179 protein-coding genes, 5 tRNA genes and 1 pseudogene (1 of these 185 only partly in view) are annotated in these 230,686 nt (G+C 75.0%); 95 read left to right on the top strand and 90 right to left on the bottom strand.

Going from position 1 to position 230,686, the window contains the following annotated elements; genetic code table 11:
- The 3 genes in view from ACA361_RS09390 to ACA361_RS09380 are tightly spaced (at most 60 nt apart) and all read left to right on the top strand, a layout consistent with a single transcriptional unit that may run on beyond the window.
- Nucleotides 1–111, top strand: partial view of a beta-L-arabinofuranosidase domain-containing protein gene (locus ACA361_RS09390; protein WP_375011435.1) — the 3' end only. It extends 2,412 nt beyond the left edge of the window; 111 of the gene's 2,523 nt are visible here — the last part of the coding sequence; the start codon falls outside the window, past its left edge; the stop codon is at nucleotides 109–111.
- A gap of 56 nt (nucleotides 112–167) precedes the next feature.
- Entirely contained in the window at nucleotides 168–3,305 is a 3,138-nt protein-coding gene (locus ACA361_RS09385; protein ID WP_375011995.1) for a family 78 glycoside hydrolase catalytic domain, read from the top strand.
- A gap of 60 nt (nucleotides 3,306–3,365) precedes the next feature.
- Nucleotides 3,366–4,037: a dienelactone hydrolase family protein gene (locus ACA361_RS09380; protein WP_375011434.1), complete on the top strand. Its 672-nt coding sequence runs from the start codon at nucleotides 3,366–3,368 to the stop codon at nucleotides 4,035–4,037.
- A 21-nt stretch (nucleotides 4,038–4,058) separates the two neighbouring features.
- On the opposite strand, the gene ACA361_RS09375 is transcribed toward ACA361_RS09380, so the two are convergent.
- Nucleotides 4,059–4,751, bottom strand: a complete 693-nt coding sequence (locus tag ACA361_RS09375; RefSeq protein WP_375011433.1) for a TetR/AcrR family transcriptional regulator — start codon at nucleotides 4,749–4,751, stop codon at nucleotides 4,059–4,061.
- Between the two features lie 122 nt (nucleotides 4,752–4,873).
- Between ACA361_RS09375 and ACA361_RS09370 the strand changes: the two genes are divergently transcribed.
- The 3 genes from ACA361_RS09370 to ACA361_RS09360 all read left to right on the top strand — a co-directional run bounded on the left by ACA361_RS09370 (nucleotide 4,874) and on the right by ACA361_RS09360 (nucleotide 7,812).
- A complete protein-coding gene (locus ACA361_RS09370; protein WP_375011432.1) occupies nucleotides 4,874–5,320 on the top strand; it encodes a nitroreductase/quinone reductase family protein in 447 nt (148 codons plus the stop codon).
- Nucleotides 5,321–5,496: 176 nt separating this feature from the next.
- Nucleotides 5,497–6,282: an aldo/keto reductase gene (locus ACA361_RS09365; RefSeq protein WP_375011994.1), complete on the top strand. Its 786-nt coding sequence runs from the start codon at nucleotides 5,497–5,499 to the stop codon at nucleotides 6,280–6,282.
- A 66-nt stretch (nucleotides 6,283–6,348) separates the two neighbouring features.
- Nucleotides 6,349–7,812: a hypothetical protein gene (locus ACA361_RS09360; protein ID WP_375011431.1), complete on the top strand. Its 1,464-nt coding sequence runs from the start codon at nucleotides 6,349–6,351 to the stop codon at nucleotides 7,810–7,812.
- On the opposite strand, the gene ACA361_RS09355 is transcribed toward ACA361_RS09360, so the two are convergent.
- Together ACA361_RS09355 and ACA361_RS09350 are read right to left on the bottom strand one after the other, a co-directional pair.
- Nucleotides 7,779–8,234 carry a hypothetical protein gene (locus ACA361_RS09355; protein WP_375011430.1) on the bottom strand — a complete coding sequence of 152 codons (456 nt, stop codon included), beginning with the start codon at nucleotides 8,232–8,234 and terminating at the stop codon, nucleotides 7,779–7,781. The two genes, ACA361_RS09360 and ACA361_RS09355, sit on opposite strands and share 34 nt — an antisense overlap.
- Before the next feature lie 23 nt (nucleotides 8,235–8,257).
- Nucleotides 8,258–9,787, bottom strand: coding sequence for an alkaline phosphatase D family protein (locus ACA361_RS09350; protein ID WP_375011993.1), 1,530 nt, complete (start codon nucleotides 9,785–9,787; stop codon nucleotides 8,258–8,260).
- Between the two features lie 239 nt (nucleotides 9,788–10,026).
- Here ACA361_RS09350 and ACA361_RS09345 point away from each other — a divergent pair, with 239 nt between their 5' ends.
- Nucleotides 10,027–11,172 (top strand): glycerophosphodiester phosphodiesterase, encoded by a 1,146-nt coding sequence (locus ACA361_RS09345; RefSeq protein ID WP_375011429.1) that lies wholly within the window; start codon nucleotides 10,027–10,029, stop codon nucleotides 11,170–11,172.
- Here the strand turns inward: ACA361_RS09345 and ACA361_RS09340 are convergent.
- Entirely contained in the window at nucleotides 11,169–12,248 is a 1,080-nt protein-coding gene (locus ACA361_RS09340; protein WP_375011428.1) for a DUF2293 domain-containing protein, read from the bottom strand. The two genes, ACA361_RS09345 and ACA361_RS09340, sit on opposite strands and share 4 nt — an antisense overlap.
- Before the next feature lie 116 nt (nucleotides 12,249–12,364).
- Between ACA361_RS09340 and ACA361_RS09335 the strand changes: the two genes are divergently transcribed.
- From ACA361_RS09335 to ACA361_RS09320, 4 genes are read left to right on the top strand one after another with little or no spacing between them, the layout of a single operon-like run.
- On the top strand, nucleotides 12,365–13,381 hold the full coding sequence (locus ACA361_RS09335; RefSeq protein ID WP_375011427.1) for a LacI family DNA-binding transcriptional regulator: 1,017 nt from the start codon (nucleotides 12,365–12,367) through the stop codon (nucleotides 13,379–13,381).
- Nucleotides 13,378–14,913, top strand: a complete 1,536-nt coding sequence (locus tag ACA361_RS09330; RefSeq protein ID WP_375011426.1) for a sugar ABC transporter ATP-binding protein — start codon at nucleotides 13,378–13,380, stop codon at nucleotides 14,911–14,913. Before ACA361_RS09335 ends, ACA361_RS09330 begins: the two co-directional genes overlap by 4 nt.
- Nucleotides 14,913–16,862, top strand: a complete 1,950-nt coding sequence (locus tag ACA361_RS09325; protein ID WP_375011425.1) for a substrate-binding domain-containing protein — start codon at nucleotides 14,913–14,915, stop codon at nucleotides 16,860–16,862. The genes ACA361_RS09330 and ACA361_RS09325 overlap by 1 nt, the downstream gene beginning before the upstream one ends.
- Nucleotides 16,863–16,878: 16 nt before the next feature.
- A complete protein-coding gene (locus ACA361_RS09320) occupies nucleotides 16,879–17,778 on the top strand; it encodes a ribokinase (protein WP_375011424.1) in 900 nt (299 codons plus the stop codon).
- 107 nt (nucleotides 17,779–17,885) lie between these two features.
- Here ACA361_RS09320 and ACA361_RS09315 read toward each other — a convergent pair whose 3' ends face one another.
- A complete protein-coding gene (locus ACA361_RS09315) occupies nucleotides 17,886–18,323 on the bottom strand; it encodes a PH domain-containing protein (RefSeq protein ID WP_375011423.1) in 438 nt (145 codons plus the stop codon).
- 22 nt (nucleotides 18,324–18,345) lie between these two features.
- Nucleotides 18,346–19,260 carry an RDD family protein gene (locus ACA361_RS09310; protein ID WP_375011422.1) on the bottom strand — a complete coding sequence of 305 codons (915 nt, stop codon included), beginning with the start codon at nucleotides 19,258–19,260 and terminating at the stop codon, nucleotides 18,346–18,348.
- 197 nt (nucleotides 19,261–19,457) lie between these two features.
- On the opposite strand from ACA361_RS09310, the gene ACA361_RS09305 reads away from it, so the two are divergent.
- Complete coding sequence (locus tag ACA361_RS09305) at nucleotides 19,458–20,384, top strand: Ppx/GppA phosphatase family protein (RefSeq protein WP_375011421.1); 927 nt, start codon at nucleotides 19,458–19,460, stop codon at nucleotides 20,382–20,384.
- A gap of 2 nt (nucleotides 20,385–20,386) precedes the next feature.
- Here the strand turns inward: ACA361_RS09305 and ACA361_RS09300 are convergent, their stop codons facing one another.
- Entirely contained in the window at nucleotides 20,387–21,649 is a 1,263-nt protein-coding gene (locus ACA361_RS09300; protein WP_375011420.1) for a polysaccharide deacetylase family protein, read from the bottom strand.
- 234 nt (nucleotides 21,650–21,883) lie between these two features.
- Between ACA361_RS09300 and ACA361_RS09295 the strand changes: the two genes are divergently transcribed.
- Entirely contained in the window at nucleotides 21,884–24,349 is a 2,466-nt protein-coding gene (locus ACA361_RS09295; RefSeq protein ID WP_375011419.1) for a protein kinase, read from the top strand.
- 7 nt (nucleotides 24,350–24,356) lie between these two features.
- Here the strand turns inward: ACA361_RS09295 and ACA361_RS09290 are convergent, their stop codons facing one another.
- From ACA361_RS09290 to ACA361_RS09280, 3 genes are all read right to left on the bottom strand, one after another.
- Nucleotides 24,357–27,662 (bottom strand): error-prone DNA polymerase, encoded by a 3,306-nt coding sequence (locus tag ACA361_RS09290; RefSeq protein ID WP_375011418.1) that lies wholly within the window; start codon nucleotides 27,660–27,662, stop codon nucleotides 24,357–24,359.
- Entirely contained in the window at nucleotides 27,655–29,163 is a 1,509-nt protein-coding gene (locus tag ACA361_RS09285) for a DNA polymerase Y family protein (RefSeq protein WP_375011416.1), read from the bottom strand. The genes ACA361_RS09290 and ACA361_RS09285 overlap by 8 nt, the downstream gene beginning before the upstream one ends.
- A gap of 120 nt (nucleotides 29,164–29,283) precedes the next feature.
- On the bottom strand, nucleotides 29,284–29,979 hold the full coding sequence (locus tag ACA361_RS09280; protein WP_375011415.1) for a hypothetical protein: 696 nt from the start codon (nucleotides 29,977–29,979) through the stop codon (nucleotides 29,284–29,286).
- Nucleotides 29,980–30,167: 188 nt separating this feature from the next.
- On the opposite strand from ACA361_RS09280, the gene mtnA reads away from it, so the two are divergent.
- From mtnA to ACA361_RS09265, 3 genes are all read left to right on the top strand, one after another.
- A complete protein-coding gene (mtnA, locus tag ACA361_RS09275; protein ID WP_375011414.1) occupies nucleotides 30,168–31,175 on the top strand; it encodes an S-methyl-5-thioribose-1-phosphate isomerase in 1,008 nt (335 codons plus the stop codon).
- Between the two features lie 16 nt (nucleotides 31,176–31,191).
- Complete coding sequence (locus ACA361_RS09270) at nucleotides 31,192–32,175, top strand: NAD-dependent epimerase/dehydratase family protein (RefSeq protein WP_375011413.1); 984 nt, start codon at nucleotides 31,192–31,194, stop codon at nucleotides 32,173–32,175.
- Between the two features lie 119 nt (nucleotides 32,176–32,294).
- Complete coding sequence (locus ACA361_RS09265; protein WP_375011412.1) at nucleotides 32,295–32,792, top strand: pyridoxamine 5'-phosphate oxidase family protein; 498 nt, start codon at nucleotides 32,295–32,297, stop codon at nucleotides 32,790–32,792.
- Nucleotides 32,793–32,989: 197 nt separating this feature from the next.
- Here ACA361_RS09265 and ACA361_RS09260 read toward each other — a convergent pair whose 3' ends face one another.
- On the bottom strand, nucleotides 32,990–34,084 hold the full coding sequence (locus tag ACA361_RS09260; protein WP_375011411.1) for a glycosyltransferase family 2 protein: 1,095 nt from the start codon (nucleotides 34,082–34,084) through the stop codon (nucleotides 32,990–32,992).
- A gap of 240 nt (nucleotides 34,085–34,324) precedes the next feature.
- Here ACA361_RS09260 and ACA361_RS09255 point away from each other — a divergent pair, with 240 nt between their 5' ends.
- The gene (locus tag ACA361_RS09255; RefSeq protein WP_375011410.1) at nucleotides 34,325–36,538 is read left to right on the top strand and encodes an ATP-dependent RecD-like DNA helicase; all 2,214 of its coding nucleotides are present in this window, start codon (nucleotides 34,325–34,327) and stop codon (nucleotides 36,536–36,538) included.
- Here the strand turns inward: ACA361_RS09255 and ACA361_RS09250 are convergent.
- Nucleotides 36,506–38,035, bottom strand: a complete 1,530-nt coding sequence (locus tag ACA361_RS09250) for an ABC transporter substrate-binding protein (RefSeq protein WP_375011409.1) — start codon at nucleotides 38,033–38,035, stop codon at nucleotides 36,506–36,508. The genes ACA361_RS09255 and ACA361_RS09250 overlap by 33 nt on opposite strands.
- A gap of 260 nt (nucleotides 38,036–38,295) precedes the next feature.
- Here ACA361_RS09250 and ACA361_RS09245 point away from each other — a divergent pair, with 260 nt between their 5' ends.
- Nucleotides 38,296–39,762, top strand: coding sequence for an LVIVD repeat-containing protein (locus tag ACA361_RS09245; protein WP_375011408.1), 1,467 nt, complete (start codon nucleotides 38,296–38,298; stop codon nucleotides 39,760–39,762).
- 10 nt (nucleotides 39,763–39,772) lie between these two features.
- On the top strand, nucleotides 39,773–40,864 hold the full coding sequence (locus ACA361_RS09240) for a M14 family zinc carboxypeptidase (protein ID WP_375011407.1): 1,092 nt from the start codon (nucleotides 39,773–39,775) through the stop codon (nucleotides 40,862–40,864).
- Nucleotides 40,865–40,915: 51 nt separating this feature from the next.
- Here the strand turns inward: ACA361_RS09240 and ACA361_RS09235 are convergent, their stop codons facing one another.
- Nucleotides 40,916–41,470 carry a CGNR zinc finger domain-containing protein gene (locus ACA361_RS09235; RefSeq protein WP_375011406.1) on the bottom strand — a complete coding sequence of 185 codons (555 nt, stop codon included), beginning with the start codon at nucleotides 41,468–41,470 and terminating at the stop codon, nucleotides 40,916–40,918.
- 200 nt (nucleotides 41,471–41,670) lie between these two features.
- Between ACA361_RS09235 and ACA361_RS09230 the strand changes: the two genes are divergently transcribed.
- On the top strand, nucleotides 41,671–43,188 hold the full coding sequence (locus tag ACA361_RS09230; protein ID WP_375011405.1) for an Nramp family divalent metal transporter: 1,518 nt from the start codon (nucleotides 41,671–41,673) through the stop codon (nucleotides 43,186–43,188).
- A gap of 47 nt (nucleotides 43,189–43,235) precedes the next feature.
- On the opposite strand, the gene ACA361_RS09225 is transcribed toward ACA361_RS09230, so the two are convergent.
- Nucleotides 43,236–44,642, bottom strand: a complete 1,407-nt coding sequence (locus tag ACA361_RS09225) for a glutamine synthetase (RefSeq protein ID WP_375011992.1) — start codon at nucleotides 44,640–44,642, stop codon at nucleotides 43,236–43,238.
- Between the two features lie 101 nt (nucleotides 44,643–44,743).
- Between ACA361_RS09225 and ACA361_RS09220 the strand changes: the two genes are divergently transcribed.
- Nucleotides 44,744–45,892, top strand: a complete 1,149-nt coding sequence (locus ACA361_RS09220) for an amidohydrolase family protein (RefSeq protein ID WP_375011404.1) — start codon at nucleotides 44,744–44,746, stop codon at nucleotides 45,890–45,892.
- Nucleotides 45,893–45,909: 17 nt separating this feature from the next.
- Here the strand turns inward: ACA361_RS09220 and ACA361_RS09215 are convergent, their stop codons facing one another.
- Nucleotides 45,910–46,317: an acyl-CoA thioesterase gene (locus ACA361_RS09215; RefSeq protein WP_375011403.1), complete on the bottom strand. Its 408-nt coding sequence runs from the start codon at nucleotides 46,315–46,317 to the stop codon at nucleotides 45,910–45,912.
- 55 nt (nucleotides 46,318–46,372) lie between these two features.
- Between ACA361_RS09215 and ACA361_RS09210 the strand changes: the two genes are divergently transcribed.
- The 7 genes from ACA361_RS09210 to ACA361_RS09180 are packed head-to-tail and all read left to right on the top strand — an operon-like array spanning nucleotide 46,373 to nucleotide 60,112.
- The gene (locus ACA361_RS09210; RefSeq protein WP_375011402.1) at nucleotides 46,373–46,711 is read left to right on the top strand and encodes a hypothetical protein; all 339 of its coding nucleotides are present in this window, start codon (nucleotides 46,373–46,375) and stop codon (nucleotides 46,709–46,711) included.
- A gap of 57 nt (nucleotides 46,712–46,768) precedes the next feature.
- The gene (locus tag ACA361_RS09205) at nucleotides 46,769–50,053 is read left to right on the top strand and encodes a DUF4132 domain-containing protein (protein WP_375011401.1); all 3,285 of its coding nucleotides are present in this window, start codon (nucleotides 46,769–46,771) and stop codon (nucleotides 50,051–50,053) included.
- Nucleotides 50,050–53,415, top strand: a complete 3,366-nt coding sequence (locus ACA361_RS09200) for a DUF4132 domain-containing protein (protein ID WP_375011400.1) — start codon at nucleotides 50,050–50,052, stop codon at nucleotides 53,413–53,415. The genes ACA361_RS09205 and ACA361_RS09200 overlap by 4 nt, the downstream gene beginning before the upstream one ends.
- Before the next feature lie 34 nt (nucleotides 53,416–53,449).
- Nucleotides 53,450–54,565, top strand: coding sequence for an AAA family ATPase (locus ACA361_RS09195; protein WP_375011399.1), 1,116 nt, complete (start codon nucleotides 53,450–53,452; stop codon nucleotides 54,563–54,565).
- Nucleotides 54,565–56,919 carry a DUF5682 family protein gene (locus ACA361_RS09190; protein ID WP_375011398.1) on the top strand — a complete coding sequence of 785 codons (2,355 nt, stop codon included), beginning with the start codon at nucleotides 54,565–54,567 and terminating at the stop codon, nucleotides 56,917–56,919. Before ACA361_RS09195 ends, ACA361_RS09190 begins: the two co-directional genes overlap by 1 nt.
- Complete coding sequence (locus tag ACA361_RS09185) at nucleotides 56,916–58,097, top strand: VWA domain-containing protein (RefSeq protein WP_375011397.1); 1,182 nt, start codon at nucleotides 56,916–56,918, stop codon at nucleotides 58,095–58,097. The genes ACA361_RS09190 and ACA361_RS09185 overlap by 4 nt, the downstream gene beginning before the upstream one ends.
- A complete protein-coding gene (locus tag ACA361_RS09180; protein ID WP_375011396.1) occupies nucleotides 58,094–60,112 on the top strand; it encodes a hypothetical protein in 2,019 nt (672 codons plus the stop codon). The genes ACA361_RS09185 and ACA361_RS09180 overlap by 4 nt, the downstream gene beginning before the upstream one ends.
- 27 nt (nucleotides 60,113–60,139) lie before the next feature.
- Here the strand turns inward: ACA361_RS09180 and ACA361_RS09175 are convergent, their stop codons facing one another.
- The 9 genes from ACA361_RS09175 to ACA361_RS09135 form a co-directional block, all read right to left on the bottom strand.
- Nucleotides 60,140–61,096: an MBL fold metallo-hydrolase gene (locus ACA361_RS09175; RefSeq protein WP_375011395.1), complete on the bottom strand. Its 957-nt coding sequence runs from the start codon at nucleotides 61,094–61,096 to the stop codon at nucleotides 60,140–60,142.
- A 20-nt stretch (nucleotides 61,097–61,116) separates the two neighbouring features.
- Nucleotides 61,117–62,310 (bottom strand): VWA-like domain-containing protein, encoded by a 1,194-nt coding sequence (locus tag ACA361_RS09170; protein ID WP_375011394.1) that lies wholly within the window; start codon nucleotides 62,308–62,310, stop codon nucleotides 61,117–61,119.
- Between the two features lie 2 nt (nucleotides 62,311–62,312).
- A complete protein-coding gene (locus ACA361_RS09165) occupies nucleotides 62,313–63,503 on the bottom strand; it encodes an AAA family ATPase (protein ID WP_375011393.1) in 1,191 nt (396 codons plus the stop codon).
- Nucleotides 63,504–63,534: 31 nt separating this feature from the next.
- Nucleotides 63,535–65,223: an ankyrin repeat domain-containing protein gene (locus tag ACA361_RS09160; RefSeq protein ID WP_375011392.1), complete on the bottom strand. Its 1,689-nt coding sequence runs from the start codon at nucleotides 65,221–65,223 to the stop codon at nucleotides 63,535–63,537.
- A 65-nt stretch (nucleotides 65,224–65,288) separates the two neighbouring features.
- Complete coding sequence (locus ACA361_RS09155) at nucleotides 65,289–66,944, bottom strand: ankyrin repeat domain-containing protein (RefSeq protein ID WP_375011391.1); 1,656 nt, start codon at nucleotides 66,942–66,944, stop codon at nucleotides 65,289–65,291.
- On the bottom strand, nucleotides 66,941–68,074 hold the full coding sequence (locus tag ACA361_RS09150) for a gala protein (RefSeq protein WP_375011390.1): 1,134 nt from the start codon (nucleotides 68,072–68,074) through the stop codon (nucleotides 66,941–66,943). Before ACA361_RS09150 ends, ACA361_RS09155 begins: the two co-directional genes overlap by 4 nt.
- Nucleotides 68,074–69,441: an SDR family NAD(P)-dependent oxidoreductase gene (locus ACA361_RS09145; protein ID WP_375011389.1), complete on the bottom strand. Its 1,368-nt coding sequence runs from the start codon at nucleotides 69,439–69,441 to the stop codon at nucleotides 68,074–68,076. The genes ACA361_RS09150 and ACA361_RS09145 overlap by 1 nt, the downstream gene beginning before the upstream one ends.
- Nucleotides 69,442–69,484: 43 nt before the next feature.
- Nucleotides 69,485–69,556, bottom strand: a tRNA-Ala gene (locus ACA361_RS09140).
- A gap of 98 nt (nucleotides 69,557–69,654) precedes the next feature.
- Nucleotides 69,655–69,727: transfer RNA gene (locus ACA361_RS09135), tRNA-Cys, on the bottom strand.
- Between the two features lie 328 nt (nucleotides 69,728–70,055).
- Between ACA361_RS09135 and ACA361_RS09130 the strand changes: the two genes are divergently transcribed.
- Nucleotides 70,056–70,649, top strand: a complete 594-nt coding sequence (locus ACA361_RS09130; protein ID WP_375011388.1) for an antibiotic biosynthesis monooxygenase — start codon at nucleotides 70,056–70,058, stop codon at nucleotides 70,647–70,649.
- A gap of 48 nt (nucleotides 70,650–70,697) precedes the next feature.
- On the opposite strand, the pseudogene ACA361_RS09125 reads toward ACA361_RS09130, so the two are convergent.
- A pseudogene (locus ACA361_RS09125) lies at nucleotides 70,698–71,303 on the bottom strand (ATP-grasp domain-containing protein); the annotation flags it as partial.
- A 160-nt stretch (nucleotides 71,304–71,463) separates the two neighbouring features.
- Between ACA361_RS09125 and ACA361_RS09120 the strand changes: the two are divergent.
- The gene (locus ACA361_RS09120; RefSeq protein ID WP_375011387.1) at nucleotides 71,464–72,294 is read left to right on the top strand and encodes a PaaX family transcriptional regulator C-terminal domain-containing protein; all 831 of its coding nucleotides are present in this window, start codon (nucleotides 71,464–71,466) and stop codon (nucleotides 72,292–72,294) included.
- Between the two features lie 9 nt (nucleotides 72,295–72,303).
- Here the strand turns inward: ACA361_RS09120 and ACA361_RS09115 are convergent, their stop codons facing one another.
- From ACA361_RS09115 to ACA361_RS09090, 6 genes are all read right to left on the bottom strand, one after another.
- Nucleotides 72,304–73,161, bottom strand: coding sequence for an amidohydrolase family protein (locus tag ACA361_RS09115; protein WP_375011386.1), 858 nt, complete (start codon nucleotides 73,159–73,161; stop codon nucleotides 72,304–72,306).
- On the bottom strand, nucleotides 73,158–74,741 hold the full coding sequence (locus tag ACA361_RS09110; protein WP_375011385.1) for a benzoate-CoA ligase family protein: 1,584 nt from the start codon (nucleotides 74,739–74,741) through the stop codon (nucleotides 73,158–73,160). The genes ACA361_RS09115 and ACA361_RS09110 overlap by 4 nt, the downstream gene beginning before the upstream one ends.
- Nucleotides 74,742–74,755: 14 nt before the next feature.
- Complete coding sequence (gene boxB, locus ACA361_RS09105) at nucleotides 74,756–76,177, bottom strand: benzoyl-CoA 2,3-epoxidase subunit BoxB (RefSeq protein ID WP_375011384.1); 1,422 nt, start codon at nucleotides 76,175–76,177, stop codon at nucleotides 74,756–74,758.
- A 4-nt stretch (nucleotides 76,178–76,181) separates the two neighbouring features.
- On the bottom strand, nucleotides 76,182–77,801 hold the full coding sequence (boxC, locus tag ACA361_RS09100; RefSeq protein WP_375011383.1) for a 2,3-epoxybenzoyl-CoA dihydrolase: 1,620 nt from the start codon (nucleotides 77,799–77,801) through the stop codon (nucleotides 76,182–76,184).
- A 55-nt stretch (nucleotides 77,802–77,856) separates the two neighbouring features.
- The gene (locus ACA361_RS09095) at nucleotides 77,857–78,519 is read right to left on the bottom strand and encodes a TetR/AcrR family transcriptional regulator (protein WP_375011382.1); all 663 of its coding nucleotides are present in this window, start codon (nucleotides 78,517–78,519) and stop codon (nucleotides 77,857–77,859) included.
- 81 nt (nucleotides 78,520–78,600) lie between these two features.
- Nucleotides 78,601–79,473 carry an alpha/beta hydrolase family protein gene (locus tag ACA361_RS09090; RefSeq protein WP_375011381.1) on the bottom strand — a complete coding sequence of 291 codons (873 nt, stop codon included), beginning with the start codon at nucleotides 79,471–79,473 and terminating at the stop codon, nucleotides 78,601–78,603.
- Nucleotides 79,474–79,791: 318 nt separating this feature from the next.
- Between ACA361_RS09090 and ACA361_RS09085 the strand changes: the two genes are divergently transcribed.
- Nucleotides 79,792–81,633 carry a methyltransferase domain-containing protein gene (locus ACA361_RS09085; protein ID WP_375011380.1) on the top strand — a complete coding sequence of 614 codons (1,842 nt, stop codon included), beginning with the start codon at nucleotides 79,792–79,794 and terminating at the stop codon, nucleotides 81,631–81,633.
- Between the two features lie 110 nt (nucleotides 81,634–81,743).
- Here ACA361_RS09085 and ACA361_RS09080 read toward each other — a convergent pair whose 3' ends face one another.
- Nucleotides 81,744–82,754 carry a DUF3068 domain-containing protein gene (locus tag ACA361_RS09080; RefSeq protein ID WP_375011379.1) on the bottom strand — a complete coding sequence of 337 codons (1,011 nt, stop codon included), beginning with the start codon at nucleotides 82,752–82,754 and terminating at the stop codon, nucleotides 81,744–81,746.
- Nucleotides 82,755–83,040: 286 nt separating this feature from the next.
- Here ACA361_RS09080 and ACA361_RS09075 point away from each other — a divergent pair, with 286 nt between their 5' ends.
- Both ACA361_RS09075 and ACA361_RS09070 read left to right on the top strand, forming a co-directional pair.
- Nucleotides 83,041–84,312, top strand: coding sequence for a helix-turn-helix domain-containing protein (locus tag ACA361_RS09075; RefSeq protein ID WP_375011378.1), 1,272 nt, complete (start codon nucleotides 83,041–83,043; stop codon nucleotides 84,310–84,312).
- Nucleotides 84,309–85,352, top strand: a complete 1,044-nt coding sequence (locus ACA361_RS09070; RefSeq protein ID WP_375011377.1) for an alpha/beta hydrolase — start codon at nucleotides 84,309–84,311, stop codon at nucleotides 85,350–85,352. The genes ACA361_RS09075 and ACA361_RS09070 overlap by 4 nt, the downstream gene beginning before the upstream one ends.
- 12 nt (nucleotides 85,353–85,364) lie before the next feature.
- Here the strand turns inward: ACA361_RS09070 and ACA361_RS09065 are convergent, their stop codons facing one another.
- Genes ACA361_RS09065 through ACA361_RS09020 form a run of 10 tightly spaced genes read right to left on the bottom strand, consistent with a single transcriptional unit; the run spans nucleotide 85,365 to nucleotide 96,644 of the window.
- Nucleotides 85,365–86,321 carry an NAD-dependent epimerase/dehydratase family protein gene (locus ACA361_RS09065; protein WP_375011376.1) on the bottom strand — a complete coding sequence of 319 codons (957 nt, stop codon included), beginning with the start codon at nucleotides 86,319–86,321 and terminating at the stop codon, nucleotides 85,365–85,367.
- Nucleotides 86,218–87,285 carry a glycosyltransferase family 9 protein gene (locus ACA361_RS09060; RefSeq protein WP_375011375.1) on the bottom strand — a complete coding sequence of 356 codons (1,068 nt, stop codon included), beginning with the start codon at nucleotides 87,283–87,285 and terminating at the stop codon, nucleotides 86,218–86,220. The genes ACA361_RS09065 and ACA361_RS09060 overlap by 104 nt, the downstream gene beginning before the upstream one ends.
- Nucleotides 87,276–87,974, bottom strand: coding sequence for an SDR family NAD(P)-dependent oxidoreductase (locus tag ACA361_RS09055; protein WP_375011374.1), 699 nt, complete (start codon nucleotides 87,972–87,974; stop codon nucleotides 87,276–87,278). Before ACA361_RS09055 ends, ACA361_RS09060 begins: the two co-directional genes overlap by 10 nt.
- Nucleotides 87,975–87,976: 2 nt before the next feature.
- A complete protein-coding gene (locus ACA361_RS09050) occupies nucleotides 87,977–89,383 on the bottom strand; it encodes a PfkB family carbohydrate kinase (RefSeq protein WP_375011373.1) in 1,407 nt (468 codons plus the stop codon).
- Nucleotides 89,384–89,389: 6 nt separating this feature from the next.
- Entirely contained in the window at nucleotides 89,390–89,998 is a 609-nt protein-coding gene (locus tag ACA361_RS09045; RefSeq protein WP_375011372.1) for an SIS domain-containing protein, read from the bottom strand.
- On the bottom strand, nucleotides 89,995–91,257 hold the full coding sequence (locus tag ACA361_RS09040; RefSeq protein WP_375011371.1) for a glycosyltransferase: 1,263 nt from the start codon (nucleotides 91,255–91,257) through the stop codon (nucleotides 89,995–89,997). Before ACA361_RS09040 ends, ACA361_RS09045 begins: the two co-directional genes overlap by 4 nt.
- Nucleotides 91,254–92,249: a glycosyltransferase gene (locus ACA361_RS09035; RefSeq protein WP_375011370.1), complete on the bottom strand. Its 996-nt coding sequence runs from the start codon at nucleotides 92,247–92,249 to the stop codon at nucleotides 91,254–91,256. The genes ACA361_RS09040 and ACA361_RS09035 overlap by 4 nt, the downstream gene beginning before the upstream one ends.
- On the bottom strand, nucleotides 92,246–93,244 hold the full coding sequence (locus ACA361_RS09030) for a glycosyltransferase family 9 protein (protein WP_375011369.1): 999 nt from the start codon (nucleotides 93,242–93,244) through the stop codon (nucleotides 92,246–92,248). The genes ACA361_RS09035 and ACA361_RS09030 overlap by 4 nt, the downstream gene beginning before the upstream one ends.
- Entirely contained in the window at nucleotides 93,241–94,980 is a 1,740-nt protein-coding gene (locus ACA361_RS09025) for an HAD-IIIA family hydrolase (RefSeq protein WP_375011368.1), read from the bottom strand. Before ACA361_RS09025 ends, ACA361_RS09030 begins: the two co-directional genes overlap by 4 nt.
- Nucleotides 94,980–96,644 (bottom strand): carbamoyltransferase, encoded by a 1,665-nt coding sequence (locus ACA361_RS09020; RefSeq protein WP_375011367.1) that lies wholly within the window; start codon nucleotides 96,642–96,644, stop codon nucleotides 94,980–94,982. Before ACA361_RS09020 ends, ACA361_RS09025 begins: the two co-directional genes overlap by 1 nt.
- Nucleotides 96,645–97,015: 371 nt before the next feature.
- On the opposite strand from ACA361_RS09020, the gene ACA361_RS09015 reads away from it, so the two are divergent.
- Both ACA361_RS09015 and ACA361_RS09010 read left to right on the top strand, forming a co-directional pair.
- Nucleotides 97,016–97,903: a glycosyltransferase family 2 protein gene (locus ACA361_RS09015; RefSeq protein WP_375011366.1), complete on the top strand. Its 888-nt coding sequence runs from the start codon at nucleotides 97,016–97,018 to the stop codon at nucleotides 97,901–97,903.
- Between the two features lie 24 nt (nucleotides 97,904–97,927).
- Nucleotides 97,928–98,755 (top strand): glycosyltransferase family 2 protein, encoded by an 828-nt coding sequence (locus ACA361_RS09010; RefSeq protein WP_375011365.1) that lies wholly within the window; start codon nucleotides 97,928–97,930, stop codon nucleotides 98,753–98,755.
- Between the two features lie 39 nt (nucleotides 98,756–98,794).
- On the opposite strand, the gene ACA361_RS09005 is transcribed toward ACA361_RS09010, so the two are convergent.
- Both ACA361_RS09005 and ACA361_RS09000 read right to left on the bottom strand, forming a co-directional pair.
- Complete coding sequence (locus ACA361_RS09005; protein ID WP_375011364.1) at nucleotides 98,795–99,298, bottom strand: NUDIX hydrolase; 504 nt, start codon at nucleotides 99,296–99,298, stop codon at nucleotides 98,795–98,797.
- Nucleotides 99,295–99,735 carry an SRPBCC family protein gene (locus ACA361_RS09000; protein WP_375011363.1) on the bottom strand — a complete coding sequence of 147 codons (441 nt, stop codon included), beginning with the start codon at nucleotides 99,733–99,735 and terminating at the stop codon, nucleotides 99,295–99,297. Before ACA361_RS09000 ends, ACA361_RS09005 begins: the two co-directional genes overlap by 4 nt.
- Nucleotides 99,736–100,037: 302 nt before the next feature.
- Between ACA361_RS09000 and ACA361_RS08995 the strand changes: the two genes are divergently transcribed.
- The 3 genes from ACA361_RS08995 (at nucleotide 100,038) to ACA361_RS08985 (ending at nucleotide 102,135) form a co-directional block, all read left to right on the top strand.
- Nucleotides 100,038–100,448: a hypothetical protein gene (locus ACA361_RS08995; protein ID WP_375011362.1), complete on the top strand. Its 411-nt coding sequence runs from the start codon at nucleotides 100,038–100,040 to the stop codon at nucleotides 100,446–100,448.
- A gap of 120 nt (nucleotides 100,449–100,568) precedes the next feature.
- Complete coding sequence (locus tag ACA361_RS08990; RefSeq protein WP_375011360.1) at nucleotides 100,569–101,243, top strand: DUF6766 family protein; 675 nt, start codon at nucleotides 100,569–100,571, stop codon at nucleotides 101,241–101,243.
- Nucleotides 101,244–101,331: 88 nt separating this feature from the next.
- A complete protein-coding gene (locus tag ACA361_RS08985) occupies nucleotides 101,332–102,135 on the top strand; it encodes an SAM-dependent methyltransferase (RefSeq protein ID WP_375011359.1) in 804 nt (267 codons plus the stop codon).
- Here the strand turns inward: ACA361_RS08985 and ACA361_RS08980 are convergent.
- Nucleotides 102,105–102,272: a hypothetical protein gene (locus tag ACA361_RS08980; protein ID WP_375011358.1), complete on the bottom strand. Its 168-nt coding sequence runs from the start codon at nucleotides 102,270–102,272 to the stop codon at nucleotides 102,105–102,107. The genes ACA361_RS08985 and ACA361_RS08980 overlap by 31 nt on opposite strands.
- A 254-nt stretch (nucleotides 102,273–102,526) precedes the next feature.
- Here ACA361_RS08980 and ACA361_RS08975 point away from each other — a divergent pair, with 254 nt between their 5' ends.
- Nucleotides 102,527–103,942, top strand: coding sequence for a cytochrome P450 (locus ACA361_RS08975; RefSeq protein WP_375011357.1), 1,416 nt, complete (start codon nucleotides 102,527–102,529; stop codon nucleotides 103,940–103,942).
- A gap of 10 nt (nucleotides 103,943–103,952) precedes the next feature.
- Here the strand turns inward: ACA361_RS08975 and ACA361_RS08970 are convergent, their stop codons facing one another.
- A complete protein-coding gene (locus ACA361_RS08970) occupies nucleotides 103,953–104,864 on the bottom strand; it encodes an alpha/beta hydrolase (protein ID WP_375011356.1) in 912 nt (303 codons plus the stop codon).
- Between the two features lie 230 nt (nucleotides 104,865–105,094).
- Between ACA361_RS08970 and ACA361_RS08965 the strand changes: the two genes are divergently transcribed.
- Nucleotides 105,095–105,919, top strand: coding sequence for a nitroreductase/quinone reductase family protein (locus tag ACA361_RS08965; protein ID WP_375011355.1), 825 nt, complete (start codon nucleotides 105,095–105,097; stop codon nucleotides 105,917–105,919).
- On the opposite strand, the gene ACA361_RS08960 is transcribed toward ACA361_RS08965, so the two are convergent.
- Nucleotides 105,852–106,460, bottom strand: coding sequence for a hypothetical protein (locus ACA361_RS08960; RefSeq protein WP_375011354.1), 609 nt, complete (start codon nucleotides 106,458–106,460; stop codon nucleotides 105,852–105,854). The genes ACA361_RS08965 and ACA361_RS08960 overlap by 68 nt on opposite strands.
- 222 nt (nucleotides 106,461–106,682) lie before the next feature.
- On the opposite strand from ACA361_RS08960, the gene ACA361_RS08955 reads away from it, so the two are divergent.
- The gene (locus ACA361_RS08955) at nucleotides 106,683–107,693 is read left to right on the top strand and encodes a DUF6745 domain-containing protein (RefSeq protein ID WP_375011353.1); all 1,011 of its coding nucleotides are present in this window, start codon (nucleotides 106,683–106,685) and stop codon (nucleotides 107,691–107,693) included.
- Nucleotides 107,694–107,704: 11 nt separating this feature from the next.
- Nucleotides 107,705–108,163 carry a hypothetical protein gene (locus ACA361_RS08950; RefSeq protein ID WP_375011352.1) on the top strand — a complete coding sequence of 153 codons (459 nt, stop codon included), beginning with the start codon at nucleotides 107,705–107,707 and terminating at the stop codon, nucleotides 108,161–108,163.
- Nucleotides 108,164–108,182: 19 nt separating this feature from the next.
- Here ACA361_RS08950 and ACA361_RS08945 read toward each other — a convergent pair whose 3' ends face one another.
- Together ACA361_RS08945 and ACA361_RS08940 are read right to left on the bottom strand one after the other, a co-directional pair.
- Nucleotides 108,183–109,487 carry a cytochrome P450 gene (locus ACA361_RS08945; RefSeq protein WP_375011351.1) on the bottom strand — a complete coding sequence of 435 codons (1,305 nt, stop codon included), beginning with the start codon at nucleotides 109,485–109,487 and terminating at the stop codon, nucleotides 108,183–108,185.
- Between the two features lie 120 nt (nucleotides 109,488–109,607).
- Nucleotides 109,608–109,937, bottom strand: coding sequence for a DUF2795 domain-containing protein (locus ACA361_RS08940; RefSeq protein ID WP_375011350.1), 330 nt, complete (start codon nucleotides 109,935–109,937; stop codon nucleotides 109,608–109,610).
- Nucleotides 109,938–110,062: 125 nt separating this feature from the next.
- Between ACA361_RS08940 and ACA361_RS08935 the strand changes: the two genes are divergently transcribed.
- Nucleotides 110,063–113,386 carry a DUF4132 domain-containing protein gene (locus ACA361_RS08935; protein WP_375011349.1) on the top strand — a complete coding sequence of 1,108 codons (3,324 nt, stop codon included), beginning with the start codon at nucleotides 110,063–110,065 and terminating at the stop codon, nucleotides 113,384–113,386.
- 52 nt (nucleotides 113,387–113,438) lie between these two features.
- Nucleotides 113,439–114,533 carry an AI-2E family transporter gene (locus ACA361_RS08930; RefSeq protein ID WP_375011348.1) on the top strand — a complete coding sequence of 365 codons (1,095 nt, stop codon included), beginning with the start codon at nucleotides 113,439–113,441 and terminating at the stop codon, nucleotides 114,531–114,533.
- On the opposite strand, the gene ACA361_RS08925 is transcribed toward ACA361_RS08930, so the two are convergent.
- Entirely contained in the window at nucleotides 114,523–115,974 is a 1,452-nt protein-coding gene (locus tag ACA361_RS08925) for a basic amino acid/polyamine antiporter (RefSeq protein ID WP_375011347.1), read from the bottom strand. The genes ACA361_RS08930 and ACA361_RS08925 overlap by 11 nt on opposite strands.
- A 118-nt stretch (nucleotides 115,975–116,092) precedes the next feature.
- Between ACA361_RS08925 and ACA361_RS08920 the strand changes: the two genes are divergently transcribed.
- Entirely contained in the window at nucleotides 116,093–117,346 is a 1,254-nt protein-coding gene (locus ACA361_RS08920) for an arginine deiminase (RefSeq protein WP_375011346.1), read from the top strand.
- A 1-nt stretch (nucleotide 117,347) separates the two neighbouring features.
- Here ACA361_RS08920 and ACA361_RS08915 read toward each other — a convergent pair whose 3' ends face one another.
- The 3 genes from ACA361_RS08915 to ACA361_RS08905 form a co-directional block, all read right to left on the bottom strand.
- Complete coding sequence (locus ACA361_RS08915; RefSeq protein ID WP_375011345.1) at nucleotides 117,348–117,944, bottom strand: dihydrofolate reductase family protein; 597 nt, start codon at nucleotides 117,942–117,944, stop codon at nucleotides 117,348–117,350.
- A 98-nt stretch (nucleotides 117,945–118,042) separates the two neighbouring features.
- A complete protein-coding gene (locus tag ACA361_RS08910; RefSeq protein WP_375011344.1) occupies nucleotides 118,043–118,642 on the bottom strand; it encodes a histidine phosphatase family protein in 600 nt (199 codons plus the stop codon).
- A gap of 7 nt (nucleotides 118,643–118,649) precedes the next feature.
- Nucleotides 118,650–120,131 carry an FGGY-family carbohydrate kinase gene (locus ACA361_RS08905; RefSeq protein ID WP_375011343.1) on the bottom strand — a complete coding sequence of 494 codons (1,482 nt, stop codon included), beginning with the start codon at nucleotides 120,129–120,131 and terminating at the stop codon, nucleotides 118,650–118,652.
- Between the two features lie 265 nt (nucleotides 120,132–120,396).
- Between ACA361_RS08905 and ACA361_RS08900 the strand changes: the two genes are divergently transcribed.
- The 8 genes from ACA361_RS08900 to ACA361_RS08865 all read left to right on the top strand — a co-directional run bounded on the left by ACA361_RS08900 (nucleotide 120,397) and on the right by ACA361_RS08865 (nucleotide 133,445).
- Nucleotides 120,397–121,185: a DeoR/GlpR family DNA-binding transcription regulator gene (locus ACA361_RS08900; protein WP_375011342.1), complete on the top strand. Its 789-nt coding sequence runs from the start codon at nucleotides 120,397–120,399 to the stop codon at nucleotides 121,183–121,185.
- A complete protein-coding gene (locus ACA361_RS08895; protein ID WP_375011341.1) occupies nucleotides 121,182–122,189 on the top strand; it encodes a 2-hydroxyacid dehydrogenase in 1,008 nt (335 codons plus the stop codon). The genes ACA361_RS08900 and ACA361_RS08895 overlap by 4 nt, the downstream gene beginning before the upstream one ends.
- A 43-nt stretch (nucleotides 122,190–122,232) precedes the next feature.
- Nucleotides 122,233–123,648, top strand: coding sequence for an FGGY family carbohydrate kinase (locus ACA361_RS08890; RefSeq protein WP_375011340.1), 1,416 nt, complete (start codon nucleotides 122,233–122,235; stop codon nucleotides 123,646–123,648).
- Between the two features lie 270 nt (nucleotides 123,649–123,918).
- A complete protein-coding gene (locus ACA361_RS08885; RefSeq protein ID WP_375011339.1) occupies nucleotides 123,919–126,645 on the top strand; it encodes a family 78 glycoside hydrolase catalytic domain in 2,727 nt (908 codons plus the stop codon).
- A 58-nt stretch (nucleotides 126,646–126,703) separates the two neighbouring features.
- Nucleotides 126,704–127,987 carry an ABC transporter substrate-binding protein gene (locus ACA361_RS08880; RefSeq protein ID WP_375011338.1) on the top strand — a complete coding sequence of 428 codons (1,284 nt, stop codon included), beginning with the start codon at nucleotides 126,704–126,706 and terminating at the stop codon, nucleotides 127,985–127,987.
- 3 nt (nucleotides 127,988–127,990) lie between these two features.
- Nucleotides 127,991–128,959: a carbohydrate ABC transporter permease gene (locus ACA361_RS08875; RefSeq protein WP_375011337.1), complete on the top strand. Its 969-nt coding sequence runs from the start codon at nucleotides 127,991–127,993 to the stop codon at nucleotides 128,957–128,959.
- Nucleotides 128,956–129,783: a carbohydrate ABC transporter permease gene (locus ACA361_RS08870; protein WP_375011336.1), complete on the top strand. Its 828-nt coding sequence runs from the start codon at nucleotides 128,956–128,958 to the stop codon at nucleotides 129,781–129,783. Before ACA361_RS08875 ends, ACA361_RS08870 begins: the two co-directional genes overlap by 4 nt.
- A complete protein-coding gene (locus ACA361_RS08865) occupies nucleotides 129,780–133,445 on the top strand; it encodes a glycosyl hydrolase (RefSeq protein WP_375011335.1) in 3,666 nt (1,221 codons plus the stop codon). The genes ACA361_RS08870 and ACA361_RS08865 overlap by 4 nt, the downstream gene beginning before the upstream one ends.
- 116 nt (nucleotides 133,446–133,561) lie before the next feature.
- Here the strand turns inward: ACA361_RS08865 and ACA361_RS08860 are convergent, their stop codons facing one another.
- Complete coding sequence (locus tag ACA361_RS08860; RefSeq protein ID WP_375011334.1) at nucleotides 133,562–134,197, bottom strand: response regulator; 636 nt, start codon at nucleotides 134,195–134,197, stop codon at nucleotides 133,562–133,564.
- Complete coding sequence (locus tag ACA361_RS08855) at nucleotides 134,194–135,342, bottom strand: sensor histidine kinase (RefSeq protein ID WP_375011333.1); 1,149 nt, start codon at nucleotides 135,340–135,342, stop codon at nucleotides 134,194–134,196. Before ACA361_RS08855 ends, ACA361_RS08860 begins: the two co-directional genes overlap by 4 nt.
- A 132-nt stretch (nucleotides 135,343–135,474) precedes the next feature.
- Here ACA361_RS08855 and ACA361_RS08850 point away from each other — a divergent pair, with 132 nt between their 5' ends.
- Nucleotides 135,475–135,816, top strand: a complete 342-nt coding sequence (locus ACA361_RS08850) for a hypothetical protein (protein WP_375011332.1) — start codon at nucleotides 135,475–135,477, stop codon at nucleotides 135,814–135,816.
- Nucleotides 135,817–135,826: 10 nt separating this feature from the next.
- On the opposite strand, the gene ACA361_RS08845 is transcribed toward ACA361_RS08850, so the two are convergent.
- Entirely contained in the window at nucleotides 135,827–137,971 is a 2,145-nt protein-coding gene (locus ACA361_RS08845; RefSeq protein ID WP_375011331.1) for a PQQ-binding-like beta-propeller repeat protein, read from the bottom strand.
- 15 nt (nucleotides 137,972–137,986) lie between these two features.
- Nucleotides 137,987–140,044, bottom strand: coding sequence for a PQQ-binding-like beta-propeller repeat protein (locus ACA361_RS08840; protein ID WP_375011330.1), 2,058 nt, complete (start codon nucleotides 140,042–140,044; stop codon nucleotides 137,987–137,989).
- A 133-nt stretch (nucleotides 140,045–140,177) separates the two neighbouring features.
- On the opposite strand from ACA361_RS08840, the gene ACA361_RS08835 reads away from it, so the two are divergent.
- Nucleotides 140,178–140,525, top strand: coding sequence for an SDR family NAD(P)-dependent oxidoreductase (locus tag ACA361_RS08835; protein WP_375011329.1), 348 nt, complete (start codon nucleotides 140,178–140,180; stop codon nucleotides 140,523–140,525).
- On the opposite strand, the gene ACA361_RS08830 is transcribed toward ACA361_RS08835, so the two are convergent.
- Both ACA361_RS08830 and ACA361_RS08825 read right to left on the bottom strand, forming a co-directional pair.
- Nucleotides 140,522–140,845 (bottom strand): hypothetical protein, encoded by a 324-nt coding sequence (locus ACA361_RS08830; protein ID WP_375011328.1) that lies wholly within the window; start codon nucleotides 140,843–140,845, stop codon nucleotides 140,522–140,524. The two genes, ACA361_RS08835 and ACA361_RS08830, sit on opposite strands and share 4 nt — an antisense overlap.
- A gap of 787 nt (nucleotides 140,846–141,632) precedes the next feature.
- Nucleotides 141,633–142,091 (bottom strand): STAS domain-containing protein, encoded by a 459-nt coding sequence (locus ACA361_RS08825; RefSeq protein WP_375011327.1) that lies wholly within the window; start codon nucleotides 142,089–142,091, stop codon nucleotides 141,633–141,635.
- A 211-nt stretch (nucleotides 142,092–142,302) separates the two neighbouring features.
- Between ACA361_RS08825 and ACA361_RS08820 the strand changes: the two genes are divergently transcribed.
- Nucleotides 142,303–142,617 (top strand): helix-turn-helix transcriptional regulator, encoded by a 315-nt coding sequence (locus ACA361_RS08820; RefSeq protein ID WP_375011326.1) that lies wholly within the window; start codon nucleotides 142,303–142,305, stop codon nucleotides 142,615–142,617.
- A gap of 60 nt (nucleotides 142,618–142,677) precedes the next feature.
- Here ACA361_RS08820 and ACA361_RS08815 read toward each other — a convergent pair whose 3' ends face one another.
- The 6 genes from ACA361_RS08815 to ACA361_RS08790 form a co-directional block, all read right to left on the bottom strand.
- The gene (locus ACA361_RS08815; protein WP_375011325.1) at nucleotides 142,678–143,292 is read right to left on the bottom strand and encodes a hypothetical protein; all 615 of its coding nucleotides are present in this window, start codon (nucleotides 143,290–143,292) and stop codon (nucleotides 142,678–142,680) included.
- A 90-nt stretch (nucleotides 143,293–143,382) separates the two neighbouring features.
- Nucleotides 143,383–143,511 carry a response regulator transcription factor gene (locus tag ACA361_RS08810; protein ID WP_375011324.1) on the bottom strand — a complete coding sequence of 43 codons (129 nt, stop codon included), beginning with the start codon at nucleotides 143,509–143,511 and terminating at the stop codon, nucleotides 143,383–143,385.
- Between the two features lie 50 nt (nucleotides 143,512–143,561).
- Nucleotides 143,562–144,668: an o-succinylbenzoate synthase gene (gene menC, locus ACA361_RS08805; protein ID WP_375011323.1), complete on the bottom strand. Its 1,107-nt coding sequence runs from the start codon at nucleotides 144,666–144,668 to the stop codon at nucleotides 143,562–143,564.
- A gap of 162 nt (nucleotides 144,669–144,830) precedes the next feature.
- Entirely contained in the window at nucleotides 144,831–145,331 is a 501-nt protein-coding gene (locus ACA361_RS08800) for a hypothetical protein (RefSeq protein WP_375011322.1), read from the bottom strand.
- Nucleotides 145,332–145,351: 20 nt separating this feature from the next.
- Nucleotides 145,352–146,011 carry an ankyrin repeat domain-containing protein gene (locus tag ACA361_RS08795; RefSeq protein ID WP_375011321.1) on the bottom strand — a complete coding sequence of 220 codons (660 nt, stop codon included), beginning with the start codon at nucleotides 146,009–146,011 and terminating at the stop codon, nucleotides 145,352–145,354.
- 46 nt (nucleotides 146,012–146,057) lie between these two features.
- Nucleotides 146,058–146,639: a heme-binding protein gene (locus ACA361_RS08790; protein ID WP_375011320.1), complete on the bottom strand. Its 582-nt coding sequence runs from the start codon at nucleotides 146,637–146,639 to the stop codon at nucleotides 146,058–146,060.
- Between the two features lie 288 nt (nucleotides 146,640–146,927).
- Here ACA361_RS08790 and ACA361_RS08785 point away from each other — a divergent pair, with 288 nt between their 5' ends.
- Together ACA361_RS08785 and ACA361_RS08780 are read left to right on the top strand one after the other, a co-directional pair.
- Complete coding sequence (locus ACA361_RS08785) at nucleotides 146,928–148,211, top strand: sensor histidine kinase (protein ID WP_375011319.1); 1,284 nt, start codon at nucleotides 146,928–146,930, stop codon at nucleotides 148,209–148,211.
- Complete coding sequence (locus tag ACA361_RS08780; RefSeq protein ID WP_375011318.1) at nucleotides 148,208–148,873, top strand: response regulator; 666 nt, start codon at nucleotides 148,208–148,210, stop codon at nucleotides 148,871–148,873. The genes ACA361_RS08785 and ACA361_RS08780 overlap by 4 nt, the downstream gene beginning before the upstream one ends.
- A 97-nt stretch (nucleotides 148,874–148,970) precedes the next feature.
- On the opposite strand, the gene ACA361_RS08775 is transcribed toward ACA361_RS08780, so the two are convergent.
- The gene (locus tag ACA361_RS08775) at nucleotides 148,971–149,750 is read right to left on the bottom strand and encodes a class I SAM-dependent methyltransferase (protein WP_375011317.1); all 780 of its coding nucleotides are present in this window, start codon (nucleotides 149,748–149,750) and stop codon (nucleotides 148,971–148,973) included.
- Nucleotides 149,751–149,823: 73 nt separating this feature from the next.
- On the opposite strand from ACA361_RS08775, the gene ACA361_RS08770 reads away from it, so the two are divergent.
- Nucleotides 149,824–150,330 carry a winged helix-turn-helix transcriptional regulator gene (locus ACA361_RS08770; RefSeq protein ID WP_375011316.1) on the top strand — a complete coding sequence of 169 codons (507 nt, stop codon included), beginning with the start codon at nucleotides 149,824–149,826 and terminating at the stop codon, nucleotides 150,328–150,330.
- Between the two features lie 29 nt (nucleotides 150,331–150,359).
- On the opposite strand, the gene ACA361_RS08765 is transcribed toward ACA361_RS08770, so the two are convergent.
- The 4 genes from ACA361_RS08765 to ACA361_RS08750 form a co-directional block, all read right to left on the bottom strand.
- Nucleotides 150,360–152,900 (bottom strand): NACHT domain-containing protein, encoded by a 2,541-nt coding sequence (locus ACA361_RS08765; protein WP_375011315.1) that lies wholly within the window; start codon nucleotides 152,898–152,900, stop codon nucleotides 150,360–150,362.
- Nucleotides 152,897–153,508: a hypothetical protein gene (locus ACA361_RS08760; protein WP_375011314.1), complete on the bottom strand. Its 612-nt coding sequence runs from the start codon at nucleotides 153,506–153,508 to the stop codon at nucleotides 152,897–152,899. Before ACA361_RS08760 ends, ACA361_RS08765 begins: the two co-directional genes overlap by 4 nt.
- Before the next feature lie 70 nt (nucleotides 153,509–153,578).
- Entirely contained in the window at nucleotides 153,579–157,238 is a 3,660-nt protein-coding gene (locus ACA361_RS08755; RefSeq protein WP_375011313.1) for a hypothetical protein, read from the bottom strand.
- Nucleotides 157,190–158,122 (bottom strand): BTAD domain-containing putative transcriptional regulator, encoded by a 933-nt coding sequence (locus ACA361_RS08750; protein ID WP_375011312.1) that lies wholly within the window; start codon nucleotides 158,120–158,122, stop codon nucleotides 157,190–157,192. The genes ACA361_RS08755 and ACA361_RS08750 overlap by 49 nt, the downstream gene beginning before the upstream one ends.
- A gap of 176 nt (nucleotides 158,123–158,298) precedes the next feature.
- Between ACA361_RS08750 and ACA361_RS08745 the strand changes: the two genes are divergently transcribed.
- Complete coding sequence (locus ACA361_RS08745) at nucleotides 158,299–158,676, top strand: nuclear transport factor 2 family protein (protein WP_375011311.1); 378 nt, start codon at nucleotides 158,299–158,301, stop codon at nucleotides 158,674–158,676.
- A gap of 160 nt (nucleotides 158,677–158,836) precedes the next feature.
- Here ACA361_RS08745 and ACA361_RS08740 read toward each other — a convergent pair.
- From ACA361_RS08740 to ACA361_RS08720, 5 genes are all read right to left on the bottom strand, one after another.
- Nucleotides 158,837–158,911 (bottom strand) — tRNA-Val (locus tag ACA361_RS08740).
- 11 nt (nucleotides 158,912–158,922) lie between these two features.
- A tRNA-Cys gene (locus tag ACA361_RS08735) sits at nucleotides 158,923–158,993 on the bottom strand.
- Between the two features lie 42 nt (nucleotides 158,994–159,035).
- Nucleotides 159,036–159,107, bottom strand: a tRNA-Gly gene (locus tag ACA361_RS08730).
- Nucleotides 159,108–159,146: 39 nt separating this feature from the next.
- Nucleotides 159,147–160,103 carry a CHAP domain-containing protein gene (locus ACA361_RS08725; RefSeq protein WP_375011310.1) on the bottom strand — a complete coding sequence of 319 codons (957 nt, stop codon included), beginning with the start codon at nucleotides 160,101–160,103 and terminating at the stop codon, nucleotides 159,147–159,149.
- Nucleotides 160,104–160,205: 102 nt separating this feature from the next.
- Nucleotides 160,206–160,982: a universal stress protein gene (locus ACA361_RS08720; protein WP_375011309.1), complete on the bottom strand. Its 777-nt coding sequence runs from the start codon at nucleotides 160,980–160,982 to the stop codon at nucleotides 160,206–160,208.
- A gap of 101 nt (nucleotides 160,983–161,083) precedes the next feature.
- Between ACA361_RS08720 and ACA361_RS08715 the strand changes: the two genes are divergently transcribed.
- Complete coding sequence (locus tag ACA361_RS08715) at nucleotides 161,084–161,674, top strand: YceI family protein (protein ID WP_375011308.1); 591 nt, start codon at nucleotides 161,084–161,086, stop codon at nucleotides 161,672–161,674.
- On the opposite strand, the gene ACA361_RS08710 is transcribed toward ACA361_RS08715, so the two are convergent.
- Complete coding sequence (locus ACA361_RS08710; RefSeq protein ID WP_375011306.1) at nucleotides 161,671–162,591, bottom strand: LysR family transcriptional regulator; 921 nt, start codon at nucleotides 162,589–162,591, stop codon at nucleotides 161,671–161,673. The two genes, ACA361_RS08715 and ACA361_RS08710, sit on opposite strands and share 4 nt — an antisense overlap.
- Nucleotides 162,592–162,684: 93 nt before the next feature.
- Here ACA361_RS08710 and ACA361_RS08705 point away from each other — a divergent pair, with 93 nt between their 5' ends.
- Nucleotides 162,685–163,755: a TDT family transporter gene (locus tag ACA361_RS08705; RefSeq protein WP_375011304.1), complete on the top strand. Its 1,071-nt coding sequence runs from the start codon at nucleotides 162,685–162,687 to the stop codon at nucleotides 163,753–163,755.
- A gap of 12 nt (nucleotides 163,756–163,767) precedes the next feature.
- Here the strand turns inward: ACA361_RS08705 and ACA361_RS08700 are convergent, their stop codons facing one another.
- Both ACA361_RS08700 and ACA361_RS08695 read right to left on the bottom strand, forming a co-directional pair.
- Nucleotides 163,768–164,307, bottom strand: a complete 540-nt coding sequence (locus ACA361_RS08700) for a DinB family protein (RefSeq protein WP_375011303.1) — start codon at nucleotides 164,305–164,307, stop codon at nucleotides 163,768–163,770.
- A gap of 37 nt (nucleotides 164,308–164,344) precedes the next feature.
- Nucleotides 164,345–165,109, bottom strand: coding sequence for a maleylpyruvate isomerase family mycothiol-dependent enzyme (locus ACA361_RS08695; protein ID WP_375011302.1), 765 nt, complete (start codon nucleotides 165,107–165,109; stop codon nucleotides 164,345–164,347).
- A gap of 74 nt (nucleotides 165,110–165,183) precedes the next feature.
- Here ACA361_RS08695 and ACA361_RS08690 point away from each other — a divergent pair, with 74 nt between their 5' ends.
- The 5 genes from ACA361_RS08690 (at nucleotide 165,184) to ACA361_RS08670 (ending at nucleotide 169,335) form a co-directional block, all read left to right on the top strand.
- Nucleotides 165,184–166,086 (top strand): MerR family transcriptional regulator, encoded by a 903-nt coding sequence (locus ACA361_RS08690; protein WP_375011301.1) that lies wholly within the window; start codon nucleotides 165,184–165,186, stop codon nucleotides 166,084–166,086.
- A gap of 93 nt (nucleotides 166,087–166,179) precedes the next feature.
- On the top strand, nucleotides 166,180–167,259 hold the full coding sequence (locus tag ACA361_RS08685; protein ID WP_375011300.1) for an LLM class flavin-dependent oxidoreductase: 1,080 nt from the start codon (nucleotides 166,180–166,182) through the stop codon (nucleotides 167,257–167,259).
- On the top strand, nucleotides 167,256–167,846 hold the full coding sequence (locus ACA361_RS08680) for a CE1759 family FMN reductase (protein ID WP_375011299.1): 591 nt from the start codon (nucleotides 167,256–167,258) through the stop codon (nucleotides 167,844–167,846). Before ACA361_RS08685 ends, ACA361_RS08680 begins: the two co-directional genes overlap by 4 nt.
- A gap of 73 nt (nucleotides 167,847–167,919) precedes the next feature.
- Nucleotides 167,920–168,519 (top strand): helix-turn-helix domain-containing protein, encoded by a 600-nt coding sequence (locus tag ACA361_RS08675; RefSeq protein ID WP_375011298.1) that lies wholly within the window; start codon nucleotides 167,920–167,922, stop codon nucleotides 168,517–168,519.
- 222 nt (nucleotides 168,520–168,741) lie between these two features.
- On the top strand, nucleotides 168,742–169,335 hold the full coding sequence (locus ACA361_RS08670; RefSeq protein WP_375011297.1) for a hypothetical protein: 594 nt from the start codon (nucleotides 168,742–168,744) through the stop codon (nucleotides 169,333–169,335).
- Here the strand turns inward: ACA361_RS08670 and ACA361_RS08665 are convergent.
- From ACA361_RS08665 to ACA361_RS08655, 3 genes are read right to left on the bottom strand one after another with little or no spacing between them, the layout of a single operon-like run.
- A complete protein-coding gene (locus tag ACA361_RS08665; RefSeq protein WP_375011296.1) occupies nucleotides 169,307–169,741 on the bottom strand; it encodes a MarR family winged helix-turn-helix transcriptional regulator in 435 nt (144 codons plus the stop codon). The genes ACA361_RS08670 and ACA361_RS08665 overlap by 29 nt on opposite strands.
- A 42-nt stretch (nucleotides 169,742–169,783) precedes the next feature.
- Complete coding sequence (locus ACA361_RS08660; RefSeq protein ID WP_375011295.1) at nucleotides 169,784–170,359, bottom strand: TIGR03086 family metal-binding protein; 576 nt, start codon at nucleotides 170,357–170,359, stop codon at nucleotides 169,784–169,786.
- Between the two features lie 20 nt (nucleotides 170,360–170,379).
- Nucleotides 170,380–171,768 (bottom strand): acyltransferase family protein, encoded by a 1,389-nt coding sequence (locus ACA361_RS08655; RefSeq protein WP_375011294.1) that lies wholly within the window; start codon nucleotides 171,766–171,768, stop codon nucleotides 170,380–170,382.
- Between the two features lie 128 nt (nucleotides 171,769–171,896).
- Here ACA361_RS08655 and ACA361_RS08650 point away from each other — a divergent pair, with 128 nt between their 5' ends.
- The 4 genes from ACA361_RS08650 (at nucleotide 171,897) to ACA361_RS08635 (ending at nucleotide 177,266) form a co-directional block, all read left to right on the top strand.
- On the top strand, nucleotides 171,897–172,532 hold the full coding sequence (locus ACA361_RS08650) for a TetR/AcrR family transcriptional regulator (RefSeq protein WP_375011293.1): 636 nt from the start codon (nucleotides 171,897–171,899) through the stop codon (nucleotides 172,530–172,532).
- Between the two features lie 242 nt (nucleotides 172,533–172,774).
- The gene (locus ACA361_RS08645) at nucleotides 172,775–173,956 is read left to right on the top strand and encodes a zinc-dependent alcohol dehydrogenase (protein WP_375011292.1); all 1,182 of its coding nucleotides are present in this window, start codon (nucleotides 172,775–172,777) and stop codon (nucleotides 173,954–173,956) included.
- Nucleotides 173,957–174,020: 64 nt separating this feature from the next.
- Entirely contained in the window at nucleotides 174,021–175,034 is a 1,014-nt protein-coding gene (locus tag ACA361_RS08640) for a Ppx/GppA phosphatase family protein (RefSeq protein WP_375011291.1), read from the top strand.
- Between the two features lie 102 nt (nucleotides 175,035–175,136).
- Complete coding sequence (locus ACA361_RS08635) at nucleotides 175,137–177,266, top strand: glycoside hydrolase family 3 C-terminal domain-containing protein (RefSeq protein ID WP_375011290.1); 2,130 nt, start codon at nucleotides 175,137–175,139, stop codon at nucleotides 177,264–177,266.
- A 6-nt stretch (nucleotides 177,267–177,272) separates the two neighbouring features.
- Here ACA361_RS08635 and ACA361_RS08630 read toward each other — a convergent pair whose 3' ends face one another.
- Nucleotides 177,273–178,331 (bottom strand): FUSC family protein, encoded by a 1,059-nt coding sequence (locus ACA361_RS08630; RefSeq protein WP_375011289.1) that lies wholly within the window; start codon nucleotides 178,329–178,331, stop codon nucleotides 177,273–177,275.
- A gap of 163 nt (nucleotides 178,332–178,494) precedes the next feature.
- Here ACA361_RS08630 and ACA361_RS08625 point away from each other — a divergent pair, with 163 nt between their 5' ends.
- From ACA361_RS08625 to ACA361_RS08560, 14 genes are all read left to right on the top strand, one after another.
- Nucleotides 178,495–181,014 (top strand): dynamin family protein, encoded by a 2,520-nt coding sequence (locus ACA361_RS08625; RefSeq protein ID WP_375011288.1) that lies wholly within the window; start codon nucleotides 178,495–178,497, stop codon nucleotides 181,012–181,014.
- On the top strand, nucleotides 181,014–184,490 hold the full coding sequence (locus ACA361_RS08620) for a hypothetical protein (RefSeq protein WP_375011287.1): 3,477 nt from the start codon (nucleotides 181,014–181,016) through the stop codon (nucleotides 184,488–184,490). The genes ACA361_RS08625 and ACA361_RS08620 overlap by 1 nt, the downstream gene beginning before the upstream one ends.
- A complete protein-coding gene (locus tag ACA361_RS08615; protein ID WP_375011286.1) occupies nucleotides 184,487–185,794 on the top strand; it encodes a hypothetical protein in 1,308 nt (435 codons plus the stop codon). Before ACA361_RS08620 ends, ACA361_RS08615 begins: the two co-directional genes overlap by 4 nt.
- 120 nt (nucleotides 185,795–185,914) lie before the next feature.
- On the top strand, nucleotides 185,915–186,712 hold the full coding sequence (locus tag ACA361_RS08610) for an FAD binding domain-containing protein (RefSeq protein WP_375011285.1): 798 nt from the start codon (nucleotides 185,915–185,917) through the stop codon (nucleotides 186,710–186,712).
- The gene (locus tag ACA361_RS08605; RefSeq protein ID WP_375011284.1) at nucleotides 186,709–187,194 is read left to right on the top strand and encodes a (2Fe-2S)-binding protein; all 486 of its coding nucleotides are present in this window, start codon (nucleotides 186,709–186,711) and stop codon (nucleotides 187,192–187,194) included. The genes ACA361_RS08610 and ACA361_RS08605 overlap by 4 nt, the downstream gene beginning before the upstream one ends.
- Complete coding sequence (locus ACA361_RS08600) at nucleotides 187,191–189,494, top strand: xanthine dehydrogenase family protein molybdopterin-binding subunit (protein ID WP_375011283.1); 2,304 nt, start codon at nucleotides 187,191–187,193, stop codon at nucleotides 189,492–189,494. The genes ACA361_RS08605 and ACA361_RS08600 overlap by 4 nt, the downstream gene beginning before the upstream one ends.
- A complete protein-coding gene (locus tag ACA361_RS08595) occupies nucleotides 189,481–190,599 on the top strand; it encodes a sensor histidine kinase (RefSeq protein ID WP_375011282.1) in 1,119 nt (372 codons plus the stop codon). The genes ACA361_RS08600 and ACA361_RS08595 overlap by 14 nt, the downstream gene beginning before the upstream one ends.
- A gap of 5 nt (nucleotides 190,600–190,604) precedes the next feature.
- Entirely contained in the window at nucleotides 190,605–191,276 is a 672-nt protein-coding gene (locus tag ACA361_RS08590) for a response regulator (RefSeq protein ID WP_375011281.1), read from the top strand.
- Nucleotides 191,277–191,381: 105 nt separating this feature from the next.
- Nucleotides 191,382–193,415, top strand: a complete 2,034-nt coding sequence (locus ACA361_RS08585; protein WP_375011280.1) for an MMPL family transporter — start codon at nucleotides 191,382–191,384, stop codon at nucleotides 193,413–193,415.
- 91 nt (nucleotides 193,416–193,506) lie between these two features.
- Complete coding sequence (locus ACA361_RS08580) at nucleotides 193,507–193,854, top strand: hypothetical protein (protein ID WP_375011279.1); 348 nt, start codon at nucleotides 193,507–193,509, stop codon at nucleotides 193,852–193,854.
- Between the two features lie 212 nt (nucleotides 193,855–194,066).
- Nucleotides 194,067–195,119 carry a FecCD family ABC transporter permease gene (locus tag ACA361_RS08575; protein WP_375011278.1) on the top strand — a complete coding sequence of 351 codons (1,053 nt, stop codon included), beginning with the start codon at nucleotides 194,067–194,069 and terminating at the stop codon, nucleotides 195,117–195,119.
- The gene (locus tag ACA361_RS08570; protein ID WP_375011277.1) at nucleotides 195,116–196,141 is read left to right on the top strand and encodes a FecCD family ABC transporter permease; all 1,026 of its coding nucleotides are present in this window, start codon (nucleotides 195,116–195,118) and stop codon (nucleotides 196,139–196,141) included. Before ACA361_RS08575 ends, ACA361_RS08570 begins: the two co-directional genes overlap by 4 nt.
- A complete protein-coding gene (locus tag ACA361_RS08565; RefSeq protein ID WP_375011276.1) occupies nucleotides 196,138–196,971 on the top strand; it encodes an ABC transporter ATP-binding protein in 834 nt (277 codons plus the stop codon). Before ACA361_RS08570 ends, ACA361_RS08565 begins: the two co-directional genes overlap by 4 nt.
- A 54-nt stretch (nucleotides 196,972–197,025) precedes the next feature.
- A complete protein-coding gene (locus tag ACA361_RS08560) occupies nucleotides 197,026–200,421 on the top strand; it encodes an amino acid adenylation domain-containing protein (protein ID WP_375011275.1) in 3,396 nt (1,131 codons plus the stop codon).
- Nucleotides 200,422–200,451: 30 nt separating this feature from the next.
- Here the strand turns inward: ACA361_RS08560 and entS are convergent, their stop codons facing one another.
- Nucleotides 200,452–201,792 carry an enterobactin transporter EntS gene (gene entS, locus ACA361_RS08555; RefSeq protein ID WP_375011274.1) on the bottom strand — a complete coding sequence of 447 codons (1,341 nt, stop codon included), beginning with the start codon at nucleotides 201,790–201,792 and terminating at the stop codon, nucleotides 200,452–200,454.
- 89 nt (nucleotides 201,793–201,881) lie between these two features.
- Here entS and panD point away from each other — a divergent pair, with 89 nt between their 5' ends.
- Entirely contained in the window at nucleotides 201,882–202,289 is a 408-nt protein-coding gene (gene panD / locus ACA361_RS08550) for an aspartate 1-decarboxylase (protein ID WP_375011273.1), read from the top strand.
- 10 nt (nucleotides 202,290–202,299) lie between these two features.
- On the top strand, nucleotides 202,300–203,877 hold the full coding sequence (locus ACA361_RS08545) for a (2,3-dihydroxybenzoyl)adenylate synthase (RefSeq protein WP_375011272.1): 1,578 nt from the start codon (nucleotides 202,300–202,302) through the stop codon (nucleotides 203,875–203,877).
- 69 nt (nucleotides 203,878–203,946) lie between these two features.
- Here ACA361_RS08545 and ACA361_RS08540 read toward each other — a convergent pair whose 3' ends face one another.
- A complete protein-coding gene (locus ACA361_RS08540; RefSeq protein ID WP_375011271.1) occupies nucleotides 203,947–205,275 on the bottom strand; it encodes a salicylate synthase in 1,329 nt (442 codons plus the stop codon).
- A 158-nt stretch (nucleotides 205,276–205,433) separates the two neighbouring features.
- On the opposite strand from ACA361_RS08540, the gene ACA361_RS08535 reads away from it, so the two are divergent.
- The 5 genes from ACA361_RS08535 (at nucleotide 205,434) to ACA361_RS08515 (ending at nucleotide 220,960) form a co-directional block, all read left to right on the top strand.
- The gene (locus ACA361_RS08535) at nucleotides 205,434–217,478 is read left to right on the top strand and encodes an amino acid adenylation domain-containing protein (protein WP_375011270.1); all 12,045 of its coding nucleotides are present in this window, start codon (nucleotides 205,434–205,436) and stop codon (nucleotides 217,476–217,478) included.
- A gap of 184 nt (nucleotides 217,479–217,662) precedes the next feature.
- The gene (locus ACA361_RS08530) at nucleotides 217,663–218,664 is read left to right on the top strand and encodes an iron-siderophore ABC transporter substrate-binding protein (RefSeq protein WP_375011269.1); all 1,002 of its coding nucleotides are present in this window, start codon (nucleotides 217,663–217,665) and stop codon (nucleotides 218,662–218,664) included.
- Between the two features lie 78 nt (nucleotides 218,665–218,742).
- The gene (locus ACA361_RS08525) at nucleotides 218,743–220,008 is read left to right on the top strand and encodes a lysine N(6)-hydroxylase/L-ornithine N(5)-oxygenase family protein (RefSeq protein ID WP_375011268.1); all 1,266 of its coding nucleotides are present in this window, start codon (nucleotides 218,743–218,745) and stop codon (nucleotides 220,006–220,008) included.
- 2 nt (nucleotides 220,009–220,010) lie between these two features.
- Nucleotides 220,011–220,211 carry an MbtH family protein gene (locus ACA361_RS08520; RefSeq protein ID WP_375011267.1) on the top strand — a complete coding sequence of 67 codons (201 nt, stop codon included), beginning with the start codon at nucleotides 220,011–220,013 and terminating at the stop codon, nucleotides 220,209–220,211.
- Between the two features lie 98 nt (nucleotides 220,212–220,309).
- Complete coding sequence (locus ACA361_RS08515) at nucleotides 220,310–220,960, top strand: NADPH-dependent F420 reductase (RefSeq protein WP_375011266.1); 651 nt, start codon at nucleotides 220,310–220,312, stop codon at nucleotides 220,958–220,960.
- On the opposite strand, the gene ACA361_RS08510 is transcribed toward ACA361_RS08515, so the two are convergent.
- From ACA361_RS08510 to ACA361_RS08495, 4 genes are read right to left on the bottom strand one after another with little or no spacing between them, the layout of a single operon-like run.
- A complete protein-coding gene (locus ACA361_RS08510; RefSeq protein WP_375011265.1) occupies nucleotides 220,957–221,586 on the bottom strand; it encodes an ATP/GTP-binding protein in 630 nt (209 codons plus the stop codon). The genes ACA361_RS08515 and ACA361_RS08510 overlap by 4 nt on opposite strands.
- The gene (locus tag ACA361_RS08505) at nucleotides 221,567–221,941 is read right to left on the bottom strand and encodes a DUF742 domain-containing protein (protein ID WP_375011264.1); all 375 of its coding nucleotides are present in this window, start codon (nucleotides 221,939–221,941) and stop codon (nucleotides 221,567–221,569) included. Before ACA361_RS08505 ends, ACA361_RS08510 begins: the two co-directional genes overlap by 20 nt.
- Before the next feature lie 8 nt (nucleotides 221,942–221,949).
- Nucleotides 221,950–222,396, bottom strand: coding sequence for a roadblock/LC7 domain-containing protein (locus tag ACA361_RS08500; protein ID WP_375011263.1), 447 nt, complete (start codon nucleotides 222,394–222,396; stop codon nucleotides 221,950–221,952).
- Nucleotides 222,393–224,816: a nitrate- and nitrite sensing domain-containing protein gene (locus ACA361_RS08495; RefSeq protein ID WP_375011262.1), complete on the bottom strand. Its 2,424-nt coding sequence runs from the start codon at nucleotides 224,814–224,816 to the stop codon at nucleotides 222,393–222,395. Before ACA361_RS08495 ends, ACA361_RS08500 begins: the two co-directional genes overlap by 4 nt.
- Nucleotides 224,817–225,079: 263 nt before the next feature.
- Between ACA361_RS08495 and ACA361_RS08490 the strand changes: the two genes are divergently transcribed.
- Nucleotides 225,080–226,621, top strand: a complete 1,542-nt coding sequence (locus tag ACA361_RS08490) for a hypothetical protein (protein WP_375011261.1) — start codon at nucleotides 225,080–225,082, stop codon at nucleotides 226,619–226,621.
- Between the two features lie 31 nt (nucleotides 226,622–226,652).
- Nucleotides 226,653–227,120: a CBS domain-containing protein gene (locus ACA361_RS08485; protein ID WP_375011260.1), complete on the top strand. Its 468-nt coding sequence runs from the start codon at nucleotides 226,653–226,655 to the stop codon at nucleotides 227,118–227,120.
- Here ACA361_RS08485 and ACA361_RS08480 read toward each other — a convergent pair.
- Nucleotides 227,117–229,177: a HelD family protein gene (locus ACA361_RS08480; RefSeq protein ID WP_375011259.1), complete on the bottom strand. Its 2,061-nt coding sequence runs from the start codon at nucleotides 229,175–229,177 to the stop codon at nucleotides 227,117–227,119. The genes ACA361_RS08485 and ACA361_RS08480 overlap by 4 nt on opposite strands.
- A 237-nt stretch (nucleotides 229,178–229,414) precedes the next feature.
- Between ACA361_RS08480 and ACA361_RS08475 the strand changes: the two genes are divergently transcribed.
- Nucleotides 229,415–229,708, top strand: coding sequence for a sulfurtransferase TusA family protein (locus ACA361_RS08475; RefSeq protein ID WP_375011258.1), 294 nt, complete (start codon nucleotides 229,415–229,417; stop codon nucleotides 229,706–229,708).
- Between the two features lie 19 nt (nucleotides 229,709–229,727).
- Here ACA361_RS08475 and ACA361_RS08470 read toward each other — a convergent pair whose 3' ends face one another.
- The gene (locus tag ACA361_RS08470; protein ID WP_375011257.1) at nucleotides 229,728–230,651 is read right to left on the bottom strand and encodes an NADP-dependent oxidoreductase; all 924 of its coding nucleotides are present in this window, start codon (nucleotides 230,649–230,651) and stop codon (nucleotides 229,728–229,730) included.
- Between the last annotated feature and the right edge of the window lie 35 nt (nucleotides 230,652–230,686).

The raw sequence follows: 230,686 nt of genomic DNA, 5'->3' as shown, positions 1-230,686 counted from the left end.
CTCGGCCGCTCCCAGGACACCCGGCACCCGTTCCTGCACGGCCGGCTCGCCGACTTCCGGATCTACAACCACGCGCTCGGTGCCGCCGAGATCGCCGACCTGGCCCGCTGACCTCCGCCCCGTTCTCCTCTTCCCCCGGATTCCCCCTGACAGGAGTTCTCTTGCGCATGCCCTTGCGCGGCCTCGCAGCGGCCGCACTCACCGCGGCGCTGCCACTGGCCGCACTCTCCGTACCCGCGCACGCCGACCCCGGCCGCGGCGCCGCGACCGGCCTCCGCGCCGCCGACCTCCGGCAGGCGCTCGGCATCGACGACACCACCCCCGCGCTGACCTGGCGGCTCGGCACGACCGGGCGGAACGCGGCGCAGACCGCGTACCAGATCCAGGCCGCGACCAGCGAGAGCCGCCTGCGGAGCGGCCGCGCCGACCTGTGGGACACGCGGCGGGTCGCGTCCGCCGCCCAGCGCGTCGACTACGCCGGCGAGAAGGTCGGCAGCCGCACCCGCGTGTACTGGCGGGTCAAGGTGTGGACCGGCGGCCGCGACTCCGGCTGGTCCGCGCCGGCCTGGTTCGAGACCGGCCTGACCGCGAAGAACGACTGGTCGGGCGGCTGGATCGGGCACCGGGACTGGCAGGTCAAGGACAAGAAGCCCGAGCCCATCGTGGTGAAGCTGCCCAGGACCACCGCCCGGTACGTCCGGATCGACGTGACCGAGCTGGGCCTGCCCAAGGTCGAGAACCTGCCCGACGAGACCTGGCGGCTCCAGCTCGCCGAGCTGGAGGTCCGCGACTCCGCCGACCCCGGCACCAACCTCGCCGCCGGGACCACGGTCACGCCGTCCGACACCGGCGGCAACGTCAACCGGGTGTGGGCGCCGCGCTACCTCACCGACGGCACCCAGACCACCAACCAGGGCTTCGCAGGCTGGTCCAGCTCCGCGTACGGCAAGGCCGACGTCGCCGGCAAGCCGATCGTGCTGACCGTCGACCTCAAGGCGGCCAAGGACTTCGACCAGGTGCTGCTCTACCCGCGCACCGACCAGGGGATCAAGGGCGGCAAGGTGCCGTACGCGCCGTCCGACTTCACCGTGAGCACGGCCGACGCCGCCGACGGGCCGTACACCGAGCGGGCGCGGATCCAGGACCAGGAGCCGCCGAAGTCGCCCGTCCCCGAGGCGCTGCCGATGTTCGCCAAGGACTTCGCGCTGCCGCGCGGGGTGCGCTCGGCCCGGCTGTACGTCTCCGGCCTCGGCGTGTACGAGGCGCGCCTGAACGGGCGGCGGATCGGGGACGCCGAGCTGGAGCCGGCGAACACCGGCTACGCCAAGCGCGTCACGTACGCGACGTACGACGTCACGCGGATGCTGAAGCCGGGCGGCAACACCATCGGCGTGGAGCTGGGCAACGGCGCCGCCAACGTGATCTCCACCCCGGACCGCTACCGCAAGTTCGCGGGAACGATCAGCGACCCCAAGCTGATCGCGCAGCTGGAGGTGACGCTCGCGAACGGCAGGGTCCAGCGGGTCGCGACCGACGGGAGCTGGCGGACCGTGCTCGGGCCGGTCACGTTCTCCAACTGGTACGGCGGCGAGGACCACGACGCCCGCCGCGAGCGGCCCGGCTGGGACCGGCCCGGCGCGTCCCGCGAGGGCTGGGACGCGGCCGTCCCGGTCGCGGCGCCCGGCCCGGACACCGCGCTCAGCGGCCGGTCCGCCGAGCCGGTCCGGGTGATCGAGGAGCTGCCCGGCAAGAAGATCGGCTCCGGCGACGGGTACCAGGTCTTCGACATCGGCCGCAACATCGCCGGCCGCCCCGAGATCACCATCGACGCCCCGGCGGGCACCACCGTGCGGATGGTCATGGCCGAGAGCCTGCGCGACGGCCGCCCGTACCAGTCGATCAGCAACGTCGGCGCCCCGATCTGGGACGAGTACACGACCCGGAGCGACCGCGCCGAGACGTGGCATCCGCGCTTCACCTACCACGGGTTCCGCTACCTGGAGGTGCGCGGGCTGCCCGAGGGCGCGTCGGTCAGGGTGAACGGCCAGGTCCTGCACACCGACAACCGGTCGGCGGGGTCGTTCACCTCGTCCAACGGGCTCATCAACGGGATCCACGGCCTGATCCGCCGCGCGATCGAGGGCAACATGATGAGCGTCTTCACCGACTGCCCCAGCCGCGAGAAGCTCGGCTGGCTGGAGCAGATCCACCTGGTCGGCGAGCCGCTGCACGCCAACTACGACGTGCACGCGCACCTGCGCAAGGTCGTCCAGGACATGGCGGACGCGCAGACCGAGACCGGCCTGGTCCCGTCGACCGTCCCCGACTACACGGTCCTGTCCGGCTCGTACCGGGACGACTCCAACTGGGGCGGCGCGTTCGTCGTCGTGCCGTGGCAGCTCTACCGCGCGTACGGCGACACCGAGACGATGCGCACGCACTACGCGGCGATGAAGCGGTACGCGGCGCACCTGGAGACCCGGGTCAGCGGCGGGCTGACCGACTACAGCCTCGGCGACTGGATCACCCCGGACAAGACGTTCCCGAAGACGGTCTCGGCCACCTACGGGTGGTGGCGGGTCAACGAGACGCTCGCCAAGATCGCCGGCACGCTGGGGCAGGCCGCGGACGCCGCGAAGTACAAGGCCGCCGCCGACCTCAGCTCCAAGGCCCTGTCCGACAAGTACTACAACGCCGAGACCGGCACGTTCGCCAACGGCGGCCACGGCGCCGAGGCCATCGCGCTCGACATGGGCGCGGTCCCGGCCGACCAGAGGAAGCGGCTGCTCGACCACCTGGTCGGCAGCATCGAGCAGGCCGGCTGGCACCTGCTGCTCGGCGAGATCTCGCTGCCCTCGGCGTTCCGCGTGCTGTCGGAGAACGGCCGCGACGACGTCGTCTACAAGATCGCCACGCGGACGGACAGCCCGAGCTACGGCTACCAGGTCGTGCACGGCAACACGGCGCTGGGCGAGTTCTGGGACGGCACCAGCGGCCAGTCGCAGAACCACTTCATGCTCGGCACCATCGACAACTGGTTCACCTCCCGGCTCGCCGGGATCGACCAGGCGCCGGACTCGACCGGCTTCCGCAAGCTGCTGATCAGGCCGTCCGTCGTCGGCGACCTCACCTCCGCCTCCGGCACCCGCATGACGCCGTACGGCGAGGTCCGCACCTCCTGGAAGAGGACGGGGGACAAGGTCGAGCTGACCGTGACCGTGCCCGCGGGCAGCACCGCCGAGGTGCACGTGCCGGGCGGCGCGACCCGTACCGTCGGCTCGGGCACCTGGACGTTCACCTCCTGACCGGCACGCCCGGGCGGGGCGTTCTTGCACGCCCCGCCCGGGCTCGCCAAGATCGAACCCATGGAATCCCGGCAGAACACGACCTTCGACGGCGGGCACGGCTACCTGGCCACCCCGCCGTCCGGCAGCGGTCCCGGCCTCATCGTCATCCAGGAGTGGTGGGGCCTGACCGACCACATCGCGGACGTGACCGACCGCTTCGCGCGGGCGGGGTTCGTGGCGCTGGCGCCCGACCTGTTCGGCGGCCGCGTCGCCCACGACCCGGCGGAGGCGGCGAAGATGGCCGGCGAGCTGCCCGCCGCCCGCGGCGTGGAACTGCTGTCCGGCGCGGTCGACCACCTGCTCGCGCGCGACGACGTCACCGGCGACCGCGCCGGCGCGGTCGGCTTCTGCATGGGCGGCGGCTTCGTGCTGCTCCTCGCCGCCAGGGAGGGGGAGAGGATCGGCGCGGCCGTCCCCTTCTACGGCGTCGTCCCCGGCCCGCTGCCCGACTTCCGCGGCCTCAAGGCCAAGGTCCTGGGCCACTTCGGCGACCGGGACGCGTCCGTCCCGGCGGAGGCCCGCGCCGAGCTGGCGGCCGCCATCGAGCGCGGCGCCGGCATCACCCCCGAGTTCCACGTCTACCCGGCCGACCACGCGTTCTTCAACGACCAGCGCCCCGTCTACGACGCCGACTCCGCCGCGCTCGCCTGGGACCGCACCCTGGAGTTCCTCCGCACCGAACTCGCCTAGCCGATCAGGCGGGCGGGATTCTCAGGCGGGCGGGAGGCCGAGGAAGTCGGCCATGCGGTCGACGGTGTGGGCGAAGAACGGGCCGGCCGGGTCCATGGTGCCGTTCAGGTGGCCGAACAGCTCGAAGCCGACCATGCCGAAGAGCTGCGTCCAGGCGATGGCGCCGCGTACCAGCAGCGGGCCCGGCATCTCCGGCGGGATGACCGCGGCGGTCCGCCTCGCCTGCTCGGCCAGCTCGGGGGACAGCGCGTCGTCCGGCTCGGTGAGCGCGCCCTCCCGCCACGCGTCGCGGACCAGGGACAGCAGGGCCACCGGTACGCGCGACGCCGGGCCGATCGTCGCCTCGGGGGCCTGGTAGCCGGGTACCGGTGAGCCGTAGACGAGCGCGTACTCGTGCGGGTGCTCGTTCGCCCACTCCCGTACGGCGGTGCAGCACGCCCGCCACCGCTCCCGGAAGCCGCCGCCGGTGCCGGCGGCCGCCTCGATCCGCGCGCCGAGCGCGTCGTACGCGTCGATGATCAGCGCGGTGAGCAGCTCGTCCCGGCTGGGGAAGTAGCGGTAGAGCGCCGAGGAGACCATGCCGAGCTCGCGGGCCACCGCGCGCAGCGACAGCCCCTGGGCCCCCGAGGCGCGCAGCTGCCGCCGGGCCTCCTCCTTGATCTCCCGGGTCAGCTCGGCCCGGGCCCGCTCGCGGGCGGTACGGCTCGCGTTCATGGCGAGCAGTCTCGCAGATCGCAGATCGCCGAACAAATACGAGAGCACTGCTCTTGCTTTTGTGCGCCGCAGCGTGCACACTGTTCTCAAGCGAGAGCAGTGCTCACTAAATGGAGGCGGAGATGACCGCGATCGAGCAGCGTTACGTCGAGGGCAAGGGCTTCGAGGTCCACTTCAACCGCGCCGTGGGGTTCCTGACCAAGCACGGGATCAGCCTGCTGGGCACCCGCGTGCTGGCCGTCCGCGGCCGCACCAGCGGCGAATGGCGGACCAACCCCGTCAACCTGCTCACCCACGAGGGGGAGCGCTACCTGGTGGCGGCCCGCGGCCACACCCACTGGGTGCGCAACATCCGCGTCGCGGGCGGCGGCGAGCTGCGGCTGGGCCGCAAGGTGGAGGCGTTCACCGTCACCGAGCTGCCCGACGAGGAGAAGCTCCCGGCGCTGCGCGCCTACTTCAAGCGCTGGGGGTGGGAGGTCGGCCGCTTCTTCGAGGACCTGCCGAAGAAGCCGACCGACGCCGACCTCGTCCGGGTCGCCCCCACCGTTCCGGTCTTCCGGATCAACTGACCGGCCAGGACGGCCCGCTCTCCGGCACGGGCTCGGCAGCGGGCCCGGCCGGCCGGGGCATGCCGGGCGAAACCGGATCGGCCGGGTGCCTATCCTGGAAGAAGATCGACAAGTGTTCTGACCAGGGGGGAAGCACCGTGACTGTTCCCGATGTCACGCTCAACAACGGCACCGCCATGCCGCAGCTCGGCTTCGGCGTGTGGCAGGTGGCCGACGACGAGGCCGAGCGCGCGGTGGCGACGGCGCTGGAGACCGGTTACCGCAGCATCGACACCGCGAGGATCTACGAGAACGAGACCGGCACCGGCCGGGCGCTGCGCGGCTCCGGGATCCCGCGCGAGGAGCTGTTCGTCACCACCAAGCTGTGGAACGACGACCAGGGATACGACGCCGCGCTGCGCGCCTTCGACGCCAGCCTGGAGCGGCTCGGCCTCGACTACGTGGACCTCTACCTGATCCACTGGCCCGCGCTCAAGCAGGACCTCTACCTCGACACCTGGCGGGCGTTCGAGAAGCTGCACGCCGACGGGCGCGCCAGGGCCGTCGGCGTCTCCAACTTCACCGCCGGGGCGCTGACCAGGCTGATCGAGGAGACCGACGTCGTCCCGGCGGTCAACCAGATCGAGCTGCACCCCTACCTCCAGCAGGAGGAGCTGCGGGCGCTGCACGAGGAGCACGGCGTGCGCACCGAGGCGTGGAGCCCGCTCGGCCAGGGGCAGGGCCTGCTGAACGACCCCGCGCTGGCCCCGATCGCCGAGGCGCACGGCCGTACCCCGGCGCAGGTCGTGCTGCGCTGGCACCTCCAGCTCGGCAACGTCGTCATCCCCAAGTCGGTGACGCCGGCACGGATCGCGCAGAACTTCGACGTGTTCGGGTTCGAGCTGTCGGACGCCGAGATGGCGGCGATCGGCGCGATGGACAGCGGCACCCGGCTCGGCCCGGACCCCGCGACGTTCGGCTAGGGAGTCTTCACCCGGCGGACATCCGCCGGGTGACCCGGCGTTCCGCGCGGCGGGGACGGTCCGGGTGTGATCCTCGCCCCCCGCCTCCGCAAGGTCGCCGTCCTGCTGCCGCTGTGCGTTCCGGCCGCGTCCGCGCCGCCGCTGATCGCCGCGGTCCCGGCCCCGGCCCCGGCCCCGGCCGCGGCCCTGGCCGGCCTGCGCGCGCCGGCCGGCGGGCCGTGCCGGGGCAGGGGCGCCGACTTCGACGGTGACGGCACCGCCGACGCGGCCGCCGGCGCCCCGTACGCCGCGGTCGGCGGCCGGGCCCGCGCCGGCCGCGTCGCCGTGCGCTACGGCGACCGCACCGGGCCGTCGCTCGTCCAGGCCGCCGATCCGCCCGAGGCCGGCGACGGCTTCGGCGCCGCCCTGGCGATCGGGGACTTCGACCGGGACCGCTGCGCGGACCTGGCGGTCGGCGTCCCGGACGAGGTGGCCGGCGCGCGCCGTCCCGGAGCCGAGGGGCACGGCGCCGTGCAGGTCTTCCACGGCTCCCCGGCCGGGCTGCGGCCGGGGCGGCCGCTGACCGTGCGCGACCTGCGGCGCCCGTACGGGACGGACCGGTTCGGCGCCGCGCTCGCCGCCGCCGACCTCGACGGCGACCGGGACGACGAGCTGGTCGTGGGCGCGCCCGGGCTGGCGGGCGGCGGGGGAGTCGCGGTCTTCGGGCTGGACGGGACCGGCCTGCGCCCCGGTCCGCTGGTCACGCAGGGGACCGGCTGGGTCGGGCAGGAGGCGGCGCAGACCGACGGGTTCGGCACCGTGCTCGCCGCCGCGGACCTCGACGGGGACGGCCGCGCGGAGATCGCCGTGGGCGCCCCGGGGGACGGGATCAGGAGCGAGGGCGCGGTCACGGTGCTCGACCCGCCGGCCCGGTCCGCGCGCCGCGTCGCGCAGGACGGACCGGGCATCGGCGGCACCCCGGAACGGCTCGACCACTTCGGCGCCGCGCTCGCCGCCGGCGACTTCGACCGCGACGGCCGCGCCGAGCTGGCGATCGGGATCCCCGGCGAGGACGACGACCCGGGCGCCGCCACCGGGGACGCGCAGGGCGCCGTGCAGGTGGTCGACGGCCGCACGCTGCGTCAGCGGGGACCGACGCTCCACGGGCGCGGCGCCAAGGGGCCGTACGACCGCTTCGGCGCGGCGCTGGCGGCCGGCGACCTCACCGGCGACGGGATCGACGACCTGGCCGCCGGCGCGCCCGGGCACGGCCACGTGCGGATCCTCCGGGGAAGCCGCGGCGGCGGACCGGACCGGCGGAGGAGCGTCACGATCACCTCGCCGTACGGTCCGGAGGCCCAGTTCGGCTGGTCGCTGGCCGTGCGCCGCGGCGCGCTGCTGATCGGGGCGCCCGGCGCGGCCGGGTTCGGCGGCGCCGTCACCGCGGTCGATGGGGCGGCGCCGCGCGGCACGGCCGTACCGCTGGAGGCGGGCGGGCTCCTCGGCTTCGCGCTCGGTCAGGCGGGGTGGAGGGCGAACCGCGCCCGGTAGTCGCCGCGGTCGACCTCGCCGCCGGACGGGTTGGGCGGGGCGAGCCCGGCCAGGCGCAGCGTGTGGCCGTCGAGCCGGACGGCCCGGTGGTCGCCGTCCGGGCCGGGCGGAACGGAGCGGGCCGGCCGGGGATTGGTGTGCAGCTCGTGCTCGGCCGGCGCGGAGTGCCCGGCACGGACGGCGACGACGATCGTCGCGTCGCCCTGCCAGCCGCAGTCGGCGTCCGGCGGGCAGCGGCTGTCGTCGCGCACGTCCCGCAGCGTGACCGCCAGGCCGGTGCCCTGGAGCCGGGCCGTGTCGCCGATGGCCAGGGTGAAGACCTGGCGGGGCCGCACCGTCCCGCCCCTGGGCTCGTGCGGGGCGCAGGCCGGCGCGAGCGCGAGCAGCGCCCCCAGGGCGAACAGGACGGGCCGCGCTCTCATGGGCCTTGGACGGCGCCCGGCGGTCAGGCGTTCCCGAACGAGCGGGCGCCGTCGGGCACGGTGAACGCGGCGGACACCGCGGCCGGGGCGCCGCGCCGCGTCACGTACGGGACGGTGTGGAACTCCGCCCGCAGCTCGCCCGGCCCCGCCGCGCACAGCACGTAGCCGCGCCGCTGGTCGATGTGGGCGATGTGCGGGTTCTCGGCGCGGACCGCCGCGCCGGCCACCGGGTCGTGGTACCCGTCGCCGTCGCTGGCCACCGACGTCGCGACCAGCTCGACACCGACCCGGGCCGAGTCGGGATCGTCGAAGTCGGCCCGCAGCTCGTTGGCGTGCGCGACGTGGACGTCGCCGGTCAGCACGACCGGGTTGCGCGCGCCGGAGGCCAGCAGGGAACCGGTCAGGCGGCGGCGCTCGGCGGCGTACCCGTCCCAGCCGTCCATCGCCAGCTCCGTGCCGGGGCCGAGGCGGTGGTCGCGCTGGGCGAGGAAGATCTGCTGCGCCAGGACGTTCCAGCGGGCCCGCGACGCGCGCAGCCCGGCGTCGAGCCAGGCCAGCTGGTCCGCGCCGAGGAGCGCCCGGCGCTCGCGCAGGCGGGCGTCGCAGCCGGTGCGCAGCCCGTCCTCGCAGGGCTGGTCGGATCGGAACTGCCGGGTGTCGAGCAGGTGGAACGTCGCCAGGTCGCCCCAGTGCAGCCGCCGCGTCAGCCGCAGCCGCCCGCCGGGCCGCAGCGTCGAGCGGCGCAGCGGCATGTTCTCGTAGTAGGCGCGGAACGCCGCTCGCTTGCGCGCCGCGAAGCCGGGCGTCTTCTTGCCGGGGGTCCGGCCGGCCCAGTTGTTCTCCAGCTCGTGGTCGTCCCAGATCACCGCCCAGGGGGCCGCCGCGTGCGCCGCCTGGAGATCGGGGTCGGTCTTGTACTGCGCGTGCCTGCGGCGGAAGGCGGCGAGCGACAGGCACATGCCGCCCGAGTGCCGCCGCACGATCGGGAGCGGCTGATCGCCCTCGGCGGAGTCCTCGTAGATGTAGTCGCCCAGGTGGACGATGAGTCCCGGGTGCCGCTCGGCCGCGCGCCGGTAGGCGGTGAAGTACCCGTGCTCGTAGTACGCGCAGGAGACGGCGGCGAAGGTGAGCGCCGGCAGCGTACCTGGCGCGGGCGCCGTCCGGGTGCGTCCGGTGCCGGACAGGTGCCCGTCGGCGCGGAAGCGGTAGAAGTACTCCCGGCCCGGCCGCAGGCCGTCGACCTCGACGTGGACGCTCCCCGCGTTCGCGTGGCGCGCCGTGGCCCGCCCGGTACGGACGACGCGCCGGAAGCGCTCGTCCTCCGCGACCTGCCACTCCACTCCGATGTCCCGGCCGGGGGGCAGGCCGCCGAGCCCGTCCTCGGCGAGCGGGCGGGGCGCCAGCCGCGTCCACAGGACGACGCCGTCCGGGACGGGATCCCCGGAGGCGACGCCCAGCTCGAACGGGTCGGCGGTACGGCGGGAGACGGCGGGAGCGAGCGGAGTCAGGCCGGCGACGGAGAGGCCCGTGCCGAGGAACGACCTGCGTGACATGTCCACGCGTCCAGTGCAGGCGACCGGATCGAGGACCGCGGAAGGAGCGGGGGACCGCGAGCGCAACGCGGAGTGAAGAGATCGTTCCGCGTCGTGCCCGTTCACGGACCCGACGGCCAGGGTTGGCCGGGCCGTCACCGCGCGCATCCTGGCTCGGACGGGGCCGGCCCGATACGGTCCGGGCGCGGTGATCGATGGGGCGACGGGCGTCCCGCGGTGGCCGCGGGAGAGGAGCCGACATGGCCGCCGGTACGACGACGAGAAGGCGGACGGCCGCGCTGCTGGGCGCCGCCGCCGTGCTGCTGCCCCTGCTCACGGTCACGACCCCCGCCGCGGCCGCGCCCGCCACGCCCGGCCGGGCCGCGCCGGAGAAGGCCGCGCCGATCGTGCTCGGGCACCGGGGCGCCTCGGGGTACCGCCCCGAGCACACGCTGGAGTCGTACGAGCTGGCGGTGCGGATGGGCGCCGACTACATCGAGCCCGACCTCGTGCCCACCAGGGACGGCGCGCTCGTCGCCCGCCACGAGAACGAGATCGGCGGCACCACCGACGTCGCGGACCGGCCGGAGTTCGCGAACCGGCGGACCACCAAGAGGATCGACGGCCGGAACGTCACCGGCTGGTTCACCGAGGACTTCACGCTCGCCGAGCTGAAGACGCTGCGCGCGATCGAGCGGCTGCCCGACATCCGGCAGCGCAACACCGTCTACGACGGGCTCTACCAGGTCCCGACCCTCCAGGAGGTCATCGACCTGGCCAAGCGGCTCGGGAAGCGGCACCGGCGGACGGTCGGGATCTTCCCCGAGACCAAGCACCCGACGTACTTCCGCTCCATCGGCCTGCCGCTGGAGAACACCGTCATCGCCACCCTGAAGCGGAACGGGCTGGACCACCGCGACGGCCGGGCGATCGTGCAGTCGTTCGAGCCGACGAGCCTGCGGATGCTGGACAAGGGCCTGAAGGTGCCGGTCCTCCAGGCCATCTCCACCTCCGGCGCCCCGTACGACACCGTCGCCGGCGGTCAGGGCCCGACGTACGCCGACATGGTCACCCCGGCCGGGCTGAAGGAGATCGGCACCTACGCCGACTGGATCGGCCCGGAGAAGAGCCGGGTGATCCCGCTGAACGCGGACGGCACGCTCGGCACCCCGACCCCGCTGGTCCGGGACGCGCACGCCGCCGGGCTCAAGGTCAGCCCGTACACGTTCCGGAACGAGAACCGGTTCCTGCCCGCCGACCTGCGCAACGGCACCGCGCCGGGCGACTACGGCAAGGCGCTGAAGGAGTACGAGATCTTCTACCGGACGGGCATCGACGGCCTGTTCAGCGACAACCCCGACACCGCGATCATCGCTCGCACCGCGTTCCTGAAGTCGCGCGGCTAAGGCGCGCCGGGCCGGGGCCCGGGTCCGCGCCGCCAGCCGTCCAGGACGGCGTCCACGGTGGCGCGGATCCGGTCCCGGGCCTCCCGGCGCGGGACGCCCGCCATGAGCATCGCGTCGTAGCCGGTGTCCAGATGCCGGACGGACGCGATCACGGCGAGCCGCACGGCGTCCGTGTCGAGCTCGCGGCCCGCCGCCGTCCGGCCGACCCGGCCGCTGCCGCGCTGCCCGGCGTGCAGCGCGATGGCCTCGGCCCGCTCGGCCGGGCAGCCCGGGTAGAGCCGGACGATCTCGGCGGCCAGCCGTCCCTGGAACTCCACGTCCCGGTCCGCGCGGCGCTCCCGGTCGCGCTCGCGCCGCCGGGCCCGCGCGTCGTCGTCCGCGAGGCACTGCTCCTCGGCCCGCGCGAGGGCCCGCTCCTCGACGAGGATCCCCTGGCGCCGGTAGCGCTTGCGGCGCCGGTCGAGGCGGACGACGACGGCCGCGAGCCCGCTCTCCTTCTTGGCCCGCCGGCTGAGCGCGGCGTTCCCGGCGGGGAGGAACACCAGGTGGCAGGCGAGGCAGATCGGCTCGTCGTCCTCCATGACCAGGTACGCGCCGGTGCCGCGGCAGGACGCGCAGGTCCAGTCCTTGTCCGGGACCATCGCGACCAGGTCGGGCGCCCTGCTCTGCCGGGCGGCCAGCGCCTCGCGGCGGGCGGGGGACAGGCCGGGGGAGATCCAGTGCGTGCGGTAGGCGCGCTCGGCCTCGGCGGCGCCGGCGCCGTCCCGCGCGGTGAAGCGCAGCGCCCGCCGGTCGCGGGTGGCGGCGATGTAGGCGGTCTCGGCGGGCTCCAGGCCCTCGGCCTCGGCCCACTCGCGCAGCGCCCGCAGCGCGGCGGCGATCTTGTCGGGCCGTACGGTCAGGGCCGCTTCGAGGGGGTCGATCCGGCCCTGGCGCCACTCGTCCACGCGGGGCGGGGCCAGCCAGCCGATCCGCTGGAAGACCTCGACCGGCGAGACGGCGTGCGACCGCTTCAGCAGGAGGGCGGCCGCCTCGGTGACCCGGCGCCCCAGCCGGGTGTCGTGCACTTCGCTCACGGCGGACAAACGTAGCCGGATCCGGGGACTTGCGCGGGTGCGAGCGGGCGTGTAATCGTTTACATTGATGTAATCGTTTACACCAGCTCGGCCGGCACGGACATGCGGAGGTGACCATGGCCAGCGTGAAGGACGTGGCCCGCCACGCCGGCGTGTCCGTCGCGACGGTGTCCCGCGTGCTGAACGACAGCGACCGCGTGGCCCCCGAGACCCGCGCCCGGGTGCTGGCCGCGGTGGAGGCCCTGGGCTACCGCCGCAACGCCGTCGCGCGCTCGCTGCGCACCGACGCCACCCGCACGATCGGGCTGGTGATCGGCGACATCCTCAACCCGTTCTTCACCGAGCTGGCCCGCGCCATCGAGGACGAGGCCCGCGCGCTCGGCTACTCGGTCGTGATCGGCAACGCCGACGAGCGGCCCGACCGGCAGGACCACTACGTCCGGACGCTGCTGGAGCAGCGGGTCGACGGCCTGCTGCTGTGCCCGACCGCGGAGATCACGCCGCTGGTGCGGGGGATGGTCGCCGACGGGCAGCCGCTGGTGTTCCTGGACCGCACCCTGCCCGGCCTGGACGTGCCCACCGTACGGGCGGACGGCTCGGCGGCGATCGGCGCGCTGGTCCGGCACCTGCGCGGCCTCGGCCACCGCCGGATCGCGTTCATCTCCGGGCCCGCGCTGCTGTCGACCGGGCGCGAGCGCACCGCCGCGTTCGTCGCCGCGATGCGCGACTGCGGCCTCGCGGTCCCGGCGGAGTACCTGGAGGCCGGCGACTTCCAGGCGGCCAGCGGCCGGGCGGGCGCCGCACGGCTGCTGGACCTGCCCGAACCCCCTGAGGTGATCTTCGCGGGGGACAACCTGATGGCGCTGGGCGCGCTGGACGAGATCCGCGCCCGCGGGCTGGCGATCCCGTCCCGGGTTGCGCTGGCCTCGTACGACGACCTGCCGTGGTTCACCCATGTGGACCCGCCGGTGACCGCCATCGGGCAGCCGGTCCAGGAGCTGGGCCGGCGGGCGGTGCGGGTGCTGGCCGACCGGATCGAGGACCGGCCGGTGGAGTCGGTGGTGCTGGCCGCCCGGCTGGTGGTCCGCCGGTCCTGCGGCGAGCACGGTGAAGAAGGAGGGAGCCCGGCATGACGGACGAGATCCTGCGGGTACGCGGGCTGCGCAAGGCGTTCCCCGGCGTGGTCGCGCTGGACGGGGTCGACTTCGACCTGCGCCCGGGCGAGGTGCACGTGCTCCTCGGCGAGAACGGGGCGGGCAAGAGCACCCTGATCAAGGCGCTGTCGGGCGCGCACCGCCCCGACTCCGGCCGGATCGAGGTGGACGGGAGCCCGGCCGACATCCGGTCGGCGGCCGACGCCGAGCGGCTCGGCATCGCGACCATCTACCAGGAGTTCAACCTGGTCCCGGAGCTGACGGTCGCCGAGAACCTCTTCCTCGGCCGGCCGCCGCGCCGGTTCGGCCTGGTGGACCGGCGGGCGATGGAGCGGGCGGCCGCGGAGCTGCTGGCCCGGGTCGGCGTCGACGCGAGCCCGCGGGCGCGGATGGCCGACCTCGGCATCGCCCGGATGCAGATGGTCGAGATCGCCAAGGCGCTCGGCCGGGACGCCCGCGTACTGATCATGGACGAGCCGACCGCGGTGCTGACCGCCGGCGAGGTCGACACGCTCTTCGAGATCGTCGGCACGCTGCGCGAGCGCGGCGTCGCGATCGTGTTCATCACCCACCATCTGGAGGAGATCCCCCGGCTCGGGGACCGGGTGACGGTGCTGCGCGACGGCCGCTCGGTCGCCGAGGTCCCCGCCGACACCCCCGAGGACGAGTTGGTGCGGCTGATGGTCGGCCGCCCGATCGACGAGCGGTACCCGCGCGAGCGCGCCGACGCCGGCGCGCCGCTGCTCAAGGTGAGCGGCCTGACCAGGGACGGCGTCTTCGAGGACGTCTCGTTCGAGGTCCGGGCCGGCGAGGTCGTCGGGCTGGCGGGCCTGGTCGGCGCGGGCCGTACCGAGGTGGCCCGCGCGATCTTCGGCGCCGATCCGTACGACCGGGGCACGGTCACCGTGGACGGGGCGGCGCTGCGCGGCGGCGACGTCCACGCGGCGATGGAGGCGGGCGTCGGGCTCGTCCCCGAGGACCGCAAGGGCCAGGGCCTGGTGCTCGGCGCCGACGTCCAGGAGAACCTGGGCCTGGTCACGCTGGGCCCGACCAGCCGCGGCGGGATCGTGGACCGTTCCGGGCAGCGCGACCGGGCCGCCGGCATCGCCGCGAAGCTGAACGTGCGGATGGCCGGGCTGCGGCAGGAGGCCGGGACGCTGTCCGGCGGCAACCAGCAGAAGGTCGTGATCGGCAAGTGGCTGCTGGCCGACGCCCGCGTCCTGATCCTGGACGAGCCCACCCGCGGTATCGACGTCGGCGCGAAGGTCGAGATCTACCGGCTGATCAACTCCCTCACCGCCTCCGGGCACGCGGTCCTGATGATCTCCAGTGACCTGCCCGAGGTGCTGGGGATGAGCGACCGCGTGCTGGTGATGGCGCGCGGCCGGCTGACCGGCGAGCTGCCGGCCGACGAGGCCACCCAGGACGCGGTGATGGCGCTGGCCCTCGCGGCGAACGGCACCGAGCACGAGCACCCTGAGCGCTCTGAGTACGAGGACGGAGATGCCTGATGTCCACTGACACGTTGCGCAAGGCGCCGCAGGAGCCGCCGCGCGGCGGCGCGCCGCGGGCGGCGGGCCGGCTGCTGGGCGAGAACGGGGCGCTGGCCGGCCTGGCCGTCCTCGTCGTCGTGCTGGCCCTGCTGTCGGGCGACTTCCTGACCGTCACCAACCTGCTGAACGTCGGCGTCCAGGCGGCCGTGGTCGCGATCCTGGCGTTCGGCGTCACCTTCGTGATCGTCACCGCGGGCATCGACCTGTCGGTCGGCGCGGTGGCGGCGCTGTCGGCGGTCGTGCTCGTCTGGACGGCCACCACGCACGGGCTGCCATGGCCGATCGCGGTGGTGCTGGCGATCGTGGTCGGCGTCGCGGCCGGGCTGGTGAACGGCGCGCTCATCACGTACGGGAAGCTGCCGCCGTTCATCGCCACCCTGGCCATGCTGGGCATCGCCCGCGGGCTGGCCCTGGTGATCTCCGAGGGCAGCCCGATCGCGCTGCCCGAGGCCGTCACGCACGTGGGCGACACGATCGGCTCGTACCTGCCGGTCCCGGTGATCGTCATGGCGGCGATGGGGCTGCTCACCGCGTTCGTCCTGGCCCGCACCTACAGCGGCCGGGCGATGTACGCGATCGGCGGCAACGAGGAGGCCGCCCGCCTGTCGGGCATCCGCGTGCCGCGGCAGAAGCTCGTCACCTACGCGCTGTCGGGCGCGTTCGCCGCCGTGGCCGGGATCGTGCTGGCCGGCCGGCTCGCCTCCGCGCAGCCGCAGGCCGCCAGCGGCTACGAGCTGGACGCCATCGCGGCCGTCGTCATCGGCGGCGCCAGCCTGTCGGGCGGCAAGGGCCGCGCGTTCGGCACCCTCGTCGGCGCGCTGATCCTGGCCGTGCTGCGCAACGGGCTGAACCTGCTGTCGGTGTCGGCGTTCTGGCAGCAGGTCGTGATCGGCGTGGTCATCGCGCTGGCCGTGCTGCTGGACACGGTGCGGCGCCGCGGTACGAAGATCCGCCCGGCGGCGTTCTGGACGGGCGGCGCGGTCGTCGCCGCGGCCGTGGTCGCGCTGGCCGTCGGCGTCGCCTCCACCGGCGGCGGCTCCGGGACCGGCACGGTCGCGGGCGGCGGGGTCAAGGTCGGGCTGTCGGTGTCGACGCTGAACAACCCCTTCTTCGTCCAGTTCCGGCAGGGCGCCGAGGAGGAGGCGAGGAAGCAGGGCATCACGCTGACCGTGTCCGACGCGCAGAACGACGCGTCCCAGCAGGTCAACCAGGTCCAGAACTTCACCAGCCAGGGCATGAAGGCGATCATCGTCAACCCGGTGGACTCCGACGCCGCCGCGCCCGCCGTCCAGGCCGCCAACCGGGCCGAGATCCCGGTGATCGCGGCGGACCGCACGGTGAACGGCGCGAAGGTGGCGCAGCTGGTCGCCTCCGACAACGTCGCCGGCGGCCGGCTGGCGGCCGAGCGGATGGCGCGGGAGCTGGGCGGCAAGGGCAGGATCGTCGTCATCCAGGGGCAGCCGGGCGCCTCGGCGTCCCGGGAGCGCGGCCAGGGCTTCGAGGAAGGCATCAGGAAGTTCCCCGGCGTCCAGGTCGTGGCCAAGCAGCCCGCCGACTTCGACCGCACCAAGGGCCTGGACGTCATGACCAACCTCATGCAGTCCAACCCCGGCCTGAACGGCGTCTTCGCCGAGAACGACGAGATGGCGCTCGGCGCCGTCAAGGCCCTCGGCGGCAAGGCCGGCAAGCAGGTCAAGGTGGTCGGGTTCGACGGCACCCCGGACGGGATCAAGGCGGTCCAGGCGGGCACGATGAACGCCACGGTGGCGCAGCAGCCGGCGCTGCTGGGCAGGATGGCGGTCCAGAGCGCCGTGAAGGCGGCGAACGGCGACGGGCTCGGCGCGACCTCGATGGTGCCGGTCAAGATGGCCACCCGCGAGAACGCGGCCGAGTTCGCGACGTCCTAGAGAACGGGAGACACGCGTGGAACGTCGGCATGAAGTGGTCGTGGTCGGATCGGTCAACGCCGACCTGGTGATCGGGGTCGACCGGCGGCCGGCCCCCGGCGAGACCGTGCTGGGGACCGACCTGGCCACCTATCCGGGCGGCAAGGGGGCCAACCAGGCCGTCGCGGCCGCCCGGCTCGGCGGCCGGACCGCCATCCTCGGCCGGATCGGCGACGACGGGCACGGCGCCCTGCTCCGGGACGCGCTGGCGGCGGCGGGCGTGGACCTGTCCCACCTGAGCGTCACGCCGGGGCCGAGCGGGGTCGCGCTGATCACCGTGGACACCGGGGGCGACAACAGCATCATCGTCTCGCCCGGCGCCAACGCGCGGCTCGTCCCCGAGGACGCCGAACGGGCCCGCGACCTGCTGGAGGGCGCCGCGGTGGTGTCGTTCCAACTGGAGATCCCGCTGGAGACCGTCGCGGCCGCCGCCCGCATCGGGGCGGCGGCGGGCGCCCGGATCGTGCTCAACCTGTCCCCGCCCGCGGAACTGCCCGCCGGGGTCCTGGAGCTGTGCGACCCGCTGGTGGTGAACGAGCACGAGGCGGCGTTCCTGCTCGGCCACCGCGACGGGCCCGCCGCGATGGCCACGGCGCTGCTCGGCCGCGGCCCGCGCTCGGTGCTCGTCACGCTCGGCGCGGACGGCGCCCTGATCGCCGACGCCGGCGGCGTCACGGCCGTGCCGTCGCCGAAGGTCGAGGCGGTCGACACCACGGGCGCGGGCGACGCGTTCACCGCCGCCCTCTGCCTGCGGCTGGCGCGCGGCGACGGCCTCGCGGACGCGGCCCGGTACGCGGTCCGGGTCGGCGCCGCCGCCGTCCGCGAGTCCGGCGCGCAGAGCTCCTACCCGGCCGCGGACGACCCGCTGCCCGCCTGACGAGGCCCCCGCCTCAGACGTTGACTCGTGGCGTGTCTCTCTCCGGGAGGCGTCGCGAAAGGCGGACACGCCACGAGTCGACACGGCAGGGCGGCATGGTCACCGCATCAGCGGGCCGCGGCGCGCAGCCGCTCCAGCTCGGCGGCGACGTCCTGGACGTCGCCGCCGAGGTCGTACGCGCTGAACAGGTGCAGGTCGCCGGCGGTCTCGATCTCCAGCAGCCGGGTGTGCAGGAGCAGCCGGCGCCGCTCGTCCACCCGCACGGCGGCCACCTCGTCCCACGGGATCCGGACGTGCCCGGCGTACCCGCTGACGACCGTCACGCCCCCGGGGTCCGCCGCGACCCGTACGGGGGCGAGCACGTCCCGCAGCGCGAGCGCCGCCATCCCGGCCGCCGCGACCAGCGCCAGCAGCAGGAACGGGCGGTCGTCGCGGGACACGAGGCCCAGCACGGCGAACGCCGCCGCCCCGGCCGCCTTGAGCACGACGTGCGCGGGCGGCACCCGCCACCGCCGCTCCGCGCCTCCCGCTTCCTCCCCGCTCACGCCGCCCACGTTAGCGGGAGCGTCACTGCTCTTCAGGCCGCGGGATCGGCTGCCCGTACGGAGCGGGGCGCTGGACGGGCGCGGCGTTCGGCGGGAACGGCGTGAACGCCCGCGGTGGCGCGACGGCGGGAGGCGCGTCCGGCCGCCGCCGCGCCCTGTCCAGGGCCTTGCGGCCCCTGCCCGTGACGTCCCGCACGCGCTCGTGCTCGGAGATCCGCTGCGCGCCCCGCAGCGCGATCCGCCCGCCCTGGGCGGCCTGCCCGGCGGCGGCGCGGTACAGGCCGGCGCGGGCCACGCGGGTGCCCGACATCCGGTCGTGCAGCGTGCGCCGCCCCGGGAACAGCACCGGCAGCACGTTCAGCCAGAACACCGCCACGGCGAGCGCCCAGCAGGTGACGGCGAGGACGAAGTCGCCGCGGACGAGCAGGCAGCAGGCCAGCGCGTACAGGCCGACGTCGGCGACGCTCGCCGCCGCCGCCCGGCCGAGCGCCTGGCCCTTGCCGAGCCGGTCCCGCGCGGCGGGCTCGACGCGCAGGTCGAGCAGCAGCATGCCGACCGTCCGGCCCTTCCAGGCGAGCGCGGCGAAGTGGTAGGCGAACACGGCCGCCACGAGGAGCGCGAACGCCTGCGTCACGTACCCCGACGCGGTGCCCCACAGCGAGAGCCCGAAGTCCGCCGAGGCGGTCCTGACGTCGCCGCGCGAGGCGAGCAGGTCCCAGGCGCCCTTCTGGGCCAGCGACGGGACCGACGACACCAGCGAGCCGATCCGCGTCCAGGTCCAGGCGCCCAGCGCCACCGCGGCCGCGATCACCAGGGCGAAGTCGAGCGCCCAGGCGGCCGCGCGCCGCCACGTCCCGGCGGGCGCGTCCGGGGCCGGGACGGGCCAGGGCGCCGCGGGCGCCGGCGGGGGGAACGGAGGCGGCGGGAAGGCGTTCATCGGTCTCCCGGGGAGCGATGGAAGGCGGCACCGGACATCCCATCAGATCGCCGTCGTCCTCGGGGCGGTCTCGGTCCGGGACGGCCAGGATCTCTGGCCGATCCGTTAGGCGCGCATTCCCCGAACAGGACGGACTTCGCCCTATAAGTCATGATGCGCTCACGAACCCGTAACCTCCTTTCGGTAGCGTCGTTACCATGCGACTCGGCGTGCTGGACGTGGGCTCGAACACCGTGCACCTGCTCGTGGTGGACGCGCACCGCGGCGCGCGGCCCCTCCCGGCGTTCTCACACAAGGCGGAACTGCGGCTGGCCGCCCACCTCGAGGACGGCGACCGGCTGTCCGAGGAGGGCGAGCGCCGCCTGCGCGACTTCGTCCAGCAGGCGCTCCAGGTCGCCGAGGACAAGGGCGTGGAGGACCTCGTCGCCTTCGCCACCTCGGCCGTCCGGGACGCCGCCAACGGCGAGCAGGTCCTCGACCGGCTCCGCGACGACTGCGAGGTCGGCATCGAGGTCCTGTCGGGCGAGGAGGAGGCCCGGCTGACGTTCCTGGCGGTGCGGCGCTGGTTCGGCTGGTCGTCCGGCCGGCTGCTGGTCATCGACATCGGCGGCGGCTCGCTGGAGATCGCGGCCGGCATCGACGAGGACCCGGACGCCGCGATCTCGCTGCCGCTGGGCGCCGTCCGGCTCACCCGCGACTGGTTCACCGCCGATCCGGTACCCGCCGACGAGGCCCGCAAGCTGCGCCGCCACGTCCGCGCCGAGATCGCCCGCCATGTCGGCGAGGTCGCCCGGTACGGGACGCCCGACCACGCGGTGGCCACCTCCAAGACGTTCAAGCAGCTCGCCCGGATCGCCGGGGCCGCGCCCTCGTCCGAGGGCCCGTTCGTCAAGCGCTCGCTCCGCCATGACGACGTCACCGAATGGGCGGCGAAACTGGCCCTGATGGAGCCGTTGGAACGTGCCGGGCTGCCCGGCGTCTCCGAGAGCCGCGTCCCGCAGCTGCCCGCCGGCGCCATCGTCGCCGACGCCGCCATGGACCTGTTCGGGGTGACGCAGCTGGAGGTCTGCCCCTGGGCGCTGCGCGAGGGCGTCATCCTGCGCCGGCTCGACGCGATCAGCTGAGGTCAGCGCGGGACCGTCCCGGCGGCCCGCAGCTCCGGGACCGTCACGAACGTGTAGCCGTCCGCCGCCAGCCGGGCGAGGATCTCCGGGACCGCGTCCACCGACTCCCGGTCCGTGTCGCGCAGCCGGACGACGCCGCCCGGCCTGGCCGCCGCCACGGCCTCGGCGGCGATGTCCCCGCCGCTTCCGGGAGCGGCGTTCCAGCCGACGTGCACCAGCCCCAGGGACCTGGCAACCCCGGTCACCGTGCCGTTCACGGCGCCGTACGGGGCCCGCAGCAGCGTGGCGCCCCGCCCGGTCGCGGCCTTGACGACCTGCTGCGTCCGCTGGATGTCCGAGCTGACCCGCAGCGCCGGCAGCCGGGTGAGATCGCGGTGCGCCTGCGTGTGGTTGCCGATCTCGTGCCCCGCCGCCCGCTGCCGCCGCAGCGTCGCGGGCAGCGCGGCCGCGTTCCCGCCCACCACGAAGAACGTCGCGCGCGCCCCGTACCCGGCGAGCATGTCCAGCAGCCGCCCCGTCTCGGGCCCCGGCCCGTCGTCGAACGTCAGCGCCACGCACCTGGCCGTCCTGCAGTCGACCGGCGCCACCGCTGTCCGCGGCACCGGATCCCAGCGCGGCGCGGGCCGCACCTCCAGCGCGGCGTCCCGCGCCCGCCGCCCGAACGGCGTCAGCAGCGGCTCGTACGCCCGGTACCCGATCGCGACCGCGTCGGCGCCGAACTCGGCCACCAGATCGCCGTGGCCGTTGAACGCCAGCGACGGGAAGGTCCGGGGGACGGCCGCGCCCGCCCGCGCCTTCCGCCGCACCAGCGCGGCCAGGCGCTCCTCGTCCACCAGGTCGCCCGACCCGCGCACCTCGCCGGCGGCCCGGTCGTACCAGAACGTGCGGCGCTCGGTGCCCCCGCGCTCGGCGGCCAGCCGGACGCCGATCACGCCGTCCGAGAAGGCGGCCGCCGACCACTCCACGTTCAGCTCCGGGACGCCGCGCCGCCCGCCGGAGAGCCGGAACCACCCGTCGACGGCCCGCGCCAGCGCGTCGTTCAGCGGCTCCGCCCCGGCGAACGAGGGGTACGCGGCGAACGCCCGCCGCCGCTCGTCCACCCGCGTGACCGGCATGATCCCCGGGATCCGGCCGGGGTCGGCGGCCCGCACCTCCGTGACGTCCGTGACCGGCGCCGGCTCGCGATGCTCCCGCGCCGAGCAGCCCGCGGCGGCGAGCAGCAGCACCGCCGCGACGCCTCCCCGGAGGCGGAGCCACCCGAGCACGAGCACCCTCCGCAGATCGCTGCCGCCGATCAGCGTAGGTACCGGACACCGCACTCCGATCAGGGCTTTGCCGCATTTCTGGCGTCGCTTGGCCGAACATTGACCTTTTCCGGCCTACGGCGCGCTGCGGACCCGGCGGGCGTTCTCTGCCACTCTGGACTGGGGTGGGCCCAGGCGCCGTCCGCCACGACGGGCGCCGGCGGGGAGGGGGCCCGGCGGCGAGAGGTGACGCCCATGGAGAGCCGGCCTGGCGCGGTGTCCCTGCGCGAGCTGCAGTCCCACGACCCGGCCCGGGTCGGCCCGTACACCCTGGACGCCAAGATCGGCGAGGGGGGCATGGGCGCCGTCTACCTCGGCCGCGGCGCCGACGGCCGCCGCGTCGCCGTCAAGGTCGTCCGGCCGGAGCTCGCCGGCGACCGCGCCTTCGTCGCCCGCTTCAACGACGAGTGCCGCAACGCCGAACGCGTCGCCTCGTTCTGCACCGCCCAGGTCCTGGACCACGGCCAGGACCTCGGCATGGCCTACATGGTCACCGAGTACATCGAGGGCCCGTCGCTCCTCCAGCACATCAACGACCAGGGCACCCTCTCCCCGGGCCTCCTGCACGGCGTCGCCGTCGGCGTGGCGGCCGCGCTGGTCGCCATCCACTCGGCGGGCCTCGTCCACCGCGACCTCAAGCCCAGCAACGTGCTGCTCTCGATCTCCGGCCCCCGCGTCATCGACTTCGGCATCGCCCGCGCCCTCGACATGGCCACCTCCCACACCGCCACCGGCCAGGTCGTCGGCACCCCCGGCTACATCGCCCCCGAGCAGATCCTCACGCAGAAGATCACCCCCGCCGTGGACGTCTTCGCCTGGGGCTGCCTGATCGCCTACGCCGCCAACGGCCGCAACCCGTTCGGGCAGGGCTCCATCCAGGTCATGGTCGGCCGCGCCCTGCACGCCGACCCCGAACTCGGCGCCCTCACCGACCCCCTGGCCGCCCTCGTCCGCGCCGCCCTCGGCAAGGAGCCCGAGACGCGCCCCACCGCCCAGGAACTGCTCCTCAGCCTGGTCGGCGGCGGCGCCGGCGAATCCGAGGTCACCACCACCCTCGGCGAATCCTGGACGACCCCGCCCGCCCCGCGCCGTCCCACCCCCGACCGCGCCCCCACCCCGCCCCCTCCGGACCGGACCTCGACGCCTCCGCCCGCGGCCGCATCCCCCGCGGGGCCGCCGTCCCCACCGTCGGCAGGCGCCGCGCCCCCTCGAAACCCGGCACCGTCCCCTCCGGCCCCCGCCCCGTCACCTCCGGTCGCGGCGTTCCCCCCTCCAGGACCGGAGCCCTCGCCCGCGGCGAGCGCCGCACCGTCTTCGAGCCCGGCGCCGTCCCCTCCGGCCCCGGCGTCCCCGCCTCCAGGGCCGGCGCCATCGCCCCCGGCGGGGGCCGCGCAGTCTCCGAGTCCGGCGCCGTCCGTCCCGGCCCCGGCGTCCTCGCCCGGGGGGTCGGCGCGGTCTTCGAGCCCGGCGGCATCGCCTCTGGGCCCGGCCGCATCGCCTTCAGGAGCGGCGTTCTCGCCTCCGGCCGGTGCCGCGCCGTCTTCGAGCCCGGCGTCATCGCGTTCGGGGGGACGGGGGGCAGAGGTTCGGCAGGAGGCCGGGGCGGGTTCGCGGGCCGCGGCGGAACCGGGGACGGAGCCGGCCGGGGAGACCGTCACCGATCCGGCGGCGTACCGGCCCGGGCCCGTGCAGGCGCCTCCGGCGCGGCCGGGGAGGCCGGGGCGGCGGCGGAACGTGCTCGTCGCGGGGGCCGTGGCGGGCGTCGGGGTCGTGCTGGCCGGTGCGGGGCTGCTGGCGGCGATGCTGGGGGACGAGCCCGCCAAGCGCGCGCCCGCGGCGCAGCCCGAGGGGCCGCCCGTCGAGCCGATGCTGGTACGGATCGACACCAAGGCGGGATGGCCCGAGGAGTGCCACGGCGACATCGGCACGTACACGCCGGGCCAGGACGCGGCCGTCCCGCTGGTCACCGGGAACGCGTGCGACATGCTGCCGGAGCGTTCGCCCGACGGGAGGACGGTCGCGTTCACCCGCAGGAGCGGGGACCGTAACGAGGCGTGGCTCGTCAACGCGGACGGCAGTGACCCCAGGAGGGTGACCGACCGGCTCGCCGGGGGACGGGTCGCCTGGTCGCCGGACGGAAGGCGGCTCGCCTTCATGGGCAAGGAGGGCGGCGTACGGCAGATCTACACGATCACGATCGGGGAGACCGCGCCCAGGCGGCTGACGTCGGACGGGGCGGACAAGGACGATCCGATGTGGTCGTCCACCGGGCGGCTGGCGTTCTGGAGCAAGCGGGACGGGACGCAGGCGATCTTCACGCTCGACCCGCGGAATCCCGGCGCCTGGCAGAAGGTGACCACCGACGGCGTGGCCGCCGCCGACCCCGAGTGGTCACCGGACGGCACGAAGATCGCCTACACGCGGGGCGCCTACCCGGAGGCGGACGTGTGGGTGGTGAACGCCGACGGTTCCGGCGCGCGCCGGGTGACGGCGGGCGCGGAGCACGAGATGGACGCCGCGTGGTCCCGGGACGGCAAGTGGATCTGCTACGCGCGCGGCCCGTACGAGAAGCCCGAGATCCGCACGGTCAAGGCGGACGGCACCGGCGACCGCCCGTTCGGCCCCAAGACCGGAACGGTGGGCCACCCCAGCTGGTCCTGACGCCGCGTCAGTGGAAGTTGCGGGCCTTCACGCGGCCGGGGACGGGAAGGCGCCGCAGGCGGGTGGCGCGGACGTTGGTGACGCCGTCGGCGCGTTCGAGCCGCCCGTTCACGAGGAGGGCCTGGGAGTCGAGGGCGAGAGCGCGGTGGCGCCGGAACACCTGCGGCGGGCAGACCACGTTCAGGATGCCGGTCTCGTCCTCCAGCGTCATGAAGACCATGCCGCCGGCGGTCGGCGGCCGCTGCCGGTGCGTGACGAGCCCCGCGACGACGACGTTGGTCTCGGCGGGCACGGCGGGGAGGCCCCTGGACGGGGTCGCGCCGAGTTCGTCCAGGGCCTCGCGCACGTGGGCCATGGGATGGGTGTGCGAGACGCCCGTCGACCAGAGGTCGGCCAGGGTCTCCTCCACGGCGGTCATGGGCGGGAGCGCGGGGGCGGCGGCTCCCGGGGTGACGTTCCTGAGCTGCCCCGGGCCGGTGCCCGCCAGGGCGCCCGCCGCCCAGAGGGCCTCGCGCCGGGAGAGCGGCGCGCCCCCGTCGTGGACGGGCAGCGACCCGAACGCCCCGGCCGTCGCGAGGGCCTCCAGGGCGGGCGTCGGGAGGCGCACGCGGCGGGCGAGGTCCTCCATGCTCGTGTACGGGCGCCCCGCCGCGATGGCCGCGGCCGTGTCCTCGCCCAGGTTGCGGATCCCGTTCAGGCCGAGGCGGATCGCCGGCTGGGGCCGGGACGGCGCGTGCGGGTGCGCGCTGGTGACGGGAAGGGGTTCCTCCAGGGTGGGGTGGACTCCGCTGGCGTTGACGTCCGCGCCCCGCACCTCGACGCCGTGGCGGCGCGCGTCCTCCAGGAGGGTCTGCGGGCTGTAGAAGCCCATGGGCTGGTTCCGGACGAGCGCCGCCGTGAAGGCCGCCGGGTAGTGCCGTTTGACGTACGAGCTGGCGTAGACGAGGTGCGCGAAGCTCTGCGCGTGGGATTCGGGGAAGCCGAAGCCGGTGAAGCCGAGGATCTTCTCGTAGACGTCCTCGGCTATGCGGGACGGGATGCCGCGTTCGGCCATGCCGTCGAGGAGCCGCTGCCTGAGGCGCTCGACGCGTTCCGGCGCGCGCTTGGCGCCCATCGCCTGCCGCAGCTCGTCGGACTCGGCGGGCGTGAACCCCGCGCAGTCCACGGCGAGCTGCATCATCTGCTCCTGGAAGAGCGGCACGCCGAGGGTACGGGCGAGGGCGCTCTCCATGAGGGGGTGCGGGCAGGCGGCGGCCTCCTTCCCCTTGCGGCGGCGCAGGTAGGGATGCACCGAGCCGCCCTGGATGGGGCCGGGACGGATGAGCGCGACCTCCACGACCAGGTCGTAGAACTCCCTCGGCCGCAGGCGGGGCAGCGTGGCCATCTGCGCCCGCGACTCGACCTGGAACACCCCGACCGTGTCGGCGTCGCCGAGCATCTCGTACACCTCGGGGTCGTCCGGCGGGATCGACTGGAGGTCGTACCGCACGCCGTGGTGCTCGGCCACCAGGTCGAAGCAGTCGTGCAGGGCCGCGAGCATGCCCAGCCCCAGCAGGTCGAACTTCACCAGCCCGGCCGCCGCGCAGTCGTCCTTGTCCCATTGCAGGACGCTCCGTCCCGGCATGGTGGCCCACTCGATCGGGCAGATCTCGCCGACCGGCCGGTCCGCGATCACCATGCCGCCGGAGTGGATGCCGAGGTGGCGCGGCAGCGCCAGCATCCGCTCCGCCAGGGCGGTCACCGTCGCGGGGATCTCGTTCTCCGCCCCGACGGGGTCGCGCGTGTCGATGCCGCGCGACCAGGCGTCCTGCTGGCCGGGCGAGAAGCCCAGCGCGCGGGCCGCGTCCCGGACGGCCATCCGCGGCCGGTAGCTGATCACGTTGGCGACCTGCGCGGTGCACTCGCGCCCGTACTTGCGGTAGACGTACTGGATCGCCTCCTCGCGGCGGCGGTGCTCGATGTCGAGGTCGATGTCGGGCGGGCCGTCCCGGCCCGGCGACAGGAACCGCTCGAACAGCAGCCCGTGGTGGACGGCGTCGACGCCCGTGATGCCCAGCGCGTAGCAGACCGCGGAGTTCGCCGCCGAGCCGCGCCCCTGGCACAGGATGTTCGCGCCGCGGCAGAACTCCACGATGTCGTGGACGATCAGGAAGTAGCCGGGGAAGCCGAGCTGCTCGATCACGTCCAGCTCGCGGGCGATCTGCGCGTACGCGCCGGGGACCCGCTCGCTCTCGGGCGGCCCGTACCGTTCCCGCGCGCCGTCCGCGACCAGGCTCCGCAGCCAGCTGGCCTCCGTGTGCCCGTCCGGCACGGGCCACTGCGGCAGCCGCGGCGCCATCACCTGGAAGTCGAACGCGCACGCCCCGGCCAGCTCCACCGTCGCCTCCCGCACGCCCGGGAACCGCGCCAGCCGCGCCGCCATCTCCGCGCCGCTCCGCACGTGCGCCGTGCCGCCCGCCGGAAGCCAGCCCGCCATGTCGTCCAGGCTGCGCCGCGCCCGCACCGCCGCGAGCGCCTGCGCCAGCCGCGCGTCCGCGCCCGGCGCCGCGAAATGCACGTTGTTGGACGCCACCACGCCCGCCCCGGTCCGGCCGGCCAGCTCGAACAGCAGGTCGTTGCGCGGGTCGTCGCCCGGCTGGTCGTGGTCGATCAGCTCGGCGAACACGTTCTCCCGGCCGAACATCTCCATCAGCCGCCGCAGCTCGCGCTCGGCCGCCTCCGGCCCGCCGCCGGCCGCGTCGAGCGCCGCCCGGACGTGCCCCTTGCGGCATCCCGTGAGCACCGCCCACTCGCCGCCGTGGGCGCCGGCCAGCGCCTCCAGGTCGTACACCGGACGGCCCTTCTCCCCGCCCGCCAGCTGCGCCGCCGTGATCGCCGAGCAGAGCCGCGCGTACCCCTCCGGGCTCCTGGCCAGCACCAGCAGGTGCCGCCCCGCCGGATCCGGCTCGCCCGCGCGCGGCCCCCGCAGGCCGATGCTCAGCTCCGCGCCGAACACCGTCCGGATCCCGGCCTCGCCCGCCGCCCGCGCGAACTGCACCGCCCCGTACATGCCGTCGTGGTCGGTGACGGCCATCGTCCCGACCCCGAGCCGCGCCGCCTCCGCCACCAGCGCCGCGGGGTTGCTCGCGCCGTCCAGGAAGCTGAACGACGAATGGCAGTGCAGCTCCGCCCACGCCACGTCCCCCGGCACGACCCGGGACCGCGGAGGCTCGCACGGCGCCGCCGCCCCGGCCTCGGCGCCGCCGCCCCGCCCCCACGACAGGCGCTTCTCGAACTCGCTCCACGGTACGGCCGGGTTGTGCCAGCTAGTCATACGCCGCCTCCACGTGCCAGCGGCCGGACTCCACCGCCAGCAGGTACGCCCGCCCCTCGCCCGTCACCACCTGGAACCGGGCGCGGCGGCGCGCGTGCGCGGCGTCCCACCACCGCTCCACGGCCGGCCACGGCCCCGTCCAGGACGCGACCGGCGCCGCCCGGCCCCCGCCCACCGCGACGTACGCGGGCGGCGCCGACACCGCGCAGCGGGCCGACACCGTGACCGGCGCCCCCGACGCGTCCGTGACCTCGGCCGGCCACGCCCGCTCCGGCACCCGGGACGGCGCCGGCGCGGGAACGCGTCCCGGCCAGGGGCCGCCGGCGCGCTCGCCGGGCGGCAGATCGCCGACCGGCACCCTGACGACCCACTCGCCGGGACCGCGGCCGCCCACCAGCACCGGCCGGGTGATCCCGCCGTGGCCGAGCAGCGCCTGGATCCGGTCGGCGGCCCGCGCGACCCGCTCGGTGACCGCCGTACGCCCCCACAGCGACTCCTGCCGGCCCTCGTCCGGCACGAGCTGATCGGGCGACAGCTCCAGCCACGTCACCCCGCCCCACACCGACCCGTCGACCCGGCCCGCCGACAGCTGCCAGCGCACCCGCTCGGCCACCGCCGTCTCCGACAGCGCCCCGTCGTGCCGCCACAGCCGCCGCAGCACGTGGCCGTCCGCGAACCCCACGTCCACCGCCAGCCGCACGCAGGTCAGCCCGCCCGCGCCCAGCCCCTCGTGCAGCCGGCCCGCCAGCCGCTTGGCCGCGAACACCACCTGCTCGGCCCGCGCCGCCGGCGGATCGAACTCGTCCCGTACGGACAGGTCGGCCGCCGCGGGCGCCGGCGCGACCGGCCGCGGCTCCTCGCCCCGCGCCAGCCGGTGCGCCAGCGCCCCGTCCGGCCCGAACCGTCCCGCCACATGCCCCGCCGGCAGCGCCGCGAAGTCGCCCAGCGTCCGCACGCCCAGCCGCCGCAGCAGATCGGCCAGCTCGGGCCGGTCCAGGACCGACAGCGGGTACGGCGCCAGGAACGCCGCCGCGCCCCCCTCCGCCACGACCGTGCCTCCCTGGTCGCGCGCCGCCAGCTCCGCCGCGAACAGCCCGTCCGCGATCCCCGCGCCGCAGTCGAACCCCGCCTCCACCACCGCGTCCTGCACCAGCAGCCGCAGCGACTCCTCGCCCCCGTAGAAACGTGCCGCACCCCGTGCCGGAACGGCGCACAGCCCCGGCCGCACCACCTCCACCTTGGGCGTCAGCTCCGCCACCGCCTCGGCGACCGACTCGAACAGCCGCCCCTCGGCGTCCCGGTCGCGCTCCCGCACCACCAGCTCCGGGCACCGCCGCTGGGCGTCCCTGATCCGCTGCCCCCGCCGCACGCCGGCCGCCCGCGCCGCCGCGCTGCACGCCGCCACCCGCTGCTCCGCCACGACCGCACCGGGCGTCCCCGCGTCCACCCCGACCGCCGTGACCGGCCAGTCAGGACACCACACGACCAACACCCGACCCACGCTGTATCCCCCGTTCACCTCCGGGGCGCCTTTCGGCGCCGCCTTCCCTCGTCGCTCCTTCGTCGCTCCTCAGTCCAGGCGGCGCCGCGCCCCTCCGGCTCACTGAGGGGGCGGCGGGGTTCATGCGACGACGTCCAGTCTCGGGCGGCCGGAGCGGGGCGGGCGCTCGGCCGGGGTGACGGTGCCGTCGGGGCCGGGGAGCCAGAGCCAGCCGCCCCGCTCCCCGCCGGGGGCGTCCGCCACGACCCGGGCGCGGCGGCCCCGCAGCACCCCGTGCCCGTCGCCCAGGCCGCGCCACTCGGACTCGGCCACCCGCAGCCGGAGCCGCGTCCCCGGCCACTCGCGGGCGTACGCGCCCGTCAGGGCCAGCACGCAGCCGTGCTTGCGGGCCAGCGCCGACAGCCGCCGCACGGCCGGGGCGGCGGGCCGTTCCGCGACGTTCAGCAGGACGAGGTCGACCGCCTCGGCCAGCGCCGCCACCACGTCCGGCCAACGCTCGCCCGGCTCGTCGACCAGCAGCAGGCGCTCGGGAGCGGCGCCCATCCCCGCCGCGGCGGCCAGGCCGAGATCGGGAAGTCCCACGATGGCGCACCACCCTCCTTCGCCTCCCGCCTCGTTCGTTTCGCCTGCCTTGACCGCTTCGCGTGAGGCCCCGGCGACCAGCGCCAGACCCAGTGACGCCGAGCCGGGACCGGCCACGCCAACCACCGACCCGGGCCGCAGCCCGCCCGGCAGCAGCGGGCGCAGCGCGGGCAGCACGGGAAGGCCGGCGCGCGGCGCGTCCAGCGGCGCCCCCGCCAACGCCGCGTCCGCCACGCCGCCTCCTTCCCGAGCCGCACCCAATTTCGAACACAGATTCGATCCGTGTCAAGTCGTCGCAGGTCACAAGGCTGCGGAAAGCCTTACGGCGTCGGGGAAAACTGATTTTCACCGACCCGCGGGCGAGGCGCGGCCGCCGGCGCTCGGTAGCGTGGGGACGCGAAACGGGAGATTCGGGAGCGGGCGTGGCGAACGACATCAGGGCCGTGGCATGGACCGGCGACGGCCTGCGGCTCATCGACCAGACCGTCCTGCCCGGCCGCGTCGAGCATCTCGACGTCCGCGACACCGCGACGCTGGTCGACGCGATCCAGCGGCTCGCCGTACGGGGCGCGCCCGCCCTGGGCGTCGCGGGCGCGTTCGGGGTCGCCGTCGCCATGCTCGAAGCCGAGCGGAAGCGCTGGCCGGACGCGGAACGGGACGCCGCGATCGCCCGCGTCCGCTCCGCCCGCCCGACCGCGGTCAACCTCGCCGCCGGCGTCGACCGGGTGCTGCCCCTGATGCCCGAGGGCGTCGCCGCCGTGCTCGCCGAGGCCCAGGCCCTGCTGGACGAGGACGTGCGCGGCAACCGGGCGATCGGGCGGCTCGGCGCCGACTGGATCCTCGCCCGTACCGGCGAACGGCCACTCCGCGTCCTCACCCACTGCAACGCCGGGGCGCTCGCCACGGCCGGATGGGGGACCGCGCTCGGCGTGGTCCGCGAGCTCCACGACCGCGGCCGGGTCGAGCTCGTCTACGCCGACGAGACACGCCCCCTGCTCCAGGGCACCCGCCTCACCGCCTGGGAACTGCGCCAGGCGGGCATCCCGTACCGCGTCCAGACCGACGGCGCCGCGCCGAGCACCATCCTGCGCGGGCTGGTCGACGTGGCCGTCATCGGCGCCGACCGGATCGCGGCGAACGGCGACACCGCCAACAAGATCGGCTCGCTCGGGGTGGCGCTGGCCTGCGCCGACGCGGGCATCCCGTTCGTCGTCGCGGCCCCCTGGAGCACCGTCGACCCGGCAACGCCGACCGGCGCGGGCATCCCGATCGAGGAGCGCGCCGCCGGCGAGGTCCTGAACGGCGCCGCCCCCGAGGGCGCGAGCGCGTTCAACCCGGCGTTCGACGTCACCCCGGCCCGCCTGGTCACGGCGCTGGTCACCGAGACCGGTGTGCTGGAGGTCTCGGCGGGTAGGACACCGCTCGCCTGACAGACAGGAGCCTCCGATGGGACTCACCGTCGCCGTGACCGGCCCCACCGGCGAGATAGGCACCTCGGTGGTCCGCGCCCTGGAACGCGACGGCCGCGTCGACCGCGTCCTCGGCATGGCCCGCCGCCCGTTCGACCCGGCCGCGCGCGGGTGGACCACGACCGCGTACCGGCAGGGCGACATCCTCGACCGCGCCGCCGTCGACGCCCTCGTCGCCGGCGCGGACGTCGTCGTCCACCTGGCGTACGTCATCGTGGGCTCCCACAAGGAGAGCGAACGGATCAACCTGTCCGGCACCCGCAACGTCTTCGAGGCCACCGCGTCGGCCGCCCGCCCCGGACGCCTCGTCTACACCTCCTCCGTGGCCGCGTACGGCTACCACAAGGACAATCCCAGCCCCATCACCGAGGACGTCCCGGCCCGCGGCTCCCGCGAGCACTACTACTCGGCGCAGAAGGCCGCCTGCGAACGCCTCCTGGCGGAGACCACCGCCGGCCTGGAGACCTACGTGCTGCGCCCCTGCGTCGTCGTGGGTCCCGAGGCCACCGTCCTCCTGCGGAGCATGCCGTGGGAGCAGGCGGCCCGGCGCATCCCGGAACCGCTCCGCCGCCTGCTCGGCGCCGTTCCCGGGATGCACCCCGTCCTGCCCGACCCCGGCACTCCCTTCCAGCTGGTCCACCAGGACGACGTGGCGGCCGCCGTGGCCGCCGCCGTCGCCGCCGACGGCCCGCCCGGCGCGTACAACCTGGCCGGCGACGGCGAGATCACCGTCACGGACTTCGCCCGCGCGATCGGCGCCTACGCCGTCCCCGTCCCCGGCGAGCTGGTCGGCCTCACGGCCGAACTCGTCGACGCCCTCCCCGCCATGCCCGCCCAGGCGGAGTGGATCCACGCCGTCCGCCACCCGATGACGGTCGACACCACCAAGGCCCGCCGCGACCTCCACTGGACCCCCGCCCACACGACCCGCGAGGCCCTCCAGACCATGACGCGGCGCTAGGGCACCGTCCCGGATTCGCCGGAAATCGGTGCGCCGGGGATGTCGAGAACGCGTCGAGGGCTCCGTCCCAGGGGCAGACACGGCCCGCGACGGGCCGTCCGACCGACGGAGGAACGACCATGGACGCGCACCGGCTCACCGAGATCCTGAACCGGCCGCTCAGCCGGGAGCTGCTGGACCGCGACCTCACCCGCCTGGCCTACGTCGCCGAGGACGGCACGCCGCGCGCCATCCCGATCGGGTTCACCTGGAACGGCACGGAGATCGTCATGTGCACCTCCACGAACGCGCCGAAGCTCCGGTCCCTGCGCGCGAACCCGATGGTCGCCCTGACCATCGACACCGAGGTGCACCCGCCGAAGATCCTGCTCGTCCGCGGCCGGGCCGAGCTGGACCGCGTCGAGGGCATCCCGGACGAGTACCTGCAGATGAACGGCAGCTACCAGATGACCCCCGAGCAGCGGGTCGAGTGGGAGGCCGAGGTCCGCTCGCTCTACGACGGCATGGTCCGCATCGTCGTGACCCCGACCTGGGCGAAGCTGATCGACTTCGAGACGACGCTGCCGAGCGCGGTCGAGGAGCTGGTCCGGCGGCGGGAGGAACGCTCGCGCTCCTGATGGGCTCCGGCCTCCGCCGGAACCGGCGGCCCGCTCAGGGGCCGCCGCCGAAGGCGAGCCCGTCGCCGCCCGGGTCGCGGTAGATCACCTTGGTCGTGCCGTTCCCGTAGGTCTCGCGCTCCGCCGGTTCGAGGCCGCGCCGCAGTGCTCCCACACCGTTCGCGGCACCTCCTGGAGGCGCTGAGGCGGGCTCGCCGTCATCGGGGAACGGCTTCGCCTCCGGCCTCGGTGGGTGCTCTGGTGTCGGGACGGCCCTTCTCGTAGGTGGTCAGGGGCGTGGCCAGGCCCAGCGGGGCCAGGAGGAGTTCGGTGATCAGGGCTCTCCAGGCGTAGTAGGTGTTGACGGCTCTGGTCGCGTACACGCAGGGGAGGTTGACCAGGACCTGCCGGTACGGGATGCGGCGGCGGCGGGCGGCGTAGAGGAGCGGGGGCGTCAGGAGGAGCAGCTCGGTGGCGGCCCACCAGGCGAGGGCCTCGGGAAGGGGGACGTGCCAGGCGTGCACCAGCAGGACCGGGGCGGCCCACCAGAGCGGGGCCAGCAGGATCTCCAGGACGGCCAGGCAGACCCAGAGGGCGAGGAGGGGTTTGCGGACGAGCAGGCGCGGCAGGTGGAGGCGGACGTTCTGGAAGAAGCCGGCCATCCAGCGGCGGACCTGCTTCCGGAGGTAGGGCAGGGTCTCGGGGTCGGCGGCCCAGGCGACGGCGGCGCCGACGTAGCGGGCCTGGTGGCCGGCGATCTGGGCGGTCCAGGTGAGGTCCATGTCCTCGACGATGGTGCGTTCCGGGAAGCCGCCGTACGCGAGGAGGACGTCGCGGCGGAACGCCGAGCAGCAGCCGGAGCAGACCATCGGGCTGCGGGCGCCGGCCTGGATGGGGCGGTGGAAGTGGAAGCCGAAGAGGTACTCGATGGAGCGGCCCCGCTCCCAGACGGTGCGGGTGCGGCGGGTCTGGACGTTGCCCGCGGCGATGGCGACGGCGGGGTCGTCGAACGCGGGCGCGAGGCGTTCGATGTAGTCGGGGGCGAGGACGGTGTCGGCGTCGACGGCGAGGACGAGGTCGCCGCGGCAGCGGGGGAGGGCGTGGTTCTGGGCGCGGGCCTTGCTGCCCAGGTTGCGGGGCGGGCGCAGGACGGTGGCGCCGTACGAGCGGGCGACGTCGCCGGTGCGGTCGGCGGAGCCGTCGTCGACGACGATGATCTCGTCGGCGGGGACGGTCTGGGCCAGCAGGGAGCGGAGGGTGGCGGGGAGGCCCTCCTCCTCGTTGTGGGCCGGGACGATGACCGAGATCTTCATCGCCGGCCCCGGGACGCGCGGACGGCCAGGGTGAGGAGCCAGACGGCGCCGTAGACGAGCGTGCTGATGCCGGGTACCGGTCCGGGCATTTCGTTCCCCTTTCTCGAATGCGTTGCCAGGCCATCGTCGGATTCGCGGGGTGCGGGCGCCCAGGGGCTCCGGGAATTGTGGATAACCTCGCCGCCCACGGGCTCGGCGCTTTTCGGGAAGTGTCGGCGGCGATGCGTACAATCTGGCGGCATGGCGGAGCTGGAGGCGGTTCTCGAACGGGTCACGTACGCGAACGAGGACACCGGCTACACCGTCGCCCGGGTGGCGACGGACCGGAGCGGCGCCGAGCTGCTGACGGTGGTGGGGGCGCTGCTGGGGGCGCAGGTCGGGGAGAGCCTGCGGCTGACGGGGCGCTGGCGGTCGCATCCCAAGTACGGGCGCCAGTTCGAGGTCGAGTCGTACACGACGGTGCTGCCCGCGACGCTGCAGGGCATCAGGCGCTACCTCGGGTCCGGGATGATCAAGGGGATCGGGCCGGTGATGGCCGACCGGATGGTGTCCCACTTCGGGACGGACATCCTGCGGATCATCGAGGAGGAGCCCGGCCGGCTGGTCGAGGTGCAGGGGCTCGGGCCCAAGCGCACCAAGCGGATCGGGGAGGCGTGGGAGGAGCAGAAGGCCATCAAGGAGGTCATGGTCTTCCTCCAGGGCGTCGGCGTGTCGACGTCCCTGGCCGTGCGCATCTACAAGCAGTACGGGGACGGCTCGGTCGGCACGGTGCGGCGGGAGCCCTACCGGCTGGCCGCCGACGTGTGGGGGATCGGGTTCAAGACCGCCGACACGATCGCGCAGGCGGTCGGCATCCCGCACGACAGCCCGGAGCGCATCAAGGCCGGCCTGCAGTACACGCTCTCCGAGGCCGCCGATGACGGGCACTGCTTCCTGCCCGAGCCCAACCTGGTCACGGCGGCGGAGAAGATCCTCGGCGTCGGCCGGGAGCTGATCGGCCCCGCGCTGGACGAGCTGGTCCGGGAGGAGGGCGTCGTACGGGAGCAGGTGCCCGGCAGTGACGGGACGACGGTTCCGGCCGTGTACCTGGTGCCGTTCCACAGGGCGGAGCGTTCCCTCGCGAACGGGCTCCGGGAGCTGCTGGAAGCCGGCCACGACCGGCTGAAGGCGTTCGCCGACGTCGACTGGGACCGGGCGCTGGCGTGGCTGCGGACGAAGACGGGCGCGGACCTGGCGCCCGAGCAGGAGGAGGCGGTGCGGCTGGCGCTGACCTCGAAGGTCGCGGTGCTGACGGGCGGCCCGGGCTGCGGCAAGAGCTTCACCGTACGGTCGGTCGTGGAGCTGGCGGCGGCGAAGAAGGCCAGGATCGTGCTGGTGGCGCCGACGGGCCGGGCGGCCAAGCGGCTGGCGGAGCTGACCGGGCACGAGGCGGCGACCGTGCACCGGCTGCTCCAGTTGCAGCCGGGCGGGGACGCCAAGTTCGATCTCGACAACCCGCTGGACGCCGATCTGGTGGTGGTCGACGAGAGCTCGATGGTCGATCTGATCCTGGCGAACAAGCTGGTCAAGGCGGTTCCGCGGGGCGCCCACCTGCTGCTGGTGGGCGATGTCGACCAGCTGCCCTCGGTGGGCGCCGGGGAGGTGCTGGCCGATCTGCTGGCGGCCGAGGCGGTGCCCCGGGTACGGCTGACGAGGATCTTCCGGCAGGCGCAGGAATCGGGGATCGTGGTCAATGCGCACCGGGTGAATTCCGGCGAGCATCCTCATACCAAGGGTTATCCGGATTTCTTTATGTTCCCGTGCGACGAGCCCGAGCCGACCGCGGAATTGACGGTGGACGTCGTCGCCAACCGGATCCCGCGCAGATTCGGTGTCGATCCGCGCCGCGACGTCCAGGTGCTGGCGCCCATGCACCGGGGGCCGGCGGGGGCGGGCGCCCTCAACGGGCTGCTGCAGGAGGCGCTGACGCCGCACGCCGAGAACCGGCCCGAGCGGCGGTACGGCGGCCGCGTGTTCCGGGTGGGCGACAAGGTCACCCAGCTCCGCAACAACTACGACAAGGGCGAGGCCGGCGTGTTCAACGGGACGGTCGGCGTCGTCACGGCCGTCTCCCTGGAGGAGCACTCGCTGACGGTGCGGACCGACGAGGACGAGAGCATCGACTACGCCTTCGACGAGCTGGACGAACTGGCGCACGCGTACGCCATCACCATCCACCGCTCGCAGGGGAGCGAGTATCCGGCCGTGGTCATACCGCTCACCACCAGCGCGTGGATGATGCTGCGGCGCAACCTGCTCTACACGGGCATCACGCGGGCGAAGAAGCTCGTCGTCCTGGTCGGGTCGCGCCGGGCGCTGGCGGCCGCCGTGCGCACCGCGGGGGCGGGGCGCAGGCATACGGCGCTGACGCACCGCCTGGACTCATCCCTTGAGGGACAGGCGGTCCAGGCGTAGGCCGGTGAACGGGTCCGCCGTGACGCCGCGCACGCGTTCGGACCACACGAAGTGGTCGTGGGCCGACCACAGGGGCATCGGCGCCATGTCGCGCAGCAGCGCCGACTCGGCGAGCCGGGCGGGGACCACGCCGTTCTCGGGCGCCGGCGCGCGCTCGGCCTGGGCGATCAGGCCGGAGGCGTAGCCGTCCGCCTGCCCGGCGCCCGTCTCCAGGAGCGGACGCAGGGCTGCCACCGGCGCGGGGTAGGGGGCGGTCGAGTGGACGACGAAGGGGCCGTCCAACTTGCGCTCGTCCAGCGCCGCGCGCAGTTCGGCGGGCTCCACGTCGCGCGGCTGCACGTCGATGGTGAGCCCCTTGCGCAGCTGCTCCGCGAGGGCCTCCACCCAGGGGGAGTCGGCGGGGGAGTGCCAGAGGGTGAGCGTGCCCTTGAACCCTCCGGCATCGGTCCATGCGGCCGCGGCGGCCTTCGCGTCGTGCACGCACAGGCGGCATTGGCCCTCGCGGCTCCCGAACCGGATCCCCGGCGGGATCAGGGAATCGGCGGGCGTCGCCTGATGGCCGAGCGCGCCCTCGGTCACGGCGCCCCGGTCGATGGCCATCGACAGGGCCTGGCGGATGGCGGGGGTGAAGCGCTCCTCCCAGGAGGGGAACGCCAGGTACGTCATCGTCCGGCCGGGCAGCGTGAGGTGCCTGCCGCGGAACTCGGTGTCCATCGTCTCGTGCCGGCCGGCGGGGACGGCCGTCGCGACGTCCAGGTCCTCCAGCTCGACGGCGGCGTACTGCTTCGCCGCGTCCGGCATCGCCTTCACCGCGACGGTACGGGCGCCGGGCCGTTCGAGAACGGTCTCCCCGGGCCCGTGCGAAGCGATCCTGAACGGGCCGTTGCCCACGGGACGCCGCCCGTACGACGCCCAGTCCCGCGACCGGAGAACGCCGTCGGGCATCGGCAGGAACGCCGGATCGCCCAGCAGGGAGGGGAAGCCGTTGAGGGGCTCGTCCAGCGTCACCTCGAAGGTGCGGTCGTCCTTGACGACCAGGCCGTCGATCCCCTTGCCCGCCTTGCCGCGCGGTTCCGCGCCCTTCACCCGGGCGACGTCGGTGAGCATCGGCGCGCCGTGCCAGCCCTCGCGGACGACCGCCGTCCACGCCTCGGTGAACGAGCGCGCGGTGACGGGCGAGCCGTCATGGAACCGCCCGCCCTGCCGCAGCCGCACGGTCCACACCCGCCGGTCCTCGGAGGTGACGGACTCCGCGGCGGCCATGACGGGGGAGCCGGTACGCGGGTCGCGGGTCACCAGCCCGGTCCAGACGGCACCGGCGATCATCCGGCCGGTGGCGTCCCGGACGTCGCCGGGGACGAGCGTGGCGGCCGGCGCGGCACCGACCGTGAGCCGCGGGTCGCCCGGGTCCCGCATGGCCTTCATGGCCGCCACCGGCGCCACCAGCATCACCACGGCCCCGGTGACCAGGGCGGCGGTGCGCGTGACGCTGTTCAAGGGCGGCTCCCGGCTGGTGTTCCTCCGACGCCGGTGAGGGTACGGCACCAGCGGCCGGATCCGGAAGGGCGCCGGCGGGCCGGGGCCGGGCACGGGCCCGCCACCTGCTGCGGCGGTGCCCGCCCACAGTCGGAGGCCGGTTGTTTTGTGAGTCATCGCCGATTGATCACGAACGTCGCACCGTTCACACTTGGCTCGGCGACATCCGCTCGACCCCGTTCGACGTGCCCGACCGTTTCCGCTCTCCGTGGAGGTACGCGATGCTCCCGCGCACGACGCTCCCCAGCAGCCGGGCCGGGCGGCTGCTGTTCGGCCCGGCCGCGATCGCGTCGGCCGCGGTGGTCGCGGCGGCCGGAGCGGCGTGGGCCTGCCCTCCCGAGCCGGGAAACCAGAGCGTCCGGGTGAACGGCGCCGTCCAGGCCCAGAGCGAGGGCCGGGACGCCGGAGCCCATGCGGGCCACGCGCCGCGCTCGGCCGGCGGGGCGGCCGAGGACGATCCCGGCGCGATGAAGGGCGTCCGCCACGTCGGCAACGTGCCGGCCCCCAAGGAGTCCACCTCGCTGGTCTTCATGGACTACGGCAAGGGGCCGCACAAGCGCACCATCATGTACGTGACGGGGCGGTTCGGCATGAAGGGGTACGACGTCACCGCCGACCCCCGCAACCCGAAGCTGGTGGGCACGTTCGACCTCCCCGGCTACTGGCAGGGCGAGGACACCGAGGCCGACCACAAGCGGAAGATCATCTATCTGTCCCGCGACCCCCGGGCGTTCGGCGGCAACACCGACACCGGCGAGTCGGGCGTGTACGTCATCGACGTCTCCAAGCCGGAGAGCCTCCGGCAGATCGCCTACCAGGTGATCCCGGCCGGGCACACGACGTCCTGCGTCAACGACTGCCGCTACCTGTGGACGGGCGGCCCGGCCAAGGCGGAGTGGATGCCCGCCGACTGGGGCGGCCGCCCCGTCTGGGTGACCGACGTGCGGGACCCGCGCAGGCCGAAGGTGTTCAAGAAGCCCATCGACACCGGCCGCAACGACGGCAAGACCGACTACACGCACGACATCCAGGTCGACTCCAGCGGGATCGCCTGGGCGTCGGGGCGCGGCGGCGTGCGCGGCTACCACACCAGCGGCCGCCACTACGACCCGGTGCGGAAGCGCCACCGCGTCGCCACCGCGTGGGACCCCGTGCCCTACGCGGGCGGCGGCATCGACGAGGCCAGCACGAACTCCTCGTTCATGCACAACAGCTTCCGCGCGGTGGGCCGCACCCGGGACCAGGGGCCGGACCCGCGCGAGTGGGGCGACGGGCAGACGCTCATCGTCACCGAGGAGACCTTCAACGACGGATGCGCCAACGACGGCCTGCTCGTCATCGCGTCCCTCAAGGGCTCCTACGGCGGCCAGGGCTGGCGCTCGACGCCGGAGAGGCCGTTCCGCCTGCGCACTCTGGGGACGTGGAGCGTCGCGGGCCAGGAGGGCACCAGGGCGAACGCGGAGGAGTGCTCGGCGCACTACTTCGACATCGAGGACGGCGTGCTGGCGCAGGCGTTCTACAACCAGGGCACCCGGTTCATCGACGTGCGCGACCCCACGAACCCGCGCCAGATCGCCTACTTCCGGCCCGCCGACGCCTACACGTGGGCGTCCTACTACCACCGCGGCCGCGTCTACGTGGCCGACCACAACCGGGGGATCGACATCCTCGAGCCCACCTTCCGTTAGGCGGACGATCGTGCCTGCAGCCAGCTTCCGCGCGGCCCGCTCCCTCGCGGCCGGGTTCTCCGTGCTCGCCCTGTCGGCGGGCGTGCTGAGCGTTCCGGCGAACGCGTCCCCGCCGGGCGCCGCCCTCCCCGCTGTACAGCGGGAGGGGCAGGAGGGCGTCCGCCTGCACACCAACGCGGAGCTCGCGCGCGCTCTCAAGCGGATCGAGCGCGCGTCCCATGGGCGCGTGGACGTGCGCAGCATCGGGACGAGCAACCAGGGGCGCCCGATCTGGTTCGCCACCGTCGGCACCGGCCCGACGCGGCTGATGTACGTGACTCAGCAGCACGGCGACGAGCCGCTCGGCACCGAATCGGCCCTGGACGCGCTGCGCACCCTGGGCCTGAAGAACGACCGGGCCTCCCGCCACCTGCGTGCGAAGGTGACCCTGGGCATCGTCGTCCGGGCCAACCCGGACGGCCACCATCACCGGTGGCGCTACAACTACGACCCGGACGCGCGGCCCGAGTACGGGGAGCCCGGCAAGGGCTACGACATCAACCGCTACCACGACCCGGCCGTACGGCCCGAGGACAACCCGGTGCCCGAGGCGGCGGCGATCCAGCGCCGGTACGCGTCGTTCCGGCCGGCGGTCATGGTCGACTACCACATGCAGGGCCGGTACGCCTTCCCGCCGCCGGACGGCCGGGAGATCACCACCTCGATCCTGTGGCCGACCAACCCGGCCGTGCCCGCGGACGCGCTCAAGCGCTCCAAGCAGGTCGGCGTGCGCGTGTACGACGCGTTCACCAGGGTCGGCGCGGTCGTGTCGCAGTATCCGGGCGGCTCCTACGAGGGGATCGCGCGCAACGCCTACGGGCTGCGCGGCGCCGCCTCGCTGCTCGTGGAGCTGAGCGCCCTTCCTCCGGAACGGGAGCGCTTCCAGGTCCGGACGGCCTACGTCTCCATGGTGGATCTCGCGCATGCCGCGGCGGCGGGGGCGCTCGGCCGCATCGACCCGGCCCGCGCCGACCGGATCCCGCCGCGCGGCCCGGCGCTCCCTGATGACGGCGGCGCGTCGTCCAAGGCGGCCCAGGACCACGACCACGAGGACGCGGCCTAGAGCAAGGCTTGGAGTGGCCTAAGAGCTGCCTAGAGGCGGCCTAAGGGTGGCCTACGAGCGGCCTTCAGGGGCGTCCCGCCGGCGCGCGCGGAAGGCGGCGACGTTCGTGCGGTTGGCGCACGCCTCCGAGCAGAAGCGCCGCCGGCCGGCGCGCGACGTGTCGGCGTAGACGCGGTCGCAGCCCTCCGCGGCGCACACGCCCGTACGGCTCAGCCCGTACTTGCAGACCAGCTCCGACAGGTTCATCAGCGTCGTCGCGCGGAAGCGGTGCGTCAGGTCCGCCGAGGGCGGCGCGTAGTGGATGTGCAGGCCGGCCGGGTCGTCGTGGTCGGCCAGGTGCGGATGCATCGGGACCTGGAGGAGCAGCTCGTTCAGGAGGCTCACCGCGTCCTCCAGTTCGGTCGCCTCGAAGAACGGCCGCAGCGTGCGGCCCCACTCGCGGAACGCCTCGGCGTGCCGCGGCTCGAACTGGCTCCAGAAGAACCCGCACTCGCGCAGCAGCGTGCGCAGCGCGTCCTCCGAGTCGTCCCCGCCCTCGCCGGTGACCCCGTTCACCAGCGCGACCGCGGCGGCCACGCCGTGACTCCCGTATCCGGTGATCTGCATTGCCCCGGGCTCCCGCGCGATGTCATGAGGTAACCGCCATGTTAGTAATGGGCCTTACAGCCGGCCAACTCCGGCGCCGCCGAGCACCGGGACGGCGGCAGGCCGGAATCGCCGGTCCTGAGGTCTTGCCGCGACCGTCTCCCTGACGGATCATGCAGGCAGCCGAGGAAGTCGGGGGTCCGCACAACGGGAGGCGTCCCATGGCCGATCCCACCTCCGACCTACCGCCAGCGTCCGCCGAGCTGCACAAGATCGGGGTGAGCAGGCCCGATCTGCCGGTCACCGACCTCCCGACCCCGGAGGAGGTCTTCGGCGTACGCCGGATCGGTCCGCGCGAACTGTTCATGTACGCGCTCGGCCCGAGCCTCATCGCGCTCGGCATCTCCATCGGGAGCGGCGAGTGGCTGCTCGGCCCCCAGGCGGTCGGCCAGTTCGGCTTCGAGGGCGTCGGCTGGGTCATCGTCGTGTCCGCCGTGCTCCAGACGCTCTACAACATCGAGTGCTCGCGGTACGTGATGGCCACCGGCGAGGTGCCCGTCGTCGGCTGGGGCCGGGTGCCGCCCGGCTGGTTCCTGTGGGTGCCGCTGTCGGTCTTCCTCGTCATCTTCGCGTTCATCGCGGGCGGCTGGGCCGCCTCCGCGGGGCAGGGGATGTACGCGCTGTTCCACGGGGAGATCCCGGCCAAGGACGCCGAGGAGCCCAGGATCTGGGCGATCGTGCTGCTGCTCGTGGTCTTCGCCATCACCGCCGGCGCCCGCCGCATCTCCCGGGCGCTGGAACTCGCCAACTGGGTCATGATCGGCGCGATCCTGATCGGCCTGGTCCTGCTGTGCCTGTTCGTGGTGCCGTTCGGCCTCTGGTGGGAGGGCATCAAGGGCTTCGTCACGCCCGCCGCGCCGCCGGAGGGGATCACCGCCACGCAGATCGGCGGCCTGGCCGGGTTCACCGCGCTCGCGTCCGGCCTCAATTGGTACGTGATGGGCCACTACCGGGACAAGGGCTACGGGATGGGGCACCGGGCCGGCTTCATCTCGGGCATGCGCGGCGAGCGGGTGAAGGTGCTCGCCAGCGGCGTCACCTTCCGCGACGACCCGAAGAACCGGGCGCTCTGGAAGCGCTGGTACCGGCTGCTGCTGACCGACATGTGGGGCATCTTCTTCGCCGGCGCGATGATCGGGATGCTGCTGCCGACGATCCTGATGGCCCGCGCGGTCGAGCTGACCGGCACCAAGCCCACCCAGGCGAACGTGCCGACGTTCGTGGCGAGCGCCCTCGACGAGGAGTACGGCCGCTGGCTGTTCTACGCGGCGCTGGTGCTGGGCGTGCTCATCCTGTTCACCACGCAGCTGGGCATCTTCGAGGCGATGGTGCGGGTCACCACCGACGCCGCGCACGCCACCAGCCCCCGGCTGCGGGCGCTCCTGGAGGGCGACCCGCGGCGCTTCTACTACCCGTTCATGCTGGTCCTGCTGGTGATCATCGCGGTCGTCCTGCATCTGGCGCTGCCCGTCAGCCTGGTCCAGTGGTCGGCCAACATGTCCAACCTGGGGGCGCTGATCTTCCCGTTCATGCTCATGTACCTGAACGCGAAGCTGCCGCGCCCCGCCCGGCCGCGGGCCTGGCACTACGTCATCCTGGTGCTGAACTTCCTGTTCTTCGGGTTCTTCTTCGTCAACTTCGTCGCGGACTTCGTCGGCGACCCGCTCGTCACGTTCTGACCCGCCGCGTTCCGGGGCGGCGGCCGGCGGCCGCCGCCCGCGGGGCGTCAGTGGCGCCAGCGGGTGGCGGCGGCGATCTCCTCCGGGGTCGAGCCCTCGAACAGCGCGGCCTCGCCCCGCCGCACGACCGCCACCGTGTCCACGAAGGCGTCGCCGAAGCTCGCGCGCATCAGCGGGTCCTTCTCGAACGCGGCGACCGCCTCCTCCAGGGAGGACGGCAGCGGCCGGATCCCCCGCGCGGCGCGCTCGTCCGCGTCCAGCAGGGCCGGATCGACGTCGTTCAGGGGTTCGGGCAGCACGCCGCCGGACTCCAGGCCCGCCCGCCCCGCCGCGAGCAGCGCGGCCAGCGCGAGGTAGGGGTTGGCGGCGCCGTCGAAGCACTTCACCTCCAGGTTGGACGACACGGCGCGGAACCCCGCGGGCCCCTGCACGAAGCGCAGCGCCGCCTCCCTGTTCTCCAGCCCCCAGCAGGCGAACGCGCCCGCCCAGTGGGACGGGACGAGGCGCAGATAGCTCGCCACGGCGGGCGCTCCGAGGGCGAGCAGCGCCGGCAGGTGCTCCAGGATCCCGGCGGCGAACGACTCGCCCCGGCGCGTCATCCCGAACGGGCCGTCCCCGCCCGCCATCAGGTTGACCCGCTTGCCGGGCGCCTCCTCGCGCCACAGGCTGAGGTGGACGTGGCCGCCGTTCCCGACCGCGTCGGCCGTCACCTTGGGGGAGAAGGACGCCGCCAGCCCGTGCCGGAACGAGACCGCCCGGATCACCGTCCGGACCAGCACCAGGGTGTCCGCCGCGCTCAGCGGGTCGTCGCAGGCCACCGACAGCTCCAGCTGGCCCGCCGCGTACTCGGGGTGGATCTGCACCACGGCGACGCCGCTCGCCTCCAGGGCGAGCAGCACGTCGCGCAGGTAGTCGGACAGCTCGCCGATGCGCGTCATCCCGTAGGCGGGGCCGTTGCAGGCGGGGGAGAAGTCCTCGCCGTCCCCCTTGGAGACGGCCCACTCGACCTCGAACGCCGCCAGCACCCGCAGCCCCTCGGCCGCCAGCAGGCCGGCCTCCCTGCCGAGGAGCCACCTGGCGTCGATCGGGTGCGGCGCGCCCTCCTGGGTGAACCGCTCGGCCGGCGCCCACGCCCAGCCGGGCATCGCCGCCAGCGGAACGAGCCGGTCCAGGACGGGATGGAGCCGCAGGTCCCCGGAGGGCCCGCCCGCGTACTCGCCGGACACGATCGAGTCGTCGAGGAGGAACGCGTCGAAGACCGGCGACATGCCGACGCCCCATTCGGCGGCGTCGATGAGCCGGTTGAACGGCACGGCCTTCGTCCTGGTGATGCCGCTGGTGTCGACCCACGTCAGCGCGACCGCCGTGAGGTCGTCGGCGGGGGGATCGGCGACGACGGCGAGGGCGTCCTCCCGGCGCCGCGCCCGTTCGGTCTCATCAAGAGCCTGAACCATCTGCTTCACGGTGAACGCTCCCAACCCGGGGGTTACGCCGGCGGTGGCGACGGTAACGGCATCGTAGGAAGGCGGCCGTGTCGGTGCACGTAGGAGCGCGAATGCTTGACGAAATCGAGTCACTGCGGCTGGTCGACCACCACTGCCACGGGGTCCTCCTGCGGGACCTCGACCATGAGGGCCTCGCCGGACGGCTCACGGAGGGGTCCGCTCCCGGACCCCTGGGCGGGAGCCTGTTCGACACGCGGACGGGGTTCGCGATGCGGCGCTGGTGCGCGCCCGTACTGGACCTGGAGGCCCACGCCTCACCGGACGCCTACGTCGCGCGCCGCGCCGAGCTGGGCGTCACCGAGGTCGGCCGCCGCTTCCTCGGCGGCGCCGGCCTGGACGACCTCTGCGTCGACACCGGGTTCACCCCCGAACCGCTCCTGGAGCCGGCCGAGCTGGGGAGGCTGGCCGGGGCCAGGGGGCACGAGATCGTGCGGCTGGAGGACGTCGCGGAGAAGGCCGTCGCCGAGGGCGTGGGCGCCGGCGCGTTCGCCCGCGAGGTGCGCGCCCGCCTGGACGCGCGCGCCGGGGACGCGGTGGGGTTCAAGTCCGTCGCCGCCTACCGGGCCGGCCTGGAGCTGTCCGGCGAGCGACCCTCGGCGGCCGAGGTCCGGGCCGCGGCGGAGCGCCTGCACCGCGAGGCCGACCGCGCCATGGCGGGCGGCCGGTCCCTGCCCCGCCTCGCGGACGAGACGCTGCACCGCTTCCTGGTGTGGGCCGCCGCCGAGTACGGCCTGCCCATCCAGTTCCACGCCGGGTACGGCGACTCCGACGTCGACCTGCACAAGGCGGACCCCTCCCTGCTGTCGCCGCTCCTGCGGGAACTCGAACCGGCGGGCGTGCCCGTCATGCTGCTGCACAACTACCCGTACCAGCGGCAGGCGGGCTACCTGGCGCAGGTCTTCCAGAACGTGTTCGTGGACGCCAGCCTGGCCACGCACAACCTGGGCCACCGCGCGCCGGTGATCCTGGCCGAGCTGATGGAGCTGGCGCCGTTCGGGAAGGTGCTGTACGCGTCGGACGCGTTCGCCCTCCCCGAGCTCTACTACCTGGGCGCCCTGCTTTTCAGGAGGGGGCTGGCGCACGTATTGGGCGAGGGCGTTGACGACGGTGCGTGGACCCAGGCGGACGCCTCGCGCATCGCGGGTCTCATCACCGCCGGCAACGCCCGGCGCGTCTACAGGCTCGGCGCGCGCCTCTAACCCCTGACCCGCGGCCTCTAGGACAGGGCGGCGCGGACCGCGTCCGGCACCGGAACGGGCACCGGCGGCTCGTGCGCCCCCGGCTTGACGCTGATGAACACGAACTCGGCCGTCCCGACCGGGCCGCCCTCCACGGCCAGGTGGACGCGCACGTCGAACGAGCTGCGCCCCCAGCGGGTCACCTCGGGCCGCATCTCGACCACCTCGCGCATCCGCGCGGGCGCGTCCCACTCCAGCGAGGCCTTCTTGACCATGTAGTCGAACTCGTCCTGGAAATCCTGCCCCAGCCTCTCCTGGAGCCACATGTCCATCGTGTCGTCGAGATAGACGAAGTAGTTGGAGTTGAACACGACGCCCTGCATGTCGCAGTCGCTGTAACGGACCCGGATCCGGTGCGTGAACGCTTCACTCTGCTCGTCAGCCACGGAGCAGACTTTAATGAAATCCACCGAATCCCGGGCGGAACGGGTGGGAGGCGCTGTGAACGATCCGTACATCCATGTCGAGGCCAGGGTGGTCCGGCGCGATGCCGACGTGCGCGGGCTGATGGCGTCGACGTTCGGGCTGGCCGCGGACCTGCCGGCCCGGGTGGACACCGGGTGCGGGGTGCGGGTGCCGTACGCGATGACCTCGGCGCGGCCGGACCGGGTCACCTGCCTCGCCTGCCGGGAGCACGCGGCGGCGGAGCACGGGCGCTTCGCGGAGCAGGTCGAGCGGCTCGGGCTGATGCCCGGATCCGTCATCGGCGCGGGCGAGGCGAGGGCCGCCGCGCGGCGGCACCGGGAGCTCGCGGAGCGGTTCGCCGCCACCGGCGGCTGACCGGGCGTTCGCCAACTTGCGGCGGTTTGTCGCTGGGGTCCTCTAACGTGTGGGCCCATGGAAGATCGGCTTCTCCCCGACGAGAACTCCCTGGTGATCCCGGCCGCGTGGCTCCCGGTGCTGCATCCGCGGCGCGGCGGCACGGCGGTCCCGGGGACCGCCGTCTCCGCGACGGCCCCCAAGCGGGTGGCGGCGAAGGTGCGCAAGGCGGCGGACTGGTTCGAGAAGGTCCTCGGGGCGGACGAGAGCGAGCCGGAGCCGGTCCGGGCGGTGCGGGCCTACCTCGGCGGCGAGGCCGATCCGCTGGGCGCGGCCGCCGTGGGCGCGCTGATGGCGGCGCGCGAGCGGTGGGACGACCCGCGCTCCGCCGTCTCGCACGTGGACGCGTGGGCCGCCGGGCACGGGATCGCGTTCGCCGCGGCCGCGTTCGTCATCCTGAGCGATCTCGGGACCGACAGGTACGGCGGCCACCGCGACCAGAACTACGTGCGGCGCCACCGGCAGGGGGACTACACGCCCTGGCGGCAGGTGGAGCGGCAGGCGGGGCGCAGGATGCGGACGCTGCTCGCCGCCGCCGGCGAGGACGAGCACCGGGACGCCGAGGCGCGGCTGGAGGCGCTCCGGGACACGCCGCGGCGGCGGCTGGCGGCCGCGTACCTGATGCCTCACCGGGCGGACTGGGTGGAGGAGTGCTGCGCGGCGCCGCCGGCGCCGCAGGACTGGTGGATGCCGCTGTGCTCGGCGGGGGCGCGGCATCTCGATCTGCTGGCCGGCCAGGTGCCGGCGAGCTGGGCGGGCGACGCGGCGGACGTGGTCGCCACCCTCGTCGACGGCGCCGGGGCCGCCGCCGCGGAACTGATCATCGAGGCGGCGGGGGACGCCTACTGGCGGGGGCCGCTGCTGGAGGCGCTGGCGGTCCTGCCCTCGGACGCCGCGTTCGAGGCGCTGCGGCGGCTCGACGCGGACGGCGACCGGGCGGCGCGGGGCGCGCTGCGGGACGCGATGGAGCGCTTCCCGGTACGGGCGATCCGGGTGCTGGCGCGGCGGGAGGACGCGGAGCTGCTCACCGCGCACCTGCGCCGCCACCGCGAGCGGGCCGGCGAGCTGGACGAGGCGTCCCGCGCGGCCGCCGAGGCGCTGATCGCGGCGGACCCGCAGGTGCCGGACGCGCCGGCGGCCGAGCTGCCCGCGTTCCTGATGGACCCGCCCTGGCTGCGGGAGGGCGCCGTCGCCGAGCCGGTCGTCGTCAAGGGGCTGGCGCCGCCGGCGGGCACGGCCGTGCGGTGGGCGCCCGGCGAGCGCGAGAGCTGGGCCGGGGACGCGCCGCCCGTTCCCGCGCGCGCCGGCTGGGACGACGAGCTGGCCGCCTTCCAGCCGCGGAGCAGGCACGCCGACGCCGCGCCCCGCCTCGCGCTGGTGGCGCCCGAGGACCTGGTGCGGCCGCTGCTGGCGGATTGGGACCCCGTCCGCCCCTGGACGGCCGGGGACTGGATGCCGCCGATCGTGGCCCGGTTCGGGGCCGACGCGCTGCCGGCCGTGCTCCGCGTCTTCAAGCGGTACCCCGCCGAGCACGCCTGGCTGCTGCTGCCGTTCCTCGACGTCCGCGTGGCCCGCCAGATGGCCGAATGGCTCAGGCGCCGCAAGACCGGCCGCGACCTGCCGCAGGACTGGTTCGAGCGGCACGGCGCGGACGCGGTCCCGATGCTCGTCCCCGCGGCGCTCGGCAAGCCGGGCCCGGCGCGGCTGGACGCGGAGTCGGCGCTGCGGCTGGTGGCGTCCCGGCACGGCGGCGAACCGGTCGTGCGGGCGGCGCGGGACGCGCACGGTGACGCGGCCGCGGGGGCCGTCGCGGCGCTGCTGGCGGCCGATCCGCTGGCGGTCTTCCCCGCCGAGCTGGAGATGCCCGGCAGCTGGGCGGCCGCGCACTTCTTCCCGCGGATCCTGCTGCGGGGCCGGGAGCGGGCGCTGCCCCTCACCGCCACCGACCACCTGATCACGCTGCTGGCCGTGTCCCGGCCCGGCGAGGTGCATCCCGGCGTGGACGCCGTCCGCGGGCTGTGCGATCCGGAGTCGCTGGCCGCGTTCTCGTGGGAGCTGTTCGAGGCGTGGCGCGAAGCGGGGGCGCCGGCCGCGCACGCCTGGGCGCTGTCGCAGCTCGGCTGGTTCGGCGACGACACGACCGTGCGGCGGCTGACCCCGGTGATCCGGGCGTGGCCGGGCGAGAACATGCACCACCGCGCCGTCACGGGACTGGACGTGCTCGCCGAGATCGGCACCGACGCCGCGCTGCTGGCCCTGCACGGGATCGCCTTCAAGGCGAAGTTCGCCGCCTTGAAGGCCCGGGCGCAGGAGAAGATCGAGGAGGTCGCGGAGGCCCTGGAGCTGACCGCCGAGCAGCTCGCCGACCGGCTCGTTCCCGACTTCGGGCTGGGCGCGGACGGCAGCATGGTGCTGGATTACGGGCCGCGGCGGTTCGTGGTCGGGTTCGACGAGCAACTCAAGCCGTACGTGACGGACGAGGACGGCAAGCGGCGCAAGGCGCTGCCCAAGCCGGGCGCCAAGGACGACCCGGGACTGGCGCCCGCCGCGTACCAGCGGTTCGCCGACCTGAAGAAGGGCGTGCGGACCATCGCCGCCGACCAGATCCGGCGCCTGGAGACGGCGATGGTGGCGGGGCGGACGTGGACGGCCGGCGAGTTCCGCGACTTCTTCTTCGGGCACCCGCTGATGTGGCACATCGCCCGCCGCCTGGTCTGGTCCGCCGAGCACGGGGGGACGCGCACGACCTTCCGCGTCGCCGAGGACCGCACGTTCGCCGACGCGGACGACGCCGTCCTCACCCTCCCCGACGGCGCCGGGATCGGCGTCCCCCACCCCGTTCTCCTCACCGAGAAGGAGCGGGCCGTGTGGGGCGAGGTGTTCGCCGACTACGAGATCCTGCAGCCGTTCCCCCAGCTGGGGCGGGACGTGCACGCCCTCACCGGGGAGGAGCGCGCTTCCGGGCGGCTGGAGCGGTTCGAGGGGGTCACGGTGCCGGCGCACGCGGTCGTGGGCCTGGTGCGGCGCGGCTGGGAGCGCGGCTCGCCGTACGACAACGGCGTCGAGCGGTGGATCTCCAAGCCGCTGCCCGGCGGGCTGCACGCCGTCGTCAACCTCCGGCACGGCATCAACGTCGGCGCCATCGAGTCCAGCGGCGACCAGACCCTGGAGTACGTCTGGATCAACGACGTGCCGAACGACTACTGGCCGAGCAAGGGCACGTCCCACACGTTCGGCACGCTGGACGCCGTGGCCGCGTCAGAGCTCCTGGCAGACCTCGCCCAGCTTGGGAGCACGGCATGAACGAGACCACGCTGACCCTTCCCGAGGCATGGCACCGCCATGTGCACCCCCGGCGCGGCGGCAGCCCCGTGCCGCCGGTGAAGATCGCCAAGTCGGCGGTGGAGAAGGCCCGCGCGTACGTCGCGGCGGCCGAGGGCGAGCTGGCCGCGCTCCTCGCCGGCGAGTACGGGGACCGGGACCTCGCCGAGGCCGCCCGGCGCCACCTGGACGGCGCGGCGGATCCGGCCGGCGCGGCGGCGGTCGCGCTGGTGTCCGGGTTCCCCACGATGGCGGAAACGGGGCTGCCGCCCGTGCTGCGCGTCTTCCTGGACGCCTGGGTCCTCGAACACGGCCTGGCGTTCGCGGCGGCCGCGCTGGTGCGGGCCGACTCGACGCGGGCGTTCCGGAAGGACGGCGGGGACGAGGGCACCTCCCGCGTCGCCGAGTACACGACGGGAGCGGCGTTCACCGGGTTCGCCCAGGAGTGCGGCCGCCGGATGCGCGGCCTGCTGGCCGCCGCCGAGCAGGCCGAGTACGACGCGGCCGTGGAGGCCCTCGCCGGGCTGCGCGACACGCCGGCGCGGCGGCTGGCGGTGTCGTACCTGGTGCCGACCCGGCACGACTGGACGCTGGAGTGCTGCCGGGAGCGGGCGTCGCTGCCGGTGCACGACAGGCAGCGGGGCACGCTGCTGGCCTGCATGGGGGACGCCGGGCACCTGGCGGCGTTCGGCCTCACCGCCTACAGGTGGAACGAGGCCACCGCCGAGACGGTCGCGACGATGATCGACGCGCTCGGCGCCGGCCTCATGCTGCCGCTCCTCACCGAGACGTTCGACAACGTCCACGTCGACGCGGCCGACCGGCGGCGGCTCCTGGACGCCATGGTGCTGCTGCCGACCGACGAGGCGTTCCGGGCGCTGCTGGACAGGCTCGCCGAGAAGTACGTGCGGCCCGCGCTGCTCGACGCGATGAACCGGTACCCGCGGCGGGCGCTGCGGCTGCTGGCCGCCGCCGCGGCGGCCGGGGACGGGGCGGCCCGGGAGCTGCTCGCCGGGCACCTGGCGACCCATCCCGAGACCGTCGCCGAGGAGCTGCCCGGGCTCCCGGCCGAGAGCCGCGAGCTGGTCGGGTCGGTCTCCGCGGCGAACGTCCGGATGCCGGACGCGCCGGCGGACGCGCTGCCCCGCCTGCTGGTGGAGCCGCCCTGGACGCGCCGCCGCGCGGCCGCCAAGCCGGTCGTCGTGACCGGGCTGACGGCCGCCGCCGAGCCGGCCCTGCGCTGGGCCGAGGGCGAGCGCGAGGCGTGGTCGGTGCCGGCCCTCCCGCGGTGGGGCGGGTACACCGTGCGGCAGGTGGGCTGGGAAGGGGCCGCCGAGCTGCTCAGGGAGGGGCGGCTGCACTACCGCGACGCCGCCCATCTGATGGCGGGCGGGCCGGCGGAGCTGGTACGGCCGCTGCTCGCGGGCCGGGCGGCGGTGGGCTGGGTCGACTCCGACGATCTGCCGTGGGTGCGGTACGTGATCGGCCGCTACGGCCTGGACGCCCTGCCGCTGGCGCTGGCGGCCGCCACCACCAACCCGGCGAGCTGCGCCCGGCTGCTGCTGCCGTACCTCGACGGGCGGGTCGCGACGCTGATGGCCGAGCTCCTCGACCGGAAGTCGGCCCGGCCGGCGGCGGTGGCGTGGTTCGGCAGGCACGGCGCCGGCGCCGCGCCGCTGCTCGTCCCCGCCGCGCTCGGCAAGGCCGGGAAGGACCGCCGGCGGGCCGAGGCGGCCCTGCTGCTGATCGAGTCCACCGCGGGCGCGGAAGCGATCGTCGCGGCGGCGCGGGACGCGCACGGCGACGCCGCGGCGGACGCGGTCGCGGCGCTGCTGGCCGCCGACCCGCTGGAGCGGCTCCCGGCGAAGACGCCGGACCCGCCGGCCTGGGCCGCGCCCCAGCTCCTCCCGCAGCTCCTCCTGCGCGGGCGCGAGCTGGCGCTGCCGGCGGCGGCCACCGCGCACGCGGTCACGATGCTGGCGATGTCCAGGCCCGGCGAGATGTACGCGGGCGTCGGCGTGCTCCGCGAGGTGTGCGACCCGGAGTCGCTGGCCGAGTTCTCCTGGGGCGTGTTCCGCCGGTGGGAGCAGCAGGACGCGCCGTCCAAGGACGGGTGGGCCCTGCACCAGCTGGCGTGGCTGGGCGACGACACGACCGTGCGGCGGCTGACCCCGGTGATCCGGGCGTGGCCGGGCGAGGGCGGCCACAAGAAGGCCGTCGGCGGGCTGGACGTGCTCGCCGAGATCGGCTCCGAGGTCGCGCTGCTGCACCTGTACGGGATCTCGCAGAAGGTGAAGTTCAAGGCGCTGAAGGCGCGGGCGCAGGAGAAGATCGCGGAGGTCGCCGCGGGGCTCGGCCTGTCCGCCGAGCGGCTCGCCGACCGGCTCGTCCCGGACTTCGGGCTGGGCGCGGACGGCAGCATGGTGCTGGATTACGGGCCGCGGCGGTTCGTGGTCGGGTTCGACGAGCAACTCAAGCCGTACGTGACGGACGAGGACGGCAAGCGGCGCAAGGCGCTGCCCAAGCCGGGCGCCAAGGACGACCCGGAGCTCGCGCCCGCCGCGTACCAGCGGTTCGCCGACCTGAAGAAGGACGTCCGCGCGGTCGCCGCCGACCAGGTGCGGCGCCTGGAGACGGCGATGGTGGGGCGGCGGCGGTGGACACCCGGGGAGTTCCGCTCGCTCTTCGTCGACCACCCGCTGATCTGGCACGTCGCCCGGCGCCTGGTCTGGATCGCCGAAGAGGGCGGGGACGGCGGCACGGTCACCGCGTTCCGGGTGGCCGAGGACCGCACGTTCGCCGGGGCCGATGACGACGAGGTCGCGCTGCCGGAGGACCGGGGGGACACGCGGATCGGCATCGCGCACCCGCTCGATCTGGCCGGCCTGGGCGAGGGCGCGGCGGCCTGGTCGGAGGTGCTCGCCGACTACGAGATCCTGCAGCCGTTCCCGCAGCTCGGCCGCGAGGTGCACACCCTCACCGCCGAGGAGCGCGCGGCCGGGCGGCTGGAGCGGTTCGAGCAGATCACCGTTCCGGTGCACAGCGTGCTGGGGCTGGTACGCCGCGGCTGGGAGCGCGGCACGCCGCTGGACGCCGGCGCCGAGCGGTGGATCTCCAAGCCCGTCCCCGGCGGGCTGCACGTCGTGATCGACCTGGAGTACGGCGTCAACGTCGGCGACGTCGACTCCAGCGGCGACCAGACCCTCCAGTACGTGTGGATCGGCGACGTCCCCACCGACTTCTCGCCGCGCGAGGGGACGCCCCGGACCTTCGGCGAGCTGGACGCCGTGGCCGCCTCGGAGGTCCTGGCCGACCTCACCTGGCTCGCCGCCGCCGCGCTCTGATCTTCGATTGGCCAGATTCCAGGAGAATGGGACGATGACCGCAGAGACCACCGAGAAGCCCGCCGGCGAGCAGCGACTCCAGCGGCCGCCCGCCGAGGTGCGGTTCGCCGACGAGCTGGCCCGGCTGCGCGAGGACGACACCGCGCCGCGCCCGCCCGGCTGGGCGCTCAGCCTGGAGGCGGCGCGCCGCTTCATCATGGGCGACCCCGAACGCGGCGTGCGGCGCAAGTTCGTCGGCGACCCCTCGCTGATCGACCGGGCGCTGGTCGCGCTGGCCACCAGCCGCGGCCTGATGATGGTCGGCGAGCCCGGCACCGCCAAGTCGCTGCTGTCGGAACTGATCGCGGCGGCCGTCAGCGGCGACTCGACGCTGACGATCCAGGGCGGCGCGGCCACCACCGAGGACCAGATCAAGTACTCCTGGAACTACGCGCTGCTGGTCTCCGAGGGCCCGTCCAACCGCTCGCTGGTGCCCGCGCCGCTGCTGCGCGGGATGGCCGAGGGCAAGGTGGTGCGGTTCGAGGAGATCACCCGCTGCCCGCTGGAGGTCCAGGACTCGCTGCTGTCGCCGCTGTCGGACCGGGTGCTCGGCATCCCCGAGCTGAGCGGCCCGGACGCGATGGTGTTCGCCCGCGAAGGGTTCAACATCATCGCCACCGCCAACACCCGCGACCGCGGCGTCAACGAGATGAGCGCCGCGCTCAAGCGCCGGTTCAACTTCGAGACGGTGTTCCCGATCGCCGACTTCGCCACCGAGCTCGACCTGGTGGAGAGCGAGGCGACCCGGCTGCTGGAGCAGTCCGGGGTGGGCGTGGCGCCGCGCCGGGACGTCCTGGAGGTGCTGGTCACCACGTTCCGCGAGCTGCGCACCGGCGTGACCGAGAACGGGCAGTCGATGGACCGGCTGTCGACCGTCATGAGCACCGCCGAGGCGGTGTCGGTCGCGCACGCGGTCGGCATCCGCGGCTGGTTCCTGCGCGGCGGGGAGGGCACCGCGGCCGACATCGTCGAGTGCCTGGCGGGCGCCGGCGCCAAGGACAACCCCGACGACCTCGCCCGGCTCCGCCGCTACCTGGAGCAGCAGGCGCCGCGCCGCAAGGGCGCGCAGTGGAAGGCGCTGCACGACGCCCGCCACGTCCTGCCCGGCTGATGGGCGCCGCCACCGGCCGCCGCACGGCGGAGATCACCTACATCGGGGTACGGCACCACAGCCCCGCCTGCGCGCGGCTCGTCCGGGGCACGATCCGCCGGCTGCGCCCCGCGTTCGTGCTGATCGAGGGGCCGGCCGACTTCAGCGACCGGCTGGACGAGCTGCTCCTCGGCCACGACCTGCCGGTGGCGATCTACAGCCACTACCGGGACCGGGAGCGCGTGCACGGCTCATGGTCGCCGTTCTGCGCGTACTCGCCCGAGTGGGTCGCGGTGACCGAGGGCCGCGCGGCGGGCGCCGAGGTCCGGTTCATCGACCTGCCGGCCTGGCATCCGGCGTTCGCGGGCCTGCGCAACCGGTACGCCGACGCCGACCAGCGGTACGCCGCGGTCGTCGAGCGGCTGTGCGAGACGTTCGCCGTCGACAACTCCGACACCCTCTGGGACCACATGTTCGAGGGGCCGGCCGACGACGGCACGCTGGAGGAGCGGCTCGCCGCGTACTTCGACCTGGTCCGCGGCGAGTCCGAGGCCGGCGCGGACGACACCGAGCGCGAGGCGTACATGGCCCGCTGGGTCCGCGCGGCCGCCGCCGAGGCGGGGGACCGGCCGGTCGTGGTCGTCACCGGCGGCTACCATCGCGCCGCGATCCGCCGCCTCGTCGAGACCGGACCCGAGGAGGAGCGGCGGCCCGAGGTGCCGGCGCCGCCGGAGGGCGCGATCGGCGGCAGCTACCTGGTGCCGTACTCGTTCCAGCGCCTGGACGCGTTCACCGGCTACCAGTCCGGGATGCCGTCGCCCGAGTACTACCAGCGGCTCTGGGAGGGCGGCGCGGAGGCCGCCGCCGCGGGCCTGACCGAGCTGGTGGTGAAGCGGCTGCGCGAGCGCCGCCAGCCGGTGTCGACGGCCGACCTGATCGCCGCCCGCACCCTGACCGACGGGCTGGCCCGGCTGCGCGGGCACGCCGCGCCCGTCCGCACCGACCTGCTGGACGGGCTGGTCGCCGCGCTCGTCTCCGACGACCTGGAGCAGCGGCTGCCGTGGACCTCGCGCGGCCCGCTCGACCCCGGCGCGCACCCCGCGGTGATCGAGATGGTCGAGGCGCTCAGCGGCGACCGGGTCGGGCGGCTGCGCCCCGGCACCCCGGCGCCGCCGCTGGTGCACGAGGTCGAGCTGGAGCTGGAACGCCTGAAGCTGGACGGCGCCGGCACCGTCACCCTGAAGCTCGCCGACGACCGCGGGCTCACCCGCAGCCGCGTCCTGCACCGCCTGCGGGTGCTGCGGATCCCCGGCTTCGACCGCGACCACGGCCCGTCCACCGGCGCCGAGCCCGTCCTGGACGAGGGGTGGACGCTCACCCCGGGCGACCGGCGGCTGCCCGCGCTGATCGAGGCCGGCGCGTACGGCGCCACGCTGGAGGACGCCGCCGCGGCCGTCCTGGAGGAGCGCGTCGCCGACGCAGGGAACGACGTCGGCGTGCTCGCCGTGGTGCTGTTCGACGCGGCGCTGTGCGGCTGCGCGGACCTGTCGGACCGGATCGCCGGGACGATCGCCGCCGCCATCGCGGGCGCCTCGGAGCTGGACGGGCTCGGCGACGTCCTCGCCACCACGCTCGGCCTGTGGCGGCACGACCGGCTGCTCGGCACGGCCGGCAGCCCGCTGTTCGGCCGGGTGGTCGAGGGCTGCGTGACGCGGGTGCTGTGGCTGGTGGAGGGCGTCCGGGGCGGCCCGGGACCGGCCGACCTGCCGCGGCTGCGCGCGCTGGCCGCGACCCGGGACGCGCTGCTGCACGCGGCCGGCCCGCTCGGCCTGGACCGGGACGCCGCGCTCGCGGTCGCCGCCCGGGTCAGCGCCAGCACCGCGGCGCCGCCGGACCTGCGCGGCGCCGCGTTCGGCCTCGGCTGGTCGCTGGGCGCCGCCGCCGACGCCGAGCGCGCGGTGCTCGGCGCGGCGCTGCCCGGCACCCTCGGCGACTGGCTGACCGGGCTGTTCGCGCTGGCCCGCGACGAGGTGTTCGCCGAGGAGCCGCGGGAGGGCGGGCGCGGCGTGCTGGGCGTGCTCGACGACCTGGTCGTCGGGCTGGGCGGAGACGACTTCCTCGTCGCGCTGCCCGCGCTGCGCCAGGCGTTCGAGTTCTTCCCGCCGCGCGAGCGCGAGGCCATCGCCGAGCGGCTGCTGGAGCGCCGCGGCGTCAAGGGCTCGGCCCGCTCGCTGCTGCGCTCGGTGCAGGACCCGGTCACGATCGCCGAGGCGCGCGCCCTGGAGGAGAAGGTGGGCCGGCTGCTCGCGGCCGAGGGGCTCGCCCCCGCGGACGAGCCGGTGCGCGGGGAAGAGCGAGAGGAAGAGACGGTATGACGCAGCCCGATCCGGGTCTGGAACGCTGGCGGCTGGTCCTCGGGGCTCCCGCCGAGAGCGCCTGCGGCGGGCTGGGCGGTGCCGCGGCCGGGCAGGACCAGGCGCTCGACTGGCTGTACGGGCGCGACTCCGACCTGGAGCGCCGCGGCGTCCGCAAGGGCGGCAACCGCCCCGGCGGCGGGCGCGGGGACGGCGACCCGGACCGGTCCAGGGAGCGGAGCGGGGGCAACGGCCCCTCGATGCTGACCACCGTCGACTGGCTCGACGCCGTGCACCGGCTGTTCCCCAAGGAGACCATCGAGCGGCTGGAGCGCGACGCCGTCGAGCGGTACGAGATCCACGACGTCGTCACCGACCCGAAGGTGCTGGAGCGCGTCGAGCCGAACCCGACGCTGCTGCGCGCCGTCCTGCGCACCAAGCACCTGATGAACCCCGAGGTGCTGGCGCTGGCCCGGCGGATCGTCGAGAAGGTCGTCGAGGAGCTGATCCGCAAGATGGCGACCGAGGTGCGCAAGTCGTTCCACGGCACCCGCTCGCGCCGGCCCAGCCGGTTCAAGCAGGCCCGCAACTTCGACTTCCACACCACGATCCGCTCCAACCTCGGGCACTACCGGCCGGAGGAGCGCAAGCTCTACATCGAGCAGCCGCACTTCCTGTCCCGCACCCGGCGGCAGCTCGACCAGTGGCAGATGATCCTCATCGTCGACCAGTCGGGCTCCATGCTCGGCTCGGTGATCCACTCGGCGGTCACCGCCGCGTGCCTGTGGGGGCTGCCCGGGCTGAAGACGCACCTGATCGCGTTCGACACCAGCGTCGTCGACCTCACCTCCGACGTCACCGACCCGGTCGAGCTGCTGATGAAGGTGCAGCTCGGCGGCGGCACCGACATCGCGCAGGCCGTCGAGTACGGCGCCGGGCTGATCGAGAACCCGCGCCGCTCGATCGTCGCCGTGGTCACCGACTTCTACGAGGGCGGCGACCCGTACCGGCTGGTCCGCACCGTCAAGCGGATGGCCGAGCAGGGCACCCACGTGCTCGGGCTCGCGGCGCTGGACGAGGAAGCCAACCCCTCCTACGACCGCGACCTGGCGCAGCGGCTCGCCGACGTCGGCGCTCATATCGGTGCCATGACGCCGGGCGAGCTGGCCGCGTTCGTCGCCGAACGGATCGGCCGATGACCCGTACCGACCTGCTGGCCCTCACCCCCGACTCGCTGGCGTCGCTGGCCAACCGCGGCCTGGTCAAGCGGGCGGCCAAGGACCTGGACGCCGGGAACGTCCCCGAGGTCGCGGTCATGGACGACGGCACCGTGACCGGCGCGTTCGCCGACGGCGTGGCGACGACGCTTCCGGGCGGCGGCGGGCTGGAGGGGGCCACCTGCACCTGCGCGGCCACCGGCGTGTGCCGCCACCAGATCGGCCTCGTGCTCGCCTACCAGCGGCGGGCGGCCGGGTCCGGCGAGGACGCCGCGGGGGAGGGGCCGGCCGAGACGGAGGCCGCCCCGGAGGCGCCCCCGTACAAGGACTGGTCCCCGGGCGCCTACGACGACGAGGCGCTGGCCCGCGTCCTGGGGGAGCGCGCGCTCACGGCCGCGCGCCGCACGTTCAGGTCGGGGTACGCGGCGCGCGTCCACCGGCCCTCGCCCGCCGACCCGGTCGCGTCCGTCGAGCTGCCGACCTGCACCGTGCGGTTCCTGGTGCCGGACGAGTTCGGGTACGTGCACACCGACGCGGTCGCCGCCATGCGCGGCGAGGTCATCGCGCTGGCCGTGTGGGCGTTCCGCGCGGCCGACGAGCAGGGCCTCACCGGCGAGAACGTCCGCGTCGACGTCGGCGGCAGGGCCAAGGGCGGCGGCGGCTCCGGCCTGGAGGGGGCTCTCGACCTGGCGAACCAGATCCTGCTGGACGGCGCGATGCACGCGGGCCCGGTCCTGAGCACCGCGCTGCACCGGGCGTCCCGCGAGCTGACCGCCGGGAACCTGCACTGGCCCGCCGCCACGCTCGACGACATCGCCGGGCAGCTGGCCGCCTACCGCGACCGCGCCGCCGGCCACGAGCCGCGGCGGCTGGCCGCGCTGCTGGCCGAGCTGCACGCCCGGCACCGGTCGGCGCTGCACGCGTCCGCCGGGAACGGGAGCGGCAGCCCGCGCTCGCAGGTGCTCGGCACCAACGAGACCGCCGAGACGCCGCTGCGCCGCGTCCGGCTCACCGCCCTCGGCTGCCGCGTCGGCGGCGACGATGGCGAGCGCACCGCGGACGTCTTCCTCGCGCACGCCGCCAGCGGCATCGTGCTGGTGCTGAAGCGGCGCTGGGAGGCGACCGAGGAGCAGCGCCTCACCGGCCACGACCTCGCGCCGCGCCGGATCGCGGGCGCGGCGCTGCGCTCGCTGGCCGCGGCGAACGTCGTCTCCGAGAACGCGACCCGCAGCCCCAGCCGCGTCGTGCGGCTCGGCACCGGCCGGGTGTCCAAGACGACGGTCACGCCGGTCGGCGGCGCCTGGGGCGACCTGCCCGCCACGCTGCTGGCCCGCGACCTGCGCACGCTGGAACGGGAGCTGGACGCGCTGCCGCCGCGCCTCATCCGGCCGCGGGTGGAGGCGGAGTCGGTCCGGGTCGTCGAGATCGCCAAGGTCGGCGGCATCGGCTACAGCCCGGGGGACCAGCGGCTCACCGCCACGTTCACCGACGCCGATGGCGTCTCCGGCCGGATCTCCTCGGCGTACTCGCCGTACCGGCCCGGAGCCCTCGACGAGCTGGCCGGGGCGCTCGCGGGCGACCGCGGCGCGCCCCTCTACGTCAGCGGGCCGGTACGGCGCTCGCGGGGCGCGCTGGTCGTGGACCCGATCGGGGTGCTGACCACCGAGGGGCTCGTGGTCCCTGACCTGGCCCCGGGCGACGGCGGCGGCGCGCTCGACGCGCCGGCCGGCCGGGCCGGGGACGCGCTGAGCGAGGCGCTGTCGGCGGCGCTGGAGGTGTGCGCGGACGCCGCGCACCGCGGCTTCCGGCATCTCCCGAACGGCACCCGCGCCCGCGTCGGCCGGACCGCCGACCGGCTGGCGGGGATCGGCATGGCCGCGGCGGCGGGCCTGCTGCGCGCCTTCGCGGGGGCGCTGGAGGGCGACGACCCGCACCGGATGACCGTGACGTGGGCGGACGCGCAGATCCACCTCATCACGGCGGCCGACCTGAGATGACCGCCGGGCCGCCCGAGAGGCCGCGGGTCAGGCGCGGCAGGTCAGCGGGCGGCCGCCGTTGTAGGTGATCATGTCGGACAGCGCGGTGAGCGTGTCCATCTCGGCGCCCGGCGGCGCGCCGTCCAGCTCGGAGTACGCGCGGTGCAGGTTGCCGACGAGGCGCTCGGGATCGGTCAGCTCCGCGTACGGGCCGAGATCGGTCTCGCGCGCCGCGTCCAGCGGGGACAGCCCCGCCTCCCTGCCCTCCTTCGCCGTCGCCTGCACGAACCGCAGGTAGCCGAGCACGCGGTCGATCAGCTCGGGCCCGGCCACCGGGCCGTGGCCCGGGACGATCGTCCCGGCGCCCAGCGGCGCGACGACCTCCTCCAGCACCGTGATGGCCCCCGCCACGGACCCCTGGAGCAGGAACGGCGTGCCGCCGTTGAACAGCAGGTCGCCGCAGAACAGCACGCTCTTCTCCGGGATCCACACGATCGAGTCGTTGGTGGTGTGCGCCGGGGTGCCGACGTGCCGCACCTCGCACCGCAGGTCGTCGGCCCACACGGTGACGCCCTCGGTGTAGGTCAGGAACGGCGGCTCCAGCGTGAACTCGCCCCAGTCGACGTCGGTCCAGACCGGCGCGGCCACCGGCGCGCCCCAGGCGAGGACGCTCTCCCGGGTCCGCTCGTGCGCCACGATCGTGGCGCCGCCGAACAGGTGGTTCCCGAACGTGTGGTCGCCGTGGTGGTGGGTGTTGATCAGCGTCCGCACGGGCCGGTCCGTCACCGACCGGACGGCCTCCAGGTACGCCCGGGTGCGCCGTTCGGTGGAGCAGGAGTCGACGCTGATCACGCCGCGGGACCCGGCCAGGAAGCCGGTGTTGTTGATCCACCAGGTGCCGTCCGGCTGCAGGTAGGCGAAGACGCCGTCGGCGACCTCCTCCAGCCGGGGCCGTCCGGGCGTGGTGATCTCGTGTCCCGTGCTTTCGTGCCCCGTGCTGCTCATGGCGGCGCCTTCCCTCCGGCTCAGGAACGTGGTGCCGAGTATCCCGCGGAATCGCCGAGCCGTACGGTCTCCACCCAGCCGGGCGGATCGGGCGCGCCGGCGCCGACGAGCGCGGCGATCAGGCGGGCGCTGGACGGCTCCTCCGGCCACGGCGTGAAACCGTCGGTGAGGACGATGATGACGTTGGGCTTGTCGCGCGACTCGAGCGCGGCCCTGATGCCCACGCGCATGTCCGTGCCGCCGCCGCCGGCCAGCGTCACCTGGTCGGCCGACGTCACCCGCGACACCGCCGCCACGTCGGCGTCGCACGCCAGCACGGCGACCCGGTTGCCGCGCACGCCCACCTCCCGCAGCACGCCGGTGACCTCGGCCATCGCGGCGGCCAGGTCGTCCGGGCTCATCGACCCCGAGGTGTCGACGATGATCGCGACGCGCGGCAGCGGCCGCTGCAGCGTCGGCAGCACCACGCCGCGCATCGCCGCCGTCCGCCGCGACGGCCGCCGGTAGGTGTAGTCGACCGCGCCGCCCGCCCACGCGACCGCCTCGCGCACCGCGCCGGCCAGCACCCGGCGCCAGTCGACGGTCGGTTCCAGGATCTCCTCGGCCCACCGCTGCCAGCCTCCCGGGACGGTGCCGCGGGACCGCGTCCGCGCCCGGATCGCCTCGGCGGTGGCGCGCCGGATCGCCTGCGCCTCCACCGGGCTCACCTTGGGCCGCCCCGGCGCGTCCGACTCCCACGGCGCCGCCCCGCCGTGCGCTCCCGACCCGCAGTTCAGGTGCGGCTGCGGCGGGATGTGCGGCAGGTACGCCTCGAACAGCAGCCCCTTGTCCAGCCCGAACACGCCGGGCTCCATCCGCCCGGCCGGCAGCGGCAGCCCGTCGGCGAGCAGATCGTCGTTGATCTCGCAGTCCTGCGCGATGTTGATCCGCGCGTGGTCGCGCTGGTCGGCGGCCGGCAGCCGCCCGGCCCGCCCGTGGTGGTCGCGGAGCAGGTGCGCCACCTCGTGGATCCACACCCCCGCCAGCTCCGGTACGGGCGTCGCCTCCACGAACGCGGGCGAGACGTAGCAGCGCCAGTGCCGGTCCACGCCCATCGTCGGCACCCCCTCGGAGGGCACCACGGTCAGCGAGTACAGCGCCGACGCCAGGTAGGGCCGCTCGGACGCGGCCCGGTAGCGCGCCGCCAGCAGCTTGTCCCGGTCGAGCCGTACCACCGTCAGCTCCCGCCGGGCATGGCCCCGGACAGCCGCAGGATGTCGATGAACCCGTCGATCCCGGCCGGTACGGGCCAGTCGGTGTCGCGCAGCGCCGCCAGGTCGACCGCGGCCCGCGCCGCCACGTCCGGGACGCCCGCGTCCACGGCCTTGGCCAGCACCGCCCAGCCCGCCTCCCAGCGCTTGCGGCTCAGGTTCCCCTGGACGGCCGACACGATCGCGGTCAGGAACGCCAGCTGCCGGTCACCGCGCTCGGGCAGGGTGAACGCGTCCGGGTCGGCCAGCACCCGGTCCGGGTCGGGCAGGTCCAGCTCCTCCAGGTACGCCAGCAGCTCGATGCCCGGGCCGTCCCCGATCGCCCCGACCACCGCCGCCGCCAGCCCCTCCCGGCCCGCGTCCGTGGCGTACCCGGTGGCCAGCAGCCGCAGCGCCATCTCCCAGGTCCGCGGCGACGGCCACGCCCCGCCCCGGCCCTCGGCGTCGGCGGGCAGGTGGTGCGCCAGGCCGGGCCGCGCGGTCAGGAACCCGGAGACCGCGCCGCGCGCCCGTGCGACGGCGCCCGGCACCCGGCCCGGATCGACCAGCGGGATCCGCACCGACGGCCAGGTGCCCGCCATGCCGCGCGCGACCGTGCGCGGCTCGTGCGTCCAGTGCAGGTGGACGAACCGGTTGGCCAGCGGCGGGCTCAGATGCCAGCCGTCGGCCGCGCTCGACGGCGGGTTGGCCGCCGCGACGATCCGTACCGGCTCCGGCAGCGTCAGGCTGCCCACCCGGCGCTCCAGCACCACCCGCAGCAGGGCCGCCTGCACCGCCGGCGGCGCGGACGACAGCTCGTCGAAGAACACCATGCCGCGCCCGGCGGCCGCGAGCCGCACCGCCCAGTCCGGGGGCGCCATCGGCACCCCCGTCGTCGCCGGATCGTCCCCGATGATCGGCAGCCCGGCGAAGTCGGACGGCTCGTGCACGCTGGCGATCACCGTCTCCAGCGGCAGGTCCAGCCCGGCCGCCAGCTGCTCCATGCCCGCGGACTTGCCGATGCCCGGCTCGCCCCACAGCAGCACCGGCAGGTTGGCGGTCACCGCGAGCGCCAGCGCGTCGTGCTGCGCGCTCTCCGCCGGCTCGCTCCGCCACGCGCGCACCCGCGCGTTCAGCTCGTCGGCCGCCGCCAGCGGACCAGAGGAGTACCCGTCCAACGCTCGTTCCTTCCCCCTCGTCTCGGGTCGTTCAGTACATCCGGCCGTAGTTGTCGAAGCGGATCGACTCCTGCAGGTCCGGGAACTCGCGCGTGACCCGCTCGGCCAGGAACATCAGCTCGGGGCGGCCGCTCCTGCGGACCATGTTGCGGCGCCTGATCAGGTTCCGCAGCCCCAGGTCCCGGTGGTCCAGCACGTCGATCCTGGCACCGGCGGCCAGCAGCGCGCGAACGAGTTCCTCGGAGCCGTGCTCGCCGACCGCCATGTGCAGCGGAGTGCGCTCGTGGTGGTCGCGCGCCTCCAGGTCGAGCCCGGCCATGAGGAGCCGCGGGAGCAGCTCCCGGTGGTCGACCTTGTGGAGGTGGTGCAGCAGCGTGCGCTTGCGCCCGTCGCGGACGTGCGCGTCGGCGCCCTCGTCCAGGAGCCGCAACACGCCCGGCGTGTCACCGTGCTGGACGCGCAGGAACAACTCCTCCCGCTGCTCGCGCAGCCCCCGGGGGATCCGGCCCGCGCCCAGGTTCCACGCCCGCTCGGCGGCGAAGCATCCCGCCACCGGGCCGCTGAGCGCGGCCAGCGCGCGTTCCCGGTCGCGCTCGCCGCGGCCGTGCGGCGTCAGCAGCCCTTCGCGGTCCGGGCGCACCTCGTGCCACTCGCCCCGGCAGCGGACGCGCACGGCCGCCGGCGGGGCGGGCTCAGGCGGCCCTACCGGGCCGGACGCGGGCGGGCGTTCGGGGAACAGCGCCGACCGCACGAGCGGATGCAGCTCCTCCGGCGTGATCATGCCCGCCCGCAGCAGGTCGAGGTCGGGCAGCCGGAGGCAGCCGTGCGGGAGCGCGGGAGCGCGCCGCCCGCCGCCGGCCGCGTGGAGCACGAGCCCGGCCCCGTACGGTCTCCGCCGGTCGCCCCGGCGCAGGACCAGGCCGGGCGTTCGGGGGCCCGGCGCGACCAGCTCCCATTCGGTCTCCTCGCGGCGAAGGCCGTAGACCGGCCACCGCTCCGGGAGCCCGCCGAGGACACGGGTGGGCGCGAGCGGGACCCGCGCCAGCGCCGCCAGGGACGGGGACGCGTCCACGCTCGCGTCGACGTCGATGCCGGCGCTGTCGAGCGCCGCCTCGACGTGTCCCGCGTCCATGAGCCCGGTCACCCACTCGGCGTGCGCCACGGGATCGTCCGGGCCGGGGGCGCGGCGGGGCAGCTCCCGCTCGCCGAGGAGGGTGCCGTCGCGGTGGAGGAAAGGGGCGCGCTCGCCGCCCCCGCTGTACGTCAGCAGCTCGTGGGAGCGGCGGGAATCCCACAGGTACCGCGGCCGCAGCCAGTAGTCGGTCCGGAGGGGGCGGTTGGCGGCGGCCCGGCGCGGTCTCCCGAAGCCCAGCCGCAGCCGCTGCGGGCCGTCCAGCAGCGTGGGCGTCTCGACGTACAGCAGGTGGCACTCGCACCCGCAGTAGACGTCCGTGACGTCCATGGCCCCCGGCTCGTAGTAGTCCGCGAGCAGGACCACCCGGTGGGTGGCGATGGTCGTGCGGCCGTGGCCCGCCCTGGGGAGGTGCCAGCGCAGCAGGTCGGGGACCAGATGGCGCAGGTCCTCGGCGACCGCGCCGGCCGTGGCGGTGCCGTGGTCGCGGGCGATCCCGCCGAGGGTGAACGCGACGTCGACGTCCGCGGCGGCGCACGCGGCGCGCCAGTCGCCGTCCAGGCGGTGCGCGGTGGCCCGCTCGATCATCCAGCGCGGTACGGCGTGGCGGCGGATGCGCCGCCACGCGGCCAGGTACGCGTCGCCGGTGCCGATCAGTAGTCCTCGTCGTAGGACCAGTAGCCGCCGCCGACGTCGGGATGCTCGGCTTCGAGGCGGTCCTTCAGCCAGGCCAGGTCGGTGCGCTTCCAGCGGCGGATCAGGTCGATCAGGCCGAACTCCATGTCGTCCACCACGTCGAGCCGCGCGCCCGCGTCCACCAGCGCGCGGACCAGCTCCGGGGAGCCGTGGTCGCCGACGGCCATGTGCAGCGGCGTGCGGCCGCCCTGGTCGCGGGCCTCCAGGTCGAGGCCGGCCTTCAGCAGGCGGGGGAGCAGCTCCTCGTGGTCGACGAGGTGGAGATGGTGCAGCAGGGTGCGCTTGCGGCCGTCGAGCGAGCGGACGGCGGCGCCGGCGTTCAGCAGCCGCAGGACGGCGGGGGTGTCGCCGTGCTGGAGGTGCAGGAACAGCTCCTGCCGCTGCTCGCGCAGCCGGCGCGGCAGGCGGCCGGTGGACGTGCGCCAGGCCGTGTGGACGGCGAAGCAGCCGGTCACCTTGCCGCCGAGCGCCTCGAGCGCCTGCTCGCGCTCGCGCTCCTCGTCGGTGTGCGGGATGCGCAGGTCGCCGTCGCGCACGACGACCTCGTGCCATTCGCCGCCCTTGCAGCGCACCCGGACGGGCTCGGGCGCCGCGGGCTCGGCGGGCGGGCCGGCGGGGCGGCCGGGGTCCGGGTACGCGGGGAAGAGCGCGGACCGGACGAGCGGGTGCAGGTCGTCCGGGCCGAGCGCCCCGGTGCGGAGGAGGTCGAGGTCGGGGGGACGGCGCCAGACGCTCTGGGGGAGCGGGACGGCGCCCTTCGCCTTGTTCGTCTCCACGACCCGCGCGCGCGGGCGGTCGCCGAACTCGAACAGGGTGACGCACCGCCACGTGCTGGAGACCTGGAACCGGTCGCCGCCGATCCGCCGGGCCTCCTCCACGATCCGCGTCAGCGCGAGCGGCAGCCCCGACAGGATGGCGCGCGGCTCGGCGTTGTAGAAGCTCGGCACGTCGGGCGGCGTCAGGTCCAGCTCGAGGCCCGCCGCCTCGAACGCCGCCTCCGGCTCGCCCCGGTCGAGCAGCAGGGTGGCGCGCTCGAAGCGGCCGGGCTCGTCGTCGGTCCGGCCGAGTTCCGCCTCGGCGAGCGGCGTGCCGTCGGGGCGGAAGAACGGGGCGCGGTCCGTGCCGCCGCAGCGTGCGAGCAGCTCGGCGGTGTGCCGGACGTCCCACAGGTGCCGGAGGCGCGTCCAGTCGACCTCCTGCGTGAGGCTCTCCTCGCCGTCGCGTACGGGCTGGAACCGCAGCGTCAGGTGCTGCGGCCCGTCGGCCATCGTGGGGGTGAGGACGTGCAGCGGCACGCCGCCGTGCTCGGCCAGCACCAGCGCGTTGTGCACGGCGGCCGTGCTGCGGCCGTGGCCGTACCGGGGCAGGTGCCAGCGCACCAGGTCGGGGACCAGGTGGCGCAGGTCGTCCTCGACGGCCGCCGCGACCTCGGCGCCGTGCTCGCGGGCGATGGACGGCAGGTCGAGGGCGACGCGGACCCGGGCCGCCGCGCAGGCGCCCGCCCAGTCGCCGGCCAGCCGGCGCTCGGCCGCCTGCTCGATCATCCAGCGCGGCACCGCGTACCGGCGGACCCGCCGCCAGTCCGCCAGCTCCCCCCGGGCGTTCCCGCTCACCGGTAGACGCTGCCGATGGCCTGCAGGTCGGGGTGGGTGCGGCCGGCCGGGCGCAGCCGCGGGGCGAAGGCCCGCTTGACCTTGCGCGGGACGCCCGGGCCGAGGCCCACGTACTCCAGCCGGGTGTCCGCGGGGACGTGCGACAGCAGCGTCTTGGCGCCGCGGCCGGTGATGCCGGTACGGCGCAGTTCGAGGCGGCGCAGCGGGCTGCCCGGCAGCGCGGCGGCGAGCGCGGCGGCGCCCTCGTCGCCGGTGGCGTTGGGCGGGGCGCCCAGCGCGCGCTCGGACGGCGGGCGGCCCAGGTCGAGCGACTCGATGCCGCCGAGGGCGCCGGCCAGCGCGCGGGCCCCGGCCGGGCCGATGCCGTTGCCGCCGAGCCCGAGCCGGACGGGCCGGGCCGGGTCCGTGGCCGCGGCCAGCACGGCGGCGCCCTCGTCGCCCAGGTGGTTGGCCGACATGAACAGCTCGCGGACGCCGCCGTCGCGGATCAGCGCCGCCAGCAGGTCCGCCTCGCCGGCGCTCAGGCCGTTGCCGCCGAGGAACAGCCGCTCCAGCGGCACCGGCCGGTCGAGCAGGGCGTCCAGCAGGGCGCGCAGGCCCTCGCTCGTGACACCGGTGTTGACCAGGTCGAGCGTGCGGACGGAGGAGTTGCGGCGCAGCATGCCGGCCATGGCCCGCGCGCCCGCGTCGCCGACCGGGTTGCGCTTGAGCCACACCGCGCGGACGGTGCCGTCGCCGGCGAGGCGGTCGGCGAGCGCCGCGGCGCCGTCCGGGCCGATGCGGTTGCAGCCCAGGTAGACGGTCTCCAGGCCGTGGCCGGGCTCCAGCGCGGCCGCGACCGAGCGGGCACCCTCGTCGCCGATGGCGTTGGTGCCGAGCAGCACGTGCACGGCGTGCGGGGACGCGGCGGCGGCGGGCAGCAGCCGGGCCGCGCCGGGCGCGCCGAGGCCCTGCTTGCACAGGTCGACCCGGCCGTCGGCGCGGAGCGTCCCGAGCGGGAACGTCTCGTCCGCCTCGACCCCGGCGGGCGCGGCCAGCCGGGCCAGCAGCGGGTCGAGCCCGGTCGGGTCGGCGGCCGGCACGTCGGGGTGCTCGATCGCCGGGCAGCGTACGGGCGTCGGTTCTGCCATCACCACTCCACCGGTCGGTAGTCCTTCAGGAACAGCCCGGACAGCCGCTCGCCGTCCGCGACGCCGCGCACCACCGGGTCGTACACCCGGGCGGCGCCGTCGATGACGTCCAGCGGCGGCCGGAAGCCCGCCTCGCGCTGCGCCAGCTTGGCCGGATGCGCCCGCTCGTCGGTGATCCACCCGGTGTCCACGCTGGTCATGTGGATGCCGGCGGCCGCGTAGTCGGCGGCCGACGTGCGGGTCATCATGTTGAGCGACGCCTTGGCCATGTTGGTGTGCGGGTGCCGCACGGTCTTGCCCCGGCGGGAGAAGCTGCCCTCCATCGCCGAGACCTGCACGACGTAGCGGTCCGGCCAGGGGGACGCCTCCAGCAGCCCGCGCAGCCGGGAGGTCAGCAGGAACGGCGCGAACGCGTTCACCATCTGGACCTCCAGCCACTCGCCGGGGTCCACCTCGTGCAGCCGCAGGCTCCAGCTGTTGCGGTCGCGCAGGTCGAGCGGCTGGCCGGTCTCGTCGGTGCGGCCCGCGGGGAACACCGCCTCGACGGCCGCCGGCTCCGCGCCGGCGAGCGCGGGCAGCAGGTCGCCGGCCCGGTGCTCGGTCACCTCGATCCGGGCGGCCCGGCCCGTCAGCGCCGCCTTCTCGGCCGCGCGCACCTCGCGGTGGTACGCGGCGGGCCGCCGGATCGTCTGCGCCGCGTTGTTGATCAGGATGTCGAGATGGTCGAACCGCTCGTGGGCGGTGCGCAGCAGCCCGGCCACGCCCGGCAGGTCGAGCAGGTCGACGCCGTGCACATGGAGCCGGCCGAGCCAGTCCGCCGCGTCGGGGACCTCGGCGAACCGGCGGGCGGCGTCGCGCGGGAACCGGGTGGTGACCATGACCTCGGCGCCGTCGCGCAGCAGCTTCAGCGCCACCTGGAAGCCGATCTTCACCCGGCCGCCGGTGACGATCGCCCGCCGCCCGGCCAGGTCGCAGCGCGCGTGCCGGCGGGCGAGGTTCTCCGCCGCGCACGGCGGGCACAGCATGTGGTACTCGGAGTGGATCTCGCGGTAGAGGTCCTTGCAGATGTAGCAGCGCCGCTCGTTGAGCAGCCGCCCCGGCGCGGGCTCCGGCGCGGGAAGCGCGGGCGCGGACTCCGGCGCGGGCGCGGGGTCCTGGTCGCGGAACCGGGCCGTCTCCGCCGTGAGCTCGCGGTCGTGGCGCCGCCGCTCGGCGCGCCGCTCGAGCTTGCGGGCCTTCTTGGTCGCCTGGTGGACGAGCGTCGCGGCCTCGCTGACCTCGCGCCAGCGCGCGTCGTCGGGGGCGGCGGTACGCGCCCACGCGAGCACCCGCAGGCATGCCTCGATGTCGGCGTCGACCGGCGTCATCGGGGCTCCCACACTTCCTGCGACCTGTCCAGAGGGTCCGTCGTGAGGCCGGCCGGATTCGAACCGGCGTCCTCCGGCTTGCACTGCCGGCGCGCCGCCACTGCGCTACGACCTCATCGAACGGCACGATAGCGGGCACGTCCGACAGCCCGCCATCGCATTTCGATCATCACCCGCCGCTCCCGCGAGGGGAGCCGGCGAGCATGATCGTGACAGGGCCGGCCGGATTCGAACCGGCGTCCTCCAGCTTGCAGCTAAGGCGCGACGACCTCTGCGCTACGGCCCTGCCGCGCAGGAGCATACCGATCATCACCGTCATTCCGCCCATCGAACGCCGAGACGGGCCGGAGCGTGATCGCGTTCACCCGAATGGGCGCGGCGGGGGGCGGGTATCAAGGCACCTCGGCAACCGCCATGACGACGGGAGGATCCATGAGGATGGACAGGCGAACGGACGCGGCCGTGGGAACGGTGCCTCCGCCGCCGGCTCCGCATCCCGCCCCCCGCCCCGAGCCGCGGCCCTCGCCGCCGCAGCCGGGCCCGATCGTGCCGCCCGCGCCCGGCCCGGGCCCCGGTCCCCGCCCGGGGCCGCAGCCGGAACCCGAGCCGGTCTGATGAACGCCACCGGCGGTGACGAAGGCACCGTCACGGTGGTGTTCACCTGGGACGTGCGCCCCGGCCGGGAACGCGAGTTCGAGCGGTGGGCCAGCGGGATCAACCAGGCCGGGACCCGCTGGCCCGGCCACCTCGGCGCGACCTGGCTGCGCTCCGAGGGCGCGCGCTACCGCTACTACACGGTCCTCAACTTCACCGACCGGGAGCGGCTGGACGCCTGGCTGGACTCGGACGAGCGGGCCGGCTGGCTCGACCGCCTCGACGGGATCGCCAAGGGGCACCGGCACCACACGACCGGGCTGGAGACCTGGTTCAGCCTGCCCGGCGAGTCCGTCCCGGCGCCGCCGCGCTGGAAGATGGTGATCGTCACCTTCTGCGCCGTGTACCCGATGAGCCTGCTGATCCAGCTGGTCGTGGTGCCGCCGACGCGGCCGTGGCCGGTGGCGCTGAAGGCGGTGACGTTCCCGCTGCTACTCGTCCCGGTGCTCACCTACGTGCTGATGCCGCTCCTCAGCCGGGCCCTGCGCCGGTGGCTGTACCCGCAGGGCCGCGACCTCCCGCCCGCCAGCCCGCAGGAACGGGACGTCCCGTGACGCGAGGAGCGCCGCCGGGCCGGCGGCGCGCAGGACCACGTCCAGGACGCGGTCCGGGTCGGCGGCGTAGCAGTTGCTGAACCACGCCTCGTTGGCCTCCACCACCGCCGGCCGGCCGGCGACCATGCCGACGTCCACGACGGCGGCGCTCGGCAGCGCCGCGGCGGCGTGCCGGAGGAGGTCGGCCGCGAAGCCCTCGATCCGGGCGCGTTCCGGGAGGCCGGCGAGCGGGGCCGGGTCCAGGATCCCGTGCGAGCGGTAGCGGCTCGCCGCGCGGACCGTCCCGTCGAGGACGTGCAGCCGGTACTCCTCGGCGAACGTCACCGGCTCGGCCACCAGGACGGGTGTCGCCACCGGGACGTCGCGGGGGAGCGCGCCGCCCGAGGCGTGGACGCGGGCCGGGAACGCCTTGCCCGCCGCCGGCTTCACGAACGCGGGGCGGTCCAGGCCGTACGCGTCCTCCAGCGTGGTGAGGCGGACGTCGCGGCGCGTGAACTCGGCGGGCAGGCCGGCCAGCCAGCCCGGGGACGGGTCCAGCAGCGCGATCCCGAGCGCCGCCGCGACCTCGTCCGCGAACGCCTCGCCCCCGTACAGGTGCGCCCGGCCGCGCCACTCCGCCGGGACCGGCCGGCGGGTCGGCTCGCGCACCTCCATCCCGCGGCGGCGCGCCGCCTCGGCCAGCAGGACGGCGGTCGTGGTCGGGGCGGGCGGGATGACGAGCACGGCGGATCATCTACAATCGGTTGACGGAACGTCAGGAGGCTGTCAAGACTGCGGGGACGTGAGGGGTGAGCCCGTGGTGAGCGAGCCGGTGGTGAGTGAGCCCGTGGTGTCGCGGCGGCGCGAGGTCAGCCACACCAGCGCCCGCTCGTTGTTGATGACCGTACTCGGCGAGTACGTGCTGCCGCGCGGCGCCCCCGTGTGGACCTCGGTCCTGGTGGACGCGCTGGCGCTGCTGGGGATCGAGGAGAAGTCGGCGCGCCAGTCGCTGGCCCGTACCGCCGCGGAGGGCTGGCTGGTCTCCGAGCGGGTCGGCCGCCGGGTGCGCTGGGAGCTGACCGGGCCGGGCCGCCGGCTGCTCACCGAGGGCGCGCGGCGGATCTACGAGTTCGGCGCCGGCGGCGCGTCCTGGGACGGCACCTGGCTGGTGGTGCTGGTCTCGGTTCCCGAGGCGCGGCGCGACCTGCGGCACCGGCTGCGGACCCGGCTCAGCTGGGCCGGGTTCGGCTCGCCCGAGTCCGGCGTGTGGATCACCCCGCATCCCGACCGCGAGGACGAGGCGCTCGGCGTGCTGAAGGAGCTGGGGCTGGCCGAGGGCGCGATGTCGTTCACCGCGTCGTACGGCGCCGTGGGCAGCCAGGACGCGATGGTCGCCCGCGCCTGGGACCTCACCGGCCTGGAGGAGCACTACGAGGCGTTCATCGGGGAGTTCGGCGCGCTGGCGCCGGACGGCGGCGACGCGGCGCTGGCCGCCCAGACACGGCTGGTGCACGAGTGGCGCCGCTTCCCGTTCCTGGACCCGCGGCTGCCGCGCGGCCTGCTCCCCGACGACTGGAGCGGGGCGCAGGCCGCGGAGCTGTTCCACGACCGGCACGCCGGATGGCGCCCGGCCGCGCAGGCCCGCTGGGACGAGCTCGCCTCCTGACGCGGGCCGTCAGACGGCCAGCCCGGGGAAGATCTTCGCGGCGTTCCCGGACAGCACGGCCCGCAGCGTGTCGCCGGGCAGGCCGAGCCCGCGCAGGGCGGCCACGTTGCGCGCCGTGCCCGGCACGCCCGGCCAGTCCGTACCGAAGATCATCCGGTTGGCGAGCCGGGGCAGGCCGAAGCGGGCGTAGTACTCCGGCAGCCGGCGCGGCGGCAGCCCGGCCAGGTCCAGCCACACGTTCGGCTTGGACAGCGCGAGGAACGCGGCGGTGTCGTACCACCAGCCCCGGCCGCCGTGCGCGAACACGAAGTGCACGTCCGGGAAGTCCTCGATCACGTCCAGCATCAGCTGCGGGTCGCCGTAGCGCGTCCGCGAGCCGGGGAAGCTGGACGTGCCCGAGTGCAGGATCACCGGGACGCCGCGCTCGCCGCACAGCGCGTACACCGCGTACAGCTCCCGGTCGGCGGGCGAGAAGCCGCCGTGCACGGGATGCAGCTTGACCGCGACCGCGCCGAAGGCGAGCTGCCGCTCGGCCTCGGCGGCGACCGGATGGTGCAGGTGCGGGTTGACGTTGGCGACGAGCCGGAACCGCACCGGGTTGTGCTCGACGATCGGCAGCACGTCCTCGATCGGCTGGATCCCGGTGGCGCGCGGGCTGTACTCGCAGAACAGCAGCGCGCGGTCGACGCCCTCCGCCTCCATCAGCGCGTCCAGCCGCTCCGGCACCGGATCGCCGCGCTCGTCGTAGGCGTCCCGCCACGGATGCGGCCCGGAGAACTCCTCCGCCCACTCCATCCAGGACGGTTTCAGCGTGGACAGCCGCGGCGCGTGCACATGGGCGTCCACCACGGGGTCGCCGTCGATCAACCCGCCTCCTCCGGGACCTCGCCGCGGGCCAGGTCCCGCAGCACGTTGCGGCGGATCTTGCCGGTGGCGGTCTTGGGCAGCTCGGCCAGCTCCACCACGCCGCGCGGGCGCTTGAACGACGCCAGCCCCTCCCGGCACCAGGCGATCAGCCCGTCCGGATCCACCTTCCCGCCCGCCATCGGGACCACGCACGCCACCGGCCTGTCCAGCCCGTCGGCGTCCGGCACGCCCACCACCGCGACCTCCGCCACGTCCGGATGCGCCAGCAGCCGCTCCTCGACCTCGGTGGGGGACACCCAGATCCCGCCCGCCTTGAGCAGGTCGCCGGTGCGGCCGAGGCAGGTGTACGTGCCGTCCTCGTTGCGGACGTAGGTGTCCCCGGTCCGCGTCCAGTCGCCGAGGAACACCCGCCGGGTCGTCTCGGCGCGGCACCAGTAGCCGACCGCGGCCGACTCGCCGCGCACGTACAGCTCGCCGGGCTCGCCCGCGGCCTCGATCACCGCGCCCGCGGTGTCGCGCAGCTCCACGTCGTAGCCCGGCACGGGGACGCCCGACGACCCCGGGCGCACCCGCCCGGCGCGGTTGGAGATGAAGATGTGCAGCATCTCGGTGGAGCCGATGCCGTCCAGGACCTCCACGCCGAAGCGGTCGCGCATCCCGTGGAACATCCGCGGCGGCAGCGCCTCGCCCGCCGACACGCCCTGCCGCACGGTCGCGAACGCCCCGTCCGGCACGTCCGACGCCAGCAGCGGCCCCCAGAAGCTCGGCGTCCCGAACAGCAGCGTCGCCCGGTCCTCGGCGGCCCGCCGCGCGAACAGGTCCGGGGCCGGCCGGGACGGCTCCAGCAGCGCGGCCGCGCCCACCGACAGCGGGAAGAACATCGAGTTGCCGATGCCGTAGGCGAAGAACAGCTTGGCCACCGACAGGCACCGGTCGCCCGGCCCGATGCCGAGGGTCCGCTGCCCGTACAGCTCCGCGACCAGCCGGATGTCGATGTGCCGGTGCATCGCCGCCTTGGGCCTGCCGGTCGTCCCGGACGTGTAGAGCCACAGCGCCGGGGACTCCGGCCAGGACGGGTAGGGCTCCGCCGCGCCTCCGCCGTGCTCCGCGCCCGCGTCCAGGAACGCCCGCCACGTCCGGGCCTCGACGTGCTCGGGGAGGGCCGTGAGGTCGTCCCCGGTGAGGACGGCGTGCCGCACCTCCGGCGCCGCCGCCAGGGCGCCGCGCACGGCCGGGCCGAACTCGCGGGAGCCCAGCAGCACCCGCGCCCGCGAGTCGGCCACGAGCGTGCCGAGCTCGGGGCCGGTGAGCATGGTGGAGCATGGGACGGCGACGGCGCCGATCCGCATGGTGGCGAGCAGCGCCGCGAACAGCTCGACGCCGTCCGCCATGCACATCACGACCCGCTCCTCGGGCCGCACGCCCAGCGCCCGCAGCCCGGCGGCCGCCCGGCGCACCTCGCCGGCGAGGTCCTCGTAGGTGAGCGACCGGCCCGGGGCGACCACGGCCGTGCGGCCGCCGCCCCCGGCACGCAGGTGCCGGTCGACCAGGTAGTCCGCGGCGTTGAACACCTCAGCCATGGCGGCCCGCCCTCTCAGCCCAGGAGCACGTACTCGTAGTCGAACGGCTGTCCGTTGATCCCGGTCGCCGGCGGCGCCAGCCAGCCGGCGATCTTGCCGCGCTCGTACACCGGCCGCATCAGCGACCGGACGAAGGCCAGGTCCTCGGCGGTCGGCAGCCAGTGCCGCCGGCCCGCCTCCCAGGCGGCCTCGTCGATGATCTCGCCGCCGGGGGTGACGCGCAGCCCGGCCGCGACGCCGACCTTCCGGTTGAAGCCGGGGTGCGGCAGGTAGAAGCGGTCGCCGATCCCGTACTCCTTCAGGATGCGGTTCCACCGCTTCACGCCGCTGCCGCAGTCGGCGATGTACTCCTGCCGCAGGTCCAGGTTGAGCGTCAGCAGGGCAGGGAGTTCCTCGCGCGTCCAGGTGCCGTCGTCGCCGGGCCGCTCCAGCCACGCGCCGTCGTCGGCGAGCCGGTGGTCGTCCCTGCGCCGCGCCTCCTGCCAGCGCCCCTTGAGCCCGGCGGTGTAGTAGTTGGCGGCGTTCGTCGAGGTCTCGCTGCCGAACAGGTCGAGCGAGACGGTGTAGTGGAAGTTGAGGTACTTCTGGATCACGTCCAGCGGGATGCCGCCGCGGGCCGCGATGTCCGTCGTGTCGTGCTCGCGGATCAGCTCCGCGCTGCGCCGCACCACCCGGTCCACGCCGGTGGTGCCCACCATCATGTGGTGCGCCTCCTCCTTCAGCATGAACTCGCAGGTCCGGCTCAGCGGGTCGAACGCGCTCTCCTTCAGCGTGCCGAGCTGGTACTTGCCGTCCCGGTCGGTGAAGTAGGTGAACATGAAGAACGCCAGCCAGTCGGCGGTCTCCTCGTTGAACGCGCCCAGGATGCGCGGCGCGTCCGGGCTGCCGGAGTTGCGGTGCAGCAGCGCCTCGGCCTCCTCCCGGCCCTCCCGCCCGAAGTAGGCGTGCAGGAGGTAGACCATCGCCCACAGGTGGCGGCCCTCCTCCACGTTCACCTGGAAGAGGTTGCGCAGGTCGTACAGGCTCGGCGCGGTCCGCCCGAGCAGCCGCTGCTGCTCGACCGACGCGGGCTCGGTGTCGCCCTGGACGACGATGAGCCGCTGGAGGTCCGCCCGGTACTCGCCCGGCACCTGCTGCCAGGCCGGTTCGCCGCGGTGCTCCCCGAACCCGATCCGCCGGTCGGGGTCGCGCTCGGACAGGAAGATGCCCCACCGGTAGTCGTGCGGCCGCACATGGCCGAAGTGCGCCCAGCCCTCGCGGCCCACCGACACCGCCGTGCGCAGGTAGACGCCCTGGGCCTCCAGGGCCGGGCCCATCTCGCCCCACCAGTCGAGGAACTTGGGCTGCCAGCCCTCCAGCGCCCGCTGGAGCCGCCGGTCGCCGGCCAGGTCGACATTGTTGGGGATCTTGGAGGCGTAGTCGATCGGGGTGGTCACGTCGTCACACTCGCTTCCGGTCGTAGGCCGGCCGGCGTCCCGTCCCGTAGCGGCGCAGGGCGCCCTCGTCCCCGGCGGCGTTCGGCCGGGTGAAGACCCAGTTCTGCCAGGCGGAGAGCCGGCCGAAGATCTTGGTCTCGGGGGTCTCCGGGCCGACGAACCGGTGGTTGGCCTCCATGGCGGTCAGCGCGTCCGGGCTGAGCGCGGCCCGCGCCTCCAGCACCAGCCGCACCTCGTCCTCCCAGTCGAGGTCGTCGGGCGCGCCGGTCACCAGTTCCAGATCGCGGGCGCGGGCCGCGTCCAGGGGCTCCCCGGTCTCCTTGCGGAGCAGCTCCAGGTGCCCGCCGCGCCGGTAGAAGCGCGACTCCAGCCGGGACAGGCCGTTGCCCATGGGGAACGTCCCGAAGTTGGCCTCCGACAGGCGGATCGACGCCCGCTCGGCGCTATCGGGGTCCTCGACCGGCGGGCCGTCCAGCATGTACTGGAGGTCGCAGGCCAGGGCGAGTTCGAGCAGGACGCCGGCGAAGCAGCTCCCGGGCTCGATGAGCGCGACCAGGCTGCGGCTGGTGACGTCGAGCCGCTTCAGCGTCCGCTTGTAGTAGTGCAGGATCTCGCCGCCGAGCCAGTCGCCGCGCCCAAGGACGGCCCTCTCCTGCGCGAGGACCTCTTCGGCGTCGCCCTCGGTACGGATCACCCAGGTGCCGAGTTCGGGCTCGTTGGCGCGCAGGCGGAGGACGAGGTCGTCCAGCTCCCGGGTGAGGGCGAGCAGCCAGCCGGTGCCGCCCGGCTCCGGCCCGCGCACGGTGATCTCCACCAGGCCGGCGGCGCGGTCGCACCGCGCGCGGACGTGCCCGTAGGCGAGGCCGTCCCCGGTCGCCTCGCGCCGGAGCGGCTCCAGCCGGACGGCCTCGGCGGCGGGACCGCGCGGGCCGCGCTCCGCCGCCTCCCGGGCGCGCCGCTCGACGATCTCGCGGAAGTCGCGCCGCGGGACGACCTCGTCGACCAGCCCCCACTCGACGGCCGTCCGGCCGCGCACGCCGGCGCTCCGGGTCGCGAACACGTCCGCCAGGTCCTTGCGGACGCCGCGCTTGTCCACGAGGCGCGTCAGGCCGCCCGTCCCGGGGAGGACGCCGAGCAGCGGCACCTCGGGCAGCGCGACCGAGGAGGAGTTGTCGTCGATCAGCAGGATCCGGTCGCAGGCCAGCGCCAGCTCGTAGCCGCCGCCGGCGCACGAGCCGTTCACCGCCGCGATGAACGTCAGGCCGGAGTGCGCGCTCGCGTCCTCCATGCCGTTGCGGGTCTCGTTGGTGAACTTGCAGAAGTTCACCTTCCACCCGTGGGACGACGCCGCGAGCATCCTGATGTTGGCGCCGGCGCAGAAGACGCCGTCCTTGGCGCTGGTCAGCACGACCGCGCGCACCTCGGGGTGCTCGAACCGCAGCCGCTGGACGGCGTCGTACAGCTCGATGTCGACGCCCAGGTCGTAGGAGTTCAGCTTCAGCTCGTAGCCCGGGACGAGCCCGCCGTCCTCGTCGACGTCCATCTCCAGCCAGGCGACGGGCCCGTCGACCCGCAGCCGCCAGTGCCGGTACGCGTCCGGGCTCCGGTCGAACGAGATGTCCATGCGGCTAATCTTCTACACGCGTTCTCCAGCCCGTCAACCTTCTGTAGAACATCGATCAGCCGCGGTGGCCCGCGGTGTCCAGCGCGAGTCGCTCGTACACGTCGGCGAGCTGCTCGCCCGACAGCGGTCCGGACTCGCGGAACCAGGTCGCGACGGCCGTGCAGGCGGTCACGATCATCCGGGCCGCCTCCACCGGGTGCGGCGTGCCGAACGCGCCGCGCCGCACGCCGTCGGCCAGCACCCGGTCGAACATCCGCTGCTGGGTGTCGCGCTTGGCCACGATGAGGGCCCGCGCGGCGGGGGAGAGGCTGCGCAGCTCGGTGTTGCCCAGCAGGCTCTCCCGGCGCGACTGGGTGTGGGCCAGCACGTGGACGCGGACGATGGCGCGCAGCCGGCCGGCGGGGTCGTCGCCGGCGTGGAAGAGGGCGTCCTCGGTGTCGCGCACCAGCCGGTCCATCCCGCGGTCCAGGATCGTCAGCAGCAGATCGTGCTTGGAGCCGAAATGGTGGTAGAGCAGCCCCGGGCTGACCCCGGCCGCGTCGGCGACGTCGCGGACCGAGGTGCCGTGGTAGCCGTGCCGGGACATGACCTCGACGGCCGCGCGGATGATCGCGGCGGCGGCCGGATCGTCGGTCGCGGCCACCGCGTTGCTGGGCGGGAGCCCCTTGGGCCCCCCGGCCGTGCGCTCGCCGTCCCGCCCCCGTGCCGCGTCCGCCACCCCGTCCTCCTTCGCCTCGCCCCCGGCATCGTAGCCCGCTGAACAGGCGTTCAACGCGGGGGCGCGGCGAGGGCGGCCGGGTCAGTACGGGCAGGTCGAGCGGTACTCCTGGATGGTGCCGGTGTTCCCCGCGGGCGGCGGGCAGAGGAACCGGTCGTAGCGGGTGTCCTCGTCCACCCACCGCTTCATCCACGAGATCGAGTACTTGGCGATCGTCGTGTTGTCGGCGGTGAAGGTGAAGTGGTCGGCGTCGTTCAGCTCCAGGTACGCCTTCTCCACCGGGATCTGCCCGTAGAACGGCTCGGCGTGCGCGCCGGTGCCCGCGATGGCGTCGTTGTCGGCACCGATGACCATCGTCGGCACCCGGACGTTCCCGAAGTTCACCCCCAGGTCCCACGGCGCGAGCGGGACGGCGGCCTTCAGCGCCGGCGTCTTCTGGGCCGCGCGGAGGGTGCCCCCGCCGCCCATCGACCAGCCCATGACCGCCAGCCGGTTCGGGTCGATCCGGCTCCGCACGGTCGCGTCCTGCTTCAGGTGGTCCAGCGCCGCCAGCAGCTGCGCGCCGCGGGCCTCGGGCAGGTCGAAACCGGTGGTCGTCTCGATGGTCATGACCACGAAGCCCTGGGACGCCAGCCGCGGGCCGTACCAGGAGACGGCCAGCTCCGGGGAGACGAAGCCGGGCGAGACGGCGATGGCGCCGAACGTGCCCTGGCTCGTGTCGGTCGGGTAGTAGATCGTGCCCGACCGGATCCCCGGGTGGCTGAACGCGCCGACCTTCTTGGACGCGGTGGCGAACGGGCCGCGCGGCGCGGTCACGCTCGCCTCGGTGGGAGCGGGGCCCCGCTCGTAGGGGTTGGCCGCCGCGTGCGCGGCGGCCGCCGGGGCGGCCAGGGCGCCGGCGGCGAGCGCGGCGGACACGGAGATCCGCTGGAGCGCGGAATGCACGGGTGACACGGGCGGTACGTCCTTTCCTCGGCCTGGTGCCGCCCGGGTGCCGGCGGGGATGCGGCCTGTCCCCGGCCGTCCGGTCGGGCGGCGTGAGCGGCTCAAGTCTCGGGACGGCCCGGACCGCGCGCTCCGCGGTGACCGGTGACGTTTCCGCGGGACGTTTGTCAGCGGGCGACGCAACCGGCGCACCCGCCGCGCGGGCTACTCAGCCGGGTGAGCGAATGCGGCCCGCCGTTTGGCGAGCGCCGCGTTTCGGGGCGGGAAGCGCTCGGCGAGCATCGCCTCCCGTCCCGTCTTCCCGTCCCAACCCGCGAAGGGACCGACATGCGCGTGCGACCGTTGCTGACGCTCGCGGCGGCCGGCCTGGTGGCCGACGCCCTGTGGCGAAGAGAACGGGCGGCCCGGCTGACGCCGCTGCCGCCCTCCGACGAACCCGTACCGGACGACCACTGCTTCGTGACCGCGGCCGGCGTCGCGCTGGACGAGCCCACCCGCCGGGCCGCCTCCGCGTACGCGCGCGAGCGCGGGCTGGAGGTGCTCGACCTCGTCCCGGCGGGGCTGGACGCCGCCCGGGCGCTGGAACTGGTCCGCCGCGTGGACCCCGAGACCTACCGGGGCTCCCGGCTCGCCCCGGGTGGGGGCGGGGGACACGCGGTGCTGGTGACGGCGGGCGTCGCCCGGCGGGCCGGCGTCACCCGGTTCGCCGGGCTGCGGGCCGCCGAGATGGAGGAGCTGGCCGTACGGCTCAAGCGGTACGCGCCGGTGCACACCGACCTCGCGGTGGCGCCGGGGATCGCCCCGGTCGCGTGCCCGGCGGCCGACCGGCGCCGGATCCTGCGCGGGCGCTGGCCCAGCGACCTGCCGGTGTACCTGACCGGCAACCTCATCGGGCTGGCCGTGCTGGCGGCCGCGCTGGTCCGGAGTGTGCTCGGCGCCCGGCGGGTCCGCGACGCGCTGCCCGCCGCCGCCGTGCTCACCGCCGCGGCCGCGCAGCCGTACCTGGCCACCGCCGGGACGGCGCTGCGCCCGCACGACCGGCGGCGGTTCGGGCTCGCCCGGCCGGTGGGAGCGCTCTACCGCTGGATCCGCGTCGCCCTGGAACGGGAGGCGCCCGACCCGGACCTGCCGCGCCGGCGGGAACGGTACGCGGCCGAGATCGCGCGCGGCGTCGAGCGCTTCTACGAGCCCCGCCGCGACGACTGCCCCTGGTGCGGCAGCGTCGCGCTGCGGCGCCGCGTCACCAGCGGCGACCACCAGCACCACCGGCCCGGCGTCTTCCGGCTGGACGCCTGCGACGCCTGCGGGCACGTGTTCCAGAACCCGCGGCTCAACGCCGACGGCCTGGACTTCCACTACCGCGACTTCTACGACGGGCCCGGCGGGCCGGAGGTGGAGCGCGGCTTCCGGCTGGCCGCGCCGCACTACCGCGACCGCGCCCGGATGCTGCGCGGGCACGCCGAGCCGAAGGCGTGGCTGGACGTCGGCGGCGGCCACGGCCACTTCTGCAACGCCGCCCGGGACGTGTGGCCGCAGACGCGGTTCGACGCCCTCGACATGAGCGTCAGCGTGAAGGAGGCCGAGGACCGCGGCTGGATCGACGGCGGCCATCTGGGCTTCTTCCCCGACCTCGCCGACAAGCTGGCCGGCGCGTACGACGTGGTGAGCATGCACCACTACCTGGAGCACACCATGGACCCGCGGGCGGAGCTGGACGCCGCCGCGCGGGTGCTGCCGCCGGGCGGCCACCTGCTGATCGAGGTGCCCGATCCGGAGTGGATCATCGGCCGGCTGGCGGGCCGCTGGTGGCACGCCTGGTTCCAGCCGCAGCACCTGCACTTCGTCACGGTCCGCAACCTGGTCGGGGCGCTGTCCGAGCGCGGGTTCACGGCCGTCGCGGTCGAGCGCGGCCCGGCGCACCAGCCGGTCGACCTGCTCATGATCGTGATGATGCTGGCGCACCGGATCGTGCCGGATCCGGCCAAGCCGTGGCGGAGCGCGCGGTACCGGCGGCTGCGCGGCGCGGCCCGGACGGCCGTGTACGTGGCGGCCGGCCCGCTCATGTTCGCGGCGGCGGCGCTGGACCAGTTCCTGCACCCGCTGATCAAGCGGACCGGCCGTTCCAACACCTACCGGGTGCTGGCGCGGCGGCTCCCCGACGAGGACTGATCCGCCCGCCCCGAACCGTTCGGGCCGCTCGAAGCGGGAAGGGCCCGGCCGTCCGGCCGGGCCCTTCCCCTGTCCGCCCGCGTCGGGCCGCCTGTGTCAGGCCGCCCGCGTCAGAACGGCTCGCGGGCGAGCGACCGCGCGCGCCGCTGGCGCACCAGCAGCACCGCGGCGAGGACGAACAGCAGGACGCTGACGCCCAGGGCCACGGCGGGGCCGACGGTCCGCAGGTACATGGCCGAGGTGCCGGCCTTGTCGGCGCGGTCGGCGAGCGTCCTCTTGGTGGCGTCGTCCATCCGCAGGTCCATGTCGGCCACGACCAGCTGGCCCTGGCCGTTCTGGCCCTTCATCGTCGAGACCACCTGCTGGCGCCGGTCCACGGTGATGCCGCTGCGCGGGTCGATCCAGGAGGTGACGGTGGCGCGGTACCAGCGGTCGGCGGCGACGTTCTGCGCCTTGCCGGGGATGCCGAGCAGCGTGCTGGGCACCGGCTCGGGGTTCTGGCCCACGTTGGTGTCGCTGATCTCCTGGACGAAGCGGTAGACCTCGCGCCCGTCCCGGGTCTCGGTGCCCTGGAACTGCATCGGCCACGCGCGCTGGGTGGACGCGTCGTAGACGTTGTAGGCCTTCTTCTCGATGCCGACGGGGAAGAACAGCCCGTACGCGGTCTGGGAGGCGGCGGCCTTGGCGTGGGTGTTGCAGCAGTCGACCAGCCGCGCGCTGCTGCGGTCGAACGCCAGCCGGTACTCCTTGAGCTCCACGTTCGTCTGGTTCTGCAGGTCCTGGAGGGCCAGGAAGTTGTCCCAGACGACCACGCCGTCCTTGGCGGCCTTCACGTCGCCGCGCGAGGTGGAGGTCAGGGTGAGCGTGACGCCCGTGCGGGGCTTCACGGTGCCGCGGTCGAAGTAGGTGGCGTTGGTGGCGGTCAGGGTCGCCTTGGTGTGGATGTTGGCCGGCGCGACCAGCAGGCGGTCGGCCACGAAGCCGCGCAGCAGTACGGCCAGGGCCAGCGCGAAGAACGCCAGGAAGACGACGACCAGCGTGGAGACCCCTGGCCCCCGGCGTTGGGGAGGGGGCGACGCCGTCCGGGAGGAGGGCCGCTGCCGAGTGTTTCCTTGGCTCATCTGTAACTCCTGCCGTCCGCACATGCCTGCCGCACCGTGTACGGAGCGCACACGGCGCGTGGCGGGGGGGTGAAGCGTGAGAGTTAGCTTGACCACACTTCATCGGGAACGCAATAGGCACTTTTGCCCGATAGCTCAAGTAATCGGGTGCTCACACTTAATCAACTGATAAGTCTCGCTTGCCCGATCTTGGGGTAAGTGAGTTCCGGCCGCCGTCACAACCGGTGATATTGGGGGCCCCGAGCCCCGGCCACACGCTCGGGTCCCCCCGCTACCGGAGGTTCCGGTGACCCACAGAACGTTCCCCGTGGCGACGCCCCCGCCACCGCAGGCTCCCTGCCAGGCCGAACAGCTCCGCGCGCACGTCGCGGCCGCCGCCGAGGAGGTGGTGCTGGAGGTCCGCCGGCTGGTGCCCGAGTACGCCGCCCCGCCGGGCGGCCGCTTCGACCGCGCGATGCGCTGGGCCGTCGCCCAGACCACCGAGCACTTCGTGGAGGTGCTGGCCGGCGCCGCGCCCGACGGCGCCGCCCTGAGCGGCCTCTACGCCGGGATCGGCGCGTACGAGGCGCGCCGCGGCCGCAGCCTGGACGGCCTGCAGACCGCGATCCGGGTCGGCGGCCAGGTCGCCTGCCGGCTGTTCATCGACGAGACCCGGCGGCTGGACTGGTCGCTGGAGACGCTCGGCCGGCTCACCGACACGCTGTTCGTGTTCCTGGAACGGGTCGCCGGCGCGGCCTCCCGCGGCTACGCCGAGGCCACCCAGCGGCTGGCCACCGAGCGCGAGCTGCTGCGCTGGCGGCTGCGCGACCTGCTGATCGCCGACCCGCCGGCCAGCGCCGGGGCGATCGCCGAGCTGGCCCGGCCGGCCGGCTGGAACCTGCCGCGCACGATCGCCGCCGTCGCCGTCCGCCCGCCGGCCGGGCGGCCGGTGCCGGTGCTGCCGCCCCCGATCCTGGCCGACTGGGACCGCGACGACCCGTACCTGCTGGTCCCCGACCCCGACGGCCCCGGCCAGGAGGGGCTGCTGACGACCCTGCTCGGCGGCTGCCGGGCCGCGATCGGGCCGACCGTGCCGCCCGGCGGCGGGGCGCTGTCGCTGCGGTGGGCCCGGCGGACGCTCGCGCTCACCGGCCGGGACGCCCCCGCGCGCCGGGACGTCACGCGCTGCCTGGACAACGTGCCCGCCGTGGTCGCCTCGATGAGCCGCGAGTTGCTGACCCTCGCGGTCGGCGAGCGGCTGCGCCCCCTGAACGCGCTGCCGCCGCACCGGCGGATGCTCTTCGCCCGCACGCTGCTGGAGTACATGAAGTGCCATGACAACGCCGTCGACACGGCGGAGCGGCTGATGGTGCACGACCAGACCGTCCGTTACCGGATCCGCCGGCTCCGGCGGCTGATCGGGGACGGCATGAACGATCCCGCGCACCGCACCGAGCTGCTCCTCCTCCTGCACGCCGCCGTCGAGTTCGGCCTCATCGACGAGTGCGCCGCCGAGCCGCCGGCGCCCGTCCCGCACGCCCGTCCCGAGCCCCATCCCGTGGAACGAGGTAACGCATGACCCGCCGCAACCGCCCCGCCCCCCGACCGCGCCGGCCCCGCTCCCGGGCCGGCCTGCTGCTGGCCGCGGCCGCGCTGGCCGGAACGGAGATCGCGCTGCCGGGCGCGGCGCACGCCGGCGCGGCCCGCACCGCGCCGTTCGAGGCCGCCGACACCGGCGCCCGGATCACCGCCGAGACCCGGCTCGGGCCCCGCGAGGTCGACATCACGATCGAGTCGCCGTCCCTGGGGAGGTCCGTCAAGACCAGGATCCTGCTGCCCAGGAGCTGGAGCCCGGACGCGGCGGCGACCTGGCCGGTGCTGTACGCCTACCACGGCGGCCAGGACGACTACACCTCCTGGCCCCGCAACACCGACATCGAGGCATGGGCCGCCGCGTACGAGGCGATCGTCGTGATGCCCGAGGCTGCGGACGGCGCGTACGCGAACTGGTACAACTACGGCCGCGGCGGCACCCCCAGGTGGCAGACCTTCCACACCGAGGAGGTCGTCCAGCTGATCGAGCGCAACTACCGCGCGAACGGGACGCGGGCCGCCATCGGCGACTCGGCCGGCGGGCAGGGCGCGATCACCTACGCCGCCCGCTTCCCGGGGATGTTCACGCACGTGGCGTCGCTCAGCGGGGTGCTGTGGCTGCGGGCGCCGGGGATGCCGGCGCTGACGCTGGCGACCAACGCGCTCAACGGGCAGGACCCGTTCGCGATCTACGGCTTCGTGCTCGCCAACGCCGACAACTGGCGCGCCCACGACCCGTACGAGCTGGCCCCCCGGCTGCGCGGCACGAAGATCTTCTTCTCGTCCGGGACCACCGGGGAGCCGGGTCCGGGCGACCCCCCGGGGACGCCGTGGGACGTCGGCCTGTTCAGCGAGAAGCAGGTCGGCCAGACGAACGTGGCGTTCCGCGACCGGCTCGACGAGCTCGGCATCCCCTACACCGCCGACATCTACGGCGCCGGCCGGCACAACTGGCCGTCCTGGATCCGGGTCGCCACCCGGATCTGGCCGGACCTGATGGCCTCGATCGGCGCCCGGAGGGCCTGAGCCCCGGGCCGGTCACGCGGAACGGGTCAGCGCCAGCTCCCGGGCGAACCACTCGATCGTGCCGCGCAGCCCCTGGTCGACGGTGACCTCCGGCTCCCAGCCGAGCTCCTGGCGGGCCAGCGTCGTGTCCGGGCGCCGCACGGCCGGGTCGTCCACCGGCCGGTCGACGAACCTGATCGGCGACCGCGACCCGGTCAGGTCGATGATCCGCCGGGCCAGCTCCAGCATCGAGGTCTCGTACGGGCTCCCGATGTTCATCGGCCCGGAGTGCCCGGACAGGCCCAGCTCGACGATGCCCCGGACGGTGTCGTCGACATGGCAGATCGAGCGGGTCTGCGAGCCGTCCCCGGTGACGGTGAGCGGCTCGTTCCGCAGCGCCTGCCGCAGGAACGTCGGGATCGCGCGGCCGTCGTCGGGCCGCATCCGCGGGCCGTAGGTGTTGAAGATCCGCACGATCGCGGTGTCGAGGCCGCGCGCGTGCCGGAACGCCGACGTCAGCGCCTCGCCGAACCGCTTCGCCTCGTCGTACACGCTGCGCGGCCCGACCGGGTTCACGTTGCCCCAGTACGACTCGCGCTGCGGGTGCTCCAGCGGGTCCCCGTACACCTCCGACGTCGAGGCCAGCAGGAACCGGGCGTCCTTGCGCCGGGCCAGCTCCAGCGCGTTGCGGGTCCCCATGCTGCCGACCTCCAGCGTCTGGATCGGCCAGCGCAGGTAGTCGGCCGGCGAGGCGGCCGAGGCCAGGTGGAACACGTACCCGACCGGGCCCTCGACCCGCACCGGGCGGGTCAGGTCGCGCTGCAGGAAGGTGAAGTCCCGCCTGGGCAGCAGGTGCGCGATGGTGCGCGCCGAGCCGGTCAGCAGGTTATCGAGGCAGACCACCGAGATGTCGCGGGCCAGCAGGGCCTCGCACAGGTGCGAGCCGAGGAAGCCCGCGCCCCCGGTCACGACCGCGCGCGGATTTCTCATCGTGAATACCTCCTTCAAGGCGCTCCAGCGACCGGACCGCCGCCTCGGCGACGCGGTCGGCGGAGATCTCCAGCAGCCCCGGATCGGGCACGCCGCCGCGGGGGTCGCCGCGGCGGCCGCTCCACAGGACCTGGTGCCGGGCGCGGCCCGGCGGCGGCCCCCACAGCTCCGGCGGCGTCGGGCCGAACAGCAGCACCGACGGGGTGCGGAACGCGGTGGCCAGATGGCCGGTGCCGGTGTCGCCGCAGATCACCAGCTTCGCCCGCGCGACCAGGGCGGCCAGCTCCAGCGCCCCGGTCCGGCCGGACAGGTCGCCGCCCGGCCCGATCCCGCCCAGCAGCGCGACGCTCCGCACGGTCGCGGCCTCGGCGGGCCCGCCGGTCACCACGACCCGCTCGCCGCGCGCCCGCAGCGCCGCGGCGACGGCGCCGTACCGCTCGGCGGGCCAGCACCGCGCCGGGTACCCGGCACCCGGATGGATCACGACGGCGCCGGGCGCCGGCGACGCCAGCGGCGGCGGGGCCAGGTCCAGGTCGGCGGGGTCGGCGTCGAAGCCGTGCGCCGACACCAGCCGGCACCACCGCTCGACCTCGTGCTCCTGCGCCCTCCAGGCCGGCCCGTCGCTGCCGGGGACGTCCCGGTTCGCGAACGCGATCATCCGCTCCGGGCGCAGCGACTCCAGCAGCAGATGGCTCTCGGGGCCGCTGCCGTGCAGGTTCACGGCCAGCTCGACCGGCCCGTCCAGCGGCGGCAGCGGCGCCAGCCCGGACGCCGGGAACACGTCGTCCACGGCCCCGCTGAGCAGGGCCAGCGGCGCCACCCGCCGGGGCGCGGCCAGCGTGATGCGCCAGCCGGGCAGCCCGCGGCGCAGCGCCCGCAGCGCGGGCACCGCGGTCAGCAGGTCGCCCAGGCCCAGCGCCCGCAGCACCAGCGCCCGCGGCGGGCGGTCCCGCGTCACGGCCACGAGGGCTCCTCGGCCGGGCAGACCACCAGCTCGCGCACCTCGCAGCCGGCCGGCTGCGACAGCGCGAACGCCACCGCGGCGGCGACGTCCGCCGGCTTGTTGAGCTTGGCGTCCGGGCCGGGCCTGTACTGCTCGTCGCGGCCGTCGAAGAACGCGGTGTCCATGCCGCCCGGCACCAGCATCGTGACGCCGATGTGCCCGGCCAGCTCGGCGGCCAGCGCCCGGCTGAAGCCGACGACGCCGAACTTGGACGCGCAGTACGCGGTCGCGTCGCTCACCGCCTTCAACCCCAGCGTGGACGCGCACGTGACGATGCGGCCGTTCGGCGCGTGCTCCAGGTACGGGATCGCCGCGCGGACGACGGCGGCGGTGCCCAGCAGGTTCACCTGGACGACCCGCTCCCAGTCCTCGGCGGGCACGTCGTTCAGCTTCCCGCAGGCGTCGATGCCGGCCGCGGTGACGACGGCGTCCAGCCCGCCGGCCTCGCGCGCCAGCCCGTGCACGGCCCGCTCGGCGCACCGCCGGTCCGCCAGGTCCGCCTGCCTGAACATGACGTCGCCGTCGGGCGCGCCGTCCTCGGTCTTGGGCGGGTGCCGGTCGACGATCAGCGGCGTCCCGCCGTCGGCGGCGACGCGGCGGGCGACCGCCGCGCCCAGGCCGGAGGAGCCGCCGGTGATGAGTACCTTCATGATCAGGTTCCTTTCCTGGTGGACAGCATGCGGGTGGTCGAGCGGCCTTCCAGGAACGGCAGCAGCACGATCTCGCCCCCGCCGGCGCGCACCGTGTCCGCCTCGGGCAGCGTGACGCCGGTGTAGTCGGCGCCCTTCACCCAGATGTCGGGGCGGAGCCGTTCCAGAAGGGGTTCGGGGGTGTCCTCGTCGAACACGATGGTCGCGTCGACGTCGCTGAGCGCCCGCAGCACCCGGACCCGGTCGCAGGCCGGCGCCACCGGCCGGCCGGGGCCCTTGCGGCGCCGCACGGAGGCGTCGGAGTTGACGCAGACGATGAGGCAGTCGCCGAGCCGGCGGGCCTGCTGGAGCAGGTTGACGTGCCCGGCGTGCAGCAGGTCGAAGCAGCCGCCGGTGGCGACCACCGTGCCGCCGGCGCGCCGGGTGCGCTCCACGACGTCCCAGGCGTCGGTACGGTCGCGCGGCGGCCGGACGGCGGGCGATCCGGTGTCGGCCAGCCCCGCGGCGACCGCGGCGGCGGCCCCGGAGCCGACGAACTCCGACGCGCGGCGCACGCCCTCGCCGACCGCCTCGGCCAGCCCGCCGCCGTCGGCGAGCACCTCGGTGGCGCGGGCGGCGAAGCTGTCGCCGGCGCCGCACGCGTCGATCGTCCCGTGGGTGGTGGCGGCCTCGGCGGGGGCCAGGAACGGCGCGCCCGTACCGCCGCACAGCAGGGCGCCCTCGGCGCCGAGCGTGACCGCGACGGCCTCCAGCCCCCACGCCCCGGCCAGATGCCGGGCCCGGCGGGTGGCGGGGGCCAGCCCGGAACCGGGGATCTCCGCGCCCTCCGCGGCGGCCAGCCGGGCCACCTCGTCCTCGTTGGGGGTCATCAGCCGCGTGCCGCGCACCGGCGTGCGGCCGCGCGGATGCGGGTCCCACACGACGGGCACCTCGGCCGCGAGCCGCTCCAGCAGGGTGCGGATCGCCGCGTGCCCGGTCACGCCCCGGCCGTAGTCGGAGACCAGCACGGCGCCGGCCCCGGCTAAGGCCTCCGCGACCCGGGGGCCGACCGGGCCGTCCTGCGCCCGGCCCTCGCCGACGTCCAGCCGCGCCACCGACTGGCCCTCGGCCTGGATGCGCAGTTTGCAGGGGGTGCCGCCGTGCAGGTGGAACGCGGCCACCTCCAGGTGGGGTTCCAGCAGGGCGCGCAGCCGGTGCCCGGGCTCGTCGTCGGCGAGCGCCGTGACCAGCACGACCTCCCGGCCCTCCGCGGCGGCCAGCAGCGCCGCCAGCCCGGCGCCGCCCGGCCGGGGCCGCTCGTCGGCCTGGTCGATGACCGGCACCGGCGCGTCCGGGCACAGCCGCGACGCCGCCCCCACGATGTCGATGTCGAGCAGGACGTCCCCCACGACCACCAGCGGCCCGTTCACTCTCGATCACGCTCCTTTCAGCGTGTCGTCCACCACCCCGCACAGCAGATGGATCGCGGCGAGGTGGATCTCCTGCACGGTCGACGTGCAGCCCGCGTCGACGGTGAGCGCGTCGTCGCAGGCGTCGGCCAGCGGGTTGGGGCCCGGCCCGGTGATCGCCCAGGCGGTCACGCCGAGCCGCCGGGCCAGCCGCGCCGCGGCGATCACGTTGGCGCTGCGGCCGCTGGTGGACAGGCACACCAGCACGTCGCCGGGACGGCCGTGCGCCTGCACCTGGCGGGCGAACGCGTTCACCGGCCCGTAGTCGTTGCCGATCGCGGTGACGGCGGACGTGTCGCCGTGCAGCGGGATCGCCGCCAGCGGGCGCCGCTCGTCCTCGTAGCGGCCGACCAGCTCGGCGGTCAGATGCTGCGCCTCGGCCGCGCTCCCGCCGTTCCCGCAGGCCAGCAGGCGGCCGCCGCCGTCGAGCACGCGCGCGAGCCGGCGGCCCCACACGGTGATCTTCGGCGTCCGCTCCCGGAACCGCAGCGCGGCCTCGGCCAGCTCCTCCAGCCGATGGTCCCGCGCGGTACCCCCGGCGGCCTGCCGCTGCAGCGGTGTGTTCGTGGTGGTCATACCGTCACCTCGCTGCGGGCGGCGGCGCGCTCGTAGACGGTGAGCGTCTCGCGCGCGATCCGCGTCCAGGAGTAGCGGGAGCGGGCCCGGTCCGAGCCGGCGAAGCCCATCGCCGCGCGGCCGGTGGGATCGGCCAGCAGGTCCCGGATCCGGCGCGCCGTCTCGACCGGCCGCCGCGGCGTCACCAGGACGCCGGTGACCGCGTCCACGATGCTGTCGAGGTGCCCGCCGACGGCGGTGGCGACCACCGGGACGCCGCAGGCCATGGCCTCCAGCGGCACCATCCCGAACGGCTCGTACCACGGCAGCGTCACCACCAGGTCGGCCGAGCGCAGCAGCACCGGGACGTCCGCGCGGCCGACCCGGCCCAGGAACTCGACCCGGCCCGCGACCCCGGCCCCGCGGGCGATCTCCCGCAGCCGGATCACCTCCGGGTCGGCGTCCAGCTCGGCTCGCGGCGGGCCACCGGCGACCAGCAGCTCGGCCCCCGGGATCTGCGCCAGCGCCTCGATCGCGGTGTCCACGCCCTTGCGCTCGACCAGCCGGGACAGCACCACCAGCCGGGCGGGCTCGGCGGCGGGCCCGCCGAAGCCGGACGGCGCCGCCGCGTCGGCGGGCGCGGCAGGGCGGCCGGGGCTGAACCGGTCGAGGTCAACCCCGCACGGCACCACTCCGATCCGCTCCCGGGGCACGCCCATCCGCAGCAGCTCCCGCGTCTCGTCGGCGCAGGTGGCGATGACGCCGTCGGCGGTGCGGCCGATCGCCGACTCCAGCCGGATCCGCGCCTCCGGGCTGGTGTCCTTGCCGCCCTGGTGGCGCCGCTTGACCGTGCCGAGCGCGTGGTACGTCTGCACGACCGGCACCGCCCCCGCCCCCGAGCGCTGCAGCGCCTCGGCCGCCTGCAGCGACGCGAGCCCGCTCATCCAGAAGTGCGCGTGGACGACGTCGGGCGGCGCGGCCGCCCAGCGGCTCTCCAGGTAGCGCCCGAAGTCGGGCATCAGCGGCAGCAGGTCGTCCTTGGGCACCGCCTCGGCCGGCCCGGCGGGGACGTGCTCGACGGTCACGCCGGGCGCCAGTCTCAGCCGGTCCGGAAGATCGGGCGCGTCCCGCCTGGTGTAGACGGTGACGTGATGGCCCTGGCGGCCCAGCTCCGTCGCGAGGTCGGCCACGAAGACGTTCTGCCCGCCTCCGTCGGCCCCGCCGAGACCTTCCCGGGTGGCGAGCGGGCTCGCGTGCTCGGAGACCATGGCTATCTTCATCGGGTCACCTCCGTGAGGATGTGCCGCCAGTCCCGCAGGAAGCGGGGCAGCCCGTACCGGTCCACGGCGTGGGCGCGCGCCTCCTTCCCCATCTGGCGTGCGCGCGGTCCGTCCGCGGCGAGGGAGCGCGCCGCCTCCGCCAGGGTCGCGACCCTGGTGGACAGCACGCCGGCCTCGGGCGGGACGGCTTCGACGGCCTCGGTGGTGGCCAGCGCTACCACCGGGAGGCCGAGCATCATCGCCTCGATCAGCGCGAGGCCGAGCGAGGTCCAGCGGTACGGGTGCACGTAGACCCGGCACCGGGCCAGTTCCTCGTGCATCCGTGCCTGGGGGAGGTCCTCGTAGGTCCAGAGGCGTTCCGGCGCGATGCCCAGCCGGCGCGGGACGTCCGAGACGTTCATCCCGAACAGGTCCAGCGGGACGGCCTCGGCGAGCGCCGGGAGCAGGTCGGTGCCGGCGACCCGGCCGCGGCGCAGCGGGTCGTTGACGACGACGCCGGCGCGCGGCCGGTCGCCGGCGAACCGGTGGCCGGGGTCCACGACGCCGTGCTCGATCACCGTGGTGGGGGCGCGGCCGCAGTTCCAGAACAGCTGGTTGAAGTGCGTGACGTGGACGACCGGGATGTCCGAGCGGTTGTAGAGGAAGTGCCGGCTGTCGGGCACGACCTCCTCGGGCAGGCTCGCGTCGGCGGGCGTGCGGCGCGGGGTGTCGTGCTCGACGTAGACGGCCGGGACGTCGCGGCCGGGCCGGCGGCCCAGCCAGCGCTCGCACAGCGCGATCTCGTGCGGGCGCTGGAGGACGACGGCGTCCACGTGCTCGTCCCGCAGCCGGTCGTACGGCACCTCGATCGCGCGGTCGGGCCAGTGGAAGGTGTCCGGGCGGCCCCTGCCGTCCGGGCCGCGGTCCGGGGTGACCGGGACCAGGGTGGTCTGCGGCCCGTGGACGAACGACGTCGCCCACGAGCCGTGCACGTGCCAGAGCAGGACCCTCATCGGCCGATCAGCTCCTCGACGGCCGCGACGACCCGCGCCGCGGGGACCGCGGCGAGGCAGGGGTGGCCGGGAACCGGGCACTCGCGCGCCCGGGTGTCCTTGCAGGGGGCGTCCTGGTCGCCGAGCAGGACCGTGCGGACGCCGTACGGCGCCCACCGCGCGGCCGGGACGGTCGGCGCGAACAGCGACACGACCGGCGTGCCGACGGCGGCGGCCAGGTGGGCGGGGCCGGTGTTGCCGGCGACGACGGCGCGGGCCTCGGCGAGCACGCCGGCCAGCTCGGCCAGCGAGGTGCGGCCGCCGAGGTCGAGTCCGGCGTCGCCCGCGACGTACGCGGTCAGCTCCTTCTCGTCGCGGTGCCCGGTGACGACGACGCGGTGCCCGGCGGCGGCCAGCAGCCGTACCGCCTCGGCGCAGCGCTCGGGCGGCCAGGCCCGCGCCGGCACGGACGTCCCGGGGTGCACGACGACGTGCCCGGGGCCGCCGGTGAACGGCCATGCCTCGGGCAGCCCGCCGCGGACCCGCAGCCGCGTGTCGGCGGGGGCGGGGAAGCCGGCGTCGGCGGCCAGCGCCAGCATCCGCTCGGTCTCCGGGATGTCACTGTCGGGCCGGTGCCGCAGGTCGAGCAGCGACCCGGGGTAGTCCTCGCTGATGCCGCCGATCCACGGCACGCCGGCCAGCCGGAACTGGAGCGCCAGCGGCAGCGGCGACTGGTGGAACGAGGTGAAGATCAGCGCCCGGTCGAAGCGGCCGGCGCGGACGGTCCGCACCAGGTGGTCGAGCGCGGCGGCGTCCACCGGCCCGGGCTCGGGGTCTATCCAGGGCGCGCACCACTCCACGACGCGGTCGACGCCGGGCAGCAGGTCGGCGGCGGACCGGCCGCGCGGCCCGCACAGCAGGACGACCTCGTCCGCCCGCTCGGCCACGGCGCGGATCGCGGGCCCGGCGAGCAGGACGTCGCCGAGGTTGTCGAGGCGTGCCACCAGTGCTCTCATCGGCTGGGCTCCTCACCGAGGACGAGGTCGACGGCGCTGCCGAGGTCCGGCGCGACCTCGCGGGCCCGGGCGATCTCCTCCAGCCGGGTCCGGGAGGTGGGGACGAGGATGCCGCGGGCCCCCGCGGCCGCGGCGGCCTCCACGTCCCGGCCGATGTCGCCGATGACCACGCAGTCGGACGGGCGGGCGCCGAGCCGTTCGGCGGCGCGCTCGACCAGCCCGGGGCGCGGCTTGCGGCAGGAGCAGCCGGCGGCGCCGTCGTGCGGGCAGATCTCCCACACGTCGATGCGGCCGAGCAGCTCCTCGACGCGGGCGTTGACGCGGAGCACGTCGCGCGCGGTGATGTAGCCCTTGCCGATGCCGGACTGGTTGGACACGACGCCGATGCCGACGCCGTGGCGGCGCAGCCGTTCGAGGGCGTCCAGGGCGCCCGGCATCGGCTCGACGTGGGCGGGGTCGCCGTTGTACGGGACGTCGTGGATGAGCGTGTCGTCCCGGTCGAACAGCACGACCCGGCGCCGCGGCCACGGCGCGGCCCGGCGGTGCCGGATCAGGCCGCGCACGCGGTGCCGTACGGCGGCGGGAGGGATCGCGACGCTGGTGACCAGCATCCGGGCGATCTCGCCGGGCGCGCGCGGGCCGGGCCGGATGCGGGCGGCGGCGAACTCGGCGGTCAGGCCGGCCCACACCAGCCCGGCGGCGGTGGCGGTCCCCGCGAGGCCCGGAGAGCACGCCCAGGCCCGGCGCCCGAAGGACGCGGCGGCCCCGGCGAGGCCGGCAGCGTGGGTCCTGCCCCGGCGGCCGAGGGATGTGACGGCCCCGGTAAGGCCGGGAGCGTGGGTCGAGGCCCGGCGGCCGAGGGACGTGGCGGTGTCGGCATGCCCTGTTAGCGGGCCGGGGCGTGCGGCGCGGGCGGTGCGGGAGGCGAGCAGGGCGAGGGCGGCGAGCGCGGTCGTGCCGGCGGCGGTGGTGAGCAGGTGGAGGCGGAAGCGGCCGCGGCCCTCGCCCGCGCGGGCCCGCCAGTCCCGGCCGTGCACGCGCTTCATGAGGACGTCGTCGGCGTTGCCCGCCTGGGCCCGCACCGAGGCCCAGAACCCGGCGGGCCGCACCGGGTGGGTGACCCGGCGGGCGCCGCGGACGAGCCGGTGGCCGGCGTCCATGGCGCGCAGCGCGAGGTCGGCGTCCTCCCGGTACGCGCGGCCGTAGCGCTCGTCGAAGCCGCCGCACTCGGCGAGCACGGCGCGCCGGTAGGCCATGTCGGCGGTGATCCAGGACGCCCGCTCCAGCCCGGCGGTGTTGCGCTCCCAGTCGGTGGGGCGCCGCCCGGCGGGCAGCGGCACGGTCAGCCGGCCCTGGCTGCCGCCGGCGCCGGCCGGGACCGCGGCCAGGTCGGCGGCCAGCTCGGCCGCCCAGCCGGGCGCGATGACGACGTCGTCGTCCAGGAACACCACCCACTCGGTGGCGGCGGCCCGCCAGCCCGCGTTGCGCGCGGCGGCGGGCCCGCGCCCGCCGGACCGCAGCACCTCCACCCGCTCGTCGACCTCGGGCGGCAGCGGCAGCGGGGCGCCGGGCTCCGGCCGGTCGTCCACCACGATGATCGCGTGCGGGCCCGCCGTGCCGGCGGCGGCGACCGAGTTCAGCAGCGTCCGCAGGAGCGTGCGCAGGCTCGGCCGGCCGATCGTCGGCACGACGACGCTGTAGGAGAGGGCCGCGGAGGGCGAGAACGGCGCTGCCATCAGGCGGGGACCCCCTTCTCGTACAGGGCGGACCGCCGCACCACGAACGGGCCGATCGCCAGCAGGTCGACCGGCGCGGACCCGAAGCACTCCAGCGCGTCGCGCGGGTCGTCGACCATCGGCCGGCCCGCCGTGTTGAGGCTGGTGTTCACCACGACCGGCAGCCCGGTGCGCGCGTGGAACGCCTCCAGCAGGTCCGCCACCAGCGGCTCGTCCTCGCGGGCCACGGTCTGGACGCGGGCGGTGCCGTCCACGTGCACCACGGCCGGGATGCGGTCCCGCCATTCGGGCTTCACCCGGTGGACGAACAGCATGTACGGGCTCGGGATCGGCCCCTCGAAGATCTCGGCGGCGTGGTGGAGCGCGACCATCGGCGCGATCGGCCGGAACTGCTCGCGGCCCTTGACCGCGTTGAGCCGGTCGACGTTGCCCGCGCCGCCCGGGTGGGCGAGCAGGGAGCGGTGCCCCAGCGCGCGCGGGCCGTACTCGCTGCGCCCCTGGAACCAGGCCACGATCTCGTCGCGGGCCAGCGCCTCGGCGACCGTCCCGGCCAGGTCGGCGGGCCGCTCGTACGGGACGTGCGCCTCCTCCAGCCGGGCGGCCAGCTCCGCGTCGCTCCACTCCCGGCCGAGCGCGGCACCGGGCATCGGCGCGATCCGCTCGCCGGCCTCCCAGGCCAGGTGCAGCGCGGCGCCCAGCGCGGTGCCCGCGTCGCCGGCGGCGGGCTGCACCCAGATGTCGGTGTACGGGCTCTCGGCCGCCAGCCGGGAGTTGGCGACGCAGTTGAGCGCCACCCCGCCGGCCAGCGTCAGCCGCTCGGCGCCGCCGCGGCCGTGCGTCCAGGCCGCCAGCTCCAGCAGGACCTCCTCCAGCCGCGCCTGCACGCTGGCGGCCAGGTCGGCGTGGTCGTCGGTCCAGCGGTCCTCGCCGGACCGCGCCTTGGCCAGCGCGCCCCAGTCGATCCGGCCGGTGGAGAACCCGCCGTCGCCGGTGGTGCGGACGTGCTCGCGCAGCTCGTCCAGGAAGCGCGGCTCGCCGTACGAGGCGAGCGCCATGACCTTGTACTCGTCGCTGGAGCGCAGGAAGCCCAGGTGCTCGGTCAGCTCCTCGTACATGAGGCCGAGCGAGTGCGGCAGCCGCTGCGACGCGAACGTCGTGAACCCGCCGCGGCCCGCCCCGCCCTCGTAGGTGCCGGCCAGGTGCGAGTGCGCCTCGCCGCGCCCGTCCAGGACCAGGACGTCGCCCCGGCCGGGATCGGGCGCGGCCAGCGCGGCGGACGCGGCGTGCGCCAGGTGGTGCGGGACGTACCGGACGATGCCGGGGTCCAGCCCGGGCAGCGCGGTCGCCAGGAAGTGCGGGGCGCGGGTGGCGTAGCGGGTGCGCAGCTCCTCCCAGCCCGCGTCGTGGCCCTCGGTGCCGGGCTCGGCGAGCATCGGGTCGTAGGAGTACGCGACGGCGTCCAGGTCGCCGGGCTCCAGCCCGGCCTCCGCCAGGCACCAGCGGGCGGCGTGCTCGGGCAGCTCCCAGGCCGAGAACGGGACCGGGCGCTTGCCGTGCTTGCGCCGGCTGAACCGCTCCTCCTCGGCGGCCGCCACGACCGTCCCGTCCACCACCAGCGCGGCGGCGGGATCATGGAAGATGGCATTGATTCCGAGAATGCGCATTTCGGTGACTCCGATCCGACGGGTTCACCCGGCGTCGCCCGCTTTCCGGTGAGAACACGCGCGTTCGTCGTGGCTCGCGAAGGCGTGGTGACCGGTGCGGGTGAGGCGCACCCGGGCAGCACGGGCGGTGCCCATGCCGAACGGCACCGCGCGTGCGGGCGAGTTGAAATGTAGGCGTGAAATCGCTGGCGTCGCGAAATCACCTATAGGTCATTCACCTCTGGATCTCACCGAGGAGAAGCGGGACAAACGGAAGAGACGGAAGAAGCGCTGTGATGAAAGTCACACCGGCATCAGGCGTCACCGCGATCCGGCCCGGACGCCGGTGACCAGGCGACATGTCCCCGCCCATCCCGGGTAGGTGCGCGACCATGCACTGCACGGTCGTCGTCATCACCCGCGACCGGCGCGCCTCCCTGCTGCGGACGCTGTCCCGGCTGGCCGCGCTGCCGGAGCGGCCACCGGTCATCGTCGTCGACAACGCCTCCGGCGACGGCTCGGCTGACGCCGTGGCCGCCGAGTACCCGCAGGTCACGCTGGTACGCGCCGGCCGCAACCTGGGCGCGGTGGGCCGCAACCTGGCCGTGGACCATGTGCGGACCCCCTACGTGGCGTTCTGCGACGACGACACCTGGTGGGCGCCGGGCTCGCTCGCCCGCGCCGCCGCCCTGCTGGACGCCCATCCCCGCCTCGCCGTCGTCACCGGCCGCATCCTCGTCGAGCCCGGCGGCCGCGAGGACCCGATCGTCCCCGAGCTGCGGGAGTCGCCCGTGCCCGGGCCGGAATGGCTGCCCGGGCCCGCGCTCGGCTCGTTCCTGGCGGGGGCCTCGGCGCTGCGCGCGGACGCGTTCCGGGAGGCGGGCGGATTCTCGTCCCGGCTCTGGCTCGGCGGCGAGGAGGAGCTGCTCAGCGCGGACCTGATGACGCTCGGCTACCACCTCTGCTACGCCGCGGACGTCGTCGTCCACCACCAGCCGTCGGGGGTCCGCGACCCGCACCTGCGGCGCCGTGACGGCATCCGCAACACGCTGTGGACCACCTGGCTTCGGCGGCCGGTGCCCGCCGCCGCGCGCCGTACCGGGGGCCTGCTGAACGGCGTGCCCCGCGACCGGCACACCGCCGCCGCGCTGGCCCGCGCCGCCGCCGGGATCCCCTGGGTGGTCCGCGAGCGCCACCGGGTGCCCGCGCACGTCGAGACGCGGCTGCGCACCCTGGACGCCCCCCAGCGGCGCTCCCGTGCCCGCCGCTACGTCAGCTGACCCGCCGGCAGACCGGAGACCGCCATGACCGACGTCACGATCGTGGTCGCGACCCGCGACCGGGCCGCCGAACTGCGCCGCAGCCTGGAGAAGCACGCCGCCCCGGTGATCGTGGTCGACAACGCCTCCTCGGACGGCACCGCCGAGGTCGCCGCGGCGGCCGGGGCGCGGGTGCTCCGGCTGCCCCGCAACGAGGGCGCCGCCGCCCGCAACGCCGGCGTCCGGCTCGCCCGGACCCGGTACGTCGCGTTCGCCGACGACGACTCCTGGTGGGCGCCCGGATCGCTGGAGCACGCGGCCGCCGTCATGGACGCCCACCCCCGGACGGCGCTGGTCGCCGCCCGCGTGCTGGTCGGCGAGCGGGAGCGCCTGGAGCCGGTGTCGGAGCTGATGGCGAGGTCGCCGCTGGGCCACCCCGACGACCTGCCGGGACGCGCCATCCTCGGCTTCCTGGCCTGCTCGGCCGTCGTCCGCAGGGACGCCTTCCTCGCCGTCGGCGGGTTCTCCGAGACGCTGCACTTCGGCGGCGAGGAGGAGCTGCTCGCGCTGGACCTGGCCGCGGCCGGCTGGGGCCTGGCCTACCTGCCGGAGATCGTCGTCCACCACCACCCGTCGCCGCGCCGCCCCGACCCCGGCGCGCGGCGGCGCCGCGAGGCCCGCAACCGGCTGCTGACCGCCTGGCTGCGCCGTCCGCTGCCGGTCTTCGTCCGGGCCGCGCTGACCGCCCTCACCAGCCGGGACGGGCGCGGCGGGCTCGCCGACGCCGCCCGCGCCTGGCCGCGGGTCGCGGACGCGCGCCGCCCCGTGCCGCCCGAGGTCGAGCGCGCCCGCAGCGCACTGGAGACGTACTGAAAGCCCCGGACGCCCCGGACGCCCCGGACGTCCTGAAGCTCAGTGGTGCCAGGGCAGCCGGACGGGCTCGCCGGGAACGTTCCCCTTGAGGAGATCCGCCAGCAGCGGCGCCAGCTCCAGCGGGAAGACGGGATCGTCCGTCGCGGCCAGCTCGTCCAGCGTCCACCAGCGGTGCCCGAGCATGTTCTCGCGCTCGAACGCCTCCTGGCCGCCGGTGTCGACCTCGTGCGCCCGCGTCCGGTACAGGAAGAAGTCGTCGCGGAACTCGCCGCGCGCCCACCCCAGGTCGGCGTACCCGCCGGTGGTCGCGACCGGCGCGCCGAGGTCGCCCGGCGCGACCGCCAGCCCGGTCTCCTCGCGCAGCTCGCGCGCCGCGGCCTCGGCCAGCCCCTCGCGGGCGCCGACCCCGCCGCCGGGCGTGATCCAGCAGTGCCCGGGTGCCTCCCGGTGCCGGAAACGGAACAGCAGCAGCCGGTCCGCGCCGTCCAGCAGCAGGATCCGCGCCGAGCGGCGGCGGTAGCCGTCCCGCCGCGGCCGCCTCACCTGCCGAGCTCGGCTTCGAGCTTCTCCAGCTGCGCCGCGTGGATCCGCCGGAGCCCGCGCGGCGCGAACGTCCGCTCGAAGAACCCGCCGACGCCGCCCGCGCCGTTCCACGTCGTGGTGACCCGCACCCGCGCGCCCTGCCCGGCGGGGGAGACCGTCCACGTCGTGACCATCGAGGAGTTGGCGTCCCGCTCCACCAGCGTGTTCGCGTCCGGGGCGGTCACCGTCACCAGGCAGTCCCGGACCCGCTTGCTGGTCGCGGCCAGCTTCCAGTGGACCGTGGTCCCCGCGCCCTGCCCGCCCTCGCGCACCTCGTACTCGCTGAAGTGCTCGGTCAGCACCCGCGACCGGGTGCCGCTGTAGTCCCCGAGCGCCGCGACCACCCGCTCGGGACTCGCGCCGACGGTCTTCTCCGCACTCGCCGTGACCTGACCCATGCCCCCATCCTTCCGCACCCCCCGCGGTGATCAGGTGCTGTCGGAACCGCCGGCGGCCGTGAAAGGAGAACCGGCGAATTCCCGCCCGGGGCCGATCTTGGCGCGGGATCGCCATATCTTTCGAACGGGACGGAACGTCGCCGGGAAGTGCTTGGGATGTGCTTTGCATTTCCGTTCGGCGAATGCGCCCGCATGACGGAGGAAAATGCTGCGGCTGGCAGGTGGAAGGGGGCTGGACCGGCGCCGGAGCGGTACGGGCGAAGGCGATGTTCCGCGTGGCGCCGTAGGGGTAGAGCGGCTGCATGCTTCGATGGGGGGTACGTTTTCCGGCCGCCCGGCTGCTGGCCGGGGCCGTTCTGGCGGGTGCCGCGTGCAGCGGATGCGCGGCGGCCGAGGACGGCGGCGTGCGGTCGGCGGTCGCCGCGCTGTACGGGGCGGTGCGCGACGGCGACGGGCGGGCCGCGTGCGAGCGGCTGGTGCCGCGGGCCGCGAGCTCGCTGGAGTCGGGCGGGTCGAGCTGCGCGCAGGAGATCCTCGGGCTCGGGCTGCGCGGCGGGCCGGTCGACCATGTGGAGATCTGGTCGGACCGGGCCCGGGCGAGCGCCGGCTCCGACACCGTGTTCCTCACCCGGTGGGGGGAGGGCTGGCGCGTCAGCGCCGCCGGCTGCCGGTCCCAGGGCGACCGGCCGTACGACTGCGACGTGTCGGCGTAGAGGCGAGGAAGGGGAGGGCGGATGAAGGTGGTCTTCACGGCGATCCTGGTGATCCTCTTCGGCGGGCTGGCCTACTTCGCCGCCGTCGGGTTGCTGCACCGCTGACGGGAAGGGGGCGGGATGCGGCGCTTCCTGCGGGACAACGGGCTGACGCTGTTCTTCCTCGGGGCGCTGGTGCTGGCCCTCATCGGCCAGGCGTTCACGGGCCTGGCCGACCACAACGACCGGCAGGTCGCCCAGGGCGCTCCGGAGGCCGGCCTCGGCGACTACCTGACCGGCTCGGCGTTCGCCGTGGACGTGACCGAGAACTGGCAGTCCGAGTACTTGCAGTTCTTCCTCTACATCTTCATCACCGTGTGGCTGATCCAGCGCGGCTCGACCGAGTCCAAGACCGCGGAGCAGGCGGGCACCGAGACCGACCGGGAGCAGCGCGCCGGCGAGCACGCCGAGCCGTCGTCGCCGGCCTGGGCGCGCGCCGGCGGGCTCCGCGGCGCGCTGTTCTCGCGCTCGCTCGGCCTGGTGATGGGCCTGGTGTTCGCGCTGTCGTGGCTGGTGCAGTCGGTGACGGGGCGGGTCGCCTACAACGCGCAGCAGCTCGCGCAGTACGAGGACACCGTGTCCTGGGGCGGCTACCTGCTCTCGCCCGACTTCTGGAACCGGACGCTGCAGAACTGGCAGTCGGAGTTCCTGGCGGTGGCGTCCATGGCGGCGCTGTCCATCTACCTGCGGCAACGGGGGTCGCCGGAGTCCAAGCCGGTGGGGGCGCCGCACGAGGCCACCGGGCTCGAAGGCTGACCCGCGCCACCGGACCCGGAGGTACGGAACGCGCGAAGGCATTAGGGTCATGGCACGATCCCTCGTCCGAGCCGAGTCCGGAGGTGCCATGGCCGCGGCGGAATGGGCGCCCTCGGGCGTGGACCTCACCACCCCCAACACGGCGCGCATCTACGACTACCTGCTCGGCGGCAAGGACAACTACGAGGCCGACCGCAGGGTCGCCGAGCAGCTGCTGAAGATCATCCCCGAGTCGCGGATGGCCGCCCGGCAGAACCACCTGTTCATCGGCCGCGCGGTCCGCCACCTCGTCCGCGAGGGCGTCCGGCAGTTCATCGACATCGGCACGAAGCTGCCGACGCGCGGCGGCGTGCACGAGGTGGCGACCGGGCTGGCCCCGGACGCGCGGGTGGTGTTCGCCGACGGCGACCCGGTCGTGCTCGCCCACGCGCGGGCGCTGCTGACCGGGACCGCCGGCCGGACGCTGGTGGCCCGCGCCGACCCGCGCCGGCCGGACGCCGTCACCGCGGACCCCGAGGTCCGGCGGCTGATCGACTTCGACCGGCCGGTGGCGGTGATCCTGGACCGGGTGCTGCACTTCATCGAGGACACCGGCGAGGCCGCCGCCGCGGTCGAGCGGCTGCACGGCGCGCTGCCGGGCGGCCACCTGGTCTTCACCCACATCACCCAGGAGCCACGGCCCGAGGCGGGCGGCGAGGTCGGCGAGGTGTTCCGGCCGACCGACGGGCCGTTCTGGGGGCGGGGCCGGGCCGAGATCGAGCGCATCGTCGCGCCGTTCGAGCTGGTGGAGCCGGGCCTGACCTACACCTCGCAGTGGCGGCCGGACCCGGACGGCGAGCGGATCGCCTTCCCCGAGCGCACCTACACGCTCGCGGGCGTCGGGCGCGCCTGAGCGGCCGCGGCGCCGTACGGGACCGGGTCGGTGGTCACCGTCCGGGGCGCCCGTACGGTGACCGCCGCGAGGATCCCGGCGGCCACCGTGAGCATGATGACGGTGGCGAGCAGCAGCACGCTCTTCTGGTACGTCACCTGCCACAGGCTGGGATCCGGCGGGGCGGGCTGTCAACGGCCGCACCGGGGAACGGGCGATCACACGCATGCCGGGTCCGGCGGCGAAACCGCCCGCGGGACCGTCATTACGGCGTATCCGGTATCTCTTTTATGCCTCCACGAAACTCGCTAGAGTGACGGCCTCATCACAGAGAACGACCGTGGGCCGGTCAGGCGGGTGACGCATGCCCGCGGCCGCCGCGCGCGGTCGCACGGTCGAGCGAGGGGGAGCCTTGGACGTCTACCGGACCAGCCCCGGGACCGGCCCGGCGTTCGCCGGCGGGTCGCTGGAGACGAGGACCCTGGAACCGCTGATCACCCGGGACTACGACTCCCGCCCGGCGCTGGTGTACGAGCGGCTCCGCTCCAAGTACGGCCCCGTCGCGCCCGTCGACGTCCTCGGCGTCCCGTTCTGGCTGGCCCTCGGCTACGCCGAGGTGCTGGAGGTGCTGCGCAACCAGCGCGGCATCTGGAGCAAGCGGCTCGCGGACTGGCCGGCGTGGACGGAGGGCCGGGTGCCCGCGGACTGGCCGCTGCGCCCCGCGCTCGCGGTCGACCACATCGTGTTCCAGGAAGGCGGGCGGCTGCGCGACCTGCGCGCCGCGTACCACGAGGCGCTCAGGCCGTACCAGGACGCCGCGCACGCGCAGGCCCGCCGGCTGCGCGAGGTCATCACCCGGTACGCCGACGAGCTGATCGACGTCATGGCCGAGGGCGGGCCGGCCGGCTGGGCCGACCTGTCCGCGCAGTACGCCCGGCCGCTGCCGCTGATGGTGGTGGGTGAGCTGCTCGGCGTGCAGGGCGACGCCGGCGACGAGGTCCTCATGGACATGTGGCGGGTGCTGGACGCCGGTCCCGACTCCGCCGCCGCGCTCGACCGGCTGCTGGCCGCGCTGGGGGAGCTGGGCGCCGCCCGGATGGCCCACCCGCGGGAGGACATGCCCTCGTACCTGCTCGCCGCGCACCCGGGGCTGACCGTCGACGAGATGTCCCGCGAGCTGATGATGATCGTGGGCGTCACCGGCGACTACACCGGCGTGCTGATCGGCAACACCATCGCCGAGGTGCTCACCGCCAACCCCGAGGTCCGGGCCAGCCTGTCGGCCGGGATGATCCGGGAGACGGTGAACCGGGTCGCGATGGTGAACCCGCCGATGGCCAACCTCACCTTCCGCTGCCCGTCGATCGACGTGCGGCTGGGCGACGTCACGATCGCGGCCGGCGAGCCGGTGATGCTGTCGGTCGCCGCCGCGCACGCCGACCCCGCCTTCGCCGGCGGGCGGAGCACGGACGCGATGTTCAGCTCCCGCGCGCACCTGGCCTGGGGCGCGGGCCCGCACGACTGCCTGGGCCGGGAGCTGGCCACCACGATCGTCACCATCGCCATCGAGCGGCTCTTCGAGCGGTTCGGCGCCCTGGCGCCGACCCTGCCGGCCGACCAGCTCCCGTGGCGCTCGTCCCCGCTGATGCGCGGCCTGCGGTCGCTGCCCGTGCGGTTCGAGCTGGCCGAGCGGGGCCGCCCGGCCGGAACCTCCGGGCCGTCTGGAACGCCCGGTGCCGCGGCGGCGGCCTCGCCCGCCCCGGAGCGGCAGGAGGCCCCGCGCTCCGCGCTCTGGCGGTTCGTGCGCAGCCTGCGCCGGCAGCGGTAGCGCCCGGCGCTCAGCGCCCCCGGGTCGCGCCGATCGACCGCATGAGCATCGGGAACGCCCGGTGCAGCTCCCGCTCCCAGTACGGCCAGGTGTGCGTGCCCGGCCCGTACAGGTTGGCGGTCACGGTGAGGCCCAGCTCCCCGGCCCGCTCGACGAACGCCCGGTTCGCGAGGGCGAGCGTGGCCTCAAGGGCGTCGTCGGCCGCGCCCGGCGGATCGAGCGGCCCCGGCGTCCCGTCGCCGGAGGCGATGTAGAGGGGCAGGCCGCGCAGGCGCGGAGCCAGCTCGTACGGGCTGTGCGCGTGCCAGATCGCGGCCTGCTCCACCGGGTCGCCCCACAGGGCGAGCGGCTCGCCGCCGAACGCCGCCACCATCTCCATCAGCACGTCGGCCCCCGGCACGGTGTGGAGCACGCCGCTGAACGAGGCCGCCGAACGGAACAGGTCCCGGTGCCGCGCCGCGTACCCCAGCGTGCCGAGGCCGCCCATGGACAGGCCCGCCACCGCGCGCCGGCCGCCCGCGCCGAACTCCCGTTCCACCAGCGGCAGCAGCTCCCGCAGGTGGAACGTCTCCCACGCGGGCGGGCCGCCGGCGCCGTGGTTCCACCAGTCGGAGTACATGCCGTGCGTGCCCGCCTCGGGCATGACGACCATGACGCCGGTGCCGGCGGTCAGCTCCGCGACGTCGGTGTTCGCCGTCCACGCCGTCCAGCCGGGGATCATGTCGCAGCAGCCGTGCAGCAGCAGGAGGACGGGCGTGTCCGCCCCGGGGACCGGGACGGCCGGCAGCAGGATCCGCGCGTGGCCGTCGCGGCCGAGCGCGGGCGAGGCGATCGTCAGGTCGACGGTGCGCGCGTCCACCTCGTCCACCCGGGTGATGCGCGCGGCATCCCCGGTCACCGTTCCCGGACGCGTCTTCCTCACCTCGGCTCCCGAATCCCCCCGCAGCCTACCGCCCGCGGCCGCGCGCCGCGGATCCGCGGTTGCCGCCGGGGTCGCCCCCGGTTATGGTCGTGATCGTGACTGCCGGGTCGGCCATGGGCCAAGAGCGAGAGAGGTTCCCGGCCGGCGCGTGAGCGTCCGGCGGGCCAGAAGCCCGCCCGCTCCTTCTTCCTGAGACGTTCCCGATCCCACGAAGAAGAGAGCAGCGCATTTTGCCGATCGATTTCAACCAGCACGTCATCGACGAGTTCCGGGCGAACGCGGGCCGCGTCGGCGGGCCCTTCGAGGGCGGCCGGCTCCTCCTGCTGACCACCACCGGAGCGCGGACCGGCGCCCGGCACACCACCCCGCTGGGCTACCTCCCCGACGGCGGCGCACGCGTCATCGTCATCGCCTCCGCCGCGGGCGCGCCCAGGCATCCGGCCTGGTACCACAACCTGGTCGCGAACCCCCGCGTCACCGTCGAGGACGGCACCTTCACCTACGAGGCGGACGCGGTCGTCCTGGAAGGCGCCGAACGCGACGAGATCTTCGCCCGGGCGGCCGAGGCCGATCCCGGCTGGGCCGAGTACCAGGCCAAGACCACCCGGATCCTGCCGGTGGTGGCGCTCAAGGCCGTCGACGGCGGGCCTCCGCAGGGGCGGCCCGGCGACGCGCTCAAGGCCGTGCACGACGCTTTCCGCAGGGAACTGGAGCTGGTCCGCAAGGAGGTCGCGGACTCCGGGCCCGGCCTGGGCGCCCAGCTGCGGATCAACTGCCTGACGCTGTGCCAGGGGCTGGAGCACCACCACGCCATGGAGGACGGCGGGGTGTTCCCGCACTTCGAGCGGACCGTCCCCGAGCTCGCCCCCGCCCTGGCGCGGCTCCGCGAGGAGCACCGCACGGTCAAGCGCCTCCTGGACGAGCTGCGGGCGCTGCTCGCCGCGCCGGACCCCGGCCGCGCCGTCCTGCTCGCCGAGGTGGAACGGCTCACCACCGAGCTGGAGGCCCACCTGGACTACGAGGAGGAGCAGCTCGTCCCGCTACTGAACGGCTGACCGCCGCGGCCAGGGTGAGCGGCGCCGCGATCAGCAGCGCCAGCGCCGGGACCGCGATGCCGGAGTCGTTCACCGCGAAGCCGGCCGCGGCGGTGACCAGCACGGCCAGCAGCGCGGCGCGCAGGGCGGGCGCGTCCCGGTAGAGGCCGCCGAGCACGCCGTCGCGGCGCAGCGGCACGGCCATCAGCAGGACCAGGGCGAGCGCGGCGGGCAGCGTGAGCCACGCGGTGCCCAGCGAGTTCAGCATCGAGTCCGCCTTGCGTTCCAGCACCGGCCACGCGCCGCCGCCGAGCGCCCGGTGCCAGAAGTCGCCGAGATGGGAGCGGGCGGCGGCCGGCCGCAGCGAGTCGGCGTACGACAGCCCGGCGACGGCCGCCGCGCCCGCCGCCCCGGCCGCGAGCAGCGGCCGGGGCGAGATCCGGCGGCCCGCCGCCCACAGCGCCAGCAGCACCACGCCCGGCGTCAGCGCGAGCACGGCCGCCGCCAGCCCGGCCGCCGGGCGCGCCGCCACGACGACCATGACCCGGCGCAGAGATCGCATGAACCGCACTGTGCGGTCCGCCCGGTAACGCTCCGGTCGCGGTCGCGCATCACCGCACCGGTACGTTCGGTCCCCTGCCGGAGATCAATCCGGTGGACACCGGCCGGGACGGTCTGCCACCATGCCCGGCATGGACCTTGAAAGGGGCGGCGCCGCCCTGATCCGGTGAGCGCGCGCACGCAGCGGGAAGCTGCCGACATCCGTCAAGAATGGCAGGGCCGCGTGCTCTCGACGCGCCCCGCCGACCGTCCGGCCGCAGAGGCCGCCATCTCCGGGCTGTACGGACTGCTCGGACTCGATCCGCCCCGGTTCCACTGGGTGCCGTCACCGCTCTCGGCCGTCGAGACCGTTCCGCCCGGTACGCGCCTCAGGCCCGGCGAGTCCGCGCAGCGCATGGCGGAGTGGCCCCTGCCGCGCCGCTTCAGCGACATCGCGCAACGGCTGTCCTCGGAACTGGACGTGGTGCTCCTCGGGCAGTTCCGGCTGAACACGCCGGTCACCGTCACGATGGATCCGCTGCGGGCGACCGTGGACGCCACCCTGGGCACGGCCCTCCGCGCGGCGCACGGCTCGACGCTGCCGCGGCACTGGCCGTCCACGCTCTCCGCCGCCTGGATCGCGCGCTACGACGCCTGCCGCAGGATGGCCGGCGACGTCTTCACGCCCGGCCAGGCCCGGCGGCTGGACCTGTGGGCCGGCGCGGCGCGCGCCTGCCGCTGGTGGTGGCCGCGCGAGGACGTGTGCGTCGTCTCCGAGAACCCCGTCGCCCTGCACACCGAGGAATGGGACGGCCGCGCGCTCCGGCTGCACGCCGCGGACGGCCCGGCGATGCGGTTCGCCGACGGCTTCGACGTGCACGCCTGGCACGGCGCCCGGATCCCGGCCTGGGTGATCGACGATCCGGCCCCCTGGCGGATCGAACGCGAGGGCAACGTCGAGGTCCGCCGCTGCGCGATCGAGCGCATCGGCTGGGGCGCCTACATCGACCGGGCCGGGCTCCGGCTCCTCGGCACCGCCCCCGACCCCGGCAACCCGGGCTCCGAGCTGCGCCTGTACGACCTGCGCCGGGACACCCGGGTGCTCCTCGCGGTGAACGGCTCCGTCGAGCGCGACGGGACGCGCCGCCGGTACGGGCTGACCGTACCGGGCCATCTGAGCGACCCGGTCGCCGCCGCCGGCTGGACCTACGGGCTGTCCGCCGAGCAGTACTCCCGCCTCGTCCGCCGAACCTGAAGGTGATCACCATGACCGACATGACCCTCGAGACGCTCGTGTGGCAGACCCGCATGGACGTCCTCGACCACCTCGACCTCTCGCTGAGCATCCCCGTAGTCGACGGCCTCCAGGCCCAGGGCGACCTCATCGTCATCCCGCTCGCCATGATCGAACCGATGATCACGATCTACCCCGGGGCCGGCCCGCTCGGCGCCGGCGGCTGGGCGGAGGTGCCGCCCGACGGCATCGAGCTGCTGCGCGGCGAATCGGGCGCCAACCCGCACACGCTGGTCGCCGACCGGGGCACCTGCCGCTGGACGCGGAACATCCGGGACGCCGACGGCCTGGCCATCGGCGTCTTCGAGAACACCGCCGTCGCCTACCTCCTGCATCCCGAGCACGGCGCCAGCGGCGTCACCCCCGGCCGCTACGTCGTCCGCCGCCAGCGCGAGCGCGACGGCCGCCGCGCCCGCCTCGTCGCCGACTGACACCACCGGCCGGCCCGCCTCAGGCGGTGCCCTCCCGCGTCCGGGAGGGCACCGCCGCGCGGGACATCGTGCGCATCCGCAGCCCTTCCGGGCTGATCGTCCCCGCCGCCCGCGCCCGCGGCGTCCCGCCCCGGACCGGCAGCAGCCGCCAGCGGGCGGCGATGGAGGCCAGCGCGAGCGTCGTCGCGGTCACGGCGAACGCGTCGCCCGCGCACCTGCGGGACCCGGCGCCGAACGCCAGGTAGGCGTCGCCCGGCCGCTCCCGGTCCGCCGTCCACCGGTCGGGGTCGAAGCGGCCGGGGTCGGGGTACAGGTCCTCCCGGCGATGGACCAGGTAGGGGCTGCACACCAGGTCGGTGCCGGCGCGCAGGAGGTGGCCGCCCAGCTCGGTGTCCGCGCTCACCGTCCGGGTCAGCAGCCACAGCGGCGGGTACATGCGCAGCGTCTCGGTGACGATCCGCCCGGTCACCTCCAGGTGCGGCAGGTGCTCGAACGCGGCGCCGCCGCCGTCCAGCACGGCGTCGGCCTCCAGATGCAGCCGCCGCTGGACGTCGGGCCGCCCGGCCAGCAGGTGCAGCGCCCAGGCCAGCGTGCCGGCGGTGGTGCCCCAGCCCGCGCCGAAGAACGCGAGCGCCTGGTCGGCGATCTCGCCGTCCGTGCGGGGCGCCTCGTTCTCGCCGCCGTCATGGACGCCCGCGAGCACCGACAGCAGGTCGCCGCGGTCGGCGCCCTCGGCCCGGTAGGCGTCGGTGAACCCCTTCACGGCCTGCCGCAGCCGGCGGTGCGCGGCGGCGCGGCGGACGCCGCCAGGGGTGGGCGGCCGGACCGGCGGCACGGGCGGGAACGTGCGGCGGTACGCGCCGTCCAGGACCATGCGGGCGTCCCGGACGCAGCGCCGGGCCGCCGCCCGCGAGGCGCCCCCGGACACGACGGCGCCGAACGCGGCACCGGCCGCGATGTCCCGCGCCTCGGCCGCCACGTCGACGATCCGCCCGTCCTTCCAGCGGCCGGTGACGCGCTCGACGTGCTCGGTCATCACGGCCGCGTAGCCGGGCATCCGGGACGCGTCGAAGGCCGGCCCGGCGGCGCCCGGCCCGGCGTGCGGGCGGCCGCCCGGAACGAAGCGGCCGTCGTCCAGCAGCACCTCGCGGACCAGGTCGGGGCGGCAGACCACGACCACGCGGGACGTGCCCGGCCGGACCTGGACGAGGTCGCCGTGGGCGGCGAGCCCGGCGACGAAGCGCAGTGGATCGCGCAGCATGCGCGGCGCGTGGCCGACGAGGGGGAGCGCCCCGGGCGCGGTGGGGATACCGCTCGTGGTCATGCCGGTTCCGTTCTCTGGCTGTCACTCGACTCTCACGGAGCGTAGTTGACCGAACGCGTTCCGTGGACGGACATGTCGCTGACAGTGACGGAACCCACAAGTGACCCCGGGCGGCGCCCCTCAGAACCCCTCGCGGCGGTCGCGGCGCAGCTCCTCCTCGATCGGCGGCCGCTCGGTCTCGCGCATGTGCTCGGCCAGCCCCGGCTTGTTGTGATGGGTCCGCTGGTAGTCCCGCTCGGCGGGGCTCCGCCCGGGATCGGGATCGACGTCCACCGACCGCAGCACCTGCTGCAGGTTGTCGTAGTCGCCGAGCGGCAGCCCGGCGAGCGCCCGTTCGGCGTCGGTGCCGGCACCGTCCCGGTGGGCGTGCTCGACGATCTCCTGCTTGGACGCGGGGAAGTCGAGATCCCCCAGCAGCTCCTCGATCTGGCCGGTGTCGCGGATCCTCATCGGTGCTCGACCCCCTCGGTCTCGGCGTTCCCCACGGACCACCCGTACCCGGCCCCGTCCGGCGGGCCGTAAAGGGAACGCCCGCGTCCCGCAAATGTCGGAGGGGCTTCCTACCGTGGGGCGCCATGGACGAAGACGCGTTCGATCCTCCGAAGCGGTGGAGGCGGCGCTCGCTGCACGCGCGGCGCGGCGGCCTGGAAGTGCCGGTCACCGTTCCCGCCGCCGTCCCCGAGGCCCTGCGCGCCGCGCGCGAGCACGCCGCTCCCTGGCTCGACGGCGTCCTCGGCCACCCGGACAGCGACCCGGCGCCGGCCGCCCGCGCCCGCCGTCACCTGGCCGGGGAGGACGAGCCACTCGGCGCCGCGGCCGTCGCGACGTGCCTGATCTGGTTCAGGTTCGACGGCTGGACCCACGACCACGGCGGCCGCCACGACGACGTGTTCGACGGGCTGATCGTCGAACACGGCCTGCCCACGGCCGTCTGCGCCGCCCTGGAGATGCCCCGGCTCCATCTCCGGTGGCCTCCGGCCCGGAAGCCCGAGATGGGCGGCCCGCCCTCGATCGGCCTCGTCCCGGCCTCGGCCGTTCACCACGCCTGGTGGTACGGCCACCACGTGCTGCGCCGCCTGCGCGACCTCCTCGCCGCGGCCGATGACCGGGACTACCGCGAGACCGAGGAGCGCCTCGCCGCCCTGCGCCGGACGCCGGAGGAACGCGCCCGTGTCTCCTACCTGCTGCCGACCCGCACGGACTGGGTCGACGAATGCTGCGCCGCGCCTCCCGCCGACCAGTGGTACATCTGGCAGATCCTGTGCTCGCTGACCGGCCTCTCGCAGCTCGACCGCCTCGGCGCCGTCGCCGACCTGGCCTGGAACGGGCACCACCCCGGCGTGCTCGCCACGATGGCCGAGGGCATCGGGCCGGCGGTCGCGCCGGTGGTGGCGGAGTTCGCCGACGGCGACCGCGTGCGCGCGGCGGCGCGCCGCGACGCCCTGAAACTGCTCGGCATGCTGCCCACGGACGAGGCGTTCGGGCTGCTGGTGGAGAGGCTCGGCCAGAAGGACGTGGAGCCGGTGGTGAGCGCGGCGGCCGAGCGCTTCCCCGTGCGGGCGCTGCGCGTGCTCGGCGCGGCGGCGGCAGGCCGGGGCAAGGCGGCCGCGGCCGCCGCCGGACTGCTGCGCTCCCATGCCGCCACCCGGCCCGACCTGGTGGCGGCCGAGCTGCCCGGCCTGCCCGCGGCGAGCCGGGCGGCCGTCGAGGAGGCGCTGCGCTCGCCCGCCCGCCTCCCGGACGCCCCCGCGAGCGCCGTCCCGCGGGTCCTGGCGGAGCCGCCGTGGACCCGCGCGCGCCGCAAGGCGCGGCCACCGGTGATCGCGGACCTGGTGCCCGCCCTGGCCCCCTCGGTGGTGTGGCTCGCCGGGGAGCGCGAGCGGTGGAGCGCATCCGCCGAGCCTTTCCGGCATGTCGCAGAGGAGGGCTCCGACTGGGCGAAGGCCGCCGCCGACCATCGGGCGGGACGCCGCCACATCCACCCGGCGGCGATGGTCTTCGGGCCCGAGGAGGTGATGCGTCCGATCGCGGCCGACTGGCGCCCGCCGGCCCGCTGGGGCGCGGAGACGTGGCTGCCGCGACTCGCCGCCCGCTTCGAGCTGGACGTGCTGCCGCTGCTGCTCCGTTCCGCGCACGCCCGGCCGATGCGCCACGATCCGCTGCTGCCGTTCCGGGACGCACGGGTGGCGCTGGTCATGGCCGCCCGGCTCGCCCGGTTCAGGGCGGTCAGGCCCGTGGCGGTCGAGTGGTTCGCTCGGCACCGGCTCGCCGCCGCCGTCCTGCTCGTTCCGGCGGCGCTGGGCGAGCCCGGCCGGACGCGCGGGGACGCCGAGTCCGCCCTCCTCCACCTGGCCGGGACGCTCGGCGCGGACGAGGTCGCCGGAGCGGCGCGGGTGTACGGTCCCGAGGCCGCGGCGGCCGTCGAGACGCTGCTGGAGACCGATCCGCTGGAACTGGTCCCGGCGCGCGTGCCCAAGCCCCCGGCCTGGGCCGATCCCGCGCTGCTGCCGCAGATCGCGCTGCGCGGCGGCGGCCGGGCCCTGCCCGCCGCCGCCACCGGCCACCTGGTCACGATGCTCGCCATGTCCGGCCCGGGGGAGTGGTACGCCGGGATCGGCGCCGCCGAGGAGGCGTGCGACCGCGCCTCGCTGGCCGCGTTCTCCTGGGAGCTGTTCGAGCGATGGCAGGCGGCCGGGGCGCCGCCCCGCGACGGCTGGGCGCTGGCGCAGCTCGGCCGGCTCGGCGACGACGAGGCCGCCCGCCGGCTCGTCCCGCTGATCCGCGCCTGGCCGTTGCGGAGCGGGCACAAGAAGGCGGCCGCCGGAGTGGACGCGCTCGCCGGGATCGGCACCGACCTGGCGCTGACGCATCTGGACGGCATCGCGCGCAAGGTGCGGTTCGCGAAGGTGCGCGCCCGCGCGCAGGAGAGGATCCGCGAGGTCGCCGGCCTGCGCGGCCTGTCGCCCGAGCAGCTCGCCGACCGGCTGGTGCCCGATCTCGGGCTGGACGCCGCCGGGTCGCTGGCCCTGGACTACGGGCCGCGCCGCTTCACCGTCGGGTTCGACGAGCGGCTCAGGCCGTACGTCCTGGACGGGGACGGCAGGCGCCGCAAGAGCCTCCCCAGGCCGGGCGCCAAGGACGACGCCGCGCTCGCCGACGCCGCGTACAAGAGGTTCGCGGCGCTCAAGAAGGACGCCCGCGCGGTCGCCGCCGACCAGATCGTGCGGCTGGAGCAGGCCATGGTCGGGCGCCGCACCTGGCCGGCCGCCGACTTCCGGCGGCTGTTCGCGGACCATCCCCTCGTCCGGCACATCGCCCGGCGCCTGGTGTGGCAGTACGCGCCGGGCGGCTTCGGCGAGACGGACGGCGCGGGCGGCTCGGCGACCGCGTTCCGGATCGCCGAGGACGGCACGTTCGCCGACGTGAACGACGACGCCCTCGCCCTCCCGGACTCCGCCGCCGTCCGCATCCCCCACCCGCTCCACCTCGGGGACGAGCCGGCCGCCTGGGCGGAGCTGTTCGCCGACTACGAGATCCTCCAGCCGTTCCCCCAGATCGCCCGGGGCGTGTACGAGCCGGCCGCCGAGGAGCGCGCCGGCCATCTGGCGCGCTTCGAGGGCGTCAGCGTTCCGGCCGGCCGGATCCTGGCGATGAAGCGGCGTGGCTGGGAGCCGGAGGCGCCGCAGGACGCCGGCGTGCAGATGTCGATCTCCCGCGCCCTGCCCGGCGGCGGCAGCGTCGGCATCGCGCTGAGCCCGGGCCTGGTCGTCGGGAATCCGGGCTTCTCCGACGAGCACACGCTGGAGAGCGTCCGGTTCACCGGCGCCGGCGACCTGCATCCCGTCGACGCGTCCGAGATGCTGGCCGACCTGGCCGAGGTGACCGGGCAGGAGGGCTGACCGCATCGCGGGCTCCTGGTTAACGCAGGCCACCCGGGGTAACGCGGCGGTGATGGACTCCCGTGACAGGAAGGTGCCGCCACCCGGGCTGCAGCGGGCGGCGCTGATCGCCGCGTGCCTGCTGGTGCTGACGGCGGCGGGCGGGCTGGTGCTGTGGCTGCTGGTCCACCTGGCGCCGCTCACGCTCGCGCTGGTGGCGACGCTGCTGATGGCCGCGCTGGTCGAGCCGATCCCGCGGCGGCTGCGGGCGGTGCGGTTCCCGGCGTGGCTGGCCGCGCTGCTCGGGGTCCTCGCGCTGCTGGCCATCATCGCGGTGCCGATCGCGCTGATCGGCAACCAGACCGTCCGCCAGTGGCCGCACCTGCGCAAGGGGCTGGAGGAGGGCCTGGACAAGGTCCGCGACCTGCTCCTGAACGGCCCGTTCCCGATCAACTCCAGGCAGCTCGACTCGATCACCGACACGCTGCAGAACGCGCTGGTCAAGGCCGCGCCCGATCCCGCCGCCGGGGCGGGGGCCGCCACCCAGACCGTGGCGTCCATCGTGATCGCCCTGGTGCTGCTCTTCTTCGTGCTCAAGGACGGCCCCGGCATGTGGCGCTGGGCGCTGAGCATGATCCCGCGGCGGTCCCGCGAGCGCGTCGACGGCGCCGCCCGCGCCGGGTGGGAGGCCCTCGTCGCCTACATCCGCGGGACCGTGCTGGTCGCGGCGGTGGACGCCGTCGGCATCGGGATCGCCCTCCTGGTGATCGGCGTGCCGCTGGCGCTGCCCCTCGCCCTCCTGACGTTCATCGCCGCGTTCGTCCCGATCGTCGGCGCGACCGTGGCGGGCGCGGCGGCCGTGCTGATCGCGTTCGTGAGCAACGGGGTGACCGACGCCCTGCTGGTGCTGGCCGCGGTGATCATCGTCCAGCAGGCGGAGGGCAACCTGCTGCAACCGCTGATCATGGGCCGGGCGCTGAACCTGCACCCCGCGGTGATCCTGGTGGCGGTGACGGCCGGGACGCTGCTGGCCGGGATCGCGGGCGCCATCGTCGCCGTCCCCATCACGGCCGTCGGCTACCGCGTCGCGATGGTGCTGCGCGGCGACCGTGCGGGCCCCGGACCCGAGCCGGAACGGGAGCCCGGACCCGAGCCCGTCAGATCGTGATGGCGCCGGTGGCCAGGCAGGCCACCGCCGCGACCCCCGCCACCGCGACCAGCGCGAACAGCGCCGCCTCGGGAACGGTGAAGGCGCGCCGGCCGCGCTCGCGGCGGGTCAGCACGAACAGCACCGTTCCGGGCGCGTAGATGATGCAGGAGATCAGCAGGAACTCCAGCCCGGCGGCGACGATGAGGAACGCGGTGTAGAGGACGGCCACCGCGGCGATCACCGTCTCCTTCCGCCGCCCCCCGGGAGCGCGGTCGTAGGTCTCCCCGCTCGCGGTGAGCTTGAGGGCGTACCCGGCGGCCAGCAGGTACGGCACCAGCGACAGCGCGCTGCACAGCTTCAGCGCGAACGTGAACGCGTCCTCGGAGAACAGCGTGACCAGCAGGACGGCGGTGACGAGGGAGCTGGTCATGACCAGCGCCGCGATCGGGGCGTCCCGCCCGTTCGTGCGGCGCAGGAAGGCGGGCATGTCAGCGTCCCTGGCGGCGACGAACAGCACCTCGGCCGCCATGAGCGTCCACGACAGGTACGCGCCCAGCACCGAGACGATCAGCCCCGCGCCGATGAACCGGGCGCCCCACGGGCCGACGGCCGATTCGAGCACGCCGGCCATCGAGGGCTGCTGGAGTTCACCCAGCTCGGCCTTGCCGAGAGCCCCGTACGACAGCAGCGTGACCGACGCGAACAGCGCCAGCACCCCGAGGAACCCGAGCACGGTCGCCCGCCCCACGTCGCGGCGGCGGCGCGCGTACCGGGAGTAGACGCTGGCGCCCTCCACGCCCAGGAACACGAACACGGTGACCAGCATCGTCGCCCGCACCTCGTCGAACAGCCCGCCGAACGACCGATCGCCGCCCCACAGGTTGTCACCGAACACCGGCGACCGCAGCGTGACGGCGAGGATCACGACGAACAGCGCGATCGGGACGAGCTTCGCCACCGTCACGATCTGGTTGACGAACGCCGCCTCGCCGACGCCCCGCGCGATCAGCAGGTGGAACGCCCAGACCCCGGCGGCCGACAGCACGACCGCGAGCAGCGTGTCGCCCTCGCCGAGGGCCGGGAAGAGCAGCCCGAACGTGGACTTGATCAGCACCCAGTAGCTGACGTTCCCGACGCACGCGCTGGCCCAGTACCCGAACGCCGAGAAGAAGCCGGGGAACTCGCCGAACCCGGCCTTGGCGTAGGCGTACACGCCCGCGTCCAGATCGGGCTTGCGGACGGCCAGCAACTGGAAGACCAGCGCCAGCGTCAGCATGCCGGTCCCGGCGATGATCCAGGCGATGGCGGCGCCGTACACGCCGGTCGCCTGCCCGAAGTTCGCGGGCAGCGAGAACACGCCCGCGCCGACCATGGAGCCGACGACCATCGCGGTCAGGGCGGGCAGCCGCAGCTTCGAGGCCGCCTTGGGCGCGCCCGTCTTCTCGGTGGTGGTGGTCATCGGGCCGGGCATACCCGCGCGCGCCGCCGCGCAGATTCATGATCGGGTACGGAAACGGTCCGCCGATCTTTGTGCCGGCCCGGCAATGCGCCGCGGGCGCGCCGGGCAGATCCCCACCATGACGGACCTCGGCGTGCACTCGGAGGTCGGCCGCCTCCGCACGGTGATCGTGCACCGGCCGGACCTGAGCCTGAAGCGCCTGACCCCCTTCAACAACGACGAGCTGCTCTTCGACGACATCCTCTGGGTGGACCACGCGCAGCGGGAGCACGACACGTTCGTGCAGGTCATGCGCGAGCGCGGGATCGAGGTCCTGCACCACCACGAGCTGCTGGCCGAGGCGCTCGACACCGGCCCCGACGTCAAGCGCCGCGCGATCGAGCGGGTCGTCACGCACCTGACCGTGGGGCCGGCGCTGGTCGACGGCGTCCGGGACGCCCTGTCGGCCTGGGACGGCGATCGGCTGGCCACGCACCTCGTCGGCGGCCTGACCAAGGAGGAGTTCGGCATCGTCGGCCTGGAGGAGCGGTCGCTGGTCGCGGCCTGCACCGACCCGCGCCGGTACGTCCTGCCGCCGCTGCCGAACTCCCTCTACCAGCGCGACCCGGCGGCCTGGCTGTACGAGGGCGTCTGCCTCAACCCGATGTTCTGGCACGTGCGCCGGCTCGAGACGATGAACCAGCGCACGATCTACGACCACCACCCGAGGTTCGCCGGCCGCGGCTTCCCCCGCTGGTACCCCTACGCCGGGGAGGACGGGCGGTTCGACGAGGAGGACTACGGGAGCGCCGCGATGGAGGGCGGCGACATGATGCCGATCGGCGGCCGGGCCGTCGCCGTCGGCATCAGCGAGCGCACCAACCCGCGGACGATCGAGCATCTGGCGCTGTCGCTGTTCGCCGCCGGGGCCGCCGAGCGCGTGATCGCGGTGGACGTCCCCAAGCAGCGCACCTACATGCACCTGGACACCGTCTTCACGTTCGTGGACGTCGCCAAGGCCACGGCGTACACCCCGTTCCTGGACGGCGCGGTCAGCCACTCGCTGCGGCCCGGCGACAAGGAGGGCACGCTCACCGTCCACCGCGACCGCGACTTCGTCACCGCGCTGGAGGAGGCGCTCGGCCTCTCCCGGCTGGAGATCATCCCGACCGGGGGCGACGACTACCAGCAGGCGCGGGAGCAGTGGGACTCGGGCAGCAACTTCTTCGCCCTCGAACCCGGCGTGGTGATCGGGTACCACAAGAACCAGTACACCAACCGCAAGCTCCGCGACCACGGCGTCGAGGTGATCGAGATCGAGGGCTTCGAGCTCGGCAAGGGGCGCGGCGGGGCGCACTGCATGACCTGCCCCGTCCGCCGCGACCCCGCCTGAGCTAGCGGACCACCCGGTAGGTCAGGTGGGACACCAGCCCGGTCCCGGACGTGCCGACCAGTTCGAGGTCCACGTCGGCGACGCCCGCGAACAGGCGCTCGCCGGCGCCGAGCACGACCGGGGCCACGTGGACGCGCAGCTCGTCCACCAGCCCGGCCGCCAGGTACTGGTTGACCGTCGCGGCGCCGCCGGCGATGGCGACGTGCGCGTCCCCGGCCGCCTCGCGCGCCCGCTTCAGCGCCTCCTCGATCCCGCCGGTGACGAAGTGGAACACCGTGCCGCCCGCCATCTCGAGCGGCTCGCGCGGGTGGTGGGTCAGCACGAACACCGGCGCGTGGTAGGGCGGCTCGTCGCCCCACCAGCCCTTCCAGTCCAGGTCCCAGGCGCCGCGGCCGGGGCCGAACATGTTGCGGCCCATCACGTACGCCCCGGCGGTGTTCGCGACCTCCATCGCCGCGGCGCCGGTCTCGGGCTCCTCGACGAGCCACCGGGTCAGCCGCCCGTTCTCGCCGGTGCCGAACGGGGCGTCCAGGCTCTGGTCCGGCCCCGCCGTGAACCCGTCGATCGACATCGCGATGTCGCAGGTGACCTTGCTCATCGTGCTACCTCCAGCTCGCGGGCCCCTTTCCGGGCCGTTCGCGGGAAGGTCGGAGCCGCCGCGACGTTCTCGACATCCTCCGGAGAAAAAGATCTCGGTCAGGGGAGCGGGGCGTTGAACGACATCAGGGCCGTGGCCGTGGCGTCCAGCCGGATCTCGGTGAGGGTGCAGTTGCCCACCTGCGGGAACAGGGACCGGTAGCGCGCGGGCGCGATCCCGATCAGCTCGCAGAGCGTCAGCCGCAGCAGGGTGTTGTGCGCGACCACGAGCACGCGTCCCGCCTCGTGGCGGGCGGCGATGCGGCGCAGCGCCGCCGCCCCGCGGACCGCGGCCTTGGCCGGGTTCTCCGCGCCCGGGAACGCGCCCGCGACCGGATCGGCGCGGAACGCGGCGACCTCGGCGGGCGGCAGCTCGGCGAGCGTGCGGCCCTCGGCCGAGCCGAAGTCCAGCTCGGTCAGGTCGCCGTCGACGGTGACCGGCAGGCCGAGGGCCGCGGCGGCCGGCGCCGCGGTCGCGCGGGCCCGTCTCAGCGGCGACGCCCAGACCGCGTCGAGCGCGGCGCCGCCGGCCCAGGCGCCGAGCCGTTCGGCCTGCTCGCGGCCCGCGGCGGTGAGCGCGATGTCGCTGACCCCCGCGTACCGGTTCTCGGCGTGCCACACGGTCTGCCCGTGCCGCGCAAGGAAGAGTGTCGTGCTCATCGCCCCGTCATCCGTGCTCGCGTGCGTAGGCGGCCACCTCGGAGGGCAGCCAGCCGCGCCGTTCCAGTTCGTCCAGCAGGCGGTGGAACGGCTCGGTGAACCGTTCCATCCTGCCCGGGTTCGGCTCCACGACCGCGCGGACGCGGACCATGGACTCCGCGACGTCCGCCGGCGCGGCGTCCCCGCGCGTCCCGTACGCGGCGAGCACCGCCATGCCGAGGGCGGCGTCGGCGTGCTCGGGGACGCGGACCTCGCGGCCGAGGACGTCGGCGCGGAGCCGGCACCAGTACGCGCTGCGGGCGGCCCCGCCGGTGAACGTGATCGGGCCCTCGACGGTGGCGCCGAGCCGCCGCACGTACGCGAGGGCCAGCCGTTCGACGTACGCGACGCCCTGGAGGAGCGCCGCGTGCCGGTCGCCCTCGCCGGACGGGGTCCCCAGCAGGAAGCCTTCGGCCTCGGGTGCGAGGAACGGGAACCGCTCGCCGCGGGAGACCAGCGGGTAGGCCAGCGCGCCGGACGGCTCGTGCCGCGCGGCCAGCTCGTCCAGGCGCGGGAGGTCGGCGGGGTCCGCGGTGAGGACGCCCGCGCCGACGCTGGACGCGCCGCCGGGCAGCCATGCCCCGTCCGGGGCGCGGTGGCTGTACATGACCCCGGCGGGGTCGCGGATCGGTTCGGCGGTCACGCCCTTGAGGACGAGCGTCGTGCCGAGCACCGAGTTCCAGCGGCCGACGCGGAGGGCGCCGGAGCCGAGCTGGGAGGCGCAGCCGTCGGTCATCCCGGCGACGACGGGGGTGCCCGCGGGAAGCCCGGTCTCCGCCGCGGCGGCGGCGGAGACCTCGCCGACGACGGTGCCGGGGCGGACGACCTCGGGGAACAGGGACGCGGGCAGGCCGAGCCGCTCGTGCACCTCGCGCGGCCACGCCTCGGCCTGGAGGTCGTACCCGGTCTTGAGGGCGTGGCTGGAGTCGGTGGCGGCGGGCCCGCCGGTGAGCCGCGCGACGACGAGGTCGGCCTGGTGCGCGATGCGGGCGCGGGAGAGGAGGGCGGGGTGCTCGCGGGCGAGCCACAGCACCTTGGCGAGGGCCCAGGACGGCTGGATGCGGAGGCCGAGCCGGTCCCAGAGGGCCTCTCCGGCCTCCTGCGCGGCGCGGGCCTGGGCGGGCGCGCGGCCGTCGTCGTACATGAGGCCCTCGGTCAGCGGCTCGCCGTCCGGGCCGGTGAGCAGGACGGTGCCGGAGGTGCTGCAGACGGCCACGCCGCGCACGGCGGCGGGCGGCGGGACCTCGGCGAGCGCGGCGCGGGCGGCGGCCGCGACGGCGGTCCACCAGCCGGCGGGGGACTGCTCGTGGCGCGCGCCCTCGCGCCGCCCGGTGAGCGGTGCGGCGCCGCGGCCGGCGACCCGGCCCGCAGCGGTGACGGCGAGCGCGCGGACGCCCTGCGTGCCGACGTCGATGCCGACCCAGACGGCGTCCGGTGGCCCCACTCCCACGATATTTACCCCTTTGTTTTCGCGCTGACTGATGTGAACTTACAACATCATGACGTTATCTTGCCTCTGTCCGAGGGTGGTGGATCCGCCGGCAAACCGGGCTGTACTGGGGGTTGACGAGATGGCGAGCGATGTTACAAGCTCTGTGACGTGGCCGACCGAGACTGTTAGCGGACGGCCCGCCGTATCACCTCGCCACCTCTTGCCCCACCCGGTTCCCGTCGATCACCGGTCGTGCGGTGCGCCTCCACGGGAGGATCGAAGCATGACCCACGACAGCAGCGGCCGCCGTGGCCCCGAGCGCCGCCGGCAGGACATCGCCGACCTCGTCCTCACCGCGGGCTCGGTCACCGCGGCCGACCTCGCCGAGCGCTTCGGCGTGAGCCTGATGACGATCCACCGCGACCTCGACGAGCTCGAGCGCCAGGGCATCGTGCGCAAGCACCGCGGCGGCGTGACCGCCCAGCCGTCCGGGGTGTTCGAGAGCAACGTCGCCTACCGGATGAAGTCGATGCGCGCCGCCAAGGACGCCATCGCCGAGCGGGCCGTCGAGCTGGTCGAGCCGGGCATGGCGGTGATGCTGGACGACTCCACCACGACGCTCGCGCTCGCCCGCCGGCTCTCGGGCATCACGCCGCTGACCGTCATCACCAACTTCCGCGAGGCGATCAACCTGCTGGCCAGCGAGCGGGACATCCGGCTGATGGCGCTCGGCGGCGACTACGACCCGCTCCACGACTCGTTCCTCGGGGTGGCCTGCGTGGACGCCATCACGGCGCTGCACGTGGACCTGTGCTTCGTGTCCACCTCCGCGGTCTCCGGCGGGTTCGCCTACCACCAGGAGCAGCACATCGTCTCGGTGAAGCGCGCCATGCTCGGCGCCGCCGCCCGCAACGTGCTGCTCATCGACCATTCCAAGCTCAACCGCGTGGCGCTGCACAGGGTGGCGCCGCTCTCGGTGTTCGACCGCGTCATCGTGGACGACGGCGCCGGCGCCGAGGCACTGCGCGACCTCGACGAACAGAAGGTGACCTACGAGATGGCGACGACATGAGGGTGCTGGCCGCGGGCGACCGCTTCGTCCTCCCGGAGCTGCTGGACGGCGCGCTGCGCGCCGAGCTCGGCGGCGCCGCCGACGTCCGGCCGCTCGAACTGCCCTGGCCGGTGACCCCGTTCGGGCCGGTGGGCGAGGTGGACGAGGCGTCCGGCACCGAGGAGGCGATGATCGAGGCGCTGGAGGGCGCCCGCGCCTGCGTGACGCAGATGGCGCCCATCACCGCCAAGGTCCTGGACAACGCGCCGGACCTGGAGCTGGTCGCCGTCGCGCGCGGCGGCCCGATCAACGTGAACGTCGAGGCCGCCACGGCCCGCGGCGTCCGCGTCTGCTACGCGCCGGGCCGCAACGCGACCGCCACCGCCGAGTACACGGTCGGCCTGCTGCTGGCCGCGCTGCGGCGCATCCCCGAGACGCACGCGGCGCTCGCCGGGCGCGGCGAGTGGGGCGGGCGCTACTACACCTACGACGCCACCGGCCTCGAGCTGGAGGGCACCGCGGTCGGCCTGGTCGGCGGCGGCGCCGTGGGCAGCCGCGTCGCGCGGATCCTCGCCGGCTTCGGCGCCGACGTCCAGGTGTACGACCCGTACCTGCCGGACGGTGATGGTCCCGCCAGCTTGGACGACCTGCTTCGCCGCTCCCGCATCGTCTCCCTGCACGCTCGGCTCACCCCCGAGACCCGCGGCCTGATCGGCGCCCGCGAGATCGGCCTGATGCCGCCCGGCTCGGTGCTGATCAACTGCGCCCGCGGCGGGCTGCTGGACCAGGACGCCCTCTGCGACGCGCTGGAGTCGGGCCACCTGCTGGCGGCCGGGCTCGACACGTTCGCCGAGGAGCCGCCGCCCCCCGGCGCGCGCGTGCTCTCCGCGCCGAACCTGGTCATGACCCCCCACCTGGGCGGCGCCAGCCGCGCCGTCGCCGAGAAGGCGGCGCGGATCGTCGCGGCCGAGGTCGGCCGCCTGCACCGGGGCGAGCCGCTCGCCCACTGCCTCAACCCCTCCTGAACGCCCCGACGGGGCGCCCCCGACGCAAGTGAGGAGGCCCACGATGTTCATCGGGATCGACGTGGGCACGTCCGTGGTCAAGGCCGCGGCGTTCGGCGAGACCGGCCGGGTACTGGCGGTCGAGGCGCGTCCCGCGCGCACGAGCGCGCGGGACGGCCGGGCCGAGCAGGACCCGGACGAGGTCGCGGGCGCCGTCGCCGAGGTGCTCGGCGCGCTCACCGCCCGCCACCCGGACCCGGTCGCGGCCGGGCTGACCGGCCAGGGCGACGGCGTGTGGCTGGTCGACCGGGACGCCCGGCCGGTCCGCCCCGCGATCACCTGGATGGACGCGCGGGCGGGGGACATCGTCGCCGAATGGGCGGCGAGCGGCGTGGCGGAGACGGTGTTCCGGCGGACCGGCAACGCCCTGTTCCCGGGCTGCCCGGCGCCCGTGCTCGCCTGGCTGGACCGGCACGAGCCCGCGGCGCTGGACGCCGCCGCGACCGCCGCGTACTGCAAGGACGTGGTCTTCCAGCGGCTGACCGGCGTCCGCGCCACCGACGTGAGCGACGCGTCGGTGCCCTTCCTGAACCCGCGGACGCGCGCGTACGACGCCGAGGCGCTGGCCGCCTGCGGGCTGTCGCACCGGGCCGGGCTGCTCGCGCCCGTCGCCGAGCCGCGGCCCGAGGGCGCGGTGCTCGCCGGCCGCCCACTGCCGGCGGGGCTGCCGATGACCGCGGGACCGTTCGACGTGCCCGCCTGCGCGCTCGGCGCCGGGGTGACCGAGCCGGGCGACGGGCTGCTGATCATCGGGACCACGCTGGCCTGCCTGGCGGTGATCGACGAGCCGATGCTGGCCGGCGAGCCGGCCGGGTTCCACTTCGCCACCGGGCGGCCCGGCCGCTGGCTGCGCGGCATGCCCGCGATGGTCGGCACCGCCGCGCTGGACTGGGTGCTGGACGCCGTCGGCGCCGGGCACGGCGACCTGGAGGACCTGCTCGCCGCCTCCCCGCCGGGGGCGCGGGGCGTGCGGGTGCTGCCGTTCTTCGCGCCCTCGGGGGAGCGCGCCCCGTTCGTCGAGCCGGCGGCCCGCGCGGAGATCACCGGCGTGAGCCTGGAGACGACCACCGCCGATCTGGTCCGGGCGACCTGCGAGGGCATCGCCTTCGCGGCGCGGCACTGCCTGGCCGCCGCGGGCCTGTCCGGGGAGCTCGCCGTGGCGGGCGGCGGCACGCGCAGCGACTCCTGGCTCGGGCTGTTCGCGGACGTGCTCGGCCGCCCGCTGCGGGTCGCCGCGGCGGAGGCGGGGGCGCGGGGCGCCGTGCTGGCCGCGGGGCACGGGCTCGACGCGGCGGAGTGGACGCGGCCCGCCGGCGTCCGCGATCCCGACCCGGGCCGCGCCGCCTTCTACGAGGAGGAGTACGCGGCGTACCGGAACCGGGTCGCGGCCGCCCGGGAACGCTGGCAGGACAGTTCGTAAAGTCGAATAGCGTTCCTATCTCAAACAGCGTCACCGCGGCCGCGCGGCCATTCGCATTCCGCCGTTCGGCACCGGAAAGGGGCTCCTCGTAGCCGCTCTGACCTAGGGCGAAGGGGTCGCTTCGGCGCGCGCGGAATTCGGGTCGGCGGCCGCCGAAATAGCCTCTCCCGAGCCTTGACACCCTGATCGGGCAGCTCCTACTCTTAATTTCTCGTAAAATCGCGTTAAGTTCTCAGCAGAACTGTTGATATTCATGATCGGAGTGCTCCGGTGACCGGTACCGGTTCCCCCAGCGCGACGCTGGCGCCCTACGGGCTCCGCTGCGACCACCGCGCCGAGCCGCTGGGCCTGGACGCGGCCGCGCCGCTGCTGTCCTGGCGGCTGGCGTCCGGCCGGCGCGGCGACGCGCCCGCCGCGTACCGGGTGCGCGTGCGCGTCGCGGGCGGCGCCGCGGACGGCACCGAGGTCTGGGACTCCGGGCAGGTCGCCGATCCCGCCGCGGTCGGGGCGCTCTACGCGGGCGAGCCGCTGCGGCCCCGCACCCGCTACCGCTGGACCGTCACCGTCACCGCCGAGGACGGCGCGGCGGGCGAGGCGGAGTCGTGGTTCGAGACCGGGATGGGCGCGCCCACCGGCTGGACGGCGTCGTGGATCACCCACGACCGGACCGCGCTGGACGTGGTGGACGCCCCCGAGGAGGGCGTGCTCGCCATCCCCGACCACGGGCTCGAACCGGCGATCCGGCTGCGGCGCGCGTTCGAGACGGCCGCCGCGCCCGTCCGCGCCCGGCTGTACGTCACCGCCAAGGGCCTGTACGAGGTCCGCGTCAACGGCGTCCGCGCCGGCGACGCCGAGCTGGCCCCCGGCTGGACCGACTACCGCGACCGGATCGAGTACCAGACCTACGACGTGACCGCGCTGCTGCGCGCGGGCGGCAACGTGCTCGCCGCGACGATCGCCGACGGCTGGTGGAGCGGCTTCACCGGCTTCGACGCCCGCCGCTCCGGCGCCCACTACGGAACGTTCCCGGAACTCCTGGCCGAGCTGCACCTCACCCACGCCGACGGCGCCACCGAGGTCATCGCCACCGGCGCCGACTGGCTGACCGCGCGCGGGCCCGTCCGGTACGCCGACCTCCTCATGGGGGAGTGCCACGACCTCCGCCGCGAGACCCCCGGCTGGGACCGCCCGGACCCGCCCGCCGCGACGGCCGAGGCGCTCGCCGGCTGGCTCCCCGCCCAGGTCACCGGCGACGGCCACGACCTGCTCATCGCGTCGGTCGCGCAACCCGTCCGCGCCGTCCGGGAGCTGCCCGCGGTGTCCGTCACCCGCGACCCGGACGGCCGCCACCTCGTCGACTTCGGGCAGAACTTCGCCGGCCGCGTCCGGCTCACCGCGCGCGGCCTGGCCCGCGGCGACCGGGTCGTGATCCGGCACGCCGAGACCCTCGACGACGACGGCCGGATCTACACCGCCAACCTGCGCACCGCCGCCGCCACCGACGTGCTCGTCGCGGGCGACGCCGCCGAGGCGGTCTTCGAGCCGGGCTTCACCTACCACGGCTTCCGGTACGCCGAGGTGTCCGGGCTGGAGTCCCTGGACGCGGCCGACGTCACCGGCGTGGTCCTGCACAGCGACACCCCCTGGGCGGGCGCGTTCGCCTGCTCGGACCCGGCCGTCGAGCGGCTGCACCGCAACATCGAGTGGGGCCAGCGCTCCAACTTCGTCAGCGTCCCCACCGACTGCCCGCAGCGCGACGAGCGGCTCGGCTGGCTCGCCGACGCCCAGGTGTTCCTGCCGACCGCCTGCCTGAACGCCGACGTCGCGGCCTTCTTCGACGGCTGGCTGCGCGAGGTGCGCGGCGCCCAGTCCGCCGACGGCTGCTTCACCAACGTCGCGCCCCGGCTGGCCGGGGTCGCCGACGAGGGCGCGCCCGGCTGGGGCGACGCCGGGGTCCTGGTGCCCTGGCACCTCTACACCGTCTACGGCGACGAGCGCGTTCTGGAACGCAACCTCGACGCCATGTGCGCCTGGGTCGACTTCGTCCACCGGCACAACCCCGACCTGGTGTGGAGCCGCCGCGTCGGCCCGCACTACGCCGACTGGCTCGCGCTCGCCCCGACCCCGCGCGACGTCGTCGCCACCGCGTACTTCGCCCGCAGCGCCGAGCTGACCGCCCGCGCCGCCGAGGTCCTCGGCCGCGGCGAGACGGCGCGCCGGTACGGATCGCTCGCCGAGCACGTCCGCAAGGCGTTCGGCGAACGGTTCGTGACCGCGGACGGCCGGGTCGAGGGCGACACCCAGACCGCCTACCTGCTGGCCCTGGCGTTCGACCTGCTGCCCGCCGCGCTCGTGCCGCGCGCCGCCGCGCGGCTGGCCGAGCTGGTCGAGGCCGCCGGCCCCGGGGTGACCACCGGGTTCCTCGGCGTCGGGCTGATCGCGCCGGTGCTCGACGCGCACGGCCGCGCCGACCTCGCGCACGCGCTGCTGCGCCGTACCGAGGCGCCGTCCTGGCTGTCCCCGCTGCGGCACGGCGCCACCACCGTCTGGGAGCGCTGGGACGGCTACACCGACGAGCGCGGGTTCCAGGCCGCCGCGATGAACTCGTTCAACCACTACGCGCTCGGCTCGGTCGGCGAATGGCTCTACCAGGGCGTCGCCGGCCTCGGCCAGGCCCCGGACTCGGCCGGCTACCGCGAGCTGCTGATCCGCCCCCGCCCCGGCGGCCTGACGGCGGCGAGCGCGTCGTACGAGTCGGTGCGCGGCACCGTCCGCACCGCGTGGACCCGCGAGGACGGCGCGTTCCGGCTCCAGGTGACGGTGCCGCCCGGGGCGTCCGCCACCGTGGTCGTCCCCACGCCGGACCCCGGCGGCGTGCGGGAGGGCGGCGTCCCCGCGGCCGAGGCGCCCGGGGTGCGCATCATCGCCGCGGAGCCCGGCGCGCTCCGCTGCCACGTGACGTCGGGGGAGTACCGCTTCACCGCGGAGGCCCATTGACCGCCGTCCCCGAGCGGGACGGTCCCGGCGGTTCCCCGCCGGTCATCGAGGAGGACACATGACATCGTCGTTCGAGAGGGCGCCCCTGAGCCGCCGCAACTTCCTGCGCGCGACCGGCGGGGCGGCCGCGGCGGTAGCGCTGCCCGGGGTCCTGGCGGCCTGCGGCGGCGGCTCGTCGGGCGGGTCCGGCACCCTGCGCCTGGTCGGCGTCGCCGACCAGCAGAAGGCGCTCGACGCGCTCACCAAGGCGTACACCAAGGTCAAGTTCAACACCTCGTTCGCGCCCACCGACCAGGTGCAGACCTCGGTGCGCACCCAGCTCGGCGCGGGGAACGCCCCCGACGTGCACGTGGTGTTCCCGGGCAACGGCAGCGCGATGAGCATGGTGCAGATCGCCCAGGCCGGGCTGCTCACCGACCTGAGCGACCAGGCGTGGACCAAGAAGATCCCGGCGAACTTCAAGCCCGCGTACCAGCTGGACGGCAAGACCTTCATCTACTCGCCCGGCTCCAGCGTCATCGGCGCCATCTACAACAAGAAGGTCTTTCAGGAGGCCGGGGTCGAGCCGCCCAAGACCTGGAGCGAGTTCCTCCAGGTCTGCGACAAGATCAAGAAGAAGGGCAAGGTCCCGATCGCGCTGGGCGCGCAGACCCCCTGGATCACGCAGCTGATCACCTACGCGCTGGTGCCGTCGACCGTGTACGCCAAGAACCCGAGGTTCGACGAGCAGATGAAGGCCGGGTCCGCGTCGTTCGCGCAGTCCGGCTGGGTGCAGGCGCTGGAGATGTACCTGGAGCTGCAGAAGCGCGGCTTCTTCAACGACAACCCCAACGGCACCACCTTCGAGCAGGCCACCTCCATGGTCGCCACCGGCAAGGCCGGGATGGCGATCCAGGTCTCGGCGGTGCTGCCCGACTTCCGCAAGGCCGCCACCAGCCCCGACGACCTGTCGATGTTCCCGGTGCCCGGCGCGGACAAGGAGGCGGACGTCTGGATCCCCGCCGGCGTCGTCGTCGGCGTGGGCGTCAGCGCCCGCAGCAAGAACAAGGACGCCGCCAAGGAGTTCCTCGGCTTCCTCGGCGAGCAGCGCAACATCAACGCCTGGTCCGAGGCCGTCGCGTGCGTCCCGTTCGTCCGCGACGGCAGCTCCAAGATCGACCCGGTGCTGGACCCGTTCCTGCCGTTCATGGACGGCGGCAAGGCCGTCCCGTTCATGGACCAGGCGTGGCCCAACGCCGAGGTCCAGCCCGCGCACTTCGCCATGGTCCAGGAGCTGCTCGGCGGCAGGACCACGATCCCGCAGGGGCTGGCGAAGCTGGACGAGACCTACCGGAAGAAGTAACCAGTGGCACCCACGACAAGCGCCCCGGCCACGCCGGCGGCCGGCCGCCCGGCCGGGAAGGGCACCGTCCCGGAAGGGCGGCGCCCCCGGCGGCGCCGGGGCGGATTCCTGACGCCGCCGTGGTGGTTCGCGGCGCCCGCCCTCGCCGTGTACGTGCTGGTGGTGCTCTACCCGAGCGTCAGCGGCATGGTCTTCGCCTTCACCGACTGGAACGGTCTCGGCGACCGCTCGTTCACCGGGTTCGCGAACTTCGGCCGGCTGTGGGGCGACGAGGCCGCCCGGGGCTCGCTGGTCAACACGCTGCTGCTGACCGTCGCGATCGTCTTCGTGCAGAACGGCATCGGGCTGCTGCTCGCGCTCGGCGTCCACACGCGGATCAAGTCGCGGGCCGTGCTGCGGGTGGTGTTCTTCGCCCCCGCCGTCGTCAGCCCGGTCATGGTCGCGTTCCTGTGGAAGTACGTCTACAACCCGGCGCCGGACGCCGGGCTCAACGGCATCCTCGGTGCCGTCGGGCTCGGCGGCCTGCGCCAGGACTGGCTCGGGAACCCGTCGCTGGCGATCTGGTCGGTGGCGGGGATGGTGGTCTGGCAGTTCGCCGGCTACTCGATGGTCATCTTCCTGGCCGGCCTGGAGGGCGTCCCGCAGGACCTGCACGAGGCCGCGATGATCGACGGCGCCGGGCGGTTCCAGCGGTTCCGGCACGTGACCTGGCCGCTGCTGGCGCCCGCGGTGACGATCAACCTGATGCTGTCCACCATCGGCGGGCTCAAGCTGTTCGACCAGGTGTACGCGGCGACCAACGGCGGTCCCGGGCACGCCAGCGAGACGCTGTCCACCGTCCTCTACAAGCAGGCGTTCGTCTTCGGCAACTACGGCTACAGCACGGCGATCGCGCTGGTGCTGGCGCTGTTCGTGGCCGCGGTGTCGCTCGTCCAGATCTACTACCTGCGCGGCCGGGAGGTGAGCGCGTGAGCCTCCGCTACGGCTTCCGCACGTTCCTGCTCGAACTCGTGATGATCGCCGTCGCCCTGGCGTTCCTGTTCCCGGTGTACGCCCTGGTGACGCTGTCGCTGAAGGGCAAGCAGGAGATCGCGTCGGCGCCGCTGTCGCCGCCGACGTCCCCGACGTTCGGGAACTTCTCCGACGCCTGGGAACGGGCCTCGCTCGGCTCGGCGCTGCTCAACAGCACGGTGATCACCGCGGCGAGCCTGCTGGTGCTGATCGCGGTGGGATCGTTCGCCGCGTACTTCCTGGCCCGCTGCGCCACCCGGCTCGGGTTCGGGCTGTACGTGCTGTTCCTGCTCGGCATCGTGCTGCCGTTCCAGCTCGGCATGATCCCGCTGTTCAAGATGGTGGACGCGGCCGGGCTGCTCGGCACCTACCAGGGGATGATCGTCTTCTACACCGGCATCCAGCTGCCGTTCACGATCTTCCTCTACACCGGGTTCATCCGGGCGCTGCCCGCCGACTACGCCAACGCCGCGATGATCGACGGCGCGGGCCACCTCCAGGCGTTCACCCGGGTGGTGTTCCCGCTGCTGCGGCCGATCACCGGCACGGTGCTGATCCTGAACGCGGTGTTCATCTGGAACGACTTCTTCACCCCGCTGCTCTACCTCGGCGGCTCGGCGCGGGAGACCGTGCCGGTGCGGATCTTCGCGTTCGTCGGCCAGTACGTGTCGGACTACGGCCTGGTCTTCGCCGGCCTGGTGCTGGCCGCGCTGCCGATCCTGGTGGTGTTCCTGCTGCTCCAGCGGTACGTCATCAAGGGCTTCGCGAGCGGGCTCAAGGGATGATCCCGGCCCGGCTGCGCGCGGTCCTGGAGTCGCCCCCGCGCGCGTACTCCCCGGCGCCCATCTGGTGGTGGAGCGGCGAGCGGCTGGAGCGGCCGCGGCTGCGCCGCCAGCTCGAACGGTTCGCCGAGGGCGGCGTCTTCAACCTGGTCATCCTGAACCTGGCGCCGTCCGGGCCGATGTTCGGCTCGGACGCCGACGACCCGCCGTTCTTCTCCGAGGCGTGGTGGGAGCTGCTCGACGGGGTCTGCGAGGACGCCGCCGGGCTGGGCGTGTCCCTCTGGTTCTACGACCAGCTCGGCTTCTCCGGCGCCGACCTCCAGGCCCGCCTGGTCCGGGACGTGCCGGGCTTCGCCGGGCAGTGGCTGGAACGCGGCGGCGGCACCGCCGCGCGCGGCTTCGACTACCTGTCGGCCGAGGCGTGCGCGGTGCTGCTCGACCGGGTCCACGGCGAGTTCGAGCGGCGCCTCGGACACCGCCTCGGCAACGTGATCGTGGGATCGTTCCAGGACGAGCTGCCGTCGCTGCCGACCTGGACGGACGCGTTCGCCGGGGAGTTCGAGCGGCGGCGCGGCTACGACCTCGTACCGCACCTCAAGGCGCTCTGGGAAGGCGGCGACGGCGGCGGCGCGATCCGGCGCGACTACCACCTGACCCGCGCCGAGCTGGCCGAGGAGGCGTTCTTCCGCCCGCTCGCCGAGTGGCACGAGCGGCACGGGCTGCTGCACGGCTGCGACCAGCAGGACCCGGCGCGCGCCGGCCTGCCCGCCGACGGCGTCCGGCTGTACGCCGACTACGCGCGCACGCACCGCTGGTTCGGCGCGCCCGGCTCCGACCACCACGGCGACGCGCGCGTCCACTCGTCCCTGGCGCACCTGTACGGGCGGGACCGCGTCTGGATCGAGGCGTTCCACTCCAGCGGCTGGGGCGGGACGCTGGAGGAGACGTTCGACTGGCTGCTGCCCTGGCTGCGCGCCGGGGCGACCCTCTACAACCCGCACGCCGTCTACGCCACGACCAAGGCGGGCTGGTGGGAGTGGGCGCCGCCGGCCACCGACTGGCGGCAGCCGTACTGGGCGCACCACAAGGTCTTCGCCGACGCCGTCGCGCGGCTGTGCGCGGCGCTGTCCCTGGGCCGGCACGTGTGCGACACCGCCGTGCTCTTCCCGACCGCCACCGCCCAGGCCGGGACCCGGCTGGACGGCGTGGACGCCGCCGCGGCGCTCGCCCAGGACACCTACCGCGCCCTGGTCGGCGACATGGCGTGGTTCCGGATGGTGCCCGGCGCGCTCGACCGGCTGCGGATCGACGCCGACGTGCTCGACGACGACTCGGCGCAGCGCGCGGTGGTCGCCAAGGGGCGGCTGAACGTCGCGGACGAGTCGTACGCCACCGTCCTGCTGCCCGCCTGCACCGTGCTGGAGGGCGAGACGGCCCGGCGGCTCGCCGAGCTGATCGAGGACGGCGGGCGCGTCATCGCGATCGGCCCGCCGCCCCGCGAGGGCGTCGGCGACCCCGCGGCCGGCGCGGCGGTCGAACGGCTGGCCGGGCTGGTCGAGACCGTTCCGGACGTCGCCGGCCTCGCCGCGCTGCTGGAAAAGGAGCGCCGGGTCGAGGCGCCCGTCCCCGCCCTGGTCCGCGAGGTGGACGGCGCCACCGTCGTCTTCCTGACCGCGGCGGAGTCCATGGCCAGCCGGGTCTCGGTCGGGCGGCCCGACGAGCGCGGCATCGACCTCGGCTGGCTCGACGTCACCTACGACTTCGACCCGGACCGTTACCTGCGGGACGTGCCCGTGCGCGTCGAGGGCGTGCGCGGACCGGCCTACCTGGTGAGCCCGTTCGGCGGGCCGCCGCGGCCGCTCGCGTGCACGCCGTCCGGGACGGCCGCCGAGGTGGTCGTCCCGTTCGACGACGGTCCCGCCGCGCTGCTCGTCTTCCCCGGCGGCGCGGCCGGGGAAGACGAGCCCCCCGCCGCCGCGCCCGGGCCGGAGACCGTCATCGACCTCGGCACGACCTGGGACATGGAACTCGTCCCGACGCTCGACAACTCCGGCGGCGACTTCGCCCTCCCGGCCGGGGAGGCCGTCCCGCTGGAACGCTGGGACCTGCTGCACCGCGTCGAGGGCGACGGCGGCGCGGACGGCTGGGCGCCCGCCCACGCCACCTTCGGACCGCACGGCCTCTGGCGCCGCGGGACCGCGGACGGCGGACCCTGGCGGACGGCCGTGTACTCCGGCTCGCGCGGCATCCGCAAGGACCCCGTGCACCGCGAGGTCCTCGGGCCCAAAGGGCACGTGCCGGAGGAGTTCCTCGACTTCGGCGACGTGCCCGCCGGGGAGCAGGTGACGTTCCGGGCGCGCCTGACCGTACCGGCCGAGGGCCGCCTGGCGGTCGGCGCCGCCGCGGCGAAGACGCTGCTGGTGGACGGCGCCGCCGTCCCGCTCGACGATCTCGGCTACCTCGCCGTCGGCACCGCCGCGCTACCGGCCGGGGACCACGACCTCGAACTGCGGCTCGTCCCCGACGAGGACGTGCGGCTGCGCGCCCACGTCGCCGTGGTGACCGACCCGGCCGCCTACCGCCGCCCCGAGTGGATGACCGTCGCGGGCGGCGGCCCGCCCGGCGAGCAGGTGGTGTTCACGACCGCGCCGGGACCCGGCACGACCCTCCAGGTCGTGTCGGCGGCGCCGTGCCGCGTCCTGCTCGACGGGACGGAGATCGGCCGGCAGGGCGGCTTCGACCCGTACGCCGAGCACGGGTCCCCGCGCGCCGGCCGCTACGAGCTGCCCGTGGGCGGGACGGAGCTGGCGCTGGTCCTCACCGGCACGGGCGAGCCCCCGGCGGTGCTGGTGGACGGCGCCGCGATCTCCGGGCCCGGCTGGACCGCGGCGCGCGGCGGCGCCCCGGCGGCCGTGCGGACGCGGCGCCGCCAGCACGGCGACCCGGCCGCGCTGCACCTGCGCCGCCGCCCCCACCCGCTGCCCGGCGCGGCCTGGCTGGAGGGCGGCCCCGCCGGCGGCGCCGTGCTGCCGGCCCGCCTCGCCGTACCCGGAACGGCGGACCGCGTGGAGCGGCTGCGCTTCACCGTCCCGCCCGGCGCGGCGCGGATGTCGTTCGAGGTCACCGGCGAGCTGCTGGAGGTCCTGCTGGACGACCGGAGCCTGGAGTTCACCGCCGGCCGGGCGGCCGATGTGCCCCTCCCCGGGAACGGCCGGCCGGGGGCGCGCATCGCCGAGCTCCGGATCCGGACGCGGCCGGGAGACCAGGGCGGCGCCGCGCTGGCGGGCCCGGTGCGGTTCGCGGCGGGCCCCGGCACGATCGCGCTCGGCGACTGGGAGGAGTCCGGCCTGGCCGGATACAGCGGTGGCGTGCGCTACCGCCGCCGCGTCGACCTCCCCACCGGCACCACCGCGGGCACGCTCGACCTCGGGCGCGTCCGCGGCACCGCCGAGGTGACGGTGAACGGCCGCCCGGCCGGGGTCCGCGTCTGCGCGCCGTACACCTTCGACCTCGGCTCCTCGGCGCGGCCCGGCGCCAACGAGATCGAGATCGTCGTGTACGGCACCCTCGCCCCCTATCTCGACGACGTGAGCCCGACCCACTTCGTCTTCGCCGGCCAGCGGGTCTCGGGCCTGTTCGGCCCGGTGAGCCTCCGCGCCCGCTAGTCCGGCCAGCCGTCCAGGAGGGGGTCGGCCGCGGCGGCGGCGCGCATCGCGGTCACCGCGCCGCGTCCTCCCGCTTGCTCAGATGGGTCATACGCCGGGACCATGGCGCGGGCCGGTCAGCCGGGCGCCAGCCCCGCGCGCACGGCGAACACCGCCAGCCGGATCCGGTTCGGGCAGCCGGTCTTGGCCAGCAGCGCGGCGACGTGCGTCTTCACCGTCGTCACGCCCAGATGCAGCCGGTCGGCGATCTCCTGGTTGGACAGCCCGGCGGCGACCAGCGCCAGGACCTCCCGCTCGCGCGGGGTGAGATCGCCCGGGCAAGTCTCGGTGCGGACGCTCACCGCCCGTTCCACCAGCCGGCCCAGCACGTCCTGGCTGAACGGCGTACCGCCCGCGGCGGCCCGGCGGACCGCGTCCAGCAGCTCGCCCGGCGGCGCGCTCTTGACCAGGAACCCGCACGCTCCGGCGGCCAGCGCCGGGTACAGGTGGTCGTCGTCGCCGAACGTGGTCAGCGCCAGCACCCGGGGGCGCGGGCCCGCCGCCACGATCCGCTCGGTGGCCGCGGTGCCGTCCAGGCCGGGCATCCGCAGGTCCATCAGCACCACGTCGGGGACGAGCCGCCCGGCCAGCTCCACCGCCTCGCGGCCGTCGGCGGCCTCTCCGGCGACCTCCATGTCACCGGCCGACTCGCAGAGCATGCGCAGCCCCATCCGGACCAGCTGCTGGTCGTCGGCGATCAGCACCCGGATCACGGCCGCACGGCTCCGGACACGGAAGCGGGCGCGGGCAGCTCGGCCGACAGCCGCCACCCGGGCCCGGCCGGGCCCGCCTCGAAGACGCCGCCGAGCAGGTCCACCCGTTCGCGCATCCCGGCCAGCCCGTGCCCCGGCGGCGCCGGCGCGCCGTGCCCGTCGTCCCGGATCTCCAGCCGGACGGCCGCCGCGTCGACCCGCGCGCTCAGCCGTACCGTGGCGCGCGGCCCGGCGTGCTTGGCGGCGTTGGCCATCCCCTCCTGCGCCAGCCGCAGCAGCGTGCCGCCCCGGACGGGATCCAGCCCGGCCACCGCGGGGTCGATGGACGCCTCCACCGCCAGCCCCGCGGACCGGCCGCGCTCGGCTACCCGGTCCAGCGCGGCGGGCAGGGCGGCCGGCTCGACCGGCGGCGGGTCGCCGTGCACGGTGGCCGGATCGCGCAGCACCGCCACCAGGTGGCCCAGATCGTCCAGCGCCGCGGTGCCGGCGGCGTGCAGGTCGTCCAGGACCTCCCGCACGCCCGGTCCGGGATCGGTCAGCACGTGCCTGGCCACGCCGACCCGCAGCACCATCGAGGAGACGTGGTGGGCGACGAGATCGTGCAGCTCGCGGGCCATCGCGGCACGCTCGGCGGCGCGCGCAGCGCGCGTCTCGGCGGCGGCCCGTTCCCGCGCCGCCCGCGCCGCCGCCCGCGCCGACCGCAGGTAGGCCCCCGCCAGCAGCAGCACCGTGAGGAACACCGCCACCCGGAACAGCGCGGCCGGCACCTCCGCGGCCGGGCCGCCGGCCCACCCGCAGGCCACCGCCAGCGCGAACGCGGCCGCGCCCGCGAACAGCTCCCAGGCGGGCCGCCGCACCGCCAGCTCCAGCAGCGCGATCGCCAGCATCCCCTTGACCGGCACGACCATCGCCGAGCCCGCGGCCTCGGCGATGCCCAGCAGCACCGAGAGCGCGGCCACGGCGGGCATCGGCAGCCGTGCCGCCGCCGCGTACGCCGCGTACGCGCCGGCCACCAGGGCCCAGTCGGCGGTGCCGCCGGGACGGTGCATGAGCGCCAGATCACCGGCGGCCAGGGCCGCGACCAGTGCCAGGCGCAGCGGGACGAACCAGCGCGAGACGAGATTCTCCACCCGGTCGGCGAACACGTACCGATCCTAGGTCGGCCGCCGCGCCCGCGGCCTCCGCCGCAGGCAGGACGCGGCCCTCCTCCGAGTGGCCGCCGGTTCGGGCCCACCGGCCGATGTACGCGCGCCGCGCGCCGCGCTGGAATCGGGGCCATGAACCTCATCGGCATCGGCCGCGCGTTCGCGGTCCTCATCAGCGCCGCCACGTTCGCCTTCCTCTTCCTCCATGACTCCTGGCGGGGCGACAACCTCTTCCTGGTACCGGACCTGATCCTGTGCGTCCTGCTGCCGGTGTCGGCCGCGCTGCCGGCCCGGTACGCGGCGCCCGCGCTGGCCTTCACGTTCGCCATGTGCACCGGCGTCTTCACGGCCTCGGTCTCCTCCTACGCCGTCCGCGGGGAACTGGGCGCCGCCAGCCTCCTGGGCGTCGCCGGCTGCGCCGCCGCGGCCGCGCTCCTGCAACGCCACCTGATCGTCCAGGGCCGTCCCCGGTGACCCGTGCGCGTCAGGGGCGGGTGGGGGTGGCGAGGACTTCGCCGCTGCCGTTGGAGTGGAAGAGCGTGCCGTCCGCGGCGCACAGGTTGTCGGCGAAGATCAGGCGGGATCGGTGGTCGGCGCGTACCCGCCGCACCAGCCGGCCGGTCGCCGGGTCGAACGAGAGGAGACCCCGGTCGCCGACGTGCAGCAGGCCGTCCGCGAGTACGGGCGCGCCGTTGCTGTCGGGGTGCAGCCGCTGCTGCCACAGGCCGCGGCCGGTGGAGCTGTCCACGGCGACGAGCAGGCCGGTGCGCGAGTTCGCGAAGAGCCGGCCCGGGGTGACGACCATGGGGGGCGGGCCGGCGAAGCCCTTGTCCATGCCGAGCGGGTACGTCCAGCGGAGCCGCCCGGAGCGGCGGTCGAGCGCGTGCACCACGCCCGCCCACCCGACCATGTAGATCGTGCTGTCGTCGGCCAGGGTCAGCGCCCCGTCGTCGGTGATGGGAGTGGAGAGCTCCGCCTGCCAGCGCGGCCTGCCGTCCGGGGCGCCGAAGGCGAGCACCGTGTGCGAAGCCGCCTGGAGCGCGCCGCTGACCGCGAGGACCAGGTCCCCGGCCTTCTGGAGGGGAACCTCCGAGCGCTGCGGGAGTTCGGCGGACCACCGGCGGCGGCCGGTCGCCGCGTCGACGCCCACCAGCAGGTCCTCGGCGCCCAGATGGCAGACGGTCCGTCCGGAGGCGACGGGCCCGTGCGTCGGGAGGGTGCCGTGGCGCCACCGTGCCCGGCCGGTGCGGGCGTCGAAGGCAGCCAGCGTGTTCTCCTCGCCGGCCGGGACGCACACCACACCGCCCGCCGCCGCCGGAGGCGGGCCGGAGGAGTTCAGGCCGAGCCGGTGCGACCATGCCTCCCGGCCGGTGGCGGTGTCGTACGCGGCGATCCGGCCGTCCCTGAGCCGCAGGAACAGCCGGTCCCCCGACCATGCCACGCCCTTCACGTCCTCGGTGAGGACGTTCTGGACGCTCCACCGGACCCGGCCGGCGCGCGGGTCCACGGCGGCGAGCGTGCTCCCGCCGACGGCGAGCAGCACACCGTTGACGATCACGAGTCCGGGCCCTCCCGGCACCCGTTCACCTGGTAACCGCACCATCCAGCGCACCGCGCCCGGCGTGGCGGCGGGCCGGTTGCGCATGTCGTCGATCGCCAGGAACGCGGCCACCCCGGCGACCGCCCCGCCGCCGATCAGCACCCGGCGCGGGATCCGCCGCCGGCGGGGGACCGGCAGCGGCGGAGGCACCGGTTCCGTGCTCCGGCCGCCGATCGCGGCGACCACCTGGTACGGCAGCCACCCCGTGCCGTGCAGGTCCATGGTCGCGGATTCGGCCAGCCGCGCGGTCACCTCTTCGGGGGCGGGCCGTCCGGCGGGGTCCTTGGCGAGGCAGGCGGCGGCGATGTCGCGCAGCACGGCGTCGGTCATCGCCTCCAGCCGCGGCGGCTCGTGCACGGTGCGGTGCAGGACCAGATGGACGGGACCGTCGCCGAACGGCCCCGTCCCGGTGACGGCGAAGACCAGCACCGCCCCGAGGGAGAACATGTCGGAGGCGGGCACCGCGGTACCGTGCGCGACGTGCTCGGGCGCCATGTACCCCGGCGAGCCGATCACCTCGCCGCTCTGCGTGATCGCCGCGGAGTCGGCCGCCCGCGCGATGCCGAAGTCGATCACCCGCGGGCCGTCCCGGCCGAGCAGCACGTTGGCCGGCTTGAGATCACGGTGGACGACGCCCGCCCGGTGGATGGACCGGACCGCCTCCGCCAGTCCCACCGCGAGCGCCCGGACGGCGGCCGGCGGCAGCGGGCCGTACGACCCGACCGCCTCGTCCAGGGACAGGCCGGGGAGGTAGGAGGTCGCCAGCCAGGGGCGCTCCGCCTCGGGGTCGGCGCGCAGCACCGGGGCGGTGAAGACGCCGCCGACCGTCTGCGCGATCTCCGCCTCCCGCCGGAACCGGGCGCGGAACCCGGGATCGTCGGCGAACTCGCGGTGGATCAGCTTGATGGCCACCGCCCGACCGCCGGGGGACGTGCCCAGGAAGACCTCGCCCATGCCGCCCTGCCCCAGCCTGGCGAGCACCCTGAACTGGGCGAGCCGTCTCGGGTCGCCGGGGCGCAAGGGCTCCATCGTTCTCTCCAGGGGTCAGGGGCCGGTGACGGCGACCAGGCCGCCGGCCGAGCAGACGACGGCCCCGGCGGCCGCGGCCAGCCCGTCGATCTCGGCGTCGAGGCGGGCGCGCCACAGCAGGCGCCCGCGATCCAGGTCGACGGCGTGCACGGCGCCGCCGCCGGGCGCGTAGAGCGTGCCGCCGGCGCGGGCCGGCGGGGACGTCGCCGTCTCGGCGCCGCCGGCCTCGACGGGCACGGCGAAGCGCTGCCTTCCGGTGCCCCGGTCGAACGCGCGCACGAAGCCGGCCGTGTCCTGCACGACGACGGCATCGCCGTACAGCACGGGCGGCCGGACGACCTTCCCCGCCTGCGCGCTCCAGACGGCCTTGCCCTGCCGTACGGCATGGAGCCGGTTCCCCAGGCCGGTGACGTAGACCGTGCCCGCGTCCGGCAAGGCCGCCGCCCGGCCCTCGGCGCGATGGGTCCACATGGTCGCGCCCGACGCCGCCTCCAGGACCCGGAACTCCTCGCCGGCCAGGACGCAGAGAGCCCCGCCGCCGGCGGCCAGCACCGGCGGGCTCCCGGCCCAGCCGAGCGAGCGCCGCCACCGCTCGGCCCCGGTACGGAGATCGAACGCCATCAGCGCGCCCGCCGCCACGATCACCAGCCCGTCCGCCGCGATCGGCGGCCGCACCGGAGCGGTCAGCGGCGCCGTCCACCGTCGCCGCCCGTTCTCGGTGTCGAAGGCGGTGAGCGCCCAGCGCGCCCCGCGGGCGGCGCCGCGCAGGCCGCCCGTCTCGAGCGCGACGACCGTGTCCCCGGCGAGCGCCGCCCGTTCGGAGGAGCGCCTGATGTCCCGCTTCCAGCGCTGCTTCCCCGTCCGGGCGTCGACGGCCAGGAGCCACCCGCCGGCGCCCATCAGGTCGCCGGCCGAGGTCACCGCGTACGCCGTCCGCGCGTCGGTGACGGGAGCCGCCTCCGCGCGCTGGTCCCGGAGCCGCCACCGCACCCGTCCCTCCGCCGGGCCGCCGCCCGCGGGGCCGCCGCCCGCGGCCGCGGGCGTCTCGGGCGCCCGCGGCGACGTCCCGGTCCGGGACCGCCGCCACGCGGTCAGCTCGCCCAGCCCGGCGCCCGCCGCCCCCACCCCCGCGAGCCCGCCGGCGATCAGCAGCCGCCTCCGGCGGACCCGCCGCGGCAGCATCAGGGTGGCCGGCGGCGGCCGCGCCTGCCGGTCCCGTACCGCCTCGGCCAGCGGCGCGGGCAGCCACCCGACGCCCACCGGCGCCGTGCCGGTCCAGCTCAGCCGGTCCAGCAGCATCGCCGACGTGGGACGCAGCGCGGGGTCGCGGGCGAGGCAGTCGGCGACGAGGCCGCGCAGGAACGCGTCGGGGATCCCGTCCAGGTCCGGGTCCTCGTGCAGCACCCGGTGGACCATGACCGGGAGCGGGCCGTCGCCGAACACCCGGCGCCCGGCGGCGGTGAACCCCAGCACCGCGCCCAGCGCGAAGACGTCGCCCGCCGGGCCCACCTCCCGCCCGGCGGCCTGCTCGGGCGACATGTAGCCGGGCGTGCCCAGGACCCCGCCGGGACGGGTCAGCGCGTGGTCGTCGGCCGCCCTGGCGATCCCGAAGTCGATGATCCGCGGGCCCTCGCCGCTGAGCAGCACGTTGGACGGCTTCAGGTCGCGGTGCACCACACCGGCCCGGTGGATGGAGTCCAGCCCCTCCGCCAGCCCGGCCGCCAGCGCCAGCGCCGCCTCCACCGGGAACGGCCCGTGCGTCCGGACCGCCTCCTGCAGCGACAGGCCCGGCAGGTACGCGGTGGCCAGCCACGGCGTGGGCGCCTCGGGATCGGCCTCCAGCACGGGCGCCGTGAACGCGCCGCTGACCAGCCGGGCGTTCGCGACCTCCCGCCGGAACCGCGCCCGGAACCGCGGGTCCCGCGCCAGATGCTCGTGGATCACCTTGACGGCGATCGGCGTCCCGGCCGGCGTGCGGCCGAGATAGACCCGTCCCATGCCCCCGGCACCGAGCCGGGCGACCAGCACGTGCGGCCCGATGCGCACCGGATCGTCCGGTGTCAGCCGTTCCATGGCATCAATGACGCACACCGGGCGCCCGGGATCCACCCTTCCGCCGGAAAAACTTCGACCCGCCCGCGTCCGGGCGGCCTCATCGGTGGAACGGCTCCGGCGGCGCGGCGATCGGCCTGCCATGATCTGCGGCATGAGCACCGTGGAGGATGGGGCGATGATCGCGCTGGTGACCGGCGGCAACCGCGGGATCGGCCGGGAGGTCTGCCGGCGGCTGGCGGACCTCGGCCACACCGTCCTCCTCACCGCCCGGTCGCCGGACGCCGCCCGCGCCGCGGCCGAGGACGTCGGCGGGGGCGCCGTCCCCATGCAGTTCGACGTCACCTCCGGGGAGGACGTCACCCGGGCGGCCGTCCGGTCGCCGAGGGCGCGGCCGGGATCGTCTGGGCCGCCACCCTGCCCGACGGCGGCCCGACCGGCGGATTCTTCCGCGACGGCCGCCCCCTGCCCTGGTGAGCCGGCGCGGCCGGCCGGGCGCTAAACCGTGCCGCGGCGCGGCGGGTGCCGCTGGTGCGTCGCGCCGGGCCCGAGGGTGACGGTGCCGTCGGCGTCCCGGTGGAACCGCGTGGCCTCGCCGAACGGGTCGTACTCGGCGTGGCCGCTGCCCGACAGCACGACCCCTTGCACGGTGCCGACACTGCCGGCAGGGGCGCCCTGCAGGGCACGGACGACCTCGCTGATGGCGGTGGCGGGGTGCCGCGCGACGCCGCCGTGCCCCCGGGCCGGGACGTCCCAGGAGTAGAGCTGGCGCGCCCCCAGCCGCAGCCAGTCCGGACGGGCGGGGCGTACGGCGTCGAGCATGGCCGGCTCCGGGCCCGGGTCGGGCCCGGGTGGCCCGAGGGGACGGGCGGGCGGCGAGACGCTCATCGGCGGAGCCCTTCGAGTCGTGGACGTGTTCCCTCCACGGGCTCGTCCCCCGGTGAAGGATGGCGGACCGGCACCGGCCCAGGCCCGGGGCGGTCCGGGAGCCGGGTCTCGACCGTCGTGGTCGGCGCGCCCCCTCTGCACCCCCGACCGCGGCGGTCACCGCTGGTGGCGTGGGACTGGCCGGTCCACCAGCGAAAACCCTAGTACGAAACCGAACTGGCGATTATTATTTCAGGTAATTGATGTTGCCAGTTTACGTCTCGACGGCCAGAGCGGCCCCCAGGTATCCGGCATCTCTCAATAAAACGGGCGGACGTCAATGATCGACAGGAACGACCGTGGTTCCCGGCTGCAGGTGGACACCTCCAAGCTGGGCCGCCACGTGCTTCTCACCCTGCACGGCCGCGGAGACGTGACCAGCCGCCGTGCGTTGTGCAGCCATCTGGTCGTGGCGCTCGATCAGGCCGCCCGCACGGGCGGCGAGGTGGCGGTCATCGTGCATCTGGCCGAGCTGGAGTGCCTGGACGCCGGCGGCCTGTCGGCCATGGTGACCGCCGCGCACGCCGCCCAGGACCTGGGGGTGCGGTTCGCGGTGGCCGCCGGCGGCCCGACGGCCGCCGTCCCGCTGCGGCGCAGCGGCCTGGAACGGGCCGGCTGGGTCCACGCCGACCTCGCCTGCGCCCTGCGCGCCCTGACCGCCGCCGAATCCAGCGACGACCCGCTACCCGGCGTCTGCACCTGCCCGCGGAGCGGCGGCGGACGGCAGCCGGATGTCGGTGACGCGCTCGACCCGGCCGCGTGCCGAACGTGCCGGGCCGGAGTCGAGGGCGATCCGGGCGGGGCTGCCGGCCGGGGCGACGAGATGTAGCGTGCCGCGGGCGGCGTGCACGGCGAAGCGGGCCTTGGCCAGCAGGGCGGTCCCGGCGGAGTCGATCCGCGTCACCTCGGTCAGGTCCAGCGCGAGGTGCAGCGGCCGCGGGGTGAGCACGACGGTCGACAGGATCTGCGCTTCGGCGGTGACCACGGTCGAGGCGTGCAGGGCGCCGGCCAGGTGCAGGATCTGCAGCGGCCCCTGCCGCGATGTGCGGATCTCCAGCTCGCGGCGGGGTGTGTCGCCGGCGGGATCGGCCGGCATGGCGGCCGCGAGCGGTTCCGCGTCCGACGACAGAGACTGCGGCATGGACGGCTTGATCAGCACGAGGCATCCCCACTCTCATCGTTACGAGCACAGACGGGTCCGGATCCGGACGCGGCAAGTGTAATACGCGAAACGATATTCGCCAAAGGAGAGTCGTATGATGGGGGAGTGAACTCCTGCCGCCCTGCCCGCGCCGAGCCGTACCCCGGTAGGCGGACGGCGGCACAAAAACGCGGAACCACGAGGTGAACGAGTGGAGACCTCGCCCGAGCACAAGAAGACCTGGACCTTCCTGACCAACCACGCCCGCGTCCTGATCCTCATCGCCCGCAGCCCCGACATCCGGATGCGGGACGTGGCCCAGGAGATCGGGATCACCGAGCGCGCCGCCCAGCTGATCATCAACGATCTCGAAGAGGGCGGCTACCTCACCCGCACCCGCGTGGGCCGCCGCAACACCTACACGGTCGACCCCGACATGCCCTTCCGCCACCCGATCGAGGCCGACCACGACGTGCGCGACCTGCTGGCGCTGTTCGCCGACGACATCGCGCACGCCACCGGCTGACCGCCGCCCCGGGCCGCCCGGTTCCGCCGGATCCGGGCGGAGGCCCGCCGGCCGCGCGGCTCAGCGATCGCCCGTCCTTCCCGGTGATCCGGGCCGCCGGAGCCGCTCCGGCATGCCTCCGATCGCGATCGAGACCAGCAGCACCAGGCCGGCGGCCGCGGCCACCTGGCTCTCGCCCGCCGCGGGCAGGTCCGACCTGGGGCCGCCGACCGGCGCGAAACGTCCCCGCGGATCGACCACGACCAGGATGCCGTCGCCGCGCTCGTACCCCTCGCAGTTCGTCGCGAGCTCGCCGGGCAGCGCGGTGCCGTCAGGAAGGCGCAGCGTGCAGTGGTGGCTCGTGGAACCGCGGTTCTCCTTCGTCCAGGTCCGCTCCACGACCGCCCGGGTGTCGACACCGACCATCGTCATCGCGGCGTCCCGCACGGCCACGACGCCGACGATGTTGAGCACGAACACCGCCACGACGCCGAGCACGAGCGGCACCGGCCGGGCCCGCCGCCGCTTCCCGTACAGCCACCCCAGCGCCATCAGCGACGCGAGCACCCCGCACACGACGAGCACGGCCCCGCCGCCCGTGCCCAGCCACAGGTAGCCGGCCGAGGCGAGCGCGAACCCGGCCAGGGCCACGCCGAGCACCAGGCCACCCCGCCGCACGGCGGAACCGACGGACACACGACCTCCATCCAGGGGCGGAACCGGGACGCCACAGCCTAATCGGACTGCTCGGAGCCCGCGCACGGCCGTCCGCGCGGCTCGGCGGGTCTACGTGCCGCTGCCCGGAGTCACCAGGCCGCTCTCGTAGGCCGTGATGACCGCCTGGGCGCGGTCGCGCACGCCGAGTTTGGTGAACAGGTGGCTGATGTGGGTCCGGACGGTGTGCTCGCTGACCACGAGGTACCGCGCCCCCGCTCCGGCGAGCCCTCGAACGCGCCATGCCGGGATCAGTTTTGAAGAGGGATCCATTCTGTCGACCTGGTGAATTCCGCCAGGCGGTCCGGCAGCGGCGCCGTACCGATGCCCGGGCCGGTCGGGACGGGCAGATGCCCGCCGGACAGCTCGAACGGTCCGGTGACGTCAGCGGTGAAATAGCGGTTGGAGGGCGCGGTGTCCGCGGGCAGCGAAAAGCCCGGGAGGGCGGCCAGCGCGAGGTTGGCGGCCATGCCGATGCCGCTTTCCAGCATCCCGCCGCACCACACCGCCACGCCGTGAGCGACGCACAGGTCGTGGATCCGGCGCGCCTCCAGGTATCCACCGACCCGGCCGGGCTTGAGGTTGATGACCGAGGCCGCTCCCAGCGAGATCGCGGCGGCGGCGTCGGCGGCCGACTCGATCGACTCGTCCAGGCACAGCGGGGTCGAGAGCGTCCGGGCCAGCCCGGCGTGCTGCACCAGGTCGTCGTGGGCCAGCGGCTGCTCGATCAGCAGCAGGCCGAACTCGTCCAGCCGCGCCAGCGCCCGCGCGTCGGCGCGGGTGTACGAGGCGTTGGCGTCCACCTGGAGCGCCAGGTCGTCGCCGAAGGCGCGGCGGACGGCACGCACCGGTTCGACGTCCCAGCCAGGTCTGATCTTCAGTTTGACCCGCAGATAGCCTTCGGCCAGGTGAGCCGCGACCTCGTCCAGCAGGGCCTCAACGGTGTCGGGGATGCCGACCGACACCCCGCACGCCACCCGGTCATGGGCCGCCCCCAGAAAGGACCCCAGCGACCGCCCGCAGGCACGGAGCTCGGCGTCGAGCAGGGCGGTCTCCAATGCCGCCTTGGCCATCCGATGGCCCTTGAACGGCCGCAACACCCGTTCGACCGCGTGCGCGTCGGTGACCGCCGTCAGCGCCGGAACGAAGAAACGCCGCATCACGTCAGCGGCGCCATCGACGTATTCGGAGCTGTAGATCGGGTCCGGCAGGGCCACGCACTCGCCCCAGCCCTCCGCCTCCGGCGTCACGAGCCGGACCAGCAGCACCTCACGCGAGGTGAAGGTCCCGATGGACGCGCGGAACGGCGCCTTCAAAGGCATCGCGATCCGCCGCAGTTCGACTCCCGAGACTCTCATGGCAGCGATGGCTCCTCGGCTTCTCCGGCCGTTCCCCGACCGTACCCAGTGGAAGCCACCGCCTCCAGGGCCCAGGCCGCCGCGGCTCCCGAAGCGGACGCCGGGCGAACGGACCCTCGAGGAGAAGCGGACGGACCGGGCCCGGGGAGCGGCGAGACGCCGTCAGGGGCCGGGCGAGAGCGGCTGGTTGGCGTTCATCGCCGCGCGCAGGCGCTGGAGGCGGCGTTCCTCGCGCGCGCTGATCCGGCGTTCGGCCGGTGTCAGGCGCAGCGCCGCCATGCCGAGGAGGACGGCGCCGGCGATGAAGTGCCAGGTCCCCGCGCCGAGGAGCCCGAGGATGATCGCGATCACGCCCACCAGTGGAAGCAGCACGCGCATGAACGCCTGCGCCTGGCTGTTGTCGTCGGCGCGCTTCGCGCGGGTGAGCCGCGCCAGCAGCGTCTCCTGGTAGCGGATGGCGGGTTCGGCCAGGCGCGGGGTGCCGACCGGCCCGCCCGTTCTGGACGAGCGGCGGATCTCCCGGCGGTCGGCGCGCGAGAGGCGGGACCGCGAGTCGCCCCACGCCCGGCGTTCGAGGGTCCACTGGGCGATGAGCCGGACCACGGCGCCGAGGAGGACCACGGCCGCAAGGGCGATGAGGATGGGCAGGAAGCTGGACGGCATCGGTACTCCGGGGAGTGAGCCTACGTGTCCGCTGTGGTTTGCCCGAGTTTGCCGCCTCTAAAGATCTCGGCCTCCTCCAGGACGGCGGCGATCTCCTGGAAACCGCGGCGTTCGGCGTGCGCGCGCGCCGTCACGCCGTCGCCGTCCGGGAGGAGCGGATCCGCCCCCGCAGCGAGGAGGATCTCGACGACCTTCAGGTGGGCGCGGCCGCCGTACCCGAGGATCACGGCCTCCAGCAGCGCCGTCCAGCCGAGGTCGTTGACGTGGTTCACGTCGATGGAGGTCTCGGCCAGGACGGCGCGCACGTACCCGACGTGGCCGCGCTCGCTCGCCGGGATCACCGACACCCCGCCGAACCGGTTCGTCAGCGTCAGGTCGGGCTCGCCCGGCAGGAGCACGCGCATCATCTCCACGCTGCCGGTCACGCCGGTGACCAGCCACGGGCTGTCCCGCCGGGCGTCCTGGGCGTTCACGTCGGCGCCGAGGCCGACGAGCACCCGGCCCGCTTCCACCCGGTCGTAGAGGGCGGCCAGCAGCAGCGCACTGCGCCCGTCCTCGTCGCGGGCCTCCACGCCGGCGCCCGCTTCGATCGCGCCGACGACGGCCGCGGCGTCACCGGACCGGGCGGCGTCCAGCAGGACACGGTCGGCCTGGGACGGCGACCTCTTCACCTTCACCATGACGTGACTCCTCTCGTGGAAGGGACCGGGCGGGCCCGGCGCCGGGTCAGCGGCCGTTGCTGATGGCGGCGAGGCCGGCCTGCGCGAACTTCTCGTCCAGGGTTCCGGACGGCGCCCCCGCGACACCGATGCCCGCGACCGGCGCGTCGTTGTGGGCGACGGGGACGCCGCCGCCCAGGAACAGCGTGTTCGGGATGTCGGCCAGCGTCGGGGCGTCCTTCAGCCGCTCGACCAGCCTGGAGGTGGGGGAGTTCCACGCGGTGGCCGTCCACGCCTTCTTGATCGCGGACTCGTAGGACTGCGGGCCGGCGCCGTCACCGCGCATGGTGAGGATCGTGTTGCCGTTGCGGTCGACCACCGCGACGGTCACCCGCTGGCCCTCCTTCTGCGCGGCCCTCATCGCGGCCTGCGCGGCGCGGGTGGCGGTGTCGGCCGTCAGGTGGGCGGTGGTCGTCGTGGTCCTGGCCTGGAGATCCGCCGGAGCGGCGGCGGGCGCGGCGGCCGGTGCGGCCTGGGGCTGCGCGGCGGCGGCCGCCGTGCCGAGCGCGCCGAGGCCGGCCGCCGCCAGGACCGTGGCCGAGGCGGCGATCTTGGCGCGGGTGGAGAACTTCCTGGTCGTGCGCTCCATGGGGACGGCTCCTTCTCGTGTCGGTTGATCCTGCCGTGCCACCAGCCTCCATCCGCGAACCCCGTCCGGCCGTCGGCGCTACGGCTGCTCCCGGCGCACCGGACGGCCGACGCCAGGGTCATCCGAACGGTTGACCCCGCCCGCGTCCGGGCAGGCGATAATGGAGGTGTTTGCCCAGCTCACAGGGGTGTACCGGGCGGGCGGAGGGTGCCCGCCGCCGGGTCCGCGCACGGCCCCGGCCGCCGCGCCGTCGCCGTCCCGGCGTCCCCGGACCGGAGAGGAACGACCATGCCGCCGAGCCGCCCGCCCGTCCGCGGCGCCTCCGCGGGCCCGGGGGACGGCGCCCCGTGGCTGACGTTCGTGATCCACCTGGCGTTCTTCCTGCTGCTGGGTTCCGCGGTGGCGCGCTACGTGCAGCGGCACGGCGGCAATCCGGAGGCGCCCGCCGTCCTCGCCCTGGCGGGTGCCCTCGCCGTGCTGTACGTCCTCGGCCGGCGGACGGCCGCGGGCGGGCCCGCGGGGATCGGCGGGGACGGCGCGGTGCGCTTCTCCTCCGGCCCCGGCCGCCCGCCGCTCCCCACCCTGTTCTGGCTGTGCGCGCTGGTGGCGGACTGGACCGTGCTGGTCGCCCTCGCCCCCAGTTTCTCCTGGTGCGCCGTGCCGCTGTTCTACACCGCGCTGCGCACCCTGCCGCCGCCCGCCGCCTACGTCCTGGTGACCGGCTTCACCGGGTTCGTGATCTTCGCGCAGCTCCGGCTGGCCGACCGCTTCGACATCGACCTGGTCGTCGGGCCGGCCGCCGTCGCCGCGCTGGCCACCGCCGTCTTCACCTACATGGACCGGCAGTCCGCCCGCCAGTCCGCGCTGATCACCGATCTGATCCGCACCCGCCGCGAGCTGGCCGCCACCGAACGCCGCGAAGGCACCCTCGCCGAACGGCAGCGGCTGTCCATGGAGATCCATGACACCCTCGCCCAGGGCCTGTCCAGCCAGCGGATGCTGCTCCAGGCCGCCGAACGGCAGTGGGACGCCGATCCGGAGCGGGCCCGCGAGCACGTGCGCACCGCCGCCTCGATCGCCGAACGCGGTCTCGCCGACGCCCGCCGCTTCGTCCACGACCTCGCGCCCGCCGACCTGGCCGAGGGCGGCGGCCTGGAACCCGCGCTGCGCGGGCTCGCCGACCGCGAGACGACCGCCGGACGCACCGTCGAGTGCCTCGTCGACGGCACTCCCGGGCCGGACCCGCTGCCGGCCGGCGTGCAGTCCGCGCTGCTGCGCATCGCCCAGGGCGCCCTGGCCAACGTCCGGGAGCACTCCGGCGCCACCCGTGCCGCCATGACCCTGACCTACCTCGGTGACGAGGTGCGCCTGGACATCGCCGACAACGGCCGCGGCTTCGACACCGGAACCCTGCCCGAGCACGCCGCCGGCGTCCGCGGCCACGGCATCCCCGCGATCCGCGCCCGGGTCCGGCAGCTCGGCGGGACGCTCACCATCGAGTCCGCGCCCGGTGACGGCACCGTCGTGTCCGCCGCCGTTCCGCTTCCCTCACAGGAGGTTCCCGCCCCATGACCGGACCCGAACCCGCCGGTGCCGGGGACCCGGCCGCGCCCGTGCGGCTGCTGCTCTGCGACGACCACGCCGTGGTCCGCGCGGGACTGCTCGCCCTGCTCGGCAGCACGCCCGGCATCGACGTGGTCGGCGAGGCCGGCAGCGGCGAGGAGGCGGTCGCGCTCACCGCCAAGACCGCCCCCGACGTCGTCCTCATGGACCTGCAACTCGGCGGCGGCATGGACGGCGTCGAGGCCACCCGCCGGATCACCGCCGCCTTCGGGGACGCCGTCCACGTCCTCGTCCTCACCACCTACGACACCGACGCCGACATCACCCGCGCCATCGCGGCGGGCGCCACCGGCTACCTGCTCAAGGCCGAACGCCCCGACGAGCTGTTCGCCGCCATCCGCAGCGCCGCCGCGGGACGCACCGCGCTCTCCGGCCCCGTCGCCCACCGCGTCATGGCCCAGATGCGCAACCCGCGCCCCGCCCTCACCGACCGGGAACGCGACATCCTCGCCCAGCTGGCCCGCGGCCTGTCCAACCGCGACATCGCCAAGGCACTCTTCCTCAGCGAGGCCACGGTCAAGACCCACCTCGGCCGCATCTACCACAAGCTCGGCGTCGACACCCGCTCCGGCGCCGTCGCCGCCGCCAAGGAACAACGCCTCCTCCCCTGACGACGGTGCCCGTGCGCCGGCGGCGGAAGCGCGGCCGGGCCAGCCGCCCCTTCGCCAGGTCCTCCGGGTCTCCGGGGAGCGTTCGGACGCGAGGCGCTCACGCCGGCCGGGCGTACCCGAGATAGGTGACGATCGGCTTGCCCTCCGGCTCCAGCACGAACCCCGCCAGCGCCGGGACCGCCTCGTCGCCGATCTCTCCTTTCCGGAGTGCGGCGGTGGCCCGGACCAGGTCGAGGACGTTCGCGGGCTTGAAGGAGCAGACGTCCTCGTTCCGCAGCCCGTGAGCGGCCAGCGCCGCCGCGACCTCCGCCGGCGTCCGCAGCCGCGCGGCGGTGTAGCGGCCGCGCGGCATGATCCGGGTCCGCGGCAGCGCCTGGAAGGCCCCCAGGTAGATCAGGCGGGAGACCGGGGTCCGGTTGACGGTGTCGTAGAACAGGACGCCGCCGGGCCGCAGCAGCCCGGCCGCGTGCATGACGGCACCTTCGAGATCGTCGGTGATCTCGAAGGTGTCGGTGTAGAAGAGGACGTCGAAGGACGCGCCGGCGAGCCCCGGGTCCTCCGCCGGCGCGGTCACGTACTCGACGGTTCCGGCACCGGGCACGGCCCCGGTCGCGGCCTCCGCCTCCCGCGCCAGCGCGGTCGCCGCCGGGGACGGGTCCAGCGCGACGACGCCCATGCCGAGCCCGGCCAGCCCGCGGGCGAGCAGCCCGCGGCCGCTGCCGACGACCAGGGCGTCGCGCCCGGCCGGTTCGATGCCGAGCCGGCGCAGCACCGACCTCGCGTACTCCAGCCGGACGTCCTGGAAGGTCAGTGCCCGGACATGGCGCCCGTCGACGACACCGGCCGCCCGCGAGTCCAGCTCGATGATCGGTCCCATGGCCCCCTCCTTTGAGTTCCCTTAAGAAACCTACATCAGTTCCCCGGGGAAACCCATCGGGTAGGGTCGGCGGGTGACCAGAACCCCGCTCACCGACGTCGCGTGCTCGATCGCGCGCGCCACCGACCTGTTCGCGGACGCGTGGACGGCGCTCATCATGCGGGACGTCCTGGTCGGCGTCACCCGCTTCGACGACCTCGCACGCGACCTGGGCATCTCGCGCAAGGTCCTCGCCGCCCGGCTCGCCCGCCTGGTGGACGAGGGCGTGCTGGTCCGCGAGCGCTACCAGGATCACCCGCCTCGCGAGCACTACCTGGCGACCGAGAAGGGCAAGGAGCTGTATCCCGTCCTGCTCGCCCTGATGCGCTGGGGGGACCGCTGGTACCAGGAGTCCGGCCCGCCCGTGCGCATCCGGCACCTGGAGTGCGGACACGACACCCGGGGCCTCATGACGTGCGCCCACTGCGGCCGCGAACTCACCGCCGACAACACCACCCAGCTCCCCGGCCCGGGCGGCAGGATCGGCCCCGGAACCCACGTCCTCGGCCCCCTCATCGCCGCCCGCGAGCCCCGGCCCTGACAGCACGCGCACTCACCGCACCCGCCGCGTCACGAAGGCGGACTGGAACGGGGAACGGCGGCCGCCTCCTCGGCGGAAGTGAGGAAGTCCTGGAGCTCGCGGTGGCGGAACTGGTACGTGGCACCGCTGACGCGCAGCAGATGGGCCTCGCACGCCCAGTCGAGGAACGTCCAGAGCCGGAGGGGGAGCAGGCCGCGGGCCGCGGCGACCAGCAGGCCGATCATGGTGCGGCACCAGGCGATCGCGCCGAAGGACAGGCCGAAGGCGACCCCGCCGGTGACCGCGCTCGCCAGCGCCACCGGAAGGTCCTGGTCGATGATGAAGACCAGGAACGCGGCGACGCCACCGGTGAGGCCGAACGCCACGCCGATCGTCGGGTTGCGGTGGAGGGCCTCGCGGGGGTGGGCCAGCTCCGCGTCCTTGCTCCAGCCGCCGGTGGCGATCCTGAAGACCATCCCGAGCGCGACCGCCAGCGCGAAGGCGCCGGAGAGCCCCACGGCCAGCGGGACGGGGCCGGCGTGGGACAGCCGCAGCGGCGGCAGCCCGGTGAGGGCTCCGCACAGCCCGAAGCCGAGCAGGATCAGGGGGTCGGCGCGGGCCACCTCGGCCACGCTCGGGCGTTCGGCCCGCGGGCGCCCGGCGGCGGTCAGCCCGATCACCGCCCCGAGGACGGCACCGCCCAGTGCTCCGGCGGCGACGGCGAAACCGGGGCCGAAGACCCGGCCGCCGGTCAGCGCGAGCCCGCACAGGCCGCCGAGGACGCCGGCCGGCGCGGCCGCCGCGGCACCGACCAGGCCGCCGGCCACGCGCCGCCGCCGGGGGACGTTGGTCCGTCCGCCGGCGGCGGCCGGCCAGGGCGACAGCGACAGGACGGCGGCGATGGCCGTCCAGCCCGCCATCAGCGCCAGCGTGAGCCCCTGGCCCGGAGCCGGTCCGTCGAGCAGGTCGCCGGCGCGGTCGAGCCCCGACCCCACCCAGAACGCCGCCATGGCGGTGACCGTGAGGACCAGGCAGCACAGGAGATGCAGCAGACGGACCCGGCGGCGCCCGCCGATCGGCCATAACAGGTGCGGGACGAGGTCGGTCGCCGTCAGACCCGGCGGGGACCGGTCCGCCGAGGCGTGCCGAGCCTGCCGGCGCAGGTGGGCGGCGAGGTGGACGAGCCAGGTGCGCACCTGCTCGGGGCTGTATCCGGCGACGTGCCCGCTGCGCGGGGTGAGCCTGGCCGCCGCGGGGACGTAGGCGTCCAGGAGCCTGCGGGCGATCCGCCCGGCCTCCGCGCGGGGATCGGCGCCCGGGCCGGCGCGGAGCAGCTCGTCCGGGGCGGCTCCGGACTCCACGGCGGTCGCGGTCAGCAGCAGCCGCCACGGTGTCGCCAGCGCGCTGTGGACGGCCTCTCCCGTCGCCCCGGACAGGGCCGCGAGGACGCCGTCGCGGTGCCGGGCGCAGGGGTGCCCGTCCGGCCAGCGGGTGCGCAGGTACGAGCCGATCTGCTCCCTGGTGAGGGCGCGCAGGTGGACGCGGGTGGAGTGGTCGAGCCCCGTCCGCGCCTCGGCCAGCTGGGCTTGGCGGTCGGAACGGCAGGTCACCACGACGGCGCCGGGCCGCCTTCCGGAGAGGTCGCTGTACCGGTTGAGCTCGGCCAGCAGCGCGATGGCGCGGCGGGGCGGGCCGGTGGACGGTTCCGGGTCGAGCTCGTCGAGGCCGTCCACGACGGGCAGGACGCGGCGGTCGCGCACCAGCCGCGCCGCGTCCCGGTCCGGCAGCCCGTGATCCTGCACGAGCTGCTCGGCCAGCCAGGGCTCGAACGCCTTCCCGGACCTCCACCGGGCCGCGTTCAGCCGTACCGGGACCATCGACCGGTCACCGGCCGGCGGGCCGGCGGCGAGGAACGGCTCGACCAGCTGCAGCACCAGCTCGATCGCGAGGACGGTCTTGCCCGCCCCGGATCGGCCCACGACCATCAGCCGCCGCGGGCTCAGCCCGGCGAGGAACCGCCCGATCTCCTCGACGCCCTCCCCGGCGCCGGCGGAACCGGGGCCGAAGGAGACCGGTGCGAGGCTGTAGCCGCCGAGCACCCCTTTACGCGCCCTGTCCTCCTCCTGCGCCACGCGCCGCGCCAGCAGTACCACGGCCGCGTCGGCCGCCGGCCGGTGACCGGCCGCGGGCACCGCCGCCTCCGCGGGCACCGCGTCCGGCGCGGCCGCGGCCGTGCTCGGCGCCGCCAGCGCCGTCCTGGCCGCCCGCCAGCGTTCCAGCTCATCGGGGATCCGCCCGGCCGGATGGTCGCAGTAGCGGAGGCAGGCGGTCACGAACGCGCGCACGAAATCCCAGCGCGGCAGCCTGCCGGTCTGCCGCAGCGTGTGCGAGACCGTGCTCTTCGGCAGCAGGTCGATCGTGGCGCCGTCGGGCGACTCGGTCCGGCCGCCGAGCTGCCGCAGCCTGCTGAGGGACGGTTCGCCCGCCCACTTCCTGAGCTCGACCAGGGCGTGGACGAACTCCTCGACCGAGCCCGCTTCGGCGGGATCGGGCGGGAGCGACTCGGGCGGGTGCGGACGATCCCCGGTCATCCGGTCACCAGCGTCCAGTCGAACCGCGACCGGGCGCGCCGGAATCCCCGGGCGTCCCGGCAGACCCCCTCCAGCGTCTGCACATGGCGCGACTCCATCAGGAAGTTGCGGGCCTCGTCGGCCTCGACCAGTTCCCGGCCCACCGCGATCGGGACGAAACCGTGCCCGGGGATGAACACCCACCGGCCGCGGTCCCAGTCGTAGGGATCGAACCAGTGGTGCCTGACCGTCCCCGACACCCGCACCTCCGCACCGGATCTGGTCAGGACGAACGAGCCCCGCGAGCGCAGCAGGCTCATCCGGCTCACGTAGAACAGCTCCGTGCCGATGAACGCGTTGATCCGCGCGTCCCAGTGGTCCTTCAGCCAGGACGACTCCCCGTCGGGCAGCCGCCGGGCCGCACGTTCGAGCTGCCGTTCGAACCTGCGCCTGTTCTTCCGCTCCGCCTTCCGGATCACCCGGAACGACCGGATCCAGCGCCGCGGCAGCGTCCGCGACTCGGCGGCCCCGTCCATGAAGTGGTTCAGGAAGTCGGAGGCCATCGGATGGAACCGCCGCCCGTCGTCGACGATCGACCGGAACAGGGCGGCGAGCTCCGCGGCCGGCATGCCGGTCCTTCTCCTGAGACCTCGAAAGAACATCACTGCCGGCTCCGTCCGTGAAGGGGCGGTCGTGCGGTCATCGGCACACGCGCCGGAACTCTTCCCCCGGCACGTACCGCTCCCATTCGGCGGGAGTGAGGGAACGGCCCGCGGCCGCGCAGGCCGCGGCGGCGGGGTCCGCGGGCATGGCCACGTGCCAGAGCCGTGCGGTGCCGTCCGTGTCGACGGCGGCGAGCCGGCTCCCGTCCGGCGCGTAGGCGAGGACGTGCACGTAGTCGGTGTGGCCCGTCATCGGGGGCCCGATCTGGCGCTGGGTCGCCACGTCCCACAGCCGTACGGTCTCGTCCGCCGCCCCGGTCGCCAGCGTTCTCCCGTCGGGGCTGAACGCGGTCGCGTAGACGGTGCCGGTGTGGCCGCTCAAGGTGTTCCCGACCTGCCGGCGGCTCGCCACGTCCCACAGCCGTACCGTGCCGTTGGGAGAGGTGATCGCCAGCGTCCGGCCGTCGGGGCCGAAGGCCATGTCATGGCTGATGCCGCCGTCCACCGCGTTGTTCAGCGGGGCGCCGATCTGGCGGCGGGTGGACGTGTCGAAGAACCGGACGGTGCGGTCGTCGGGGCTGGCCGTGGCCAGGATCCTTCCGCCGGGGCCGAAGGTGAGCGCCGTGATGTGGCCGGTGTGCTCGGGGATCGTGATCCTCGGCCCGGATTCGCGCCGCAGCGCGACGTCCCAGAAGACGAGGGAGTCCTCCGTCCTGATGGCGAGCGTCCGCAGGTCGGGGCTGAAGCTCGCCCGCCAGTTGCGCTTGCCGGAGAGTACCGGCGGGCCGATCTGGCGTTGTGCGGACGTCTCCCACAGCCGTACCGCGTGGTTGCCCGATGTGGCGAGCCGTTTCCCGTCCGGGGTGAACGCCACCTCGCTGAACACGGCGTCCGGGTCGTCACTCGGGTACAGGGGACGGCCGATCGCCTGCTGGGTGGCCGCGTCCCAGATCCGGACGGCTCGGTCGGCGGTCCTGGAACCGGGCCGGATCGCCGGGCCGGGTGCGGCCAGCATCGTGCCGTCCGGGCTGAATCGGATATCGGAGAGGGCGGGGATCGAACGGCCGAGCTGCCGGAGCGGCACCGGATCCCACAGCCGTACCGAGTCGTCCAGGTCCGTGGCCGCGGCGAGCCTCCCGTCGGGGCTGAACGCGACCTTCTCGCCGTACACCGGCTGCTGGTTGAGCGGCGGTCCCACCGGGGTGCGGGTGGCGACGTCCCAGAGCCGGATCCGGCTGTTCTCGCCGGAGACCAGGAGCCTCGTCCCGTCCGGGCTGAAGGCGACCCCATGGACGGGGCGGTTCTCCCGGGTGTCGCGGAGAGGGGGCCCGATCTGGCGCCGGGTGGCGGTGTCCCACAACCGGACGGTCGAGTCGCCGGCGGTGGCGAGCGTCCGGCCGTCCCGGCTGAGCGACATGCCGACGATGTTCCTCCGGTGGCCGGTGAGGTCGGCGCCGATCTGGCGGTGCGCGGCGGTGTCCCAGATCCGCGCCCTGCCGTCGGCTCCGGCGGTGTAGAGGCGCTTCCCGTCCGGGCTGAAGGCCACCGCGTCGATGGACCTGCCGGCCTTGCCGGACGGGCGGCCGATGACGGGGGAGAGCCGCCGCCGGCCGGGCACGTCCCACAGCGTGATCGTGCCCTCGTAGCTCGGGGTCGCGAGGAGCCTGCCGTCAGGGCTGAACGCCATCGACCGCACGGAGGCGAGCGTCCCGGTGCCCTCCGGGCCGCCCAGGTTCAGGGGGCGGCCGAGGAGGCGCCGGGTGGCGACGTCCCAGAGCCGGATCGTCGCGAAGCAGCCGGTCGCCAGGGTCTTCCCGTCCGGGCTGAAGGCCGCGTGCAGGCCCGTCCCGCAGCCGCTGCGGTCGTGGACGACCGGGGCGCCCCGCAGCCGGCGGGACGCCGCGTCCCACAGCCGGACGGACCCGTCGCCGGCCGCCGTGGCGATGATCCTCCCGTCCGGGCTGAACGCCAGGTCGTCGATGTCCGCGCCGTGGCGGGGGAGGGCGCCGCGCTCCGTGCGCGTGGCCGCGGCGAGCATGCGGTGCCGGGCCTCGGGAGAGGGATCGATCCGCCACGCGGTGACGGCCAGCAGCGCGGAGACCGCCGGATCCGCCTCGATCTCGCTCTGCGTCACCAGCTGGCGGGAGACGGCCAGCCCGCGCTGCGCGTCGGCCTGGCCGGCCGCCCTGACGGCGGTGCCCGCGGCGGCCACCGCCAGCACGGTCAGGACCGCCAGCGAGGCCATGATCGAGCGGCGGCGCCGGCCGGCCCGCCGGGCCGCCCGGGCGGAGGCGGCCAGGAAGCCGTCCACGGTGGGCCCGGGCGGCGGGAAGCTGGCCGGGTCGCGCCGCCAGCGGTGCTCGCTGTCCTGGACGGCCAGCAGGCGGGCGCCCCGGTACAGCATGTCGGGGTCGCGCTTCTGCTCCTCCCACGCCCCGGCGTCATCGATCAGCTGGTCGTACACGCGCTGCGCGGTCAGATCCGGCTCGATCCACTGCCGGAGCCTGGGCCAGGCGGTGAGGAGCGCGTCGTGGGAGATCTCGGCGGCGTCCTCGTGCAGGGTGAGCAGCCGCCGGCCGGCGAACGCCGACACGAGCGCGTCCACCGCCTCCCGGCCCCGCCGGGTGTCGGCGGACGCGGCGGAGTGCAGCTCGCGCAGCGTCACGCGGCGCCGCGCGAGGCGTCCCCCCGCCGTGATCAGCGTCATCCGGCGGAAGATCCGCAGCGCCGTCTTGCGGTCGTCCGGCGGCAGCGACTCCAGCACCTCGTCGGCGGTGCGGCGGACGGCGTCGCGGACCCCGCCGGACTCCTCGTAGCCCCGGACGGTCAGGCGGCCGTCCTCGCGCCTGTCCCAGGTGTTCCGCAGCGCCTGGGACAGCAGCGGCAGCGCGCCGGCCTCGTACCGGTCGCCGCCGCGCTCGGCGCGGAGCTCGTCCAGGATCGTCTCGACCAGGCCGGGCTCGATCTCCAGGCCGGCGACGGCGGCCGGGCCGGTGATCGCCAGCCGCAGGTCATCCTCGTCCATCGGTTCGACGATGACCTGCCCGTCCTGGATGGCACGGGCGAACAGGGGATAGGCGGCGCACCGGTCCCAGTAGTCGGCGCGCAGGCCGATGACCACTCCGGCGGACGCGGGCCCGGTGGCCAGCGCGTGCAGGGCGCGGACGTACGCCTGCCGCGCCGCCTCGTCGGTGACCAGGGTGAACAGTTCCTCGAACTGGTCGACGACCAGGATGAGGCGGCCCGCGTCGGAGAACGCCTCGCCCGGGTCGTCCTCAAGGCGCCGGCTCGCCTCGCCGGGATCGCCGCCGAACGCTCGCGTCCACGCCCCGGCCAGAGCGCGCAGGGGAGCGGAGGTGGGAGTGACGACCAGCCGCGGCCAATCCTCCGCTCCCTTGAGAGGCGGCGCGCCTTTCTCTAATGCCGGGATCAGGCCCGCCCTCAGCAGGGACGACTTGCCCACACCGGAAGCGCCCGAGACCAGCAGGATGGTTCCCTGCCCTTCCAGACGCGGCGCCAGCCGGTCAAGGAGATTGCGGGTCGCTTGGACCCGTCCGAAGAACAGTTCGGCCCGGTCGGCTTCGAAAGGAGCGAGCCCCTGGTAAGGGCATTCGATCTCACCGTTCGAAATCGGATGAGAACCGGCCGTTACCCGTTCCGCCGCCTCGTCGCGGCCGTCTTCGTCCCCGGGAGCCATGGCTCGTATTGTGACCGATCATGCCGGTGGGGCGGAATGAGATCATCAAGATCATTGACATTCGCCGTCAAGGCGATATGCCGTGGCACCGGCGGCCTGCCCACCAGCAGATCGGCGTGAACGCGCTGAAGGGACGGATCGGGGTCCACGCCCAGCTCGGCCACCAGCCGGGTACGGATCGTCTCGTACCGCGCCAGCGCCTCGGCACGGCGTCCGGCCAGGCCGAGGGCGACGAGCAGCCGCATCCACAACGGCTCCCGCAGCGGATGCCGTCCGGCCAGATCACTCAGTTCCACGATCAGCTCGCGGTGGCGGCCGGCGGCCAGATCCAGGTCGAATCGCCGTTCCAGCGCGGAAAGGTAGCGTTCGAGCAGCCAGGACGCCTCCGACTCCTCCAGCCGGGCGGACGGCACCCCCTCAAAGGGCTCTCCCCGCCACAGCGCGAGCGCTTTCCCGAGCCATGCCCGTTCCGTCGCGGTATCCGGCGCCGAAGCGGCATTGCGCAACAACTCGACGAACCGCAGCGCGTCAATGTGTTCGGGCTCCGTGCGCAGGACATATCCATACCGGGTGGAACCGATCGACTCCGCGCCCAGCACTTTCCTCAGCCGCGCGACATAGGTCTGCACGCTCCGCCGGACGTTGCCCGGGAGATCCCCGTCCGTCCACAATGCCGCTGCCAGCCGCTCGACCGTCACCGCATGCCCCGGCGACAGCGCCAGCGCCGCCAGCAGGGCCCGCAGCCTGCCCGCCGTCAAGGACACCGCACGTCCGTTCACCGCCACATGGAACGGCCCCAGCACCCCGATGCATATCGCCGTCCGCGGGGAAGCCTCCATGCCGTCGTCAGGCGAAATCCCCGATTCCCCGTTGCGCCCGCTCACGTTACCCCCGTGGTCGCGTATCCAGGCACCGGCGCCCTCGCCGGTCGCACAAGAGATCACACCGACATCGAACGCGCGTTCGGCCGTCCAGTGAACCGCCGGAACGAATCCGAACGCGATCGGACGGCACCAGAGCCCGTCGGCGAGCCGGGTCGGCCGGCTGGCAGCATGGCGGCATGGACAGAGACGCTGTCGAAAGGTGGGTCGCCGGGTACGAGCGGGCGTGGCGTACGGCCGGCGTCGAGCCGCTCGCCGAGCTGTTCTCATCGGAGGTGGCGTACCTGCCGTCGCCATGGGCGGACCCGATCGTGGGGCTGGCTCGGCTGGGGCGATGGTGGGACTCCGAGCGCGACGGTCCCGGCGAGCGGTTCGCGTTCCTGAGTGAGGTCGTGGCCGTCGACGGCGACACGGCGGTGGTGCGGGTCGAGGTCGACTACCTGAGCGAGGATCCGTCGCGCTGGCGTGACCTGTGGGTCCTGCGGTTCGACATCGCCGGCCGCTGCATCCGGTTCGAGGAGTGGCCCTTCGCTCCCGGCCAACCCGATGGGCATTAGCGGATCCATATGGAGTTCGCCGAGCCATGCCGTCATGGACGGGGCTCCGGCTCGCCGGTGCACCAGGCCGAAGGCCACCAGCGGCAGCACGATATCTCCCCGGTTGCACGATCAGGCCCTGTCTCGGTGGTGTGAGACAGGGCCTGAACTGGGAAAACAGTGGTGGGCGATACTGGGATTGAACCAGTGACCTCTACCGTGTCAAGGTAGCGCTCTCCCACTGAGCTAATCGCCCGGGTACGGGTGAGGTGGAGACGGGATTTGAACCCGTGTACACGGCTTTGCAGGCCGTTGCCTCGCCTCTCGGCCACTCCACCGAGCGAGGCCGTCGGCGTCGCCTGGTGCAGAGGCCCCCTCAGAGCGGAAGACGGGATTCGAACCCGCGACCCTCACCTTGGCAAGGTGATGCTCTACCACTGAGCCACTTCCGCTTGCTCTCCGGGGGGTTCCCCCGGCTCGCAGGGTTAACTTTAGCGGAAGCTTGGAGCGGATGCGTACTTGGAAGCGCTGGAGAGTGTGGACTCGGCGTGCAGGGAGTCCCAGAAGGCCAGCTCGTCGTCCTCCTCGAAGTGGGCGATGCGGCCCCAGAACTCGCGGTCCTCGGCCTCGTGGGCGGCGGCGAGGGAGAGGGCGGGCATGACGGTGGTCTCGTTCTCGGCGGCGTCCAGGTCGGCCGGGGTGAGGTCGACGGGCATCTGGACGGGAACGCGGTGGTGCTTGCCGCGCTTGCGGACGCGGATGGGGGAGGCCGTCGGGGCCTTGGCGGCGGCGGCCTTGCCGGCGGCGAGCGCGACGGTGCCGCACAGGACGAACGCCAGGGCGCCGGTGAGAAGGGCCTCCTGGGCGGGGAGCTCGGCGGTGGAGGTCTTCTCGCCGGTCTGGGAACGGGGCGACGCGCCGGTGAGGGACTCGACCTTGGGGGCCGGGGCGGCGTGCTTCGGGGTGTACTTCTCCTGCTTGACCTCGACCTTGCCGGGGTAGCCGAAGCCGACGATGGTGTCCATGTCGCGCTTCTTGCGCATGAGCTTGTAGCCGTCGGCGTTGGCCTCGATCGTGTGGATCGTCTTGCCGTCGACCTTCTCGACCAGGCCGACGTGGTCGATCTGGTCGATGTCGTTGGAGCCGTTCCAGTCGAAGAACACCAGGGCGCCCGGCTCGGGCTTGGTGCCCCAGGCGTCGTGCTTCTCGAACCACTTGGCGTGGTCGACGGTGGCGGCGAACTGGCCCGCCTGGTCCTCGACCCCGGCCTTCTCGGCGGCCCAGGCGAGGAACATGTCGCACCAGGGCGCCGTCTTGAAGTACGGGTTGTGATCGGAGTCCTGCGTCTTGGTCCACCAGTCGCCGAATTTGGTGTACCCGTCGCCCTTCTCGGTGTAGCCGAGATTGTCCTCGGCTATCTCGAGGAGCTTCTTGCCGATGGGGTCCATGACTCTCCTGGCCCGGTCCAAGGTCACGTTCCGATCTCGGTGGAATGTAGCCGGGGTAAAGGAGAGGTGGCAAGTTCAGCCGGGAAAACCGGTCAAAAGGGGCTATATGGCGTAGCCCCTGGGGAGGACGGCGACCGGGCAGGGGGCGGCGCGGAGCAGTTTGAGCGCGATCTCGCCCAGGAAGACCCGGTGGGCGGTGGCGTCCTCGCTGCTCGCGCAGATCAGCAGTTCGCCCTCTGACCAGGCGGTACGTCCCACGGCGTCCGCGACGTCGTCTCCTTCGGCGAGGACCGCCTCGGCGTCCAGGCCGGAGGCGCGCACGGCCAGGGCCAGGTCGTCGCGCAGCCGGTCCTCGTCGTCGTCCAGCGCGAGGGTGAGGAGGCGCAGCGGGACGCCGAGCGTGCGCGCGGCGTCGGCGGCGCGGGCGACGGCCTCGTCGCACTGGGGGCGGCGCACGTACGCGACGGTGATCCGGGTCAGGGTCTCGGCGGGGGTGTAGCCGGCGGGGGCGAGGGCCACCGCCTCGGTGGCCGCGTGGAGCAGGTGGTCGGCGGTGGAGCCGATCGCGATCCGGCCGCGGGCGCCGCCCTCGGCGGATCCGACGACGATCATGTCGGCGCCGATCCGGCCGGCCAGCACCGACAGGCCGCGGCCGGCGCCGCGGCTCTCCTGGAGGGCGGTCTCGGCGCCCGCGAGGTCGTCGCCGAGCCGGTCGAGGAGGGCGGCGGCCTCGCCGGCGGCGGCCGGGCGGCCGGGCGGGTGGACGGTCGCGACGGTGAGTCGGCCGCCGGTCAGCGCCACGATCGCGTGGCCCAGCGCGAGCGCCTCCCGGCCCCCGGGACCGGCGGTGTATCCGGCCAGTACGTGCTCACCGATCATGTACGGTTCGTTCCCCGTCCGGCCCCCGAGTCACGTCCCCTTTGCCGTGTTTGTTGTACATTCTGACGTCTTGAGTGATTTGATCTGGGGGGATCAGCATTGTGAGTACGGTGGCGCCGGACCTCATCGCCGGCCGGTGGAGCATCGATCCGGCGCATTCGGAGGTCACCTTCACCATCCGGCACCTGATGACCACGGTCCGCGGCTCGTTCCCGGACTTCCAGGGCGAGATCCGCATCGCCGAGGACCCGCGGGCCTCGTCGGCCACCGCGGAGATCGCGATGGCCTCGATCGACACCCGCAGCGCCGAGCGCGACGCGCACGTGCGGTCGTCGGAGATCCTGGACGTGGAGCGGTACCCGGCGATGACCTTCGTCGGGACCGGGGTGGAACGTGCCACGATCGGCCGCCGCGCCCGGCATCCCCGCTACCACCTGGACGGCGAGCTCACGATCAGGAACGTGACCCGCCCCGTCCGGCTGCTGGTGGAGTTCCACGGCGTCGAGAACGACCCGTGGGGCGGCGTCCGCGCCGGGTTCACCGCCACCACCGCGCTGAGCCGCCGCGACTTCGGGATCGAGTTCAACGTCCCGCTGCAGGGCGACAAGGTGATGCTGGGGGAGACCATCGCCGTCCAGCTGGAGATCCAGGCCGTCCTGGACGCCCCCGCCGGCGCCCACGGCCACGTCTAGCCGCCGCTTAGAGGGCGTGACTGGCGGGTCAGGGCGAGCAGCTCACGGGCGGGGCCGGCGGGGCGCTGCCCGGCGGGCCAGACGGCGCGCAGCGGCCGGCCCAGATCCAGCTCGGGGACGGGCACCGCGACCAGCCGGCCGCCCGCCAGCTCGTCGGCCGCGGCCAGCTCGCTGACCACCACCGGGCCCGCGCCCGACACGGCCGCCGCCTTGAGCGCGGTGGTCGAGGCGAGCTGGAGCAGCGGCGGCGCGGTGCCGCCGAACGCGGCCAGCGCCCGGTCCAGCACCTCGCGCGTCCCGGAGCCCCGCTCGCGCAGGATCAGCGGGGTCGCGGCCAGCTCCTCGGCCGGGACGCCGGACCGCCGGCGGGCCCACGCGTGCCGGGGCGAGACGACCACGACGAGCCGGTCGGTGGCCACCACGGTGCCGCTGAGGCCCGCGGGCGTCCGGATGCCCTCGACGAAGCCGAGGTCGGCGCCGCCGGTCCGGACCTGCTCGGCCACCGCGGTGGAGTTGGCGGTACGGAGCGTCACCGCCGTGCCGGGACGCGCCTCGCGCAGGGCCACCAGCCAGCCGGGCATCAGGTACTCGGCCACGGTGAGGCTCGCCACCACGCGCAGGCGGGCGTCCCGCCGGTCCTGGAGGGCGGCGATGCCCGCGTCCATCGCGCGCGCCGCGTCCAGGACCTGCCGGGCCCACTCGGCGACGAGGGCGCCGGCCTCGGTGGGCCGGGAGCCGCGCGGCGAGCGTTCCAGCAGCGGCACGCCGATCTGCCGTTCCATCGAGCGGATGCGGGCGCTGGCGGCGGGCTGGGTGACGCCCATCTCGGCCGCGGCGCGGCCCAGGCTGCCCAGCCGGACGACGGCCAGCAGCAGCTCCAGGGCGCCCAGATCGGGCACTCGGCGGGTGACGGCCATAGGGCCATTCTAGGGGCTCCCATAAGGCCGGCTTATGTGCCCATAGGGAAGCGCCGTCTACCGACGTGCGCGTTCGCCCCCGAGGCTTGGGCCATGGTGATGACTCAGGCCCTCGCCCCGCCGCTGCGCGCGTTCGGGCCCCAATGGCATTCCGCCGTCATGGGGACCGCGATCGTGGCGAACGGAGCGAGCGCCCTCCCGGTGCGCGCCCCGGGCCTGCACGCGTTCGCCGTGGCGATGTGGATGCTCTCGTTCGTCCTGCTGCTGTCCGTCTCGGCCGTACGGTGCGCGCACATGCTGACCCATTGGGACGAGGCCAAGGCGCAGCTTCTCGACAGGCCGTCGAACGCCGTTTTCTACGGGTGCCCTCCAATGGCGCTGCTGGCGGTGGGGCAGGGCACCCTCGTCCTCGGGCCGGACGTCATCGGCGCGCACGCGGCGGTCGCCGTCGACGCGGTCCTCTGGTCCCTCGGGGCCGTTTACGCGATGGCGGTCGCGTGCGGGATCCCGTACCTGATGGTGACGCGCTGGCGCATGGAAGGCGGGGCCGTTCCCGGGTGGCTGCTGCCCGTGGTCGCCCCCATGGTGGCCGCCGCGCTCGGGCCCTCCCTCGTCCCGCATCTGCCGCCCGGGCAGGCCCAGGCGACGATGCTGTACGCGTGTTACGCGATGTTCGGGGCCGGCCTCCTGTGCACGCTGCTGCTCCTGCCGGGGATATGGTCCGGGCTGGCGCGGGGCGGATTGGAGCCCATCACCCTGACGCCCACGCTCTTCCTCGTCCTCGGCCCTCTGGGGCAGTCCACGACGGCGATGAACCAGCTCGCGGACGTTTCCGCGACCGCCGTCCCGGACCGCGCGGCGGCGATGGAGGCGCTGCCCGTCCTCTACGGCGTTCCGGTGATGGGATTCGCGCTCGTGTGGCTGGCGGTGGCCGCCTCGGCGAATGTCCGGGCGATGCGCAAAGGAATGCCGTTCGCCATGACCTGGTGGGCCTACACGTTCCCCGTCGGCACGTGCGTCACCGGCGCCGCCGGGCTGGCGCGCCACACCGGCCTGCACGTGTTCACCGGAATGGCGCTGGCCCTCTACGCCCTCCTGCTGGCGGCGTGGCTGGTGGTCGCGGCCCGTACCGTACGGGGCGTGTGGACGGGCGAACTCCTCTGACCGGCCCGGGGCCTATTCGCCGACCTTCCCGTCGATGAGCTCCCGGGCCGCGTCCAGGTGGCCGAGATGCCGCGCGTACTCCTGGAGGACGTGGAACAGGATCCAGATCAGCGACGCGGGCCGGTCCGGATCCTCGAAGCGCGGCCCCGGCCGGGCGAACTCGCCCAGGGAGGCGCCCGCGACGATCCGCCGCGAGCGCTCGCACGTCTCCAGGAACGCGGCGGTCAGCTCCTCGGCCGACTCGTCCTCGCCCACGTACCAGGGCTCCTCCTGGCTCCGCTCCCCAGGCCCCCGGTCGCCCCACGGGTGCGCCACGTCCTCGCCGGCGAACCCCCAGCGCAGCCAGCGGATCTCCACGTACGTCAGGTGCTTGAGCAGCTGCAGCGGGGTCCAGCCGGACGGCAGCGGGGCCGTCCGCAGCTCCTTGTCGGACAGGCCGTCCAGCTTGCGCAGCAGCGCGTCCCGGTAGTGGTCGAGGTAGCCGGTGAGGAGGTCGCGGGGGTCGGTGAGGCGGTCCGGGGGTTCGGCGGGGGAGTGCGCGGGCGTCACCATGGCACGAGGCTAGCGGGCCCGCCCGGGAACGGGCCGCCTAGAACGCGGTCCGGGCGAGCCAGTGCTCCAGCAGCGCGCGGTCGCCGGTGACCTTCGCCGGCGAGCCGTCCAGCGGGTTCCGGCGGGAGAACACCAGCAGCAGGTCGGTGACCGTCCCTTCGAGGACGACGTCCGCCTCGCCGGTCCCGCGCGTCCAGTCGACCCCCTGCGGCGTGCGGGTGATCAGCCAGCCGTCGCCGGCGTCCGGCCGGAGCAGCAGCCGCTCGCCGGTGCCGCGCAGCTCGCCCAGCTCGGGCTTGCGCGCGGCCGCCTCCGGGCCGGCCAGCAGTTCCAGCCCCTCGCTGATCGTGTCGGCCGCGACGTCGGGCGCGACGGTGTACGGGGCGCCCAGCGCCAGAGCGGCGTCGGCGTGGTGGACGACCAGGTCGTGCAGGATGCGGCGCGGCCAGAAGATCGCCGGGCGCGGCCCCAGGAACGTCCACACCTCGGTGCCGGCCTCCCGCAGCCCGGCGTCCGCGAGCCGGCCGGCGCCCTCCGTCAGCCAGGCCGCCCAGTCCGCCGGGTCGACCTCCTCGGTGAGCGGCGCCAGCGACTCCGGCGTGGCCGCGCGGCTCTCGACGAGGCCGGCCGTCCAGCGGAACGCGTTCCCCACGTGCTCGACGAGGTCCTTGACGCTCCACTCGGGGCAGGTCGGCACCCGTCCGGCGGGATCGGCCCCGGCGACGATCCCGGCGAAGGCGCCGGTCTCCTCCCGCAGTCCTTCGGCGAGCCGCTGCGCGGACAAGGTGGTCAGGGTGGTCATGAGTACCTCCAGGGTCTGGCCGGTGCTGTGGCTCGTACGCTAGGAGTTCCACCCGGGTGGAGGTGCAAGTGCATGTGAGCGACGACACGATCGGCATCGGCGAGCTGGCGCGCCTGGCCGGCCTTCCGGTGCGGACGGTCCGCTTCTACTGCGACGAGGGGATCCTGCCCGCGCGGCGCAGCGCCGGAAACCAGCGGCGGTTCGACCCGGACGCGGTGGAGCGCCTCCGGCTCGTCCGGCGGCTGCGCGGCCTCGGGCTGGGGCTGGCCGCGATCGGCCGCGTGCTGACCGGCGAGCGCGCGCTGGGCGAGGCCATCGCCGCCGAACGGGCCGCGCTCGACGCCGAGCTGTCCGCGCTCGCCTGGCGGCGCGCCTCGCTGCGCGCCGTGGAGGAGGCCGGGCCCGCCGACCGGGCGATGCGGCTGGAACTGCTGGCCGCGGTCGAGAGCGGCCGGTCGGCGCACGACGCGGTCACGGGGTTCTGGCGGCGCGGCATGGTCGCCCCGCTCCCGCCGGCGATGCTGGACGGGTTCCTCGACCGGGTGGTGCCCGCGCCGCCGGCCGACCCGACGCCGGCCCAGGTCGTCGCGTACGCGGAGATGGTCGCGCTGACCGCCGACCGGGCGCTCGCGCGGCGGCTGCGGGCCCGCGGCGAGGTGAACGTGACGCTGATCTCCGATGAGCCGACCCTGCTGGAAGGGGCGGCCGAGGCGTGCGCGCTGGCCGAGCCCGACCTGCGGGCCGGGCGGCCGCCGCGGCCGGGCGCCGCGCTCGACCTGCTGGTGGAGACGCACGCCCTGGTACGGGGCGGGCGCGACACCCCGGAGTTCCGCCGCGATCTCCTGCGGGCGTTCGCCGCCGACGCCGATCCGGGCATGGTCCGCTACTGGGGCCTGGTGGCGGAGGTGACGGGGGATCCGGCGACGCTGGGGGCGGCCCACGGCTGGCTGGTCGAGGCGCTCGCGGCCTCGGTCTAGGCGGCTCCCCCGGGCCTCCGGGAACCGGAATAGAACGCGGTGCCTCCCGGTTCCGCTACAGTAGTTGAAACTTCTACTATCAAGGAGGACGGCGTGCAGTTCGGAATCTTCACCGTCGGCGACGTCACCACGGACCCGACGAACGGCCGCACGCCGTCGGAGGCGGAGCGGATCAAGGCGATGGTCGCCATCGCCCTGAAGGCCGAGGAGGCGGGCCTGGACGTCTTCGCCACCGGCGAGCACCACAACCCGCCGTTCGTGCCCTCGTCGCCGACGACCATGCTGGGCTACATCGCCGCCCGCACCGAGCGGCTCATCCTGTCGACCTCGACGACCCTGATCACCACCAACGACCCGGTGAAGATCGCCGAGGACTACGCGATGCTCCAGCACCTGGCCGACGGCCGGGTGGACCTGATGATGGGCCGCGGCAACACCGGCCCGGTCTACCCCTGGTTCGGCAAGGACATCCGGGACGGCATCCCGCTCGCCATCGAGAACTACCACCTGCTGCACAAGCTGTGGCGGGAGGACGTCGTCGACTGGGAGGGCAAGTACCGCACGCCGCTCCAGTCGTTCACCTCGACCCCGCGCCCGCTGGACGGCGTCCCGCCGTTCGTGTGGCACGGGTCGATCCGCAGCCCGCAGATCGCCGAGCAGGCCGCCTACTACGGCGACGGGTTCTTCGCCAACAACATCTTCTGGCCGAAGGAGCACTTCATCCAGCTGATCGACCTGTACCGGCGGCGCTTCGAGCACTACGGCCACGGCCAGGCCGACCAGGCGTACGTCGGGCTCGGCGGCCAGGTGTTCATGCGGAAGAACTCCCAGGACGCGGTGAACGAGTTCCGCCCCTACTTCGACAACGCGCCCGTGTACGGGCACGGGCCGTCCCTGGAGGAGTTCACCGCGGAGACGCCGCTCACCGTCGGCAGCCCGCAGCAGGTGATCGACCGGACGCTGTCGTTCCGCGACTCGTTCGGCGACTACCAGCGGCAGCTGTTCCTGATGGACCACGCCGGGCTGCCGCTCAAGACCGTCCTGGAGCAGCTGGACATCCTGGGCGAGGAGGTCGTGCCCGTGCTCCGCAAGGAGTTCGAGGCCCTGCGCCCCGCCCACGTCCCGGCGACCGCCCCGACCCACGCCCAGCTCGTCACGGAGGCCGCACGATGACCCAACGCACCCTCGCCGTCGTCTCGGCGGGCCTCGGTCGGCCGTCCTCGACCCGCCTGCTGGCGGACCGGCTGGCCGCGGCCACCGCCGCCGCGCTGCCCGCCGAGATCGTCACGATCGAGCTCCGCGACCACGCCCACGACCTGGCCAGCAACCTGGTCACCGGGTTCGCGCCCGAGGCCCTCCGGCGGACGATCGACGCGGTGACCGGCGCCGACGGCCTGATCGCCGTCACGCCGATCTTCAGCGCCTCGTACAGCGGCCTGTTCAAGACGTTCTTCGACGTCCTGGACAAGGATGCCCTGGAGGGCAGGCCCGTCCTGATCGGCGCCACCGGCGGGACGGCGCGCCACTCGCTGGCGCTGGAGCACGCGGTGCGGCCGCTGTTCTCGTACCTGCGGGCGCGGACCGTCCCGACGGCCGTGTACGCGGCCACCGAGGACTGGGCGGACTCCGGCGACCTGGTCGGCCGCGTCGAGCAGGCCGCCGCGGAACTCGCCGCGGCGGTCAGGGCGAACCCTCCGGTCGTGCGGGACGACCCCTACGCCGACCCGGTGACCTCGTTCGAGGACCTCCTGGCCGGCTGACCCCGGGCGACCGGAGGCTCGCCTGCGGCAACCAGTGTTGCCGGTACGGCAATTCATGAGGTGGAATGGCCGGATGGAGGAACCGGACGAATCGCGCGTGGTGGCGGACGTGCTGGCCAAGGTCGGGCCCCGGCTGCGGGAGCTGCGCGGCGAGCGCGGGGTGACGCTGGTGGAGCTGTCGGAGGCCACCGGCATCTCGGTGAGCACGCTGTCGCGGCTGGAGTCGGGCGGCCGCAGGGCGACGCTGGAGCTGCTGCTGCCGATCGCGCGGGCCCACCAGGTGCCGCTGGACGAGCTGGTCGGCGCCCCCGAGGTCGGGGACCCGCGGATCCGGCTCGCGCCCCGGGAGATGAACGGGATGACCGTGGTGCCGCTGACCCGCCAGCCGGGCGGGCTCCAGGCGTACAAGATGGTTATCGGGCCGCGCGGCGGGGAGCCCGATCCGCAGGTCCACGAGGGGTACGAGTGGCTCTACGTGCTGGCCGGCCGGCTCCGGCTGGTGCTGGCCGAGCACGACCTGGTGCTGAAGACGGGCGAGGCCGCCGAGTTCGACACGCGGATCCCGCACTGGTTCGGCTCGGCCGACGACCGGCCCGTGGAGGTGCTGAGCCTGTTCGGGCGGCAGGGGGAGCGGATGCACGTGCGGGCCCGGCCGCGGAAGGCCGGGTCGTGACCGCGTGGGACGCGCTCGTCCTGCCGGGCACGCCGGAGTACGAGCGCGTGCACCGGCCGCGGATCGAGCGCTTCCACGGTGTCCGCCCCCGGGCGGTGGTGCGGTGCGCGTCGGAGGCCGACGTCGTCCGGGCGCTGGAGTACGCCGGGGACGGGCCGCTGGCCGTGCGCAGCGGCGGGCACTGCTTCGCCGGACGCGCCGGACGCGCTGGCCGCCAGCCTGGTGATCACGGCGGGGGCCGCCACCCGGGTCAGCGTCTTCGGCGCCGCGCTCGCCGGCGAGGGCGCCACCCGGGCGATGCTGGACGGCCTGGTCCGGGCGGCGGGCGCGCGGCCGGCGGAGGTCCTGCTGAGGCACGCCCCGCACCGCGCCACCAAGGACCTCCTCGCCGGGTACGACCTCGGCGGCGGCCCGCGCCCCCCGCACGACCACATCAAGTCCGGCTTCTTCCGGGGATCCCTGCCGGGCGAGGCCGTCCGGCGGCTGGTGGACGACCTCGCGGAACGGTCACCGGGGGAGGCGCGCGAGCTGGACTTCTCGCCCTGGAGCGGCGCGTACGACCGCGTCCCCGAGGACGCCACGGCGTTCCCGCACCGGAACGAGCGCTTCCTGCTCAAGCTGACCGCCGCCGTCGCCGAAGGGCGGGAGCCCTCGGGATGGCTGGCGCGGGCATGGGAGACGGTACGGCCGTACTGGTCGGGCGGCGTTTACCCCAACTTCCCCGAACCCGGGATCCGGGCCGTGTCGGGCGAGTACCACGGCGCGAACCGGCACCGCCTGGAGGAGATCAGACGGCGGCGTCCAGGCTGGCCGTGACGCGGTCGAGGAGGGCGTGCAGCGTGCGCATCTCCCCGGCGTCGAGTCCGCTGGCCGCCAGGACGCGGTGCGGCACCCGCGCGGCCTTCTGCTTCAGCGCGGCGCCCCGCTCGGTCAGGTGCACCGACACCGAGCGCTCGTCGCGGCGGTCGCGGCGCCGCTCGACCAGGCCGGCCGTCTCCATCCGCTTGATCAGCGGCGACAGCGTGCCCGAGTCGAGCCGCAGCCGCGCCCCCAGCGCCTTGACCGTCAGGCCGTCGGTCTCCCAGAGCGCCAGCATGACGAGGTACTGCGGGTAGGTCAGCCCCAGCCCGCGCAGCTCCGACCGGTACAGCGCGTCGAACGCCCGCGAGGTGCTGTGGAGGGCGAAGCACACCTGGTGGTCGAGCAGCAGCGGATCGGTCATGCCGTCGATTCTATTGCGCGCAACCGACCGCGGGGCCGGTGATCAGGGCGTCCAGAACGGGTCGCGGCCCGTCCGGCCGATGAGGCGGTCCAGGATCGGGGCCTCGGCGGGGACGGGGACCGGCGGCCCGAACAGGCCGTTGCCGGGCTCGGGGTCCTCCGGCGTCTCCGCCACGAACGCCAGGCACGCCTCGGCCTCCTCACGCGTGACGTCGTAGGGGCGGTCGAGGGCGCGGGCGATGTCCCAGCCGTGCACGACGACCTCGTTGAGGGCCACCAGCCCGGCGACCTCGCCGGGCAGGTCGACGCCGCCGGCCCGGGTCATGCCCTCCCAGGCGGCCGGGTCGCGCCACGCCTCGGCCAGCGCGGCGAGCCGTTCCGGGACGCGCTCGCGCCAGCCGGGCTCCAGCTCGGCGGACTCCAGCGAGGGGGCGGCGTCGGCGTTCATGGCCGGGTCCTTGTGCGCCGCCCAGGTGAACGCCTGCGACAGGCCGTCCACGTGGACGACGAGCTGGGCGAGGGAGGTCTTCTCGCACGGCGTCGGCGCGTCCAGCCGCTCGTCCGGGACGGCGGCGATCAGGTCGGCGGTCCGCCGGGCGGCGCGGGTCAGGTCGATCATGCGAGGCTCCTCCGGGTCGGTCAGGTCGGTCCCGGAGAGATGGACCCGGCGGGCGCCGGAAAGTCATCGGGGGCCGCCGCCCGCGCCCGCCGCCGTTTGATCAGGCGCCGGCCGGCCCGCTGCATCGGCAGCTCGATGTGGCGGTGCGCCAGCGCGCCGACGACCAGCACGGCGGTGATCAGGACGACCATCCAGAGCAGCCGCACCGGCACGGTGATCCGGTCCGGCTCGTCGGTGATCCGCCAGATGATCTGCACCACCGGCGAGTGCAGCAGGTACACCGAGTAGCTGATCACGCCCAGCCAGGGCAGGAACGGCGGCATCCGGCGGTTCCGCAGCAGCATCCCGGCCGCGAAGGTCAGCCAGGCCGCGGCCACCGCGGCGGGCCAGCCCCAGTCGCCGGTCGCACCGTACGGCAGCCTCTGCTCGGTGAGCGCCAGGTACGCGCCGCCCGCCAGGGTCAGCACCGGCACGGCCGCGACCGCCGCGATGGCGGGCCACCGCGACGACTGGCCCTTCTGGATCCGGTAGATGCCCGACCCGGCGAACATCGTGGCGATGATCGCCAGGCTCTCCACCCCGCCGACCCGGTGGTTGAGGGTGACCAGGCCCAGCGCCAGCACGCCCAGGACGGCCACCCCGCAGCGCCGGGCCGTCCGGTTGCCGCTCATCACCGCGACCAGCCCGCCCGCCATGAGCAGCGCCGCCGCCGCGATCGTGCCCGCGCGGGAGTGCGCGGCCAGCAGCGTGGTCGGCAGCAGCGCCCCGAACGCGGCGGCGGCCGCGGCCAGCAGCACGGCCGTCAGCGCGCTGGCGCGGTGCACGCCGGCCACGAACATGGCCGTGACCAGCAGGTAGAACACCATCTCGTACGACAGCGTCCAGAAGACGTTGAGCGCGTTGGGGACGCCGAGCACGTCCTGCAGCATCGTCAGGTGCGCCAGCGCCGAGGTCCACGGCTTGGCGGTGAGGTCGCCCGGCGGATCCCAGCCCGCCTTCGCGAGCCCGAGGCCGAGCCCGACCACGGCCGCGACCGCCCACAGCGGGTAGAGGCGGAACATCCGCCCGATCCAGAACTCGCGGACGCTGCCCCGCCGTTCCAGCGACGCGGGGACGATATATCCGCTGACGATGAAGAAGACGAAGACCCCGTAGCGGCCGAAGTCGAACCACGGGCCGACGCCCCTGCGGATCTCCGGGAACAGCACGTCGAGCGAGTGCTCGAACACCACGACCAGGGCGGCCAGGCCGCGCAGGGCGTCCAGCCACTGGAGGCGGGCGCCGCCGCCGGCCGGTGACGAGGGCGCCGGGACCGTGGGGGGAGCGTCGGGAGCGGGCGAGGGCGCTGGGGTCTGCGCCGGCCGGGATTTCGCGGGAGCGGTCTCCGGCGGCGTGGAGCTGGCGGGCATCCGGGCCACCCTAGGGGACGTCGCTGAGTGGTTCCTCCCGCGAACCTGAACAGTTCCTGAACGCTCCCCCGCCCGATTCTGGAACGCCGTTCGATAATCTGGGAGGGCGGTGAAGGGGTGGAGGGGCGATGGCGCGCAAATCGGGTGGCCGGTCCGGCGAGGGCTCCTGGCAGTGGAGCCGTACGGCCGAGACGCGCCGGGTGATGCTGGACGCGGCCCGCGAGGTGTTCGTCGAGCGCGGCTTCGCCGAGTCCAGCGTCGCCGAGGTCGTGGAGCGCGCCGGATCCAGCGTCGGCAGCCTGTACCACCACTTCGGCGGCAAGAGCGAGCTGTTCCTGGCGTTGTGGGACGACCACCAGAACGAGTACGAGAGCAACGCCGCCAGCGCCGTCGCCAAGGCCCGGGCCGGCGGCGAGGACGATCCGCTCGAACTGTTCGTCGCCGGCGCCCGGGCGTTCCTGCGCGGCTCCTGGGAGCGCCGCCACCTGGTGCGGCTGTTCATGGACGGCGACGCGCCGCCCGGCTTCGAGCTGATCCGCCGCACCCGCAGCCGGGACTGGATCCGGCAGAACGCGGTGCTCCTCGGCGCGGGCACCGGCCCCGAGGACCGCGCCGTCGTGACCGTCCTGACCACGGTCATCGGCGAGGCGGCACGGGAGGTGGCCGCGTGCGAGACCGCCGAGGAGGCGGCGGCGGTCGCCGACACGGCGCTGCGGCTGATCCGCCGGCTGGACCCGCTCGACCTGGCGCGGGACGGCGGCTGACCGGGCCGTCACGGGCGACGGAGTCGGGACGGGACGGGAACCGCCGGCCTCGCACATGGCAGCGCGACGAGGCCGGCGGCCGGCCGGAGAGAGGCCGTGTCCCCGAATGCGCGTCCCCCTGACGCGCAGGCCCTTCATGCAGGGTTGACAACCGTCCTCACCGGTGTGCCGCGCCTTAAACGGCCGGCACGGAACTCTTTGCTCCCATGTTTCGCCCCGGTGCCCCGGGTAGGGCCGCTCCCATGAAGGCACTCACCTGGCACGGCAAGCGCGACGTGCGCGTGGAGACCGTGCCCGATCCGGTGATCAAGGAACCCAACGACGCGGTGATCCGCGTGACCAGCAGCGGGGTCTGCGGCTCGGACCTGCACCTGTACGAGGTGCTCGGGCCGTTCATGACCGAGGGCGACATCCTCGGCCACGAGCCCATGGGCATCGTCGAGGAGGTCGGCCCGGAGGTGACGCACATCCGGCCGGGGGACCGGGTGGTGGTCCCGTTCAACATCTCCTGCGGCCACTGCCACACGTGCGATCAGAAGCTGTACGCGCAGTGCGAGACCACGCAGGTGCGCGACCAGGGGATGGGCGCGGCGCTGTTCGGCTACACCAAGCTGTACGGGCGGGTGCCCGGCGGCCAGGCCGAGTACCTGCGGGTGCCGCAGGCGCAGTTCGGCCCGATCAAGGTGCCTGAAGGGCCGCCGGACGACCGGTTCGTCTACCTGTCGGACGTGCTGCCCACCTCCTGGCAGGGCGTGGAGTTCGCCGAGATCCCCGAGGGCGGCAGCGTCACCGTGGTCGGGCTCGGCCCGATCGGGCAGATGTGCGCGCGGATCGCCCGCCACCGCGGCCACCGCGTCATCGGGGTGGACCCGGTCCCGGAACGGGTGGAGCTGGCGCGCCGGCACGGCATCGAGGTCGTCGACGAGGCCGCCGCGGGGGACCCGGCCGAGGCCGTCAGGGACATGACGGACGGGCGCGGCACGGACTCGGTCATCGAGGCGGTGGGCATGGAGGCGCACGGCTCGCCGGCCGGCCATCTCGCCCACACGATCACCGGGCTGCTGCCGGACCGGGCGGCGGCGTCGATGATGTCGCGGGTCGGGGTGGACCGGATGGCCGCGCTGCTCCAGTCGATCGAGATCGTCCGGCGCGGGGGCACGATCTCGCTCATCGGGGTGTACGGCGGCATGACCGATCCGCTGCCGATGCTGCGGATGTTCGACAAGGGCATCACGCTGCGGATGGGGCAGGCGCACGTCAAGCGGTGGATCGACGACCTGATGCCGCTGGTGGCCGACGACTCCGACCCGCTGGGCGTGGAGGGGCTGGCCACCCACCACCTGCCGCTGGAGGAGGCCCCGCACGGGTACGAGATCTTCCAGAAGAAGCGCGACGGCGCCGTGAAGGTGATCCTGAACCCGTGACCGAAATCCCCGTCCGAAACGGGTGGTGCGGGATGGAACGGCACGCCGGGGGTAACCGGGTCGCATGCGCTCAGCGATCCTGGACATCGGTTCCAACTCCGCCCACCTGAAGATCGTCGACCTGCGGCCGGGGGAGCCGATCCGCGACGTCCGGTCGGTCAAGCGGCCGACCCGCCTCGCCGAGTCGATCACCCTGGACGGCCGGCTCGGGCCGGCCGCGGCGGGCCGGCTGGGCGCGGCGGTGTCGGGCGCGCTGGCCGTGGCGCGCGACGAGGGCGCCGAGGAGCTGGTCGCGTTCGCCACCTCGGCGCTGCGCGACGCCGTCAACCGGGAGGAGATCGTCGCCGGGCTGGCGGCGCGTACCGGGGTGGAGCCGGCGTTCCTGTCCGGCGAGGACGAGGCGCGGCTGACGTTCCTGGCCGCCCGGGGCTGGTACGGCTGGTCGGCCGGCCCGCTGCTGCTGGCCGACATCGGCGGCGGGTCGCTGGAGATCGCCGCCGGGGACGGCGCGGAGCCCGCCTTCGCGATGTCGCTGCCGCTGGGCGCCGGCCGGCTGACCCGCGACCATCTGCCCGGCGACCCGCCGGGCCGCTCCGACGCCAAGGCGCTGCGCCGCTTCGTCCGGGACCGGCTGGCCGAGTGCCTGCCCGCCGAGCCGTTCGCCGGCCGGGTCCGGCCGATCGCCACCTCGAAGATCTTCACCCAGCTCGCCAGGCTGAACCGGCGCCGGAACGCCGCGGGCGACCGGATCCTGCGGCGCAAGGACCTGCGCGACCGGATCCCGAGGCTGGCCGCGATGACCGCGGACGAGCGGGCCGGCCTCAAGGGCGTCTCGCCGTCCCGGGCCCGGCAGATCCTCGCCGGCGCCGTGATCGCCGAGGAGGTCATGCGGCATCTGGGCCTCAAGCGGCTGGAGATCTGCCCGTGGGCGCTGCGCGAGGGCATCGCGCTGCGCCGGATCCAGCACCTGGACGGGCTGAGCCGCCACGGCGACGACATCGACCACCTGCTGCGCCCGATGCCCGAACGGCGGGCGCGGCTCCGGGCGGTCGGTGAAGTCGGGGAATCGGTCTCCTGACGCGGCCGCGTCCCTGGAACCCGCGGGTGACTGACAACGCGGCGGCCTGATTCGCTCACGCGGGTGATAGGCGGCGGCCCGATGGCGTTCTACGGTCCGGGCATGCCCAGTCGGCCGGCGGTCGCCGCGACCGCGCTCGCCCTGTCCGCCGCGTTCCTCGCCGCCGGTCCCGGCCGGGCGGCCGCCCGCACCGCCACGGCCTGCGGCGACCCCGCCGTACGGCCCTGGTGCCTGGCCGCCCTGCCGCCCGACCGGCGCGCGGACCTCCTGCTGGCCGCGCTGACCGCGGACGAGAAGGCGGACCTGATGGCCGGGGACGAGCTCCTCGGCCAGGTCACCTCGGGGTGGGACGCGAACGCCCGCGCGGGCACCCTCAACGGCGTCCCGCGCCTCGGCGTGCCGGGGCTGCGGTTCAGCGGCGGCGACGCGGGCGTGCGGCAGGGGCGGGCGACCGCGCTGCCGGCGCCGATCGCGCTGGGGGCGTCCTTCGACCCCGCGGCGGCCCGCCGGCACGGGGCACTGGTCGGCGACGAGACCCGGCGCAAGGGCAGCGAGGTCACGCTGGGGCCCGCGCTGGACGTGGTGCGAAACCCGCGGTTCGGGCGCGCGTTCGAGCAGTACGGCGAGGACCCGGCGCTGACCGCGCGGCTCGGCGCGGAGTGGATCAGGGCGGCGCAGGCGCAGGGCGTGCTGGCCTCGGCCAAGCACTTCACCGCGTACAACCAGGAGCACGAGCGCTACACGATCGACGCGGTCGTGGGCGGCCGGGCGCTGCGCGAGATCTACCTGCCGCCGTTCGAGGCCGCCGTCCGGGACGCCGGCGTCGCGACCGTCATGTGCGCGTACAACAAGGTCAACGGCGCCTGGGCGTGCGAGAGCGCGCCGCTGCTGGCGCGGATCCTGCGCGGCGAGTGGCGCTTCCCCGGCTTCGTCGTGTCGGACTGGATGACGCGGCTGTCGGGGGTGGCGCCGCCCGCCCGCGCCGGCCTCGACCTGGAGATGCCGGCCGGGGCCCGGTACAACCCCTGGTTCCTGAACGCCGAGATCGCCGCGGGCCGGCTGGACCGGGCGGCCGTGGACGCGCGGGTCCGGGCGATCCTGCGGACGATGTTCGCGTTCGGGGTGTTCGACCGGCCGCCGTACCCGAACGCCCCGGCGGGCATCGACGTGCCCGCCCACCTGCGGACGGCCCGCGAGCTGGCCGAGGAGGGCATCACGCTGCTGAAGAACGACGGCGTGCTGCCGCTGAGGGCGGCGTCGATCGCGGTCATCGGCCCGGCGGCGGACGCGTACATCAGCGGCGGCGGCTCGTCGCAGGTCCAGCCCCGCTCGCCGGTGACGCCGCTGCGCGGGATCCGGGAGCGCGCCGCCCGCGAGGGCGTCCGGGTGCACCACGACGACGGCTCCGACCGCGCCCGCGCCGCCGCGCTCGCCCGCCGCTCCGACGTCGCCGTCGTGGTCGCGGCCGACGCCCGCACCGAGTTCGCCGACCAGTGGTGCCTGAGCCTGGCCTGCGGCGACGCGCTGCGCGGCGACCAGGACGGCCTCGTCGCGGCGGTGGCCGCCGCCAACCCGCGGACCGTCGCCGTCCTGGAGAACGGCGGGCCGGTGCTGCTCCCGTGGGCGGGCGCCGCCGCGGGCATCGTGCAGGCGTGGTATCCGGGGGAGCAGGGCGGCCACGCGATCGCCCGGGTCCTGTTCGGCGACGCCGACCCCGGCGGGCGCTCGCCGGTCACGTTCCCAGTGGCCGAGAGGGACGCCCCGGCCTCGGGTGGCGAGGAGCAGTACCCCGGCCGGGACGGCAGGGTCCACTACTCCGAGGGCGTTCTCGTGGGGTACCGCCACTACGACGCCAACCGCATCGCGCCGCGCTTCCCCTTCGGGCACGGCCTGTCCTACACGACGTTCTCGTACGGGGACCTCGCCGTCCGGCGGGACCGCGTCGAGGTGACGGTCACCAACACCGGGGACCGGCGCGGGACGGCCGTGCCGCAGCTCTACCTCGGGCTGCCCGGCACCGCCGCCGCGCCGCAACCGCCCAGGCAGCTCCGGGGCTTCGCCAAGGTGCGGCTCGATCCCGGCGAGAGCCGCCGGGTCGCCATGCCCCTGGACGAGCGGGCGCTGTCGTACTGGGACGAGCGGACCGGAGCGTGGCGCCGGGCCCCGGGCTGCGCGTCGGTCATGGTCGGCGCGTCGTCCCGCGACATCGCCGCCACGGCGCGCCTCTGCTGAGGGAGGTCACGAGAGGGGGGTGCAGACGTCGTCCAGGATGAGCCTGCTCATGCGCAGCAGCTCCTTCTGGGGATCCCACAGCCCGGGCCCGTCGGTGCCGGGGCTGCGGTGCGGCGCCTCCAGCCGCTTCTGCATGTCGGCGGCCTCGTCCAGCGCGCGGGCGTCGGCGACCTTGGGCAGGTCGCGCATCACCGCGGCCAGGCAGCGCAGCAGGTCGCCGTAGTCGTCGCGGAACGTCGGGTCGTACCGCGTCGTGTCGTCCTCCAGGTCGTCCGCCTCGCGCAGCGTGCCCGCGATCGAGCGGAGGCTCGCGGTGGCCTGGTCCAGCGCGTTCAGCAGCCGGGGCGCCGGCCACGCGCCCGACGTGTCCCGCCAGCGGTGCCGGTAGCCGCGCAGCCGCGCCCGCGGGTTGGCGCGCAGGCTGTCGCGCCCCTGGTCGAACGCCTGGTGCGCGCGGTCCTGGCGGGCGAGCAGGTGCCGCTCGCGCTCCCGCCAGCGCGGCCACCAGTCGTCGTCCTGGGTGGCCGCCCCGGCGATCCGCTCGGTGGCGTCCGCCAGGTCGTCCCGCAGCTCCAGCAGGGCGTGCTCGGCCCGCCGCAGCCGTACCGGCGGGAACACCACGGCGCTGATCGTCAGCCCGGCCGCCAGCCCCACCGCGACGTCGGCCAGCCGCGGCAGCACGTACGACACCACCTCGTGCCCGCCCACCAGCAGCGCGAACAGCGCCGTGAACGCCACCTGCGACGCCTGGTCGCCGAACCACCGCCACTGCGCGACCACCAGCGCCACCACCAGTACGGCCGCGATCCCGAGCGCGTTCGGGCCGATGAGGAGGCCGACCGGGATCGCCAGCAGCCCGCCCGCCAGGAAGCCCGCCGCGTACCCCAGGCTCTCGCGCAGCGAGCGGACCATCGTCGGGTAGACGCCCAGCAGCGCGGCGAGCGGCGCGAAGTACGGCTGCGGATGGCCGAGCAGGTGGCGCGCCGCCAGCCAGGCCAGCACGGACGCGGCGACCGCCTTGACCGTGATCTCCAATCGTTCCAGCCAGTACTGCCGTCCTCGCATGCCGGTGCCTCACCCCCTCGCCCCTTATGTCCAAGAATTGGCGGGGCACTCATCCGCACCGCGAGGGATCGCGGCGGTGCCGAGCGGCGTCCGATGGGAACGGCCGTCCGATAGAAGCAGTACGGTCGGGTTGCCGAAGTCGCTTGCTTTGCGGGGGTTCAGCATGGAGTCGAGCCGGTTCGTCGCGGGCGGTCCCGCCGAGGCCGCGGCCGAGATCGAACGGCTGCGCCGCGCCAACGACGCCCTGGTGTCGCGGGTGGCGGCGGCCGGCGAGCTGCCGCAGGGGGCCGAGGACGCCCGGCGGGCGTTCCTGGACCGGGCCGAGCTGGTGCGGCGCTGCGCCGACGAGCCGGTAACGGTCGGCGTCCTGGGGGTGCACAGCACGGGCAAGACGCTGCTGCTGAACATGCTGCTCGGGCGGCCCGACCTGCTGCCCAGCGGGTACGCGCCGACGACCGGCAACGTGACCGTGCTCCACCTGCGGCCCACCGGCGAGCCGGGGGAGTCGCGGCTCACCGGCGCGCGGGTGGAGTTCCTGAACGAGACGGACCTGGCCGGCTGCCTGGCCGCGCTGTACGAGGCCGTGCGGGAGACCGCCCGCGGCTCCGGCAAGATCGACCAGCGGGCGCTGGCGGAGCTGGACGGCCTCCTCCCCGAGGGCGCCGACCGGTTCACCGCCGAGGGCTGGGCCGGGCTGGTGCGCTGGTTCGAGGAGAGCGGCTGGCCGGCGGGCAGCACGGCGCTGCGGCTGCGGATCCTGGAGCTGCTGGCGTTCCGCACGGCGTGCCTGGCCGGGCGGGACGTGCTCGGCCGCGAGGAGCAGGTCGACTTCGCCACCCTCAGTGCCAGCGCGATCAAGCTCGACACCGACGTCCTGCGGGCGGCGCAGGGCCCGCTGCCGCCGCGGCCGGGGCCCGGGCTGCCGATCCGGCCGGGCACCCGGCTGACCGAGGAGGCGCTGGCCGAGGGGTTCGCGTTCATCCGCCGGATCCATCTGGACGTGCTCGTCCCGACCGCGGTGTGGCCGCTGGGCGAGCTGGGCGCCGAGTCGGTCAGCCTGGTCGACTTCCCGGGGCTGGGCAGCCTGGCCTCCAAGGAGCGCGACGCCTACCTGGCCGACCAGGAGATCGACCGGCTCACCTCCATCGTGATCATGCTGGACGCCGAGTCGCCGTACGACGAGGCGCCGCTCGGGCTGATCACCCGTTTCGAGCGGACCCGGTCGGCGAAGCTGGCGCCGTCCTGCCTGGTGGTCGCCAACCGGCTGGACCGGCTGCCGGGCGGGCTGCGCTCCGCAGAGGGCGCCCCCGACCCGCTGCACACCGAGGCCGTGCTGGGCCACTCCGACGCGCTGCGCACCCTGCTGGGCATCGCGGAGCAGGCCGTCACGCACGGCCACACCGACCGCGTCACGCTGACGTCGGCGCTGTACGCGCGGCTGCTGCTCGAAGGCGTCGGGCGGGACGAGGCGGGAGAGGGCACCGTCTCGCCGGTCGAGGTCGGCGACGCCGAGACCACCCTGGCCTGCGCCGACGGCTGGCGGCGGCTGGCGCAGCGGCTCAACGCCGGGGAACCGGGCCGGCCGCTGGGCGCGCTGCTGGAGGCCGCCGCGGCGGACGGCGGGATCCAGCGGCTGCGCGACACCATCGCCCGGCACGTGGGCGAGCACGGCATGCCGCTGCGGCTCGACCGGATGACCCGCCTGATCGCCGACCGCGTCGACGCCCAGCGCGACCTCGCCCGCGCCGTGCGGCCCGCGGGCGGCCGGCCGAACGGGCGGCCCACGCCCGAGCAGCGCGAGCTGCGCCGCCTGCTGGTGCAGGTCGCCAGGAACGCCCGCGGCCTGCTGCCCGGCGTGCGGCCCCAGATGGACCAGGCCGAGGGCGACGCCGGGCTGCGCGCCGCCGTGGAGGAGCGCGTCGTCGACGACGTCTTCCGCTGGCCCGAGTGGCGGCAGCTGCTGGAGGCGGTGGAGCGCGGCGTCGTCCCGATCCGCCAGCTCGACCGCCGCGAGCTGCGCCCCAACGACACCGGCGAGCTGGAGAAGAGCTTCACCGCGGCGCTGGAACGGCTCGAGACGCAGATCGTCGACCTCGACCGGACGCTGCTGGACCGCTGGATCGAGGCCCGCGAGGAGGAGGCCGCGGATCTGCGCCGGCAGATCTCCGCGCTCGTCCAGGGCGCGCCCGAGGGCGACCCGGAGGTGCTGGCCTGGGTGGAGCCGTTCCTGTCGTTCGGCTGGGTCCGGCAGGAGGTCGAGCGCGTCCGCGCCGCGGCCCCGGCGGCGCCGCCGCCGTCCGGGCCGCCGGGGGAGAGCGAGCAGGTCCAGGACTTCCCGCTGCGCCGCGAGCACGGCCTGCCCTGGCATCCGGAGTACCCGGTGCCGCACGGCTGGCCCGCCGACGAGCTGGAGAAGCGCCGCCACCAGATCCAGGTGATGGCGGTGCGCCGCGAGCTGGTGAACGCGCTGACCCGCAAGGTGATGCTCCAGGCCGAGCGGCGGCGCCGCGCGCTGGTCGACGACGTCCGCGCGGCGCTCGGCGCGCGGCTGGAGTCGCTGCCGCAGGGCGACTACGGGCGGCTGGCGGCCGAGGCGCTCGGCGTCGGCCGCCGATCCGACGAGGCCGCGCTCGGCGCGCTGGTCGAGAGCCTCGTGCAGAACCAGGGACAGGGGGACCTCTGATGCCGCTCATCGTGCGGATCGCGGCGCCGGGCGGCGGGCCCGCTCCGTGGACCGGCGGGCCGCTCCGGCTGAACGAGCAGGCCGGCCGGTACGTGCTGCCCGACCTGCTGATCGCGCCGACCCACCCGCCGGTGTGGCTGTCGGGGATCACCGCCGACATCGACGCCGGCGGCGCCCCGCCGGTGCTGCGCGAGGTGATCCGGAACGCCTACCGCGCGACCCGGTTCCCGGCCAAGCCCCTCCAGGGCCAGGTGACCGTGCCCGGGCCCGCGATCCCGGCGCTGGACATCGACGCGGGCGGGACCGTGCGGCTCGTCCTGGACGTGGTCTACCGGGGGCTGCCCGCGGCGGGCGCCTCCGACCCGGCCATCGAGATGTCGCAGCGCGTCACCTGCGACCTGGTCTTCGTGCCGCTGCACGCGCAGGTGGCGCCCGAGCATTCGCCGTACTCGCCGCCGCGGTACGTCCCGCCGGGGCAGCCCGTCCAGGAGTTCCCGGCGACCAGGGTCGATTCGCCGGCCGCGCAGGCGGACGAGGACGACGACGTGCTCGTGGCCAAGGCGCCGGCGCCCGCCGAGGGGCACCACGGGTTCGCGGCCGTCGACCTCGGGACGACCAACTCCACCGTCACGCTGCTCGACAGCGAGCTGGTCCAGCGCGTCTCGATGTCGGCCAACCAGCAGGACGAGCTGCGCGACCAGGTCGTCGCGCTGCTGGAGTCGCGGCCCGGCGAGCGGCACGACCCGTACGGCGACGCCGCCGACGAGTGGCTGGAGCTGCTCACCGAGACGGCCGAGACCCTGCTGCCCGAGCCCGTCACCGATCCGGTGCGGGAGCTGGTGGCGGCGCTGCGGGCGCGCCGCTCCACCAGCGACGAGCTGCTGCACGAGGTCCTGCGCCGGCTCGACCTCGACCTCCAGTTCGCCGGCGACGCGCTGCGGCGGTGGCTGGCCGTGCGGCTGCACCGCTGCTACGACACGGCGTTCGCGGTGCCCGCCCTGGACACGCGGTCGCTGCACCAGATCGTCCTGGACCCGAACGAGGGCGACACGGTGCTGTCCAGCCGTGCCGAGGTGACGTCGGTGTCGCCGCCGCGGGTGCGGCTGGGCCCGGCGACGGTCGACGTGCCGGACCCCGACGCCGGCGGGGACGGCGACGAGGGCCCGCGCGTCTTCTACGGCATCAAGGCCCGCTTCGACCGCCTCGACGCGGTCGAGACGACCCTGGAGGGGCGGCGGCTCACCGTGCGGGACCTGATCGGCGCCTCGTACGCCGACCTGATCGAGCGCACCAACCGGCACCTGACCGACCGCCGCGAGCACCGCCGCCTGATGGACCGCCGCCCGGTCGGCCGGGTCGTCGTCACCTACCCGGCGATGGCCTCGCTCAAGGTGCGCGGCGAGCTGCGCCCCATCGTCGCCGAGGCGACCGGCGTCCGGACCGTCTACACCAGCTACGACGAGGCGGTCGGCGCCGCGTTCTTCTTCCTGATGAAGGACGTCGGCGCGCGGTCGGGCAGCGGCATCGAGGCGCTGCGGGCGCGCTGCCGCCCGCTTCCGGGTCGGCCCGGGCACTGGCAGCGCAACGTGCTGGTCGTCGACATCGGCGGCGGCACCACCGACATCGCGCTGATCACGTTCGTGCTGAGCGACGAGACGCCGCCGCTGCCGGGCGGCGACCACCGCTTCACCGGCCGCTACTACCGGATCGTCCCGACGCTGCGCGGGACCAGCGGGCACGCCAACCTCGGCGGCAACCTGATCACGCTGCGGGTGTTCCACTGGCTGAAGCTGCTGCTGGCCGACGCGCTGCTGGCGCACGACTCGCAGCGGCTCGACGCCTCGCTGCCCGACGACCTGCGCGACACCGACGGCCGCTACCTGGCCGGCAGCCTGCCCATGCACGTCGCCGACGAGCTGCCGCTGCCCGGCGAGATCAGCGAGCTGGTCGAGGACATCGTCCCGACGCACTGGAAGCGGCACCCGCGGCGGCGCCGCGCGTTCGAGCTGCTGTGGGACGAGGCGGAGAAGGCGAAGCGGGAGCTGGGCGCGGCGGGAGGAGGCACCGGGCGGGGTGAGGCGGGAGGAAGCACCGGGCGGGTCGAGGCGGGAGGAAGTACCGAGGGCTCGTACACCGTGTCCCGGGCCGTGCTCGGCCGCATCCTGCGGGCGCTCACGGACTCGCGGGCGCGGATCCCCGAGCAGGGCGTCGGCGAGCTGGTGCTCCAGGCGTCCCGGTTCGAGGACCTGGCCCGCCCCTCGGTACGGCGCGTGGTCGAGCTGGCGAACGCCCTGGTCGAGGAGCGGCTGCGGGACCGCGACGAGCGGCTGGACGAGCTGATCCTGACCGGGAACGCCAGCGCGCTGCCGCTGGTGGAGGAGGAGTTCACCACCGGGTTCGGGGCGCGGCCCGGCGGGCACGAGACGTTCGCCTGGTCGGCGCACGACATCAAGGTCGAGCGGACGCTGCCGAAGAACGCCGCGTCCATCGGCGCCTGCTGGGCCGAGAGCCTGCGGCAGTTCGGCCACGACCAGCCCGCCAACGCCGCCGCCCGGCTCCGCGAGGACGACTCGGTCATCGACGTCGAGGTCGAGAACCTGTTCCGCGGGCTGCCCAGCTCGTTCGCGCTGGCCGGGCAGGACGGCCAGGAGCTGGTGGTGCTGTCGGCCGGGGACGCCCTGGACATCGTGGACGCCGACCACGGCACCCGGGTCCGCACGGCCGCGACCGGGCCGCTGCTGCGCAGCTTCCAGATCATGCGCAAGGTCGAGGGCGCGGCGTCGCTGCGCTGGGGCTCGTTCAGCTACGAGAGCCGCGAGGGCGCCGAGGAGCTGTCGCCGTCGGTGTGGCCCGCCGAGATCGGCACGATGCTCGACATGAGTCACGAGCTGACGCCGACCCTGCACCTGTGGCGCGGCGAGCGGCCGCACTACGTCGTGGAGGGCGAGGCGTTCGGGAACGTGCACGACGTGCTGGCGAACCTGGGCGGCGTCGCCCGCGAGGAGCCGGGCGCCACGTTCCAGCTCGTCGTCGACACCCCGCCCGAGGATCCGGCGGGCGGCTCGGTGGTGTTCGCCGAGCTGGCCGTGGGCCCCGACGGGCGGATCTACCCGGCCGTGCTCGCCGACCGCTTCCGCGGCCGCGACGGGCGCGTGCGCGCCGGGCTGCTGTCGCCCCTCCCGCTCCAGCGGCCGCCGCGCAACGGGACGTGGACGTTCCATCTGCGCCTCACCAGCGGCACCGACGTGGTGCGGGTGGGCGAGGCCAAGCCGCTGCCGGAGGCGCCGTACGTCGCGTGCTGGGTGTCGGTGGACGAGGACGGCCTGCTGCGCCTGCATCCCGGCGGGCCGCCGTTCGTCCGGGCGGACGGCCTGGTGGACGTGGAGCGCGATCCGGGCGCGGTGTTCAGCACCGAGCTGGCCGAGCCCGACCTCCAGCTCGACGAGGCCCGCGACCCGTTCAGCGGCGAGCAGTGAACCCGGAGGCGAGCGAGCCCGTGGTCGGCGGGCACGGGGTCGGCGGGTACGGGGTCGGCGGGTACGGGGTCGGCGGGTACGGGGCGAGTGAGCAGGAGACGGGCGAGCCCATGGTGGCCGAGCCCGTGGTGAGCGAGCCCGTGGAGAAGGAGCCCGTGGAGAAGGAGCCCGTGGTGGACGAGCCCGGGCCGAGGGAGCAGGGGCCGTTCCGCGAGCTGCTGGCCGTCGAGGGGTCCGAGCTGGGCGGGGCGCTGCGCGACGGGCTGCGGCTGCTGGCCCGCGCGCTCGACCAGACCGCCCTCCTCAATCCGGACGATCCGGGCGCCGAGGCGTACGGCCGGGCCCGCGCCGCCCTGTACGGCCTGCTCGCCGGGGACGGGCCGGCCGTTCCCCGGCCCGTTCCGGCCGAGGCGCCGGCGGCGGAGCCACGGCCGGCCGCCGGCCCGGACCCCGTCGCCGAGCTCTTCGAGCGCTTCCACGCCGACCGCACCGTCCGCGAGCACCTCGGCGAGACCCGGCGCCCGCCCGACCCCGCGCGGCAGTGGCTGGCGTTCAACTGCGCGCTGCTGCGGCTGCCGCGCGAGATTGCCGAGGGCTGGCGGGCGCGGGCCGCGGCGGCCGTCCCGCCGGCGGCCGGCGGTCCCGCCGCCATCGTGCTGCCCGCGCTGGACGAGGAGGCGGAGCTGATCCTGCCCTGGCCGGAGCAGGGCATCGGGGGAGTGCGGACGGCCCTCGGCGCCGACCCGCATCCCGAGGTGGCGCGGACGCTCGGCGACCGCCGGGACCCGGCCGTCCGGACGCTGGCGGCCCTGGCGTCGCAGGTGCTCACCCTCGCCGCGCTCGACCCGGACGCGTTCTACTTCGAGAGCCTGACGCCGCAGCCGCGGCCGCTCACGGACCCCGCCGTGCTGGCCGAGTACACCCGGGAGCTGCTGACCCGGCTGGACGCGGTCCCGGCGGACCCGCGGGCCGATCCGCTGCGCTCGCTGGAGGCGCTGGTCGCCGCCGACGAGGCGCTGTGCTCGGTCGCGCACCTGCCGCCGGCCGCCGACCCGGCGTCCTGGCGCAACGGCCTGGCGGCCCGCTCGCACGAGCTGGTCTTCGCCCAGGCTGCGGGCCTCGCGGGACGCGCCCGGGTGCGGGAGCCGGCCCGCCGCTTCCGGGACGTCCGCGACCTCACCGAGGACGACGTCCCGGTCGTCAGCCGCGCCCATCCGGGCCGCGTGATCTGGTGCCTGCGGCTGTACTCCGAACTCGACGGCCTGCCCCGCCGCGGGCGCGTCGTATACGGCGTCGACCGCTGAAGAAACCTCAGCGCTGAACTTTTCCGGCCTGATCATCCGGCCGGGGCCTTGTGTTCGTCCGCCCGGTCCTGCTAGAAAACCGACTAATTACTTTAGTGCCAAGGTTTTCGCGGAGGGTGCATGCGGTTGCTCGCGGGCGGATGGGCGGCCCCCACGCAGCGGACGATCCCCGACTTCCGGCTCCACCGCCCCCGCACGATCGCCGCGGCGGCAGCGGCGGGCGCGGCCGAGGGCGCCGTCTACGCGCACGGCTGCACCGACCTGTTCGCGCGGTTTCGGGAGGGCCTGTGGTGCTCGGACCTCGTCTCCCTGGAACGGATCCCCGAGCTGACCGGGATCCGCCGGGACGGCCCGGACCTGGCGATCGGCGCCGGCGTCCGGCACGTCGCCGGCGCCGCCGACCCGCTCGTCGCGGAACTGCTGCCCGGCCTCGCCGCGGCCTGGGGGAGCATCGCCACGCACCGCATCCGGCAGCGCGCCACCATCGGCGGCAACCTCATGGCCCGCCGCCCCCGCTACGAGATGCCGATCATGATGGAGGCGCTCGGCGCCCGCCTGGAGACGGCCGGCCCCGTGCTCGCCCCCGCGGACGTCTGGGCCGGCCCGCCGCCCGGCACCCTGCTGCACACCGTCCGGATCCCGGACGCGGCCGGCGCGTGGTTCGGCTACGAGCGCGCGCTGCGGCCCCTCATGACCGCCGCCGTCGCCGTCCGGGGCGAGACCGTATGGCTGGCGGTCGGCTCCGAGTACGTCCGCCCGCACGCCGCCGAAGGCCGGCTGGGCGAGGACCCGGCCCGGATCGCGGCCCGGCTGCCCGGCGCCGTCGGCGACGCGGCCGCGGACGCCGGATACCGCAGGCACGCCGCCGGCGTCCTGCTCGGCCGGGCCCTCGCCCGCATGGAAGGGGAGGCCCGATGACGGAACGGATCACGATCGCGTTCGAGGTGGACGGGCGGCCGCGCGAGGAGGAGATCGCGCCGAGCACCGTGCTGGCCGACCTCCTGCGCGACCGGTACGCGCTGACCGGCGTGAAGACCTCCTGCGAGCGCGGGGTCTGCGGAGCCTGCACCACCCTGGTCGACGGCGCGCCGGCCGCGGCGTGCAGCGTGTTCGCGTTCAGCGTGGACGGCGGCACCGTCGAGACGATCGCCGGCCAGGGCGCCCCCGGCGCGCCCGGCCCCGTCCAGCGCGCGTTCGCCGAGTGCGGCGGCTTCCAGTGCGGCTACTGCACGCCCGGCATGATCATGCTGGCGACCGCGCTGCTGCGCGCCCATCCCGATCCCGACGACGCGCTGATCCGCTCCTGGATCTCCTCCAACGTCTGCCGCTGCACCGGCTACCAGATGATCATCGACTCGGTGCGGCGCGCCGCCGAGCTGCTGCGGGAGGAGGGCCGATGACGCGGGCGGACGCGCCGGCCAAGACCACCGGCACCGCGCGGTACACCGCGGACCTGCGGCTGCCCGGGATGCTGCACGCCAAGACGCTGCGCAGCCCGCACGCGCACGCCCGCCTGGTATCGGTCGACGCCTCCCGCGCCCGCGCGGTCCCCGGCGTCCGCGCCGTCCTCACCCGCGACGACCTCGCCGGCCTCGCCCCCACGTACGGGTACTTCATCAAGGACCAGCCGATCGTCGCCATCGACCGCGTCCGCTATGTGGGCGACGTCGTGGCCGCCGTCGCCGCCGAGGACGAGGCCGCGGCCCTGCGCGCCCTCGAACTCGTCGACGTCGTGTACGAGCCCCTCCCGGACGTTCCCGACATCGACACCGCCCTGGCCGCCGGCGCCCCCGAGCTCTTCGAGGACGCCCCGCCCGGGACCGTCCCGCCGTACGGCACCGGCGCCTCCGGCCACCTGCGGCCCCGCCCCAACGTCTGCTACGAGTTCCGGTACGAGACCGGGCCCGACGACGTCTGGGACGCCTGCGACCACGTCTTCGAGGACACGTTCACGTTCTCCCGCATGAACCACTTCCACCTCGAACCGTTCGTGACCGTGGCCGACGCCCGCGCCGACCGGATCGAGATCTGGACGTCGACGCAGAACCCGTTCCCCCTGCGCAAGGAGCTCGCCCGCGTCCTGAACGTCCCCGAGAGCCGCATCCGGGTGAACGTCCCGTACGTCGGCGGCGGCTTCGGCTCCAAGCACAACTGCAAGACCGAGCCGATCGCGATCCTGCTCTCCCTGATGGCGGGCCGCCCCGTCCGTTACTGCCTGACCACCGAGGAGGGCTTCCTCACCCTCAGCCAGCACGCGGCGCGCATCCGGGTGAAGACCGGCGTCATGGCCGACGGCACGTTCGTCGCCCGCGAGAGCGAGGTCCTCCTGGACGCCGGCGCGTACTCCGACGGCAGCCCGCTGGTCGCCGAGAAGGCCGGCTACCGCATGCCGGGGCCGTACCGCTGGCGGCACGTCCGCTCCTCCTGCTCCTGCGTGATGACGACGACCACGCCCGCCGGGCCGTTCCGGGGCTTCGGCGCCACCCAGACCACCTGGGCGAGCGAGAGCCAGGTCGACATGATCGCCCGCCGGCTCGGCATGGACCCGTACGACCTGCGCGTGAAGAACCTCAAGGCGCTCGGCGAGCCGTTCGTCCCCGGCGAGAGCGGCATCGACAGCGACATGACCGAGGGCCTCGACCTGGTCGCCGGGGAGCTGGGCTACCACGGGCGCGCCCGCGTCCCGTACCGCGGCATGGGGCTGGCGATCGGCTTCAAGGACGGCGGCGGCGTCAACAAGCCCGCGCAGGCGCGGGTCAAGGTGTCCACCAACGGCGACGTGTACGTCGGCTCCGGAACGGTCGAGATCGGCCAGGGCGCCTCCACGACCCTCTGCGAGGTCGCGGCCCGCGTCCTGGGCGTCCCCCGCGACCGGGTCTCGTACGCGCCCATCAACACCGACGCCACCCCGTTCGACCAGGGCACCAACGCCTCGTCCGGCATCACCGTCATGGGCACCGCCGTCCAGCGCGCCGCCGAGGCCGTGAAGGCCAGGATCCTCGACTTCGCCGCCGGCCGCCTGGGCTGCGACCCCGCCGACCTGACCCTCGAACACTGGGCCGTCTCCCTGAAGGGCGAGCGCCACCCCCTCGCCCCCATGATCATGCAGGTCTTCGGCGGCACCGGCTTCGAGTTCTCCGGCGAGGGCTTCTTCAAGGCCCCGAACTCCCACGACGCCCCCCTCGAGGCCCCCTGCGTCTTCTGGGAGACCAGCTGGGCCGGCGCCGAGGTCGAGGTCGACCCCGAGACCGGCCAGGTCACCGTCCTCCAGCTGATCGTCAGCGGCGACGTCGGCAAGGCCGTCGACGCGCAGATCGTCCGCGGCCAGGACGAGGGCGCCGCCGTCATGGGCCTGGGCCAGGCCCTCTTCGAGGAGATGCGCTACGACCGCGGCGACCTCCTGAACGGCGAGGCCCTCGACTACCGCGTCCCGCTGGCCGAGGACCTCCCGCAGCGCTTCGTGTCCATCACCCAGGAGCAGGGCCACGGCCCGGGCCCCTTCGGCGCCAAGGGCGCCGGCGAGGGCACGATGCTCCCGATCGCCGCCGCCGTCGCCAACGCCGTCCACGACGCCACCGGCGCCCGCGTCACCACCCTCCCCCTGACCCCACCCCGCCTCCTCACCGCCCTCCAGGCTCGCTCGTGGGAGGGAGGACAGGGGGTGGGGGGCGCCGGATACTGGGGGCGTGTCGGCCTTTGAGCGGGTAGCGGAGCGGGTTCGGGGGTGGCCGCCGGTCGCCGTGGACGCGGGGATCGCGGGCGTGTGCTGGGTCAACGCGCTGATCCAGGCGGCGGTGAACGAGCGGCTGGTGTGGTGGATCCCGCTGGTGGCGGCGGTCGCGTCGGCGGGGCTGATGGTCCGGCGGCGCTTCCCGTTCGAGGCGACGATCGTGGTCGGGGCGACCACGGTGCCGCTGGCGTGGGGGGACGCCATGGGGGACCTGCCGCCCGCGCAGCTGGTGGCGACGTACACGTTCGCGGCGCTGTGCCCGCCGCTGGAACGGCTGATCCTGTCCGTGGGCACGGTCTGCGGCATCGTGGCCTCCATCCTGCCGGACGAGAAGGTGCTCAACCTGGGGCTGGTCGGGATCGCGTTCACGGCGGCGTACGCGCTGGGGACCGGGGCCCGCGCGCGCCGGGACCGGATCGCGATGCTGGAGGAGCGGGCCGCGCGGCTGGCCGAGGAGCAGGACGCCGCCGCGACGCGGGAACGGGAGCGGATCGCGCGGGAGATGCACGACATCCTCGCCCACTCGATGAGCATGGTCGTCATCCAGGCCGAGGCGGGTCCGGTGGCGGTGCGCAGCGATCCGGCCAAGGCCGAGGAGGTGTTCGACACCATCTCGGAGACGGCGCGGGAGGCGCTGGCGCAGCTGCGGCGGGCGCTGGGGGTGCTGCGTTCGGAGGAGGTGTCGCGGCGGCCCGCGCCCGGGCTGGCGGCGCTGCCCGCGCTGGTGGACGACGTGCGGCGGGCCGGGCTGGCGGTGACGCTGGAGGAGGCGGGGGAGCGGCGGGACGTGCCCTCCGACCTCGGGGTGACCGCCTACCGGATCGTGCAGGAGGCGCTGACGAACACGGTCAAGCACGCGGAGGCCGGCAGCGCCCGCGTGCGGCTGTCGTGGCGGGACCGGGGGCTGCGGCTGGAGATCAGCGACGACGGCCGCGGGCCCGGGGCGCCGGGCGGCGGCGGGCACGGGCTGGTCGGGATGCGCGAGCGGGTGGCGGCGGCCGGCGGGGAGCTGGAGACCGGCGCCGGTTCGGGCGGTACGGGCTATCGCGTGGCGGCGACTCTGCCCTTAGATTGAGGCCCGTGCAGCGGATCCGGGTGCTCATCGCCGACGACCAGGCGCTCGTGCGGGACGGCTTCGGCATGATCCTGTCCGCGCAGGAGGACCTCGATCTGGTGGGGGAGGCGGCCGACGGCGCGGAGGCGATCCGGGCCGCGCGCGAGCTGCGTCCCGACGTGGTCCTCATGGACGTGCGGATGCCGAACGTGGACGGGATCGAGGCCACCGCCGCGATCTGCCGCGACACGGCCGCCAGGGTGCTGGTGCTGACGACGTTCGACCTGGACGAGTACGTCTACGACGCGCTGCGGGCGGGCGCCAGCGGGTTCCTGCTGAAGGACATGCGGCGGGCCGAGCTGGTCGACGCGGTACGGGTGGTGGCCGCGGGCGAGTCGCTGCTGGCGCCGACGGTGACCCGGCGGCTGATCGCCGACGTCGTCACCCGCGGCCGGCCGGCGGTGCCGCTGGACGGGACGCGGCTGGCGGCGCTGACCGCGCGGGAGACCGACACGCTGCGGCAGGTGGCGCGCGGGCTGTCCAACGCGGAGATCGCGCGGGAGCTGTACGTCACCGAGCACACGGTGAAGACGCACGTCAGCAGCCTGCTGAGCAAGCTGGGGCTGCGCGACCGGGTGCAGGCGGTCGTGCTGGCGTACGAGACCGGCCTGGTCCGGCCCGGCGAGAACCACTCCTGAGAGGGAGGCGCCCGTTCCTGAGAGCGGGGCGCAGGTCCGCTCTCGGCGGCGATCCGCTCCGGAACGCGCCGTACGAGCATCGGGGCAGCTACTCAGGAGGCTGTCATGATCCGTACCATCTCCGGATTCTCCGTCCGGCGGCCGTGGGCCGTCATCGCGGTCTGGATCGCCGTCATGGCCGTGGGGTTCGGCGTCGGCACCGGCGTGTTCGAGCGGCTGACCCCCGAGGTCGGGTCGGTGCCGGGCAGCGAGTCGTACCAGGGCGAGCGGCGGCTGGAGAACGCGGCGCCGCGGCCCGAGACGATCACCGCGGTGCTGCCCCGCCGGGCCGCGGGCGACCCGGCGGTCGCGCGGGACCTGGGCGCCGTGCGGGCGGTGCCGGGAGTGAGCGAGGTGTCGAGGCCGCTCCCGTCGGCGAGCGGCGACGCGCTGCTCGTCGAGATCGAGCTGGCGCCGGGCGACGGGCAGGAGGACGCGGCCGGGGCCGCCGCCGGGAAGCTGCGCGCCGCCGGCGCGACCGTCGCGGGCGGGCCGCTGACCGACGCCGAGTTCGACGAGCAGGCCGGGCGGGACGTGGCCCGCGCCGAGATGATCAGCATGCCGGTGGTGCTGGTGCTGCTGCTGGTCTTCTTCGGCGGGCTGCTGGCGGCCGGGCTGCCGCTGCTGATCGCGGTGGCCGGCATCGGCGCGACGTTCGGGGTCCTGTACGCGCTCAGCGCCGTCACCGACATCTCCGTCTACTCCATCCAGATCGTCACGATGCTGGCGCTGGGCCTGGCGGTGGACTACGCGCTGCTGATGGTCAGCCGGTTCCGCGAGGAGCGGCACACCGAGCCGGACGTGCCCGCCGCGGTCATGCGCACGGCCGCCACGGCCGGCCGCACGGTGCTGTTCTCCGGGCTGACGGTGGCGGTCGCGCTGGCCGGGCTGGCGGTGTTCCCGGACCCGTTCCTGCGGTCGATGGGGCTGGCGGGGGCGGCGGTCGTCGCGATCGACATGGCCGCCGCGCTGACGCTGCTGCCCGCGCTGCTCGGCCGCTTCGGGCACCGCGTGCGGCCCGCGAAGCGGCGGGAGGGCCGCCGCGTCTTCGCGCGGGTCGCGGAGGCCGTGCAGCGGCGCCCGGCGCTGACGCTGGTCGTGGCGGCGGGCGTGATGGTGACGCTGGCGCTGCCGCTGTTCGGGATGCGGATCTCCGACGGCGACGCGCGGATGGTGCCGGCCTCGTCCCAGACGCGGCAGCTGTGGGACAGGATGAACGCGTCGTTCCCCGACCAGGTGCGCTGGTCCGGCGACATCCAGATCATCGCGGCCGCGCCCGAAGGCCACCCCGGCATCGCCGCCCTGCACCGGGACGTCAGGGCGCTCCCCGGCATCGTCGAAGTGCGGGCCGAGCGGGCCGCGCCGGGGACGACCGTGCTGATGGCGACGCCGCGCGGCCCGGCCGAGGGCGCGCAGGCCCGCGCCGCCGTGGCCGCCGTGCGCGATCTCGCCGTGCCGTTCGAGGTCCAGGTGACCGGCGACACCGCCCGGCTGATCGACTACAAGGCGATGCTGATCGAGCGGCTGCCCTGGGCGGTCGCGGTCGTCGCGCTGGGCACGCTGCTGCTGCTGTTCGCGTTCACCGGCTCCGTCGTGCTGCCGGTCAAGGCGGTGCTGACCAACCTGCTCAGCATCGCCGCCTCGCTGGGCGTGGTGGTCTGGGTGTTCCAGAGCGGGCATCTGGCGGGGCTGCTCGGCACCGAGGGCCTCGGGTACGTGCACCTGACCGTGCCGGTGCTGGTCGGCGCGATCGCGTTCGGGCTGTCGGTGGACTACGAGGTGTTCCTGCTGTCGCGGATCCGCGAGCGCTGGCTGGCGGGCGCGGGGCCGCGCGCGTCGGTCGCCGAGGGGCTCCAGCGCACCGGCGGGATCGTGACCGCCGCGGCGCTGGTCATCGGCGTGGTGTTCGCGGCGTTCGCGCTGGGCGGCTTCGCCCCGGTGAAGGCGATCGGGCTGGGGCTGGCGCTGGCCGTCGCGCTGGACGCGACGCTGGTCCGGATGCTGCTGGTCCCGGCGACGATGACGCTGCTGGGCCGGCGCAACTGGTGGCTGCCCCGCCCGCTGCGCCGCGTCCACTCCCGGCTCGCCGTCGCCCACTGACGCGGGCGACCCCGGGGTTACCCGCCGGTCGTTTCATGATCGAGACACCGGCGGTGCAATCTCGATCACGTCCGGCCACGTCCTACAGGTCATGCGGCGACCCCAGGCGAACATCGCACAACTGGAGATCTTCGAGGAGCGGGCCGGCCGGGCCCGGCTGGACGAGCTGGCGCGAGCGCTGGACCGGGAGCTGAACGAGCGGGACGTCCCCGCCGAGCTCTCCCCGGGCCCGGCGCTCGCCGCCGTCGTGGCCTCGCCGCCCGCGGTCGCCGCCCTGGTCGAGTGCGTCTTCGCCTACCTGGCCGGGGGCGCCGGCCGCAGCGCCGCCGTCTGCCGCGGCGCCGACCGTTTCGAGCTGCCCGGCCCGTCCGCCGAGCGCCGGCAGCGGCTCATCGAGTGGCTGATGGAACGCGTCGAACTGCCGGACGCCCGCGCCTGACCCCGGCGGCTCCGCTACGGGGACGGGGCGGGGGAGCCGGGCCCGCCCGGCACCCGAACGCCTGCGGCACCGGATCCGGCGGGCCGTCGCGATCACCGGGCCGGATCTGGACGATCCGGACCCGCGCCCGGTGGCGATGCTCCGATTGCGCGTGGCGGCCAGGGACGAACCGGGGGATCGCGTCGAGAATTAGCTTAGGCTAGCCTAAATACGTGCTGACCTCCGTGCGGAAAGCCCCTCCGAGCGACCGCCCGCCGCCCGCGCGGAGCCGCGGCCGCGCCGGCCGCTGGGCCGGGCTGGCGCTGCTGGCCGCCCTGCTGGCGGCGGCCGTGGTGGCCGGGTTCGCCGTCGGCGCCGAGGCGATCCCGCCGGGCGAGGTGCTCGCCGCGGTGTTCGCGCCGGACGGCTCGGAGCACGCGCTGATCGTCCAGGAGCTGCGGCTGCCGCGCACGCTGCTGGGCATCGGGGTGGGCGCGGCGCTCGGGCTGGCCGGGGCGCTGATGCAGGCGCTGACCCGCAACCCGATGGCCGAGCCGGGCCTGCTGGGCGTCAACGGCGGCGCCGCGCTGGCCGTGGTGGTCACGATGAGCCTGTTCCGCACCGACGAGGTGCTCGTCTACATCTGGGCGGCGTTCGGCGGGGCCGCGGGCACGTTCGTGCTGGTCTACCTGATCGGCGCGCACGGCCGCGGCGGCGCCTCGCCGGGGCGGCTGGTGCTGGCCGGGGCCGCGATCAACGCGGTGTTCACCGCGCTGACGGCCGGGCTGATGCTGCTCAGCCCCAAGACGTTCAACAGCTTCCGGTTCTGGCAGGTGGGCTCGCTGGGCGGGCGCCCGCTGGAGGTCTTCTGGGAGGTGCTGCCGTTCTTCCTCGCCGGAACGGTCCTGGCGCTGCTGCTGGCGCGGCCGCTGAACGCGCTGGACCTCGGCGAGGACGCGGGCCGGGCGCTGGGCGTCAGGCCCGGCCGCACCCGCGCGCTCGGCGCGGTCGCCGTCGTGGTCCTGGCCGGTGCCGCCACCGCGGCAACCGGGCCGATCGCCTTCCTGGGGCTGGCCGTCCCGTTGATCGTGCGCGCCTGGGTCGGGCCCGACCAGCGCTGGGTGCTGCCGTACTCGATGCTGCTCGCGCCGGCCCTGCTGCTGGCGGCCGACGTGCTGGGCCGCGTCGCGACGCCGGGCGAGCTGGAGACGGGGATCGTCACCGCGTTCCTGGGCGCGCCGCTGTTCATGCTGATGGTGCGGCGCGGGGGGATGCGCAAGCTATGAGCCGCGTGACGCGTACGCGTTCCGTCTCGCTGCGGTGGGAGCCGCGCGTCGCCGCCGTCTGCGCGGCGCTCGCGGCCGCCGCCTGCGGCGCCGCCGTGTTCGTGGTCGGCACGGGCGACTTCCCGATCCCGGCCCTGGACGTCCTCCGGGTGCTGGTCGGCCAGGGCGACCAGGCCACCGAGTTCATCGTCACGACGCTGCGGCTGCCGCGCGCCGTCGTCGGCCTGCTGGCCGGGCTCGCGCTCGGGATCAGCGGGGCGATCTTCCAGAGCGTCTCGCGCAACCCGCTGGGCAGTCCCGACCTGATCGGCTTCACGACCGGCTCGGCGACCGGCGCGCTGCTGCAGATCCTCGTCTTCGGCGGCGGCGCGGTCGCCATCGCCACCAGCTCGGTCGCGGGCGCGGTCGTCACCGCGCTGCTGGTGTACCTGGTGGCGTACAAGGGCGGCGGCGTGCACGGGCTGCGGCTGGTGCTGATCGGCGTCGGCGCCGCCGCGATGCTGGAGGCCGCGAACGCCTACCTCATCACGCGCGCCGAGCTGCGCGACGCGTACGAGGCGGCGTTCTGGCTGACCGGCAGCCTCAACGGGCGCGGCTGGGAGCAGGCCGTCCCGCTCGCGGTCGCGATGGCCGTGCTCGTGCCGCTCGCGCTGCTGTGCGGGCGCCAGCTCGGCATGGGGGAGCTGGGCGACGAGGCGGCGCGGGCGCTCGGCGTGCCGGTGCAGCGCTCCCGCGCGCTGGTCGTGGTCGCCGGCGTCGGGCTGGTCGCGGCGGCGACGGCGGCCGTCGGGCCGGTGCCGTTCGTCGCGCTGGCCGCCCCCCAGCTGGCCCGCCGCCTCACCCGGCGCACGGGCCCCCACCTGCTGTCGGCCGGCCTGATGGGCGCGGCACTGCTGGTGGTCAGTGATCTCGTCTCGCTGCGGCTGCCCGTGGCGGTGCCGGTCGGTGTGGTGACCGGTGTCCTGGGCGGTCTTTATCTGGTTTGGCTGTTGTCTAGTAGGGGTCGGAAGGGGATGCCGTGACGAGGTTGCGTGCCGCGGATCTGACGCTGGCGTACGAGCAGCGCGTGGTGGCCGAGGGGCTGGGGGTGGAGATCCCCGACGGCTCGTTCACGGTCATCGTGGGGCCGAACGCCTGCGGGAAGTCGACGCTGCTGCGCGCGCTGGCCCGGCTGCTGAAGCCGAAGGAGGGCACGGTCTTCCTCGACGACGAGCCGATCGCGTCGCTGCACGGCAAGGAGGTGGCGCGCCGGCTCGGGCTGCTCCCGCAGACGCCGATCACCCCGGACGGCATCACGGTCGGGGACCTGGTCGCGCGCGGCCGCTACCCGTACCAGGGGCTGCTGCGCCAGTGGTCGCGGGAGGACGAGCAGGCCGTCCAGGAGGCGATGGACGCGGTCGGGGTGGCCGACCTGTCCGAGCGGGTCGTGGACGAGCTGTCGGGCGGCCAGCGGCAGCGGGTGTGGCTGGCGCTGGTGCTGGCCCAGCAGACGCCCATCATGCTGCTGGACGAGCCGACGACGTACCTGGACATCGCGCACCAGATCGAGGTGCTGGACCTGTGCTCGCGGCTGCACGAGGAGGGCCGCACGCTGGTCGCGGTGCTGCACGACCTCAACCACGCGTGCCGGTACGCCACGCACCTGGTCGCGATGCGCGGCGGGAAGATCATCGACCAGGGGCATCCGAGCGAGGTCGTGACGGCGGACCTGGTGGAAGAGGTGTTCGGGCTGCCGTGCCAGGTCATCGACGACCCGGAGTGCGGGACGCCGCTGATCGTCCCCGCTGATCGCCGACGCTCGCCTGCACTTGCCGGGGGGACAGGGGGGTCGTCCCCCCTGAAGGCACGTTGACGGCGAAATCGGCTTGAATTAGGTTAGCCTTACCTAACTTCAAGAGGGAGTGCCGTGCTGACGTTTGCCGAACTGCACACCGCCCTGACCGAGGTGCTGGGTGAGGAGGCCCGGCCCGACGACAACCTCATCGAGCTGGGCATGGACTCCATCCGGCTCATGGGGCTGACCGGCCGGCTGCGCAGGCTGGGCGTCGAGGTGCGCTTCGCCGAGCTGGCCGAGCGCCCCACCCTCGGCGAATGGTGGGACCTGCTGGCCGAGCGCGGCGCCGTCGAGCCGCGCCCGGCCGCTCCCGAGCAGGACGAGGAGGCCGGGCCGGGCACGGAGGGCCCGGAGAGCGCGGACGGCGAGGACGGCGCGCCGTTCCCGCTCGCGCTGATGCAGCACGCGTACTGGATCGGCCGCGACTCCGAGCAGTCGCTCGGCTCGGTCGCCGCGCACCTCTACGTCGAGCTGGACGGCCGCGAGATCGACCCGGACCGCTTCGAGGCGGCCGTGCGCGCGCTGGTGGAACGGCACCCGATGCTGCGCGTCGCGGTCTCCGACGACGGCACGCAGCACGTCCTGCCCGAGCGCGCCGGCCCGGCCGTCACCGTCCACGACCTGCGCGAGGCCGCCGACCCGGCGCCCGAGCTGGAACGGATCCGCGCCGAGATGTCGACGCAGCGGCTGCCGATCGAGGACGGCCGGGTCTTCGACGCCCGGCTCAGCCTGCTGCCGTCCGGCGCCGCGCGCCTGCACCTGGACGTCGACATGGTCGCCGCCGACGCCATGAGCTACCGGACGCTGCTGGCCGACCTGGCCGCGCTGTACGACGGCGAGTCGCTCGACCCGATCGGCTACACCTACGCGCGCTACCTGGCCGCCGACCCGCGCGCCGAGGCCCGCGAGCGCGACCGGCGGTGGTGGGCTGAGCGGCTCGGCGACCTGCCCGGCCCGCCCGAGCTGCCGGTCCTGCCCGAGCCCGGCGACCGCGTCGTCCGCATGCACCACTGGCTGTCGCCGGACGATAAGGCCCGCTTCATCGCGCGGGCGCACCGCGAGGGCGTCACCCCCGCGATGGCGCTGGCCGCCGTGTTCGCCGAGGTCATCGGCGGCTGGTCGGCGACCCCGCGGTTCCTGCTCAACCTGCCGCTGTTCCACCGCGAGCCCGTCCACCCCGAGGTGGACCGGGTGGTGGGCGACTTCACCGGCTCCATCATGCTGGAGATCGACCTCACCGAGGACCTGCCGTTCGTGGAGCGGGCGCGCGCCGTCCAGGCGCGGCTGCACGCGTCCGGGGCGCACAGCGACTACTCCGGGCTGGAGGTGCTGCGCGACCTGTCCCGCGAGCGCGGCGAGCAGGTGCTCGCCCCGATCGTCTACACCAGCGCGCTCAACCTGGGCGAGCTGTTCGGCGACCGGGTCCGCGAGCGCTTCGGCGAGCCCGGGTGGATCGTCTCGCAGGGCCCGCAGGTGCTGCTGGACGCGCAGGTCACCGAGGTGTCGGGCGGCCTGCTGCTCAACTGGGACGTGCGCACGCCCGCGTTCCCGGACGGCGTCGCGGACGCGATGTTCGCCGCGTACACCTCGCGCATCGCCCGGCTGGGCGCCGAGGACGCGGACTGGACCGAGCCGCTGGCGATCGCCGCCACGTCCGGGCAGCTGCGCGTCCGGCACCGGCTGAACGCGACCGAGGCGCCGCCCGCGCGCACGCTCACCGAAGGCTTCTTCCGCCACGCCGGGCGGGCGCCGGACGCGCCCGCGCTGCACTGGGGCACCGGCGGCACGCTGTCGTACGGGGAGCTGGCCGACCGGGCGCTGCGCGTCGCGGGCCGCCTGGTGGCGCGCGGCGTGCGGCCCGGCGACCGCGTCTCGGTCGAGCTGCCCAAGGGGCCCGACCAGGCCGTCGCCGTGCTGGGCGTGCTGGCCGCGGGCGCCGCGTACGTGCCGATCGGCGCCGAGCAGCCCGCCGCCCGCCGCGAGCGGATCCGCGCGAGCGCCGGCGTCGCCGCCTCGCTCACCTCCGTGGAGACCGGCGCGGAACGGCTGGACGGGCCGGTGCGGGCGCGTCCCGACCAGCTCGCGTACATCCTGTTCACGTCCGGTTCGACGGGCGAGCCCAAGGGCGTGGAGGTGTCGCACGGCGCCGCCATGAACACCATCGGCGATCTCGTCGAGCGCTTCGGCATCGGGCCGTCCGACGTCACGCTCGGGGTATCGGCGCTGGACTTCGACCTGTCGGTGTTCGACCTGTTCGCGCCCTGGTCGGCCGGCGGCGCGATCGCGCTGCCCGAGCAGGACGACCGCCGCGACGCCGCGGCCTGGGCCGAGCTGGTCGGGCGCTGGAACGTCACCGTCCTCAACTGCGTGCCTTCCGTGCTGGAGATGCTCCTGGCCGCGGGCCCGGTCCCGAGCCTGCGGCTGGTGCTGCTCGGCGGCGACTGGGTCGGCGCGCACCTGCCCGCGCTGCTGCGGGAGCGGTCGCCGGGCTGCCGGTTCGTCGCCCTCGGCGGGACGACCGAGACCGCGATCCACTCGACGGTCCTGGAGGTCGAGGGCGCGGTGCCGGACGGCTGGAACGCGATCCCGTACGGGGTGCCGCTGCGCGGCGTCGCCTGCCGGGTCGTGGACGAGCTGGGCCGCGACCGCCCCGACTGGGTGACCGGCGAGCTGTGGATCGGCGGCGGGGGAGTGGCCGACGGCTACACCGGCGACCCCGGCCGCACGGCCGACCGGTTCGTCGTCCACGAGGGGACGCGCTGGTACCGCACCGGTGACCTGGCCCGCTACTGGCCGGACGGGACGATCGAGTTCCTCGGCCGCCGCGACCACCAGGTGAAGGTGCGCGGGTTCCGGATCGAGCTGGGCGAGGTGGAGGCCGCGCTGGCGAGCCACCCGGACGTGGGCCGCGCCGTGGGGCTGCTGGCCGCCGGCCGGCTGGCCGCCGCCGTGACCGGGCCCGAGGGCCTGGACCCGGACGCGGTGCTGGCGCGCGCCCGCGAGCTGCTGCCGCCGCACATGGTGCCGGAGCTGCTGCTGCCGGTGGCCGAGCTGCCGCTGACCGCCAACGGCAAGGTCGACCGCAAGGCGCTGACCGCGCTGGCGACCGCGGCGAGCGGTGCGGCGGGCGGCGCCTACGTGGAGCCGCGCACGCCGCTGGAGAAGGTGATCGCGCGCGTGGTCGCGGACGTGGTGGGCGCCGAGCGGGTCGGCGCGGACGACGACTTCTTCGCGCTCGGCGGCGACTCGGTGCTGGCCACCTCGGTCATCGCCCGGCTGCGCGAGGCGCTCGACACCACGGCCCTGCCGGTGCGGGTCGTCTTCAACCAGCGGACGGTGGCGGCCATCGCCCGCCGGTTCACCGAGCTGGAGACCGAGCCCGGCCGGCTGGCGGCCGTCGCCGAGATCTGGCTGATGGTCGAGGGCATGTCGGAGGAGGAGCTGGACGAGAAGCTCGCCCAGTCCTGACCTCCCCGGCCCTCTCCGCCCTCTGCCCCCTTAAGCGCGCTCCCGGTCCGGCGCGGGACCGGGAGCGGAGTCCGGCCCCGGATCCGGCGCGGGATCCGGGGCCGGCGGCTCGCCCGCGCCGGAAGGCCCTGACCCCGTCTCGGACCCCGCCTGGAAGCCCGCGCGGCGCAGGCCGGTGAGCGACAGCGCCAGCGCCAGGGCGAGGACGGCGCTGACCGTCCCGTACACGACGATGGCGGCGCCGGGCGCGAGGTAGCGGCCCAGCGCCCCGGCGCCCAGCGAGCCGACGGCCTCGCCGCCGGTCTCCTGCGCCGACCACAGCGCGTTCACGCGGCCGAGGTACGCGTCGGGCGTGTGGCTCTGGATGAGGCCGTACCGCAGGATCTCCTCGATCGAGGCGACGAACCCGTACCCGAACAGGAGCGCCACCGCGACCGCCGGATGCTTCGCCAGCCCCAGCACGGCGAGGGTGGCGAAGCCGGCGACGGAGGCGATCAGCAGCGCGCGGCCGGGCGCGCGCAGCGTGCTCGCCCACCCGCTGGTCACCGACGCCAGCACGGCGCCGCAGGCGGGCGCCGCGTACAGCAGCCCGACCGTGGTCGGCCCGCCGTCCAGGCTCAGCGCCGCGAACGCCGGCATCAGCACGGGGATGCCGCCCGCGACCATGAACAGCAGCCCGAGCAGCATCAGCGATCCCACGACGCGGTGCGTGGCGACGAACCTCAGGCCGGAGCCGAGCGCCTTGACGGGGCTCTCGTGCGCCTCCACGGCCGGCCTCAGCTTCGGCAGCCCGGTCAGCAGGCCGAGCGTGCCGAACGTGCCGAGCGCGGCGGCGGCGTAGTTCCAGCCGACGCCGAACGCCGACGTGACGAGGCCGCCGACCGCGGGCGAGGCCATCGAGCCGAGCCGTACGGTCAGCGCGTTGAGCGCCCCCGCCGCGACGAGCCTGTCGGGGCCGACGAGCGCGGGCGTGGCGGCCATCAGCGCGGTCACGCTGACGCCGGTGGCCAGCCCGTCCCAGGCGGCCAGCACGTACAGCGCGGCCAGCGACGGCGACGGCAGGAACGCGTTGACGGTCAGCAGCGCGAAGCCGACGCCCGCGGCGGTGCGGGCGCGCAGCATCAGCGCCCGCCGGTCGTGCCGGTCGGCGAGCACGCCGCCCCACAGGAATCCCGCGAGCAGCGCGAACCCGCTGGCGGCCGAGACGGCGCCGACGTGCACCGTCGAGTCCGTCATCGCGTACACCTGCACGGGCAGCGCCACCATCAGCATGCCGATGCCGACGACCGACACGGTCCGTGCGATGAAGACGTTGCGGAACGGCCTGCTGTCGCGCAGCGGCGAGACGTCCATGGCGAGACGGCGGAGCATCTTCAGGGTTCTCCTCGGCCGAGGGAGTAGCTAAGGTTAGGCTCACCTTAGTTGTTCATGAGCGCAGTTCTCTAGGAGGGGTCCGGCCAGTGCAGCGCATGCTGATGAACGGAAAGATCCATCGTGCCACCGTCACCCAGGCGGACCTGCACTACGTGGGATCGCTGACGATCGACGCGGAGCTGATGGCCGCGGCCGACATCGTCGAGGGCGAACAGGTGCACGTCGTCGACATCACCAACGGCGCGCGCCTGGTCACGTACGCCATCACCGGCGAGGCGGGCAGCGGGGTGATCGGGATCAACGGCGCGGCGGCCCGGCTGGTGCAGCCGGGCGACATGGTCATCATCATCTCGTACGGCGCGTTCGACGCGGCCGAGCAGCGCGCGTACGAGCCCAAGGTGGTGCACGTGGACGGGGCCAACCGGATCGTCGCGCTGGGCTCCGACGCGGCCGAGCCGGTACCCGGTGCCGAGGCGCAGCTCGCGGGGCGATAGGGGGATGGGCATGGACGGGTTCGTTCCCTGGCCCGCCGAGTTCGAGGCGCGCTACAAGGAGGCGGGCTACTGGAGCGACCGCCTGCTGGGCGGCGTGCTGCGCGGCGACCCGGACCGCACCGCGCTGGTGGCGGGCGCCGACCGGCTCACCTACGCCGAGCTGGACCGGCGCGCCGACCGCGTGGCCGCCGGCTTCCTGCGGCTGGGCGTCGAGCGCGGCGACCGCGTGGTGGTGCAGCTGCCCAACACCGTGTCGTTCGTCGCGGTCTTCCTCGGCCTCGTGCGGATCGGCGCCGCGCCCGTGCTGGCGCTGCCCGCGCACCGGGAGAGCGAGATCGGCTACCTCTGCGAGCTGTCGGAGGCGCGCGCGTACGTCATCCCGGACGTGGCCGGCGGCTTCGACTACCGCGCGATGGCCCGCACGCTCGGCATCGCGAACGTCGTCGTGGACGGCGACGCGGAGGAGTTCACGCCGCTCGCCGACCTCGACGCCGACCCGGACCCCGAGGCGCTGGCGAAGCGGCGGCCCGACCCCGCCGACGTGGGCGTCTTCCTGCTGTCGGGCGGCACCACGGGCCTGCCGAAGCTGATCCCGCGGACGCACCGCGACTACGTCTACAACCTGGAGGCCAGCGCCGAGGTCTGCGGCTTCGGCCGGGACACCGTCTACCTGGTGGTGCTCCCGGCCGCGCACAACTTCGCGCTCGCGTGCCCCGGCATCCTCGGGGTGTTCGCGACCGGCGGCACCGTCGTGCTGTCGCCCTCGGGGGCGCCGGACGAGGCGTTCCCGCTGATCGAGCGCGAGCGGGCGAACGTGTGCGCCGTCGTCCCGCCGATCGCGCTGCTGTGGCTGGACGCGGTGTCCTGGACCGACGAGGACCTGTCGTCGCTGTCGCTGCTCCAGGTCGGCGGCGCCAAGTTCGCCGCCGAGCGGGCCGCGCGGGTGCCGGACGTGCTGGGCTGCTCGGTCCAGCAGGTGTTCGGGATGGCGGAGGGCCTGCTCAACTACACGCGCCTCGACGACCCCGCCGACCTCGTCGAGCGGACCCAGGGCCGGCCGCTGTCGCCGGCCGACGAGGTCCGCGTCGTGGACGGCGACGGGAACGACCTCCCGGACGGCGAGGTGGGCGAGCTGCTGACACGCGGCCCGTACACGCTGCGCGGCTACTACCGGGCGCCCGAGCACAACGCCCGCTCGTTCAGCCCGGACGGCTTCTACCGGACCGGCGACCTCGTCCGGCGGCTGCCGAGCGGGCACCTGATCGTCGAGGGCCGGGAGAAGGACCAGATCAACCGGGGCGGCGACAAGGTGTCGGCGGAGGAGCTGGAGAACCATCTGCTGGCCCATCCGGCGATCCACGACGCCGCCGTGGTCGGCATGCCGGACCCGGTGATGGGGGAGCGGACCTGCGCGTTCCTGGTCGTGCGGGAGGGCGGTGCGCCCGCGCTGCGCGAGGTCAAGGACTTCCTGCGCGGGCGCGGGCTGGCGGCGTACAAGTTCCCGGACCGGATCGAGAGCGTCGACGCCTTCCCCCGCACCCCGGTGGGGAAGATCGACAAGAAGCGGCTGGCGGCGGGCCTGGGCTGAGCCGCGGCACGGAAACGCCCTCCGCGTCCGGGACGCGGAGGGCGTTGTCCGTGTGACAGGCCCGTGCGGTCAGCTCGCGGGAACCACGTACGGGGCGATGCTGGAGAGCTTCTCGCAGGTCTCCTCGTACTCGCGGGCGGGCGTGGAGCCGGTGACGATGCCGGCGCCCGCGCGCAGCCAGGCGCCGCTCTCGTCGGCGTACAGGGCGCGCAGGACGAGCGCGGCGTCCAGCGAGCCGTCGTGCGAGACCGCGAGGACGGCGCCGGAGTACAGGCCGCGCGGCTCCTCCAGCCGGGTGATCGCCTCGATCGCCTCGCGCTTGGGGATGCCGGACGCGGTCACGCCGGGGAACAGCGCGTCGAGCGCGTCCCAGCTCGTCCGGCCGGGCGCGAGCAGCCCGCTCACGCTCGATCCGAGGTGCTGCACGCTGCCGCGCTCCTTGACCGTCATGAACCCGCTGACCTGCACGGTGCCGGTCTCGCAGACCGAGTACAGCTCCTCCTGCGAGGTGCGGACGGACACGGCGTGCTCGAAGATCTCCTTCGGGTCGGTCTCCAGCTCCTGCCGGGTCGCCGCGTCGGCGTCCGCGCCGCGGCCGAACGCCCGGGTGCCCGCGAGCGGCTGCGTCATCACGGTGCCGGTGGCGTCCACGCTCGCCAGGACCTCGGGACTGAATCCGGTTGCCTGGAAGCCACCGAGGTGTAGCAGGAACGAACGTGCCGGAGTGTTCGCCGAGCGGCCCCGCTCGTACGTCGAGACCACGTCCACGGGGAAAGGAATCGGTAGCTTCCGGGAGACGATCACCTTCTGGTAGAGGCCGGCGCCGATCTCCTCGACGGCCCGCGCGACCCGTGTCCGGTAGCGGTCACCGTCCACCCGCACGTCGACCGGTGACGGGACCCCGGCGGCCTGCTCTCCGGGCGCCTCCAGAAGCGCCGCGACCCGCGCGACCTCGTCCGCGTCCACGCCGGTCAGGTGCGCCTCGCCGGCCTCGATCCGCACCTCGGCGCGCGGCACGACCAGGTGCGCGAGCCGCTGCCCGCGCGCCTGCCCCGCGAACTCGAACGCGATCCAGCCGTAGGCGTTCCACGTCCGCAGGGGAGAGGTGCGGAACGCCTCGTCCAGCGCGCGCGCCGGCCGTCCCGACCAGGCGCTCACCACCGGTTCCTCGCCGTTCCAGCGGGTCTGCACCGTTCCGTTCTCGAGGATGACCTCGCCGAGCACGCCGCCCGCGAACGTCCAGCGTCCGGGCCGCTCGTAGACGACGTGGTCGGCGAAGAGCCCGGACCGCGCGAGCCGTGCCATGAGACGCAGCGGATCCGCGTCGTTCACCTGCACGGTCCGCCGGACGGCGGAACCATCGACGCCGATCTCGTCCGTGCGCACACCGAAGGACAAGGCACCCACTCCTCTGTTTCCCGACCCGACCGACCTGGCAGACATTTCTGGCGAGACCGGGTCATCCGATCAAACTTAGGTAAGGCTAACCTTGTGTGAAATTCGTAGGCAAGGCTAACCTAACTGACTGCTGGTGTCCGGCTACCGGAAGGTTGAGCGTGCGGGAGACGACGGCGGCGCGGCGGCGCGAGCTGATGCGGCGGATGATGGCGGAGGCCGGGCTCGGACCCGGCACCGCGCGGATCGAGCCCCGCGGCTCGGACGATCCGGCCCCGCTCTCGTACGCGCAGCAGAGCATGTGGCTGCACCACCGCACCTTTCCGAAGAGCCCGGCGTACAACGTGTGCCTGCTCGTCCACATGACGGGCGCGCTCGACACCGGCGCGCTGAGCGACGCGCTCCGCGCGCTGATCCGGCGGCACGCCGTCCTGCGCACGGTCTACGCCGACGCGCCCGGCGGGGCCGGCGGCTCTGGTGGAGCGGTGCAGATCGTCACCGACGACGACTCGCTCGACCTGGCGCCGCGCGACTGCGCCGACGCGCACCGGCGCGCGGAGGAGCTCGCCGCCACGCCGTTCGACCTGACCGCGGAGCGGCCGATCAGGCTAGAACTGCTGCGCCTGGGCGAGGACGAGCACGCGCTCGTCCTCGTCGTGCACCACATCGCCTGGGACGGCATGACGTGGGGCTCCCTATCGGGCGACCTGTCGGCCCTCTACCGCGCGGCGCTGAACGGCGAGCCCGGCGGCCTGCCCGAGCCGAGCATCCAGTACGCCGACTTCGCCGCCTGGGAGCAGGCGCGCCCCGCGGCCGAGGACGACCTGGCGTACTGGCGCGCGAAGCTCGACCCGCCCCCCGCGCCGCTGGACCTGCCCGCCGACCGCCCGCGCGGCGCCACCGTCTCCGAACGCGGCGGCCGCCGCGCCCGGCGCTTCGACGACGCCGTCACCGCCGGCATGCGCCGCCTCGCCGCCGAGGAGAACCTCACCCCGTACATGGTGATGATGGCCGCGTACGCGGTCCTGCTGCACCGCTACACCGGCGCGGCGGACATCTCCATCGGCTCCGCCGTCATGAACCGCGAGCACGCCGAGGTGCAGCGCCTGGTCGGCAACTTCGGCAACACGCTCGCGCTGCGCACCGATCTCTCGGGCGCCCCGACGTTCCGCGAGGCGCTGCGCCGCGTCGGCCGCACCTGCGAGGAGGGCTTCGCCCACCAGGCGCTGCCGTACGACACGATCGTCCGCGAGCTGCGCCCCGCCCGCGCGCAGGGCCGCTCCCCGTTCTTCGACACGATGCTGCTGTTCCTGGTCCAGGAGATCGGCGAGCTGGACCTGCCCGGCGTCACCACGAGCTGGACGCACATCCACAACGGCACCACGCACTTCGACCTCTCCCTGGAGGCGTTCGTGCGGCCGCAGGGCATGACGGTCGAGGCGACGTTCCGGCGGGAGCTGTTCGACGACGCGCGCATGGACGCGCTGCTCGCCCACCTGGAGACCCTCCTCGGCGCCGCCGTCGCCGACCCCGACCGTCCGATCGGCGCCCTCGACCTGCTGACCGGGGACGACCGCGCGCTGCTGGAGCAGGCCAACGCCACCGAGCGGGCCGTGCCCGACACCGACGTGGTCCGGCTGTTCGAGGAGCAGGCCGCCCGGACGCCGGACGCGGTCGCCGTCGAGTCCGGCGGCGCGTCCGTGACCTACGCCGAGCTGGACGCCCGCGCCGGCGCCCTGGCCGCCGCCCTGCGCGCCCGCGGCGCCGCGCCCGGCCGGGTCGTCGCGATCGCGATGCCCCGCACGCCCGACCTCGTGGCCGCGCTGCTCGCGGTGCTGAAGTCGGGCGCCGCGTACCTGCCGCTGGACCTGGACCATCCGGCCGACCGCCTCGCGTACATGCTGGACGACGCGTCCCCGCTCTGCGTCGTCGCCACCACCGAGAGCGCGGCCGTCCTCCCGGAGAACGCCGACGTCCTCCTCCTGGACGGCGACCTGCCCGGAACCGCACCCGCCCCCGCCGCCCCGCCCGCGCTCTCGCCCGACGACCTCGCGTACGTGATCTACACCTCCGGCTCGACCGGCCGCCCCAAGGGCGTGGCCCTTCCCCACGGCGCGCTGGCCAACTTCCTGGTGATGATGCGCGAGCGGCTCGCGCTCGGCGCCGGGGACCGGCTGGTCGCGGTGACGACGATCGCGTTCGACATCGCGGCGCTGGAACTGTACGTGCCGCTGATCAGCGGCGCCGCCGTCCGGCTGGCCGGCCGCGCGGACGTGCGCGAGCCGGCGGCGCTCGCCCGGCTGCTGGACGGCGCCACCATCGTGCAGGGCACGCCCTCGCTGCTCGGCTCGCTCGACCCGGCCGCGTTCCGGGGGCTGCGGGTGCTGGTCGGCGGCGAGGCGCTGCCGGCGGCGCTCGCGGAGTCGCTCGCCCGCGAGGCCGCGCAGGCCGTCAACGTGTACGGCCCCACCGAGGCCACGATCTGGGCGACGCAGGCCGAGCTGCCCTCGGACGGGATCGGGCGGCCGTTCTGGAACACCCGCGCGTACGTGCTCGACGCGGCGCTGCGGCCGGTGCCGCCCGGCGTGCCGGGCGAGCTGTACCTGGCGGGCGCGCAGCTCGCCCGCGGCTACGTCGGCAGGCCGGACCTGACCGCCGAGCGCTTCGTGGCCGACCCGTTCGGGCCGCCCGGGACGCGGATGTACCGCACCGGCGACCTGGCCCGCCGGAACCGGGACGGCACGCTGGAGTACCTCGGCCGCACCGACGACCAGGTGAAGATCCGCGGATTCCGGATCGAGCCGGCCGAGGTGCAGGCGGTGCTCGCCGCGCGGCCGGGAATCGCGCAGGCCGCGGTGGTCGTCCGCGAGGACCGGCCCGGCGACCCGCGCCTGGTCGGCTACTACGTGCCCGCCGGTGACGCCGGGGACGTCGACGAGGGCGCGCTGCGGGACGCCCTCGCGGAGACGCTGCCCGAGTACATGATGCCGGGCGCGCTGGTCGCGCTGGAGGCGCTGCCCCGGACCGTCAACGGCAAGCTCGACCGGGCCGCGCTGCCCGCGCCCGAGGCCGGCGGGACCGGCCGGGAGCCGCGCGACGCGCGCGAGGCGGCGCTGTGCGCGGTGTTCGCCGAGGTGCTCGGGTACGAGCGGGTCGGCATCGACGACGACTTCTTCGCCCTCGGCGGGCACTCGCTGCTGGCCACCCGGCTGGCCGCGCGGGTGCGCGCCGTCCTGGGCGCGGACCTCACCATCGCGGACGTCTTCGAGGCGCCCACCGTCGCCGGGCTCGCCCCGCGCCTGGCGGAGGGCACCGGGACGCGGGTCCGCGACGTGGTGCGGCCCGAGGTGCCGCCGGCGTCGGCGGCCCAGCGCGGGCTGTGGTTCGAGGAGCGGCTGCGCGGGCCGTCGCCCTCGTACGCGCTGCCGCTCGGGCTCCGGCTGTCGGGGCCCGTGGACGCGGCCGCGCTGCGAGCGGCGTTCGCCGATGTCGTCGCCCGGCACGAGGCGCTGCGGACGCTGCTCGTCGAAGGCGAGGACGGCCTGCCCGTCCAGCGGATCCTGGAATCCGGCCCCGCCCGGCAGATCTCGGACTTCGCGGTCGTGGACGCGCGCGGCCGCGAGGACGAGGCGCGCGGCCGGGCCGCCCGGCACGTGTTCGACCTCGGCGCGGACCTGCCGATCCGGGCGACGCTGCTGCGCACCGGCGAGGAACGGTGGGAGCTGATCCTGCTCCAGCACCACGCCGCGGCGGACGAGTGGTCGTTCACGCCGCTGCTGGCCGACCTGTCCCGCGCGTACACGGCGCGGCTCGCGGGCGCGGCCCCGGACTGGGCGCCGCTGCCGGTGCAGTACGCGGACTACGCGGTGTGGCAGCGCCAGGCCGACACCGGCGCGGGGCTGGACTACTGGGAGCGGGCGCTGGCCGGGCTGCCCGAGGAGACCGTGCTGCCGTTCGACCGGCCGCGGCCCGCCGAGGCGAGCCACGCGGGCGGGCTGGTGCCGTTCCGGCTGCCGCTCGCCGGGGTGCGCGAGCTGGCGCGCGAGACCGGCACGAGCGTGTTCATGGTGCTGCACGCGGCCGTCGCCGCGCTCCTGCAGCGCTCGGGCGCCGGCGACGACATCGCGCTCGGCTCGCCGATCGCGGGCCGCTCCGACGAGGACCTCACCGACCTGGTCGGCGTGTTCGTCAACCTGCTGGTGCTGCGGACCGACCTGTCGGGCGACCCGACGTTCGGCGAGCTGCTCGACCGGGTGCGGCGGGCCGACCTGGACGCGTTCGCGCACGCGGGCGTGCCGTTCGAGCGGGTGGTGGAGCGGCTCGCGCCGGAGCGCTCGCTGGCGCGCAGCCCGCTGTTCCAGGTGATGGTCGTCCACCAGCGGCTGGACGACGTGCGGCTCGCGCTGCCCGGCGTCCGCGCCGAGCCGTTCCTGCCCGAGACCGGCGGCGTGAAGTTCGACCTCGACCTGTACTTCGCCGAGGGCGACGACGAGGTGGAGGGCTTCGCCGCGTACGCGACCGACCTGTTCGACGCCGCGACCATCACCGATCTGCTGGACCGGCTCGGCGCGCTGCTCGGCCAGGTCACCGCCGACCCCGGCCGCCGGCTGTCCACGCTCGGCGCCCCGGTCGAGCACCCCGACACCGCGCGCGAGCTGCCCGTCCCGACCGCCGCCGGGCTGTTCGAGGCGCAGGCCGCGCGCACGCCCGAGGCGACCGCGCTCGTCTTCGGCGGCACCCGGCTGACGTACGCCGAGCTGGACGCGCGGGCCGAGCGGCTCGCCGACCGGCTCGCGGCGGCCGGCGCCGGGCCCGAGGAGACCGTGGCGATCGCGCTGCCCCGGTCGCTGGAGTTCGCGGTGGCGCTGCTGGCCGTCCTCAAGACGGGCGCGGCCTACCTGCCGATCGACGTGACCTACCCGCGGGCGCGGATCGACTTCATGCTGGAGACGGTGCGGCCGCTGCTGGTCCTGGGCGAGGACGAGCCGCCCGCGGACGCGCCCGCCCGTACCCGGCCGGACGTGCGGCCCGACCATCCGGCCTACGTGATCTTCACCTCGGGCTCCACCGGCACCCCCAAGGCCGTCGCGGGCACCCAGCGGGCGCTCGCCAACCGGCTCGCCTGGGGCGCCGGCCTGGCCGGGCCGGGCGTGCGCGCGGCCAAGAGCTCGCCCGCGTTCATCGACGGCACCACCGAGCTCCTCGGCGGCCTCGTCGCCGGGGACACGGTCGCCGTTGCCGACGACGCGACCGCCGCCGACGCGGTCGCGCTGGCGGAGTTCCTCGGCCGGCACGGCGTGACCACCGTGACGCTCGTGCCGAGCCTGCTCCCGGCGCTGCTGGAGGCGGGCGCGCCGACCGTCACGACCTGGATCAGCAGCGGCGAGGCGCTGCCCGCCGCGCTGGCGGCACGCACCCCGGGCCGGCTGGTCAACCTGTACGGCTGCTCCGAGGCTGCCGGCGACAGCCTGGCCGCCGACGGCTCCGGCGCGCTGTTCCCGATCGCCAACACCACGGCGTACGTGCTGGACGCCGCGCTCCGCGAGGTCCCCGTCGGCGAGCTGTACCTGGCGGGCGACGGGCTGGCCCGCGGCTACCTCGGCGACCCGGCCCGTACCGCCGAGCGCTTCGTCGCGAACCCGTTCGGGCCGCCCGGCTCGCGCCTCTACCGCACCGGCGACCGGGTGCGGCGCCGCCGCGACGGCGGGCTGGACTTCCTCGGCCGCGCCGACGGCCAGCTCAAGATCCGCGGCTTCCGGATCGAGCCCGGCGAGATCGAGACCGTGCTGGCCGCGCAGCCGGGCGTCCGCCAGGCGGCCGTCGCCGTCCACCCTGGTCCCCGGCTCGTGGGATACGTGACCGGGGACGCCGGGGACATCGGCGGCGCGGACGTGCTGCTCGCCAGGCTCGGTGAGCTGCTGCCGAGCTACCTCGTCCCGGCCGAGCTGGTCGTCCTGGACGAGCTCCCGCTCAACCCCAACGGCAAGGTCGACCGGCGGGCGCTGCCCGAGCCGGGACGGCCCGCCGGAGGGAGGGCGCCGCGTACGGGCAGCGAGGTCGTCCTGGCCGGGATCGCCGGGCACCTCCTCGGCCGCGACGACGTCGGCGCCGACGACGACTTCTTCCGCACCGGCGGCGACAGCATCAGCGCGGCGCTGCTGGTGGCGCGCGCCCGCCGGGCCGGGCTCGCGTTCACCGTCCGCGACGTGTTCCGGCTGCGGACCGTCGCCGCGCTCGCCGACGCCGCGACCAGCGTCGACGCGGCCGCCGGCACCGCCCCGGAGCCGGGCGGCGGGCCGGCCGAGCTGCCGCTGTCGCCGCTCCAGGAGGGCCTGCTCTTCCACCTGATGATGGCGGGCGAGGGCCGCGACATCTACGTCCAGCAGGCCGTGGTGACGCTGGCCGGGCCGGTCGACCCCGGCCGGATGGCCGCCGCCGTGCGCGGCGTCCTGGAGAAGTACCCGAACCTGCGCGCCGGGTTCCGCGCGGACGGGGCGCGCACCGTGCAGTTCGTGCCGGAGACGTTCGAGGTGCCCTGGACGTACGCCGAGGTCGGCGGCGAGGAGGAGCTGGAGGCGTTCGTCGACGCCCAGCGCGCCCGCCCGTTCGATCCCGGCGAGCCGCCGCTGATCCGGTTCGGACTGGCCCGGCTGGGCCCCGAGGACCACCGGCTGGTGCTGACGTCCGAGCTGATCCTGCTGGACGGCTGGTCCGGCGGCCTGCTGGTGACGTCGCTGCTGGAGTTCTACTCCGACGCCGCCGCCGAGGCCGCCCGCCCGGTGCCGTCGTTCCGCGCGTACCTCGACTGGGTGAACGCCCGCGACCCGCAGGAGTCGGCCGACGCGTGGCGGCGCGAGCTGGCCGGCTTCGACGAGCCCGCGCTGCTCAAGCCGGGGCTGCTGGACCGCGCCGCCGACCTGGCCGCCGCCGGCGAGATCCACCGCGACCTGCCCGCCGGCCTCGCCGGCCGGCTGGAGGAGGCGGCGCGCGCGGCCGGCGTCACGCCCGGCACGCTGTTCGAGACCGCCTGGGGCCTGGTGCTGATGGGGCTGACCGGCCGCGACGACGTCGTCTTCGGCGCCTCGGTGTCGGGGCGGCATCCGGAGGTCGAGGGCGTCGAGTCGATCGTCGGCCTGCTGTTCAACACCGTCCCGGTACGCGTCCGCGCCGGCGCCGCCGACACGCTCGGCGCGGTCCTGGAACGGGTGCAGGCATCGCAGTCGGAACTGTTCGACCACAACCACGTGGCGCTGGCCGACGTGCAGCGCGCCACCGGCCTCGGGACGCTGTTCGACACGCTCTTCGTGTTCCAGAACTTCCCCGGCATGCCGACCGGCCGCGGCTTCGGCCCGGACGGCGACCTGCGCGTGCTCGGCCGCGAGGTCCGCGACGCCACCCACTACCCGATCACCATGGTCGTGGAACCGGGCGCGGATTCCTCTCCCGCCTCGACCCGCCCCGGGCTGCGGGTCATGTACCGCGGCGACGCGTTCACCGAGGCCGAGACCGAGCGGATCACCGACCGGTACGTGCGCGTACTGGAGCAGCTCGCCGCCGGCACCGGCACCACCTGCGACCGGCTCGACCTGCTCCTCCCGGAGGAGCACGAGCGGCTCCGCCGGGACTGGGCCGAGGCCGTGAAGGACGTGCCGGAGCTGACCGTCGCCGAACTGCTCGCCGAGCAGGCCGCCCGCACCCCGGACCGCACGGCGCTGGTCTCGCTGCCCGACGTCAGCCTCACCTACGGCGAGCTGAACGCCGAGGTCAACCGGCTCGCGCGGCTGCTGCGGCGGCACGGCGCGGGCCCGGAACGGGTCGTCGCGCTCGCCCTGCCGCGCTCGGCGGAGATGGTGGTCGCGCTGTTCGCCGTGCTGCGCACCGGCGCCGCGTACCTGCCGCTGGAGCTGGACTACCCCGCCGACCGGCTCGACTACATGCTCGCCGACGCCGCCCCCGCCTGCATGGTCTCGCACGGGACGATCGCCGCCGGGCTCACGTTCGGCGGGCCCGTGATCGAGCTGGACGACCCGGCCGTGCGGAGCGCCCTGGACGCCCTGCCCGGGGACGACCTCACCGCCGCCGAGCTGCCCGGCTTCGCGCCCGGCACGCCGGGGCGGATGGACCGGCCCGCGTACGTGATCTACACGTCCGGCTCGACCGGGCGGCCCAAGGGCGTGGTGACGCCCTACCGCGGCCTGACCAACATGCAGTTCAACCACCGCGCCAACATCTTCGACCCGGTCGTCGAGTCGGCCGGGCGCGGGCTCCGCATCGCGCACACGGTGTCGTTCTCCTTCGACATGTCGTGGGAGGAGCTGCTGTGGCTCATCGAGGGCCACGAGGTGCACGTCTGCGACGAGGACCTGCGGCGCGACGCCGAGGCGCTCACCGCGTACCTGCGCGAGCACGCGATCGACGTCATCAACGTGACCCCGACGTACGCCCAGCACCTCCTGGACGAGGGGCTGCTGGACGAAGGCCCCCGTGGTGACGAGCACGTACCGCCGCTGGTGCTGCTCGGCGGCGAGGCCGTCCCGTCGTCGGTGTGGGAGCGGCTCGCCGCGGCCGACGGGGTGCTCGGCTACAACCTGTACGGCCCCACCGAGTACACGATCAACACGCTCGGCGGCGGCACCGAGGACAGCGCCACGCCCACGGTCGGCAAGCCGATCTGGAACACCCGCGGGTACGTCCTGGACGCCTGGCTGCGGCCCGTGCCGCAGGGCGCGCCCGGCGAGCTGTACATCGCCGGGGCCGGGCTGGCGCGCGGCTACCTCGGCCGTACCGACCTGACCGCGGAACGGTTCGTGGCCGACCCCTTCGACGCGGGCGGCGGCCGCATGTACCGCACCGGCGACCTCGTCCGGGTCCGCCCCGACGGGAACATCGACTTCCTCGGCCGCACCGACGACCAGGTCAAGATCCGCGGCTACCGGGTCGAGCTGGAGGAGATCGAGACCGCGCTGGCCGCCGAGCCGGGCGTCGGGCAGGCCGCGGTGATCGCCGCCGACACCGACCAGCCCGGGGTCAAGCGGCTGATCGGGTACGTGGTGCCCGACGGCGGCCGGGAGGGCGCGGCCGACGAGCAGATCGCCGAATGGCGGCAGATCTACGACGCCGAGTACACCGAGGTCGGCACGGTCGTGCACGCCGAGGAGTTCGCCGGCTGGGACAGCAGCTACGACGGCGGCCCGATCCCGCTGGAGCACATGCGCGAGTGGCGCGAGACGACCCTCGCGCGGATCCGCGCCCTGCGCCCGCGCCGCGTGCTGGAGATCGGCGTCGGCACCGGCCTGCTCCTGACCGGGCTCGCGCCGGACTGCGAGGAGTACTGGGGCACCGACTTCTCCGGCCCGGTGATCGACAAGCTGCGCGCCGACCTCGGCCTCGACACGCACGTGCGGCTGAGCCACCGCCCCGCCCACGACACCGAGGGCCTGCCGCGGGAGCACTTCGACACGATCGTCATCAACTCCGTCGTCCAGTACTTCCCCGGCGCGGACCACCTCGCCGACGTGATCGGCAAGGCGATGGAGCTGCTCGTCCCCGGCGGGACGCTGTTCGTCGGCGACGTCCGCGACCTGCGCTCGGTGCGCGCCTTCCACGCGGCGATCCAGCTCGGCCGGGGCGGCGGGGACCCGGCCGCGGTGGACCGGGCCGTGCGGATGGAGAAGGAGCTGCTGCTCGATCCGGCCTTCTTCGCCGCCCTCGACCCGGCGTGGCGGGCGGAGGCGCGCACCAAGCGCGGCGTCCACCACAACGAGCTGACCCGGCACCGGTACGACGTCACGCTCCGCAAGCCGGGCGGCCCGGCCGCGCCGCCCGTACCCGCGGAGACCAAGGTCGTCGACTACACCGGGCCCGGCGACCTGCCGTCCGCGCCGCCCGGCGTCCCGCTGCGCGTGCGCGGCATCCCGGACCCGCGGCTCGCCGGCGAGCTGGCGGCGCTGCGCGCGCTGGAGCGCGGCGCGTCCCCCGACGAGGCGCGCAGCCTGCTCGCCGTGACCGAGGGGATCGAGCCGGAACGCCTGTACGAGATCGACCCCGAGGTCGTGACGACGCCGTCGGCCGAGCCCGGCCGCTACGACGCCGTCTTCGGCGGCGGCGCCGCCCACCTCACCGCGCCGCCCGACCGGCGTCCCGCGTCGTACGCCAACGACCCGGTCGCCGCCCGCGACCACGGCGTGCTCGCCGGCCGCGTCCGCGAGGCGCTCAAGCGGCGGCTGCCCGCGTACATGGTGCCGAGCGCGATCGTCACCCTGGACGCGCTGCCGCTCACCGTCAACGGCAAGCTCGACCGGCGCGCCCTGCCCGACCCGGGCCAGGGGAGCGGCGGCCCGAAGACGTCGGGACGCCCGGCGCGCACGCCCGTCGAGCGGCTGCTGTGCACGTTGTTCGGCGAGGTCCTGGACGCCTCCGGGGTCGGGATCGACGACGACTTCTTCGACCTGGGCGGGCACTCGCTGCTGGCGACCCGCCTCATCGGCCGCGCCCGGTCCGTGCTGAAGACCGAGCTGGCGATCCGCGACCTGTTCGAGGCGCCGACGGTCGCCGAGCTGGCCGGACGCGTCCACCGGAAGGCGGCGGACGACCTGCGCCCGGTGCTCGCGCCCGCCGACCCGCGCCCCGAGCGCGTCCCGCTGTCGTTCGCGCAGCGCCGGCTCTGGATGCTCGACCAGCTGCTCCGCGAGGACGACGGGCCGCGCGGCGCGTACCACCTGCCGCTGGCCGTCCGCCTGCGCGGCGACCTGGACGTCCCCGCGCTGGAGGCGGCGATCGGCGACGTGGTCGCCCGGCACGAGAGCCTGCGGACGGTCTTCGCCGAGCACGACGGCGCCCCGTACCAGCGGATCCTCGCCCCGGCGGACGCCCGGCCGGTCCTGGAGATCGCGACCTGCGCGCCCGAGGAGGTGATCGCGCGGCCGTTCGACCTGGCGCGCGACATCCCGCTGCGTGTCGCCGTCTTCCCGGAGGGGGAAAGGGAGCACCTGCTGCTGGCCGTGTTCCACCACATCGCGTTCGACGAGTGGTCGTTCGGGCCGTTCGCGCGGGACGTGGCCGAGGCGTACACGGCCCGGCTCGGCGGCGGGGACGCGCCGGACTGGGAGCCGCCGGCCGTCCAGTACGCCGACTACACGCTCTGGCAGCGCGAGCTGCTCGGCGACCCGCTCGACCCGGGCAGCCTGCACGCGCGGCAGCTCGCGCACTGGGCGCAGGCGCTGTCGGGCATCCCGGACGAGATCCCGCTCCCGGTGGACCGGCCGCGGCCCCCGACGGTCGGCCAGCGCGGCGCCACCCTCACCGTGGACGTCCCGCCGCGGCTCGTGGAGAGCCTGCGCGCCCTGGCCCGGGCCGACTCGGCGACGATGTTCATGGTGTGCCAGGCGGCCGTGGCGGCGCTGCTGCACGGCACCGGCGCCGGCGACGACATCCCGCTCGGCAGCCCCGTCGCGGGCCGCACCGACGACGCGGCCGGCGACCTGGTCGGCTTCTTCGTCAACACGCTCGTGCTGCGCGCCGACGTGTCCGGGAACCCGTCGTTCCGCGAGCTGCTCGGCCGGGTGCGCGACACCGTCCTGGCCGGGCTGGCCCACCAGGACCTGCCGTTCGAGGCCGTGGTCGAGGCGCTGCGGCCGCCGCGCGTGCCGGGCCGCAACCCGCTGTTCCAGGTGATGGTCGGGTACGAGAACCAGGGCGTCGGCGACGTCGTCTTCCCCGGCCTGGAGCAGCGCGAGGCGCTGTTCGGGCCGGGCGCGGCGAAGTTCGACCTGGACTTCATCTTCCGCGAGGGCCCCGGCTCGCTCCAGCTGATCGTCGACTACTCCGCCGACCTGTTCGATCCGGCGACGGTCGACACGCTGGCCGAGAGCCTGCTCGCGCTGCTGGAGGCCGTCGCCGAGGACCCGGCCGTACCGGTCGGGGCGCTGCCCTCGGCGCTGACCGCCCGCAGCGTCACCGGCGAGGCCGCCGGCCCGTCCGGGCGCCGCGGCGGCGACCGCGAGGCGGCGCTGTGCCGGATCTTCGCCGAGGAGCTGGGCGTGGACGAGGTCGGCCCGGACGACGACTTCTTCGACCTCGGCGGCCACTCGCTGATGGCGATGAAGCTGGTCCGGCGGATCCGCCGCGAGCCCGGCTGCGCCGACCTCAAGATCGCCACGCTGCTGGCCGCGCCCACGGTCGCCCGGCTGCTGGACCGCCTCGAATGAGCCGAGGAACCCCATGAGCCCCCGCCGCTCCCGCCGAAGACCCGCTCCCGGTCGCGTCCCGGTGCCCCGGCACCGGGCCGGGACCGGCCCGATCCCCATCCCCTAGGAAGGACACCGACCCCCTATGCGCAGCCCCCTTGTGGGGGGACGACCCCCCACACCCCCCGGCAAGAGCCGTCGGACGATGCGCCGCCTGGCGGCCACCGGAGCGCTCGTCCTGAGCCTCGGACTGGTCACGGCCTGCGGCGACGACGAGCCCGCGGAGACCTCCGCCGGCTCCGCCGGGGGAGCGTTCCCGGTCACGCTGACCCACAAGCTCGGCACCACCAAGGTGGAGAAGAAGCCGGAGCGGATCGTGGCGCTCGGCGAGGTCGACCAGGACGCCCTGCTCGCCCTCGGAGTGCAGCCGGTCGGGATGACCGAGCTGGCCGGCGTCCAGAGCGACGGGCTCGCCCCCTGGTCGGCGCCCAAGGTCACCGGGACCAAGCCCAAGCTGCTGAAGATCACCGACTCCGGCTTCAACCTGGAGGAGGTCGCCGCGCTGCGCCCCGACCTCATCCTGGCCGCGGGCGACTTCACCATCGACAAGGAGTACGCCAAGCTCTCCAAGCTCGCGCCGACCACGGCGTACCAGACGGGCCCGGCCGAGGACACCTGGCAGGACATCACCAAGCAGGTGGCCGCGGCGATCGGCCGCAAGGCCGAGGGCGACAGGCTCGTCGCCGACGTCGAGGCGAAGATCGCGTCGGTGAAGACCAGGTACCCCGAGCTGAACGGCAAGGGCGTCGCGTTCACCAGCGTCATGCCGAACGGCAACATCGGCGTGATGAAGTCCAAGGGCGACACCAGCGTCAAGCTGCTGGAGCAGTTCGGGATGACGCTGCCCGAGAGCATCGCCAAGCAGCCCGGCGAGGGCTTCGCCGCCGAGCTGAGCATGGAGAAGGTCTCCGTCCTGGACGTGGACGTCCTGGTCAGCCACTACAACGACGACCAGGCCACCCAGAAGAAGATCGAGGGCAACAGGCTCTTCGCGGACCTGGACGTGGTCAAGCGCGGCTCGTACGTCGCGATCGACCTCAAGTCCTTCTGGCCGCTGCGGACGCCGACCGCGCTCGCGGTCCCGTACGTGGTCGACCAGGTCGTCCCCAAGATCGCGACGGCCGCGAAGGCCCGGAAGACCGGCTGAACCCCCGCCCCTCCGCGGCCGCCCGGCCGCGGAGGGGGCAACCCCCGCACAGTCGAACGCAACAACTGAGAGGCGCAGATGGCGACACCCGTCCATGACGTCGTGGGCATCGGTTTCGGACCCTCCAACCTCGCACTCGCGGTGGCGCTGGAGGAGGAGTACGGCGCCGGCGTGGACGCGGTCTTCTTCGAGAAGCAGCCGGCGTTCGGATGGCATCGCGGCATGCTCCTCGACGGCGCCACGATGCAGGTCCACTTCCTCAAGGACCTGGTGACCATGCGCAACCCGGCGAGCCGGTACTCGTTCCTGTCGTACCTGCACGCCAAGGACCGCATGGTCGACTTCATCAACGGCAAGACGATGTTCCCGTCGCGGCTGGAGTTCCACGACTACCTGGAATGGGCCGCCGCCGCGTTCGAGGGGCGCGTCCGGTACGGGTCGGAGGTCGTCGCGGTCCGCCCGCACGACGCCGCGACGCTGGAGGTCGTCGTCCGCCGCGACGACGAGCTGCACACCTGCCTGACCCGCAACCTCGTCATCGGCGTCGGCCTGGAGCCGGTGCTGCCCGATGGCGTCCGCCAGGGCGAGCGGATCTGGCACACCGAGGACCTCCTCACCCGCCTGGACGGCCTGACCGGCACCCCCGAGCGCCTCGTCGTCCTCGGCGCCGGGCAGAGCGCGGCCGAGGCCGTCGAGCACCTGCACGGCCGGTTCCCCGAGACCGAGGTGTGCGCGGTCTTCGCCCGGTACGGCTACTCGCCCGCCGACGACAGCCCGTTCGCCAACCGCATCTTCGACCCGGCCGCCGCCGAGCACTACTTCGAGGCGTCCGACGAGGTGAAGCGGATGCTGTTCGACTACTCCCGCAACACCAACTACTCGGTCGTCGACCTTGACCTCATCGACGAGCTCTACCGCCGCTCGTACGCCGAGAAGGTCGCCGGCCGCGAGCGGCTGCGCATCCTCAACGTGTCCCGGCTGGACGGCGTGCGGCCCGGCGCCGGCGGCGTCCGGGTGGACGTGACGTTCCTGCCGACCGGCGAGACGGCGGCGCTGGAGGCGGACGCGCTGGTCTGCGCGACCGGCTACCGCGAGCGCAACCCGATCGACCTGCTCGGCGAGGCCGGCGAGCACTGCCGCAAGGGCGCGGAGGGCCGCCTGGTGGTGGAGCGCGACTACCGCGTCGCCACCGGCCCGGAGGCCGCGTGGGCGGTCTACCTCCAGGGCGCCACCGAGCACACGCACGGCATCGCCTCGTCGCTGCTGTCGATGACCGCCGTCCGCACCGGAGAGATCGTCCGTTCCATCGCCGGCCGCGACGCCCGCGTGACCCAGGAGGCATGAAAATGAACCCGTTCGACGACGCCGACGGCCGCTTCCTCGTCCTCGCCAACGACGAGAACCAGCACTCGCTGTGGCCCGAGTTCGCCGACGTGCCCGCCGGCTGGACCGCCGTGTACGGGCCGGAGGAGCGCGAGCGGTGCCTGGAGTACGTCCGCCTCAACTGGACGGACCTGCGGCCGAAGAGCCTCGCCGACCGCACCTGACCGGTCCTCCCGAGGGCGCCCCGCAAGGCCCTGGCGGCGGGGCGCCGGGCGCTCTACGGTCGTTCCGTACGGTGGCGGGCACGGGAGGGGACGGGGCAATGAAGATCGCGGTGATGGGGACCGGCGACGTCGGCCGCCGGCTCGGGACCAGGCTGGCCGGGCTGGGCCATCAGGTGACGCTCGGCTCGCGCACGGGCGCCAACCCCGTCGCGGCCGAGTGGGCGCGCGAGAACGGCGGCGGGCACGGGACGTTCGCCGACGCGGCCGCGGCGGGCGAGCTGGTCGTGAACGCCACCGGCGGGCTGGTCTCGCTCGCCGCGCTCACCGCCGCCGGCGCGGAGAACCTGCGCGGCAAGGTGATCGTGGACGTGTCCAACCCGCTCGACTTCTCCGGGGGCTTCCCGCCGAGGCTGGCCGTGCCCGCGGAGGGCAGCGTCGCCGAGCAGCTGCAGGAGGCGTTCCCGGACGCGCGCGTGGTCAAGACGCTGAACACCATGAACAACTCGGTCATGGTGCGGCCCGAGCTGGTCCCCGGGCACCACAACGTGTTCCTGTGCGGGGACGACGCGGCGGCCAAGGACGAGACGGCCGGGCTGCTGCGGTCGTTCGGCTGGGGCGACGAGCAGATCATGGACCTCGGCGGGCTCCAGGCGGCGCGCGGCATGGAGCCGCTGGTGCTGATGTGGGTGACCCTCTACGGGAGGCTCGGCACGGGCGACTTCAACTTCGCGGTCGTCACCGGCTCCTAGGGCTCCTCCGGCGGCGGCGCGAAGCGGATCGCGTGCTCGACCAGGGCGACCAGCACGTTCTTGGCGGAGTCGCGGTGGCGCACGTCGCACAGCATGACCGGCACGTGCGGGTCGACGTCCAGCGCGTCGCGGATGTCGGCGATCGTGTAGCGGCGGGCGCCGTCGAAGCAGTTGACCGCGACGATGAACGGGATCTCGCGGCGCTCGAAGAAGTCGATCGAGGCGAAGCTGGCCGGCAGCCGCCGGGTGTCGGCCAGCACGATCGCGCCCACCGCGCCGTAGGCGATCTGGTCCCACATGAACCAGAACCGCTCCTGCCCCGGCGTCCCGAACAGGTAGAGGCGGACGCCGCCGCCGAACGTCAGCCGCCCGAAGTCCATCGCGACGGTGGTGGTGGACTTGCGCTCCAGGCCGGCGAGGTCGTCCACGCCGGCGCTCTCGTCGGTGAGGGTCTCCTCGGTGCGCAGCGGGCGGATCTCGCTGACCGAGCCGACCAGCGTCGTCTTGCCCACGCCGAAGCCGCCGGCCACCAGGATCTTGAGCGTGTGCTTCGGGTCCTCCTCGAGCTCGGCCGGGGTCGCGAGGGTCCCCGGGGTCGCGGGAAGGTCAGAGGCGGCGAAGTTCATCGAGCACTCTCATCAGTATCCGGCCGTCGGGGCGGGCGCGGTCGCGCTGCGGCTCCCGCCGCTCGATCAGCCCGAGCTGCCGGAGGTCGTCCAGCAGGATCTGGACGACCCGCAGCGGGAGGTCGGCCTCGGAGGCCAGGTCGGCGGGCGTGGACGGGCGCCGGCACAGCTCCAGCAGCCGGCGCTGCTCGCGGGTGAGGCGGACCCGCTCGCCGGGCGCCTTCCCGGTGGCGACCAGGATGGCGACCAGGTCGAGGGGGGCGCCGCGCGGCCTGGTCCGGCCGCGGGTCAGCGCGTACGGCCGGACGACCGGCCCCGCGTCCTGCCCGGTCCACCGCTCTCTCGGCGCGTCCACGGCCGGGCCTAGCCGGGCTCGGCGGCCGTCGAGGCCCGCGCCCCGGTGCCGGAGCCCGGGTCGGTACGGGGCGCGGTGCCCAGCTGCCGGCGCACCCGCTTGATGAGCATCGCGGTCTCGTAGGCGACCAGGCCCGCGTTGCCGCCCGCGTCGCTGAGCACCGCCAGGCAGCTGCCGTTCCCGGCGGGCAGCACGAAGAACAGCGTCCCGTCCAGCTCCACGACGGTCTGCCGCACCCGCTTGGCCGCAAAGTGCTCGCGGGCGCCGTTGGCCAGGCTGTGGAACCCGGACGACAGCGCCGCCAGGAACTCCGCGTCCTTCCGGCTGACGCTCCTGGACGACCCCATCACCAGGCCGTCGCGCGACAGCAGCACGGCCTGGTGGACCTCGTCGACCCGTTCGACCAGGTCGTCGAGCAGCCAGCCGAGCTCGCCGGCCGCCTGGCTCCGCGTCATCGTTCTCCCCGTTCGTCGTGTGGTTCGAGCTCGGCGCCGTCGCCGTCGTGGTCGTCGTCATCGGGGCCGCGGCCGCGCGCCCAGCCGGACTGGAGCGAGGACATCAGGTCGCGGCTGAGTTCGGGGGTGGGCTCGTCGTCGGGGTCGTCGAGGTCACCGAACTCGTCGAACTCGCGGGGGACGGCGGCGGCGGCCCCCGGCGGGGCGGGGCGCTCGCGCAGCTGCGGCGCGAGGCTCTGCTGCCGGACCCGTTTCGGCAGCCTCCCGGTGATCTCGCTGGACTCCGCCGCGAACTCGCCGGTGCGGACGTCCCGGGACCAGGGCCCCTCACCGGCCCACGGGCCCTGCCCGGCGGGCGGCGGTACGGGCGGGGCCGGCGGCGGGGCCGCGGGCAGGGGGGCGGGCGGCGGGACGGTGTCGGACGGGCCGGCGGCCGCGACGGGCTGCCGCGGCACCGGTGTGGTCCGCGACCGCGGGTCGCGGTCGCCGGCCACGACCACCAGCGTGTTCGGGACGAGCACGATCGCCGTGGTCCCGCCGTACGGCGAGGACTGGAGCGAGACCTTGATGCCGTGCCGGGCGGCGAGCCGCGACACCACGAACAGGCCCAGCCGGTCGGTGTCGGCCAGGTCGAACTCGGCGGCGTGCGAGAGGCGCCGGTTGAGCTCGGACAGCTGGTCGGGCTGCAGCCCGATGCCCCGGTCCACCACGTCGATCGCCAGCCCGTTGGCGACCGAGTCGGCCCGTACCGTGACCTCGGTGGAGGGCGGGGAGAACGTGGCGGCGTTCTCGATGAGCTCGGCCAGCAGGTGGATGACGTCGGCGACCACGGTGCCGGTGACCGCGGCGGTGGTGTTGGCCGTCACCTCGACGCGGGTGTAGTCCTCCACTTCGGCCAGCGCGGCGCGGATCAGGTCCTCGGCCTCGACCGGATGGTCCCAGGCCCGCACGGTGGGCGAGCCGGACAGGATGACCAGGCCCTCGGCGTGCCGCCGCATGCGGGTGGTGAGGTGGTCCAGCTTGAACAGGTCCGCCAGCTCCTCGGCGCTGCCGGCGCGGCGCTCCATGGCGTCCAGCAGCCGCAGCTGCCGGTGCAGCAGCGACTGGCTGCGCCAGGACAGGTTGATGAAGACCCGGTTGACGCCCTTGCGCAGCTCGGCCTCGCCGACCGCGGTGTCCACGGCGGTCCGCTGCACGGTGCCGAACGCCTCGGCGACCCGCTCGATCTCCCGGATCCGGGACGGCTCCATGGGCGGTGCCTCGGCGGCGATGTCGACGCTCTCGCCGCGCCGCAGCCGGGCCACGACCCGGGGCAGCCGCTCGTGCGCGAGCGACTGGGCCGCGCGCTGGAGCGCGAGCAGCTCGGTGGTGAGGCGGCGGGCGAACGTCAGCGACAGCAGGATCGACAGGGCCACCGCGAGCAGGCCGACGCCGCCGGCCAGGCCGAGCTGGAGCATGATGCGGCGGCCGGCCGGGCCGATCTGGTCGTTGAGCTCGTTCGCGGCCCGGGTGCTGGCCTCCAGCCACCGGGGCGAGAGCGCGTCGATCGTGGCGCGCCAGTCGGCGGCGACGCCGGCCGCGCTGCCGGTGCCGGTGATCCGCTCCTCTAGCGAGCGGTAGCGGGCGTATTCCTCCGACCGCGCCAGCCCTCGGATGTGCCTGGCCAGATCGCCGGCCAGCCCGGCCTGGGCCACGGCGAACAGCTGGTTGCCGCTCCCGGCCCAGCGGGCGAACGCGGACTGCGCGGCGGCGCTCATCCGGCCGCTGCGGGGGAGCGAGGTGATCAGCGCGTCCTGCCGCATCATGTAGTCGCGGGACCAGTACGCGTTGGTGAGGGCGACGGTGTGCCGGAACGCCTCGCCGTCGTCGATGTTCGCCATGGTGCTCAGCGTCTGGAGGGCGGTCTCGGTGATCCGGCTGTAGCCGTCGACGGCCTCGAGCGCGTTCACCGTGCCGGAGTCGACCTGCGAGCGCAGCGGCCCGATGCCGTCGAACGACCTGCTGAGCGAGCCCGTCTGCGTGCCGATCAGGCTGCCGCCGGTCAGCTCCCGCACCTCGGGGGTGAGGGCCTTCCTGCGGAAGTCCGCCAGCGCGCCGTCCGTCCTGGCGCGGATCTGCCGGTAGCGCTCGGCGCCGGCGGCCTCGTCGGAGATCGCGAGCGCGGCGGCGGCACGTTCCTGCTGGACCATGGCGAGGGCGAGGTTCACCGGCTGCCCGACGGCGTCGTAGACGGTGTCGTAGTCGGAGCGCTGGATCGCGGCCGAGAGGGTCAGGTTCGCGGCGACCCCCCACAGCGCCACCAGCGAGGTGAGCGGGATCAGCAGGAGCAGCGTGAGCCGCCGCCGGATCGGCTGGGAGCGGGGCGGTCGCCGGGAGCCTGAGTGCGGGGGATGCTCAGAAAGCTCGCCTTTGTCAGCCAATCGGCTCACTCCCATGCGTATGACGGAATGGGAAGTGTACTTAGACGATCTTGGGGCGACCAGGATCATCCCGGGGTGCTGTCCGGAATCGGACGATCGACCCGGTATGCCAATTCATCCGCCGTTCACCGCGCGGGCACCGGACGGCGGACGGATGCTGGCAGGTTGTCGATGTGATCGCCAACCTTCGTGCGATTTCACGTGCGACCGCCGAACCCTCCCCGGACGCCGCCGGTGCCGCCGGCCCGCACGAGCGCCGCCGGGTGCCCTGGGCACGCCTGATCCCGGCGGCGCTCGTGCTGGCGTGGCTCGCCGTGCTGCTCGCCCACCTGCGCGCGCCCGTGCCGTCGGACCAGGCCAACTACTTCACCGCGGCGGAGCGGTTCCCGCGTCCGGTGGAGGTCACCACCGAGATGCACCAGATGACGCGGTTCGGGCTCATCATCCCGGTCCGCCTGGCCATGGTCGTCTTCGGGCCGTCGCAGGCCGCGTACGCGATCGTCCCCGTGCTCGCCACGCTGGCGCTCCTCCTCGGCACCTACGCGCTGGGCACGCTGCTGTTCGCGCGGTCCGTGGGCGTGGCGGGCGGGATCGCCGTGGTCGCGGCCACCCCCGTCTTCGAGGACTCCACCGACCTGCTGCCCGACGTGCTCGCGGTCGGCCTGTTCACCTGCGCGCTGGCCCTCGCCGTGGCGGCGCGGCAGCGCGAGGAGCCGCCGCGGAAGGCGGTGCTGCTCGGCATCGGCGCGCTGCTGGCCTGGTCGTACCTCGCCCGCGAGTTCATCGTCTTCGCCTGGCCGGTCGTCCCCGTGCTGCTCTACCGCCGGGCGGGCCTGGCCGGGCTGCTCTGGACGGCCGCGCCGATCGCCGCGGCGGGCCTGGCCGAGCTGCTCCTCTGCTGGCGGATGTACGGCGACCCCCTCGCCCGGCTGCTGTCGATCACCGGTCACGGGCGGGGGCCGTCGACCCCGGAGATCGCCTCCACGTACCGCGACAAGCCGCGCATGCTGTACGTCCTGCGCCTCCCGAAGACGCTCCAGACCTACGCCGAGGGCGGCCTGCTCGTCGCCCTCCTCGGCCTCACCCTCCTCGGCGGCCTGCTGCGGCCGCGCCGGCTCGCCGTGCCCGTCGCGGTCTGCGCGCTGCTGTGGATACCGCTCACCCTGCTCGGCGGAGTGCTGGACCCCGGCGCGCCGAAGCTGCGGCTCCAGCTCATCCGGTACTGGTATCCGGTCTTCCCGGCGTTCGTCCTCGGCGGCCTCGGGACGCTGTGGCTGCTCGCGGTCCCGCTCGCGCGACGGCTGCCGGACCGGGGACGCGCGCGGGCCGTCGGGGCCGTGCGGGCCGCACTGCCCGCCGTGCTCGCGCTCGCCGTGGCCGCCGCCCTCGCCGGGACGGCCGCGCGCTCCTGGTGGGCGGCCCCGGCGACCCGGCTCGGCGGCGGCACCCAGCTGGACGCGCTGCGGGGCTGGATGCACGACCGGGACGGCGCGTACGACCGGATCTGGACCGACCCGCACACCCGCAAGATCCTGCCGGTCTACCGGCGCGGCTTCTGGGGCGGCGAGTCCTGGTCGGCCGGGATCTACGCGGTCCGGCCCGGCCAGGCGGCGGGGCCGGGCCCCGGCGACCTCGTTCTCCTGTACGACACCGAGCGCGGCCACATCTGCTCGCTGTGCAAGAAGTCGGCGCGCACGGCGTTCGGGGACACGAGCGGTGCCCGCCCCGGCTGGCGGCAGGTGTTCGCGACGCCCGACCGCGTCGTCCGGCTGTACGAGGTCGGCCCCGCCGGTGGTGCCGCTTAGCCGGGCGGGGCGCGTCCGGTAGCGTCGGAGCGTGCGTGCGCGAGAGCTGGCCGTGGAGTTCCCGGTCGTGACCCCCGACAGCAGCGCGATGGACGCGGCCGAACTGCTGGCCGAGCACCACCTGCCGGGGCTGATCGTGGTGGACGGGCGGGACCGCCCGGTGGCCGTGCTGCCCGCCTCCCAGGTGATGGGCTCGCTGATCCCGCGGTACGTCCAGGACGACCCGGCCCTCGCCCGCGTCTACGACGAGGGCCACGCCGACCGGCTGTGCGCGAACCTGGAGGGCCGGCGCGTGGCCGACATGCTGCCGCGGGCCCGGGAGGCGCCGCCGATCGTGGACGCCGACGCCACCGCCATGGAGATCGCCCAGGTGATGGCGAGCGCCCGCAGCCCCGTCGTCGCGGTCGCCGGCGACGCGCGCCGCACCGACGCCCCCATGATCGGCGTGGTCACCGCGTCCGCCCTGCTCGGCCGCCTCCTCGCGGCGGCCGGCCGCTAGGACGCTCGGAGCGCGGCGGGCAGGGGCTCGGTGTGGAGGACGTGCAGCGCGCTGACCGCCCGGGTGAGCGCCACGTACAGCCGGTGCAGCCCGCGCGGCTCGGCCGCCACGATCCGGGCCGGCTCCGCGACGATCACCGCGTCGAACTCCAGGCCCTTGGCGAGCGTCGCCGGGACGCACACCAGCCGCGCCCGCTCCATGGCGCCGTCGTCCTCGCCGAGCAGCGCGGGCTCCAGCCCCGCGGCGGCCAGCCCCTCGCGCATCGCCCGGATCCCGGCGTCGGCGGCGATCACGCCGACCGACCCATCGCCCGCCAGGCTCTCCGCGCAGGCCGGGACGAGCGCCGCGGCGAGGTCGGGGACGGCGGTGACGCGCAGCGCGCCGGGCGACCGGCGGGCCGAGGTCGGCGCGCCCAGCCCCGGCGCGATCTCGGGCAGCAGCCGCGCGGCGTAGTCGATGATCTGCGCCGGCACCCGGTAGCCGCGGTCGAGCGTCTCCAGCCGGGCGTCCGGCTTGCCGAGGTGGGCCAGCAGCTCCGTCCAGTCGCCGGTCGCGGCGGGGGCGGTGCCCTGCGCGATGTCGCCGAGCACCGTCATCGAGCCGGTGGCGCAGCGCCGCCCGACGGCCCGGCACTGCATCGGGCTGAGGTCCTGGGCCTCGTCGAGCACCAGGTGGCCGATCGAGGGCGTGCGCTCGATGAGGTCGCCCAGCTCGTCCAGGAGGGCGGAGTCGGCGGCGGTCCACTTCGCCGACCGCCATGAGCGGGCGGGCTTCTCCCACAGCAGGAGCGCCTGCTCGCCGGCGGTGAGGTCGGTCCTGGCCGCCTTGGCGAGGAAGTCGGCGTCCGACAGCAGCCTGAACAGCACCTGCTCGGGCGTGAGCCTGGGCCACACCTGGTCCAGCAGCCGCCGTACGGGCTGGGAGCGGGCGACGGTGTTGTGCGTGCGGTCGTCGGGCGACTCACCGCGCCGCTCCATCTGGACCAGCACCGCGTGCGCGATCCGCTTGGCGGCGGCGTCGCGGCCCGGGCCGTACCGGCCGGTGCCGCGCAGCCCGGCCACGATCTCGCGGACCTCGTGGTCGGGGACCCGGTAGCGGGAGGCGCCCTTGGCGTACATGACGCCCTCGGCGGGCCGGGTTACGTGCAGCCACAGCGCCCGGGACAGCACCGCCGCCATCCGGGCGTCGCCCTTGAGCCGGGCGACCGCCGGATCCGCGGCGCGGTCGGCGCCCGCCCGGCCGATCAGCTCCTCGACGGTGGTCTGCGTGACGTTCACCTCGCCCAGCGCGGGCAGGACGCGGCGGATGTACGACAGGAACGAGCGGTTCGGGCCGACGACCGCGACGCCGGTGCGGCCGAGCCGGTCGCGCTCGGTGTAGAGCAGGTACGCGACGCGGTGCAGGCCGACGGCGGTCTTCCCGGTGCCGGGCGCGCCCTGGACGCAGACGGTCCGGTCGAGCGGGGCGCGGACCAGGTCGTCCTGCTCGGGCTGGATCGTGGCGACGATGTCGCGCATCGGCCCGGACCGGGGCCGCTCGATCTCGGCGGCCAGGAACGCGGCGGCCGTGTCGCCCGCGGCCGTGCCGGTGAGCGGCTCGTCCTCGTAGGCGGTGAGCTCGGCCGCGCCCGAGAACCCGTACCGGCGGCGCAGCGCCACCCCCTGCCGGTCGTCGCGGGTGGCGCGGTAGAACGCGGTGGACACCGGCGCCCGCCAGTCGATGACCAGCGGCTCGCCGGCCCCGTCGTGGACGTGCCGCCGCCCGATGTAGAGGCGTTCCCCGTCCCCCGAGTCGAGGTCGAGGCGGCCGAAGAACAGCGGCACGTCGGGCAGGTCGACCAGTGCGAGCGCGCGCAGCTCGCGGGCGCGGCGCTGGTAGAACCGCTCGGCGAAGTTGTCGTTGTCCTCGGCGGCGGCGGTCAGCTGCGTCTCGGTCGTGACGACGTCGCGGTGCATGCGCCGGAGCGCGGCGCGGGCGGTGGCGAGGTACGCGCGCTCGGCGGCGATCTCGGGGTCGTCGTCCTGGACGGGGGCGTGCGTGGGGGAGGGAACGGCCATGCGTGAACCTCGGCTTTCGGTGGAACGAGGTGAGGACTGGAGGCGGCAGACTCCGGATCTCGCCCCGGAAGCACTCCGGTTCGTTTCGACCCTCAGCGCGCGTAGCGGGCGCCTACCTGAAGAAGCGGATGCGAAGCGGGTACTTTAGCGGCCCCTCGCGGTCAGGGCAAAACCGGTTTCCCGCCCGCCCGCGAACACGCCTTAGGATCGGTACGGGCGACGACGGGAGACGATCGAATGGCAGGCGAGGGCGCCGATCCGGTCATCATCGACGGCGGCGACCGCGCGTGCGTGCGGCTGCTGCTGGAGCTGCGCGGGAGGCTGGCCGAGCTGCCCGCCGGCACGATCGTGCACCTGATCGCCGGCGATCCGGCCGCGCCGCTCGACCTGGCGGCCTGGTGCCACCTCACCGGCCACGGCTACCTCGGGACGGTGCCGCCGCCGTACGGCGAGCGCCCGGCCTACGCGCTCCGGGTCGCGGACGCGCCGCGCCCCACCCAGGCCGGGTCGCCCTGGCGCCCGCAGCGCTGAGCGCCGGGCGCAGGCGGGGTCACGGGACGACGGACAGCACCATCTTGCCGGTGGTGCGGCCGGTCTCGCCGTGCGCGTGCGCCTTGGCCGCCTCCTCCAGCGGCACGACCAGGTCGATCTCGGCGCGCAGCCGGCCCGCCTCCGCCAGCGCGGCGATCTCCTTGAGCGTGGCGTGATCGGACTCCACCAGAAGCACCTCGCTGCGGACGTCCGCCGCCGCGGGCACCCGGACGTCGCGCGGGGTGATGGTGACGATGACGCCGCCGGGACGCATCGTGCGGACCGAGCGCGGGCCGTACTCGCCGCCGATCGTGTCCAGCACGACGTCCACGTCGCGGACCGTCTCGGCGAAGTCGGCGGTGCGGTAGTCGACCAGCTCGTCGGCGCCCAGCCGGCGCAGCAGCGCGTGCTTGGGCTCGCTGGCGGTGCCGATCACGTACGCGCCGCGGGCCTTGGCGATCTGCACCGCCAGGTGGCCGACGCCGCCCGCCGCCGCGTGGATCAGCACCCGCTGCCCGGGGCCCAGCCCGGCGGTGTCGACGAGGGCCTGCCAGGCGGTCTGCGCCGCCAGCGGCAGCGCCGCTGCCTGGACGTGGTCGATGTTCGCCGGCTTGCGGACGAAGCGGCGGGACGGGGCGGTGACGTACTCGGCGTACGCGCCCGCGCCCTGCGGGTAAGCCAGCATGCCGAAGACCTCGTCGCCAGGCTTGTGCAGCGTCACGCCGACGCCGGTGGCCTCCACCACGCCCGACAGCTCCCAGCCGAGCACGAACGGCGGCCGGCCGAGGTAGAGCCCGCTCGCCCGGTGCTTCCAGTCGGTCGGGTTGACGCCCGCGGCGTGCACCCGGACCAGGACCTCCGTCGGGCCCGGCTCCGGCCGCTCCGCCTCGACGACCTTGAGGACCTCGGGGCCGCCGAGGACGTCCTGGCTGATGGCTCGCATGGTGCGAGCCTATCGCGGCCGGGCGGCGCGCCCCC

Source organism: Actinomadura sp. 21ATH, from assembly GCF_041951345.1.
Taxonomy (GTDB): Bacteria; Actinomycetota; Actinomycetes; order Streptosporangiales; family Streptosporangiaceae; genus Spirillospora.
Note: the sequence above shows the minus strand (reverse complement) of the source record. Positions and strands in the feature narration are given on the sequence as shown.

Excerpts from the sequence above, each read along its gene's own strand:
- ACA361_RS08705 (WP_375011304.1), top strand. The coding sequence starts at position 162,685 with ATGGTGATGACTCAGGCCCTCGCCCCGCCGCTGCGCGCGTTCGGGCCC.
- ACA361_RS08480 (WP_375011259.1), bottom strand. The coding sequence starts at position 229,177 with ATGGCCGTTCCCTCCCCCACGCACGCCCCCGTCCAGGACGACGACCCC.
- ACA361_RS08605 (WP_375011284.1), top strand. The coding sequence starts at position 186,709 with ATGACGGAACGGATCACGATCGCGTTCGAGGTGGACGGGCGGCCGCGC.
- ACA361_RS09335 (WP_375011427.1), top strand. The coding sequence starts at position 12,365 with ATGGCCAGCGTGAAGGACGTGGCCCGCCACGCCGGCGTGTCCGTCGCG.
- ACA361_RS09380 (WP_375011434.1), top strand. The coding sequence starts at position 3,366 with ATGGAATCCCGGCAGAACACGACCTTCGACGGCGGGCACGGCTACCTG.
- ACA361_RS09290 (WP_375011418.1), bottom strand. The coding sequence starts at position 27,662 with ATGACTAGCTGGCACAACCCGGCCGTACCGTGGAGCGAGTTCGAGAAG.
- entS (WP_375011274.1), bottom strand. The coding sequence starts at position 201,792 with ATGCTCCGCCGTCTCGCCATGGACGTCTCGCCGCTGCGCGACAGCAGG.
- ACA361_RS08665 (WP_375011296.1), bottom strand. The coding sequence starts at position 169,741 with ATGACCGATCCGCTGCTGCTCGACCACCAGGTGTGCTTCGCCCTCCAC.
- ACA361_RS09160 (WP_375011392.1), bottom strand. The coding sequence starts at position 65,223 with ATGATCGAGCGGGCCACCGCGCACCGCCTGGACGGCGACTGGCGCGCC.
- ACA361_RS09045 (WP_375011372.1), bottom strand. The coding sequence starts at position 89,998 with ATGACCACCACGAACACACCGCTGCAGCGGCAGGCCGCCGGGGGTACC.
- ACA361_RS08915 (WP_375011345.1), bottom strand. The coding sequence starts at position 117,944 with ATGAGCAAGGTCACCTGCGACATCGCGATGTCGATCGACGGGTTCACG.
- ACA361_RS08570 (WP_375011277.1), top strand. The coding sequence starts at position 195,116 with ATGAGCCGCGTGACGCGTACGCGTTCCGTCTCGCTGCGGTGGGAGCCG.
- ACA361_RS09020 (WP_375011367.1), bottom strand. The coding sequence starts at position 96,644 with ATGCGCATTCTCGGAATCAATGCCATCTTCCATGATCCCGCCGCCGCG.
- ACA361_RS08835 (WP_375011329.1), top strand. The coding sequence starts at position 140,178 with ATGAGCACCGTGGAGGATGGGGCGATGATCGCGCTGGTGACCGGCGGC.
- ACA361_RS09010 (WP_375011365.1), top strand. The coding sequence starts at position 97,928 with ATGACCGACGTCACGATCGTGGTCGCGACCCGCGACCGGGCCGCCGAA.
- ACA361_RS08645 (WP_375011292.1), top strand. The coding sequence starts at position 172,775 with ATGAAGGCACTCACCTGGCACGGCAAGCGCGACGTGCGCGTGGAGACC.
- ACA361_RS08920 (WP_375011346.1), top strand. The coding sequence starts at position 116,093 with ATGACGGACCTCGGCGTGCACTCGGAGGTCGGCCGCCTCCGCACGGTG.
- ACA361_RS09375 (WP_375011433.1), bottom strand. The coding sequence starts at position 4,751 with ATGAACGCGAGCCGTACCGCCCGCGAGCGGGCCCGGGCCGAGCTGACC.
- ACA361_RS09035 (WP_375011370.1), bottom strand. The coding sequence starts at position 92,249 with ATGAGGGTCCTGCTCTGGCACGTGCACGGCTCGTGGGCGACGTCGTTC.
- ACA361_RS08790 (WP_375011320.1), bottom strand. The coding sequence starts at position 146,639 with ATGGAGCGCACGACCAGGAAGTTCTCCACCCGCGCCAAGATCGCCGCC.
- ACA361_RS08890 (WP_375011340.1), top strand. The coding sequence starts at position 122,233 with ATGTTCATCGGGATCGACGTGGGCACGTCCGTGGTCAAGGCCGCGGCG.
- ACA361_RS09305 (WP_375011421.1), top strand. The coding sequence starts at position 19,458 with ATGCGACTCGGCGTGCTGGACGTGGGCTCGAACACCGTGCACCTGCTC.
- ACA361_RS08580 (WP_375011279.1), top strand. The coding sequence starts at position 193,507 with ATGCGGCGACCCCAGGCGAACATCGCACAACTGGAGATCTTCGAGGAG.
- ACA361_RS08695 (WP_375011302.1), bottom strand. The coding sequence starts at position 165,109 with ATGACCACCCTGACCACCTTGTCCGCGCAGCGGCTCGCCGAAGGACTG.
- ACA361_RS08510 (WP_375011265.1), bottom strand. The coding sequence starts at position 221,586 with ATGAACTTCGCCGCCTCTGACCTTCCCGCGACCCCGGGGACCCTCGCG.
- ACA361_RS09205 (WP_375011401.1), top strand. The coding sequence starts at position 46,769 with ATGGAAGATCGGCTTCTCCCCGACGAGAACTCCCTGGTGATCCCGGCC.
- ACA361_RS08530 (WP_375011269.1), top strand. The coding sequence starts at position 217,663 with ATGCGCCGCCTGGCGGCCACCGGAGCGCTCGTCCTGAGCCTCGGACTG.
- ACA361_RS09080 (WP_375011379.1), bottom strand. The coding sequence starts at position 82,754 with ATGAGCCAAGGAAACACTCGGCAGCGGCCCTCCTCCCGGACGGCGTCG.
- ACA361_RS09055 (WP_375011374.1), bottom strand. The coding sequence starts at position 87,974 with ATGAAGGTACTCATCACCGGCGGCTCCTCCGGCCTGGGCGCGGCGGTC.
- ACA361_RS09330 (WP_375011426.1), top strand. The coding sequence starts at position 13,378 with ATGACGGACGAGATCCTGCGGGTACGCGGGCTGCGCAAGGCGTTCCCC.
- ACA361_RS09295 (WP_375011419.1), top strand. The coding sequence starts at position 21,884 with ATGGAGAGCCGGCCTGGCGCGGTGTCCCTGCGCGAGCTGCAGTCCCAC.
- ACA361_RS08940 (WP_375011350.1), bottom strand. The coding sequence starts at position 109,937 with ATGAGGATCCGCGACACCGGCCAGATCGAGGAGCTGCTGGGGGATCTC.
- ACA361_RS09085 (WP_375011380.1), top strand. The coding sequence starts at position 79,792 with ATGCGCGTGCGACCGTTGCTGACGCTCGCGGCGGCCGGCCTGGTGGCC.
- ACA361_RS08660 (WP_375011295.1), bottom strand. The coding sequence starts at position 170,359 with ATGATCGACCTGACCCGCGCCGCCCGGCGGACCGCCGACCTGATCGCC.
- ACA361_RS08795 (WP_375011321.1), bottom strand. The coding sequence starts at position 146,011 with ATGGTGAAGGTGAAGAGGTCGCCGTCCCAGGCCGACCGTGTCCTGCTG.
- ACA361_RS08610 (WP_375011285.1), top strand. The coding sequence starts at position 185,915 with ATGCGGTTGCTCGCGGGCGGATGGGCGGCCCCCACGCAGCGGACGATC.
- ACA361_RS09220 (WP_375011404.1), top strand. The coding sequence starts at position 44,744 with ATGCTTGACGAAATCGAGTCACTGCGGCTGGTCGACCACCACTGCCAC.
- ACA361_RS08985 (WP_375011359.1), top strand. The coding sequence starts at position 101,332 with ATGGCCGCGGCGGAATGGGCGCCCTCGGGCGTGGACCTCACCACCCCC.
- ACA361_RS09130 (WP_375011388.1), top strand. The coding sequence starts at position 70,056 with ATGAACGCCACCGGCGGTGACGAAGGCACCGTCACGGTGGTGTTCACC.
- ACA361_RS09385 (WP_375011995.1), top strand. The coding sequence starts at position 168 with ATGCCCTTGCGCGGCCTCGCAGCGGCCGCACTCACCGCGGCGCTGCCA.
- ACA361_RS08780 (WP_375011318.1), top strand. The coding sequence starts at position 148,208 with ATGACCGGACCCGAACCCGCCGGTGCCGGGGACCCGGCCGCGCCCGTG.
- ACA361_RS09040 (WP_375011371.1), bottom strand. The coding sequence starts at position 91,257 with ATGAAGATAGCCATGGTCTCCGAGCACGCGAGCCCGCTCGCCACCCGG.
- ACA361_RS08680 (WP_375011299.1), top strand. The coding sequence starts at position 167,256 with ATGACCCAACGCACCCTCGCCGTCGTCTCGGCGGGCCTCGGTCGGCCG.
- ACA361_RS09225 (WP_375011992.1), bottom strand. The coding sequence starts at position 44,642 with ATGGTTCAGGCTCTTGATGAGACCGAACGGGCGCGGCGCCGGGAGGAC.
- ACA361_RS09185 (WP_375011397.1), top strand. The coding sequence starts at position 56,916 with ATGACGCAGCCCGATCCGGGTCTGGAACGCTGGCGGCTGGTCCTCGGG.
- ACA361_RS09345 (WP_375011429.1), top strand. The coding sequence starts at position 10,027 with ATGGCCGCCGGTACGACGACGAGAAGGCGGACGGCCGCGCTGCTGGGC.
- ACA361_RS08900 (WP_375011342.1), top strand. The coding sequence starts at position 120,397 with ATGACCCACGACAGCAGCGGCCGCCGTGGCCCCGAGCGCCGCCGGCAG.
- ACA361_RS09310 (WP_375011422.1), bottom strand. The coding sequence starts at position 19,260 with ATGAACGCCTTCCCGCCGCCTCCGTTCCCCCCGCCGGCGCCCGCGGCG.
- ACA361_RS08990 (WP_375011360.1), top strand. The coding sequence starts at position 100,569 with ATGCGGCGCTTCCTGCGGGACAACGGGCTGACGCTGTTCTTCCTCGGG.
- ACA361_RS09350 (WP_375011993.1), bottom strand. The coding sequence starts at position 9,787 with ATGTCACGCAGGTCGTTCCTCGGCACGGGCCTCTCCGTCGCCGGCCTG.
- ACA361_RS08755 (WP_375011313.1), bottom strand. The coding sequence starts at position 157,238 with ATGGCTCCCGGGGACGAAGACGGCCGCGACGAGGCGGCGGAACGGGTA.
- boxC (WP_375011383.1), bottom strand. The coding sequence starts at position 77,801 with ATGGACATCTCGTTCGACCGGAGCCCGGACGCGTACCGGCACTGGCGG.
- ACA361_RS09195 (WP_375011399.1), top strand. The coding sequence starts at position 53,450 with ATGACCGCAGAGACCACCGAGAAGCCCGCCGGCGAGCAGCGACTCCAG.
- ACA361_RS09230 (WP_375011405.1), top strand. The coding sequence starts at position 41,671 with ATGGCCGATCCCACCTCCGACCTACCGCCAGCGTCCGCCGAGCTGCAC.
- ACA361_RS08850 (WP_375011332.1), top strand. The coding sequence starts at position 135,475 with ATGAACCTCATCGGCATCGGCCGCGCGTTCGCGGTCCTCATCAGCGCC.
- ACA361_RS09180 (WP_375011396.1), top strand. The coding sequence starts at position 58,094 with ATGACCCGTACCGACCTGCTGGCCCTCACCCCCGACTCGCTGGCGTCG.
- ACA361_RS08960 (WP_375011354.1), bottom strand. The coding sequence starts at position 106,460 with ATGCGATCTCTGCGCCGGGTCATGGTCGTCGTGGCGGCGCGCCCGGCG.
- ACA361_RS08675 (WP_375011298.1), top strand. The coding sequence starts at position 167,920 with ATGGAGGAACCGGACGAATCGCGCGTGGTGGCGGACGTGCTGGCCAAG.
- ACA361_RS09245 (WP_375011408.1), top strand. The coding sequence starts at position 38,296 with ATGCTCCCGCGCACGACGCTCCCCAGCAGCCGGGCCGGGCGGCTGCTG.
- ACA361_RS09110 (WP_375011385.1), bottom strand. The coding sequence starts at position 74,741 with ATGGCTGAGGTGTTCAACGCCGCGGACTACCTGGTCGACCGGCACCTG.
- ACA361_RS08710 (WP_375011306.1), bottom strand. The coding sequence starts at position 162,591 with ATGGCCGTCACCCGCCGAGTGCCCGATCTGGGCGCCCTGGAGCTGCTG.
- ACA361_RS08995 (WP_375011362.1), top strand. The coding sequence starts at position 100,038 with ATGCTTCGATGGGGGGTACGTTTTCCGGCCGCCCGGCTGCTGGCCGGG.
- ACA361_RS08930 (WP_375011348.1), top strand. The coding sequence starts at position 113,439 with ATGGACTCCCGTGACAGGAAGGTGCCGCCACCCGGGCTGCAGCGGGCG.
- ACA361_RS09065 (WP_375011376.1), bottom strand. The coding sequence starts at position 86,321 with ATGAGAAATCCGCGCGCGGTCGTGACCGGGGGCGCGGGCTTCCTCGGC.
- ACA361_RS08825 (WP_375011327.1), bottom strand. The coding sequence starts at position 142,091 with ATGCCGCAGTCTCTGTCGTCGGACGCGGAACCGCTCGCGGCCGCCATG.
- ACA361_RS09255 (WP_375011410.1), top strand. The coding sequence starts at position 34,325 with ATGGCGGAGCTGGAGGCGGTTCTCGAACGGGTCACGTACGCGAACGAG.
- ACA361_RS08640 (WP_375011291.1), top strand. The coding sequence starts at position 174,021 with ATGCGCTCAGCGATCCTGGACATCGGTTCCAACTCCGCCCACCTGAAG.
- ACA361_RS09030 (WP_375011369.1), bottom strand. The coding sequence starts at position 93,244 with ATGAGAGCACTGGTGGCACGCCTCGACAACCTCGGCGACGTCCTGCTC.
- ACA361_RS08765 (WP_375011315.1), bottom strand. The coding sequence starts at position 152,900 with ATGACCGGGGATCGTCCGCACCCGCCCGAGTCGCTCCCGCCCGATCCC.
- ACA361_RS09190 (WP_375011398.1), top strand. The coding sequence starts at position 54,565 with ATGGGCGCCGCCACCGGCCGCCGCACGGCGGAGATCACCTACATCGGG.
- ACA361_RS08760 (WP_375011314.1), bottom strand. The coding sequence starts at position 153,508 with ATGCCGGCCGCGGAGCTCGCCGCCCTGTTCCGGTCGATCGTCGACGAC.
- ACA361_RS09265 (WP_375011412.1), top strand. The coding sequence starts at position 32,295 with ATGGACGCGCACCGGCTCACCGAGATCCTGAACCGGCCGCTCAGCCGG.
- ACA361_RS09175 (WP_375011395.1), bottom strand. The coding sequence starts at position 61,096 with ATGAGCAGCACGGGGCACGAAAGCACGGGACACGAGATCACCACGCCC.
- ACA361_RS08910 (WP_375011344.1), bottom strand. The coding sequence starts at position 118,642 with ATGAGCACGACACTCTTCCTTGCGCGGCACGGGCAGACCGTGTGGCAC.
- ACA361_RS08720 (WP_375011309.1), bottom strand. The coding sequence starts at position 160,982 with ATGATCGGTGAGCACGTACTGGCCGGATACACCGCCGGTCCCGGGGGC.
- ACA361_RS08470 (WP_375011257.1), bottom strand. The coding sequence starts at position 230,651 with ATGCGAGCCATCAGCCAGGACGTCCTCGGCGGCCCCGAGGTCCTCAAG.
- ACA361_RS08895 (WP_375011341.1), top strand. The coding sequence starts at position 121,182 with ATGAGGGTGCTGGCCGCGGGCGACCGCTTCGTCCTCCCGGAGCTGCTG.
- ACA361_RS08515 (WP_375011266.1), top strand. The coding sequence starts at position 220,310 with ATGAAGATCGCGGTGATGGGGACCGGCGACGTCGGCCGCCGGCTCGGG.
- ACA361_RS08865 (WP_375011335.1), top strand. The coding sequence starts at position 129,780 with ATGATCCCGGCCCGGCTGCGCGCGGTCCTGGAGTCGCCCCCGCGCGCG.
- ACA361_RS09260 (WP_375011411.1), bottom strand. The coding sequence starts at position 34,084 with ATGAAGATCTCGGTCATCGTCCCGGCCCACAACGAGGAGGAGGGCCTC.
- ACA361_RS08545 (WP_375011272.1), top strand. The coding sequence starts at position 202,300 with ATGGACGGGTTCGTTCCCTGGCCCGCCGAGTTCGAGGCGCGCTACAAG.
- ACA361_RS09270 (WP_375011413.1), top strand. The coding sequence starts at position 31,192 with ATGGGACTCACCGTCGCCGTGACCGGCCCCACCGGCGAGATAGGCACC.
- ACA361_RS09325 (WP_375011425.1), top strand. The coding sequence starts at position 14,913 with ATGTCCACTGACACGTTGCGCAAGGCGCCGCAGGAGCCGCCGCGCGGC.
- ACA361_RS09200 (WP_375011400.1), top strand. The coding sequence starts at position 50,050 with ATGAACGAGACCACGCTGACCCTTCCCGAGGCATGGCACCGCCATGTG.
- ACA361_RS08655 (WP_375011294.1), bottom strand. The coding sequence starts at position 171,768 with ATGCCCGCCAGCTCCACGCCGCCGGAGACCGCTCCCGCGAAATCCCGG.
- ACA361_RS09355 (WP_375011430.1), bottom strand. The coding sequence starts at position 8,234 with ATGAGAGCGCGGCCCGTCCTGTTCGCCCTGGGGGCGCTGCTCGCGCTC.
- ACA361_RS08950 (WP_375011352.1), top strand. The coding sequence starts at position 107,705 with ATGACCGACATGACCCTCGAGACGCTCGTGTGGCAGACCCGCATGGAC.
- ACA361_RS08500 (WP_375011263.1), bottom strand. The coding sequence starts at position 222,396 with ATGACGCGGAGCCAGGCGGCCGGCGAGCTCGGCTGGCTGCTCGACGAC.
- ACA361_RS09370 (WP_375011432.1), top strand. The coding sequence starts at position 4,874 with ATGACCGCGATCGAGCAGCGTTACGTCGAGGGCAAGGGCTTCGAGGTC.
- ACA361_RS08625 (WP_375011288.1), top strand. The coding sequence starts at position 178,495 with ATGGAGTCGAGCCGGTTCGTCGCGGGCGGTCCCGCCGAGGCCGCGGCC.
- ACA361_RS09145 (WP_375011389.1), bottom strand. The coding sequence starts at position 69,441 with ATGACGCCGGTCGACGCCGACATCGAGGCATGCCTGCGGGTGCTCGCG.
- ACA361_RS08620 (WP_375011287.1), top strand. The coding sequence starts at position 181,014 with ATGCCGCTCATCGTGCGGATCGCGGCGCCGGGCGGCGGGCCCGCTCCG.
- ACA361_RS08845 (WP_375011331.1), bottom strand. The coding sequence starts at position 137,971 with ATGGAGCCCTTGCGCCCCGGCGACCCGAGACGGCTCGCCCAGTTCAGG.
- ACA361_RS09015 (WP_375011366.1), top strand. The coding sequence starts at position 97,016 with ATGCACTGCACGGTCGTCGTCATCACCCGCGACCGGCGCGCCTCCCTG.
- ACA361_RS08520 (WP_375011267.1), top strand. The coding sequence starts at position 220,011 with ATGAACCCGTTCGACGACGCCGACGGCCGCTTCCTCGTCCTCGCCAAC.
- ACA361_RS08775 (WP_375011317.1), bottom strand. The coding sequence starts at position 149,750 with ATGGGACCGATCATCGAGCTGGACTCGCGGGCGGCCGGTGTCGTCGAC.
- ACA361_RS08945 (WP_375011351.1), bottom strand. The coding sequence starts at position 109,487 with ATGACCACGAGCGGTATCCCCACCGCGCCCGGGGCGCTCCCCCTCGTC.
- ACA361_RS08700 (WP_375011303.1), bottom strand. The coding sequence starts at position 164,307 with ATGGTGACGCCCGCGCACTCCCCCGCCGAACCCCCGGACCGCCTCACC.
- menC (WP_375011323.1), bottom strand. The coding sequence starts at position 144,668 with ATGAGAGTCTCGGGAGTCGAACTGCGGCGGATCGCGATGCCTTTGAAG.
- ACA361_RS08830 (WP_375011328.1), bottom strand. The coding sequence starts at position 140,845 with ATGCTCGACGCCGTACGCCCCGCCCGTCCGGACTGGCTGCGGCTGGGG.
- ACA361_RS09150 (WP_375011390.1), bottom strand. The coding sequence starts at position 68,074 with ATGGCAGAACCGACGCCCGTACGCTGCCCGGCGATCGAGCACCCCGAC.
- ACA361_RS08935 (WP_375011349.1), top strand. The coding sequence starts at position 110,063 with ATGGACGAAGACGCGTTCGATCCTCCGAAGCGGTGGAGGCGGCGCTCG.
- ACA361_RS09070 (WP_375011377.1), top strand. The coding sequence starts at position 84,309 with ATGACCCGCCGCAACCGCCCCGCCCCCCGACCGCGCCGGCCCCGCTCC.
- ACA361_RS08725 (WP_375011310.1), bottom strand. The coding sequence starts at position 160,103 with ATGGACCCCATCGGCAAGAAGCTCCTCGAGATAGCCGAGGACAATCTC.
- ACA361_RS08630 (WP_375011289.1), bottom strand. The coding sequence starts at position 178,331 with ATGCGAGGACGGCAGTACTGGCTGGAACGATTGGAGATCACGGTCAAG.
- ACA361_RS08585 (WP_375011280.1), top strand. The coding sequence starts at position 191,382 with ATGATCCGTACCATCTCCGGATTCTCCGTCCGGCGGCCGTGGGCCGTC.
- ACA361_RS09025 (WP_375011368.1), bottom strand. The coding sequence starts at position 94,980 with ATGGCAGCGCCGTTCTCGCCCTCCGCGGCCCTCTCCTACAGCGTCGTC.
- ACA361_RS08600 (WP_375011283.1), top strand. The coding sequence starts at position 187,191 with ATGACGCGGGCGGACGCGCCGGCCAAGACCACCGGCACCGCGCGGTAC.
- ACA361_RS08525 (WP_375011268.1), top strand. The coding sequence starts at position 218,743 with ATGGCGACACCCGTCCATGACGTCGTGGGCATCGGTTTCGGACCCTCC.
- ACA361_RS08475 (WP_375011258.1), top strand. The coding sequence starts at position 229,415 with ATGGCAGGCGAGGGCGCCGATCCGGTCATCATCGACGGCGGCGACCGC.
- ACA361_RS08650 (WP_375011293.1), top strand. The coding sequence starts at position 171,897 with ATGGCGCGCAAATCGGGTGGCCGGTCCGGCGAGGGCTCCTGGCAGTGG.
- ACA361_RS08800 (WP_375011322.1), bottom strand. The coding sequence starts at position 145,331 with ATGCCGTCCAGCTTCCTGCCCATCCTCATCGCCCTTGCGGCCGTGGTC.
- ACA361_RS08745 (WP_375011311.1), top strand. The coding sequence starts at position 158,299 with ATGGACAGAGACGCTGTCGAAAGGTGGGTCGCCGGGTACGAGCGGGCG.
- ACA361_RS08880 (WP_375011338.1), top strand. The coding sequence starts at position 126,704 with ATGACATCGTCGTTCGAGAGGGCGCCCCTGAGCCGCCGCAACTTCCTG.
- ACA361_RS09235 (WP_375011406.1), bottom strand. The coding sequence starts at position 41,470 with ATGCAGATCACCGGATACGGGAGTCACGGCGTGGCCGCCGCGGTCGCG.
- ACA361_RS08785 (WP_375011319.1), top strand. The coding sequence starts at position 146,928 with ATGCCGCCGAGCCGCCCGCCCGTCCGCGGCGCCTCCGCGGGCCCGGGG.
- ACA361_RS09000 (WP_375011363.1), bottom strand. The coding sequence starts at position 99,735 with ATGGGTCAGGTCACGGCGAGTGCGGAGAAGACCGTCGGCGCGAGTCCC.
- ACA361_RS09365 (WP_375011994.1), top strand. The coding sequence starts at position 5,497 with ATGCCGCAGCTCGGCTTCGGCGTGTGGCAGGTGGCCGACGACGAGGCC.
- ACA361_RS08840 (WP_375011330.1), bottom strand. The coding sequence starts at position 140,044 with ATGGAACGGCTGACACCGGACGATCCGGTGCGCATCGGGCCGCACGTG.
- ACA361_RS08925 (WP_375011347.1), bottom strand. The coding sequence starts at position 115,974 with ATGACCACCACCACCGAGAAGACGGGCGCGCCCAAGGCGGCCTCGAAG.
- ACA361_RS08635 (WP_375011290.1), top strand. The coding sequence starts at position 175,137 with ATGCCCAGTCGGCCGGCGGTCGCCGCGACCGCGCTCGCCCTGTCCGCC.